Source organism: Streptomyces sp. NPDC006259, assembly GCF_042870975.1.
Taxonomy (GTDB): Bacteria; Actinomycetota; Actinomycetes; order Streptomycetales; family Streptomycetaceae; genus Streptomyces.
In genome coordinates this window covers 291,196-521,881 of sequence record NZ_JBIAHY010000001.1, presented here as the reverse complement: position 1 = coordinate 521,881, position 230,686 = coordinate 291,196, and the positions used below count along the sequence as shown (strand labels likewise).

The window sequence follows — 230,686 nt, the reverse complement described above, 5'->3', positions numbered from 1 at the left end:
GCAAGCGCCACGTTCTTCGTCTCGGCAGGGAAGGCCAGCGTGTCCAGGGCCGGGCTGGCGGCCGCCTCGGCGTTCTTCACGACGAGGACCTCGGAGAAGCCACCCTGGCTGTCGGCAGTGACCTTCAGGTCCACCCCGTCCAGGACATCGGCGTAGGTAGCGCTGGATCCGTCCAGCACCGGGCTGGGGAGCGTGCCGATCGAGGTCGGCACCGCCAGGGACAGTGACCGGCCCCGGTCCTTCATCACCGCCAGTGGACCGTCCCCACCCCCCGAAAGGGTCAGCCCCGCGGTGGTCAGAGCCGGGGTGACGGTGCCGTCGGAGCGCCGGACCAGCGTGGGGTCCAGCTCCTTCCAGGAGCCAGATGCGTACTTGCGCACCGGCGCAACCGACTGAGTCAAGGTGAACGTTCCGTCCGGATTGGCCACCTCCGCAACCGTCGAGGTCGTCGCCGCATCCACCGCCACCGTCTTGCCGGTGGCCTGCGCCTGGGCCGAGGCCCGCGCCTCGTCCAGCGGCACCTGCGGCGACGAAGCGTCAGGCGGGGAATCTGCGCGGGCGGCCGTCGCCGCTCCGGAGAGGGACAGCGCACTGAGCGCGGCAGCCAGCGCTGTGCTCAGCATCCTGCTGCGCAGGGTGGGTCTCACCGTCGGGTACCCCCAGGTCTGTTCTGACGAGCACCGATCACGTCGATCGGCGCTCCAGTGGACAGGGTTTTCGCTTTCCGTGGCAGACCTGATTGATATGCGGATGAGCAGACATGTCCGAGTCGAGAGTGAAACTTTGTGAAGTCTTGGTGTCTGGTTGTGGAGAGTTGTCGGAATTGATCACTGTCCTGCGGCTCGCATGTTCTGCGATAGTCGCCCGCGCAGCTACGACTTGATCAAGCCGTGGCGCTGTCGTGCCTGCTTACGGGGCAAGTTGGGGGGATCGATCATGGCCAGGACAGCATGGCTGAGACAAAGCGTGCGGCGTATCGGCGGTCGGCACCGGGCCGTCGGCGTCATGGTGGCGCTGGCCCTGGCCGTACCCACCACGGTCCCCGCTGCCGCGCAGGCCAAGGACCTCGCCGGCGCTCCGGCAGTGCAACAGGCCCGCCCGGTCAAGGGGATCACGACACCCGCACCGCGCAAGCTGACGGTCAAGGATCAGACCAAGCGGGCCTTCCACCCCGCCGAGGCTCACTGGCCTGCCGCCGCGACCGGCACTGCGAAGCTGGCGCTCCCGCAAGGCAACGCGAAGCAAGGCGCCAAGGCACCGGCCGCAGGTACTCCGGTGTGGGCCCGCACGCTGGACCCGGCCAAGGGTTCCTACCAGGGGCCGAACAGCGTGTCGGTGCGCGTGCTGCCACGACGAGATGCCAGCGAACTCGGCGTGGCCGGCGTCGTCCTCGCGGTCCAGCCCGCAACCGGCGGCCAGGGCAAAGTCCAACTAGGCTTGGATTACAGCGCCTTCGCTCAGGCCTACGGCGGCAACTACGCCGATCGCCTGCACCTGGTCAAGCTCCCCGCCTGCGCACTGACCACCCCGCAGCAAGCGGCCTGTCGCACCCAGACCCCCCTCGCAACCGACCAGGACTTTGCGACCCGCGAACTGGCGACCACCCTGACTCTTCAGGGATCCCCGCCGCAGGCCTCCCCGTCCCGCACTTCAACGCCCGGACACGGCACGGCCACGCCCGTTTCGACCTCCACCACCACGGCGACCAATGCCACCGGCGGCGCCGGGACCATGGTGCTGGCGGCGACCGCCACCGCCTCGACGGCAGCTGGGGCGGCCGGCGGTTACGATGCGACCGCGCTGGCGCCGTCCGGCTCGTGGACGGGCGGCAGCTCGTCGGGTGCGTTCACCTACAGCTACCCCATCGCCCCGGCACCCTCCTCGGGTTCACTCAAGCCGTCGGTGGGACTGGCTTACGACTCGGGCTCGGTGGACGGGCAGACTTCCTCCACCCAGGCCCAGGCTTCCTGGGTGGGCGACGGCTGGGCCACGCCCGATTCCTACGTCGAGCAGAACTTCACCTCCTGCTCAGAGAACCCGGGCGGCAGCGCCTCGCCGGTGTCCAGCGGGGACCGCTGCTATGACGGGCCCATCCTGACCATGTCGCTGAACGGTTCGTCCACCTCTCTGGTGAAGGACGACACCAACGGGACGTGGAAGCTGGCCGACGACAATGGCGCGACCGTCAAGCACGTCACCAATTCGAACAACGGCTCAGGCACCTACAACACCGACTACTGGGTCGTCACCGAACGGGACGGCACCCAGTACTACTTCGGCCGTAACCAGTTGCCCGGCTGGACTTCCGGCAAGGCTACGACCAAGTCGGTGGACAGCGTCCCGGTGTACTCCGCGCACTCCGGCGACCCCTGCTACGACTCCTCCGGGTTCAGCGCCTCGGTGTGCACCATGGCGTACAAGTGGCACCTGGACTACGTCGTGGACGCGCACGCCGACGCCATGGCGTACTACTACGCCCAGAACATCAACTACTACGGCGAGGAGAACGGCGCCCACAACGTCGCCTATGTCCGTGACTCGTACCCGGCCCGGATCGACTACGGCTTCCGCGACGGCGGAGCCTACGGCACAGTTCCCGACCAGGTCGTCTTCACCACCGCATCCCGATGCACCCTCACCGCATGCGACCCCCTCTCGGCAAGCACCGCCGCCGGCCAGTACCCGGATGTGCCCTACGACCTGGTGTGCGCATCGGGGGCGACCTGCGCCGCGCACTCGCCGTCGTTCTTCTCCACCGTCCGCCTGTCCTCGATCAAGGTGCAGCAGTACAGCGTGGCGGCCGCCAAGTACCAGGCGATCGACACCTACACCCTGCACCAGAGCGAGCCGGCCACCGGGGACGGCACCTCGCCCACCCTGTGGCTGGCGTCGATCACCCATGAGGGGAACGACACCGCCGCAGGCGGCTCCACCTCCTCCATCACACTGCCGGACGTGAAATTCGCCGGCGTGGACCTGAAGAACCGGGTCGACACCTCCAACTTTCCCGGTTTGTACCGCTACCGCATCTCCGGTGTCACCAACGAGATGGGCGGGCTGACCTCCATCAGCTACGACCTGCCGGACGCCTGCACCGCCAGTTACGTGGCATCGGCGGACCCGAAAACCAATACGAAGTCCTGCTACCCGGTGTCCTGGACGCCCAAGGACTACCTCAACCCGATCACCGACTGGTTCGAGAAGTACGCCGTCACCCAGGTGCTGGAGACTGACAGCACCGGTGGCGCGGTGGCCAAGAAGACGAACTACATCTACAACGGCGGCGCCGCCTGGCATCACGACGACAACGAACTCGTCAAGGCCAAGTACCGTTCCTGGGGCCAGTTCCGCGGCTACGCCAGCGTGGAGACCCGCACCGGCGACGGCGCCAACGATCCTCAGACCAAGTCGGTCACCTCCTACTACCGCGGCATGGACGACGACTGGCTATCCTCATCCAGCCGCCGCTCGGTGAACGTGACCGACTCCCAGGGCGGGGTGCACCCCGACAGCGACCAGCTGGCGGGCAACGCACTGGAGACCACCACCTACACGGGTGTCGGCGGCAGTGTGGACCACTCCACCGTCACCTCGTACTGGCTCTCCACCGCCACGGCCAGCCGCGCCCGCCCAGGCCTTCCAGCCCTGACCGCCCGCGCCACCAACGTCGCCGAAACGTGGACCCGTCAGGCACTCACCGGCGGCAGCACCACGAACTGGCGCGTCACACAGACCGACAACACCTACGACGCCACGCCCACGGACGACAACTTCGGACTGCTGACCTACAGCTACACCCACACCGTGCCGGCCGACGCGAGATATGACCAGTGCACCGCGATCACCTACGCCAAGGCCAACAGCGCCGCCAACCTGGTCGGACTCGAAGCCTCCAAGGAGACCGACTCGGTCGCCTGTGCCGGCTTCACCCAGAACACCCCAGCCACCGTCCCGAAGACCCTCAACACCCTCACCGCGCCCACCAGCGTCTCCCGCCCCGACCAGGTGGTCTCCGCGACGAGGACGTACTACGACGACACCAGCTTCGCCACTGCCTTCCCGCAGACTGCCGCGCCCGTCAAGGGCGAGATCACCATGACCCGACACGCCTCGGGATACAGCGGCGGCGCCTTCACCTGGCAGACCCAGACCCGCGCCACTTACGACTCCTACGGCCGCCCCAAGGACGGCTACGACGCAGGAGGCAACAAGACCACCACCGGCTACACCGTGAACAGCGTCGGCCTGACCACCGGCACCACGATCACCAATGCCAAGAACCACACCACCAGCACCACCACGCACCCCACCCGCGGTCTCACCGTGGCCTCCACCGATGCCAACGGAATTACCGCGAACGTGCGTTACGACGCGCTCGGGCGCACCACCGAGGTGTGGCAGCACAACCGGCCCACCACCGCCCCTGCCGACATCAGATACACCTACACGGTCTCCCAGACCGGCCAGTCCGGGACCACGACCCAGACACTGAACGACTCCCTGGGCTACGTCACCTCCTACACCCTCATCGACTCCCTGGGCCGGGCACGGCAGAGCCAGGTGCCGACCCCGCAGGGCGGCCGGCTCATCACCGAGTCCTTCTACGACTCGCACGGCTGGGTGTGGAAGAAGAACAACGCCTACTGGGACGCCAACAGCCTCCCTGCCCTGACGTCCGCCTCGGTGCAGGACTCCCAGATCCCGAATCAGGACCGCTACACCTTCGACGGCCTGGGCCGCGTGGTCGTCGCCGACTCCCAGCAGTATTCGGTGCTCAAGCAGAAGACCACCACCGTCTACAGCGGAGATTCGACCACCGTCATCCCGCCGAACGGCGGCGCGGTGAGGACCACTCGCACCGACTCCCTGGGCCGCACCACTGAGGTGGATTCCTACAGCGCCAGGCCGACGCTGACCATCCCGCTCAACACCTTCACGGGCTTGTTCTCCGTCTCCGGCGGCACCTTCAACGCGATCACCTACGGATACGACGGGCACGGCAAGCAGAACACCGTCACCACCAAGGGCAGCACCTGGACCACCGTCTACGACCTGCTCGGCCGCGCGACGTCCAAGACCGACCCGGACGCCGGCACGACCAGCATGATCTACGACGCGGCCGGCAACCTCACCCAGACCACCGACGCCCGCGGCAAGAGCGTCTCCTCCACGTACGACGTCCTCAACCGCAAGACCGGCCAGTACGCCTCGACAGTCGCCGCACAGGCGCCCGGCGCGAGCGGCAACCAGATGGCCGCCTGGACCTACGACAACGACAACGCCGTCTCCGGCGTCACCAATGCGGTCGGCCGGACAACCACCGCCACCTCCTACAACGCTGGAAACGCCTACACCACCCAGCAGCTGGCCTTCAACGCCTTCGGTGAATCACTCGGCCAGTCCATCACCATCCCCGCCGTGCACGGCGCCCTGGGCGGCAAGACCTATACGTTCCGCCACACCTACAGCGCCGACACCGGCCTGCTGTACACCGACAACTACCCCCTCGGCGGCGGCCTGCCCAACGAGATCGTCACCCACGGCTACTCCACCGCCCTGGACCTGCCCAACGGAATGGGCACCCCCTCATACGGCTACGCCCAGAACACCACCTACAGCGCCTACGGCCAGATACTGCAGGAAACCCTGGGCATGGGCACAAACCTCGCCTACCTGACCAACACCTACGACCCCCACACAGGAGCACTCACCGACCAACTGGTGACCCGCTCCGCCACACCGGCAAAGGTCGACGAGCAGAACTACACCCACGACCCCGCAGGCAACGTCACCAAGCAGGTCACCACCCGCCTGGGGGCCACCGCAGCCCCCGAGACCCAGTGCTACCAGTACGACGAACTCGTCCGGCTCACCCAGGCGTGGACCGCCACCGACGACTGCAACGCCGCCCCCACCGCAAGCGCCCACGCCCAGGTCGGCGACCCCCTCGCCAGCGGCACCGCCTACTGGACCAGCTGGGACTTCGACGCCCTCGGACAGCGCCAGCACCAGGTGGAGCACTCCACTACCGACGGCAGCGACACCACCACCAGCTACGCCTACGACTACCACGGCAACGACACCGTCCAGCCCCACGCTCTGGCCTCCACGCAGACCAGCGGCGCAAGCACCGCGACCACCAACTACACCTATGACAAGACCGGCAACACCACCGGCCGCACCACCATCGCCTCCGGCAACCAGACCCTGAACTGGAACGACGCCGGACAGCTCACCCAGGTCAGCGGCGGCAAGACCGGCTCCACCAGCTACATCTACGACGCCGACGGCAACGTCCTGGTCCAGACCGACCCCACCAGCACGACCCTCTACCTGCCCGGCCAACAGCTCACCCTCACCGGCACCACCACCACCGGCGTCCGCTCCCTGCCCCTGCCCGGCGGCGGCACCGTCGTACGCACCGGCACCGGCACCAACTACAAATTCACCATCAGCGATCCCCACGGCACCAGCGGCCTCTACCTCGACTCCACCGCCCAGACCCCCACCTGGCGCCAGTTCACCCCCTACGGCGGCCCCCGCGGTTCCACGGCCAGCTGGATCGACAACCGAGGCTTCCTCAACGCCCCCGACAACACCAACACCGGCCTCACCCAACTCGGCGCCCGCCAGTACGACCCCACCCTCGGCCGCTTCATCAGCCTCGACCCGATATTCCAGGCCACGGACGACCAACAGATCGCCGGCTACGTCTACACCGCCGACAACCCCATCAGCCACAGCGACCCCTCGGGTCTGTGCTTCGCTGACGTATGCGGTGTGGGGACGCCCAAGGGTGACGGCTCCGGCGAAATCATCAGGGACGCCCCGATCGACCCGGCAAACCCGGGCCGTGGCAGTTGCCACCATGGCGCGTGCCACAGCGGCGTTGACAGTAATAAGAGCAGCACCGTTGCCGCCAAAAGCGGAACCGCGAACAGCGGAAACGCAAGCCACACCCACTGGAGCAGCACGCATCACCACGCAAGCGGGCTCGGCGGAGCTTTCTCCGGACTCAGCGACCAATTCACAGAATTGGGCGTAGGCCTCGTCACCCAAACCCTCGGCAACCTCGAGACGGTCGGGGACTGCGTACTTGGAAAAGGATGGCGAAGCTGCGCCGCGCTCACCGTACCGGGCGTGATCGCCACACAAGGCATTCCTGCCGTCCAGGGGGCGTGGGACACCGGCGTCAGCATCTACACCGAGTACAAACGAGGCGACGGCGCCCACGCCACCGGCCGCGTCGGTGCGTTCGTACTGATTGAACTCCTCACTCGTGGGCGGGGAACCGCTGCCCAGGCAGAGGAAGCGGGCATCGTTGCTCGCGGATGTAAAAGCTTCACGCCAGCCACGCCCGTGCTACTGGCCGACGGCAAAGCGAAGCCCATCGGGAAAATCAAACCTGGCGACAGGGTTAAAACGGCAGACCCCAAGACGGGTAAGCGCAAGGGACTGCGGGCCGTCTCCGCAGTGTGGATCAACCACGATTACGACCTCGTCGACCTCCGCATCCGCCAAGCAGACGGCACGCTGAGCGTTCTCCACACCACTGCCAAGCACAAGATCTGGGACGACACCCTCCACAAGTGGGTACCCACCGGGAAACTCGTTGCTGGCCACGCGCTCAACACTGCCACGGACCGACACGTCACCGTCGTCTCCGTGACTGCTCGCCCTGGCGACCAGTACATGTACAACCTGACAGTCGAGGAACTGCATACGTACTATGTGCTGGCAGGCGCCACGCCGGTCCTCGTTCACAATTGCGGCGGTGCTTTGCTTGATCGAGCCCGCGAGCTTTATGCAACGCGGGCCGACGAGGCATCGACAGTTGCGGTTGCCCGAGTTCGGAACGTGAATACGGGTCGATCTGAAACGTGGGTTGCAACTGAACGCACGGGTCTGCCCGATGAATGGAGGGGCGGCAATGCGCCGCTGCGCGGCGAGCGCTACATCCCCGGGCAAGGCCATGCCGAGGCTACGATCATGAATCGCTTGGGGAGCGACTGGGAGATCGCAGGGATGGCTTCGTCGACTAGGATGTGCCCTGCATGCTTCGCGCAAGCGACAGGTCCAGGCGTGGGCCTCACACCAAGCCCGATCGGCAAGGGCAACGGAGTGTCGAGTACTGGAAACACGCCATGGCGAGTGGTTCTAGGGGGTGGCGGCTGATGGACTTGTGGAGCCTGACCGGAGGGCTGTCTCTCGCCAGGATGCGACCCATCCTTGAGGTTGCGGGGGCTTCGCACCTGGCAGAGATCGATGACATCGTCGCTGGGTGCAGCGGTCCAGCAGTCCCTGGAGGTGCAGAGAAGATCGCCTCGCTGAGGAGCTGGCGAAGCGAGATCGGCGCCCTGGAGGACTCGTCTGACCCGTCATATTTTCAATCGACAGCTGCTGGCGTAGCGATTCTGGTGGCGTCGCAAGAGCTGCCTTCAGACGATCGCGAATGGAGAATCAGATCCAGCGTGGGGAACTTCTGGGATTCCTGCGATGATCTGTTGCAGGCTGGCGGCGGATACTCAAGGGCTGAGTTTCAGGGAATCAAGACGACTCTGCGGGGAGTTGAGGACATATGGCGCGAGGGTGATTTCCGCTTGTTGTCCGAAGAGGGGGCCGATGTCGCGGAATTGTACGCGGAACGCCTCTCTAAGATACGCTCCAGTTACCCGAAGCGTCGACAGATTGCGCGAGTCGTAGCGGAGTGTGCCGAGTGGAATACTCCGACAATCTCCCCGTGATTCCTGGCGGGGTTATCGGAATCTGATAGCAGTGCGACGGAGCCCTCATCGACAGTGATGTCGATGAGGGCTCCGTGTTGTTTGACGGCAACGCTGGCGGCAACGTCAGCGGACGGCGGCCGCAGTGGGTGGATCGTCAGGGTCGTCGTCCTGACCGCCGAGGGCGTGGCCCAAGGCGTCGATGGCGTCACGCTGGAGGCGGAGTCGGACGTGGGCGTAGACGCCGGCGGTGACGCCGATGTGGGCGTGGCCGAGGAGTTCCTTGATGACGACGAGGTCGACGCCCTGTTCCAGGAGCAGGGTGGCGGTCGAGTGGCGGAGGTCGTGGAAGCGGATTCGGCGGAGTCCGGCCCGGTCGAGGAAGCTGCGGAAGCGGCGGGTGATGTTGGCGGGGTCGAGAGGCCGGCCGGTAGGGGTGGTGAAGACGAGGCCGCTGTCCTGCCAGGCTGACCCTGCGGTCCCACGCTCCGTGCCCTGTTGCTGTTTGTGCACCTTGAGGGAGTGGATACATTCGGTGGGGAGGGCGATGCGGCGTTCGGATGCCCGGGTCTTGGTGGGCAGGTGGGTGAGGCCGCTGGTGCGGGTGCGCTGGAGTGAGCGGCGGATCGTGGCCGTTCCGGCGTTGAGGTCGAGGTCTTCCCAGTGGAGGCCGAGGAGTTCGCCTTTGCGGAGTCCGGTGCGGAGGGCGAGTTCGTAGAGGGCGTGGAGCCGGTCGGTGCTGGCCGCGTTGAGGAACTGGCGGGCCTCGGCTGCGGTGAGCGGCTGGAAGCGCCTGGGCTGGTGCGGGGTGGTCTTGACGTTGCGGGCGATGTTTCGGGGCAGTTCGTCTTCGCGGACGGCGTGTTCCAGTGCCGACTTGAGGACCGAGTGCACGTAGGTCACGGTCAAAGGGGACAGCTGCTTCTGGCAGCACTCGCCGATAGCGCAGCACCTCTTCCGTTCGGTGTCCAGGCCCTGGGTGCAGCACTGGCAGGTGGTGCGGAGCCGGTCGAGGAAGGTGCGTACGTCCTTGGCGGTGAGGCGGGCGACCTTCCTGGTGCCGAGGCCGGGGATGATGTGGAGGCGGACGCAGGCGGCGTAGCGGGTGTGGGTGTTCTCGCGGAGCCGGTGGACGGCGACGCTGTCGAGCCAGTAGGTGAGGTAGTCGCCGATGGTGCTGTCGGCGGTGGCGACGGGCAGGCCGCGGTTGCTGTCGGCGACTTCTCGGTGAGTTTGTCGGCGGCGTTCTTGCGGGTGGTGCCGTAGACGCGGACGCGTTTGCGGGTGCCGTTGGCGGCGAGGACGTAGCCGGCGGCTTCCCAGCGGCCGTCCTTGCGCAGGTAGATGGTGCCTTCGCCGTTGGCGCGGGCCTTGTTGCGCTTGGGGGCGGTCATCAGGCGGCCTCTTCCAGGTGGCGCTGGACGAAGTCGTCCAGCGCGTGGGCAGGGATGCGGCGGGCGCGGCCGATGGTCAGCGAGGCCAGGCGGCGGGTGCGCAGCAGGTCGTACAGGGCGGAGCGGCCGATCTTGAGACGGGCCATCGCCTCGGGGACGGTGAGGAGTTCGTCATCACGCACTGGTTGTCACCGCCCGTTCGTGCGTCGGGCCGCCGCCGATGAGGGCGGCGAGGCGTTCGAGGTCGGGGGTGAGGCCGGTGCCGTCGTAGGCCCAGTGGGCGAGGACGAGGGTGGTCGGGGAGGCCGGAGGGGTGTGGCGGCGGTGCCAGGCGGCTCGGGCGGCCCGGAGGGCGCTGAGGGTGGTGGAGTAGGCGCGGGTCTTGGTGGAGAAGTAGCCGCGGAAGCCGAGCATGTGGGCCCACTTGCGTAGGTTCAGGTGCTTGAGATCGTCGCGGGCGCCGAGGTCCCAGGCGGTGCGAATCATCCGGGCGGCGTGCTCAGGCACGGACTCAAACCAGAGATCGGTGATCCTCTTCAGCCGGTGGTCGAGGGTGCCGGTCGCGGCTTCGGTGCCCTTGGAGGCGTACTTGGCGACGTATCCGGCGACCTTGCCCTCGGTGATCGTGGTCCCGCCCTGGAAGGCCGTGGACCGGATGATCCTGGTGTCGATCTGCTGGCCGAAGGCGAAGGAGCGAGCGCGGCCGTTGACATCGGGCCCGTCGATGTGGGCGCGGGTGGCCGCGATCCGGATGGCGTCGGCGAGGAGTTCGGGTGTGGCCCAGGCGGGCGGCGGGGTGTAGGGGCCTGCGGGGCCGTCGAGGCGGATGACGGCATGGAAGTGGATCATTCCGCGCTGCTGGTACTCGGCGACCTTGGCGTACGAGACCCGGACGACCTTGGAGAGAAGGCACTGCGGGACACCGGCTGCGGCGGCGATGGTGCGGCGCAGTCGTACATAACTGCGGCAAGAATCAAGGGGTTTACGAGTTCCCGGACCAGTGGAATCCCGGGAAGACGTATGTCGGCAAGACGAATAACTTCAACAACCGCCTGCAAGATCACATCGACAGTGGGCGCTTGGGGAGCCGTGAAGATGCGACATGTACGCACGTTTGCGGTACGCATGATGACCTTTTCGTTGCCGAACACCTCCGGATGGAAGAACTGCGCGGTCAAAGGGTCGAATTGTCGAATGACATCGCATCACCAGGAAAGAGGATCTTGGAGCAAAGGCAGGATGCTAAAAAATTCGAACAACTTGGACTCTGGTAGGAGTGGCCTGCAGTGACTGATTTCTGGAAGGTCATCGGATCAAGCCCCATGCGGGATGCCAGCGAGATCGAATCCGCCTTGGAAGAGATCTCCAGGAAGCTCAGCGCCATGACTCCCACCGTCCTGACTCGATTTGTTGAGCTTCTTCGAGAATCGCTCTATCGGATTGATAGAAGGAATCTCGCGGAAGTGCCGGTGGTGCTTGCCCCTGGTTTGAAACTTCCGCAGACAAGTGATCATTTCCTGTACGCTCGTTGCGCCTGCATTTTGGCGGGTGAGGAAGCCTACAATGATGTCCTGAGTTCTGGTGTCGGGTTTGATCGTTTTGTAGCGCCGTTTGCCCAGGAAGCTGAGGGGCTGCTCTACCTCGCCTCCGAGCAATACGAAAGGAAGACCGGTTCCAAGATGAACGTCGAGAGTGATTTCTCAATTGAGTCAATGTCGAACGTTCAGGGGTGGGCCGACTGATCTCTGTCAGATTTGATTTTTGAGGCCCTGAAGACCCGCGCCTGGAATTATTCTGGCGAGCCTTCAGGGCCTTTTGACGGCAACGCTTACGGCAACGTCATCCCTGAAAGGGTGGGGCCGGTCAAACGGCACGTTTCTCCGGAACAACACAACACGCCAAGCGGTAGTGGGGCCATTGGCCTCCCGGCTGTCGTCCGTGCGCTCACCGCGGCGAACGGCGACCCGGTCGAGCCGGGAGTCGGGGACGCGAGTAGAGGCATCTAGCACGGGCGCGCGGCGTCAACGCCCGCCGCGCAACCGGCCGCGATCGGGCACCCCACCTACAGCGTCACCAAGGGTGCCGTCCCGGAATCCGTGGAAGAGGCGCGGCGGCTCGTGCGTCAGGCGATGAGCGCATGGGGGCTGGGGGAGCAGTCGGAGACGGCGGCGCTGCTGATCTCCGAGCTTGTCACCAACGCCATCACGCACACCCTCAGCCGCAGTATCCGTGTCGTCGTGGCCCGGTCGTCGCCCTCGCTGGTGAGGCTGGCGGTAGTGGACAGGGCGCCCCACCGGGTTCCGGAGTTGCGCGCTGCGGACGCGGCTGCGGAGAGCGGACGCGGGCTGCGCCTGGTCGACGCTTTCGCGTACCGCTGGGGATACGACCTGCTCGGCTCCCATCCGACTCGGGGGCCGTGGGGGCCGAGCTGAGCGTGGGGGATGTCCGGTGAGCGGCCGACCCTGATCCGTACCGGGACTGGGACCAGTGTGCGTCGCCAACGTTCCGGCGGACGGCGAGGCGAAGGTGCCGGCGGACAGACGGTGGCGGTTCACCACGGCCGCCTGACGGCCCGCGAAACTTCTCGCATCAACTTCACACGGCCCGCTGCCTTTTCAGGTGGCGGGCCTTTAACATCTGCGTCACCGCAAGGTTGCTGGAATCTTGCAGCAAGAACCTTCAACGTCGAAGGAACCCCACATGGCACCCAGAACCCTCTCCGCGGCGCTCGCCCTCTCGGCCGCCGCCCTTGTCATGACCCCGTCGGTGGCGCAGGCCTCCCCGCCCGGCACCAAGGACGTCACCGCCGTCCTCTTCGAGTGGAACTTCGCCTCCGTCGCCAAGGAGTGCACCAGCACCCTCGGACCCGCCGGTTACGGATACGTGCAGGTCTCCCCGCCCGCCGAGCACATACAGGGCGCGCAGTGGTGGACGTCGTACCAGCCGGTCAGCTACAGGATCGCGGGACGCCTCGGCGACCGTACGGCCTTCCGAAACATGGTGAACACCTGCCATGCGGCGGGCGTGAAGGTCGTCGTGGACAGCGTCGTCAACCACATGTCCGCGGGCAGCGGCACCGGCACCGGCGGCTCGTCGTACACGAAGTACACCTACCCCGGCCTGTACTCCTCCTACGACTTCGACGACTGCACCTCGCAGATCACCGACTACCACGACCGCTGGAACGTCCAGCACTGCGAACTGGTCGGCCTCGCCGACCTGGACACCGGCGAGGACTACGTTCGCAAGGCGATCGCCGGGTACCTCAACGACCTGCTCACCCTCGGCGTCGACGGCTTCCGCATCGACGCCGCCAAGCACATCGACGCGGCCGACCTCGCCAACATCAAGTCCCGGCTCACGAACCCGAACGCCTACTGGAAGCAGGAGGCCATCCACGGCAGCGGCGAGGCCGTGCAGCCCACCGAGTACACCGGCAACGGGGACGTCCAGGAGTTCCGCTACGCCTACGACCTCAAGCGGGTCTTCAACAGCGAGAACCTCGCCTACCTCAAGAACTACGGCGAGGGCTGGGGCTACCTGAACAGCTCCGCCGCCGGCGTCTTCGTCGACAACCACGACACCGAGCGCAACGGCTCCACCCTGAGCTACAAGGACGGCGCCACCTACACGCTGGCCAACGTCTTCATGCTGGCCTGGCCCTACGGCGCCCCGGACATCAACTCCGGCTACGAGTTCTCCGACACGGACGCCGGCCCGCCCAACGGCGGCTCGGTGGGCGCCTGCTGGCAGAACGGCTGGAAGTGCCAGCACGCCTGGCCCGAGATCCAGCGCATGGTCGCCTTCCGCAACGCCACCCGCGGCCAGTCGGTCACCAACTGGTGGGACAACGGCGGCGACGCCATCGCCTTCGGCCGGGGCGCCAAGGGTTACGTCGCCATCAACCACGAGTCGAGCAGCCTGAGCCGTACGTATCAGACGTCCCTCCCGGCGGGCACGTACTGCAACGTCCAGAACAACACGACTGTGGCCGTGAACAGTTCGGGTCAGTTCACCGCTGCCCTGGGTGCGAACACGGCGCTGGCGATCTACGCGGGCAAGTCCGCCTGCTGAAAGTTCTTTCCGTTACTTTCACAACCCTTGCTGTAAACCTTTCGGCGGCGATACGGTCGCGCGGGGTCGGACCCACAGAGCCGTGATCGCAAGGAGTCCATCTGTGAGATCGAGATGGCCGTCGCCGACAAGGCGCCGTACAGCCCGTACAGCCCGCGCAGCACAAAAAGCCCGAACAGGGCGCACCACCCATGCCGGACGAGTCGCTGCGGTCACCGTGACCGCGCTGGCCGCAGCCCTTGTCCAGCCCCTCGCCGCCGGGGCAGCCACTCCGCCGGCACCCCCCTCCGACGCGAAGCTCGCCTCGGAGCCCGCCCGGCACGACGCCACCCGCGAGCAGTTCTACTTCGTCCTGCCTGACCGTTTCGCCAACGGGGACACGAAGAACGACCGGGGCGGACTGACCGGTTCGCGCCTCGCCACCGGCTACGACCCCACCGACAAGGGCTTCTACCAGGGCGGCGACCTCAAGGGCCTGACCCGGCGCCTCGACTACATCAAGGGCCTGGGCACCACCGCCCTGTGGATGGCGCCCCTGTTCAAGAACCAGCCCGTCCAGGGCGCCGGAAACGACGCCTCGGCCGGTTACCACGGTTACTGGATCACCGACTTCACCCAGGTCGACCCGCACTTCGGCACCAACGAGGACCTGGAGACCCTCATCGACAAGGCGCACGCCAAGGGGATGAAGGTCTTCTTCGACGTCATCACCAACCACACCGCCGACGTCGTCGACCACGAGGAGAAGTCCTCCGGCTACCTGGCCAAGGGCGCCTTCCCGTACCTGACCGAGGACGGCGAGCCCTTCGACGACGCCGACCACGCGGGCACCGAGGACTTCCCCGAGGTCGACGCCGACTCGTTCCCCCGCACGCCCACCGTGCCGTCGGCGAAGAGGAACCTCAAGGTCCCCGCCTGGCTCAACGACCCCACGATGTACCACAACCGGGGCGACTCCACCTTCGCCGGCGAGAGTTCGACGTACGGCGACTTCTCCGGTCTCGACGATCTGTGGACCGAGCGGCCCGAGGTCGTCCGGGGCATGGAGAGGATCTACCAGCGCTGGGTGCGGGACTTCGGCGTCGACGGCTTCCGCATCGACACCGTCAAGCACGTGAACATGGAGTTCTGGACCCAGTGGGCGACCGCCCTCGACGCCTACGCGGCGAAGCGGGGCCGCGACGACTTCTTCATGTTCGGCGAGGTCTACTCCGCGGACACCGCCGTCACCTCCCCGTACGTCACCCAGGGCCGCCTCGACGCCACCCTCGACTTCCCCTTCCAGGAGGCGGCCCGCCAGTACGCCTCCCAGGGCGGCAGCGCCAGGAAGCTGGCCTCCGTCTTCGGTGACGACTACCGGTACACCACCGACAAGGCCAACGCGTACGAGCAGGTCACCTTCCTCGGCAACCACGACATGGGCCGCGTCGGGTACTTCCTGAACCAGGACAACCCCGAGGCCACGGACGCCGAACTGCTCGCCAAGGACCGGCTCGCCAACGAGCTGATGTTCCTCAGCCGCGGCAACCCCGTCGTCTACTACGGCGACGAGCAGGGCTTCACCGGCGCGGGCGGCGACAAGGACGCCCGCCAGACGATGTTCGCCTCGAGGACCGCCGACTACCTCGACGACGACGAGATCGGCACCGACCGCACCCACGCGAGCGCCGCCTACGACACCCGCGCCCCCCTCTACCGGCAGATCAGCACCCTCTCCCAGCTCCGCAAGGCCCACCCGGCCCTCACCGACGGCATCCAGACCGAGCGCTACGCGGCGGACGGCGCGGGCGTCTACGCCTTCTCCCGCACCGACGCGAGGAACGGCACCGAGTACGTCGTCGCCTTCAACAACGCGAGCGAGGCCAGGTCGGCGACGTTCGCCACCGGTTCGGCGGGCATGCGCTTCGACGGCCTCTACGGCACGGACGCCGAGGTCACCTCCGACGCCGGCAGGAAGATCACCGTCACCGTCCCGGCGGGCGCGGCGATCGTCCTCAAGGCGGCCGGCAAGCCCGCCGCCCCGGCCGTGAAGCCGACCGTCACCCTCAAGGCTCCGGCCGCCGGAGCCACCGGCACCGTCGAGCTGGGCGCCGACGTGGACGGCGGCGGGCTCAACCGCGTCGTCTTCGCCGCTCAGGTCGGCAACGGACCCTGGAAGACCCTGGGGTCCGCCGACCATGCCCCGTACAAGGTCACCCAGGTCATCGGCGAGGACGTACCGGCCGGGACGGCGCTGCGCTACAAGGCCGTCGTGATCGACTCGGCCGGACGGACGGCGAGCGCGACCGCCGCCTCCACCACCGGCACCCCGCCCGCGCCCGAGACCCCCACCGCCTCCTCCCGCGACTACGCGATCGTGCACTACAGGCGCACCGACGGCGACTATGCGGACTGGGGCCTGTACGCCTGGGGCGACCTCGCCGACGGGGAGGCGACGAACTGGCCCGACAGCCACCCCTTCACCGGCCGCGACGCGTACGGCGCCTTCGCCTACGTCAAGCTCAAGCCGGGAGCGACCGGCGTCGGCTTCCTCGTCATCGACGCACAGGGCGACAAGGACGTCTCCGCCGACCGCACCATCGACGTCACGAAGACCGGCGAGATCTGGATCGAACAGGGCAAGGAGACCGTCCTCACCGAACGGCCCGACCAGCCGGCGCAGGACAGGAGCAAGGCCGTCCTGCACTACCACCGCGCCGACGGCGCCTACGACGGCTGGGGCCTGCACACCTGGACGGGCGCCGCGAACCCCACCGAGTGGTCGAACCCGCTGAAGCCGGTGCGGACCGACAGCTACGGCGCCGTCTTCGAGGTGCCCCTCACCGAGGGCGCCACCGGCCTCAGCTACATCCTCCACAACGGGGACGAGAAGGACCTCCCCACCGATCAGTCCCTGGACCTCACGGCCGACGGTCACGAGGTGTGGCTCCTGAACGGCCAGGAGAAGTACCTCCTGCCGCAGCCCGCCGGGTCGGCCGCCGCCCTGGACCTGACGACCTCCAAGGCGGTCTGGATCGACCGGAACACCGTCGCCTGGAACGGCTCCGACGCGGCCGCCTCCACCCAGCTGCTGTACTCCCGCACCGGCTCGATCACGGTGAAGGACGGCGCGCTCACCGGCGCCGACCAGCGCTGGCTGCGGCTCACGAGGAGCGCTCTCACCGACGCGCAGAAGGCGAGGTTCCCGCACCTGAAGGACCACACCGCCTGGACCGTCGACGCGCGTGACCGCGACCGCGTCCGCGAGGCCCTCCGCGGCCAGGTCGTCGCCGCCCAGCGGGCGGTGAACGGCGCCGTCCTCGCCGCCACCGGTGTGCAGACCGCGGGCGTCCTCGACGACCTTCATCCGGGCGCGACGAAGGCCCACCTCGGCCCCACCTTCCGCGACGGCCGTCCCACCCTGGCCGTCTGGGCGCCGACCGCGCAGAAGGTGACCCTCGAACTCGACGGCGCCACCGTCCGGATGAAGCGGAACGACGCCACCGGGGTGTGGTCCGTGACCGGCCCGAAGTCCTGGCGGAACAAGCCCTACCGGTACGCCGTCACGGTGTGGGCCCCCACCGTCCACCAGGTCGTCACCAACAAGGTCACCGACCCCTACTCGGTGGCCCTGACCGCGGACTCCGAGCGCAGCCTGGTCGTCGACCTGGCCGACAGGTCCCTGGCACCCGAGGGCTGGTCGAAGCTGGCCAAGCCGGCGGCCGTCCCCCTCAAGGACGCCCAGATCCAGGAACTGCACGTCCGGGACTTCTCGGTGGCCGACCCCACGGCCGCCGACCCCGGCACCTACCTCGCCTTCACCGACCGCGACAGCGACGGCTCGAAGCACCTGCGGGAGCTGGCGAGGTCGGGCACCTCGTACGTCCACCTCCTGCCCGTCTTCGACATCGCCACCATCCCGGAGAAGAAGGCCGACCGGTCGACCACCGACTGCTACCTCGCCTCCTACCCGGCCGACTCCGACCGGCAGCAGGAGTGCGTGGCGAAGGCCGCCGCCAAGGACGCCTACAACTGGGGGTACGACCCCTACCACTACACGGTCCCCGAGGGCTCCTACGCGACGGATCCCGACGGCACGGCCCGTACCGTCGAGTTCCGCGAGATGGTCAAGGCGCTGAACCAGGACGGCCTGCGCGTCGTCATGGACGTCGTCTACAACCACACCGCGGCCGCCGGACAGGCGTCCACCAGCGTGCTCGACAAGGTCGTGCCCGGCTACTACCAGCGCCTCCTCGCCGACGGCTCGGTCGCCGACAGCACCTGCTGCGCCAACACGGCGACCGAGAACGCCATGATGGGCAAACTGGTCGTCGACTCGATCGTCACCTGGGCCCGGGAGTACAAGGTCGACGGCTTCCGCTTCGACCTCATGGGCCACCACCCCAAGGCCAACATCCTCGCCGTCAGGAAGGCGCTCGACGCACTCACCCCCGCCAGGGACGGCGTCGACGGCAAGAAGATCATCCTGTACGGGGAGGGCTGGAACTTCGGCGAGGTCGCCGACGACGCCCGCTTCGTCCAGGCCACGCAGAAGAACATGGCCGGAACGGGCATCGCCACCTTCTCCGACCGGGCCCGCGACGCCGTCCGCGGCGGCGGCCCCTTCGACGAGGACCCCGGCGTCCAGGGCTTCGCCTCCGGCCTCTACACCGACCCCAACTCCTCCACCGCCAACGGCACCCCGGCGGAGCAGAAGGCCCGCCTGCTGCACTACCAGGACCTCATCAAGGTCGGGCTGAGCGGCAACCTCGCCGCCTACCGGTTCACCGACACCGGCGGCAAGGAGGTCACCGGCGCCCAGGTCGACTACAACGGCGCCCCGGCGGGCTACGCGGACGCCCCCGGCGACGCGCTCGCCTACGCCGACGCCCACGACAACGAGTCGCTGTTCGACGCCCTCGCCTACAAGCTCCCGGCGGACACCTCCGCCGCCGACCGGGCCCGCATGCAGGTCCTCGCGATGGCCACGGCCACCCTCTCGCAGGGCCCGGCGCTCTCCCAGGCCGGCACCGACCTGCTGCGCTCCAAGTCCCTCGACCGCAACTCCTTCGACAGCGGCGACTGGTTCAACGCCGTCCACTGGAACTGCGCCGACGGCAACGGCTTCGCCCGCGGCCTGCCCCCGGCCGTCGACAACGCCGCCAAGTGGCCCTACGCCAAACCCCTGTTGACCAAGGTCGGGGTCGGCTGCGCCCAGATCGACGGCGCCTCCGCCGCCTACCAGGACCTGCTGAGGATCCGTACGACGGAGCAGGCGTTCTCCCTCGGCACGGCCGGGCGGGTGCAGTCGGCGCTCTCCTTCCCGCTGTCCGGCGAGGACGAGACACCCGGCGTGATCACCATGCTCCTCGGTGACCTGGCCGTCGTGTTCAACGCGACGCCCGGCGCGCGGCAGCAGCGGGTCGACGCGCTCAGCGGAACCGGCTACCGCCTGCACCCGGTGCAGGCCGCCGGAGCCGACCCCGCCGTCAGGACCGCGGCCTACGCGGCGAGCACCGGCACCTTCACCGTTCCGGCACGAACCGTCGCCGTATTCACCCGCACTTCCTGACATCGCACTACCTTGGTGGAGCGGACCTCGAACCGGGTCCGCTCCACCGGTGTGTCCGGGAGCCGACGCGATGGATCTCAAGGACAGGCGGACCGAGGTGACCGTGCTGGTCGTGGACGACTCCACGGCCGGCCGGTTCGCCATGGCCACCCTGCTGCGCCGGGCCGGCCGCCAGGTCGTCTCGGCCGCCACCGGCCGCGCGGCCCTCGCCGAACTCGACGCACGGCTGCGCCAGGGCACCCTGCCCGACGTGGCCCTCGTCGACGTGGACCTGCCCGACATGAGCGGCTTCGACCTGTGCCGCCGGATCAAGGCCCGCCCGTACCTGGCCGGCCTGCCCGTGGTGCACTTCTCGGCCGCCCCTCTCGCCCCGGCGGACCGCCGCCACGGGCTGGACGCGGGCGCCGAGGCCCATCTGGTGATGCCCGCCCAGCCGGGGGAGGTCGACGCCGTCGTCCGCGCCGCCGTGCGCGCCGCCCGGCTGCGCGTCGACGACCAGGGCCTGGCCCGCCGGCTCACCCTGCTGTCGGAGACGATCGTCGCCGTCCAGGCGGCCCGCTCCCCGCAGGAACTCGCCGAAGCCGCCGCCGACGGCACCGCCCGCCTCACCGAGGGCCCCGCCGCCGTCTTCGTCCTCGGCCCCGACGACGAGCTGTACCGCGGCACCTCCCGCGACCGCACCGCGCTCGCGCCGCCCGACACCGGCGCCCACCGCGCCGTGGCCGCCCTGCTCCGCCGGCTCACCCGCGGACAGACCGGGGTGCGGATCACCACGGTGCCCGCCCCCCAGTGGCCCGCCGGATTCTTCCGGCCCGGTGCGGAGCACGACGCCCGCCTCGCGCTGATCCCCACCGGCGACGGCCGGGCCGCGGTGTGCCTGGCCACTTCCACCCGAGGGGTACGGCGCGTCGACCCGGAGAAGGAGGCCCTGGTGGCCCGGCTCGCCCAGGCCACCGTCCTCGCCGCCGAACCGCTGCTCATGTACCAGGTCGAGCGGCACGTCGCCCTCACCCTCCAGCACAGCTTCCTGCCCCAGCCGCACCGGTTGCCCGAACTGCCGGGCGTCGAGGTCGCCGTCCGCTATGTCCCCGCGTCCCGGGACGCCGAGATCGGCGGCGACTTCTACGCCGCCCTGCGCACCCCCGAGGGGCATCTGGCCGCGGTCGGCGACGTGGTCGGGCACTCACTGGAGGCGGCCACCGTCATGGTCGAGATCCGGCACGCGCTGCGCGCCCACTGCGTCGAGGAGAGCGACCCGGCCGTGCTCGCCGAACGTCTGGACCGGATGCTCCGCCACTACCACCCGGGGGTCACCGCCACCCTCTGCCTGGTGGGGATCGACCCCGGCACCGGCCGGATCCGCATCGCCAACGCCGGCCACATACCCCCGCTGATCATCCGCGACGGCAAGGGCGCCGACTACGCCAAGGCCGCCGGCCCGCTCCTCGGCCTGGGCGTGCCCCACCCGCCGCCCACCGACATGGTCCTCGACCCCACCGACCGGCTTCTGATGGTCACCGACGGCCTGATCGAGACCAGGGGCACCGATCTCGCCGTGTCGATGGAACACCTGCGCGCCGCCGCCACCGGAGCGCTGCCCGGCCTGGACGCCCTGTGCGACACCCTGCTCGACTGCTTCGGCCACGAACGCGAGGACGACATCGCCATGCTGGCCCTGCGGCTCGCGCAATAGGCTGACCTCCGTCGCCCACCACCGGGCCGTCCAGAAGGGGTGCCCATGCCGCAGATCACCGTCGACTACTCCGACCGGCTCGCCGACGACTTCGACCGGCCCGGCTTCGCCACCGCGCTGCACCGGGCCGTGGTCGAGATCGCGGCCGCCAAGCCACCGGCCTGCAAGACGCGGTTCCGCCGCACCGAGGACGCCATCGTCGGCCCCGACACCGAGGGCCACGCCCTCGTGCACGTCCACATCGCCCTGCTGGCCGGCCGCACCGAGGAGACCAAGGCCAAGCTCACCGAAACGGCCCTGGAACTGCTCCGGCAGCACGTGAAGCCGGCGGCGGAACTGGCCCTGCACACCTCGGCCGAGGTACGCGACCTCGACCCGTCGTACCGCAAGTACGAGGAGTAGGCGGCCCGCCCGACCCGTCGTACGGCGCGTACGGGGACGGGGCGGCCCGCCCGACCCGTCCTACGACGCCAGCGCGATCAGCCGGGTCAGCAGGTCACCGAACGGCCCGTCGGCCGGTTCCCCGCCCAGGACCGGCCGCAGCAGGTCGCGCAGTTCCTCGTCGTAGGCGGCGGTGACGGCGGTGAGGGCGGCGAAGTCGCGCACGAGTTTGACCTCCAGCTCCTCGCGCGGGATGCGCCGCCCGTCCAGCCAGATCAACGCGGTCGACTCGGCGAGGGAGATCCAGGAGCGGACGACCAGTTCGAGGCGCGCGGGAGCCTCGGCGACCTCCAGATGCGACAGGATCTGCTCGTAGGCGGCCTGGCGCACGGAGTCGATGAGCGCGTTCGTGGTGGAGGAGCCGACCGCCGGGCCGCCGCGCATCAGCGCCGAGAACCCGGGCCCGTGCGCGTCGACGAAGTCGAAGTACCGGCGCATCACCCGCAGCAGCCGGGCCCCCAGCGGCCCCTCGTGCGGCTCGGTGAACCGGCTCGCCAGATCCTCCGAGGCCCGCTTCAACGCCGCCTCGTACAAGCTGAGTTTGCCGGGGAAGTAGTGGTAGACGAGCGGCCGCGAGATCCCCGCGGCCGCTGCTATCTCGTCGATGGAGACCTCGTCGGGGGAACGGCGGGCGAACAGTTCGAGAGCGACGCCGATCAGCTGCTGCCGCCGCTCCTCCACGCCCATTCTGCGGCGAACCCCGGTAGTCATACGAACACCTTACCGATCGAATCCGGACGCGAACGGAACGGACCGGCCACGGTGTTCGTACGGACTGCCCCCTGCCGAGCGCAGGACACCCACTGCGCACCCGCGACTCACGGAACAGCATCGAGCCGCCACGCTCCGCGTTCACCGAGACGCGGAGCGACCACCGGGGCGAGTCCCCGCGCACGGGTCGACCTCCCCATCCGGAGCGACCCCTCAGCCCAGCCCGTGGATCGAGCGCCCGTCCTCCAGCGTCCCCTCCAGCCCCGCCCGCGCCCCCTGCTTCGCCGGTACGGCCAACAGGTTGCCCTCCCCGGCCCCGCTCACCCCGCCCGTCGTCCGCACCGACTCGGTGTCCTTGTCACCGGCTGCGAGGAGGTACCAGCTGCCCGCCTCCGACTTCCACAGGACCCCGGCCAGCACGTGCGGGTCACGCGGACCGCAGGCCGGAACGTCCCCGGCCTGCGCCGTGACCGCCCCGAACAGCCCGCCCGGCGTGCGGAACTGGGCCAGCACCCGGCTCCCGGCACCCCGCCAGGTGTCGGCGCGCGTGCACACCCACGCCGCCTGCCCGCCCGCGTCGGGCAGCGGCTGACGCGCGTACGCCCAGGCGTTGACCGACCGCACGCCCTGCGCGCGCGCCTCGCCCAGCGAGCAGGCGAACGGCGCCCAGGCGCGCAGCGCCTCCGCGCCCGTCGCCTCCTTCGGCGCGGTGGGCCGGCCCGCGGTCAGCCGGGCGGGCACCAGCTCACCGAGATCGCTCAGCAGGTACGACCCGGAGGCGTCGGTCACCTGGAGCACGTTCCACGTGGTGCAGGGGCCGGCATGGGTGGCCGGGCTGGACAACGGCGAGGTGATGCCGCCGGTCAGCGTCAGGTCCATCACTCCCGCGCCCGGCTTCGACAGGTCCCGCTCGGCCGCCTTCGACACCCAGGGGGCCGTGAGGTAGCGGACGTTGCCGTCGGCCCGGCCCAGTACCACCGCCGCCGCCTCCGCGCCGGTCGCGCCGTCCACCCGGGCGAAGTCCAGCGCCGCCCCCGCCGTGCCGTCCTTCGGCTCGGCGTAGCGGGCGATGCGCAGGCCGTCGTACAGGATCACCACGCGGGCCGCGTCGACATCGCCCGCGTACAGCAGCTGGGGCGGACCGGCGGGGCCGCCGGACGCGGTGCCGGGCGTCGACGAGACGCGGACCTGCTCGCCGGGACGGGCCCAGACGGCGAGGGCGCGGCGCAGCAGCGCGTCGTCGCCCGTGCGGTCGCCGCGCGCGGGCCAGACCGAGAAGTCGGTGCGCGCGGAGGTCTTCCACGCGGTGGGGGAGATCCTCACCAGCCGACCGGGGTCCAGGGCGGCCTGGGCCGCCGGGTTCTGCGCGTACACCGGGGCGGCCGCGCCGTCGGGACCCCAGCCGTCGCCCGGCAGCGCGACCAGGGCACCGCACACGGCGAGCGCGGCGACGGCGGCGACCGCCGCCTTGGTGTGCTGGCGCCGCCGCATCAGGTCGGTGGGGCGGGCCTGGAGCGAACAGGGGTCGAACTCGGGCGAGTCGAGCAGCGCGTACTGCGCGGCGACGGTGTCGGCCTCGCGGAGGGCGGCGTCCACGTCGTCGACGCCGGCCTCGGTCAGCACCTCGCGCACATCGCCGTCGGGGAGCTTCTCCAGGCCGCGCAGGACGTAGGCGGCGCGGGCCGGGCCCGACAGCGCGGAGAGCCGCTGGTCCAGGGCGAGTTCGTCGGCCCCGCCGGAGCGCGGGAAGAGGCGCAGCCCCCACACCTGCGGCAGCAGCGGCGGCAGTGGGACGCGCCGGGGCCGGCTCCGGCGCCTCAGGGGCAGGCCGGCTTCCAGCGCCGTACGGAGCACCGCCAGGCGGATGTAGGCGTAGCCGGGGTCGCCGTCCCGGGCGGCGGACTGGGACGGGATGGCGGGGGCCGAGGTGCGGCGGCGGGGCAGGGCGCGCTGGACGAGGGCGTGCGCGCCGAGGACGCGCCGGCCGCGGCCATGGCCGGGTGGCAGCACCAGATAGGCGAGCCGGACCAGGCGTGGGTAGTGCTCGACGAGCGCGGCCTCGGCCTGCTCGACGTCGACGATCCGGTCGGCGGGGGAACCGGGTGCGGGGCGCGGGGCGACATCCTGTGACTGCACGTCCAGCAGAACGAGCGAGCCGAACGATGGTCACCGCCGGGCGGGCCGGCCGGCGGGTTCCGCGCAGGCCTCTCCGCGCGGCGGCGCACGGCGGGCCCGGACCGGGGCGCGGGTATGTTGAGCGGACCGCGCGCGGGAGCCGTATCCAGATCGAGGCTCTCGCAGGGAGGAACAGATGAAGGTGACCCGACCGATGCTCGCGGCGGCTGCCGCGGCGGCGGCAGCGCTGGTGCTGACGGGCTGTGGTTCCGACGGGGACGGGGGGAGCGGCGTGCCGGTGACCGCGACCGGCAGCCTGGAGCACCTGGCCGCCGAGGCGCGGTGCACGCCCGACATGCAGACCGACGCCGACGAACTGAGGCAGGCGCTCTGCAAGAACGCCGACGGCAAGTTCATCCTGCTGACCTTCGCGACCGACCGCGGCCAGCGCGAGTGGATCAACGGTGCCAAGGACTACGGCGGTCACTACCTGGTCGGCCGCAAGTGGGTGGCCGTGGGCGAGGAGACCAGCACCGTGACGGCGCTGCGCAAGACGCTCGGCGGTGACATCGAGGAGGGCACGGACCACTCCGCGCACGAGGCGTCGGAGGGTGCGACGCATTCGGGACACTGAGACCGCGTCCACCGGACGCGAACAGCGCGAAGGCCGGCGGTGAGGAGTCCTCACCGCCGGCCTTCCGTGTGCGTCCTTCGGCGTGCGTCCGTCAGGGTGCGGTCAGACCGACACCTACTTGCACTTCTTGCCGGTGTTGATGCAGTTGACCATCTTGTTCATCGTGTTCTGGGAGAAGAAGTTGATGAAGTCGTTGTGGTCGGTGATCGGCTTGTGCAGGTTCTCCGGGAAGGAGTCGACCGCGTACGGGTTCACCACCGTGCCGTTCTGCAGCTTGGGCGCCGGGACGTTGTAGACCAGACGGACCTGGAGCTGCGGGATCGCCTTGAACCCGTTGGCACAGGCACCGTTGGCCTGGACGAACGCCACGTGGGTGCGGTGGTTGGCGCTGTCGATGTTCTGACCGTCCCAGCAGCTCTGGAAGTTGGTCGTCCGGACGACCTGGCTGCCCTGCGGGCAGATCGGGTACTTGTCCTCCAGCTGCACCTTGTTCTCGAAGCCGGTGCAGCTCCAGTTGACGTTGGCGTTGCCGACACCGTTGACGAAGGCCTTGGCGTCACCGGTGATGATGCGCAGCGCCGTCGGCATCGCGACGACCTTGCCCCGCTTGTTGCCGACGAACTTCAACTGGGCCTGGGCCGGCTGGAGGATCTTGCCGACGTTGCCCTCCTTGCCACCGCCGTCCTTGTTCTGGTCGAAGTCCTGCGCGCCGTTCTGGAGGCGCAGCACCGGCCAGAAGTACGACGACTTGTCGCCCTGGTTCTGGCAGCTGGTCTGGGCCGCCGCCAGTTCCTGGTCGCTGGCGAACGCGTCGTTGTTCTGGTTGCCGACGTAGTCGTGCAGGTGGTGCGCGCCGTTGGTGACACCGGGGGCCACGATCACGTTGTCCGTGTTGTGGTTGTCGTTGCCGTTGGTGCCGCAGACGCTGGTGAAGGTGCCGCGTGATCCGCCGTTGCCGTTGGCGGCGAGACCGTTGGCACCCACACCGAGCTGGGCGTTCTGCTGGACCTTGGTGATGTCGACGAAGTCCGCCGCCACCGGGCCGTTGCCGCCCTGACCGCCGTTGCCCTGCTGGCCGCCGTTGTTCTGGCCGCCGTTCTGCTGGCCACCGTTGTTCTGGCCGCCGCCGTTCTGCTGACCGCCGTTCTGCTGGCCGCCGCCGTTCTGCTGGCCGCCGTTCTGCTGACCGCCGGCCCCTCCCGCATTGGTCTGCGCGCCCTGGGTGGCGCAGGCGGCGAGCCCGCTCAGGTCCTGGACCTGGCCGCCCGCGCGCTGGATGTTGATGCGGATCCGGTCGATCGTGGCCGCCCGCTTTTCCTTGAGCGGACCGACGATCGCGTTCTGGACGAATCCGGTGTCATTGGTCTGTGCCTGACGCGTGGAGGCGAGCCGGGCGTAGGCCTCGGTGATCTGCTTGTCGAGGTTCGCCAGCTCCCTGTCGACCCCTGAGCGTGCCCCGCTGGGCACGTTCGTCAGCTTCTGCCCCACATCGGGGCAGGAGATGGTGGCCACCTGCGCGGCAGCGGCCTTGGTCTGGTTCTGCGACGAGTTCTTCGACTCGTGCGCCGAAGCGTAGAAGTTCGCCCAGATCAGCCCGCCCCCACCGAGCGCTAGGGCCGCCGACGCGGCTATGGCCTTGTTGGCCATCGACGAACGGCGTTTACGTGTGTTGCGTCCCATGGAACTCCTCTGACTTCCTTGCGGGGCAGCATCGAGGCGCCCGACAGGAGTGAAGCGGCGCCTACCCATACGCACGCCGCCCCCGAGGTGTTCAGCCGTCCCAGGAATTGATGAGAGGTCCGTGGGACAATTCCCCCGCAACAACCGCACGCCACAACCGGGTTGGGGTGTTCACCGGTCTCCGTCCAGATAGGCCGGCACGGCCGGCACCCGCCGGTTGTCGTCGTCCGCCACCTCGAGGCCCGGCTTGATGAAGATGTCGGCGGTGTGCTTCGCCGCGGCCCGCTCGGTGACGACCATCTTCCCCCGAGCCCTCGAACCGCCGTCGCCGCGCGTGTTGGTGTTCATGCCGTCAGCCTGGCCGACCGGCGGACCCGGGGCGCTGGGTCGGCCCCCCCGGGTCGGGGGGTGGTGTCACGTACACCTGCCCCCGGAGGGTGTTCCCGCCGCGGGCAGCCGGACCGCTACTGCGTACCCGCCCCCAGCACCTTCGCCTCCAGCTCCGGGTCCAGACCATTCCGCGGCCGGTCCGGGCGCCGGGGCGCCTCCCCGCCGATCTCCTGGAGCCACCGCCAGGTGTCGGCGACGGTCTCCCCGACCGGCCGGCAGGTCAGTCCGGTGGCCACCGCCCGTGACACGTCCGCCGAGTGCAGGGCGTCGTGCATGTCGCTGCCCGGCGGCACCCACACGGGCAGGTGCGTCCACGGCTCGATGCCCGCGTCGAGGACGGTCTCCGGCGCCGTCCAGCGCAGCTCGGCCGGACCGCCGGTGACCCGTACACACGCCTCCAGCAACGCGCCCATGGTGGCGTGTCCCTGAGGGCTCATCAGGTTGAACGGCCCGCTGAGCCCCTGCTCCACCGCCCCGAGGATCCACGCGGCGAGATCGCGGACATCGACGTACTGAAGGGGCAGCTCGCGCGGTCCCGGCGCCAGGACCGGGCCGCCGCGGGCGATCCGGGCCAGCCACCAGGGCAGCCGGCCCACGTTCTCGTACGGGCCGAGGATCAGCCCGGCCCGCACCAGCAGGGAGTCCTGCGCCCCGAACGCGTCGACGGCGGCCAGCTCACCGCCCCGCTTGTCGCGGGCGTAGTCGGTCTGCCCCGCACCGGGCTCGGCGCCCTCGACCAGCGGCGCGTCCTCGGCGTACCCGGCGGGCGGGGCCCAGGTGTACACCGAGCAGCTCGACACGTACACGTACCGCCCGGCCCGGCCCCGCAGCAGCCGCGCCGCCTCGTGCACCGCGCGGGGCGCCGCCGACCAGGTGTCGACGACGGCGTCCCACTCGCCGTCCTTCAGCGCGTCCAGACCGCCCGGCGCGGTCCGGTCGCCGACCAGGGTCCGCGCACCGGGGACGGACGGGTGCCGTCCCCGGTTGAAGACGGTCACCTCCCAGCCGCGTCCGAGGGCCGCCTCGACGACGGCCCGTCCGACGAACTCCGTACCACCCAGCACCAGAAGTCTCATGCCGGTGACTCTGCCCGCTCCGCCGGGGGGAGGGAACAGCGCTCTGCTTTCGGCAGATGATCAGCGGCCGGTCGGCGGCGTGTACTTGTAGCCCACCCGGCGCACCGTCTGGATCGCCCGGCGGTGCTCCGCCCCCAGCTTGCGGCGCAGCCGGGCGATGTGGACGTCGACGGTGCGGCCGTCGCCCACATGCCCGTAGCCCCACACGGTGGTGACCAGCTGGTCGCGGGTGTGCACCCGGTTCGGATGCGCGACGAGATGCGCGAGCAGCTCGAACTCCAGGTAGGTCAGCTCCAGTTCGTGCCCGCTCACCCACGCGGTGCGCTGTACGGGGTCGATCCGCACCAGCGCGTCGCCGGCGGCCGGGGCCGCGTCGTCCACCGGCCGGTCGGGCACCGCCACCGGCGGGAACGGCGGCTGCTGGTCGGCCGGGACCAGCACCAGGTAGCCGATCATCGGCGGCTGGCCCGGCAGGGTGGGCAGGGTGTGCGGAGGAGCGGGCAGCCAGGTGGCGCCCGGCGGCAGGAAGTCCGTGACGTCCACGACCTCGTCCCGGTCCACCGCGCGGAGACGGTGCCGGGCCGGGGCGGGAAGGGTGGAGGCGTGGGGGAGGGAACGAGTGGTCGCCATGAGAGGTCAGCTCTTTCGCGCGAGAGGTTCGTCAGGAGGCGACGGCCGCGATTCGTGGTCGGGCTCGTCGGGGGACGTACGTCGGTCGCGCCGGCCGAAGACCGGGGTACGGCTTTAGAGGGCCGGCGCGTTCGTCGCGCGGCAACACACCCGGTCGAAGTCGTGGTGCTGACGGGAAGGCCAGAACGGCTCGAGGTCGTGGCGACCCGTCGCGGAGTGGTTCGGAAAGCTGGCCATGGGCCCATTGAAGCAGACACCCGCCCCGGACAGGAGACTCCTCTCACTGCTTGGACGTCTCACGGACGTGTCCCTGGCGTGAAAAGAACGTCAGTCCACGATGCGGGCGGTGTCCAACAGCCTCCGGACGGCGGTCCGCGAGACGTCGTCGGCGTGCGGTTCCGGCCCGGTCATGAAGTCGTGGACGACGCGACGGCGTGACGCGGCGCCACGGCGCAGCGGTTCCACGGCGAAGCGGGGAAGGAGCCCCATCTCGGTGAGCGTGGACACCGGGTGGGTCAGGCCGTCGTAGATCCTCTGCCACCTCATCGCCTCCCGGGCCAGCGGCTCCAGGGTGTCCTCGGTGCGGCCGGTGATGCGCCAGACGGCCAGCGCGGCGGAGGCCGTGCCGTCCCGGGTGAGGGACGGCTCGATGAACGGCAGCAGGGGCGCGGCCGCGGGACCGAGGCGGCTCGCCCACTCCATCGTCAGGGACGGGTGGAAAGCGGTCATCTCCTCCCGGAAGAAGGACAGCGCGGGTCCGGGGTCCCCCGTGACCCGGTGGTACGCCACCCCGGCGACCGCCGAGACCGAGGAGTGGGCGCGTTCGGTCACGCAGGCCATCAGCGCCCGCTCGGCCGCGTCGCCGGCGGCGGCGGGCCCGAGCCGGTCGAACAGGGCGACCACGACCGGCGGGTATCCCGTCCCCGTGCGGGCGAGCAGTGCGACGAGGTCGTCGACGGCCGCCACCGCCGGCTCCGGGAACCGGGCCAGTACCTCGACCAGATGCGGGTGTCCGTCCCGGAGCCGCCGCGCGACCGCCCGCGCCACGGGCACCGCCGCCGCTCCGAACTCGTCGGCCACCGCCCTGGCGGCGCGGGCGGTGTCGTACCGGCCGGGCAGCTCCTCGACGAGCCGTACCGCTTCCTCGACCGCCCTGGGCGCACGCGCTCGGGCCAGCACGGCGACGGCCGCCGCCCGGATCCGCGGGTCCCCGGACGCGAGCTGGGGCAGCACGTGGTCCCGCACGCGCGCGTGCAGGGCCACCGGCAGCGCGCAGGTCAGCTGCGCCAGCTGGTCCAGTCCCCAGTTCTCGTGCGCGCCCGTCTCGGCCAGCGCCCAGGGCAGCACGTCCGCCTCGCGGTCCCGCCAGCGCCCGGTGATCTCGTAGGCGATCGGCACACCCCCGGCGAGGGCGCGCAGGGCGGCCTCGGCGTCGTCCAGGAGCCGTTCGGTGAACACCGTGTGCGGCGCGGGCCACAGGGTGCCGTCCGGCTCGTGGGGGTCGGCCGTGAAGGCCCGCGCGCAGCGGTCGACCAGGGGTGCGGGCAGCGGCACTCCGGCGGTGCGCAGCAGGTCCTCGGCGGCGGCGAGCGCGACGCGCGGCTCGGGGTCGGTGAGCAGGCCGTGCCGCCATGCGCCGTCGCCCGGTTCGAGCAGCCCGAGCGCGGTCACCAGGTGGGCGCGCACCAGCGGGTCGGTCTCCCGTTCCAGCCGGGTCCACAGCAGCGGCAGGGTGTCCCGTCGGCCGCTCGCGCCGATCAGCAGCACCGTCGCGTCCCGTACGTCCGTGTCGGCGTCGTGGGCCAGGGGCAGCAGCGGCGGCAGGGCGTCCGCCACCGCCCGCCGGGCCGGCTGCGCCGCGTCGGGCCAGTCGGATCTCCGCGCCAGGCCGGCGAGCAGCCGCAGCAGGTCCACCCGGTGGCCGGGCCCCCCGAGGACGAGCCGCGCCAGCCGCGGCACCGCGCCCGTGATCGACAGGGCGAGGCCGTCGTCGTGGTAGGTCGCGGAGCCCAGCCACTGCATGGCCTCCTCGCGGACGTCGGGGTCCGTGGACTCCATCGCCCGCAGCAGTCCCGGCAGGTCCCCCGCCGAGCCGTACGCCTTCGCCTGTTCCACGCCGACGATCCCCATGGCAGCGCACGATACGCAGAAGGGGCGCCCGCCGAGTCGGCGGGCGCCCCTTCCGGGAGGGCTCCGGGTCGGATCCGGGATCGGATCCGGGATCGGATCCGGGGCCGGTTCCGGGGAAGGCGGGATCAGACCTGGCCGGCCTTCTCCAGCGCGGAGCAGCAGGTGTCCACGATCAGACGGGTCACCAGGTACGGGTCCACGTTGGCGTTCGGGCGGCGGTCCTCGATGTACCCCTTGCCGTCCTTCTCGACCTGCCACGGGATGCGGACCGAGGCACCACGGTTGGAGACGCCGTAGGAGTACTCGTTCCACGGGGCGGTCTCATGCAGACCGGTCAGGCGGTCGTCGATGCCGGCGCCGTAGTTCTTGACGTGCTCGAGCGGCTTGGAGCCCTCACCGAGCGACTCGCAGGCGGTGATGATCGCCTCGTACGTCTCGCGCATCGCCCTGGTGGAGAAGTTGGTGTGCGCACCGGCGCCGTTCCAGTCACCCTTGACCGGCTTCGGGTCGAGGGTGGCGGCGATGTCGAAGTCCTCGGCGGTGCGGTACAGCAGCCAGCGGGCCACCCACAGCTGGTCGGAGACCTCCAGCGGGGCGAGCGGGCCGACCTGGAACTCCCACTGGCCGGGCATGACCTCGGCGTTGATGCCGGAGATGCCCAGACCTGCCTTCAGGCAGTTGTCCAGGTGCGCCTCGACGACGTCACGGCCGAAGATCTCGTCGGCGCCGACACCGCAGTAGTAGCCGCCCTGCGGAGCCGGGAAGCCGCCCTTGGGGAAGCCGAGCGGGTAACCGTCCTGGAAGAAGGTGTACTCCTGCTCGATGCCGAAGATCGGCTCCTGCGCGCCGAACCTCTCGGCGACCTCGGCCAGCGCGGCACGGGTGTTGGACTCGTGCGGCGTCATGTCGATGTTGAGGACCTCGCACAGCACGAGGATGTCGTCGCCGCCGCGGATCGGGTCGGGGCAGGTGAAGACCGGCTTGAGGACACGGTCCGAGGCGTGGCCCTCGGCCTGGTTCGTGGACGACCCGTCGAAACCCCAGATCGGCAGCGCGTCGAGACCCTCGGGCGCGCCCGTGATGATCCTGGTCTTGGAACGGAGCTTGGCCGTCGGCTGGGTGCCGTCGATCCAGATGTACTCAGCCTTGAAGGTCACGGGCCACTTCCTTCGGGGGTGGGTCAGACGCACTTGCGGGTGCTGCGGCGCTGCGGCACTGGGACGCCGCTCTCGATGCCCGGCAGCCTGTCAACAGGCGATTTCCCGGTCATTGCTCGAATGTGAACCCCGTGTTACCTGGTGGTGGTGTGGTGCGTCTCACGGTGTGAGGGCGGCGGCCCGGCCGGGAGCCGCCGTTCGCGCCCGCGGACGTGGGCGTACGCGGGCGGGCGCGGGGCGGCGCCGGGACTCGTATGCGAGGGGAATGAACGGCGCGACTTCGGGCATGCCGGTGGTCGGCCCCCTGCCGCGGCCTCCCGTACGTCTCCGGGACGCGGGTGCTCGGGCCGTCCGCGTCGGTCCGCTGCGGTCGGCCGTTCCCGTCGGTCCGCTCCGGTCGGTCGGTTCGAGCCGTCGGTCCGTCCCCCCGGTGGGTCGGGTTTTGGCCGTCCGTCCCCCGGTCGGTCGGTTCGAGCCGTCAGTCCGCCCCCCGGTCGGTCGGGTTCCGGCCGTCGTTGGCCCCGGTCGGTCGGGTTCCTTCCGTCAGCCCGCCCCGGGTGGTCGGGTGCGGGACGTCAGCCCGCCCCGGCCGTCGCCTCCCGGACGCCGGACAGGAAGCCGCGGATCGCCGCCAGCTCCCGTTCGTCGTAGCCCGCCAGCAGTTCCACCGCGCGTCCGATGAGCGGGCCGAAGAAGGCCTGGCCGAGCACCACGGCCCGCTCCTCCACCTCGACGACCACCTGCCGTCGGTCCGCCCGGCCGCGCGTCCGCCGCACATGCCCGGCGCGTTCCAGCCGGTCGATCACGGAGGTCGTACCGGCCGAGTTCAGGCCGAGCGCCGCGCCCAGCCGGCCCGCGGTCGTCTCCTCGCCCGCCCGCCGGCCGTCCATCAGGGCGATCAGCGCCCGTACGTCGGTCGGGTGCATGTCGTTGCGGTGTGCGAACCGGGCACTGTGCAGGCCGAGTTCGACCGTCACCGCGCGCAGCAGATGGACGATCTCCATTTCCGGGGCGCCGCCCGCCGAGGTGTCACCCCGCGGGGTGTCGGTGGCGCGGGCATCGGCTGCCGACGGGTCGTCGGCCGAACTCGCGCTCGCCGGGCCTTCGTTGGTCATGCGGGGCCTCCGGGTTATCATCTCGCTCATCGGATATCTCGCTGAGCGAGATGATAGGGGGCTCGATGCGCACGTACGACCACGACGCCTTCCGCGCGGCCTACGGCAAGGTCCTGGCCAAATGGCCCGCCGACCGCGAGACGGTGACCGTCCCCACCCCGTTCGGGCCGGCGCACGTCAACGCCTGCGGCCCGCGCGGCGCGCCCCCGCTGGTGCTCCTGCCCGGCGGCGGGGGCGCCACCTCGGCGTCCTGGTACGCGCAGGCGGCGCGACTGGGCCGGGAGCGGCGTGTCCTCGCCGTCGACCTGCCCGGCGCCGCCGGTCTCAGTGGCACGGACGGCGGGCCGGCCCCGCGCACGGTCGACGACCTGGTCGTCTGGCTGGACGCGGTGCTCGACGGCCTGGGCGTCGACGAGGTGTCCGTGGGCGGACATTCGTACGGCGCCTGGATCGCCCTGCACCACGCCCTGCGCCGCGCGCCCGGACGGGTACGCCGCCTGTTCCTCCTCGACCCGACCCAGTGCTTCGCCGGGTACAGGGCGACGTACCTGCTCCACGCGCTGCCGGTGCTGCTGCGGCCCACCCCGCGCCGGGTGCGCGCCTTCCTGGCGTGGGAGACCGGGGGAGCCGCCCTCGACCCCGACTGGCTGCGCCTCCAGGAGGCGGCCGCCGGATTCCCGGCCGCCAAGCCGGTCACCGGGCCCCGTCCGTCCCCGGCACGACTGCGGGGCCTGGACGTGCCGGTCCTGCTGTTCGTGGCCGCGAACGGCAGGGCCCTGCCGCACTCCCGGCTCCGCTCGAGCGCGGGGACCCCCGTCACGTACGAGGTGGCGGCCCGGGCGCGCGAGCTGCTGCCGCGTGTGGAGACCGTCGTCCTGCCGGACGTCTCCCACCACGCGCTGCCGCCCGCCGCGCCCTGTGAACTGGGCCGCCGCCTCACGGAGTTCCTCCGCTGAGCGTCACCCCACCTTCTCGATCAGGGCCCGGCGGATGAGGAACTTGCCGGGCTCACGGACCTGTTCGAAAGCCGCGTTGTTCAGCAGCGCGCAACTGCCGGAGACCGAGGTCACCTCGACGGTCGTGGACTTGTTGTTGTCGAGGTTGGTCACCCTCAGCCTCGTCCCCGCCGGGAACTGGTTGCTGGACGCGGCCGGGGCACCCGCCTCGCCGGAGAGGGTGACGGTCGAGCCGTTGCAGACCTGCTGACCGGAGGCGGCACCACTGCCCGCGTTCCCGGGGTTGCCGGCCGGGGCGCTCTGCGGCGGCTGCGCGGGCTGCGTGGCCTGCTGTCCACCGCCCTGCCCGCCCTGTTGCCCGCCCTGCTGGCCGCCCTGCTGGCCGTTCTGCGCCGGCTGTGTCGCCTGGGAGCCCTGAGCCGACTCCCCAACGACGCAACCCGACGCCTTCTGCTGCACCTTGATCTGTTCGACCACCGCTTCACGGTTGGTGATCCGGGCCGCGGACTGCGCGTCCGGGTTCGCCCGCTGGTCCTCGATGAACCGCTGATTGTTGCCGAGGGCGGTGGCGAGCCCTTGGCAGACGGTCGACTCGGCGGCCGTCTGCGGGCCCTGCGCGGCGTTGGAGGTGGCCGCCATGACGAAGGCGCCGCCTCCCGCCACCGTCGCGGCGCCCACCAGCAGCGCGATCTTCTTCTTCGTGCCGAGAGTTCTCCTGCGTGACATCCGCGTCTCCTGAGAGGTAGGGGAGCGTACGTCGCTATGTACGAGATACCGAACGAAGCTGCTCAGCGATGACCGGGGTCAAGAGAAGTGGCGTGCGTCACAAGTGCGTCTCCGCCCCGGTCCACCACGCGCTCAGCCGCCCGTCGCGTCCTCGTACGCCACCACCGTCTCGTGCGCGTGGCGGAGCAGTCCCTCGGTCTGTGCGGTGAGTTCGGCCTCACCGGTCTCCGAGCCGTCGCCCCACCGGCCGTTGGCGAACAGCACCGAACGGACGGTCATCGTCCGCCGGAACACCCCGGACGAGCCCGGCGGCACGGTCGGCAGGCCGGCCTCGGGCGGCGGATCGAGCGAGACCACCTGGTAGGCCACGGGGTTCGTGGAAACCGTCCTGAACACCCGTGAGGCGTCCTCGACGCGCGCGAAACTCAGCACGGTCAGCGTGATCTGCGAGCGCCGGTCGGCGTCCGTGAACAGCGCCGCCGTCGACCGGGAGCATTCCTCGCCCTGTTCGATCAGCTCGGCCAGCTCCGCCGACGTGCCGCGGGCGCAGTCGGTGGTGGTGCCGAGGGTGACGCGGGTGTACCGCGAGCCGTCCCCGACGCGGACGCTCTTCGCCGGGAAGGCCTGCTCCGGTCGGATGGCCGGCCGGGCGAGCAGTGAGGGTAGGGCGCCCGGGGCCTCGGAGAGGAGGGGTGCGTCGACGGAGGGGACCCCCGGGCCCGATCCGCTCGGGGTGGCGGTGGCGGTGGCCGCCGGGTGCGCGGCCGCCGGACCGTCCCCGCCCCCGTCGGCGGCCGTGACGACACCGGCCGCGACGACCGCGGCCAGGACGGCACCGGTCCCGGCGGCCGCGACCCGCCGGTCGCGCCGACGCCGGCGTATGCGATCCCGCGCGATCCGTTCCTCTCCCACCCGTTCCCCTTGGATCCGGTCCTCTTTGATCCGCTCCTGCGCGATCCGGTCCTGCTCGATCCGGCCCCGCGCGATCCGGTCCTGCTCGGCCGTGAACCGGGCGTACGGGTCGGGCGGTCCGTACGCGGATCCTTGATCACCGTGGGTCATGGCGGCGGAGGGTAGCAGCGTCACCGCTCCAACTCCCGTGGCCGGACGAAGCGTTCACCGCGGGACTAACGGGACAGAGCGTCCCGTACGGCGTCGTCCGTGCGGGCCACGACCGCCGTGCCGTCCTCGGCGGTGATGATCGGGCGCTGGATCAGCCGGGGATGTTCGGCGAGCGCCGCGATCCAGCGTCCGCGCGCGGCGGCGTCCCGCGGCCACTCCTTCAGCCCCAGCTCCTTGGCCTCGGCCTCCTGGGTGCGCGTGATGTCCCACGGCTCCAGCCCGAGACGTTCGAGTACGGCGCTGATCTCGTCCTCGCCGGGCACGTCCTCCAGGTAGCGGCGAACGGTGTAGTCGGCGCCCTCGGCGTCGAGAAGGGTGAGGGCGCTGCGGCACTTGGAACAGGCGGGGTTGATCCAGATCTCCATGCGGGTCACGGTAGCTCGAAAAGGCCCTGAAAGCCCTTCTGGCCAGGGGCGATTGTCAGTGGGGAGCAGTAGAATAGAAGCAGTGTTCGAGGGTTCCGCCGGAGGTGCCGGCGGTGCCCTTACCGCGACAGGAGGATCCTGTGCCCGCTGCCGCACTCAAGACGAAGCGACCCGTCCAACTCGACCTGCCCTACCTGCCCGTGGCGAAGCGTCCACTGCCGCCCGGACGGCCCCGCGACTGGTACGTCACGCACAACCGCCGCCTCAAGGCCATGCGCCTCGCGATAGCCCTCCTCGATCTGGGCGTCTACCTGCCCAACCAGGCCCGCAACGAGAAGATCCGCAGCACGGCCGAACTGATCGGCGTGCACCCGCCGTCGGACACGACGTGCCACATGGTGCGGGCGCTCATGCGCTACAGCAGGTGAGTCCGGGGCCGGGTGCCGTTCCCTGCGCACGGCACCCGGCGCCCCGGTGCGCCGTCCCTCCTCGGGGCCCCACCGCCGCCGTCCCTCCCCGGGGCTCCACCACCGAGTAGCGGGCCCGCGGGCCGTGTCGGCGAGGGCCCGGGTCGAGCCACCACCCCGGCCCGCCGCTCACGCCACGTTCACCTCACCACCCGCACATCCCCGTTCCCGCGCAACCCGTTCCGCACCCACCCCGCACGGACCCGCCCCGCACCCCCCCCCACACTCACGGTCTCGCCACCTTCACCCTCCCAACTCCTTCTCCCCGGCGGTCCGGAACCGCGGCGTCACCCGCGTCTTCCCCAACCAGCCCCGCAACCGCTCCGCCTCCTCCGAGATCAGGGCCTCCGCCTCCCGCCCCACGCCCGCCCGGTCCAGCACCCGCCACACGACCGCGCCGTCCGCCCGCTGCGCCCACGTCCCGACGATCCGCCCGTCCCACCACACCGTCGGCCCCACGTTCCCGCTCCTGTCGACGAGGGTGGGCCGCAGTTCCGGCGCGAGATACCAGTCCCGCGCCTGCCATCCCATCGTCGTGGGATCGAGGGCCGGAAGCAGTGCCGCCCACGGCTCCGGCGGCGCGGCGACGGGGTACGTCGTCCTGGACGACGTACCCCGTGCCCTCGTCCAGCGACACCGTCCGCGCCCCGATCGCCGCCAGCGCCCGCCGAACCTCCGTCACCCGCCACCCCGTCCACCACTTCAGGTCGGCCTCGGTGGCCGGCCCGCACGCGGTGAGCCAGCGGCGCAGCAGTTCGGCCTGGGCCACGGCCGCGTCCAGTTCGGGATGAGCGGGGGCCGGCGCCCAGCGGAACTGCGACGACGTCCAGGAGCCCAGCGGACGGCCCCGCACCACCTTGCCCTCGACGCCCAGCACCTTCAGCAGCCGGGTGGAGACGGAGTGGACTCCCTCGTAGCTCTTGCCGGCCGCGTACACGAACCGCTGCCGCAGCCGCGGCTCCTCGTGCGTCAGCTCCGTGGCCGTCGCCTGACCCAGCCGTCGGAGCGCGGCCAGCGTAGACTCCTCGACCTCCTTCAGCCAGGCCGCGTCCGGCGCCCCGGCCTTGGCCATGTCCTTCAGCAGGGCAGCCCGCTCCCGTGCGGCGACGGTGAGACCGGTCGAGGCGTGCACGACGGCCGTGCACGCGGTCGGGAACACGAACACCGTGTGCCGCATGCCGTGCATCCGTACCAGCGTCCGGTCTCCGTACAGCGCCCGGTCCGTCTCCGGCACCGTCCTCGACGCGTCCGCGAGCCGTGCTCCGACCGCCAGATACACCGTCGCCGGGTCGCTCCCGTGCAGGGCGACGAGCGCGTCGGCCACCTCTTCCGGCGTCCGGGCCCGGACCGCCGGCGTCAGCCGGTGCCGCTGGGCCAGCCGGGCCCGCCGCTCCGCCCCGTCGATGTACCGCACCCCGTCGCCCACGCCGCTCTCCGTCCCTCGCTCCGAAGTCCTGCCGCCATCCTCCCCGACCCCCTGGGCGCGGCGGTGGTGACGGGGGTGGCGACCGCCGTGCCGGAGATCCGAAGGGTGGTCATCGGCAGGACAGGGCGTCCCTCACACGTACCTCTCCAGCAGCCCCGCCACATACGCCTCCAGCCGCCCGCCCAGCACGTCGGGTGTCAGGTCGGTCCTGCCCAGCTCGCGCCACGGCCCCGCCAGCTTCGCCGCGTCGGGGGAGTAGGCCAGGGCGTCCAGCAGTCGCCAGTACAGGTGGTCGGCGCCGTCGGCGAGGCCGTGACCGCCGTGCGCCTCGTAGCGCTCCCGGAAGCCGAGGCCGTACGCGGGCCCGTGCAGCAGGGCCAACGCCGTCGAGCAGTGGGCCACGTCCAGGTCGGCGGGGCCCCACGAGGTCTCGACCCAGTCGACGACCCCGCTGACGCGCAGTCCGTCGTCCCCGTCGTCGAACAGCACATTGCCGGGATGGAAGTCCCGGTGCAGGAAACGCCCCTCGTAGGGCGGGGGTTCGCGGCGGATGACGTCCACCGCGCGCGCCCAGACCGCACCAGCGGGGGTGCGGACCCGCTCCGGCGACGTCCAGGCCTGGTACGGGCGCGGACGTTCGCCGGGGACGACCGCGTGGATACGGACCAGCTGAGCCGCGAGCAGGTCCGGCCGACGCTCCATTTCGTCCTCGTCGACGCGTACCCGGCCGGGCAGTGCCGACATCAACAGGCTCGGGTGGTCGCACCGTTCACCCGTCGGGTCCACGGCGACAAGCCGCGCCGCGGGGATGCCCTCCTGCCCGGCGAGCAGGGCCAGCACCCCCGCCTCCCGTGCGAGCAGCCCCGGGGCGTGACGGCGGAAGAACGGCTTCACGAACGTCCGCAGCACCAGGTCGGTGCCGTCGTCGAGGGTGAGCCGGCGCATCTGCGCACTCCAACCGCCGCGCAACGGACGGGAGCCGACGATCCTCCGGCCCTCGGGGAGCTGCTCGGCCAGCCAGGCGCGGGTCGCCGTCCAGCCGCCCTCGCCGAGGCCGGTGAGGACGGCCCCCACGAACGCCCGTCGGTCGGCGGGATGATCACGCAGCCACGCCCCCAAGTGGTGGTCGGCCCCCGGCAGTTCGAGGCGGGTGTACTGGGCGCGGGCGGCCAGCGCGTCCTGTACCGCCTCGGTGACCTCCGCCGGGATCACCGAGTCCGACCCCGGTACGGCGAGCACCGCCCGCCCCTCGTACCCCCGCAGTACGTCGAGCGCCGGGGCCGCCCGCCAGCTCCCCGGCGTCCGGATGATCGCGCTGAACCGCCCTTCCGCGCCGCGGGCCGCGCCGGAGCGGGAGGGGCCCTCACCCTTGCCGAACGGCACGTCCCACGCCTCGCCCGCGTACACCGCGGGCGCGCACAGGCCCAGGGCGGCGACCCGCTCCCCGTAGTGGGCGGTGAGATCCGCCACCGTCTGCCCGCTCATGCTGAACCCCACGAGCACCAGCGGTCCCTCCCGCGGCACGTACGCGTCGATCACCGCCGCGGCCTGCTCGAAGCGGCGCCGCAGACTCGACTCCCGCAGTGTCCCGCTGCTTGCGCCGTGTCCGGAGAAGTCCAGGGCGAGGGCGTGGCAGCCGTGCGCCGTGAACTCGCCGAGCAGCGGCAGCAGTCGCTCCTTGCTGCTCCGGCCCGCACCGTGCAGGACGACGGCGGTGGCCGCTGTCGGGCCTCCGCCGCCGTCGCCGTACACACCGCTGAGACGCTCACCGCCGTGCTCGTACAGGAAGGGCTCCAGCGGAGCGGGCCCCTCCGGGAAGGGTTCCTGGGGGACGGCGGAGAACGCGGTCCCTCCATTCAACGCGGTCATCCCCCCATTCACTCACGGCTCTCAGGCCGTCGGAGCCCCGCTCCCCGCCTCGGGCGCCCGTGCCGCCGCGATCGCCTCCCGCAGGTGCTCCTCCTCCGCCTGGCTCAGCGAGGTCTGCACCAACTGCCCGCCGAACGGGGTGATCTGCGGGATCACCTTGTCCTCGGCCGCGTGCTTGACCAGGACGAAGAGGGCCGCGGCACCGGGCCGCAGGTTCTGGCCGAGGTCCTTCATGAAGTCGTCGTTGATGCCCGTGTCGGTGAAGGAGCCCCCGGCCGCGCCGGCCGCCGCGCCCACCGCCGCTCCGAGCAACGGGGCCAGGAACAGCAGTCCGATCACCCCGCCCCAGACGGCGCCGCCGGCCGCACCGACCGCCGTGTGGTTCACCGCCTGGTGCAGCTTGATCCTGCCGTCGTCGTGCCGCTCGACGACCACCGCGTCCTCCAGCTCGACCAGATGCTGCTTGGACAGCTCGAACAGCTTGTCGCGCACCTGGTTGGCGGTGGCGACGTCGTCGTAGGCGACGACGAAGAGATTGCTCATCAGGGCACCCCTTTTGATGGCACATGTACTGTATGGCCGACTCTAGGTGCCGGGAAAAGGAGGTGCACGTTGAGTGACGGCCTCCCTACCCTGGTGAAGCCACCCCACCCCCCACCCCCATCACACGGCACACCTGTCCGTCCCAGCCCAGGAAGGGAGGCACACCATGGGCACCGTCGTTCTCTCCGGGACCGTCGTCCTGGTGATCCTGGGATTCGGCAACCACCTCTACTGGCTCGCCGCCGTCGCCGCCCTCTACCTGTACGCGCGCCACGGCCGCGGCTCGTCGTCGGCGCCCTCGGCGTCCGGCCCGGTCGCCGACCCCGCGCAGGGCTCCGCTCCCGCGACCGCGCCGACGACGTACAAGGCCTACCGGACACGCCGTGACCAGCAGGCCAAGTGGGAGCGCCGCTACGCCCGCGAGCGCGGCACCAAGTAGGAAGCCCCCCGGCCGCTCACAGGCCGGGGGCGCCCCACAGCGGGGACCAGTGGCCGACATCAGGTTCGGTCGGCAGGTCGTCCGCGAGGACCGCCCGCACCCGGAGTTCCAGCGCGTCGTCGCGCCGCTGCCCCGCACCGGGCAGCGGCGCGAACGGGTAGAAGGAGCCGCGCTTGTACAGGTACACCAGCGCCAGCCGCCGACCGCGCCGGTCCTCGAACCACGCGAGCGAGCACAGCAACTGCGGGCCGAAGCCGTTGACCTCCATGGCGCTGTTCACCGCGTGCAACTCGTCGACCAGGAGCGGGAGCCGGTCCGGGGCGCGGTGGGAGACCAGCCAGGAGTAGCCGTGGCGGTCCGGCAGCAGCCGAACCGGCGGGCCCGTGCGCTCGGTGTCCGCGTCCAGCAGTGCCTGGACCTCGCGGTGCGTCTGCTCGGAGTCGGACCCCTGGACCGTCGCGAAGCACACCGCGCCCAGCCCGGTCGGCGTGAACCCGGCCCCCGCCTCCAGCGCCGGCGCCGCCGACGGCAGCGCGAACAACCGGTCGAGGTCGGGTGCGACCGGCTTCGACCGGCCGAGCAGGATGTCCAGCAGCCCCATGGTCAGCCCGCCTTCCCGGGAGTGGCCGCCCGGCCCGGTTCGGCCGAGGCCGCGAACGCCACGTACGGCAGCCCGAGCGGAAGGAGCGCGACCGTCCTCCGCACGGTCAGCCCCCGGTCACCCCGGAACCGGCCCCGCATACACACCACCACCCACGTCAGGCGCTCGCCCCACCGCCAGTGTGCATCGCACCTCTCCCATGAACGGGTCCGCAACGGCCCCAGGCGGAGCAAAGGCTTCCGGCGGGCTCCGGCGCCCCCTCAGCGCCGCGTCGACAGGGCGCCGATCCGCTCGGCCCGCTCCCTGAGCCGCTCGTCCGGGTCGTCCCGCACCACGAGCAGCGCACGCCACCTCACGTCATCGTCCCGCTCCAGGGCCAGCCGCAACGCGGCCCGCCGCACATGGGCCGGCCACCGCGCGCCGACTCGCTCCACGAGCCACTCCCCGGGCATCAGCCCGGCCGACGGCAGCACCGCGAGGGTCACCTCCCGCACCACCCCCGCCGCCGGATCGTCCAGCATCGGCCACAACCGCCGTACGTCCGCCGCGTCCAGCACCCGCAGCCCGGCCACCGCCTTCGCCCGGACCCCCGCGACGGGATGCTCCAGCAAGGGCCACAACAGGGCGGCGTCCGCCCGCTCCCCGCACTCCGCCAGCCCGGCCACGGCACCCGGCGGCAGCGCGGCGTCACCCGGATCGGCGCACCGGTCCCGGTACCAGGCCGGCGGAGTGACGCCGCCCTGCCGCACCACGTACCGCGCACAGGCCCGCACCAGCCCCGACCGGTCGGCAAGGAAACCCACGGCGTCCTGCGGCCGCCCGGCCGGCCGCAGCGCGGTGACCCCGGCGGAGCGGACCCACGGACCACGCGCCGCGAGCAACGGCCCGAGCACGTCGTCATAGGCGCCGCTCTCCCGCACGGCGGCCAGGGCGGCGTCGGCGCACAGGCTCCGCACGACGGCGTCGTCGTCCCGGGCGGCGACGCGCGCCAGCTCGGCAGGGGAGAGGAGCCCCTCCTCGACGGCCATCCGGTACGCGTACCGGCGGGTGAGGCGGTCCGCGCTCCCGTACAGCGGAGCGAGCCGCTCACCGGGGGCCCCGCGGAGCAGTCCGCGGGCCAGCCGGGCGGCGAAGTCTGCGTGCTGCCGGCGCTCGACCCGCACGATCAGCGGAAGCAGGCCGACCGCCCGTTCGGCGTCGAGCAGCTCGGCCAGCCACCGGCGCGCCGACACCCGTACCGGCTCCGCCCAGTCGGCACACCGCAGCAGCAGGAGCGGCAGCAGCGCGGGACGGTCCGCGACCCGCGCCGACGCGGCCTCGCGGATCCAGCCGTCGCGGTGGCACAGGGCGAGGGCCAGCTGGGCCTCGGTGAGGACCTCGCCGGACCGCACGGCGGCGGCCAGCGCCCGCCCGCCGTCCGCCCACTGCCAGGTGGGCAGGCCACGGGCCGGAGAGAACCACTCGTCAGACCGCACCCCCTCGTCGAGCCGCGTCCAGGAATCGGGAGCACCGGCGTCGACGACCTCCCACAGCGCCGCACCCTGCGCGAGCCGTCGGGCGGCGGCCACTCCCCGCGTGCGGTCGATGGGCACGCGCCCGCCCTAGTACGGCGCCTGGAAGCGCGAGTACCCCAGCAGCAGGATCACCGCGGCCACGCAGCCCAGCACGATGGCCGTCGACGTCCAGGACGACCGGCGGGGTGTCCTCGGGCCGGGATCCGCCCGGAAGGGCTGCGGCTCGGGCGGGTTCTCCTTCCAGCGGGCGGCCAGCATGCGGGCGCGAGCCGAGGGCTCCTTGTGCTCCGCGCTGTCGGCCCACTTGATGTCGAACTCCCGCTCGGCGTCGTCCTGTTGGGACATCTCCGTCTCTCCCCGTCACCCTTGTCGAACAGCAGTGCCAGAAACCATACGACGGCGCCCCCGCCCTGAGAAACCAGGAACGGGGGCGGAGTCCGACAGGCCGACGGCCTGCGCGGGTCGATCACACGTCGAAGTACAGCTCGAACTCGTGCGGGTGCGGACGCAGCTGGAGCGGCGCGATCTCGTTGGTGCGCTTGTAGTCGATCCACGTCTCGATCAGGTCGGACGTGAACACGTCGCCGGCGAGCAGGAACTCGTGGTCGGACTCGAGACGGTCCAGAACGGCCGGCAGCGAGGTCGGGACCTGGGCGACGCCCGCGTGCTCCTCGGGAGCCAGCTCGTAGAGGTCCTTGTCGATCGGCTCGGCCGGCTCGATCTTGTTCTTGATGCCGTCCAGGCCGGCCATCAGGAGGGCGGAGAAGGCCAGGTACGGGTTGCCGGAGGAGTCGGGCGCGCGGAACTCCACACGCTTGGCCTTCGGGTTGGAGCCCGTGATCGGGATACGCATCGCGGCGGAGCGGTTGCGCTGCGAGTAGACCAGGTTGACCGGGGCCTCGAAGCCCGGGACCAGGCGGTGGTAGGAGTTCACCGTCGGGTTGGTGAAGGCCAGCAGCGACGGGGCGTGCTTGAGGATGCCGCCGATGTAGTAGCGGGCCATGTCCGACAGGCCCGCGTAACCGGCCTCGTCGTAGAAGAGCGGGGAACCGCCGGTCCACAGCGACTGGTGGACGTGCATGCCCGAACCGTTGTCACCGAAGATCGGCTTCGGCATGAAGGTCGCGGTCTTGCCGTTGCGCCAGGCGACGTTCTTCACGATGTACTTGAACAGCTGGAGGTCGTCGGCCGCGGCGAGCAGCGTGTTGAACTTGTAGTTGATCTCGGCCTGGCCGGCGGTGCCCACCTCGTGGTGCTGGCGCTCGACCTGGAGGCCGGACGCGGCCAGCTCCAGGGAGATCTCCGCACGCAGGTCGGCGAAGTGGTCGACCGGCGGGGTCGGGAAGTAGCCGCCCTTGTAGCGGACCTTGTAACCGCGGTTGTCCTCCACCGCACCGGTGTTCCAGGCGCCCGCCTCGGAGTCGATGTGGTAGAAGGACTCGTTCTCCGACGTCTTGAAGCGCACGGAGTCGAAGACGTAGAACTCGGCCTCGGGGCCGAAGTACGCGGTGTCGGCGATACCGGTCGACGCCAGGTACGCCTCGGCCTTCTTCGCGACGTTCCGCGGGTCACGGGAGTACTGCTCGCCCGTGATCGGGTCGTGGATGAAGAAGTTGATGTTCAGCGTCTTGTCGCGGCGGAACGGGTCCACACGCGCCGTCGACAGGTCGGCGCGCAGCGCCATGTCGGACTCGTGGATGGCCTGGAAGCCACGGATCGACGAGCCGTCGAACGCCAGCTCCTCGTCCGGGTCGAACGCCTCGACGGGCAGCGTGAAGTGCTGCATGACGCCCGGCAGGTCGCAGAAGCGGACGTCGACGAACTTGACGTCCTTGTCCGCGATGAACTTCTTGGCCTCGTCGGCGTTCTGGAACATCCAGCTCCTCCTACTCCCGACCGTCGAGCCGGGGTGGTAGTTCGTTCGTGCGGCCAGTGCGGTGGCACACGCTGTCGTCGACCCTAGGTACAGGTGGTTTCTCGGGCGTGACCCGTTTGTTTCGCAGAAGTTAACCAGCCCGGGATCCACCGTAACTCCGGCGTACCCCACCGTCCCGCGCCCAAAAGGGTGCGCAGTACCGTGGACGGGTGGACAACAGGCAAGCAATCGGATCGTGGCTGTCCGGGCCCCGCGCGGCCATGGAGGACGCCGGCGCCGACCTCGGATACCGGGGCGAGCAGCTGGGTCTGCCGGAGGAGGGGCCGGGCTCGATCGCCCGCCCCGGCCGCCGGCTGGGGGCACTGGCCGTGGACTGGGGACTGTGCGTCCTGATCGCATACAGCCTGATCACGCACGGCTACGGCCCGGCTACCAGCAACTGGGCCCTGCTCATCTTCCTCGTGATGAGCCTCCTCACGGTCGGCACGCTCGGCTTCACCCCCGGCAAGCGCCTCTTCCGGCTGCGCGTGGTCGAGGTGGGCACCGGCACCGTCAGCCCCCTGCGCTCGGCCGTCCGCACGGTTCTGCTCTGCCTCGCGGTCCCCGCCCTGGTCTGGGACCGCGACGGCCGCGGCCTGCACGACCGCGTCGCCCGCACGGTCGAGGTCCGCAGCTGAGATGGGCGTGACGTCGTGACGCCACGACGTCACGTGACGCACGACGAGACCTCGTGACGCCACGACGTCACGTGACGCACGACGAAGGGGGCGCCCGGAATCATCCGGGCGCCCCCTTCCTTCGTGTGCGACGGGGATCAGCGGCCCCGCTGTCCGCCCTTCGGCAGGCGCATGCCCTTGGGCATCGGGCCCTTCGGCAGCGGCATGTTGCTCATCAGGTCGCCCATGGCGCGCAGCCGGTCGTTGGTGGTGGTCACCTGGGGACCGGTCAGTACCCGCGGCAGCTTCAGCATGGTGGTCCGCAGCTTCTTCAGCTCCACCTGGCCCTCACCCGTGCCGACGAGCAGGTCGTGGACCGGGACGTCCGCGACGATGCGGTTCATCTTCTTCTTCTCGGCGGCCAGCAGGCCCTTGACCCGGTTCGGGTTGCCCTCGGCCACCAGCACGATGCCGGCCTTGCCGACCGCACGGTGCACCACGTCCTGGCTGCGGTTCATCGCCACCGCGGGGGTGGTCGTCCAGCCTCGGCCGATGTTGTCGAGCACGGCCGCGGCAGCGCCCGGCTGGCCCTCCATCTGTCCGAAGGCCGCCCGCTCGGCCCGGCGCCCGAACACGATCGCCGTCGCGAGGAAGGCGAGCAGGAAGCCCAGGATGCCGAGATAGATGGGGTGACCGATCAGGAAACCGATCGCGAGGAAGACACCGAAGGTGACGATTCCGACAGCCGCGAGTACAAGACCGATCTTCTTGTCGGCCTTGCGGGTCATCTTGTAGGTCAGGGCGATCTGCTTCAGTCGCCCGGTGTTAGCGGCGTCCGCCGCCGTGTCCTTCCTCGCCATGCCACGCAGTCTACGTGGCCCGGGGAGTGCCGACGACGGCAGTGCCCCGCAGACGGCCCGCAGACGGCCCGCAGACGGCCCGGACGACCCCCGGAGGGGAGTCCGGAGAGGAGGTCGGGGGGCGGTCAGAGACGGGCTGAGGTGACCTCTTCGAGGACGCGCTGCGCCTCGAACCGGTCCTTGGCGCGACGGCGGTCCTCCAGGACGGATGTCCAGGCGTTGCGCCGGGCGGTGCGCTGGCCGCTGCTCATGAGCAGGGACTCGACGGCGCGCAGAGCGGTGGTGAAGGACGGGATCGCGGTGGCGCGAACGGGCGCGGCCTGCATGGCGGGGGTCCCCCTCGGGAGCGGCGGGCACGGATCTACGTGGTGTGACACCAGCGTCACTGATTGGTGTTACCAGGGCATGACCGACCGGTCAAACACCGATGAAGCCTTGACGCGGGGGGCCGAAATGCTGACGCGGCCCTGACGTACGCCCTCATCAGCGAGGACGGTCAGGACCGCGTCGTATCAGCCGCTACCGGCAGGTAATCGCTTGTGCGCGAATTCACACAGAGGTTCCCGGCCCGGAGGCAAGGACCTTTGACGGAGTGTCAGACGGCCTGGACGGCCACGAACGAACCGCGCTTCTCGACGGCCATCTGGTACAGGCGCCCGGCACGGTAGGAGGACCGTACCAGCGGGCCGGACATGACGCCCGAGAAGCCGATCTGCTCGGCCTCCTCCTTCAGCTCCACGAACTCGTGCGGCTTGACCCAGCGCTCCACCGGGTGGTGGCGCACCGACGGGCGCAGGTACTGCGTGATGGTGACCAGCTCGCAGCCCGCCTCGTGCAGCTGCCTGAGCGCCTCGCTGACCTCCTCGCGGGTCTCACCCATGCCGAGGATCAGGTTGGACTTGGTCACCAGGCCGAAGTCGCGGGCCTCGGTGATGACCTTCAGGGAGCGCTCGTAGCGGAAGCCCGGACGGATGCGCTTGAAGATCCGCGGGACCGTCTCGACGTTGTGCGCGAAGACCTCGGGGCGCGAGGAGAAGACCTCGGCCAGCTGGTCCGGCATGGCGTTGAAGTCGGGCGCGAGGAGCTCGACCTTGGTGCGGCCGGCCTCGCGGTCCGCCGTCAGGGCGTGGATCTGGCGGACCGTCTCGGCGTACAGCCAGGCGCCGCCGTCCTCCAGGTCGTCGCGGGCGACGCCGGTGATGGTGGCGTAGTTCAGGTCCATGGTGACCACGGACTCGCCGACCCGCCGGGGCTCGTCACGGTCCAGCGCCTCGGGCTTGCCGGTGTCGATCTGGCAGAAGTCGCAGCGCCGCGTGCACTGGTCACCGCCGATGAGGAAGGTCGCCTCGCGGTCCTCCCAGCACTCGTAGATGTTCGGGCAGCCGGCTTCCTGGCAGACCGTGTGCAGGCCCTCGCTCTTCACGAGGTTCTGCATCTTCGTGTACTCGGGACCCATTTTCGCCCGGGTCTTGATCCACTCGGGCTTGCGCTCGATGGGGGTCTGGCTGTTACGGACCTCCAGGCGCAGCATCTTGCGTCCGTCGGGTGCGACTGCGGACACGACCGGCTCCCTGTAGCTTCGATTCTTCGGCGTACACCAGGGTACGCCCGTGTTTGTTGAGCCCTACCGGTGAGGCCAACCCGGAGACCGGGGGGACCATTCCCCCCGTGGCCGGGGACCGCCGGACTAGGCGCTCGCCTTCTCGATCTCCCGCGGCTTCGGCTCCGCGTTCTCCAGTACGTCCCGCAGGTGCCGTTCGGCGACCGGCAGCACCTCGTCGATGGTCACGTCCCGGCCCAGCTCGCCGGCCAGGGAGGTGACGCCCGCGTCGCGGATCCCGCACGGGATGATGCGGTCGAACCAGGCGTTGTCCGGGTTCACGTTCAGCGCGAAGCCGTGCATCGTGACGCCCTTGGCGACCCGGATGCCGATGGCCGCGATCTTGCGGTCCTCGCGGCGCTGGCCGGCGTTGGAGGGCGCGTACTCCGGGCCGTTCAGCCGCGGATCGAACTCCTCGTCGTGCAGCCGGGGATCGAGGTCCAGGGAGAGACCGCCGAGCGAGGGACGCTGTTCGACCGGGTCGCCCAGCACCCACACGCCGCTGCGGCCCTCGACCCGCGAGGTCTCGACGCCGAACTCCGCGCACACGCGGATCAGGGCCTCCTCCAGGCGCCGTACGTGCGCCACCACGTCCACCGGACGGGGGAGCTTCTGGATGGGATAGCCCACCAGCTGGCCCGGGCCGTGCCAGGTGATCTTGCCGCCCCGGTCCACGTCCACCACCGGGGTGCCGTCCAGGGGCCGCTCGCTGTCGACCGTGCGCCGGCCCGCCGTGTACACCGGCGGGTGCTCCAGCAGCAGCACGGTGTCGGCGACCTCGTCCGCGAACCGCGCCGCGTGCACCCGGCGCTGCTCGTCCCACGCCTGTCGGTACTCCACGGCGTCCGCTCCGAAGCCCATGCGAACGAACCGCAACTCACTCACGGCAAGCGCCTCCCTAGGCGATACGGCGATACGGCCATACGGCGATACAGCGACACGGCGCGGGCCGCGCCGGCGCCGCAGCCGACGGTGGTCTGCACGGTGTGGGCCACCCGGGCCTGCCTGTCAGGCCCTACCGCGCCCCACGCCACTGTACGTCCGCCCGTCGTGCGTCAGCCCCGCGGGCAATCCTCACACGATCGGATGAATGAACGTCGAGATGTGCGAGGGCTTGCTCACGCTCCGCTACATTCGCGCCGTTCACGAGGCCATCAGGGCTGCTCACAGCAATCAGGGCACTTCATCCGGGCACGTCAGAGGCCCGGAAGGCAGGAGACCGCACCGCAGATGACGGAACGACCCGCGCAGCGCACTCCCAACCGTCAGCTCGCCGCGCTCATCGCAGAAGCGGGCTTCTCCAACGCGGGTCTGGCCCGACGCGTCGATCAGCTCGGCCTCGAGCACGGCCTGGATCTCAGATACGACAAGACGTCCGTCACCCGATGGCTGCGCGGCCAGCAACCCCGCGGCACCACCCCGGCCCTCATCGCCGAGGTCTTCACCCGCCGACTCGGCCGCCGGCTGACCGCCCAGGACCTCGGCCTGGACGCCTGCGCCCCCGTGTACGCCGGTCTGGAGTTCGCCGGCACCCCCGAGGAGGCCGTCGAGATCGTCAGCGGGCTCTGGCGCAAGGACTCCGGCAGCCACGCCGAACTGCGCAAGATCGCCTTCACGGCGGCCGGCCTGGTCGTGCCCAGCCGGGACTGGCTGATCGGCCGGGCGGACGAGAAGGTGGCCCACGGTGATCCGGCCGGCCGGGTACCGGCCCAGGGCAGGCCGCCGGCCTCCCGCCCGGCCCACCCGAGGCCCACCGCCCAGCCCAGGACCGCACCCACGGCCGGCCTGACCGGTGGCCTGACCGGTGGCCTGCCGGGTGTGCCCCGGCAGCGCGGCACGGCCGAACGCGGTCCCGGCCAGCGGGTCACCGGCGGCGACATCTCCGCGCTCCGCTCGGTCGGCGAACTCTTCCGCACCCTCGACAACACGTACGGCGGCGGCCACGCCCGTCAGGCCCTCGTGCGCTACCTGGAGCACGAGTGCGAGCCGATGCTGCGCGGCACCTACGGCGAGCAGACCGGCCGCCGGCTGTTCGGCGCCGCCGCCGACCTCACCCGCCTCGCGGGCTGGACCTCCTTCGACATCGCCGCGCACGGCCTCGCCCAGCGGTACTTCGTCCAGGCCCTGCGCCTCTCCCAGGCCGCCGCCGACCGGGCGTACGGCTCCTACGTCCTCGTCACCATGAGCCGCCAGGCCGTCTATCTCGGGCACGGGCGGGAGGCCGTGCAGCTCGCGCGCGTGGCCCAGCAGGGCGTCGGCACCGGCTCGCCGCCCACCGTGCAGGCGCTGCTGCACGCGGCCGAAGCGCGCGGGCACGGGGTGCTCGGCGAGGTGCGGGCCTGCACCGCCTCCCTCGTCCGGGCCGAACGGGCGCTGGAGGCGGCCAAGCCGGGGGACGAGGTGCCGCTCTGGGCGCGGTCCTTCGACGAGGGACAGCTGGCCGACGAGTCCGGGCACTGCCACCGCGACCTCCAGCAGTTCCGGGCCGCCGCGCAGCACGCCGAACGCTCCCTGCAACTGCGGTCCGCCGCGGATGCGCGCAGCCGCCTGTTCTGCCGGATCGTCCTCGCCACCGCCCGCCTCGGCCTCGGGGAACTCGACCAGGCCTGCCAGATCGCCGCGGAGGCGGCGGGGCAGGCGGCGGAGATGCGTTCGGTGCGGGCGGTGGAGTACGTCCGCGACTTCGAACGCCGCCTGGAGCCGTACCGCGACGCGGCCCCGGCCAGGGTGTACCGGGACCGCGTGGCGGCGCTGGGCTGACAGCTGGGGGTGTCGCGCCCGCGCCGCCCTCTCCCGTCCCGGCCGGGTTCACGGCGAGCCGCCGCTTCTCGCCTTCGGCTTGAGCGGCCTCGTCCTCGGACTCCCCGGAGGGGGCGGGGGTCGTGCGGGGGAGGCGGAGCGCGTCCGCCGCGGCCCGTGGCGGGGACCGCGTGGCGGCGCTGGGCTGACAGCTGGGGGTGTCGCGCCCGCGCCGCCCTCTCCCGTCCCGGCCGGGGTCTCGGGGAGCCGGCGCTTCTCGCCTTCGCCTTGAACGGCCTCGTCCTCGGACTCCCCGGTGGGGGCGGGGGTCGTGCGGGGGAGGCGGAGCGCGTCCGCCGCGGCCCGTGGCGGGGACCGCGTGGCGGCGCTGGGCTGACTGCTGGGGGTGTCGCGCCCCCGCTGCTCTCTCCCGTCCTGGCCGGGTTCTCGGGGAGCCGGCGCCCTGTCCCTCGACCTCGGCCTGCGGGGGACGCGGGTCAGGCCGCCCCCTCCGGACGGGCCGAGCCGCCCCGACCTGGCCTCCGGCCGGCCGAGTCCGGTGGGCGTGGGTGGGGCGGGAGCGGAGTTCCCGGTGCGCTCAGGCCGCCCGGGGCGCCGTCCGGACCGGGTCGGCCGTGTGCAGGGACCCGGTTCCGCCCAGGTCGGAGACGATCGCCGCCGACGCCCGGTGGGCCGAGTGCAGGGCGCCCTGGACCGTGCTGGTGTCCCGGTGGTCGCCGCAGACGTACAGCCCGGCCAGCAGCCGCACCGGCCGGCGCAGGTCGTGCGGTGCCCGCATCGCCGGTACCGCCTCGGCGGTGTGGTGCACGGCCAGCGTCTCCCACCGCCCGGTCGAGGTGCCGTACAGCCGCGAGAGGTGGGTCCGGACGGCCGTGTCGATCCCGTCCGGGGGCGGACCGAGCACCGTGGAGGAGATCAGCGTGCGCCCGGCCGGCGCACGGCTCGGATCGACCCGGCTGATCACCGCCGTGTGGGCGACCGGCCCGCCGCGGTCGGCGTCCAGCAGGAGCGAGGCGCCGGTCCCCGGCGGCTCGTCGGTGGTGTGGTGCAGGACCGTGACCGGATGGAAGTCGGACACCCGCAGTCCGGGCAGCAGCTCCGCCGCGGTGCGCCCGTCGGTCGCCACCAGCACCGCTCGGCAGCGGAACTCGCCGTGCTCCGCGGTGGTCACCGAGGTCGTGGAGACCGCGGTGGCCCGCACCCCCGTGTGGACGGTCCCCGGCGGCAGCGTCCGCGCGAGCAGCTCCGGCAGGACGTCGGCCCCGCCCTCCGGCAGACAGAGCCGCCCCGCCGCGAAGGCGTGCAGCGCCAGGTCCGCGCACCGGCTGGAGGTGGTCAGGTCCGGGTCGCAGAGCAGCGCGGCGAGCAGCGGCCGCAGAAAGCCGTCGATCGTGCGGGCGGGCAGACCGCGCGCCGCGAGCGCCTCGGAGGCGGGCGCCTCCGGGCGACGCAGCAGCCGTTCGGCGGGTGTGGCCGCCAGCCGGGTGAGCGCCGCGCCGAGCCGGGCCTGGTCGACGGCGGAGCCCAGCGGCGCCCCGGCCCGCACGCGTGGCGGTGCGGCGGTCGAGCCGGTGCGCGGCCGGGGCAGTGGTCCGCTCCGGGGAGCGCCGGCGAGAGCGCGTACGGCGTGGAGTGCGCCCCTTGCGCCCCCAGCGCCGGCTTGCGCGCCCGCGCGGTGGTGCCGTCCGTCGCTGTGCAGCAGGACCCCCGGGGCGAAGGGACGCAGGGTGAGCGCGTCCAGCCCGGGGCTCAGGGCCAGTTCGGGATAGGCCGTGGACAGTAGGTGTCCGATGCGGTCGAGCCGGAAGCCGTCGACCTTCTCGGTCGCCATGCGACCGCCCACGCACGGGGCGGCCTCCAGGACCGTGGTGGTCACTCCTGCGCCGGTCAGCCGATGAGCCGCGGCGAGTCCGGCGACCCCGGCTCCCACGATGACGACGTCCGCCTGGTACGCGGGCTCAAGCACGTGCCCCTCCTCGAGGTTGCGCGGCCGGTGGAGACGTCATGCCCCCGACCGGCTTCCGGGATACCCGAGTTCGGATCGAGGGTAGGGCCGCGTTCGGCCGGGAACAGTCGCGCATGGACCGGGCACGGTCGCACGGCGGTCGCATACGGTCCCGACGGCGCCTCAGGCGGCTCTGAGGGCGTCCTCGATCCCGGGGAACGCGAAGGTGAACCCCGACTCCAGCAGTCGCTTCGGCACCACCCGCGCGCTGCCCAGCACATCCCCGGCCATCTCGCCCAGCACTCCCCGCAGCACCGCCGCCGGCACGGGGAACAGCGTCGGCCGGCGCAGCACCCGCCCCATGGCCGCCGTGATCTCACGGTTCGTCAGGGGCTCGGGTGCGGTCAGGTTGAACGGCCCGGACAGGTCGTCACGGTCCAGGAGATGCCGGATCGCGGCCACCTCGTCATGGAGCGCGATGTACGACCAGTACTGCCGCCCGTCGCCCATCCGTCCCCCGAGCCCCGCCGTGAACAGCGGGAACAACCGTCCCCAGGCGCCGCCGCCGCGCGCCACGACCAGCCCGGTCCGGGTGAGCGCCGTGCGCACCCCCGCCGCCCGCGCCGGTTCCGTCGCCGCCTCCCACTCCACGCACAGCTCCGGCAGGAAGCCCCGGCCGGCCGGGGCGCTCTCGTCGACGACCCGCTCGCCCGTCTCGCCGTAGTAGCCCATCGCGCTGCCGTTCACGAACACCCGCGGCCGCTCGTCGAGCGAGGCGACCGCCTTGGCGAGAGCGGTCGTCCCGTGCACCCGGCTGTCGTGGATCCGGCGCTTGTACGCCTCCGTCCAGCGGTGGTCGCCCACCCCCGCGCCGGCCAGGTTGACGACGGCGTCGCATCCGGCGAGCCCGGCCGTGTCCACCCGCCCGCGCTCGGGATCCCAGCGCACCTCGTCCGCCCCCCGGGGCGCGTGCCGCACCAGGCGGACCACCTCGTGCCCGTCGGCGGTCAGGGACCGCGCCAGGGCGCTGCCGATGAGACCGGACGCGCCGGCCACCGCGATTCGCGTAGGTTCCATGCGCCCATCCTGCCGTGGGCCTCGCGGAAATCCCGTCCGCGCGCCCTCGCCGTGGGGTGCCGCGACGACCCACCCGCCGACGCCCGCACACGGACGGCCCGCCCGGGACGCGGAGACGCTCGCCCTCATTGACGTACGCCGGATCCAGGGTCTCGCCGTCTCCGACGAGGCACGCGGCCGGGGTGCGGCACGCGCGCCGGCCGCGAACCCCGCCCCACGCCCTAGGAGCTGACCAGCTCGCCGGTGTCCACGGCCGCCGTCGCGGCCGCCGCCCGCTCGGCGTCCTCGGCGACCTCCGCGGCCGTCAGGACGTACCCCGTCTCGGCGTCGGAGGTGGAGCGGGCGAACACGACACCGAAGACCCGGCCGTCGGTGGTCAGCAGCGGACCGCCGGAGTTGCCGGGGCGGACCGTGGAGCGGATCGAGTAGATCTCCCGGGTGACGGTGCCGTCGTTGTAGATGTTCCGCCCGGTGGCGTCGACCCGGTTCGCCACCGTCGCCGCCTGGAGATTCAGATCGCCGTCCTGCGGATAGCCCGCGACGACCGCCGAGTCGCCGCGCGAGGCGTCGTCGTCGAACCGCAGCACGGGCGCCCGCAGTCCGGGCACGTGCAGCACGGCCACGTCCCTGTCCGGGTCGAACAGCACCACGCGCGCCTCGTACGACCGCCCCACGCCCCCGACCCGTACGGTCGGGTCGTCGATGCCCGCCACCACGTGCGCGTTGGTCATCACGTGTTCGGGCGCGTACACGAACCCGCTGCCCTCGCGGCCCCGGTCGCCGGAGACGCCCTCGATCTTCACCGTGCTCAGCCTGGCCGCGTTCGTGGCGGCCGGGGTGACGCTGTCACCGGTGGGCCTGGCGACCTCCGCCGTCGACTCGTTCTCGAACGGGTTGAAGACCTGCGGGAAACCGGCCTCCGTGAGCGCGGACGTGGCCCGCGAGAACCAGGCCGGGGTGGTGTCCGGCATCGTGTTCTGCACCGCCCCCAGCAGCCGGGAGTCCCGGATCGCCGACGTCACCACCGGCGTCGAGGACACGGCCAGCACGCTAGCCGCCACCCAGGCCACGATCAGCACCGCCACCGAGTTCGCCACCGTCCCGCCGACCCCGTCGGCCACCCGGAGCGGCCCCCGGTCCAGCTCCCGGCGCAGCCGCCCCGCCAGCCGTCCCGCCAGCTCGTGGCCCACCGCCGCCGGGACCAGCACGGTGAGCACGGCGGTGACCGTCGCCGCCGTCGTGCCCGGCGTCACCAGGCCCATCACCCACGGCAGGATCCACACGCCCGCCACCGCGCCGCCCACGAAACCGGCCAGCGAGACACAGCCGGCCACCAGTCCGCGCCGGTAGCCCGAGCCGGCGTACGCCAGGATCACCAGCACCAGCAGGATGTCGAGCAGGTCCACGGAGCCGCCTTTCTCTCGGACCCCTTAGTACGCGGGGGACGGGCCCGATGATCAGCCTCGCGCGCGTGGCCCGCCCACGACGGGCCACGCGCGCGGGTACCCCGGAAAACGTCGCACACGGTGAGGATGGTTCCACCGGGTGGCACACCACACATCGCGGGCGGAACGGAACCGTCCGACAGTGGGGTCATGCGTGCCATCCGACAGGTCCCCCTCCGCGCGCGGAGGGGGACGCGCAGGTCGGGGCGGCGGCGTGCGGCGCGGCTGCCGCGCCCGCTCCTCGTGGCCCTGGCCTGCCTGCCGGGCCTCGCCGCCGCGGCCGCCCTGCCGCTGTGCGCGGGCGGCGTCGAACGCGCCGCCACGGCGGCCCTGGCCGCCCGCGCCGTGCAGCGCGGCGCGCAGCCCCCGGCGCATCCCGCCGCCCGGCCGCGGATCGTGCCCCGCGCGGTGTGGGTGGCCGACGCCGCGCGCGCCCAGCCGCCCCCGCGCTACGACGACAAGGTCGTCGCCGTCTTCGTCCACCACACCGACTCGCCCAACGGCTACGACTGCGCCGACGCGCCCCGCATCATCCGCCACCTCTACGCGGGCCAGACCGGCGGCCGCGACTGGGACGACATCGGCTACAACTTCCTCGTCGACCGCTGCGGCACCATCTACGAGGGGCGCGCCGGCGGTGTCGACCGGTCCGTCACCGGCGCGCACACCCAGGGCTTCAACCACCGCACGACCGGCATCGCCGCCCTGGGCACGTTCACCTCCGGCGTTCCCGTCCCCCAGGCGATGGTCGACGCGATCGCGGCCCTCGCCGCCTGGAAGCTCGGCCTGGCGGACGTCGACCCGCGCGCGAGCGTCCGTCTGACCTCCAGCAACAGCGGCAGCAGGTACGCGGCGGGCGCGACGGCCGCCCTGCCCGTCCTCGCCGGCCACAAGGAGGCCTACATGACCAGCTGCCCCGGCGCGGCCCTCAGCGCCCGTCTGCCGGAGATCCGCGAGACGGCGGCCCGCCTCCAGGGCCGGACGTTCACAGGAACGCCTTAGGCGCCGTTCAGGGTTCTCCCATGCCCGCCTCCTACGGTCGTGCACCACACGAACCGACCGAGGTGGGAATCATGAACAGCACCATGAGCGGCACCACGAACACCCGCTGCGCGAACACCCCCGACGCCCCGAACGCCGCGACCGGTGGCCGGGAGCGCGCGGTGTCCGGCCTGCACCGGGCCGCCCGCAGCCCCTGGGCGGTCCTGTGCGCCGTCGCCGCGGTCGTCCTCGGCCCGGCCGCGGCCACCGCGTCCGCCCTGGAGCAGGCCAACGGGGCACCGCTGCACCACGCCGTGCGGGCCGGGCAGCAGGCGTACCTCCCGGCGGACGCGACCCGTCGCCGTACGGCCGTCTGATCCCGGACGGGCCGTTCGCGGCCCCGCGGGGGGTTCAGTCCCTGAAGCGTGTCCACAGCCGCGGATACCGCTCCGCGAGCGCCCCCTCGTCCTCGAAGTCGACCGGCGTGCCCTCGGGTTCGGCCGGGGCGGGCGCGATGCCGAGGTCCGGGGCGACGGTCCCGGTGAGCTGCTCGTAGGCCTCGTCGGCCGCGTAGCCCAGCTCCTCGCCGTCGCCGTCGATCTCCTCGTCGAACTCGTCCAGCAGATCCGCGAGCGCGTCCGGGTCGTGCACGGCACCCTCGTACGTCTCCCGGCCCTGACCGATCAGCCAGCACCGGAAGAAGTCGAAGGCGTCGTCGCTCGCCCCGTCCAGCAGCACCCAGGCGGCGCCCCACAGATCCCACGTGTAGGCCCGGTTGAAGCGGGCCTCGAAGTGACGGGCGAAGTCCAGCACCATGTCGGGGTCCAACTGGACCAGCCGCTCCACCAGCAGGTCCGCCTGCTCCTCCGGGTCGCCCTCGGCGGCCTCGCGGGTGGCGTCGACCAGTTCCCAGAACTCCGTCTCGTCCATCACGGGTCCCAGCATCGTGCCTGCAGGGGTCGGCCGCACCTGGAGTGCCGATGATCGTCAGGGCCGGTACAGCGCCGTCAGCCGGGCCGCGTCCTCGGCGAAGCGGCGGCGCAGCGGCTCCGGGGCGACCACCTCGGCCTCCGGGCCCAGCGCGGTGAGCTGGTCGTGCGCCACCTCCTCGGACTCGACGCCCAGGGTGACCGTCACCCATCCCCGCGCGTCGGGCTCCCCGGCCGTGGCGAGGGCGTCCCGCGCGGCCACCGGGTCGACGGCGTACGGCAGCCGGCGCAGCCCCGCGGGCGAGAGCCGGACGACGGCCTCGGCGCGCAGGATCGACCGGGCGAACCGCTCCGCCTGCCCCGCCCAGAAGCCGGGCAGATCGAACTCCTCGTCCCTGCCGAAACGGTCCGCGAGGGGTTGGGCGTCGGTGAAGCGGTCGATGCGGTACGTCCGGAAGGCCCCCGCCCCGGTCACCCTCGCGCACAGGTACCAGACGCCCGCCTTGAGGACGAGGCCGTACGGCTCCAGCCGCCGTACCACCTCCGTCCCGCCCCGCCGGTACCGGACCGTGAGCGGTCGGTCGTCCCACACCGCGTCCGCGATCACGGGCAGCAGCGGGGGTGTCCGCGGCTCCTGGAACCAGGCCGGCGCGTCCAGATGGAACCGCTGGGCCGCCGTCCTCGGCGCGTCCCTGAGGGACGGCATCAGGGCCGCCGACACCTTCAGGCGAGCCGCCGACGCCGCGTCCTCCAGGCCCATCTCCCTGAGCGCGCCCGGTACGCCGCTCAGGAACAGGGCCTCCGCCTCGCCGCGGGCCAGGCCGGTGAGGCGGGTGCGGTAGCCGTCGACCAGGCGGTAGCCGCCGGCCCTGCCGCGCTCGGCGTACACCGGGACGCCCGCCTCGGAGAGGGCCTGGGCGTCCCTGGTGACCGTCCGCTCCGACACCTCCAGCTCGCGCGCCAGCTCGGCCGCGGTCATGGCGGGCCGGGCCTGGAGGAGCAGGACCATCTTGATGAGCCGGGCAGCACGCATACCCGCATGATGCCGGGTGGCACCGACAGCGCACCTCGCCCGCCGCCCTGCCCCTGCCCGTCCCGTCCGTCCCGGGCCTGTGTCCCACGGGTGGGGCACAGGCCCGGGGGCCGGGGGGCGGAGCCCCTCGGGCCGGGCGGCGCGCGAAGGGGGCGCGGTGGCCGAAGCCGCCGCGCCCCCTTCGCCGGGCGAGCCCCGGGGCCTACAGCCCGTACCGCTCGCGTGCTTCCTTCACCGCCGTCGCCTTGACCTCGCCGCGGCGGGCCAGCTGGGCGAGGGCCGCGACCACGATGGACTCCGCGTCGACGCCGAAGTGGCGGCGCGCGGCGTCACGGGTGTCGGACAGACCGAACCCGTCCGCGCCCAGCGAGGAGTAGTCCTGCTCGACCCACTGCGCGATCTGGTCCGGGACCTGGCGCATGTAGTCGGAGACCGCGAGGACCGGCCCCTCGGCGCCCTGGAGCGCCTGACGGACGTACGGCAGCCGCTCCTCGCCGCGCAGCAGCGCCGCGTCGGCCTCCAGCGCGTCGCGCCGCAGCTCGGTCCAGGAGGTCGCGGACCACACGTCGGCGGCCACGCCCCAGTCCTCGGCGAGCAGCTGCTGCGCCTTCAGCGTCCAGTGGATCGCCGTACCGGAGCCCAGCAGCTGGATGCGCGGGGCGTCGGCCGCCGGGGCCAGACCGGCCGACTCCGCCGTGTTGAAGCGGTACAGGCCCTTGACGATGCCCTCGTCGATGCCGGGGACGGCCGGCTTCGCGGGCTGCGGCATCGGCTCGTTGTAGACGGTGAGGTAGTAGAAGACGTTCGGGTCCTCACCCGGCGCCGCCTCGCCGTACATCCGGCGCAGACCGTCCTTGACGATGACACCGATCTCGTACGCGAACGCCGGGTCGTACGTCAGCGCGGCCGGGTTGGTCGCCGCGATGACCGGCGAGTGGCCGTCGGCGTGCTGGAGGCCCTCGCCCGTCAGCGTGGTCCGGCCGGCCGTGGCACCGACGAGGAAGCCGCGGCCGAGCTGGTCGCCGAGCTGCCACATCTGGTCGGCCGTGCGCTGCCAGCCGAACATCGAGTAGAAGATGTAGAACGGGATCATCGCCTCACCGTGCGTGGAGTACGCGGTGGACGCGGCGATGAAGTCGGCCATCGAACCGGCCTCGGTGATCCCCTCGTTGAGGATCTGGCCGTTCGTGGCCTCCTTGTAGTACATCAGCTGGTCGCGGTCGACCGGCTCGTACGTCTGGCCCTTGGGGGAGTAGATCCCGAGCGACGGGAACAGCGACTCCATGCCGAAGGTGCGGGCCTCGTCGGGGACGATCGGCACCCAGCGCTTGCCGGTCTCCTTGTCGCGGACCAGGTCCTTGACCAGCCGGACGAAGGCCATGGTGGTGGCGACGTTCTGCGTGCCGGAGCCCTTGTCGAAGGAGGCGAACGCCTTCTCCGCCGGGGCCGGCAGCGGGGCCAGTGCGTGCGTGCGGCGGGCCGGGGCCGGGCCGCCGAGGGCCGCGCGGCGCTCCTGGAGGTAGCGGACCTCGGGGGAGTCGGCGCCCGGGTGGCCGTAGGGCACCACGCCGTCGACGAATTCGCCGTCCTTGATCGGCAGCTCCAGCAGGTCGCGCATCGCCTTGAACTCGTCCACCGAGAGCTTCTTCATCTGGTGGTTGGCGTTCTTCGACGCGAAGCCCTCACCGAGGGTGTGGCCCTTGACCGTCTGGGCCAGGATGACCGTCGGGGCGCCCTTGTGCTCGACGGCCGCCTTGTACGCCGCGTACACCTTGCGCGCCTCGTGGCCGCCTCGGGAGAGGTGGAAGCACTCGAGGATCTTGTCGTCGCTCAGCAGCTTCGCCATCTCGACGAGCGCCGGGTCGGCGCCGAAGAAGTCCTGGCGGATGTAGGCGGCGTCGCGCGTCTGGTACGTCTGCACCTGGGCGTCGGGCACCTGGCGCAGGCGGCGTACGAGCGCACCCGTGGTGTCGAGCCGGAACAGCTCGTCCCAGGCCGTGCCCCACAGCGTCTTGATGACGTTCCAGCCGGCGCCGCGGAACTGCGCCTCCAGCTCCTGCACGATCTTGAAGTTGGCGCGGACCGGGCCGTCGAGGCGCTGGAGGTTGCAGTTGATGACGAAGGTGAGGTTGTCCAGCTCCTCGCGGGCGGCGAGGGCGAGGGCCGCCGTCGACTCGGGCTCGTCCATCTCGCCGTCGCCGAGGAACGCCCAGACGTGCGAGCCGGAGACGTCCTTGATGGCGCGGTTGGTCAGGTAGCGGTTGAACCGCGCCTGGTAGATCGCGGAGAGCGGGCCGAGGCCCATCGACACCGTGGGGAACTCCCACAGCCAGGGCAGCCGCCGCGGGTGCGGGTACGAGGGCAGGCCGTTGCCGCCCGCCTCCTGGCGGAAGTTGTCCAGGTGGCCCTCGTTCAGGCGGCCGTCGAGGAAGGCGCGGGCGTAGATGCCGGGGGAGGCGTGGCCCTGGATGTAGAGCTGGTCGCCCGAGCCGTCGGCCTCCTTGCCCCGGAAGAAGTGGTTGAAGCCGGTCTCGTACAGCCAGGCCGCGGAGGCGAAGGTGGCGATGTGGCCGCCGACGCCGTGTTTCGCGCCGCGGGTCACCATGGCCGCCGCGTTCCAGCGGTTCCAGGCGGTGATCCGGGCCTCCATCGCCTCGTCACCCGGTGTGGCGGGCTCGGCGGCGGTGGGGATGGTGTTGACGTAGTCCGTCTCGAGCAGCTTGGGCAGCGCGATGCCGTTGCCCTCGGCACGCTCCAGGGTGCGCCGCATCAGGTATGCGGCACGGTGCGGCCCGGCCGCCTGGGCGACCGCGTCCAGCGAGGCCTGCCATTCGGCGGTCTCCTCCGGGTCCCGGTCGGGGAGCTGGTCGAGCGCGCTCGGCTGGATGGCGTGGGGGTCGGTCATGTCGCCGCCTTCCTCAGTCGAAGGGGTTCCCTCATCGGCAGGGGTTCGGGGGGTGCCCTTTGTCTTTGGCAGGACAGGGCGGTGGGGCTCTGATGCGGCGTCGTGGTACGACACCGCGGCGCGGCCCGTCGGCGACTGTAACCCCCTGATCGATGATCGATCAAAGGGTTGAGGACGAAAACCTCTTGATCACGAGAAAGTAGGCACGCGGTGTCTTGGGCAAAGGCACCGCGTGCCTCGTTTTCGACAGGTTTTCGCAGGTCGGCGACGTATGAGCGAGCCCGCGCTCAGCGGCTCGGGCGCGCTCGGCACGACGACCACCGTCAGGCCCGCGGCGCGCAGCCCAGCACATGCGCCTTCACGATCTCCGCGATCCGCGGATCCTGCCGCTTGAAGGCCGCCACCAGCTCGTCGTGCTCCTCCGCGTAGGACTGCTGCACCGTGCCCAGCCAGCGGATCGACAGCGCCGTGAACACCTCGATGCCGAGCCCCTCCCAGGTGTGCAGCAGCACGGAGTTGCCGGCCGCGCGGACCAGCTCGCGGTGGAAGCCCACCGTGTGCCGCACCTGGCCGGTCCCGTCCGACGCCCGGTCCGCCTCGTACAGCGCGGCCACATGCGGCTCCAGGGCCGAGCAGTCCTCGGCCAGCCGCCGCGCCGCCAGCTCCGCGGCGATCGCCTCCAGACCGGCCCGGACCGGATAGCTCTCCTCCAGGTCGGCCGCGGTCAGGTTCCGCACCCGTACGCCCTTGTTCGGCGCGGACTCGATCAGCCGCAGCGACTCCAGTTCGCGCAGCGCCTCCCGCACCGGCGTCTGGCTGACCTCCAGCTCGGTGGCGATCCGCCGCTCCACGATCCGCTCGCCCGGCTTCCAGCGCCCGCTGACGATCCCCTCCACGATGTGCTCGCGGATCTGCTCGCGCAGCGAGTGGACGACGGGCGCGGTCATGAGGGCTCCTTAGGGAGGGGCCGCCCATCGGCCCCCGGCACGTTCGACGTTTAGACAATAAGGCCGGTTCGCTCCCCGGGTGGAGTGCGCGGGCGTGCTGCGGCGCAGGTGAGACGAGACTTACACGTTCATTACGTCGGGCCCGCCCAGGGCCCCGGCCCCGGCCCCCGGCCGCTCCCCACCGTTTCGGCGCTCGACGCACGGCGCCCCCGCCCGGAAGAACCGGGCGGGGGCGCCGTACGACCCTGTGTGCCGACTACAGGCCGAGTTCGACCTCGAACTCGCCCGCCTCCAGGATGGCCTTCACGGCGGTCAGGTACCGCGCCGCGTCGGCCCCGTCCACCAGCCGGTGGTCGTAGGACAGCGTCAGGTACGTCATGTCGCGGACGCCGATGACCGTACCCTCCTCCGTCTCGATGACGGCCGGACGCTTCACCGTGGCCCCGATACCGAGGATCGCGACCTGCCCCGGCGGCACGATGATCGTGTCGAACAGCGCACCGCGCGAACCGGTGTTGGAGATGGTGAAGGTCGCGCCGGACAGCTCGTCCGGAGTGATCTTGTTGCCGCGGACCTTGCCGGCCAGCTCGGCCGTGGCCTTGGCGATGCCGGCGATGTTCAGGTCGCCCGCGTGCTTGATGACCGGGGTCATCAGGCCCTTCTCCGAGTCCACCGCGATACCGATGCTCTCGGTGTCGAAGTAGGTGATCGTGCCCTCGTCCACGTTGATCCGGGCGTTGACGGCCGGGTGGGCCTTCAGCGCCTGGGCCGCCGCCTTCACGAAGAACGGCATCGGGGAGAGCTTGACGCCCTCACGCGCCGCGAAGGAGTCCTTCGCCTTGGCGCGCAGCCGCATCAGCCGGGTGACGTCCACCTCGACGACCGACGACAGCTGGGCCTGCTCGTGCAGCGCCTTGACCATGTTGTCGCCGATGACCTTGCGGATGCGCGGCATCTTGACGGTCTGGCCACGCAGCGGCGAGGCCTCCAGCGCGGGGGCCTTCTTCGCGGCGGCAGGCGCGGCGGCGGCCGGAGCCGGGGCGGCGGCGGCCTTCGCGGCCTCGGCGGCGGCGATGACGTCCTGCTTGCGGATACGGCCGCCGACGCCGGTGCCCTTGACCGAGCCCAGGTCGACGCCGTTCTCGGCGGCGAGCTTGCGCACCAGCGGGGTGACGTAGGCACCCTCGTCGGTGGCCTGCGCGGCGGCGGGAGCCGGGGCGGCCGGGGTGACCGGAGCAGGGGCGGCCGGGGCCGGGGCCGGCGCCGGGGCGGCGGCGACCGGGGCGGGAGCCGGGGCCGGAGCGGCCGGAGCCGGGGCGGCCGGAGCCGGGGCGGCGGGCGCGGGGGCAGCCGGAGCGGCGGGCGCGGGAGCCGGGGCAGCCGGAGCCGGAGCGGCGGGCGCGGGAGCCTCGGCAGCCGGGGCCGGGGCGGCCGGCGCCGGGGCAGCGGCCGGAGCCGCACCCGGAGCACCGATGACGGCCAGCTTCGCGCCGACCTCGGCGGTCTCGTCCTCGCCGACCGTGATCTCCAGCAGCACACCGGAGGTGGGCGCCGGGATCTCGGTGTCGACCTTGTCCGTGGACACCTCGAGCAGCGGCTCGTCGGCCTCGACGGAGTCGCCGACCGACTTCAGCCAGCGGGTGACGGTGCCCTCGGTGACGGACTCGCCGAGCGCGGGCAGGACGACGTCCGTGCCCTCGGCGGAGCCGCCGCCGGAGGCGGCCTCGGCGCTGGGAGCCGGGGCCGGAGCCGCCTGCTCGGTGGAGGGCTCCGCGGCCGGGGTCGGCTCGGGAGCGGGCGGGGCCACCTGCTCGGCGGCCGGCGCCTCTTCGGCGGCCGGGGCCGGGGCGTCGGCCGGGGCGCCGGTGCCGTCGTCGATGACGGCCAGTTCGGCGCCGACCTCGACGGTCTCGTCCTCGGCGACCTTGATGGACGCCAGGATGCCGGCGGCGGGCGAGGGGATCTCGGTGTCGACCTTGTCGGTCGACACCTCGAGCAGCGGCTCGTCGGCCTCGACGCGCTCGCCCTCGGCCTTCAGCCAGCGGGTGACAGTGCCCTCGGTGACGCTCTCACCGAGCGCCGGAAGGGTTACGGAAACCGCCATGGTTTCGGTTGCTCCTTACGAATTGCGGAAGTCTGTGTCGTCGCGGAGTCGCGGAATCGCTTCGTCGACCGAGGGTCAGTCGTGCGAGTGGAGCGGCTTGCCGGCCAGGGCCAGGTGGGCCTCGCCGAGCGCCTCGTTCTGCGTCGGGTGGGCGTGGATGAGCTGCGCGACCTCGGCCGGCAGCGCCTCCCAGTTGTAGATCAGCTGGGCTTCGCCGACCTGCTCGCCCATGCGGTCGCCGACCATGTGGACGCCGACCACGGCACCGTCCTTCACCTGGACGAGCTTGATCTCGCCCGAGGTGTTGAGGATCTTGCTCCTGCCGTTGCCCGCCAGGTTGTACTTGAGAGCGACGACCTTGTCCGCGCCGTAGATCTCCTTGGCCTTGGCCTCGGTGATGCCCACGGAGGCGACCTCCGGGTGGCAGTACGTCACCCGCGGCACGCCGTCGTAGTCGATCGGGACGGTCTTGAGACCGGCCAGACGCTCCGCCACCAGGATGCCCTCGGCGAAGCCGACGTGCGCGAGCTGGAGCGTCGGCACGAGGTCGCCGACGGCGGAGATGGTGGGGACGTTCGTCCGCATGTACTCGTCGACCAGGACGTAGCCGCGGTCCATCGCGACGCCCTGCTCCTCGTAGCCGAGACCGGCGGAGACGGGCCCGCGGCCCACCGCGACCAGCAGGAGTTCGGCCTCGAACTCCTTGCCGTCGGCCAGGGTGACCTTGACGCCGTCGGCGGTGTACTCGGCCTTCGAGAAGAAGGTGCCCAGGTTGAACTTGATGCCGCGCTTGCGGAACGCGCGCTCAAGAAGCTTGGAGGAGTTCTCGTCCTCGAGGGGGGCGAGGTGCTTGAGGCCCTCGACGATCGTGACGTCCGAGCCGAAGGACTTCCACGCGGAGGCGAACTCCACGCCGATGACACCGCCGCCCAGGATGATCGCGGACTTCGGCACCCGGTCCAGGACGAGCGCGTGGTCGGAGGAGATGATCCGGTTGCCGTCGATCTCCAGGCCCGGCAGCGACTTCGGCACGGAGCCGGTCGCCAGGAGCACGTGGCGGCCCTGGACGCGCTGTCCGTTGACGTCGACGGAGGTCGGGGAGGACAGGCGGCCCTCACCCTCGATGTACGTCACCTTGCGGGAGGCGACAAGCCCCTGGAGGCCCTTGTACAGGCCGGAGACGACACCGTCCTTGTACTTGTGGACCCCGGCGATGTCGATGCCCTCGAAGGTGGCCTTCACACCGAACTGCTCGCTCTCGCGGGCCTGGTCGGCGATCTCGCCCGCGTGGAGCAGAGCCTTGGTGGGGATGCAACCCCGGTGCAGGCAGGTGCCGCCGACCTTGTCCTTCTCGATCAGGGCGACGTCCAGGCCCAGCTGCGCCCCGCGCAGGGCCGCGGCGTAACCGCCACTACCACCGCCGAGGATCACTAGGTCGAAAACGGTGCTGGCGTCGTTCGCCACGTCACGTCCTCCATGCATGTGCGCCGTACGCCGGTCTGCGGTGACCGGGCGGCGGCTGGTGTCCGGCCGCTCTTCTTCGGCCCTGTGGTGTGGGCCCTGTCCTGCCGAGCCCCATCTTCGCACTTGTGGGAGACGAACGAGACGCCGGGCCGGGGTGTGAGACACCCCACGCTCACCTGTGGCGAGGGTGAGCGGAGCCGCCAGGGGCGCGGGACTGTGCCGATCCGCGGCCGCGCCGCGCGGGCGCGACCGGCCGAGTGATCAGTCGCACAGTCCCCGCGCCTCCGGGGGCTAGCCGAGATCGCCCTCCGCGGTCAGTTCGGCCAGCCGGACCAGCGTCCGCACCGCCGTACCCGTGCCGCCCTTGGGCGTGTAACCGAACGGCCCGCCCTCGTTGAACGCGGGCCCCGCGATGTCGAGGTGCGCCCAGGTGATGCCCTCGCCGACGAACTCCCGCAGGAAGAGACCGGCGACGAGCCCGCCGCCCATCCGCTCGCCCATGTTCGCGATGTCGGCGACGGGGGAGTCCATGCCCTTGCGCAGGTGCTCCGGCAGCGGCATCGGCCAGGCCGGCTCGCCGACCTCCTCGGCCGCCTCGTGCAGCGCGGAGCGGAACGCGTCGTCGTTCGCCATGATCCCGAACGTCCGGTTGCCCAGCGCCAGCATCATCGCGCCGGTCAGGGTCGCGACGTCCACGATGGCGTCCGGCTTCTCCTGGGAGGCGGCCCACAGCGCGTCCGCGAGGACCAGCCGGCCCTCGGCGTCGGTGTTCAGGACCTCGACCGTCTTGCCGCTGAACATCCGCAGCACGTCACCCGGGCGGGTGGCCGAGCCGGACGGCATGTTCTCGGCGAGCGCCAGCCAGCCGGTGACGTTGACGTCCAGGCCCAGACGCGCGACGGCGACCACGGCGGCGAACACCGCCGCCGCGCCGCTCATGTCGCACTTCATCGTCTCGTTGTGCCCGGCCGGCTTGAGGGAGATGCCGCCCGAGTCGTAGGTGATGCCCTTGCCGACGAAGGCGAGGTGCTTCCGTGCCTTGGAGGAGGTGTACGACAGCTTCACCAGGCGCGGGGGTGCCGCCGAGCCGGCGCCGACGCCGAGGATGCCGCCGTAGCCGCCCTTGGCGAGGGCCTTCTCGTCGAGGACCTGCACCTTGATGCCGTGTTCCTTGGCCGCGGTCCGGGCGACGGCGGCGAAGGCCTCGGGGTCGAGGTCGTTCGGCGGCATGTTGATGAGGTCCCGGGCGCGGTTGAGTTCCTCGGTGACCGCGGCGGCGCGGACGAGGGCGGCCTTGTGGGCGGCGTCGCGCGGCTTGCCGCCGAGCAGGACGGCCTCGGCGAGCGGGGCCTTGCCGGTCTTCGCCTTGGCGTCCTTGCCCTGTTCCTTGTAGGCGTCGAACGAGTAGGCGCCGAGCGCCACGCCCTCGGCGACCGCGCCGAGGTCGGCGGCGTCCGCCACGGGCAGGGCGAAGGCGGCCTTCTTGCAACCGGCGAGGGTGCGGGCGGCCACACCGGCGGCGCGGCGCAGCGCCTCGGCGTCGTACGAGGCGTCCTTCTCGGGCTCCGCGCCCAGCCCCACCGCCAGCACGAGAGGCGTCTTGAAGCCGGCCGGGGCCGGCAGCTTCGTCACCTCGCCCTCGGCGCCGACGGCACCGAGGGTTTCCAGGACGCCGGCGAGCCGGCCGTCGTAGGCCTGGTCCACGGACTCGGCGCCCGATGTGACGACGGGGCCGTCGGCGCCCTTGGCGACACCGATCACGATCGCGTCGGCCCGCAGGCCGGGCGCCGCGGCGGTGCTGAGAGTGAGAGCAGTCACGGTGGTGATTTCTCGCTTCCGATGTGGAGTTGCGGTGGCCGATGTGTGTGGGTCGACCGGGCCCGACAGCCGACCCTAGATCCGGGCTGGGGACGCGGTCGTCACCGGGGTCGGCCTCGCCGGCGCGGCGGACCGGCGCGGAGACCCCGCAACGAGCGTACGCGTGCGTGGGCGTCGGCTCCCGCACGGGAGCGCTCACCTGTCGTCGGCGGCGTGGCCACCGCCCGATCCTCGCATTCGGGGGACGCGGTCGCCTCTCTCGGGTGCGGGGCGGGGCGGTGTGGTGCGAGGCGGTGCGGGGCGGGGCGGTGTGGTGCGGTGCCGCGGGCCGGACGGCCGCGGGAGATCATGCGGGGAGCCGCCGCCGCCCATCCTGGAGTTCGTCCGTGAGACGCCTGATCCCGCCGACCGCCCTGTCGACCGTCCTGCTGACCGTCCTTGTGTCGCTGCTCGCCGGCTGCGCGTCCGGGCCCGACGACGGGCCGGCGGAGCCGGACCGCTGGCGGCCGGGCCCCGGCATCGGCTGGCAGTGGCAGCTGAGGGGCCGTCTGGACACCTCCGTGGACGTGCCCGTGTACGACGTCGACGGCTTCGACCAGAGCGAGGCGGCCGTCGCCCGGCTGCACGACGACGGCCGCAAGGTCATCTGCTACCTGTCCACCGGCGCCTGGGAGGACTGGCGGCCGGACGCGGGGAAGTTCCCGAGGGCGGTCCTGGGCGAGGGCAACGGCTGGGAGGGGGAGCGCTGGCTGGACATCCGTCGCACGGACGTCCTCGAACCCCTGATGAAGGCCCGTCTCGACATGTGCCGGTCCAAGGGCTTCGACGCGGTCGAACCGGACAACATGGACGGCTACCGGAACAGCACCGGCTTCCCGCTGACGGCCGCCGACCAGCTCCGCTACAACCGGCTGATCGCCCGACTCGCCCACGACCGGGGCCTGTCCGTCGGTCTGAAGAACGACCTCGACCAGATCCCCGACCTCGTGGACGACTTCGACTTCGCGGTCAACGAGCAGTGCGCCCAGTACGGCGAGTGCGCGCGGACGACTCCGTTCGTCGAGGCGGGCAAGGCCGTCTTCCACGTCGAGTACGAACTCCCCACGAGCCGCTTCTGCGCCGACTCCCGTCGGCTGGGGCTGAGTTCCCTGCTGAAGAAGTACGAACTCACGGCGTGGCGTGAGGCCTGTTAGCCGAGGGTTCTCCCGTCATCGCCGCGCCCACCCACCGGGATGAGCGGGACGGTCCTCAGCCGAGGCAGAGGGCCACGAGTGCCGTCGTGGCAGCCGTCTCCGCCAGACCGCCGAAGACGTCGCCGGTGACCCCGCCGAAGCGGCGCGTGCAGTGGCGCAGCAGCAGTTCGGCGGCGGCCAGGGCGAGGGCGACCGCCAGGGCGGTGCGGACGGCGTCGTACGGGCCGAGGAGGGCGCCGCAGGCCGCCGCGGCGGCGAGGCAGCCCGCCGTCACGGCCAGCGCGCCGCGCACCGGGACCGCCCCGGCGACCGCCGCGCCGAGCCCGTCCGGCCGGGCGGCCGGGACTCCGGCGCGGGCGGCGAGGGTCAGCGCCAGCCGGGCGGCGACCGCGGAGGCGACGGCCGCGAGGGCGCCCCGGGCCCACGAGGCGCCGTAGAGCTGGCTCAGCGCGGCGACCTGGGCGAGCAGGACGAGGACGAGGGTGAGCACGCCGAAGGGCCCGATGTCCGACTGCTTCATGATCCGCAGGGCGTCGTCCGCGGGCTTGCCGCTGCCCAGCCCGTCCGCGGTGTCCGCCAGCCCGTCGAGGTGCAGACCGCGGGTGAGGGCGGCGGGTACGGCGGCGGAGGCGACGGCGGCGAGCGGCGGGCCCGCGCCGAGGGCCAGCAGCGCCAGCCCGAGCCCGGCCGCGCAGCCGCCGACGACCAGCCCGGCCAGCGGGGCGCCGAGCATGCCCCCGCGCGCGGCCTCGCGGTCCCAGCGGGTCACCCGGACCGGGAGCACGGTGAGGGTGCCGAAGGCGAAGCGGATCCCGTCGAGCGGCGAGGGCGGCGAGGGCGGCGAGGGCGGGGTGGTGGACACCGGCGCAGGTTACCGGGCAGTCGGACGGGCGCCCTCGGCAGCGGGGGAAGAAAATGCTCTCATGGGACATTGGTTGCAGCGGAACATCGTGGAGCCGGGCAAGCTGCCGCTGCTCATCGCCCTGACCTCCTTCGTCCTGACCTTCCTGATCACCCGGGTCATCACCCGCCTGATCCGCGCGGGCAAGGGCCCGTTCGGCAACGTCAGCGCGGGCGGGGTGCACATCCACCACGTGGTCCCGGGCATCGTGCTCGCCGTCGTCGGCGGCTTCGGCGCGGTGGCCAGCGGCCGGCACGGCTTCGGCTCGGCCGCCTGCGCGGTGGTCTTCGGCATCGGCGCGGGTCTGGTCCTGGACGAGTTCGCGCTGGTCCTGCACCTGGACGACGTGTACTGGACGGAGGCCGGCCGCAAGAGCGTGGAGGCCGTCGTCCTGACGGCGGCCCTCGTCGGCCTGGTGCTGGTCGGCTTCTCGCCGTTCGGCGTCAACGACCTCAGCGACGAGGAACTCCAGGACCGGGGCAGCGTGATCTCGACCGTGGTCGTCAATTTCCTGTTCGCGCTGGCCGTGCTGAGCAAGGGCAAGGCCAAACTGGCGGTCTTCAGCGTGGTCGTCCCGTTCGTCGCCCTGTTCGGGCTCGTCCGGGTGGCCCGCCCCGACTCCCCGTGGGCCCGCCGCTTCTACCGCAGGCGCCCCCGCGCCCGCGCCAAGGCGGTCCTGCGGGCCTACCATCACGACCGACGCTGGGCCGGCCCCCGCCGGGTGCTCGGCGACTGGCTGGGCGGCAAGACCGACGCGGAGCTGAGCCGCGCCGCCGACCACCACTGAGGCGCCCCCACACCAGTGCGCGCGGCGCTGACGTCGCCGGGGCCCACGCGCGCGTACAGCGTGCCCTGTGCCGCCGCGCCGCCGCCCGCGCCGCCCACGCGGTGCCGAGCGGTCCTGCCCACCGCGGTGTCGAGCGCCCCGCCCACGCGGTGCCGAGCGCGTCCACTCCGTGCCGAGCGCTCCGTCTACTCCCTGCCGAGCGTCTCGTCCGAGTCCGCGGCGGACTCGGACTCGGCGGCTGGGGCCTCGGCGGTTGCGGTCTTCTCCGGCTCCTGGGACCCGTGGGGCTCCTGAGGCTTCTGTGGCTTCTCGGGCAGTTCGGCGGCCAGGGCGGCGGCCGCCTGCACCAGCGGGAGGGCCAGCAGCGCTCCGGCGCCCTCGCCCACGGTCACGCCCTGGTCCAGCAGCGGCTCCAGCGCCATCCGGTCCAGCGCCTTGGCCTGCCCCGGCTCCCCGCTGCGCTGCCCGGCCAGCCACCAGTCCGGCGCCCGGAACGCGATCCGCTGCCCGACCAGCGCACACGCCGCCGCCACGACGCCGTCCAGCACCACCGGCACCTTCCGTACGGCGCACTGGAGCAGGAAGCCGGTCATCGCCGCCAGGTCGGCACCGCCGACGGTCGCCAGCAGCTGCAACTGGTCCCCGAGCACCGGCCGGGCCCGCCGCAGCGCGTCGCGGATCGCGGCGCACTTGCGCATCCACGCCAGGTCGTCGATCTCCAGGCCGCCCCGCCCGGTCACCACGGACGCGTCGGTCCCGCACAGCGCGGCCACCAGCACGCCGGCCGCCGTCGTCCCGCCCACGCTGACGTCGCCGAGCACGACCAGGTCCGTACCGCAGTCCGCCTCCTCGTCGGCCACCGCGACCCCCGCGAGGAAGGCCGCCTCGGCCTCCTCCGCGGTCAGCGCGTCCTCGATGTCGATACGACCGCTGCCGCGCCGCACCCGGTGGCGCACGACGCCCTCGGGGAAGACGTCCGGCTCGCAGTCCAGCGCCATGTCCACGATCCGCACGGGGACGTCGAGCCGGCGGGCGAGCACCGACACCGGCCGGCCGCCCTCCAGGACCTCCCGCACCAGCTCCGCCGCGCTGCCCGCGGGCCGCGCCGAGACGCCCAGCGCGGCGACGCCGTGATCGCCGGCGAACAGCACGACCCGCGGTCGTACGACCGGCCGCACGGGCACCGAACCCTGCGCCGCCGCCAGCCATTCACCGAGGTCGTCGAGGCGGCCCAGCGATCCGGGCGGCACGGTCTGACGTTCCCGGCGCGCCTCCGCGTCGCGGCGCACGCCGCCGTCGGGGCGCTCGATCAGATCGGTGAAGTCGTCGAGATTCAGCGAACTCATTCGCCGAACAGTACCGGCACCGATCGAACGGATCGGCGCCACATCCGCACCACACCCCCATGACGTCTTTGCACCCAAGATCGGTATCCCATACGTTCCGTTTTGCTGTGAATTGCCGCGCCCTTCGACGCCCTCCACGGAGCCGCTCATGCCCCCCAGGCCCATCCACGAGCCGCGCCGCGACACCTGCCCCTGGTGCGGCTCGAAGCGCCTGCGCAACCGTCTGCGCGCGCCCGACCTGCTCCATCACCGGCCGGGCACCTTCGCCGTCGACGAATGCCTGGACTGCGCGCACATCTTCCAGAACCCGCGGCTGACCGCGGAGGGACTCGCCCTCTACCACCTCCCTCCGGCCAGGGGCCTGCCCGGCGACTCCGCCGAACGCGTCCTCGCCCTGCGCACCCGCCGGAGCCGGCTGGTGGCCACCGCCCGCGCGATGCTGCCCTTCCCCGAGCCGGAGAGCTGGCTGGACGTGGGCACGGGGGACGCCCTGTTCCCCGAGGCGGCGAAGGAGGTCTTCACCTACACCTCCTTCGACGGCGTCGACCCCACCCCGCGGGTCGTCCGGGCCCAGCAGGCCGGCCGCGTGGAGGAGGCCCACCAGGGACGGCTCACCCACCCCGCGACCACCGCACGGCTGCGCGCCCGCTACGACGTCGTCAGCATGCTCGGCCATGTGGAGCACACCCTCGACCCGCGCGCGGAACTCCGCGCCGCTCTCGCCGCGCTGCGGCCCGGCGGGCACCTGCTCCTCGAACTGCCCGATCCGCACAGCGCGTTCGCCGCGCTGCTCGGCAAGTGGTGGGTGGCCCACGGGCAGCCGCGTCACCTGCACCTGATCCCGCTGCGCAACCTGCGCGCCGAACTCGAGTTCCAGGGCTGCACGATCGTCACGGCCGACCGCAGCGGGGCCCACGTCCCGCACGACCTCGCGGCGGCCCTCGCCCTGTCCCTGTCCCGGTCGGTCCCGTCCCCCCGTACGGCCCTCCTGCGAGCCGCCACCCCCCTGGTCGCCGTGGCCACCGCACTGGACCACGCCCTGGCCCCCCTCCTCCGCCACACCCGCTTCTCGAACACGTACCGAGTCATCGCCCGCAAGAACTGACACCGCGACAGCCACCACCCGACCCAGGCACCGCCCGAGGGCTGCGGCCCCAGCCCTCGGCGTCCCGCCACGTGGCCGCGGGACGGGCGCTTCACCTCGCGTAGTGCCGCCACGTGGCCGTGGGGCGGGGCGCCTCACCTCGCGTAGTGCCGCCGCGTGGCCGTGGGGCGGGCGCTCACCTCGCGTAGTCCCGCCACCTGAGCGTCGGGCGGGCGCCTCACCCGCGCAGTGTCACCACCTGGCCCGCCACGACCAGCAGCACCTCCTCGCACTCCGCCGCGACCGCCGCGTTCAGGCGTCCCAGCTCGTCCCGGTACCGCCGCCCCGACGCCGTGGCCGGCACGATCCCGGAGCCGACCTCGTTCGACACGAGCACCACCGGTCGCCGGGTACCGCGGACCGCCCCCGCCAACTCCGCCACCCGTGCGCGCAGCTCGCGCTCACCCCCGTCCGCCCACACCGCGTCGTCCCACGCACCGACGGAGTCCATCGCGTCGGTCAGCCACAGCGACAGGCAGTCGATCAGCAGGGGCGGCGCCCCGTCCTGCGCGAGCAGGGGCACGAGGTCGCACGTCTCGACCGTCCGCCACGAGCCCGGCCGCCGCTCCCGGTGCGTGGCGACCCGCGCCGCCCACTCGCCGTCCCCGCCCCGCGATCCGCCGGTCGCGACGTACAGCACGTCCGGGAAGGACTCCAGCCGCCGCTCGGCCTCCACCGACTTCCCCGACCGGGCCCCGCCCAGCACCAGGGTCCGCCGTGGCACGTCGGGCACCTCCTCGTACACCCCGACCGTCAGCGTCGAACCGTCCGGCACCGCCCGCGCCCCCGCCGCGGCCAGCCGACGCCGCAACTCCGGGCCCGACGGCGCGTCGTGGTCCAGATGGACGGCGACGACGTCCGTGGTGGGCCCGACCGCGCCCACCGCCCGCAGCTTCGCCAGCGCGTCCGGGCGCCCCACCACGTCGATGAGGACCATGTCGTACCGCTCGGCCGGTTCCCCGCCCTCCTGGAGACCGGCCGGCGCGCCGCCCGGCGGCAGGTACAGCAGCCGCTGCCCGTCCGGGCCGGTCACGGCGTAGCCCGTACCGGGAGCGTCCATCGCCACCGCGCGCACCCGATGCCCCGTCAGATGGGTCAACTCCCGTCCGTCCGGCACCCGGCCGGGTTGCGGCAGCCCGGCCGGCACCTCGACGGCGGGCCCGTCGTGCGGATGCGACAGCAGCACCTGCCGTACGCCGCCCAGGGAATGCCCGGAGCGCGCCGCGGCGAAGGCCGCGCCCGGCGTGAGGTCGAGCAGCAGCGTCCCGTCCAGGAGCACCGCGGTCGCCGCCCGCGCGTCCACCCCGAGGGAGGTCGCGCAGACGGCACACGGACAGTCGGGGCGGGGGAGTCCCGCGGGGGCACCGGTACCGAGCAGAGTCACTTCCACGGAGCTGATTTTCGCGCGTCCGACCGCGTCTTGCGCATCCGGCTAGGCTGCGTGCCAGGAGCCGGACCAAGATCCGGCTTCTGCTCTGCATGTGCTCACACGTTGGAGGCGTACATGGCGGCATGGACGTGGCGGTTCGAGAAGGCCGACGGGACGGAGGTCCAGCCCGCGGTGCAGCCGGAGGAGTTCACCACGCAGGGGGACGCCGAGTCCTGGCTCGGGGAGCACTGGAAGGCCCTGCTCGAAGGCGGCGCGGACCAGGTACGGCTGTTCGAGGACGCCACGGAGATCTACGGCCCGATGAACCTGCACGCGGACGAGTCGTAGGACGGACTCCGGCCCGGGGTGGCCGGTCGACGGCCACCCCGACCCGCCCCGTCGACCGCTTTGCCGTAAACCGCCCGCCCCGTCGGCCGCCCCGCCGTCGACCGCCCGCCGCCGACCACCCGCCCCGTCGGCCGCCCCGCCGTCGACCGCCCGCCCCAGCAACCGCCCCCTGGTGGACCGCCCCGACCGGCCTGTCAACGGCCCGTCACTGTTCGCCCAGCGTCACCTCGGCCGTCCGCTCGTCCCCGCCACGGGTGAAGGTGACCGTCGTCCGCTCGCCGGGCCGCATCCCGGCCAGGGTCTCCGCCAGCGAGGTGATCGTGGTGACCGAGGTGTCACCCAGCCCGGTGATGACGTCCCCCGCCCGCAGGCCCGCCCGGTCGGCCGCGCCGCCCCTGGTCACCTCCACCACCGCCACCCCCGCGGCCCGGTAGTCGTCGTCCACGACGGTCCGTGCGGTGATGCCGAGCGCGGCCCGCCCGGAGTCGGTGACCTTGCCGTTGCGCACGATCTGGTCGGCGACGGTGCGCACCATCGAGGCGGGGATCGCGAAGCCGATGCCCGGCGCCGCCCCCTGGCCCAGCCCGGGGTCGGTGGCCGCGAGGGTCGGGATCCCGATGACCTCGCCGTCGAGATCCACCAGGGCGCCACCGCTGTTGCCGGGGTTGATGGCCGCGGACGTCTGCACCATGTTGGCGATCGTCGCGCCCGTGCCCCCTTCGGCGCTTCCCTCGCTGACGGTCCGTCCGGTCGCCGAGACGATGCCCTGCGTCACGCTCGAGGACAGGCCGAGCGGAGAGCCCATGGCGAGCACGATCTGGCCCACCTCGACCTTGCCGGAGTCCCCGAGGCGGGCCGCCCTCAGCCCCTCGGGCACCCGGTCCAGCTTGATGACGGCGAGGTCCTGCTCGGGGTACGAGGAGACGAGCGTGGCGGCGAGGGTGTCCTCGCTGTGCGCGGTCGTCACCCGGAAGGTCTTCTCGTCCCCGACGACGTGCGCGTTGGTGACGATGTGTCCCGCACCGTCGTAGACGACCCCGGACCCGAGATCGCGGCTCGCCTCGATCTGCACGACCGACGGCAGGACGTCCCGGATCACCTTCTGGTAGGCGCTCTGCAGGTCGTCGGCCCGGGTGACGGCCGCCGGCTGAGCGGTGCGGGCGGGCTGCCGGGTGACGCCTTCCTCGGCCGGGGACCCGGCACCGGAGCATCCGGCGACCAGCCCCCCGAGGCAGCTCACGACGACCGCCGCGACGACGGCTGTCCAGGCGCGCGTACGGGAAGCATCCATGCCCCGAGTCTCACCAGGGAGCGGACCCCCGGCTCGCGCAGCTCACCCGAACGAGCGCGCCGCACCACCCGCCAGACCCTACGGGGGGACCTCTCAGCCCCGCACCCCGCACAGATGCAGCAGGCCCGCCACACCGCGGTAGGGGTCCGTCCGGCCCGCCCGCTCCTCCGCGGCCAGCAGCGGCTCCAGGTCCTCGGGGAGATCCGCCCCGTCCACCGCGGTGTCCGTGAAGACCCGTACGCCGTACCAGGCGTGCAGCGGCGCCCCGATCCCCGCGAGGGTGGCGGTCAGGGTCTCCCGGCGGTCGGCGCGGACGTCGTGGCCCGCCCGCGCGGGGGTCCCCCCGTCCGGATCCGTCCGCGAACGGGGGATGTGCGCCGTGCTGTCGAAGGCGCTCAGCGCCCCCGCCCAGTCGCCGGCCAGACCGGGCCGCATGGCCAGCGCGTCGGCATTGCGCACCAGGAGGGACAGCAGCCCGCCGGGGGCCAGCACGCGCGCGAGGCCCGCGAGAACGGGATCCGGCTCCTGGACGTGCATGAGCACGCCGTGGCAGAGCACCACGTCGAAGCTGCCGGGCACGAAGTGCACGCCGGTGTCCCGGCCGTCGCCCTCCATGATCCGCATGCGGGCCCGGATGCCCTCGGGCTCCCCGGACAGCGCCTCACGGGCCGCGGCGATCATCGTGGCGTCCTGTTCCAGGCCGGTCACCTGATGGCCGAGCCGGGCCAGCCGCAGTGCCTGCGTGCCCTGGCCCATGCCCACGTCGAGCACGCGCAGCCGCTGCCCGACCGGATAACGCGCGGCTATCTGTTCGTCGAGCTGCCGGGCCACCAGCTCCCGCCGTACGACGTCACGCAGCCCGCCCAGCCTGCTCGGCCGGGCCTTCGCCGCGCCCTCGGGGAAAGAAGCAGTGCTCAGGGCCGCTCTCCGCGCTTGACCTGCGGCTTCGGCAGCCGGAGCCGACGCATCTGAAGGGAGCGCATGAGGGCGTAGGCCACCGCGCCCCGCCGGTTCTGCTCCGGGAAGCGCTCGGCGAGCCGCTTCTTCAGCCGGAGACCGGTGACGAGCGAGTCCAGCACGATCAGCACGATCACCACGAGCCACAGCAGCAGGGCGATCGACTGGAGCGAGCCCACCCGGACCATGCTCAGCACGAGGATGACCACGGCCATCGGCAGGAAGAACTCCGCCACGTTCAACCGCGAGTCGATGGTGTCGCGCGCGAACTTGCGGACGGGACCCTTGTCCCGGACCGGCAGGAACCGCTCGTCACCACCCGCCAGCGCCTGCCGCTGGCGCTCGAGCTGGGCTCGGCGCTCCTCGCGCTGACGCTTGGAGGCGTCCTTGCGCGACGACGACGTGTTGGCGACGCTGCGCCGCTGGGACTGGGCCTCACTGCGCTTGGGCGTGGGCCTGCCCTTCGGGGCCTGCGGGTCGCGGGTCTGCTTGGAGTCGGTCAGCGGCGCCTTGTCGGCGACCGATGCCTTCTCATCCTTGGCACGGCTACGGAACACAAAACCCAAGGGTAAGCGCTCCCCGGGCATGGACCGCAGCCCGGTGGGGAACGATCCGGCAACACCAGTCGTCTGTAGTGAGGACGGACCCGGGACAGACCGGTGGAGAGGGGACGAGCGGTGGCGCAGCGGTCACCCTGAAGGTCACCTACTCCTTACGCCGGAGCAAGGCCTTGGTCAGTCGTCCTTGGGGATGAGCGCATCCGTCCCCGAACAGTGCGTCAATGGATGCGGGGCCCGTACTGTGGGTTCTGTCGCAGAGCTGGAGCTGGACGTCAGAAGGGGGCGCGCGAAGCCCATGAGCGGTGTCATGAAGCGTATGGGGATGATCTTCCGCGCGAAGGCGAACAAGGCCCTTGACCGGGCCGAGGACCCGCGCGAAACCCTCGATTACTCGTACCAGAAGCAGCTGGAGCTTCTCCAGAAGGTGCGCCGCGGTGTCGCCGACGTGGCGACCTCCCGCAAGCGGCTGGAACTCCAGCTGAACCAGTTGCAGTCGCAGTCCTCCAAGCTGGAGGACCAGGGCCGCAAGGCGCTGGCGCTGGGCCGCGAGGACCTGGCCCGCGAGGCGCTCTCCCGCCGCGCCGCGCTCCAGCAGCAGGTCACCGACCTGGAGACGCAGCACTCGACGCTCCAGGGCGAGGAGGAGAAGCTCACCCTCGCGGCCCAGCGCCTCCAGGCCAAGGTAGACGCCTTCCGCACCAAGAAGGAGACCATCAAGGCCACCTACACGGCCGCGCAGGCGCAGACCCGGATCGGCGAGGCCTTCTCCGGCATCTCCGAGGAGATGGGCGACGTCGGCCTGGCGATCCAGCGTGCCGAGGACAAGACGGCCCAGCTCCAGGCCCGGGCCGGCGCTCTCGACGAACTCCTCGCCTCCGGCGCCCTGGACGACCCCACCGGCCTGGCCAAGGACGACCTCCAGGCCGAGCTGGACCGGCTCTCCGGTGGTACGGATGTAGAGCTGGAGCTTCAGCGCATGAAGGCGGAGCTGGCCGGTGGCACCTCCTCCGGGCAGCAGGCCATCGAAGGCGGCGCCGAGCCGTCGCAGAGCCGGCAGCAGCCGCAGGACACCCCGCGCTTCGACAAGCAGTAGCGTCGGCGCCGGGGCCGGAGCCGAGGAGGCCGACATGATCGTTCGGATCATGGGGGAGGGCCAGTGGACACTGGCCGACGCCCACTTCGCCGAACTGAACGCACTGGACGACGCACTGCTGGCCGAGATGGAGAGCGGCGACGAGGACGGCTTCCACCGCACCCTCGGAGCCCTGCTGGGCGCCGTCCGCCGCCTCGGCGAGCCTCTCGCGGACGACTCCCTGGAACCTTCCGAACTGATCCTCCCGGCCGAGGAAGCGAGCCTGGACGAGGTCAGGGAGATGCTGGGCGACGACGGGCTGATCCCCGGATGAGGACAGCGCGCCCGCCGGGTGCGGGAGCGCCGGTCCCGAGGTCCGGGAGGGCCGATCCGGGTGAGGACACGCGATCCGGCCCGTCCGGCGGCTGAGGACGAGGCAGTCCGGGCCGACAGCGGGATGTGGGGCCACGGCCCCGGCAGCAGCCCCCAGCGACGGCCACGAAAGCGACGGTACGGAAAAGTGACCCCCCTCGCTCGAGCCCGGCGCCGGCTGAGAGCCCACCCCCTCGCCCTGGACTCCGCCCTCGCCGCGACCGTTCTGCTGTGCATGCTGGCCGGTTCCTTCGTCGCCCCGCACGGCGAGCGGGGCGTCAGCTGGAGCCTGCACACCCCGGACCCCCTCAGCCTGCTGCTGATCACCCTGAGCGGCGCCGCCCTCGTCCTCCGCCGCAGCGCCCCCATGACCGTCCTCGTGCTCACCGGCACCTGCTCCGTGGCCGAGAGCGTCACCGGCGACCCGCGCGCCCCCGTCGCGATGTCGGCCGTCATCGCCCTGTACACCGTCGCCTCCACCACCGACCGCCCCACCACGTGGCGGGTCGGCCTGCTCACCATGACGGTCCTGACCGGCGCCGCCATGCTGGCCGGGCCACTGCCCTGGTACGCCCAGGAGAACCTGGCGATCTTCGCCTGGACGGGCATCGGCGCCACCGCCGGGGACGCCGTCCGCAGCCGCCGGGCCGTCGTACGCGCCATCCGGGAGCGGGCCGAGCGGGCCGAACGCACCCGCGAGGAGGAGGCCCGCCGCCGGGTCGCCGAGGAGCGCCTGCGCATCGCCCGCGACCTGCACGACGTGGTCGCCCACCACATCGCCCTCGTCAACGTGCAGGCCGGGGTGGCCGCCCACGTCATGGACAAGCGGCCCGACCAGGCCAAGGAGGCCCTCGCGCACGTCCGCGAGGCCAGCCGCTCCGCACTCAACGAACTCCGCGCCACCGTCGGCCTGCTGCGCCAGTCCGGCGACCCGGAGGCCCCCACCGAACCGGCGCCCGGCCTCGACCGTCTCGACGAGCTGACCGGCACCTTCCGCAGCGCCGGGCTCCAGGTCGAGGTGGCCCGCGCCGACCACGGCACCAAGCTGCCCGCCGCCGTCGACCTGGCCGCCTACCGCGTCATCCAGGAAGCCCTCACCAACGTGCGCAAACACGCGGGACCCGACGCCCGGGCCGAGGTCAGCGTCGTACGCGTCGGACCGCATGTCGAGGTGACCGTGCTCGACGACGGCGCGGGAGACGCGCCGGCGTCGGAGGACGGCGGCGGGCACGGTCTGCTCGGGATGCGCGAGCGCGTCACCGCCCTGCGCGGCACCCTCACCACCGGTCCCCGCTACGGAGGCGGTTACCGCGTCCATGCGATCCTGCCCGTCAAGACCCGCTCCACCGCCCCCGAGGACTCCGCGTGACCATCCGTGTCCTGCTCGCCGACGACCAGGCGCTGCTGCGCAGCGCGTTCCGGGTGCTCGTCGACTCCGAGCCCGACATGGAGGTGGTCGGCGAGGCCTCCGACGGGGCGCAGGCGGTCCGGCTCGCCAAGGAGGAGCGCGCCGACGTCGTCCTGATGGACATCCGCATGCCCGGCACCGACGGTCTCGCCGCCACCCGCCTGATCAGTGCCGACCCGTCCCTCGCCCACGTCCGGGTGGTGATCCTGACGACCTTCGAGGTCGACGACTACGTGGTGCGGTCGCTGCGGGCGGGCGCCTCCGGCTTCCTCGGCAAGGGCAGCGAACCCGACGAACTGCTCAACGCCATCCGGATCGCCGCGGGCGGGGAGGCCCTGCTGTCGCCGGCCGCGACCAAGGGGCTGATCGCCCGCTTCCTCGCCCAGGGCGACGCCGCGGGCGACGAGGACGATCCGGCCCGCGCGCAACGGCTGGCGGCGCTCACCGGCCGGGAGCGCGAGGTCCTCGTCCAGGTCGCCGGCGGCCACTCCAACGACGGGATCGCCGAGCGTCTGGAAGTCAGCCCGCTGACCGTGAAGACGCACGTCAACCGGGCCATGGCCAAGCTGGGCGCGCGCGACCGGGCCCAACTCGTGGTGATCGCGTACGAGTCCGGTCTGGTCCGCCCGAGGGTGGACTGACCCCCACCGGCCGTACTGCGCCCGGAGTATGCGCGGCATAAGGAAATCGACCTCGGGGTGACGGATCGGGCTCCGCCGATGGCCCAGGGTGTGAGGGAGGGCGCTCCCACGGGTTCGCGCCCCCTGTCCATCGCTGCCGTGCCGCTTCTGCCGCTCACAGAAGAGAGACCCGTAACCCATGTCCTGGCTGTCCAGGTTCAGCCTCGCGCAACGGGCCCTGATAGGCCTGATGTCCATCATCGCGATCGTGTTCGGCGCGATCGCGATCCCGCAGCTCAAACAGCAGCTCCTGCCCACCATCGAACTGCCGATGGTGTCGGTGCTCGCGCCGTACCAGGGCGCCTCCCCGGACGTCGTCGAGAAGCAGGTCGTCGAGCCGATCGAGGACAACCTCGAAGGGGTCGACGGCATCACCGGTGTCACCTCGACGGCGAGCGAGGGCAACGCCGTCATCCTGGCCTCCTTCGACTACGGCAACGACACCAAGCAACTCGTCGCCGACGTCCAGCAGGCCGTGAACCGGGCCCGCGCCCAGCTCCCGGACTCGGTGGACCCGCAGGTCGTCGCCGGTTCCACGGACGACATGCCGACCGTGGTCCTCGCCGTCACCTCGGACGGGGACCAGCAGGCCCTCGCCGACCGCCTCGACACGACCGTCGTGCCCGTGCTGAAGGACATCGACGGCGTCGGACGGGTCACCGTCGACGGCGTGCGCGACCTGCGCGTCACCGTCACCCCGGCCGACGCGAGGCTGGCGAAGGCCGGGCTGACCATCCAGTCCCTCGCCCAGGCCCTCCAGGCGGGCGGCGTCACCGTTCCGGCCGGCTCCTTCGACGAGGCCGGCGGCAACCGCACCGTGCGGGTCGGCGGCGGCTTCACGTCCCTGCAGCAGATCCAGGATCTGGTGATCCCCGCCCGGCCGGGCGGCAAGCCGGTCCGCCTCGCCGACGTGGCCACGGTCAAGCAGGAGGAGGCCCCCGCCGACTCCCTCACCCGTACCGACGGCAGGCCCAGCCTCGCCGTCGCCGTGACCATGGACCACGACGGCAGCTCCGTCGCCATCTCGGACGCGGTCGAGGACAAACTGCCCGCCCTGCGCGAGAACCTCGGCGCCGGCGCGTCGATCACGGTCGTCAGCGACCAGGGCCCGGCGGTGTCGAAGTCCATCAAGGGCCTCACCACGGAGGGCGGGCTCGGCCTGCTCTTCGCGGTCCTGGTCATCCTGGTCTTCCTGGCGTCGATCCGCTCGACGCTGGTGACGGCGGTGTCCATCCCGCTGTCCGTGGTCCTCGCCCTGATCGTGCTGTGGACCCGTGACCTGTCGCTCAACATGCTCACCCTGGGCGCGCTGACCATCGCCATCGGCCGGGTCGTCGACGACTCGATCGTGGTCCTGGAGAACATCAAGCGCCATCTCGGCTACGGCGAGGAGCGCCAGGCCGCGATCCTCACCGCGGTCCGCGAGGTGGCCGGCGCGGTCACCTCCTCCACCCTCACCACGGTCGCCGTGTTCCTGCCGATCGGCCTGGTCGGCGGCATGGTGGGCGCCCTGTTCGGCTCCTTCAGCCTCACCGTCACGGCGGCCCTCCTGGCCTCCCTGCTGGTGTCGCTGACGGTCGTCCCCGTCCTGTCGTACTGGTTCCTGCGGCCCCCGAAGGGCACCCCCGCGGACGCCGAGGAGGCCCGCCGCGCGGCCGAGGAGAAGGAGGCGCGGAGCCGCCTCCAGCGGTTCTACGTCCCCGTCCTGCGGTTCGCGACCCGGCGCCGCCTGACGAGCGTGGCGATCGCGGTCGTCGTCCTGGTCGGCACGTTCGGCATGGCCCCCCTGCTGAAGACCAACTTCTTCGACCAGGGCGAGCAGCAGGTCCTGACCGTCAAGCAGGAGCTGAAGCCGGGCGCCAGCCTGGCGGCGACCGACGCGCAGGCCAAGAAGGTCGAGCGGCTGCTCGCCGACACCGAGGGCGTCAAGAACTACCAGGTCACCGTCGGCTCCTCCGGCTTCATGGCGGCCTTCGGCGGCGGCACCGACACCAACCAGGCCTCCTACCAGGTGATGCTGGAGGACTCGGCGTCCTTCGAGGACGTCCAGGACCACATCGAGGACGGCCTGGAGAAACTGTCCGGCATCGGCAGCACCACGGTCGCCGTCGGTGACGGCTTCGGCAGCCAGGACCTCAGCGTCGTCGTGAAGGCGGCCGACGGCGAGGTCCTGCGCAAGGCGGCCGAACAGGTCCGCGCCGCGGTGGCCGGCCTCGACGACGTCACGGACGTCACCAGCGACCTCTCGCAGAGCGTGCCGCGCATCTCGGTCAGGGCGAACGCCCGGGCCGCGGCGGCCGGGTTCGACGAGCAGACGCTGGGCGCCGCGGTCGCGCAGGCGGTCCGCGGGACGACGGCGGGCAAGGCGATCCTGGACGACACCGAGCGCGACATCGTCATCACCTCCGCCACTCCGGCGACCACGCTGGCGCAGCTCCGGGCCCTGCCCCTGGGCGCGGTGGAACTCGGCTCCATCGCGACCGTGCGGCTCGTCGACGGCCCGGTCGCCATGACCCGCATCGACGGCCGGCGCGCGGCCACCATCACCGCCCGGCCGACCGGCGACAACACGGGCGCGGTGAGCGCGGACCTGACGTCTGAACTCGACGCGCTGAAGCTCCCGGCGGGCGCGACGGCCGAGATCGGCGGTGTATCGGAGGACCAGGACGACGCCTTCAAGAACCTGGCCCTGGCCATGCTCGCGGCGATCGCGATCGTCTTCATGCTGCTGGTGGCGACGTTCCGGTCGCTGGTCCAGCCGCTGATCCTGCTGGTGTCCATCCCGTTCGCGGCGACCGGCGCGATCGGCCTGCTGATCGTCACCGGCACCCCGATGGGCGTCCCGGCGATGATCGGCATGCTGATGCTGATCGGCATCGTGGTCACCAACGCCATCGTGCTGATCGACCTCATCAACCAGTACCGGCGACAGGGCCACGGCGTCGTCGAGGCCGTGATCGAGGGCGGCCGGCACCGGCTGCGGCCCATCCTCATGACGGCGCTGGCGACCATCTTCGCCCTGCTGCCGATGGCCCTGGGCGTCACCGGCGAGGGCGGCTTCATCGCCCAGCCGCTGGCGGTGGTCGTGATCGGCGGTCTGATCACCTCGACGCTGCTCACCCTGCTGCTCGTCCCGACCCTCTACGCGATGTTCGAACTGCGCAAGGAACGGCGGGCGGGGAAGAAGGCGGCGAAGAAGCGGGCCGCCGAGCCGCAGAAGACGCCGGAGCCGGCCGGCGTGTGACGCGCGGCTGAGCACGACCGGCACCGATGTCCCTTCCCTCGCCGGGCTTTCCTATCCTGTGAGCTGTAACTGCTCGACGGGGGAAGGGGATCGAGGCGGTGCCTCTGCACAAGGACGACCCGAGGTCGCTCGGCGGATACCGGATCGTCGACCGCCTCGGCGCCGGCGGCATGGGCGTCGTCTACCGGGCCAGATCACGCTCCGGCCGGGACGTGGCCGTCAAGGTGGTGCACGCCCAGTACGCGGCGGACGCCGTCTTCCGCACCCGTTTCCGTCAGGAGATCGAGGCCGTCCGCCGGGTGAGCGGCGCCTTCACCGCGCCCGTGGTCGACGCGGACCCGGAGGCGGCCCGGCCGTGGATGGCCACCCAGTACGTCCCGGCCCCCTCGCTCGCCGAACGGATCCGCGCGGACGGCCCGCTGCGCGGCACGGAGCTGCGCCGCCTCGCGCTCGGGCTGGTGGAGGCGCTGCGCGACATCCACCGGGCCGGGGTGGTCCACCGCGACCTCAAGCCCGCGAACGTCCTGATGGCCGAGGACGGCCCCCGCGTCATCGACTTCGGCATCTCCCGCGCGGCCGAGAACCAGACGCTGACCGAGACCGGCCACATGATCGGCACCCCGCCCTTCATGTCCCCGGAACAGCTCACGGACGCCCGCACGGTCGGCCCCGCCTCGGACGTCTTCTCGCTGGGCGCGCTCCTGGTGTACGCGGCCACCGGACGCGGCCCCTTCGACGCCGACAGTCCCTATCTGACGGCGTGGCGGGTGATGAAGGAGCAGCCGGAGCTGGAGGCGCTGCCGCCGGCCCTGCGCACGGTCCTGGCCCGCTGCCTGGCCAAGGTCGCGGCCGACCGGCCGCCGCTCGACGACCTGGGGAAGGAGTTCGCCGACGTCCTGCCCGAGGCGGCGCCCGGTGAGGCGTCCGCCGTGGACCCGCCTCCGCCCGCCCACGGGCCGGCGGGCCATGAACCGGCCGCCGCCGGGCCGCCCGCGGACCGTCCGGGCGGCACCGGCCCGCCCCGCGGAACCGACCCCGTGGCCCTGCCCGGCGCACGCGGGGACGGCCCGCCCGGCGGTACGCGCCGCCGCAACCGGCTGCTCGCCCTGGTCGGCGCCTCCGGCGTCCTGGCCGTCGCGCTCGCGGTCTCCCTCGCCCTCGGCCCGCTGCGGGACCGCGGATCGGCCGGGGCGGGCGGTTCCCCCAGCAGTTCGGCGCCCTCCCGATGGGCGGCCGTCCCGGCCGGCTGGCAGCCCTGGACGACGACGGTCCGCGAGGCCGCGGCGAGCGGCGTCACCCGCGCCCCGGAGGCACGGGGCGACACGGGGACGCCGTCCTGCGCGATGGACGGCGAGGCGCTCTACTGCGCCGGAGGCGACACCGCGCCGGTCCGCCTCGACGCACTGACCGGCCGGACGCGCTGGCGGGCCGACACCGTGCCGTCGGGGACGGCCGGGGTCAGGTACGAGGGTCAGATCCTCGGCGTGCACGACGGGGTGGTGCTGGCGCGTCAGTCGGTGCTCATCTCGTCGGACGAGAGGACCGAGACCCCGAAGGTCGTGGCGCTGGACGCCGGCACCGGCACCGAGCTGTGGTCCACCCCGATGACCGCGGAGAACGGGGCCCCGGCCCTGGCCGGTGGGCTCGCCCTGACGGTCGAGGACGACCGCACGGTCACCGCCCGCTCCCTCCACGACGGCAACCCCCTCTGGTCCGCGTCCCTGCCCGCGGACCACTCCTGCACCTTCCGCGCCGCCTCCGGTGGTCTGCTGTACGCCCTGTGCTCCAGGTACGACGGCGACAGCCCGGGTGTCCGGCTGCTGGCCCTCGACCGGACCGACGGCACGACCCGTCCGCTGACGACCCTCAAGGTCCACAGCGCCTACCTCGGCGAACGCGGCGACCAACTGGTGTTCGTCGAGGAGAGCGCGGAGAGCCTGGAGGGCCTCGGCGACCTGTCGTACACCCGCGCGGTACTCGTCGACCGCGTGAGCGGGGAGCAGCGTGCGGTCGCGCTGGTGGGGGCGCCCAGCGGCCAGGTCGCCCTGGTGAACGGGGTGCTCTGCTTCGCGGGATCGAACGGCCTGGTCACCGCCGTCTCGCCGGACACGGGCCGGCGGCTGTGGCAGAGCCGGACGACCCAGGAACAGCCGGGCAGGCCGATGGGGGAGCCGGGTGGCGCGACGGTGTTCCTGGCCAGTGTGAGCGGGCGGGTGGCGGCCCTCGACGCCCGCGACGGCACCGTGCTGTGGGAGTCCCTCCCGCGGGCCGGCCGGGCCGTGAGCGGTGGCTGGTCCTCGGAACTGTTCCGGCAGGCGGGCGCGTTGGTGGTGGCCACCCCCGACGGGACGGTCTTCTCCGTCGACCCGGCGCACCCGGACCACACCCCGGCCCCGGCGTGAGCGTGCACGTCGGGGCCGGGGGCGGTGCCGGTCACGGCAGCGCGAGGGCTACTGCGGCGTGAGGGTTACGGCAGGGCCAGCATCCGCTCCAGCGCCAGCTTGGCGAACGTCTCGGTCTCCTTGTCGACCTCGATGCGGTTGACCAGCTTGCCGTCGGCCAGGGACTCCAGGGTCCAGACCAGGTGCGGCAGGTCGATGCGGTTCATGGTCGAGCAGAAGCAGACCGTCTTGTCGAGGAACACGATCTCCTTGCCCTCCGGCGCGAAACGGTTCGCCAGCCGGCGCACCAGGTTCAGCTCCGTGCCGATGGCCCACTTGGAGCCGGCGGGCGCGGCCTCCAGGGCCTTGATGATGTACTCGGTCGAGCCGACGTAGTCCGCCGCCGCCACGACCTCGTGCCGGCACTCCGGGTGGACCAGGACGTTCACGCCGGGGATGCGGGCGCGTACGTCCTCCACCGACTCCAGGCTGAAGCGGCCGTGCACCGAGCAGTGGCCCCGCCACAGGATCATCTTCGCGTCGCGCAGCTGCTCGGCGGTCAGCCCGCCGTTCGGCTTGTGCGGGTTGTAGAGGACGCAGTCCTCCAGGGACAGACCCATGTCGCGGACGGCGGTGTTGCGGCCGAGGTGCTGGTCGGGCAGGAACAGCACCTTCTCGCCCTGGGCGAAGGCCCACTCCAGGGCCTTCTCGGCGTTGGACGAGGTGCAGATCGTGCCGCCGTGCTTGCCGGTGAACGCCTTGATGTCCGCGGAGGAGTTCATGTACGAGACGGGCACGACCTGCTCGGCTATGCCGGCCTCGGTCAGCACGTCCCAGCACTCGGCCACCTGCTCGGCCGTCGCCATGTCGGCCATCGAGCAGCCGGCCGCCAGGTCGGGCAGGACCACCTTCTGGTCGTCCGAGGTCAGGATGTCCGCGGACTCGGCCATGAAGTGCACACCGCAGAACACGATGTACTCGGCCTCCGGGCGGGCGGCGGCGTCGCGGGCCAGCTTGAAGGAGTCGCCCGTGACGTCGGCGAACTGGATGACCTCGTCGCGCTGGTAGTGGTGCCCGAGGACGAAGACCTTGTCACCGAGCTTCTCCTTGGCGGCGCGGGCCCGCTCCACCAGGTCCGGGTCCGACGGGGAGGGCAGGTCGCCGGGGCACTCGACGCCCCGCTCACTCCTCGGGTCGGCCTCGCGGCCGAGCAGCAACAGGGCGAGCGGAGTCGGCTGTACGTCGAGCTCCGTGGTCTGGGCGGTGGTCACGGCACGCACCTTTTCTACTTTTCGTCGATCTGACGTTATCTATCATAACCCGCTTCACGTCACTTTGACGATGGTCATTGTGTCGATGTGACATGAATCCCGCGCACCGCCGTGTGCGGTGGCCCACGGGCGCCCGAGGGCCGCTGTTCGCCGCCCCGCGCGTGTGCGAGCATGAAAGAACGGGGCGAAAGAGAAGTTCGCCCGACCCGTGGAATGAATCCGCGGCCCCGCCGGTTGAAACCGTCGGCAAGCAGTCTCCATACAACCCGGGAGAGATGTAGATGTCCGTATCGGACGAGACCAGCACCGTCACCGACGGCATCATCCTGTCCGACGCCGCCGCGGCGAAGGTCAAGGCCCTGCTCGACCAGGAAGGCCGAGACGACCTGGCCCTGCGCGTCGCCGTCCAGCCCGGCGGCTGCTCCGGCCTGCGCTACCAGCTCTTCTTCGACGAGCGTTCCCTCGACGGTGACGTGGTCAAGGACTTCGACGGCGTCAAGGTCGTCACCGACCGCATGAGCGCCCCGTACCTGGGCGGCGCGTCCATCGACTTCGTGGACACCATCGAGAAGCAGGGCTTCACGATCGACAACCCGAACGCGACGGGTTCCTGCGCCTGTGGCGACTCCTTCAGCTAGGTCGTCGCGCAGGACACGCGGAAGGCGGCGGCCCCCTCCGAGGGGCCGCCGCCTTCCGCGTGTCCGGTGCCTTCCGGCCGCGTTTCCGCGGCCTTCGGCTGTCCGCGGCCTTCGCGTGTCCGGCGGCTATCGGGGCAGCCGTGCTCCCGGCTTCTCCAGGGGGACCCGCGCGCCGTCCGTGCCGACGACCGTCCGGTCGCCCAGCGGCTCGTCGAGCTTCACCGTCCGGTGGAAGAACTTGGCGACCTTGATGCAGATCGCGTCCGGCCACGGCGTCTCGGTCACGGTGACCTTCACCTGGTTGCCGCTCTCCACCGCCGTTGCCCGGTAGTCGGAGCACACCCCGCCCGTGAAACCGACGACCAGTTCGGCGCCCTCGGCCGTGTAGCCGTCGACCTGCACGTCATGCGTCCCGGTGCCGGAGGACGACGCCCCCTCGGACGGCGTGGCGGCCGGCGGCGCGCTCAGGAACTCCGGCGCGACCGCCGGATACGTCACCGTGTAGTCCTCCCCGGCGCCCGTCCCGCGCACCGAGAACAGCCAGGACGGCACCAGTGCCTGCCGGCCTCCCGAGGCGTGCGGCGCCAGCCCGAACACCGCGTCCTCGACCGTGAGCGTCTCCTTGCGCGGCACGCCGGTCGACCCCTCGCACGGGCTCTCCAGCCGGTCCTTCGCCGGCACGGGCGTGGCGCAACCGCCGATGCCCATACGGTGATCGGCCCCCGGCGCCGCGTTCATCCGGTCCAGCGTCTCCCGGGCACCGAGCACCGGGTACGTCTCTCCCTCGACCGGCGCCTTCACCTGGCCGTTGCCCTCGACGACCTCCCCCTGGGCGCTGACCGTGACGCCGGTCGTCCAGCCGTAGGTCGGCAGGCCGTCGATCTCGGGATCGGCGTTCACGATCCGCCGCGCGCCCATCACCCTGCTCGCGTCGATCTTGGCGTCGTCCTGCCCGACCGCCTTCAGGACCGGCGCCGCCGCCTTCTTCGCGGCCGCCTCACCGACCGGGTCGGCGGACGATGCCGTGGTGTCCGGCGCGCAGACGTCGCCGCCGCTCTTGCAGGCGTCGGTGCCGGGGGCGTACCGGCTGAACGTCCACAGGCCCGGCGCCCCGCTCTCGACCCGGAGCACCGGCCCCGACCCGTCCTTCCCGGAGCCGACCTTCCAGGTCCGGCCCTCGGCCACCGGAGTCCCCTCCACCCCCAACGCGTCGGCCAGCCGGGCCACTTCGGCCCGCGTGACCTCGCCCTTCGCCCAGTACACGGACGCCGAGCCGGGGCCGTCCGGGAGGGTGCCGTCGGCCCGGTAGGTCACCCCGTACGGGTTCGGCTCACCGGGCGCGATGCCGTTGCCGCTCTCCGCGGCGGACGCCGGCGCGTAGTCGTCCAGCACCAGCGCCGGGGGAGTGCCGCCCTTCGAGGCCGCCCCGGCGTCGCCGTCGGCGCCCCCTCCCGCACCGGCGGCGAGATAGGCCCCGCCGCCACCGACGATCAGCACGGCGGCGGCGGCCACGGAGGCGACGAGCACGGAGGACCGCCGCCGACCGCCCTCACCCGCGCCGTCACCGGACGAACCGCCGAGAACACCGGCCCGGTTCTTCTCCTCCTCCGCCTCGCCCACGGGCTCGGGAGCCCCGTCCGGTGAGGCCTGGGCCGCCGCCGGGCGGGCCTCCGCCGAGGCGGACGCGGCGGGGTCGGGGGCGGCTGTGGGCTCCCGCCCGTCGGACGCCGATCCGGCGGAGCCAGGCGCAGTCGAACTCGGGTTCCCTTCGGGCACCCGCCCGTGGGACGCGGCTCCCGCCTCGTCAGGGGCAACCGTGCCCGCTTCGGCTTCCTGCCCTTCGGACGACGGTCCGGCGGCGTCAGGCACAGCGGAGTCCGCGGTCGCCGCGGGCTCCCGCCCGTCGGACGACGGCTCGACGGCGCCGGGCGCGGCCGGCTCCAGGGCCGCTGTGGGCTTCCGCACCTCGCTCTCCGGACCGGCCGCGGGCTCCTCCGGACCGGCCGCGGACTCCTCCGGACCGGCCGCGGACTCCTCCGGTCCGGGCCGGGGCACACCCGCCTCACCACCCGGCACGCCGACCTCCTCGCCCACGGAGTCATCGCCCCGAGCGATCCCAGAGGCGGCTCCCTGGTCCTCGGGGCCAAGCTCGCCCTCGGGGCCGCGCCCGCCCTCCGGGCCAGGCACGCCCTTCGGCTCGCGTGCGGCGTCGTCGTTGTCGGGTCGCTCGGTGTTCACCGCATCGCTCCTTCGGCTGCGCTGCTGTCGTACCTCACATCCCCTTGACGGGGGACAGCGATGGGACGCAGCGGGGGAGCGCACGGTTCCCCTACGGGCGCCCCAGCCGAAAGAAGGCCCGCGCGAGCCCGCCGAGGGCGGTCCGCGCACCAGGTCCGCGCACCGCGGCTCGCCCACCACGGGCCCGCGCTCGGGGCTGGTCTGCGGGGGCTGCCGACGCGGGCCCGAACGGCCCCTGGCCCCGCACGGGGACGGGCGGCGCCGGGCAAGGACCAGGGCCGGAGGAGTCGGCCGAGGCCCCGCCCGCGCCCGCGCTAGTTGCCGTACTCCGGCATCGCCTCCAGCAGTCGGGCCGAGGCCGCCGGGACGCTCACGCCGTGGATCAGGGACAGGGGCACGGGACGGGCCACGGTCTTCTCCGGGGCACTCCAGTGCGCGGCCATCCGCGCGCCGTCGCCCCGCAGCGACGCCAGGTCGCCTTCGAGGTCGGCCGGAGCGGGTGCGTGGAACTCGAGGTTCGCCATAGCCGCACCGTAAGCATGGGTGGGCCCGCGAAGAAAGATCTACTATCGGGTAGTTTCGTCCGCTTCAACGGTGGCGGTCGACCGGGTAGCGTGAACTGTCAACCCACCTCCCACAGGAGAGTCCACGCCGTGCGCATCGCAGTCACCGGCTCCATCGCAACCGACCACCTCATGACGTTCCCCGGCCGCTTCGCCGACCAGCTCGTCGCGGACCAGCTCCACACGGTCTCGCTCTCCTTCCTGGTCGACAAGCTGGACGTGCGGCGCGGCGGGGTGGGGGCGAACATCGCCTACGGCATGGGGCAGCTCGGCACGAAGCCCATCCTGGTCGGCGCCGCCGGCTCCGACTTCGGCGAGTACCGGGCCTGGCTGGACCGGCACGGCGTCGACACCGCCTCGGTCCGCATCTCCGAGACCCTGCACACCGCCCGTTTCGTGTGCACCACGGACTCCGACCACAACCAGATCGGCTCCTTCTACGCGGGCGCGATGAGCGAGGCCCGCCTCATCGAGCTGAAGACCGTCGCCGACCGCGTCGGCGGTCTGGACCTGGTCCTGATCGGCGCCGACGACCCCGAGGCGATGCTGCGCCACACGGAGGAGTGCCGCTCCCGGGACATCCCCTTCGCGGCCGACTTCTCCCAGCAGATCGCCCGCATGGACGGCACGGAGATCCGCATCCTGGTGGACGGTGCGACGTACCTCTTCTCCAACGAGTACGAGAAGGGGCTCATCGAGTCCAAGACCGGCTGGAGCGACGAGGAGATCCTCGGCAAGGTCGGCCACCGCGTCACCACCCTCGGCTCACGCGGCGTGCGCATCGAACGAGCCGGTGAGGACCCGATCGAGGTCGGCTGCCCGGAGGAGGATGCCAAGGTCGAGCCCACGGGCGTCGGTGACGCCTTCCGCGCCGGCTTCCTCTCCGGCCTGGCCTGGAGCGTCTCGCTGGAGCGCGCCGCCCAGATCGGCTGCATGCTCGCCACCCTCGTGATCGAGACCATCGGCACCCAGGAGTACCAGCTCCGCCGCGTCCACTTCATGGACCGTTTCGCGAAGGCGTACGGCGACGAGGCCGCGGCCGAGGTCCAGAAGCACCTGAGCTGACGCGAGGCCCGCGCCTCGGCCGGTTCAGAGGAGCCGGCGGACCAGATAGGCCGAGCCCCGGTCCGCCGGCTCCTCACCGACGTACTCCTGTCCCCGCATCTGGCACCAGGCGGGGATGTCGAGCCGGGCCGCCTCGTCGTCGGCGAGGACCCGCACCGTGCCGCCCACCGGCACGTCCCCGATGACCTTCGCCAGCTCGATCACGGGCATCGGGCACAGCTTGCCGAGGGAGTCCACGACCAGCTCGCCCTCCCTCGCGACGGCCGTGGGTGTGGGTGCCCCGAGCGTCTCCCGCACCCCGGCCACCGCGCCCGGCAGCACGGCGAGGAACCGTTCCACGTCCTCCTCGGCCGTCCCCGGCGGCAGCGACACCCGCACGTTGCCCTCGCTCAGCACCCCCATCGCCTTGAGCACATGACTCGGCGTGAGGGTGCTGCTCGTGCAGGACGAACCGGACGAGACGGAGAAACCCTCCCGGTCCAGCTCGTGCAGCAGCGTCTCCCCGTCGACATAGAGACAGGAGAACGTGACGATCCCGGGCAGCCGCCGCTCCGCGTCGCCCACCACCTCCACGTCCGGCACGGACCGCGCCACCCCCGCCCGGATCCGCCCCGTCAGCTCCCGCAGCCGCGCCGCCTCGGCCTCCGCCTCCGCCCGCACCGCCCGCAGCGACGCCACGGCGGCCACGATCGCCGGGATGTTCTCGAACCCCGCCGCGCGCCCCGACTCCCGCTCGTCGGAAGGCCCTTGGGGAGCGAACCGGACACCCTTGCGCACCACCAGCAGTCCCACCCCCGACGGCCCGCCCCACTTGTGCGCGCTCGCCGCCAGCAGCGACCAGGGCCCCTGCACCGGACCCCACCCCAACGACTGGGCCGCGTCGACGAGCAGCGGAACCCCCGCCTCCCGGCAGGCCTCGGCCACCTCCGCCACCGGCTGCTCGGTACCCACCTCGTGATTGGCCGATTGCAGGCAGGCCAGCGCGGTGTCGGACCGCAGGGCCCCGGCGTAGGACTCGACGGTGACCGCGCCGGACCGCAGGACCGGCACCCGGGTCACCGTCCCGCCCCCGGCCTCGAACACCTCTGCCGAATGGAGCACGGAGGAATGTTCGACCGCTGACACGATCAGGTGGCGTCCGGCGCGCCGCCGGCCCGCCGACGCCCCCGCGACACCGCTGTGCACGGCCCGCGTCCCGGACGGGGTGAACGCCAACTCGTCGGGCCGGCACCCGACCGCCTCCGCCGCGGCCTCGCGGGACGCATCGAGCAGCATCCGGGCCCTGCGGCCCTCCCGGTAGAGCCGTGCGGGATCGGCCCATCCCTCGTCGAGCGAGGCCAACAGGGCCTGACGGGCCACGGGATGGAGCGGGGCGGCGGAGGCGGCATCGAAGTAGGGCACACGGCAACGGTAGAACGCGGCGGAGCCGGACGGCGGCCCGGGAACCGTGCGACCAGCGACAAACCCGCCCGCAGGCGCCCAACAAGCCGCATCCCCGAGCGATTGGGCACCTCCTCGCACCCTTGGGCGTGACCCCCGGCGCGTTGCCCACCCCTCCCCGCGCGACCCCAAAACGCGTCCAGTAGGGTTTGGTCCGCATAAACATCCAAACCCCTGCCCGACGCAGGGCGGCGACCTACCAGCGAGAAGGCCGCAGCCGACCGCGCGGGCGAGACTCTCGGGAAGGCGCTACGTGAGTCCCAACGGCTCCGACCGCTCGCCGCGGCGCCCGATGCGGCGGAAGCTGCTGCAGGCACTGACCGCGGGCCTGGTCCTTGCGACCGCAACCGGTTGCACATACGAGGACTTCCCCCGCCTTGGTATGCCCACGCCGACCACGGAAGAGGCTCCGCGGATCCTCTCCCTGTGGCAGGGCTCATGGGCTGCCGCACTGGCCACCGGCGTGCTGGTGTGGGGCCTGATCCTGTGGAGTGCTTTCTTCCACCGGCGCAGCCGCACCAAGGTCGAGGTACCTCCGCAGACCCGGTACAACATGCCCATCGAGGCCTTGTACACGGTGGTTCCGATCATCATCGTCTCGGTCCTCTTCTACTTCACGGCCCGCGACGAATCGAAGCTGCTCAGCCTCGACAAGAAGCCCGACGTCACGGTCAACGTGGTCGGCTTCCAGTGGAGCTGGTGCTTCAACTACATCGAGAGCGTCGACGGTTCCACCGGCGACGCCAAGTCCGACGAGAACCTGGCCGCGATCCCGGACCGGTACAAGAAGGACTTCCCGGCCGACGCGGGTGGTGTCTACACCTGCGGCACCCCCGGTGAGCGCAACCCGCAGACCGACAACCCCGGCCCGACCCTCTGGCTCCCCGAGGGCAAGACGGTCCGCTTCGTCCTCACCTCGCGTGACGTCATCCACTCCTTCTGGGTGGTGCCGTTCCTGATGAAGCAGGACGTCATCCCGGGCCACACCAACGCCTTCCAGGTGACCCCGAACAAGCAGGGCACCTTCCTGGGCAAGTGCGCCGAACTGTGCGGCGTCGACCACTCCCGGATGCTGTTCAACGTGAAGGTCGTCTCCCCCGAGCGTTACGAGCAGCACCTCAAGGACCTCGCCAAGAAGGGGCAGACCGGTTACGTTCCCGCGGGCATCGAGCAGACGAGCCCCGAGAAGAACCGGGAGTCGAACATCCTGTGAGCATCCTCAACGAACCCCAGGGTGCCGCCGCAGCAGGGTCCCACTACGAGGACGAGCTGCCGGTCCGGCGCCAGCGCCGCGGCGAAGCCGTCATCAAGTGGCTGACCACGACGGACCACAAGACGATCGGCACGCTGTACCTCGTGACGTCGTTCGCGTTCTTCTGCATCGGTGGCGTGATGGCGCTCTTCATGCGCGCCGAGCTGGCCCGTCCGGGCCTGCAGATCATGTCGAACGAGCAGTTCAACCAGGCGTTCACGATGCACGGCACGATCATGCTGCTGATGTTCGCGACGCCGCTGTTCGCCGGCTTCGCCAACTGGATCATGCCGCTCCAGATCGGCGCGCCGGACGTGGCCTTCCCGCGGCTGAACATGTTCGCCTACTGGCTGTACCTGTTCGGCTCGCTGATCGCCGTGGCCGGTTTCCTCACCCCGTCGGGCGCGGCCGACTTCGGCTGGTTCGCCTACTCCCCGCTGTCGGACGCCGTCCGCAGTCCGGGTATCGGCGCCGACATGTGGATCATGGGCCTGGCCTTCTCCGGCTTCGGCACCATCCTCGGCTCGGTCAACTTCATCACCACGATCATCTGCATGCGCGCACCGGGCATGACCATGTTCCGCATGCCGATCTTCGTGTGGAACGTGCTGCTGACCGGTGTCCTGGTCCTGCTGGCCTTCCCGGTCCTCGCGGCCGCGCTGTTCGCCCTGGAGGCGGACCGCAAGTTCGGCGCCCACATCTTCGACGCGTCCAACGGCGGCGCGTTGCTGTGGCAACACCTCTTCTGGTTCTTCGGCCATCCAGAGGTGTACATCATCGCCCTGCCGTTCTTCGGCATCATCTCCGAAGTGATCCCCGTCTTCTCCCGCAAGCCGATGTTCGGCTACATGGGCCTGATCGCCGCGACCATCTCGATCGCCGGTCTGTCCGTGACGGTGTGGGCGCACCACATGTACGTCACCGGTGGCGTGCTGCTCCCGTTCTTCTCCTTCATGACGTTCCTCATCGCCGTCCCGACCGGCGTGAAGTTCTTCAACTGGATCGGAACGATGTGGAAGGGGTCACTGAGCTTCGAGACCCCGATGCTCTGGGCGACCGGCTTCCTGATCACCTTCACCTTCGGTGGTCTGACCGGTGTCATCCTGGCCTCGCCGCCGATGGACTTCCACGTCTCGGACTCGTACTTCGTGGTGGCCCACTTCCACTACGTCGTCTTCGGCACGGTCGTCTTCGCGATGTTCTCCGGCTTCCACTTCTGGTGGCCGAAGATGACCGGCAAGATGCTCGACGAGCGGCTCGGCAAGATCACCTTCTGGACGCTGTTCGTCGGCTTCCACGGCACGTTCCTGGTCCAGCACTGGCTGGGCGCCGAGGGCATGCCGCGCCGCTACGCGGACTACCTGGCGGCCGACGGCTTCACCGCCCTGAACACGATCTCGACGATCAGCTCGTTCGTGCTCGGCCTGTCCGTCCTGCCGTTCTTCTACAACGTGTGGAGGACCGCCAAGTACGGCAAGCCGGTCGGCGTCGACGACCCGTGGGGCTACGGCCGCTCCCTGGAGTGGGCGACCTCCTGCCCGCCGCCGCGGCACAACTTCCTCACCCTGCCGCGGATCCGCAGTGAATCCCCGGCGTTCGACCTGCACCACCCCGAGATCGCCGCGCTCGAGCAGCTGGAGCACGCCGGTCACGGCGCCGACGCCATCGCGGGCAGCAAGGAGGCCGGCAAGTGAAGATCCAGGGCACGATGTTCGTCTGGCTGAGCGTCTTCGTCCTCGCCATGGCGGTCGTCTACGGCGTGTGGTCGAAGGAACCGGCCGGTACGACGGCCCTCTTCCTGGCCTTCGGCCTGTGCATCATGATCGGCTTCTACCTTGGCTTCACCGCCAAGCGGGTCGACACCGGTGCGCAGGACAACAAGGAGGCGGACGTCGCGGACGACGCCGGCGAGCTGGGCTTCTTCAGCCCGCACAGCTGGCAGCCGCTCTCCCTGGCCGTCGGTGGCGCCCTCGCCTTCCTGGGGGTCGCGGTCGGCTGGTGGCTGCTCTACTTCGCCGCCCCGCTGATCCTCATCGGCCTGTGGGGCTGGGTCTTCGAGTACTACCGCGGCGAGAACCGCACCCAGTAGCACGCGCCTCGCGCAACAGAGCCCGGACACTCCGTCAGGAGTGTCCGGGTTCCTGCTTTTGCCGTAATCGGCGTAGCCCGTCCGTGTCACCCAGCGCGCCGTGGTTGACGTGGCTCCCTAGCGTGAAGCCATGAGCCACGAACCCCGCCCCCGCACCGTCGTCAGCTGCACGCTGCTGGTGATCGCCCTGGTCGCGGGCGCAACCGCCTGCGGCTCGGACGGCAACCCGCTCGCCTCACGCCCGTACGACGCGACGGACCGGATCTCCTTCAGCGTCCCGCACGGCGACGCCAGGAAGGCCGACCCGGACAAGCCCCTGGAGATCAGGGCCGAGGACTCCGACGAGCGGATCACCGACGTGACCGCCCTGGACGCCACAGGCCGCTACGTGGCGGGCGAACTCGCCGCCGACGGCAGCCGCTGGCACAGCACCGAGCCGCTCGCCGCCAACGCCCACTACACGGTCCGCGTGAGCACCGAGGACGAGGAGGGGGCCCCCGGCCGCCGGGTCCTCACCTTCGACACCGGCAAGCCCACCGCCAAGAAGCGCCTGACCGTCACCTTCGGCCCCGGCGCGGGCACCTACGGCGTCGGCAGGCCCGTCACCGCCGAACTGAGCCGGCCCGTCAAGGACCCCGCCCAGCGCGCCGTCGTGGAACGCGCCCTGAAGGTCGACTCCAAGCCCGCCGTGCAGGGCGCCTGGCACTGGGTGGACGACGGGACGCTGCACTACCGCCCGAAGGACTACTGGCCCGCCCACGCCACGGTCCGCGTCCACAGCAACCTGGACGGCATCAAGGTCGGCGACCGGCTCTGGGGCGGCAAGGCCAAGGACGTCACGCTCACCATCGGCGACCGCGTCATCGCGGTCACCGACGCCGCCTCGCACTCCCTCACGCTGTACCGCAACGGTGAAGAGGTGAAGGAGATCCCCGTCACCACGGGCAAGCCCGGCTTCGAGACCCGCAACGGCGTCAAGGTCGTCCTGGGCAAGGAGTACTTCGTCCAGATGCGCGGCACCACCGTCGGCATCGCCGAGGGCTCCTCGGAGTCGTACGACCTGCCCGTCTACTACGCCACCCGCGTCACCTGGAGCGGCGAGTACGTCCACGCCGCCCCCTGGTCCGTCGGATCCCAGGGCTCCGCCAACGTCAGCCACGGCTGCGTCGGCATGAGCACCGCCAACGCCGAGTGGTTCTTCGACAACGTCCGCGAGGGCGACGTCGTCCAGGTCGTCAACAGCGAGGGCGACACGATGGAGACCTTCGGCAACGGCTTCGGCGACTGGAACCTGGACTGGAACAAGTGGCGCGAGGGCAGCGCCCTGACCGGTGGCAAACAGAAGACCCAGGAGGACACGGAACGGCTCCGGCCGGCGGCCGCGTAGCGCGCCCGCGAGGGGCCGCGCGCACGCCGCGGGGGCGACGAGCCCCAGGCGGCCCGCAGCCGCCCCCACAACCCCTGCGCCCGCCCTCAGCTGCCCACGAGGTTGCGGCGGCGCAGGACCGCCGCCAGGGCCCCGGCGAACTCCACGGGGTCCACCGGCAGGGTCACCGCCGCGTCGGCCCGGCTCCACGTCGCCAGCCACGCGTCCTGCGGCCGCCCGATGAGCAGCAGCACCGGCGGGCAGTGGAACACCTCGTCCTTGATCTGCCGGCACATCCCCATGCCGCCCATGGGCACGGCCTCGCCGTCCAGGACGCACACGTCGATCCCGCCCTTGTCCAGCTCCGCCAGCACGGCGGCGGGCGTCGCGCACTCCAGGAACTCGACCAGGGGCGCGTCGGGAGCCGGCCGTCGGCCGGCGGCCAGCCGCACCTGCTCCCTGGTGTGGGCGTCGTCGCTGTAGACCAGCACCGTGGCGGTCGCCTGCATGGTTCCTCCGCGTCATTGGAGTGGAACTTCCGGGTACCGATGGGGCGGATGCTACTCCCCCGGACAGGCCGTCAACACCTGTTGGACCATGCCCGCGATGGGCCATACGGGCAGTACACGAGGGGCGAACACTCCGAACGGCACCCCCCGGAGTGAGGGCGGGATAAGCGACCGACATAATGTCGGTCGTGGCGACAGCAACGACAGTAGAAACCGGGCACGCGCACCCGTCGGTCAATCGGCCGAACCTCACCAGCGTCGGAACCATCATCTGGCTGAGTTCCGAGCTGATGTTCTTCGCGGCCCTCTTCGCGATGTACTTCACCCTGCGATCGGTGACCGGTCCCGATCACTGGAAGGAAATGGCGCATGCGCTGAACCTTCCGTTCTCGGCGACGAACACCACGATCCTGGTGCTCTCCTCACTCACCTGCCAGCTCGGCGTCTTCGCCGCCGAGCGCGGTGACGTGAAGAAGCTCAGGATGTGGTTCATCGTCACCTTCGTGATGGGTGCGATCTTCATCGGCGGCCAGGTGTACGAGTACACCGAGCTGGTCAAGAAGGACGGGCTCTCGCTCTCCTCGGACCCGTACGGCTCGGCGTTCTACCTGACCACCGGGTTCCACGGCCTGCACGTGACGGGTGGCCTCATCGCCTTCCTGTTCGTCCTCGGCCGCACCTACGCGGCGAAGAGGTTCACCCACGAACAGGCGACCGCGGCCATCGTCGTGTCCTACTACTGGCACTTCGTCGATGTCGTCTGGATCGGCCTCTTCGCCACGATCTACCTGATCAAGTAGCCGGGCCCGATCCCGCACCCGTCCCAGAAGCATCGACGCAGAAGATCCTGACACCGGGGTAATCCGTGAAAAAGCTCTCCGCACGACGACGCCATCCGATGGCGGCGCTCGTCGTCCTACTCCTCGCGCTGGCATGCACCGGGGGGCTGTACGCCGCGTTCGCACCCGCGAGCAAGGCGCAGGCAGACGAAACCGCCCAGTCCCTCGCCATCGACGAGGGCAAGAAGCTCTACGCCGTCGGCTGCGCCAGCTGCCACGGCACCGGCGGTCAGGGCACCACCGACGGTCCGAGCCTGGTCGGCGTGGGCGCCGCGGCCGTCGACTTCCAGGTCGGTACCGGCCGTATGCCGGCCGCGACCTCCCAGGGCGCCCAGGTGCCCGACAAGAAGACCATCTATTCGCAGGCCGAGATCGACCAGCTCGCCGCGTACGTCGCCTCGCTCGGCGCCGGCCCGTCCGTCCCCACCAAGTCCGAGTACGGCCCCGACGGCGCGGACATCGCCAAGGGCGGTGAGCTGTTCCGCACCAACTGCGCGCAGTGCCACAACTTCACCGGCAAGGGCGGCGCCCTGACCCGGGGCAAGTACGCGCCGACGCTCGAAGGCGTGGACCCGAAGCACATCTACGAGGCCATGCAGACCGGCCCGCAGAACATGCCCTCCTTCCCCGACACCACGGTGTCGGAGCAGAACAAGAAGGACATCATCGCCTACCTGCACGCGGTCAACGGCGAGGAGACGGCCAGCTACGGCGGTCTCGAGCTGGGCGGCATCGGGCCGGTCGCCGAGGGACTGTTCGGCTGGATCTTCGGACTGGGCGGTCTGATCGCCGTCGCCGTATGGGTTGCCGCTCGGACCGCAAAGGCCAAGAAGTCATGAGTAGCCAAGACATTCCAGAAGAGAACCTGCCCGCTGAGCAGGACCACGCCCATGGAGCCGTAGGCGTCGCGGACGAGAAGAACCCGTTCGCCGACCCCGGGCTGCCGCCGCACGAGCACCGGGTGCAGGACATCGACGAGCGGGCCGCCAAGCGGTCCGAGCGTGCGGTCGCCTTCCTGTTCACCCTGTCGATGCTGGCCACCGTCGGGTTCATCGCCTCCTACGTGGCGATCCCGCCCGACCGGACGGTCTTCATCTTCCCGCTCGGGCACGTCAGCGCGCTGAACTTCGCGCTCGGCGTGACGCTCGGCCTGGCCCTCTTCAGCATCGGCGCGGGCGCGGTCCACTGGGCCCGCACGCTGATGTCCGACGTGGAGGTCGCCGACGAGCGGCACGCGATCGAGGCGGCGCCCGAGGTCAAGGCCAAGGTCATGGCCGACTTCCGGGACGGCGCCAAGGAGTCCGCGCTGGGCCGCCGCAAGCTGATCCGCAACACGATGTTCGGTGCGCTGGCGCTGTTCCCGCTCTCCGGTGTCGTCCTGCTGCGCGACCTCGGGCCGCTGCCCGAGGACAAGCTGCGCCACACGTTGTGGGCCAAGGGCAAGCTGCTCGTCAACATGAACACCAACGAGCCGCTGCGTCCCTCGGACGTCGCGGTCGGCTCCCTCACCTTCGCCAAGCCCGAGGGCCTGGAGGAGGACGACCACGAGTTCCAGAACGAGATCGCCAAGGCCGCCCTGATGATCGTCCGCATCCAGCCGGACGACATCAAGGACAAGCGCGAACTCGAGTGGTCGCACGACGGCATCGTGGCGTACTCGAAGATCTGCACCCACGTCGGTTGCCCGATCTCCCTGTACGAGCAGCAGACCCACCACGTGCTGTGCCCCTGCCACCAGTCCACCTTCGACCTGTCCGACGGTGCCCGAGTGATCTTCGGTCCCGCCGGTCACGCCCTGCCGCAACTGCGCATCGGCGTGAACGACGAGGGCTACCTCGAGGCGCTCGGCGACTTCGAAGAGCCCGTCGGTCCTGCCTTCTGGGAGCGCGGATGAGTAACAAGGACGACCGCCGCAAGGCACCCGCGGGCGAGCGGGTCGCCGACTGGGCCGACGGCCGCCTGGGGATCTACTCCCTGGCCAAGGCCAACATGCGCAAGATCTTCCCGGACCACTGGTCCTTCATGCTCGGTGAGATCTGCCTCTACAGCTTCATCATCATCATCCTCACGGGTGTGTACCTGACGCTCTTCTTCCACCCGTCGATGAACGAGGTGGAGTACCACGGCAGCTACGTCCCGCTCCAGGGCCAGCTGATGTCCGAGGCCTTCAACTCCACCATGCACATCTCCTTCGATGTGCGCGGTGGTCTGCTGATCCGCCAGATCCACCACTGGGCCGCGGTCATCTTCCTCGCCGGCATGTTCGTGCACATGATGCGCGTCTTCTTCACGGGCGCCTTCCGCAAGCCGCGCGAGATCAACTGGCTGTTCGGCTTCCTGCTGTTCGTCCTGGGCATGTTCACCGGTTTCACCGGCTACTCGCTCCCGGACGACCTGCTCTCCGGCACCGGTGTCCGCTTCACGCAGGGCGCGATCCTGTCCATGCCGATCGTCGGCACGTACATCTCGATGTTCCTGTTCGGCGGGGAGTTCCCCGGCGGCGACTTCGTCGCGCGGTTCTACTCGATCCACATCCTGCTGCTGCCGGGCATCATGCTCGGGCTCGTGGTCGGCCACCTGATCCTGGTCTTCTACCACAAGCACACGCAGTTCGCGGGTCCCGGACGGACCAACAAGAACGTCGTCGGCATGCCGCTGCTGCCGGTCTACATGGCCAAGGCCGGAGGCTTCTTCTTCCTGGTCTTCGGGTTCATCGCGCTCATCGCCGGCATCGCGTCCATCAACCCGATCTGGGCCATGGGCCCCTACCGGCCGGACCAGGTGTCGACGGGCGCCCAGCCCGACTGGTACATGGGCTTCGCCGAGGGTCTGGTCCGCGCCATGCCGGGCTGGGAGATCAACTTCTGGGGTCACACGCTGGTCCTGGGCGTGCTCATCCCGCTGGTGCTGTTCGGCCTGTTCCTCGCGGTGATCGCGCTCTACCCGTTCATCGAGTCCTGGGTCACCGGGGACAAGCGCGAGCACCACATCCTGGACCGTCCGCGCAACGCCCCGACCCGTACGGCCTTCGGTGTCGCCTGGGTGACCGGGTACATCATCATGCTGATCGGCGGTGGCAACGACATCATCGCCACCCACTTCCACCTGTCGATCAACGCGGTCACCTGGTTCGTGCGGATCGGCTTCTTCGCCGGACCGGTCATCGCCTTCGTGATCACCAAGCGGATCTGCCTCGGCCTCCAGCGCCGCGACAAGGACAAGGTGCTGCACGGTCGTGAGACCGGCACCATCAAGCGTCTGCCGCACGGTGAGTTCATCGAGGTGCACGAGCCGCTCAGCCAGGAGGCGCTCTACACGCTCACCTCGCACGAGCAGTACCGGCCCGCCGAGATCGGCCCGACGGTCGACGAGAACGGCGTCGAGCGCAAGGTGAAGCGCACCGAGAAGGTCCGCGCCAAGCTGAGCGAGGCGTACTACGGCGAGGAGAGCCAGGTCTCCAAGCCGACCGTCGAGGAGTACAAGGAGATCACGAGCGGCCACGGCCACCACTGATCGCTGCGTCGCCACGCACCGCCGAAGGGCCCCGTCCGGTGTACGGACGGGGCCCTTCGCCCTGTCCGGGCCTGGATAGGGTGGACCAGTCGAGACGCGCGTCCCGTGCAGCGGGACCACACTGACCCAGGAGCGGCTTATGAGCGCTGTGACCCCCGCCGGAGGCGACACCGCGGCGGACCGTTCCTGGCCCGAGGTGCTGAACGCCCTGCTGTACGGCCGTGACCAGAGTGCCGACGCCACGGCGTGGGCGATGGACCGGATCATGCGCGGCGAGGCCACCGACGCCCAGATCGCCGGGTTCGTGGTGGCGCTGCGCGCCAAGGGCGAGACCGTCGAGGAGATCAACGGACTCGTCCGCGCGATGTACGAGCACGCGAACGTGATCGAGGTGCCCGGCCCGACCGTCGACATCGTCGGCACCGGCGGCGACGGCGCGAAGACGGTGAACATCTCCACGATGTCCTCGATCGTCGTGGCCGGCACGGGCGTCAAGGTCGTCAAGCACGGCAACCGGGCCGCGTCCTCCGCGTCCGGCGCCTCGGACGTCCTGGAGAAGCTCGGCGTCCGCCTCGACCTGACCCCGCAGCGGGTGGCCGAGGTCGCCGAGGAGGCCGGCATCACCTTCTGCTTCGCCATCAAGTTCCATCCGGCGCTGCGTCACGCGGGCGCGGCCCGTGGCCAGTTGGGCATCCGCACGGTGTTCAACGTGCTCGGCCCGCTGACCAACCCGGCCAAGGTCCGGGCCCAGGCGGTCGGCGTCGCGGACGCGCGCATGGCGCCGATCGTGGCCGGCGTCTTCGCGGAGCGCGGCAACTCCTCGCTGGTGTTCCGCGGCGACGACGGCCTCGACGAGCTGACGACGACCTCCACCTCACGGGTCTGGGTCGTCCGCGACGGCAAGGTGACCGAGGAGTCGTTCGACCCGCGGGACGTCGGCCTCGACCTCGTTCCCGTCGAGGCCCTGCGGGGCGCCGACGCCTCCTACAACGCCGAGGTGGCGCGCAGGCTGCTGGACGGCGAGACGGGCCCGGTCCGGGACGCCGTCCTGCTGAACTCGGCGGCCGCCCTGGTCGCCCTGGAGCCGACCGCCGCTCCGCTCCCGGAACAGCTCCGGGACGGCATGGCCAGGGCCGCGGAGTCCCTCGACTCCGGCGCGGCCAAGCGGACCCTGGAACGCTGGGCGGCGGCCACCCACGCCTGAGCGCGGGCCCGCTGTGCCGCGGGGCGCGGTCCGGATCCGTCCGTCTCAGGACATGGACCGCGCCTTGCGCGCCGGTGATCGTATGGCAGGATGCTGTACCAGGTCATGAGCGACAGTCATGAGGCCCCGGCCGACTGTCCGGCAACCCTCCGTCCGTGGCGGGGTGCCCCGGGTGAGGACCAGGCCGCAGACAGCAAGGTCTACGGCAAGCGCGGACCCCTCGCACTCGTTCCGAGTGAGCACTTCCAGGGGTCCTGGTCGTCGAGGAGCCTTCCGTGAGCAAGCGAATGCGATAGGGCCGCAGAGCCCCGCCTCCGCATCCCCCCTTCACCGTTTCCCGCGCTCGAGCCGTACCCGCTCGCGCGGCGAATCCGCACGCCTGTCACGGGAGTTCAGCCATGTCCGTCGCCACCGCTGCCGCCGCCCAGACCGTTCGCGCCCCGCTGCCCGTGCTGGGCCGGGATGTCACCGTCCCGCTCGTCACCGGCGGAGAGGTCGGCTACGCGGCCCTCGACTACGCCGCCAGCGCCCCCGCCCTCCAGCGCGTCTGGGACGACGTGGCCGCCTACGCCCCCTACTACGGCAGCGTCCACCGCGGCGCCGGATACCTCTCCCAGCTCTCCACCGACCTCTTCGAGAACGCCCGCCGCACGGTCGCCGAGTTCCTCGACTGCCGGCCCGACGACCAGCTGGTCTTCACCCGGTCCACCACCGACTCCCTGAACCTGCTCGCCGCCGCCCTCCCCGCCGGCTGCCAGGTCTTCGTCTTCGAGACCGAGCACCACGCCTCGCTGCTGCCCTGGAAGGACGCCCGGGTCACCTACCTCGACGCCCCGCGCACACCGGGGCAGGCCGTCGCCACCCTGGAGCGGGCCCTCGCCGGCCGCGATCCGCACGGCCCGGCCCTGGTCTGCGTGACCGGCGCCTCCAACGTCACCGGCGAGCTGTGGCCGGTACGCGAACTGGCCGCCGCGGCCCACGCCCACGGCGCCCGGATCGTCCTGGACGCGGCCCAGCTCGCCCCCCACCACCCGGTGTCCGTCCGTGACCTCGACGTCGACTGGGTCGCCTTCTCCGGCCACAAGCTGTACGCCCCCTTCGGCTCCGGGGTCCTGGCCGGCCGCGCCGACTGGCTGCGAGCGGCCGACCCCTACCTCGCCGGCGGCGGCGCCAGCCGCAAGGTCACCCGCCGCCAGGACGGGGGAGTGGACGTCGAGTGGCACGAGAGCGCCGCCCGGCACGAGGCGGGCTCCCCGAACGTCATCGGCGCCTACTCCATCGCCTCCGCCTGCAAGGCGCTCACCGAGGCGGGCTTCGACACGCTGGTCGCCCGCGAGCGGTACCTCATCGACAAGGTCCGCGCGGGCCTCGCGGAGGTCCCCGAGGTGAGGATCCTGTCCCTCTTCGGCGACGACGCGCCCCGAGTCGGCGTGATCTCCTTCGTCGTGGACGGCTGGAACAGCTCCCACTTCGCCGCCGCGCTCTCCGCCGAGTACGGCATCGGCGTCCGCGACGGCCTCTTCTGCGCCCACCCCCTGGTCCGCACCCTGCTGGGCAGCGACCCGCAGAGCCAGGGCGAGTGCGGGGCCCCCGAGGCGGCCCCCGGCGAGAAGTCCCTCAACGCGATCCGCGTGAGCTTCGGCGCGGGCACCCCCGACGAGCACGTCGACCGTTTCGTGACGGCGGTACGGGAACTGGTGACCGAGGGCGCGAAGTGGCGCTACCGCACGGAGGACGGCCGCTGCGTCCCGGCGGTGTAGGCGGGCCCTTCTCGCCGGAGGCGGTGTTCAGACGGTCAGGAGTCCAGGCCGATCGCGAACGCCGCCTCCAGGTCGTGCTGCGAGTACGTGCGGAAGGCCACGTGCGTGTCCGTCGCCTCCACCCCCGGGATCTTGCTGATCCGCCCCGGGATCATCTCGGCGAGGTCCTCGTGCCGGCGTACCCGCACCATGGCGATCAGGTCGTAGGTGCCGGTCACGGAGAACACCTCGCTCACGGATTCGAGCGAAGCGATCGACTCCGCGATCTCGGGGATCCGGTCCACGCTGGTCTTGATGAGGACGATCGCGGTGATCACGGCTGGTTCTCTCCCTCGGGGGCCGGAGCTGGGCTGCTGCTCACTCTAGTGGGCCGGGTGAACCGGGCCCACGCGTAGACGAAGCCCAGGCCGAAGCCCACCAGGTGCGCCAGGTACGCCACCCCCGGTCCCTGCCCCGCCCGCCCCGCCGCCACCCACTGCAACGCCACCCAGAAGGGCAGCACCACCCAGGCCGGGAAGCGCAGCGGCAGGAAGAAGAGGAACGGCAGAAGACTGGTGACCCGAGCCCGGGGGAACAGGTGGAGGAACGCGCCGAGCACCGCCGAGATCGCCCCGGAGGCGCCGACCAGGGACTGTTCGGATTCGGCGTTGACGGCGGCGTACCCGAGCAGTGCCAGCGCGCCGCAGCCCAGGTAGAAGAGGGTGAACTCGACGCGGCCCATCCGGTGCTCGGTCATCGCCCCGAAGACGTGGAGGAAGAGCATGTTGCCCAGCAGGTGCACCCAGCCGCCGTGGACGAACAGGGCGGTCAGGGGGGTGAGGGCGACGCCGGGCGTGATCCCCGCGAACAGGTCCGCCGGGATCACGCCCCACCGGCGGAAATAGGCGCGCTGCGCGAGCGCCGCCTCCTCGCCGGTGCCGGGGACCGGGACGAGGCCCGAGACCGGGCCGATCGCGAAGATCACGCAGCACAGGGCCATCAGTCCGTACGTCACCGGTGCCGCGGGGTGGCGGAAGACTCGGCCCAGCGGCCCGCTCCAGTGGCTGATCATGGATACAGAGCATGACGTAACGGGACGTACTCGGCCGGACCGCCTCGCCGCCGTGGACGGACGGGCGGCCGGCACCCGGCAGGCCGTAGGGTTACGTGCCACACGCTCCGGGGAGCCCTGGGCGCGCCCCGGTCCCGGAAGACCGACACTAGAAGGAAGCGGACGGTCACGATGACGGTTCCCCTGCCGACCGCCACGACGCGGTGGCGCTGCACTCTCTGCGGCAACCTCACGCGGTTCGACGTGACGCGCTCGTCGAAGGTCGTCGAGTACGTCCACCTCGATCTCGCCGGTGAGGCGAAAGTGGAGGAGCGCGAGGTGGTCAGTGAGACCATCGAGTCGGTGCGGTGCCGTTGGTGCAACGCCGTGGATCAGGTGGAACTGGTGGACAGGCCGGGCGCCGGCTCCTGAGGATGGGGGCGGGCCCCCGCACGGAATTGGGGTGTGACGGATGGTGGAGACCACGGGCGGGGGGCCGGACGACGGCGCCGCCGAGGTGCTCGACCGTCCGCTGCCCGACGGCGTGCGCCGCCGGGTCGTGCAGATCGTCTCGGACGGTTTCGGCGGTCTGACCGTCGCCGAACTGCCCGCCCAGTTGCGGCAGTACGCCCGGTTCGCCCCGAACCGGCGGGCCAAGTTCGCGGGCAACGCGATGGCGGCCGCGCTGGAGACCGATCCGCTGTTCCGGCAGCGCATCGCCGAGAAGTTCCGAGAGGCCCAGCCCGAGCTGGCCGGTGCCCTGGACTCCGGCTCGCCGCCCCCGGCCGCGGACCCGCTCGACGTGGCGGCCGCGGCTTACGTGCTGCGCCCCACGGGCTGGGTGAAGCTGGTCACCGCGGCCGGCGAGGAGGCGCAGCGGGCGGACGCCGAGCGGGCCGGCGAGGAGAGCCGGGCGGAGCTGGAGCGGTTGCGCGAGCGGCTCGCCGAGGCCCGCGAGCTGACCCGGACCGAGACCGAGCGGCTGCGCGCCGAACTGGACGCGGCGAAGCGGGAGGGCGAGTCGCTGCACCGCAAGCTGCGGTCGGCCCTCAGCGACGTCAAGCGCGGTGAGGCGGCGCTGCGCAAGCTCCAGGGCGAGATGGACGCCGTACGGAGCGAGGGGCAGGCGCAGGTGTCGGCGGCCGAGAGCGAGTCGCGGCGGTTGAAGGCGCGGCTCGCCGAGGCGGAGGCCGGACTGGAGGCCACCCGGCGGGCGGCCCGCGAGGGGCGCAGCGTCGAGGACATGAGGGTCCGGCTGCTGCTGGACACCCTGCTGGAATCGGCCCAAGGGCTGCGCAGGGAGCTGGCGTTGCCGCCGGTGTCGGTGCGCCCGGCGGAGACCGTGGACGCGGTGGAGCCCGGCCGGATGACCCCGAAGGACATCGCCGCCCGCGCGCTGTCCGAGAACGACCCGGCGATCCTGGACCAGTTGCTGGCGCTGCCGCAGGCGCATCTCGTCGTCGACGGCTACAACGTCACCAAGACGGGCTATCCGCAGATGCCGTTGGAGAAGCAGCGGCTGCGGCTCCTCGGGCAGCTCTCCACGCTCGCCGCGCAGACCGGCGCCGAGGTCACCTGCGTCTTCGACGGTGCCGAGCTGGTGGCGCCCGTGCTGCTGGCGCCGCCGCGCGGAGTGCGGGTGCTGTTCTCCAAGCCGGGGATCACCGCCGACGAGCTGATCCGCCAGCTGGTGCGGGCCGAACCGCCCGGCCGGCCCGTCATCGTCGCCTCCACGGACCGTGAGGTGGCCGACGGGGTGGCCAGGGCCGGGGCGCGACCTGTCGCGTCTGCGGTGCTCCTGAAGCGGTTGACCTGAAGGTCAACGTAAAGGGCCAATGCCCGAATTGGCGCAATCGTCACGCAACGTAGTGTCAATCAGGTGTTACTGCATGTGGGTTGTGTGTGAAGAATGCGGCCCGTCACCGACTTTTTCGGCTCCAGGATTTGAAGTGATCACAAGAACGTCACTAGGGTCTGCCTTCGAACCTCCGCACGAGTGATCACTCACAAGAAGGAGCTCGCTCTCCGTGGCGTCCCACCGTCGACCCAAGCAGCCGAGCCGCACACGCGTGACCGTGCTGACCACCGCCGCCGCTGCCGCTGTCGTCCTCAGCTCGCAGGCCGCCAACGCCGCTCCGAGCGAGAAGCCCGGCAAGGACGAGGTCAAGTCCAAGGTCGACAAGCTCTACGAAGAGGCGGAGCAGGCCACCGAGAAGTACAACGGGGCCAAGGAGAAGCAGGAGAAGCTCCAGAAGGAGATCTCCACGATCCAGGACGACGTCGCCCGCGGCCAGGGCGAGCTGAACGAGCTGCGCGAGTCCATAGGCCTGGCGGCGGCGGCCCAGTACCGCTCCGGCAGCATCGACTCCTCCCTCCAGCTGTTCCTGTCCTCGGACCCGGACGACTACCTGGACAAGGCGTCCACCGCCGACCAGTTGAGCGCCCAGCAGGTCGACTCGCTGAAGAAGATCCAGGAGAAGCAGCGCGAGCTGGCCCAGGATCGCGCGGAGGCCTCCGACAAGCTCAAGGACCTCGCCTCCACCCGCACCGAACTGGGCAAGAAGAAGAAGGAAGTCCAGGCCAAGCTCGCCGAGGCGCAGAAGCTCCTCAACACGCTGACGGCCAAGGAGAAGGCCGACCTGGCCGCCGCCGACGCCCGCGCCAGCCGCGACGCCGGTGAGCGTGTCGACCTCGGCGACACGGGCCCCGCCTCCGGCCGCGCCATGGCCGCCTTCCAGGCCGCCCAGAGCAAGATCGGTTCGCCCTACGTCTACGGCGCCACCGGCCCCTCCTCCTTCGACTGCTCCGGCCTGACCTCCTGGGCGTACGCGCAGGCCGGCGTCAGCATCCCGCGCACCTCGCAGGCCCAGGCCAACGCCGGCACGCGCATCTACTCCCAGTCCGACCTCAAGGTCGGCGACCTGGTCATCTTCTACGGCGACCAGCACCACGTCGGTTTCTACGCGGGCAACGGCCAGGTGCTGCACGCCCCGCGCTCCGGCACGGTCGTGCGCTACGAGTCGATCAACAACATGCCGTTCCAGTTCGGCGTCCGGATCTGAGCGTCCGCAATCGCCCCACCGTGACGCCCGAACGGGCGAATCACCGCGACGTGAACTGACCCCCCACCCCGCCCATGACCTGCGTCAGAGGCGGGGTGTCACGTTGTGTGGCCGCAGAGGTCTTTGGTGGGCCCCCTGTCACGGGGCTACTGTCTGCCGCGTTTCCCCCGGTACCGGTACCGGGGGGACGGTCTCTGTCCGCCAGTGGAAGGAGCGCGGCTTCCCGTGGGGTCCCATCGCCGCCTTGCACCGTCCGGGTTCGACCGGGGCGCCCTGTGCGTCCTGTCCGCCGCCGCAGCCGCCCTCGGCGCCGTCTCCGCCACCGTGCCGGCCACGGCCGCCCCGCACGAGGACACCCGGACCGAGGTGGACCGGCTCTACGAGGCCGCCGAGAAGGCCACCGAGGCCTTCAACGAGGCCGGGGAGCGGGCCGGCGTCCTGCGCCGGCAGGTCGGCGACGCCCAGGACCGGATCGCCCGCAAGCAGGAGCGCATCAACGGCCTGCGCGAGCAGCTCGGTGCCCTGGCCGGCGCCCAGTACCGCTCCGGCGGCCTCGACCCGTCCCTGGCGCTGCTGTTCTCCGACGATCCGGCCGACTACCTCGACAAGGCCTCCGTCCTCGACCGCATCACCACCCACCAGGCGGGCGAACTGCGGGACCTCCAGGAGGCCCTGCGCGAACTCGCCCAGGAGCGCGCCGAGGCCACCCGCAAGCTGGGCGAGCTGGTGAGGAGCCGCGAGGCCGTCGAGAAGCACAAGCGGACCGTCGAGCAGAAGCTCGCCAAGGCCCGGCGGCTGCTGAACTCCCTGCCGTCCGCCGAGCGCGCCGCCTACGACCGGGCCTCCCGCTCCGGCCGCTCCGACCTGCCGGATCCGGGCGGCGCCGTCGCCTCGGGCCGGGCCGCCGCCGCCCTGGCCGCCGCCCGTTCCGCGCTCGGCAGACCCTACGTCTGGGGCGCCAACGGCCCCACCGGGTTCGACTGTTCCGGCCTGATGCAGTGGTCGTACGCGCAGGCCGGGGTCTCCCTGCCGCGGACCTCGCAGGCTCAGGCGCACGCCGGTCGGCGCGTCCCGCTCTCCCAGGCGCGTCCCGGCGACATCGTCACCTACCGCTCCGACGCCAGCCATGTCGGCATGTACGCGGGCAACGGCCAGGTCATCCACGCCCCGTACCCCGGCGCGCCCGTGCGCTACGACCCGGTCGGGATGATGCCGGTGTCGTCGGTGACGAGGCCCTGACCGGGGCGGGCTCCGGACGCCGGCCGGGTACCGGCCGGGGCGGCTCGCCGTACGATCGGGGGGATGGCTGGTCACGGGCGGGCGCGCGGATCCGGAGTCGTGGGGCTCGCGGTGCTGCTGCTCGTTCTCCTCGTGGGCTGCGGTGGGCGGCCCGCCACGGACACCGTCAAGGCCGAGGTGCAGCGGGTGCTGGACCGGCGGGCCGCGGCCGTCCTGGCCCATGACGCCGCCGCCCACGCCGCCACCGGGGATCCCGCCGGATACACCCGGCTGCGGGCCGTACCGCTGGCCGCCTGGTCCTACCGGGTCACCGCCGTACGGGCCGGTGGGGACGAGGCCGCCGCCGACGCGGAGCTGAGCTACCGCGTCGAGGGCCACGACAGGGCCCCGGTGACCGTGGAACGCACCCTGCGGCTGACCCGGGACGGGGCGGGGCGGTGGTCCGTGGCCTCCGAGAGGCCCGCGCCGAAGTCCGCCCAGCAGCTGTGGGACCAGGGCACGGTCACGGTCGTCCGGGGTGCGCACAGCCTCGTCCTCGGCGTCGGCCAGTCCGGCCGCCTCCTGCGGACCTTCGCCGCGCTCGCCGACCGGGCCGTCCCCGCGGTCTCGCAGGCCTGGGGCACCGACTGGGCCCGGCAGGTCGTCGTCCTCGTACCGAAGTCCCTGGACGGCATGGCGGCGCTGCTCGGCTCGCCCGCCTCCTCCTACCGGGGGATCGCGGCGGTCACCACGGGGGAGACGGGCGGCGGGCCGGACGCGCCCGCGGACCGGGTCATCGTCAACCCGGACGCCTACGCCATGCTCGGCCCGGTCGGCCGCCAGGTGGTCCTCACCCACGAGACCACGCACGTCGCCACCCGGGCCGCCACCGACGCGGCGACCCCGCTGTGGCTGTCCGAGGGGTATGCCGACTGGGTCGGTTACCGCGGCACCGGACGCACCCCCGAGGAGGCCGCCCCCGAACTGCGGCAGGCCGTCCGCGAGGGCAGGGTCCCGGACGAGCTGCCGTCCGACGACGACTTCGGCTTCGCCGGTGACGCGGCGCGGCTGTCGCGGGCGTACGAGGGCGGCTGGACGGCCTGCCGGATGATCGCCGAGCGGTGGGGCGAGGACAGGCTGGACGCCTTCTACCGGGCCGTGGGGGAGCACCGCAAGCGGTCCGGGGCGGTCGAGGAGGCGACGGGGAGCGTGCTGGGGACGACCCTGGAGGACTTCACCGCCGACTGGCAGCGGTACCTGCGCGACGAACTGGGCTGAGCGGACCCGACGGTGGAGGTCCTCGGCGTCGTCGCCCCCGCCGTACGCGTGCGCCTCCCGGTGCGGGGCTCGGTGTCGCGAGGAGGTCCGGCCGGTGGCGCGGCACCGCGCCCGCTCGCGCGGGCCGGGCGGCCGGGCGGCCGGGCCGGAGCGACAGGGCGGTGTCGGAGCGGGCCGTCGGCCCGGTCGTGGCCCTGACGCGGACTGCCGCGGCGCCCCGGAGTACGGCCGTCTCCGGTGCGGGGCCCTGTCGGCCCGGTCGCGGCCCCGACGCGGGCCGCCGTGGCGCCCCGGAGTACGCCGGTCTCCGGTGCGGGGCCCGTCGGGGCGCGGGAGGGCGTGGTGTTCCGCGCGGGTCGGCCCGTGTCCGCTGCCGATGGCCGTGCTCCGCGGCCCCTGACCCCTCGACCACGCCCCGCTGGGGCCGGGGCCGAGCGGGTGCCCCGGCGTCGGCGCGCTCGGCGGTCCTGACGTGCGCGGCGGTGGGTGTGCCGCCGCGGCGGGTGGGGCGTCACGACGAGACCCGAGTGCCCTTGCTGCGGACGGCGGCCTGACCGGGGTCGGCGGGCGGGCGGTGGGCGCGTGGCACCGTCGAGCGCCACAGCCGTACGGCCGCGGTGACCGTGGCCGCCACCAGCAGGCCGTTGCGCAGGAACAGCAGGGTGAGCCCGAGGGCGTCGCTTGCGACGACGTGGTCGAACCAGAGCGGGAACTCCAGCACCGTCACCGCCGACGCGGCCAGTACCAGGGCGGTCGGCGGCCCCATCCGGCTCTCCCGGAAGCACCGGCAGACCGCGGCCAGGCCGACCAGCCACACCAGGTACTGCGGGCTGATCACGCGGCTGGTGGCGGTGAGCAGCAGGACGGCGGTGAGGGCCGCGTCCGCCAGGGTGTGCGGCGCGAACCGTGTCGCCCGCAGCCGCCACAGCAGCAGCCAGCCGAACGCGGCCGCCGTCAGGCCGAGGGCCGCGTCGCTCACCACGTCCACGTGGGGGCCGAGGAACTCCACCGAGCCGTAGTTGAGCAGCACCTCGCCGCTCCACCCGAGGTGCCGGGCCACATGGAGGACCAGGGCGCCCAGCGACTCCACCTCGGTGCCGCGGTCCCGCTGGGAGGAGAGGAAGGCGAAGGCGCCGGGCGCGGCCAGCGCGAAGAGGGCCGACAGGGCGCCGACGGTGACGGCCGCCGTTCCCCAGGCCCGCCGTCGCACGGCACCGGCCAGCAGCAGCACCGGCCACACCTTCAGCAGCGCCCCCAGGCCGGCCAGCGCACCCAGGGCCCGGGGGTGCCGGACGCCCGCGAGGAGCGCGGCCACCGCGACCGCGGTCACCATCAGGTCGTAGCGGGCGTACACCGTGGGGCCCAGCAGGGCGACGCCCGCCACCCACACCCGGGCGCCGCGCGGTGAGCGGCCCGCCGTCAGCAGCAGCACCAGGACGGCGAGGTCGGCGAGGAGGGCCAGGACGAAGAAGGCCGACGCGTAGTCCAGGAAGGGCAGCAGCGCGGGGGAGAGGATCGCGAGGGCGGCGGCGGGCGGGTACTGCCAGGTGACGTCGTCCACCGGGAAGGTGCCCGTGCTCAGCACGTCGTACCAGCCCCGGTAGATCACCGACACGTCGGTGGTGACGTCCGGGCCGGGGAAGACGTACACCTTGAACACGCACAGCAGCAGCACGAGCCGGGTCACGCCCCAGGTGCCCAGCAGGCCCGTCAGGCCGGTCGGGGAGTGACTGTCGTCCATGAACACCACATGTGCCCCAGTTCGTCCTGTTGGTCAGGATATGCGGACCATATGATCTCCCGCCCGGCCGGGTGCGGGCCGCGCGGCACGGCCGGGCGCGGCTGTGAGGACGGTTTGGATAGGGTCGGCGGCGATGCACAAGACCCTGATCGTGACGAACGACTTCCCGCCCCGCCCCGGCGGCATCCAGGCGTTCCTGCACAACATGGCGCTGCGCCTCGACCCCGAGCGCGTCGTCGTCTACGCGTCCACCTGGAAGCGCGGGCGGGAGGGGGCCGAGGCGACGGCGGCCTTCGACGCCGAGCAGCCCTTCACCGTCGTACGGGACTCCACGACCATGCTGCTGCCGACGCCCGGCGCGACCCGGCGGGCCGTGGGGCTGCTGCGCGAGCACGGGTGCGCGTCCGTGTGGTTCGGGGCCGCCGCCCCGCTCGGGCTGATGGCTCCCGCGCTCCGCAGGGCCGGCGCCCGGCGGCTGGTGGCCACCACCCACGGCCACGAGGCCGGCTGGGCCCAGCTGCCGGCCGCCCGGCAACTGCTGGGGCGGATCGGCGAGGCCACCGACACGATCACCTACCTCGGCGAGTACACCCGCTCGCGGATCGCCACCGCGCTGAGCCCCGAGGCCGCCGCGCGCATGGTGCAACTGCCGCCGGGCGTCGACGAGAAGACCTTCCACCCCGGCTCGGGCGGCGACGAGGTCCGCGCCCGCCTCGGGCTCACCGACCGCCCGGTGGTGGTGTGCGTCTCGCGGCTCGTGCCCCGCAAGGGCCAGGACACCCTGATCAGGGCGATGCCGCGGATTCTGGCCGCCGAGCCGGAGGCCGTGCTGCTCGTCGTCGGCGGCGGACCCTACGAGAGGGACCTGCGCCGCCTGGCGCACGAGAGCGGAGTCGCCGCCTCCGTGCGTTTCACCGGCGCCGTCCCCTGGTCGGAGCTGCCCGCCCACTACGGCGCCGGTGACGTCTTCGCCATGCCGTGCCGCACCCGCCGGGGCGGACTCGACGTCGAGGGCCTCGGCATCGTCTACTTGGAGGCCTCCGCGACCGGCCTCCCCGTCGTCGCCGGCGACTCCGGCGGCGCCCCCGACGCGGTGCTCGACGGCGAGACCGGCTGGGTGGTGCGGGGCGCCTCACCGGAGGACACCGCCGACCGCGTCACCGCCCTCCTTGCCGACCCCGAACTGCGCCGGCGCATGGGCGAACGGGGCCGCCGGTGGGTGGAGGAGCGCTGGCGCTGGGACTCGCTCGCGGAGAGGCTGAGGGAGCTGCTCTAGGCCGTGCGGGGGCTCCTGAGACGTACGGGGCTCCTGAGACGCACGGGGCTGCCGGTGTGCGGCCCGCCGCGCCACCGGGACCGGCGACCGGGACCGGCGACCGGGACCGGCGACCGGGACCGGCCGCGAGCGGGCCGCCGGCCGCCGAGGGGGCGCGGGGCGCCCGGGGCGGTGCTCCCTCCCCGTCTTCATGGTGCTGATCGGCTGGACCGCGCAGGCGAGGATGGACCGTCAGTGGCGGCTGCCCTCCCGGTTGTCCGGGCAATGCCGCCGCGGCCACTAGGCGGAACCGAATAATCCGCCCATGCTGCCCACATGACACCCCACCTGATACATCGTCAACTGACGAGACGTCACATACTGGGCATGGCGGCCCTCCAGACCGCGGCCACCCTAGGCTTCACCCGCATCACCCTCACCCCCGCCCAGGCCGCGCGGCCGGGCGCGGAGCCCACCGCGGAGCCCGACGCGGTCGACAACGCCCCCGCGATCGTCGTCGGCTCCGGCTACGGCGCCGCCGTGGCCGCCCTCCGCCTCGGACAGGCCGGCATCCGCACCCTCGTCCTGGAGATGGGCCGCCTCTGGAACACCCCCGGCGCCGACGGCAAGGTGTTCTGCTCCACCAGCGCCCCCGACCAGCGCGCCATGTGGTTCCGCACCCGCACCGAGGCACCGCTGGCGAGCTTCCTCTGGCTGGACATCGTCAACAGGGACATCAGCCGCTACCCCGGCGTCCTGGACCGCGTGCACTTCGCCGACATGTCGGTCTTCGTCGGCCGGGGGGTCGGCGGCGGCTCCCTCGTCAACGGCGGGATGGCGGTCACCCCGCTCCCGTCCTACTTCGCCGAGCAGTTCCCGACCGTCGACGCCGCCGAGATGTACGACACGTACTTCCCGCGGGCCCGCGCGATGCTCGGCGTCAACACCGTGGACCCCGCCTGGTTCGAGGCGACGGACTGGTACCGGTTCACCCGCGTCTCCCGCAAACACGCGCAGAACGCCGGCCTGAAAACCACCTTCGTGCCCAACGTCTACGACTTCGCGTACATGCGGCGCGAGGCGGCCGGCACGGCGACGAAGTCGGCACTGGCCGGGGAGGTCGTCTACGGCAACAACCACGGCAAGCGCAGCCTCGACAAGACCTACCTCGCCTCCGCGCTCGGCACCGGCAACGTCACCATCCACACCATGGAGAAGGTCCGCTCGATCAGCCGGGCCGCCGACGGCACCTACGTCCTGACCGCCGACCGGATCGACATGAGCGGCGCTGTCGTCGAGACCAAGCAGTACGGCTGCACCTACCTGTTCCTCGGCGCCGGCAGCCTCGGCACCAGTGAACTCCTCGTCCGCGCCCGGGAGACCGGCACGCTGCCCGCCCTGAACGCCAGTGTGGGAACCGGCTGGGGAACCAACGGCAACGTGATGCTCGGGCGGGCGAACCACCTCTGGGACACCGTCGGCGCCGACCAGTCGACCATGCCGGTCATGGGCATCGACGACTGGGCGAACGCCGCCAACCCCGTCTTCGCGGAGATCGCCCCGCTGCCGATGGGCCTGGAGCACTGGGTCAGCCTCTACCTGGCGATCACCAAGAACCCGCAGCGGGCGGCGTTCACGTACGACTCCGCGTCGGGGACGGTCGGGCTGGGCTGGAGCGCCGCGCAGAGCGCCGTGTCCGCCGGCATGGCGAAGAAGCTGTTCGACCGGATCAACGCGGCCAACGCGACGGTCTACCGCTACGACCTGTTCGGCGGGTCCGGGAAGGTCTTCGCCGACGACTTCACCTACCACCCGCTGGGCGGCTGCGTACTGGGCAGGGCGACCGACGACTACGGCCGGGTGAAGGGCTACCGGCGGCTGTACGTGACCGACGGTTCGCTCGTGCCCGGGTCGATCGGGGTGAACCCGTTCGTCACCATCACGGCGCTCGCCGAACGCACCATGGCGCGGGTCCTCGCCGAGGACACCGCGCCATGACGACGGCTCAGGAGGCCTGTCGGGAAAGCTACTTGGCGTAGATCGCTTCGATCTCGGCCGCGTAGTCCTTCGCCACGACGTTGCGCTTGAGCTTCAGCGACGGGGTGAGGTGGCCCGAGTCCTCCGTGAACTGGGAGGGAAGAATGCGGAACTTCCGCACCGATTCCGCCTTCGAGACCGCGGCGTTGCCGTCGTCGACCGCCGACTGGACCGCGGCCAGCAGGTCCGGGTCCTCGATCAGCGACGCCGCGGTGCAGCCCGCCGGCTTGCCGTGGTCGGCGGCCCAGCGGCCCAGGAACTCCTCGTCGATGGTGACCAGCGCGCCCACGAACGGCCGCCCGTCGCCCACCACCATGCACTCCGCGACCAGCGCGTGCGCCCGGATGCGGTCCTCGATCACGGCCGGGGCGACGTTCTTGCCGCCCGCGGTGACGATGATCTCCTTCTTGCGGCCGGTGATCCGCAGGTAGCCGTCCTCGTCGAGGGTGCCGATGTCGCCGGTGTGGAACCAGCCGTCGGCCAGCGCCTCCGCGGTCGAGGCGGGGTTGTTCCAGTACTCCTTGAACAGGTGCTCGCCGTGCAGGAGCACCTCACCGTCGTCCGCGATGCGCACGACCGAGCCCGGCAGCGGCTGGCCGACGGTGCCGATCTTCTGCCGGTCCCACGGGTTGAACGCGGTCGCCGCACAGGACTCCGTCAGGCCGTAGCCCTCCAGGACGGTGAAGCCGATGCCGCGGAAGAAGTGGCCGAGGCGCTCGCCCAGCGGGGCGCCGCCGGAGATGGCGTACTCGCCCCTGCCGCCGAGCACCGCGCGCAGTTTGCCGTAGACCAGCTTGTCGAAGACCCGGTGCTTGACGCGCACGCCGATCGACGGGCCCGACGGGGTGTCCAGCGCCTTGCTGTACGCGATCGCGGCGTCCGCCGCCTTGTCGAAGATCGCGCCCTTGCCGTCCGCCTGCGCCTTGGCCCGCGCCGCGTTGTAGACCTTCTCGAACACGCGCGGCACGCCGAGGATCAGCGTCGGCCGGAAGGACGCCAGCTCGTCGGTGAGGTTCTTGATGTCCGGGACCATCCCCAGCTTGATCGGCGCCATCATCGGGGCGATCTGCACCAGGCGGCCGAACACGTGCGCGAGCGGGAGGAACAGCAGCACGCTGCACTCGCCGGTGCGGAACAGCGGGCGCAGCCGCTCCACCACGTTGCCGCACTCGGCGAAGAAGCTGCGGTGCGTGAGCACACAGCCCTTGGGCCTGCCGGTCGTACCGGAGGTGTAGACGATGGTGGCCGGGTCGTCGGCCTTGGCGAGCGAGCCGCGCTCCTCCACGGCCGCGTCGGAGACGTCCGCGCCGAGCCGCCGCAGCTCCTCGACACCGCCGCCCTCGATCTGCCAGACGTGCTTCAGCGCCGGCAGGGTGGAGCGCACCGACTCGACGGCGGCGCTGTGGCCGTCCAGCTCGACGACGCAGGCGGTCGCGCCCGAGTCGGAGAGGATCCACTGCACCTGCTCGGGGGAGCTGGTCTCGTACACCGGTACGGTGACCGCGCCCGCGCACCAGATCGCGAAGTCGAGGAGCGTCCACTCGTAGCGGGTGCGTGACATCAGGCCGACCCGGTCGCCCGGCTGGACGCCGGAGGCGATGAGCCCCTTGGCGGCCGCGTGCACCTCGGCCAGGAACGCCGTGGCCGTCACGTCCCGCCAGACGCCGTCGACCTTGCGGGCGATGACGGCGACGTCGGGATGCTGCGCGGCGTTTCTCCGGACGATGTCGGTCAGATTGCCGTCCGCGGGGACCTCGTACAGGGCCGGAAGGCTGAACTCGCGCAAGACTGCTGCTCCTCATAGGGCGCCGGCGCCACGACGTTGTGCGATGCGACGGTGCGGTCCAAGGCTCGGGCAAGTGCTCGCGCATCGGTGGTTGAAATGCTGAGCACGACTGGACTGCCCGGACGTTACCCGCCGGTATGGCTTCTTCGACAGGGGGTCCCGGCGAGATGTTCGCTGCGTCACACAGAATTGGTGGCGCAGTCCGTACGGTAGTCCACCCGCTAATTGACTGGCCAGTAACCGCAGGGTCCACCGCCACTGTTCACCTATGCCGCACACGCCTACCCTTGATCGACATGGCCTCCACACCGTCCGGAAACCACCGCACACGTATCCACGTGGTCAGTGACGTGCACGGCAACGCACGCGATCTGGCCCGTGCCGGCGAGGGCGCGGACGCGCTGGTCTGCCTAGGCGACCTCGTCCTCTTCCTCGACTACGCCGACCACTCCCGCGGCATCTTCCCCGACCTGTTCGGCGTGGACAACGCCCACCGCATCGTCGAACTGCGCACGGCCCGCCGCTTCGCCGAGGCGCGTGAACTGGGCGCCCGGCTGTGGGGCGGCGTCGGCGGGGACCGGGCGGCGGTGATCGAGCAGGCCGTCCGCAAGCAGTACGCCGAGATGTTCGCCGCGTTCCCGACGCCGACGTACGCCACCTACGGCAATGTCGACATGCCGACACTGTGGCCGGAGTACGCCGGTCCCGGCACCACCGTGCTCGACGGGGAGCGCGTGGAGATCGGCGGCCGGGTCTTCGGCTTCGTCGGTGGCGGCCTGCGCACCCCGATGCGCACCCCCTACGAGATCAGCGACGAGGAGTACGCCGCGAAGATCGAGGCCGTCGGCGAGGTCGACGTCCTGTGCACACACATCCCGCCCGAGGTGCCGGAACTCGTCTACGACACCGTCGCCCGCCGCTTCGAACGCGGCAGCCGGGCGCTGCTGGACGCCATCCGCCGCACCCGGCCCCGCTACTCCCTCTTCGGCCACGTCCACCAGCCGCTGGCCCGGCGGATGCGCATCGGGGCGACCGAATGCGTCAACGTCGGGCACTTCGCCGGCACCGGCAGGCCGTGGGCGCTCCAGTGGTGAGCGCCGGCGTCCGGCACGGCGCGGGGCGCGGGCCCCTATGGGGTGAAGGCGGCTGGTCGGGCGCGCGGTAGCCTTCACGCTGCACACACGTGCGCACGCTCGCGCACGGGGGATCCCTCCCTACCGGCCCGCATCTGGAGGAGCCACCGCGATGGCGGAATACACCAGCTCGAGCATCACGATCGAGGCGGCACCGGCCGACGTCATGGCGGTCATCGCCGACTTCGCCCGCTACCCGGACTGGACCGGCGAGGTCAAGGAGGCGGAGGTCCTGGCGACCGACGCCGCGGGGCGGGCCGAGCAGGTGCGACTGGTCATGGACGCGGGTGCGATCAAGGACGACCAGACCCTGGCGTACACCTGGACGGGTGAGAACGAGGTGTCCTGGACGCTGGTCAAGTCCCAGATGCTGCGCTCGCTGGACGGTTCGTACCTGCTGAAGCCCGCCGGGGCGGGCGCGACCGAGGTCACCTACCAGCTGACGGTCGACGTCAAGATCCCCATGCTGGGCATGATCAAGCGCAAGGCGGAGAAGGTCATCATCGACCGGGCGCTGGCGGGCCTGAAGAAGCGGGTCGAGTCGGGCCGGTAGCCGGTCACCCGGCGTCGGTGCGCGCCTCGCCCGAGGGCTGCCGCCCCCGGGCCCCGCTCCGGCCCGGACGGGCCTCGCCGCCGACCGCCGCACCGGGCCCGACGCCCTCGCCGCCGACCGCCGCATCGGGCCGGACGGTTGCATCGGGCCGGACGGTCGCAACGGGCCGGGAGCCGTCCGACCGTCGGCCGCCGGGGCTCAACACCGACTTCCGTTACGGTTCACCCTCATGCGCACCCTCCTGATCACCGGCCCCGGCGGTAGTGGCCGTACGACCGTCGCCGCGGCCACCGCACTGGCGGCGGCCCGCGAGGGCGTGAAGACCCTCGTGCTCAGCGCCGACCGCACCGACACCCTGGGCACCGCCCTCGGCGCGGCCACGGGGGCGGTGCCGGTGCAGGCGGGCCCCGACCTCACCGCCTGGCGCCCCGACGCCACCGCCGGTTTCCGGGACGACCTCACCGCCTTCCAGGACCGCGCCTCCACCGTCCTGGACCTGCTCGGCGCCGCCCGCCTCGACCCGGAGGAGGTCACCCCGCTGCCCGGCGCGGAGGAACTGACCCTGCTCCGCGCCCTGCGCGACGCCGCCCTCGCCGAGAGCCACGACCTCCTCGTCGTCGACCTGCCGCCCGCCCCGCAGGCCCTCGCCCTGCTCGCCCTCCCGGAGGAACTGCGGCGCTACCTGCGCCGGCTGCTCCCCCCGGAGCGGCAGGCCGCCCGAGCCCTGCGCCCTCTCCTCGGCCGCCTGGCCGGCGTCCCCATGCCCGCGGAGTGGCTGTACGAGACGACCGCCCGCTGGGACGTGGAACTGGCCGCCGTCGAGGCCGTCCTCGCCGACCGCCGGACCACCGTACGACTGGTGGCCGAGCCGGGACCGGCCGGCGCCGACGCCGTCCGTGACGCCCGCCTCGGTCTGGCCCTGCGCGGCCTGCCCGTCGAGGCGCTCCTCGCCAACCGGGTGCTGCCCGAGGGGCCCGGCGGCGACCGGCTCGCCGGGCTCCACGCCCAGCAGCAGAAGACCCTGGCGGAGTGGACCGACGCGCGGACCGTCGCCCACCTGGGCCGCGACCCCCGTGGCGCCGACGACCTCGGCGCGCTCGCCGTACCGGGCGTCAACCCGGCGGCATCCCCGGTCGAGTGGCCCGTCGAGGACCGGACCGGCGCGGACGGCGTCCTGGTGTGGCACCTCCCGCTGCCCGGCGCCATACGCGACGAGCTGGACCTGGTCCGCCGCGGCGACGAACTCGTCGTCACCGCCGGGCCGTTCCGCCGGATCGTCCCGCTGCCCTCCGTCCTGCGCCGCTGCACCGTGGAGGGTGCCGCCCTGCGCGACGGCGAGCTGCGCGTGCGGTTCGCGCCGGATCCCGCGCTGTGGCCGCGCACGCCATGAAGGACGTTCCGCCGTTCGGGTAACGTCGTAGGGACGAACCGTAGTCAGGAGCCCGTCATGAGCGAAGAGATTCCCCCGTCGGACACCGGTGAGCACCGCACCGGCGACGAGGCGCCTCCCGCCACCGACGCCGACGCCTGGGCCACCGCCTGCGCCGAGGACCTGGCGGAGGAGAAGGCCCGCCGCCGCACGGAGCACGGCGCCCCGCCGGGATCGGCCGCCGAGGAACTGCGCAGGCTCGTCGACACCGTCGCCGACAAGCTCGCCGGCCTCCAGTCCCCCCTGCTCGGCGCGGTCGCCGGACCCGCCGCCCAGCAGGTGGTGCGCCAGGTCGTCCAGCAGGCCAAGGCCGCCGTGGAGCCGGTCATCGAGCGCAACCCCGACGTCTTCGACCACCTGGCCGCCGCGGGCGGCGAACTGCTCGCCGCCTACCGCTCCGCCGTCCAGCAGCAGGAGCGGCGCTGGACGGCCCGCACCGCCGATCCGCGCGAGGATCCCCCGGCGGACCCCCGCGACGACGACGGGGGCACCGGCCCCGGCCAGCGCATCGACCTCGACTGAGGGGTCCCTCCCGCACCCCGGTCAGCGCTCGCGCGGTGGCGGCGCCGCCCCCTCGGGTACGGTTGGCCGTAGCGGGGCTCGACCGAAACTGAGGGATTCATGGGACTCACCATCGGCGTCGACATCGGCGGCACGAAGATCGCGGCCGGCGTGGTCGACGAGGAAGGCAACATCCTCTCGACCCACAAGGTGCCGACCCCGGGCACGCCCGAGGGCATCGTGGACGCCATCGCCTCCGCGGTGGAGGGGGCACGCGCCGGCCACGAGATCGTCGGCGTGGGCATCGGCGCCGCCGGATACGTCAACCGCCAGCGCTCGACGGTCTACTTCGCGCCCAACATCGACTGGCGCAACGAGCCGCTCAAGGAGAAGGTCGAAGCCCGCGTCGGCCTGCCGGTCGTCGTGGAGAACGACGCCAACGCCGCGGCCTGGGGCGAGTACAGGTTCGGCGCCGGCAAGGGCCATCGCAACGTCATCTGCATCACCCTGGGCACCGGCCTCGGCGGCGGCATCATCATCGGCAACAAGCTGCGCCGCGGGCACTTCGGCGTGGCCGCCGAGTTCGGCCACATCCGCATGGTCCCGGACGGGCTGCTGTGCGGCTGCGGCTCGCAGGGCTGCTGGGAGCAGTACGCCTCCGGCCGCGCCCTCGTGCGGTACGCCAAGCAGCGTGCCAACGCCACCCCGGAGAACGCCGAGATCCTGCTCGGCCTCGGCGACGGCAGCCCCGACGGCATCGAGGGCAAGCACATCTCCATGGCCGCCCGCCAGGGCGACCCGGTCGCCGTCGACTCCTACCGCGAGCTGGCCCGCTGGGCCGGTGCCGGCCTCGCCGACCTCGCCTCCCTCTTCGACCCGTCCGCCTTCATCGTCGGCGGCGGCCTCTCCGACGAGGGCGAGCTGGTCCTCGACCCGATCCGCAGGTCGTACAAGCGGTGGCTGGTCGGCGGCAACTGGCGCCCGGTGGCGGACGTGATCGCCGCCCGGCTGGGCAACAAGGCGGGGCTGGTGGGCGCGGCCGACCTGGCCCGCGAGCCCGACCCGATCATGTGACGGTCGCCTTCGCCGACGCAGGGACGTTCCCCGCACCCCTCCGGGGGCGCGGGGAACCGTGCGTGTGGCACCCGTGACGCGTGCGTCGCCGCGGTCGGAGAGCGCGCCGTGGAGCAGTGGAGCAGGTGGCGTGCGCCGCGCGCGTCGTCGCCGGCGACCGTGGTGGTGTCCCGCGGACGTCCACGGCGTCGGGGCGTTCCCGGCCGAGACCGCCGCCCCGTTCGACGCCCCACCGGCGGGCGCCGACGGGTGCGTGGAGGTGGACGGCGACCTCGAGTGGGCGCCTCGCCGTCGTGACCGCGGGCGCGAAGTCGGCGGCCCTCCGGGCGATCAGCACGTATCGTGACGGCATGGTGACGCTCCCGCCGCTCCCCGAGCCCCGTACGGAACCCGACGGCTCCGCCGTGATCCGCGTCCTCAGCTACAACGTCCGCTCGATGCGGGACGACACCGCCGCCCTGGCCCGGGTGATCACCGCCTGCGCACCCGACCTGGTCCTGGTCCAGGAGGCCCCCCGCTTCTTCCGCTGGCGCAAGAAGCTCGCCCGGCTCGCGGCCGCCTCCGGGCAGGTCGTGCTCACCGGCGGCGGTACGGCCGCGGGCCCTGCCGTCCTCTGCTCGCTGCGGGCGACCGTCGAGCGTACCGAGGACGTACTCCTGCCCCTCGTCCCCGGACACCACCGACGGGGCTTCGCCACCGCGGTCGTCCGGTTCGGGGGCGCCCGCCTCGGCGTCCTCAGCTGCCATCTCAGCCTGGACGGGGCCGAGCGGTACGAACAGGCCGGGGCGCTCCTCGACCGGCTCGCCGGGCTGGGCGTGGAGCACGCGATCGCGGGCGGCGACCTCAACGAGCGCCCCGGCGGACGGACCTTCACCCGCCTGACCGCCACACTCCAGGACTGCCGTACGACGACGCCGTGGGGCGGCGACAACACCTTCCCGCCCGCCGCCCCGGACCGCCGCATCGACGCCATCCTCGCGACGAAGGGCGTCGAGGTCCTGGGGTGCGGGGTGCCGCTCGGCCTCCCCGGCGTCACGGACATGGACCTGAGGACCGCCACGGACCACCTGCCCGTCCTGGCGGCCCTGCGGGTGCCCGCGGTCTGAGCCCCCGACCGCCGGACGAAGTCCGGGGCGGCGCCCCGGATGGTGAGGCCCTCCGAGGCGGGACGGCGCGAAAGGTGACGCGGCCCTCGTGGCGCGGCGCCGGGCGGCGCGAGGGAAGAAGCGGCCCTCGTGCCGCGGGCGCACGGCGCCGGGCGGCGCTCAGACCACCGCGCCGGGCGGCGCTCAGACCACCGCGCCGCGCCCTGGATCGTCGTCGTCCTCGTCGTCCGGGTCCATGCGCATCACCAGGGTGGCGAACCCGCCGAGGAAGCCACCGACGCAGATGGTCGTCAGCCACCACGTCATGTCCCAGCCGAGCAGGATCGCCAGCAGGAGCAGGATCGGGCCGCCGGTCACCCCGAGCCAGGCGAACTTGGCCGTGGTGTCGGCGTCGGGCAGCGGTGGCGGCTCGGGCGGCACGAAGTGGCCCTCGTCCTCCGCGTCGAGGTCCGTCTCGGCGGGCTCGGCCGGCGCGTGGTCGCGCGGCCCGACACCGGGGGCGAAGGAGACCGAACTGCCCAGCGGCTTGGCCGGCTTCTTCTCCTCACCGGGCTCGTCCGGGACGCCGACGCCCGCCGGTGTGCCGGACGCCGGGTTCTCGTCGTTGGTCTCCACTTCCAGGAGCGCCAGGTCCTCGACCGACTTGAACGGCTTGGCGCCCGGCGGGTCCACCGGCTCGTCGCCGTACCCCGCGACGATCGCCGCCCACGCGGCGTCCTCGTCGAAGGGCACGCTCTGCTCCGGCTCGTGGTCGCGGCCGTCCTCGCGGTCCTCGCGGTCTTCGCGGTCCTCGCGGTCGGAGTCGTGCTCAGCCACCTGCGGTCGTCCCTTCCTTGCCGACACTGGGTGCGAGCCGGCCGATGAACGCGAGAGTCTCCGCGAAGATCCGGTCCGCGTCGTGGTCCAACGTCGCGACGTGGTAGCTCTGTTCCAGCAGGACCTCGGTCACGTCCGTCGACGACACCCGGCTCAGGATCCGGGCCGCGTCGGCGGCCGGCACCACATGGTCCCGCACACTGCGCAGAAGCAGCAGCGGCTGGGTGACCTGCGGCAGTTCTCCGTCGACCCGTCGCAGGAAGGCCCGCAGGGAGTGCGCCGCGTGCAGCGGCACCCGGTCGTACCCGGTTTCCAGGGCCCCCTCCTCGGCGATGTCGCTGACGATCCCCCTCGTCGTGCGCACGAGATGACGGACCACCGGGAGCGTGCGCGCGGACAGGCCGTGCACCTTGTTCGCCGGATTGACGACCACGACACCCTCGACCGCGTCGCCGTGCCGCGCGGCGAGCCGCAGGGCCAGGGCGCCGCCCATCGAGAGCCCGGCCACGAACACCCGCGCGCACCGCTCGCGCAGCACGCGCAACTCGCGGTCCACCTCCGCGTACCAGTCGGGCCAGCCGGTGAGCGCCATGTCCTCCCAGCGCGTGCCGTGGCCCGGCAGCAGGGGCAGCGAGACGGTCAGGCCGTGCCCGGCCAGATACCGCGCCCAGGGGCGCAGCGACTGCGGGGAGCCGGTGAAGCCGTGACAGAGGAGGATCCCGACCTCCCCGCCGTCGTGGCGGTACGGCTCGGCTCCAGGGAGGACCGGCACCTTCGGTCTCCTGTCTTCGTCGTTCTCGAGGGGACGGACGTGGTGTTCACCGTACGCGACCGCACTGACACCGACCAGGGTCGTCGGAGCCTTTGGCCACCACTCCGGGTTAAGGTCTGAGCGACACTTACGGGAGGCACTCGGTTGTTGTACGGCGCGATGAAGGTTTCCGTCGGGGGGCCGCTGAAGATGATCTTCAGGCCCTGGGTGGAGGGCCTGGAGAACGTGCCCGCCGAGGGCCCCGCGATCCTGGCGAGCAACCACCTCTCCTTCTCGGACTCGTTCTTCCTTCCCGCGGTGCTCGACCGCAAGGTCACGTTCATCGCGAAGGCCGAGTACTTCACCACGCCCGGTGTGAAGGGCCGGCTGACGGCGGCCTTCTTCAAAGGTGTCGGCCAGCTCCCGGTGGATCGTTCCGGCGCCCGCGGCGCGGGTGAGGCGGCGATCAGGAGCGGCATGGACGTGCTGGAGCGCGGCGAGCTGTTCGGGATCTACCCGGAGGGCACCCGCTCGCCGGACGGCCGGCTCTACCGCGGCAAACCGGGCGGCCTGGCGCGCGTGGCGCTCGCCACCGGCGCCCCGGTCATCCCGGTCGCGATGATCGACACGGAGAAGATCCAGCCGCCCGGCCAGGTGATGCCGAAGATCATGCGGCCCGGCATCCGCATCGGCAGGCCACTGGACTTCAGCCGCTACCAGGGCATGGAACACGACCGTTTCGTGCTCCGCGCGGTGACCGACGAGGTCATGTACGAGATCATGAAGCTCTCCGGCCAGGAGTACGTCGACATCTACGCGACGGCCGCCAAGCGGCGGATCGCGGAGGCGGCGAAGGCCGACAGGGAAGCGGAGAAGGCCGCGAAGGCGGCCCTCGCACAGGCCGAGAAGGACCAGGCGAAGAAGGAGAAGTCCGAGAGGACCGAGCCCTAGACGACGGTCGGGCTCACGGGGGGTGGGGGAAGTGCCGAAGCGCGAGAGAGTCATGAGGATGTCGGTCGAGCTGCCGCTGTGGCGTGCGCTCACCGCCTACCGGGTGCTGACCATGCTGTACGCGGTCGGCCTGTTCGCCGCCGCCTACGACGACTACGACAGGCCGGGCATCGCCGTCGCCTACTTCGCCGTCCTGTGCGGCTGGACACTCGCCACCCTGCCCCTCGTGCAGAACGCGACGGCGTGCACCAAGCGCTTCCTCACCGCCGACCTCCTCGTCGCGCTCACCGGCATCGTGCTGACCCCGCTCGTCGTCAACGACCGGCACATCCTGGAGAGCGGTCCCACCCTGCCGTCGATATGGACGGCGGGCTCGGTCCTGGCGTTCGCCATCAAGGGCGGCTGGCGCTGGGCCGCGTTCGCCTCCACGCCGGTCGCCGTCGCCAACCTGATCGAGCGCGGACACCCGACCCGCGACACCGTCCACAACGTCATCCTGGTCTGGGTCGCCTCCATCGCCATCGGCTACGTCGTCGAGGTCGCCCGCGCCTCCGAGCGCACCCTGGCCCGCGCGCTGGAGATCGAGGCCGCGACCCGCGAGCGGGAGCGGCTCGCCCGCGACATCCACGACAGCGTGCTCCAGGTGCTCGCGATGGTGCAGCGACGCGGCGCGGTCATCGGCGGTGAGGCGGCCGAGCTGGGCCGGATGGCCGGCGAGCAGGAGGTCGCCCTGCGCACCCTCGTCTCCGCCGGCCTCGTCCCGGTCTCCAGGGTGTCGCGGGACGCCGCCGCGGGAGCGTTGGTCGTCGCGGTGGACGAAGGCGACGACGAGACGGACGGCCCGGTCGATCTGCGCGCGCTGCTCGCCCCCTTCGCCGCCGCCCGGGTCAGTCTCGCCGAGCCCGGCGCCCCGGTGCTGCTGGCGCCGGCCGCCGCGCGGGAACTGGCCGCGGCCGTCGGCGCCGCGCTGGACAACGTGCGCGAGCACGCCGGGGAGCGGGCGCGGGCGTGGATCCTGGTGGAGGACGAGCCCGACGCGGTGATCGTGACCGTACGGGACGACGGGCCGGGGATCGCGGAGGGCCGGCTGGCGCAGGCGGCGGGCGAGGGGCGGCTCGGGGTCGCCCAGTCGATCCGGGGCCGGCTGCGTGACCTGGGCGGCGGGGCCGAGCTGGTGTCGACGCCGGGGCAGGGCACCGAGGTCGAACTGACGGTACCGAAACAGCAGGTCGAGCGGGGGAAGGCAGGTACGCGATGAGCAGCGAACAGGGCCCGATCAAGGTGATGGTGGTCGACGACCACCCCATGTGGCGCGAGGCCGTCGCCCGTGACCTCGCCGAGTCCGGCTTCACCGTGGTCGCCACCGCGGGCGACGGCGAGCAGGCCGTCCGCCGCGCCCGGGCCACCTCGCCCGACGTCCTCGTCCTGGACCTCAACCTGCCGGCCAAGCCGGGCGTCCAGGTCTGCAAGGAGGTCGTCGCCGCCGATCCGGCGCTGCGCGTCCTGGTGCTCTCCGCGAGCGGCGAGCACGCCGACGTGCTGGAAGCGGTGAAGTCGGGGGCGACCGGCTATCTGCTGAAGTCGGCGTCCACGGAGGAACTGCTGGACGCGGTGCGCCGTACCGCCGTCGGCGACCCGGTGTTCACGCCTGGCCTGGCCGGGCTGGTGCTGGGCGAGTACCGGCGGCTGGCGTCCGACCCCGGCCCGGGCTCCGGCCCCGACGAACCGGACGCGCCCCGGCTCACCGACCGCGAGACCGAGGTGCTGCGCCTGGTCGCCAAGGGGCTGAGCTACAAGCAGATCGCCGAACGCCTCGTGATCTCGCACCGCACGGTCCAGAACCACGTGCAGAACACCCTCGGCAAGCTCCAGCTGCACAACCGGGTGGAGCTGGTCAGGTACGCGATAGAGCGCGGCCTCGACGACGAGTGACACCGTCGCCCGGCGGGGCCCCGTCGACCCCGCGGCCCTCGTCGCCGCACTGCGCGAGGGCCGCTTCACGGGCGTCGGACCGGACGTCCACGAGGCGCGAGGCGGGCCCGTTCCTCCTCGACGAGTCCCTGGCCGCCGTCTCGTACGACACCCTGGCCCGCCTGGTCGCCTTCCCCGACGGCCGGGACACCTCGCACCAGGCGTCCCGCACCGAGGAGGCCGCCGGCCGAACCGTCCGGGCCACGGTGGGCAACGTCCTGGACTACCGCGCGGGCCGTCGCTCGGAGAACGTGCCGGTGCCCCGCAGCTGACCCATCAGCTCCCGCACGATCGCCGCCCCGTCCAGCGTGAGCACCGACTCCGGATGGAACTGCACACCGGCGAACCCGGGTCCGCGCAGCGCGTGCACCTCCCCGTTCGCCGCCCGGCTCACCTCCACCCCGCGCGCGGTCAGTTCCCGCCGGGCGTCGTCGTCGCACCGCGCCACGAAGCTGTTGTAGAACCCGACGGTCTCCTCCCGCCCGAACAGCTCCACCCGCGTCTGCGCCCCCTGGTACGGCACCTCCTTCCGTACGATGTCCAGCCCCAGCTCCGCCGCGATCAGCTCGTGCCCGAGGCACACGCCCAGCACCCCGTGCCGGTGGTCCCGCAGGACCCGCGCGGTCAGCTCCCGCAGGAACCGCATCTTGGGGTCGGACAGGTCCGACGGGTCGCCCGGCCCCGGGCCCAGCACGACCGGGCCCTCGTGCGCGAGCGCCGCCGCCCGCAACCCCGGCTCGTCGTAGCGCCGGACGGTGACCTCCAGCCCGGACGAGCGCAGGACGTGCGCGAGCATGGCCGTGAAGGTGTCCTCGCCGTCCACCACCAGGGCGTGCCCGGTCAGCTCCCGGGACCGCTCCTGCATCCGCAGCCAGAACGGCGCCAGCGACGCCCGGCGTCCGTCCAGCGCCGCCCGCACCCGGGGATCGTCGGCCAGCCGGGCCCGCGCCCGCGGGCTCCGCGGCCTTCCCGGCCGTACGCCCAGGGCGGTCAGCACGCCCGCCGCCTTCGCGTGCGTCTCCGCGACCTCGCCCGCGGGGTCCGAACCGCGCACCAGTGTCGCCCCGACCGGCACCCGCAGCCGGCCGGCCGCGTCGATGTCGGCGGTGCGGATGAGGATGGGGGAGTCCAGGGTCTGGGCCCCGCCGGAGTCCCGCCCGATCAGCGCCAGCGCGGCCCCGTAGTAGCCGCGTCCGCCGACCTCGTGGCGCTCGATGACCCGGCAGGCGTTCTGCACCGGCGAACCCGTGACGGTCGCCGCGAACATCGTCTCCTTCAACACGTCCCGCACGTCCATCGAGGACTTCCCGCGCAACTCGTACTCGGTGTGCGCGAGATGCGCCATCTCCTTCAGCCGCGGCCCGACCACCACGCCGCCCATGTCACCGACGGTGCACATCATCTTCAGTTCCTCGTCGACGACCATCGACAGCTCCTCGATCTCCTTGCCGTCGGCGAGGAAGTCCAGCAGGCGCTCGGACGTCGGCCCCTCGGCGGGGTAGCGGTACGTCCCGCTGATCGGGTTCATCACGACCGTGCCGCCCGACATCCGCACGTGCACCTCGGGACTGGCGCCCACCAGCGTGCGGTCCCCGGTGTGCACGACGAACGTCCAGTACGCGCCCCGCTCACCCTCCAGCAGCCGCCGGAACAGCGCGAGGGCGTCGGCCCTGCCGAACCCCGGGAGCGTGCCCTCGTACGTCCGCCGGATGACGAAGTTCGCGCCCTCGCCCCGCCCGATCTCGTCCCGCAGCACCCGCCCGACGATCTCCGCGTACGCCTCGTCGCCGACGTCGAAGCCGCCGCCCTCGACCCGCACCTCGTGCGCGGGGAGCTGCTCCAGCGCCTCGGCGAGCGGGATCTCGTACCGCTCCTCGGGGATCAGCACCGACAGCGGCGTGCCGTCGTCACGGACGTCGAAGCCGCGCTCCCTGATCTGACGGAAGGGCACCAGCGCGAGACCCTCGTCGGGCAGGTCGATGAGCCGCTTGCGCACGGCGACCGGGCCGAGGAGCAGCTCGACGGTGGCGCCGTCCTCGGTGGCGCGGCCCGGCGTGCGGCGGCGCAGCAGGGCGAACGGGCGGGAATCGGCCAGCAGGTCGAGCAGATGCATGGGAACCGTGTCCTTCTCGGCAGGGAGAGTCGAGAGGGACGGCCGGGCCCGGAAACGCCGAAGGCCGCCCCCTCGGGCGGCCTTCGCGAAGTGTTGCGTACGCGCAGTCAGTGGGCCGCCGGATGAGCGGTCCACCACCAGTTCTGGGTCGAAAGCGCGAACATGCGACGCACCCTACCCCACGCGCAGCCGAGCGCCCCGGCGTCTCACCTGTCGAGCCGCACGAAAATCACTCGACATGACCCCGTAATGTTGGATGCGTGACCGTGAACGCGAAGACCAGCGCGAGCGCTGGCAACACCTGGCGAGACCTGCCCGCGGCGCAGCAGCCCGAGTACCCCGACACCGAGGCTCTGCGCGCAGTGATCGCGGACCTTGAGTCGTATCCGCCGCTCGTCTTCGCGGGCGAGTGCGACCAGCTGCGCGCCCGGTTGGCGGCCGTCGCCAAGGGAGAGGCGTTCCTGCTCCAGGGCGGCGACTGCGCCGAGGCCTTCGACGCGGTGTCGGCCGACCAGATCCGCAACAAGCTCAAGACCCTCCTCCAGATGGGCGCGGTCCTCACGTACGCGGCCTCGGTGCCGGTCGTGAAGGTGGGCCGGATCGCGGGCCAGTACTCCAAGCCGCGCTCCAAGAACACCGAGACCCGCGACGGCGTGACGCTGCCGACCTACCGCGGCGACTCGGTCAACGGCTTCGACTTCAACGAGGCGGCCCGCATCCCGGACCCCGAGCGCCTGAAGCGGATGTACCACGCGTCCGCCTCCACGCTGAACCTCGTGCGTGCCTTCACCACCGGCGGCTACGCCGACCTGCGCCAGGTCCACGCCTGGAACCAGGACTTCGTGAGGTCGTCCCCGTCCGGGCAGCGCTACGAGCAGCTGGCCCGCGAGATCGACCAGGCGCTCAACTTCATGCACGCCTGCGGGACGGACCCGGAGGAGTTCAAGACGGTCGAGTTCTACTCCTCCCACGAGGCGCTGCTGCTGGACTACGAGTCGGCGCTGACCCGGGTCGACTCCCGCACGGGTCGCCTGTACGACGTCTCGGCGCACATGGTGTGGATCGGCGAGCGCACCCGCCAGCTGGACCACGCGCACATCGAGTTCGCCTCGAAGATCCGCAACCCGGTCGGGATCAAGCTCGGCCCGACGACGACGGCCGAGGAGGCGCTGGAGTACGTCGAGCGTCTCGACCCGGACCGTGAGCCGGGCCGGCTGACCTTCATCGTCCGCATGGGCGCCGACAAGGTCCGCGACAAGCTGCCCGAGCTGGTGGAGAAGGTCACCGCGTCCGGCGCGACCGTCGCCTGGATCACCGACCCGATGCACGGCAACACCTACGAGGCGGCCTCCGGCCACAAGACCCGCCGCTTCGACGACGTGCTCGACGAGGTCAAGGGCTTCTTCGAGGTCCACAAGGGTCTGGGCACCCACCCGGGCGGCATTCACGTCGAGCTGACCGGGGACGACGTCACCGAGTGCGTGGGCGGCGGCGACGAGATCTTCGTCGACGACCTCCACCAGCGCTACGAGACCGCCTGCGACCCCCGGCTGAACCGCAGCCAGTCGCTGGACCTGGCGTTCCTCGTCGCCGAGATGTACCGGGACCAGTAGACGGGCCGGTGACGTAGTGGGCCGGTGGCGGGTTCGCCCGTTACCGGACCGGACGTGGGGCGCGGATCACATACGATCCGCGCCCCACCGCACTTTTGTGGCCTCCGGGCGCCGGGTAAGGTTAGGTTAGCCTTATCGATCTCGGCGGGAGGTGAATCCGCGTGTACGTCTGCAGCTGCTTCGGGGTGACAGAAGCGCAGGTCCAGCAGCATGCGGACGACGGTGCCTGCACGCCCCGCCAGATCGCCTCCGCCTGCAAGGCCGGCACCGACTGCGGCTCGTGCGTCCGTCGTATCCAGGCGATCCTCGGCCGTGGCGCCTTCCCGCGCCGTGACGTGGCCGACCAGGCCCGGCCGGTCCTCACCGCACTCGACGAAGCCGCCTGAACCCGCGGAAGGCCGTGCCGCCGGGCCGGCTCGGACCGCCTGAACCGGCGGAACCCCGTTCGGCCGGACCGGCTCAGGCCGCCTGCACCGACGCGATCCCGTTCCGCCGGACCGGCTCAGCTCTCCGGCTGCTCGATCAGCTGCGCGAGGTACAACGCCTCGCCGAGCTTCTCCACCAGGTCCAGCTGGGTGTCGAGGTAGTCGATGTGGTGTTCCTCGTCCGCGAGGATCGACTCGAAGATGTTCGCCGACGTGACGTCGCCCTTCTCGCGCATCACCTTGATCCCGCGCTTGAGGCGGTCGATCGCCTCCACCTCGACCTGCCGGTCGGCCTCGAACATCTCCTTGACCGTCTGGCCCACGCGCACATGGAACAGCCGCTGGTAGTTCGGCAGGCCGTCGAGGAACAGGATGCGGTCGGTCAGGACCTCCGCGTGCTTCATCTCGTCGAACGACTCGTGCCGCGTGTACTTCGCGAGCTTCGTCCAGCCGAAGTTCTCCTGCATCTTCGCGTGCAGGAAGTACTGGTTGATCGCGGTCAGCTCACCGGTCAGCTGCTCGTTGAGGAACTCGAGGACCTCGGGGTCGCCCTGCATCGCAGAGGCTCCTTCCACACGGGGGAACGGGAGAGTGCCGCCGCATGATTTCACCGGCGCCGAAGATCGTCCAGTAAGTGCGTACTTAGTAAGTTAGTCCATGCTTAGTGGCACTTGCCCGATTCTGGACATGGCTGGTCATTCGCACCGGCCGGGGTCTGTCAGGATGGAGACATGGGTCATCCGGTGGAGCGGGAATCAGGAGAAGCGGCAGCGTCCGAGCTTCCCCCGGGACAGCGACTTCAGCGGGGCTGGCCCGTCACACACTACGGCCCGGTGCCCAAGTTCCGGCCCGAACGCTGGGAGTTCAGGGTCTTCGGGGCCACCGCCGACGGTGACAAGCGGTGCTGGAACCACGAGGACTTCACGGCCCTTCCGTACACCACCGTACTGGCCGATCTGCACTGCGTGACGAAATTCAGCATGCTCGGCGCCGAGTGGGGCGGTGTCCCGGCCCGGACCATCCTGGAGGCCGTGCCGCCCGCGGCCGATGTCACCCATGTGATGGTGTGGGCGGAGTACGGCTTCAGCTCCAACCTGCGGCTGTCGGACTTCGCCGCCGAGCACACCCTCTTCGCCACCCACAAGGACGGCGAACTGCTCACCGCCGAGCACGGCTTCCCGGTGCGCCTGGTCGTGCCGCACCTCTACGCCTGGAAGGGCCCCAAGTGGGTCCGCGGCGTGGAGTACATGACCGCCGACCGCCGCGGCTTCTGGGAGGAGCGCGGCTACCACAACATCGGCGACCCCTGGCAGGAACAGCGCTACTCGTACCAGGAGGAACCCGGGGACGGCCCCGAGCTGTGATCCCGGTGCTCTCGGCGAGAGCCGGTGAGCCTGTGTGCCGTGCGCGTCGTGCCGCATCGACGCCCCCGAGGCCGGACCGGTTGCGGACCGGTTGCTGTCCCGGACGGGAAGCGGATGCCCCGCGGGGCCGCTCGGCCCGATCGGGGAACCCCGACCGGGCGGATCAGCCGTCCCGGAGTTTCCTCAACCGCTGCATGTCCGCCACGTTCCCCTCCTTCCCGCCGGGCGTCTCGATGATCAGCGGTACGCCGGCGGTCGCCGGGTGCGTCATCAGCGCGCGGAACGGCTCCTCGCCGATGTGGCCGGCGCCGATGTTCTCGTGCCGGTCCTTGTGGGCGCCCGCCACGTCCTTGGAGTCATTGGCGTGGATCAGCTTCAGCCGGCCCTCGCCGACCGTGTCCACCAGCAGGTCGAGGGTCTGGTGCATGCCCGTCGGGCCGGTCAGGTCGTGCCCGGCCGCGAAGACGTGGCAGGTGTCCAGACAGACGCCGAGCCTCGGATGGGCGTCCAGCGCCTCGAAGTACGGCCCGAAGTCCCAGGTCCGGGAGCAGAGCGAGGCGCCCTGACCGGCCGTGGACTCCAGCAGCAGGAACGGGTCGTCGTCATGGGTCAACTCGTCCAGCAGCGGCAGCAGGTACTCCCTCACCTGCTTCAGCGCCACGGACCGTTCCCGCCCGCCCGTCGCGCTCCCGGTGTGCACGACCACGCCCAGCGCGCCGATCTCGCGCCCCCGGCGCAGCGAGTGCCGCAGCGACTCCACCGACCTCTCCGCCGTCGCCTCGGTGTGCGAGCCGAAGTTGATCAGATACGGCGCGTGTACGTACGCCGGGATCGACTCGGCCGCGCAGGCCTCCCGGAACGCCGCGTCCTGCGCCGGGTTGCCCGCCGGGGTGGCCCAGCCGCGCGGGTTGGCGACGAACACCTGGACGGTCTCCGCCTCGATGTCACGGGCGTAGGACAGGCCCACGGAATGCAGACCGCCGGCCACGGGGACATGGCTGCCGACGGGGTTGCGGGAGGGGAGGGGGCGCTGAGGACTCACCCGTTCAGGGTGTCATGCCGCCCGGACCGCCAGGTCACCGGAGGCGCCGTCGCCGATGGCGGGCGGCGATGTGCCGGTCACCGGACGGCACCCTCGCCGACGACGGGGCGGTGCCGTCGGCGCTACCGGATGGTGATCTTGATCGTCGATCCCTTGGGGGCCGTGTCGCCGCCGTCCACGGACTGGCTCTTGACCGTGTCGCCGAACAGACCCAGCAGGCCGCGGTCCTCCTCCACCTCGAAGCCCGCCTCCTCCAGTTCGTCCTTGGCGTCGTCGACGCTCGCGCCCACCACGTCCGGCACCTCGACCATCTGCGGCCCCTTGGACAGCGTCAGCGTCACCGTGTCGCCGTCGGCGGCCTGCTTGTCCGCGCCCGGCGACTGGGCGGCGACCTGGCCCTTGTCGAACTCGGAGGTGACCTCCTCGGCCGAGACCTTCACCACCAGGCCGGCCTCCTCCAGCTCGGCTCGCGCGTCGTCCAGGTCCTGGCCGGTGACGTCCGGGACGTCGATCGGGTCGCCCTTGCTGACGACGAGGGAGACCGCGGAGCCCGCCCGCCGCTCCGTGCCGGCCTGCGGGCTGCTGCTGATCACGAAGCCCTTGCCGACGTCCTCGCTGAACGCCTCGGTGACCAGTCCGGGCTCCAGCCCGTCGGACTTCAGCAGCTCCTTGGCCCTGTCCAGCCGGGAGCCCTGCACATCCGGCACCTTCACGGTCTCCGGGCCGTCGGAGATCGTGAGGGTCACCGAGTCGTTGTCGCGGATACGCGCGCCCGGCTCCGGGTCGGTGCTGATGACCGTGCCCCGCTTCACCGTGTCGCTGTAGGCGTGCTTCACCTCGCCGACGTCCAGACCGGCCGCCTCCAGCCGGTCCCTGGCCTGCGCCTCGGTGCGCGTCAGAACCGCCGGGACCTTCGTGAACTGGCCGGAGTTGATGTACCAGACGCCCGCTCCGACACCGAGCACCAGCAGGACGGCGGCGACGATCGCGACGAGCCCGCGGCGGGGCCGCACCGGGCGGCGCCGGGGCGGCAGCGGGGGCTCCGCCGCGAACCGGGACGTCCGGTTCATCGGGTCGCCGTCGCGGACGTCGTGGTCCTCGTCGACCGGCAGGAGACGCGGGATCGTGAGCGAGCGCGGGATCACGCTGGTGCGGTCCTCCGCGATGTCGCGGTCCGCGGCAAGGGCCTGCGGCGGCAGCGCGTCCAGCTGCGTCTCGTCGAGCGCGCCGCGCGCCTCGCGGACCCGCGCGAGCAGGGCCACGGCGTCCGCCGGGCGGACGTCCGGGGTGCGGGCGGTCGCCGAGGCGACCAGCTCGTCCAGGGCGAGCGCCATGCCGGGGACGGCGGCCGAGGGCGGCGGAACGTCCTCGTGAAGGTGCTTGTAGAGCACCACGGCGGGGGTGTCGCCGTCGTGCGGTTTGTCGCCGGTGAGCATCTCGTAGAGCACGACCCCGCACGCGTACACGTCCACGCGCGCGTCGGTGGTGCCCTGCTCCATCTGCTCGGGCGCCAGGTAGGCGACGGTGCCGAGGACGGCTCCCGTGGTGCTGGTCACGGTGTCCACGGAGCGGACGAGGCCGAAGTCGGCGACCTTGACCCGGCCGTCGTCCCCTATCAGCACGTTCTCCGGCTTCATGTCGCGGTGCACGAAACCGGCCCGGTGCGCGGCGCCCAGCGCGGCGAGGACCGGCTCCAGGATGTCCAGCGCGGCCCGGGGCTGGAGCGCGCCGCGCTCGCGCAGCACGTCACGCAGGGTGCAGCCGGCGACGTACTCCATGGCGAGATAGACGTACGACCCGTCGGTCCCCTGGTCGAAGACCTGGACGACGTTCGGGTGGGCCAGCCGGGCCACGGACTTCGCCTCGCGGATGAAGCGCTCGACGAAGGAGACGTCGGCCGCGAGGGCCGGGTGCATCACCTTGAGCGCGAGCACTCGGTCGAGGCGGGTGTCCACGGCCCGGTAGACCGTGGCCATCCCGCCGACCGCGATCCGCGCGTCCACGCGATAACGCCCGTCGAGCACCTGCCCGACCAGAGGGTCCTGAAGGGTCGTGTCCACGCAGGCGAGTGTACGAGCCCGCACCGACACCCCTCACCGCTCACACCGGTATCGCAGCGCGACTGAAGCGGACCTGTGACGAGCGACACCGCCGACCGACACGGCAACCCCACCCAGCCGCTCCGACCGTCCCGGCCATCGCCCGCGCCCAGCACCTCCGACCGTCCCGGTCAGTGCCCCCACCTAGCAGCTCCGATCGACCGGTCGTTGCCCGCGCCCAGCAGTTCCGACCGTCCCGGCCATCGCCCGCGCCCAGCACCTCCGACCGTCCCGGTCAGTGCCCCCACCTAGCAGCTCCGACCGACCGGCCATCGCCCGCGCCCAGCAGCTCCGACCGGCCGGTCATTACCCGCGCCTCGCTGCGTCCGGGCGGCGACCAGACGAGCCCGCGTTCTCCGGGCGTCCGGGCGACGACCGGACGACGCCCGTGCCGTTCGGAGCGCCGCCGACGGTGTTCCCGGCCGCCCGGCATCTCCTGCGCCCCTCCGGGCCTTCACCGCGGCCCTCCCGGCCGGCGCTCGCCCAGCCGTCGCGGGACCCGGGCGGTCGGCCGCCGGCGGCGCTGAGCCCGCGCGGGCGAGGCTCACCTCTTGGCCGACTGTCACGGGCGGCGCGCGGGTGGGGTGGCGGTGCGGGACTGCGGCACCGGATCACCTGGCGGGGGCGTCGGGAAAGCGCCGTATCCCGCCCGGCAGCCGCCCGCCGCCCGCCGGGCAGCCGCCGTCCTCAGAACGCCGGGCGTTCCGGATCCAGGGCGGCGCGGCCATCCGTGGGCGACGACGCCTCCGCGAAGCGACGGCGGGGAATCCGGCCCGCGAGCCGCGCCCACCTCCCCGCCTCCACAGCCCCCCGCATCGCCCGAGCCATCAGCACCGGCTCCTGCGCCCGCGTCACCGCCGACGCCAGCATCACCCCCGCACACCCCAGCTCCATCGCCAGCGCCACATCCGACGCCGTACCGGCCCCCGCGTCCAGGATCACCGGCACACGCGCGTGCTCGACGATCAGCTCGAAGTTGTGGGGGTTGCGGATCCCCAGCCCCGACCCGATCGGCGACCCCAGCGGCATCACCGCCGCGCACCCGACGTCCTCCAGCTTCCGCGCCAGCACCGGGTCGTCGTTGGTGTACGGCAGCACCGTGAACCCGTCGTCGACCAGCGTCTCCGCCGCGTCCAGCAGTTCGATCGGATCGGGCAGCAGCGTCCGCTCGTCGGCGATGACCTCCAGCTTGACCAGATCGGTCCCCAGCGCCTCCCGCGCCAGCCGTGCCGTCAGCACCGCCTCCCCGGCCGTGAAGCATCCCGCCGTGTTGGGCAGGACCCGGATGCCGAGCCGTTCGAGCACCGACAGCACGGACCCGTGCACCGAGGGGTTCACCCGCCGCATCGCGACGGTCGTCAGCTCGGTCCCGGACGCCACCAGCGCCCGCTCCAGCGTCTCCAGGCTGGGCGCACCGCCCGTACCCATGATCAGACGGGACGCGTACGCCGTACCGCCGAGGAGGAAGGGGTCGTCGGCCATGGCTCAGCCTCCCTGGACGGCGGTGAGGACTTCCACGCGGTCTCCGTCGCTGAGGGCGGTGGCGGACCACCGCGCGCGGGGCACGACGGTTTCGTTGAGGGCGGCGGCCACGCCGGAGGGCGCCGGCGTCAGCGACCGTACGACGCTGTCGAGGGCCGTGCCGGGAGCGACCTCGCGCCGCTCGCCGTTCACCGAGATCTTCATGCGGGCTGCTCCGAGAGTGCGGCGGCGCGGAACCGTCCGGGCGTGAAGGGACGGGCCTCGTCGGGGAGTTCACCGGTGACCAGCGCATGCGCCATCGCGTCGCCGGTGACCGGTGTCAGCAGCACGCCGTTGCGATGGTGCCCGGTCGCCAGCAGCAGTCCGTCCAGCCCGGCCGGCCCGAGCAGCGGCGCGTTGTCCGGCGACCCGGGACGCAGCCCCGCGCGCGTCTCGGTGAGCGGGAGTTCGGTGATCCCGGGGACCAGTTCGTGGGCGTCCCGCAGCAGCTCGTACACGCCCCCGGCCGTCACCGTCGTGTCCCAGCCCAGTTCCTCGCTCGTGGCCCCGACGACCAGTTCGCCGTTCTCGCGCGGCACCAGGTAGACCTGGCTGCCGCGCACCACGGCCCGTACCGTCCGGGTCAGGAACGGGGCGTACGGCCGCGGCACCGTCAGCCGCAGCACCTGCCCCTTCACCGGCCGTACCGGCGGCACGGCCTCCGCGGGGACGCCCGCGAGCCGCCCGCTGAGGCTGCCCGCCGCGAGCACCACCTGTTCGGCGGCGAGCGTCGTACCCGCGCGCGTGCGGACCCCCGTGGCGCGCCCGGCCGACACGGTCAGCCGCTCGGCCCAGTCCCGGTGGAAGGTCACGCCGGTCCGTTCGCAGGCGGCCGTCAGCGCCGCCGCCAGCCGCCGCGGATCGATCTGGTGGTCCCCGTCCACCCGCAGTCCGCCCCGCACCCCGGGCGCGAGCATGGGTTCCAGCCGCCGGCACTCCCGCCCGGACAGCCACTCCGACGCGAGCCCCGACTGCCGTTGCAGAGCGTGCAGTTCCCGCAGATGGGCGCGGTCGTCGGCGTCCAGCGCGACGGCGAGGGTGCCGGACCGGCGGTAGCCGAGGTCGTGGCCGGTGAGTTCGGTCAGCTCGGCCACGAAGTCCGGGTAGCGGCGGGCCGATTCCAGGTTCAGGGCGAGCAGTGTCTGCTCGCCGTAGTGCAGTTCCGTGACGGCGGCGAGCATTCCGGCCGCCACCTGCGCGGCCCCGCGGCCCGGCTCCGGGTCCACCACCGCGGTGGCGAACCCGCGCTGCGCGGCTCGCCACGCGGTGACGAGTCCGATGATGCCGCCCCCGACGACGAGGACCCCTGACGTATGTGAGGACATGGGCGTCCAGCCCCTCCCTTCGCCGGCATGACCCGGATCAGGTTCGTACGGTCGGAGGCCGCCAGCCTCCCTCTCAGCCCGGTGCGTCCGGGCTCCCGCGAGTGCTCTTCGTCGGCCACCCTAGCCTCCCGCCGTCCGTCTCGGTAAGGGAGCCTCCGCCGGTGGCCCGCCGCCCGACGGCCCTGCTCCGGCCCTGCTCCGGCCCTGTTCCCGCCCGCTACGTCCGCCCGGGGCGCGACGGGAGGAGGTCGGGGGAGCGCCCTGTGGGGGCCGGTTGTGGGGTGGGCGCCCCGGACGACATGCCCAGCCGACGCCCGTGCGGGGGCCGCTCACGGGCGGGGGATCGTGGCGGTGCGTCGCCGTCCGGAGCCCTGCCCGGGGGTTCCGGGTATCTTCACGAGCCACGTCTGATCGCATCGGATTCGTCGGGGGGCAGGGATGGACGAGGACAGCGTGCCGGTATCCGCTTGGGGGCCCACTCGACGGCTGAGGGCTTTGCGGCCCGCGGGGAAAGCCGCCGAGGACAACAGCCGAGGCGGCACCTCCGAGGATGAACCGCTGGGCGGCTGGCTGATCGGCGAACTCGTCGTACGTGCCGACTTCGACCGGCTGCGGGCGTACGACATCGGTACCGGCACGGTCCGTTGGACCTGGCCCGTGCCGGACCGCGACGTGCTCCTGGCCGTCTCCCCGGACGCCCATGACGGCATCGCCCTGGTGCTGCATCTCGACGACGGGCGAACCGACGGGGGCCGGCCGAGAGTCGCGGCCGTCGACCTCGCCACAGGCAGCCGACTGTGGTCCCGGGACCATCACGGTCGTGACCTCGGCTACTTCCACCGCTCAACTCCGCACACGGCGTTGAGCGGCCGGCGCGTCGTCTCGGTGACGGACAGGCAAGTGGAGTCGGCTGCCCCCGAGGACGGCGCCACGCTCTGGCGCAGTCCGCTGCCGAGCGAGGCCCCGAAGGTCGATGCGTGGATCATGTGCGCCGATCCGGTGGTCGTCGTGAGCACGGAGCGTGGCAGGCGTGGCGAACGACGAGTCCTCGTCTTCGACGACAGCGGGAACGTGACGGCGTCGGTCTCCCTTCCCCCTCCGTACGAAAGGGTCGCCCTCCCCGCCGCCGTCGTGAACGAGATGCTCGTGGCCAAGCTGATCCACCCGGACGACTCGCCCGACGCCGATGAGCGGATCGGCGGCTTCGACCTGTCCACGGGCAAGCTCCGCTGGGAGCGGCGCCCGGGGCTCGGCGTCCACACCTTGCTTCCGCATCGCGGCATGCTTCTCCTGCTTCACTCGTTCGGCAACGGGATCACCGTGCTCGATGCCCGCGACGGCCGTGCCGTCGCCCGCCGCCGGTTGCGCGGACACGGTTCCGGTTCCGGGCTGCTCCGCGGAGCGGGCGACCGGTTCGCCGTGATCGGCCCCAGCGGCAGCCGCTCCCCCCTGCGGGTCTTCCACTGGCGCTGAGGCCAGGCCGGCCCACCGGGGGAGTCCGTTCGGCCCACGAGCGCTTCGATCGGCCTTGAGGACAGGGCGGGCACAGGCCCTCAGGGTGATCACCGAGAGCTACCGCTCCCTACGCGCCGGGCCCCGTGTCCGCGCCGCTGCCGGACGTCCCCAACGCGCCTGTCCGCGCGACCTTTAAGGTGATCGGGTGAACGCGACGCGGGAAGAAGACGGGCCGGCGGGGCGGCGGGTGGTCGTCGTGGGCGCGGGGATGGCCGGGGTGCAGACCGCCGTCGCCCTGCGCGAACAGGGTTTCGACGGCACGGTGGTCGTCATCGGCGCCGAGCCGCACCAGCCCTACGACCGGCCCCCGTTGTCCAAGGCCGTCCTGCTCGGCACGGCCGAACACTCGGCCTTCGACGTCGATTTCGAGAGCCTCGGCATCGAGCTGCGGCTGGGCGCCGAGGCTCTCGGCGTACGCCCCGCCGACCATGAACTCGACACCGGGTCCGGGCCCGTGCCGTACGACGTCCTCGTGCTCGCCACCGGCGCCGAACCGATCCGGCTGCCCGGCACCGAGGGCGTCCCCGGCGTGCATCTGCTGCGCACCCTGGACGACGCCGAACGGCTGCGGCCGGTGCTCGCCGACCGACACGACATCGTGGTCGTCGGAGCCGGCTGGATCGGCGCCGAGTTCGCCACCGCCGCGCGCGGGGCCGGCTGCGCGGTCACCGTCGTCGAGGCCGCGGACCGGCCGCTGGCCGGCGCCCTGCCCGCCGAGGTCGCCGCCCCGATGACCGCCTGGTACGCCGACAGCGGCACCGAACTGCGCACCCACGCGCGCGTGGAGCGCGTCGAGCCCGGCGCGGTCCTCCTCGACGACGGGTCCCGGCTGCCCGCCGACGCCGTCGTCGTCGGCATCGGCGCCCGCCCCGCCACGGCCTGGCTGAGCGGCTCGGGCATCGAACTGGGCCCGCGCGGCGAGGTCGTGGCCGACGCGGGTCTGCGCACCTCCGTGCCCGACGTGTACGCGGTCGGCGACTGCGCGTCCTTCCCCTCCGGGCGGTACGGCGAGCGGCTCCTCGTGCACCACTGGGACAACGCCCTCCAGGGCCCGCGCACGGTCGCCGCGAACGTCCTGGGCGCGGCCACCCGCGAGGCCCCCGCGGTCTACGACCCGGTCCCCTACTTCTGGTCGGAGCAGTTCGGCCGCTTCGTCCAGTACGCCGGCCACCACGCCGGCGCCGACACCACCCTGTGGCGCGGCGACCCCGCCGAACCGGCCTGGACGGTCTGCTGGCTGCGCGAGAACCGCCTGGTCGCCCTGTTGGCGGTGGGCCGCCCCCGCGACCTGGCGCAGGGCCGCCGGCTGATCGAGTCGGGCGCGCCGCTCAGCCCCGAGCTGGTTGTGGACCCGGCGACGCCGCTCAAAGCGGCGACGGTGCGCCCCGCGGGCCCCGGGGACGGCTCCACCCGCTGAGGGGAGGCTCGGTTACCGACTGTCGGTCCGGGATGGCAGTCTTGAGGGGTGACCGAGATTGACGCAAAGATCGATGCTCTCGTCCCCGCGTGGCTCACCCTGCCCGACATCGCGGAGATGCTCGATATCGACGTGGTACGTGCCCGGCAGCTGGTGAAGGACGGCCAGCTCATCGCCGTACGCCGGGGTGAGAACAGGGCGCTGCACGTCCCCGCCGCCTTCATCGACGAGGACAAGGTGGTCAAGGGCCTGTCCGGGACCCTGACCCTGCTGCGGGACGACGGCTTCTCGGACGAGGAGATGCTGGAGTGGCTGTTCACTCCCGACCCGTCCCTGCCCGGGACGCCGGCGCAGGCGCTGAGTGAGAATCGCGGCACGGAGGTGAAGCGCCGCGCCCAGGCGCTCGCCGTCTGAGCCGGAGATCCGATCGCTCCGCAGAGCCCCACAGGTTCGAACGACCCTCAGGTGCACGGACGCGGCCCGCCGCGGCCGTGCACCGCCGCCCCGGGGGAGGCCCGAGGCGCCACCGACCGCCCCGGGGGATCCCGCATGTCCGACACCGCCCGCTCCCAGCTCGCCGACGCCCGCCTGTATCTCTGCACGGACGCCCGTAGGGACCGGGGCGACCTCCCGGAGTTCCTGGACGCGGTTCTCGCGGGCGGCGTCGACATCGTGCAGCTGCGTGACAAGGGCATCGAGGCGGCCGAGGAGCTGGAGCACCTGGAGGTGTTCGCCGACGCCTGCGCCCGCCACGGCAGGCTGCTCGCGGTGAACGACCGGGCGGACGTCGCCCATGCCGCCGGCTCCGACGTCCTCCACCTCGGCCAGGGCGACCTGCCGGTCCCCGCGGCCCGCGCCGTCCTCGGCGACGGCGTCCTGATCGGCCGCTCGACGCACAGCGGGACGGAGGCGGACGCGGCGGCCGTCCAGGACGGCGTCGACTACTTCTGCACGGGCCCCTGCTGGCCCACGCCCACCAAGCCCGGCCGTCCGGCCCCGGGCCTCGGCCTGGTCCGTCACACCGCGGCGCTCGGCACCGAGCGCCCCTGGTTCGCGATCGGCGGCATCGACCTCGGCAACCTCGACGAGGTGCTGGAGGCGGGCGCCCGCCGTGTCGTCGTCGTGCGGGCGATCACGGAGGCCGACGATCCGGGTGCCGCGGCGGCGGAGTTCGCCAAGCGGCTGCGCGAGATCTGAGCCGGCCGCCCGGGCGCCGACCCGTTCGCCCGTCCCCTCGCCCGTCCCGGCTTCCCCTCCTCCTCCTTCCCCTTCCCTGCGGCCCCGTCTCTTTCCCCGTTACCGGCCGGCCCGCTGTCCTTCCCGGCCGGCCCCCTGTGCTTCCCCGGTGGGCACCCCGCGCGTCCCGCGTCCGTCCAAGGGATGGACAACAAGGAGACAATTCGGGCAAATTTCCGAGTTCTGGTGGGGGGAGGCCAGTCCCCTGGCTAACCTGCGGGTATGGCCCTTGGAACCGCATCCACCAGGACCGACCGCGCCCGCACTGTGCGTGACATCCTGGCCACCGGCAAGACGACGTACTCGTTCGAGTTCTACGCGCCGAAGACCTCCCAGGGTGAGCGGAGCCTGTGGAACGCGCTCCGGCGGGTCGAGGCGGTGGCTCCCGACTTCGTCTCCGTGACCTACGGCGCCGGCGGCACCACCCGGGCGACCACGGTCAAGGAAACGCAGCAGATCGTCGTCGACACCACCCTGACCCCGGTCGCGCACCTCACCGCCGTGGACCACTCCGTCGCCGAGCTGCGCAACATCATCGGCCAGTACGCCGACGCCGGCATCCGCAACATGCTCGCCGTGCGCGGCGACCCGCCCGGCGACCCCATGGGTGAGTGGGTGCCGCATCCGCAGGGCCTCACCTACGCCGCCGAACTGGTCCAGTTGATCAAGGAGTCGGGCGACTTCTGCGTCGGTGTCGCCGCCTTCCCCGAGATGCACCCGCGCTCCAGCGACTGGGACACGGACGTCGCCCGCTTCGTCGACAAGTGCCGGGCCGGCGCCGACTACGCCATCACGCAGATGTTCTTCGAGTCCGATTCCTACCTGCGACTGCGCGACCGGGTGTCGGCGGCCGGCTGCGCGACCCCGGTGATCCCCGAGATCCTGCCGGTGACGAGTGTGAAGATGCTGGAGAGGCTGCCCAAGCTCAGCAACGCCCACTTCCCGGCGGCCCTGAAAGAGCGGATCCTCACAGCCAAAGACGATCCGGCCGCTGTACGCTCCATTGGCATCGACTTCGCCACGGAGTTCTGCGCTCGGCTGCTCGCCGAGGGAGTGCCCGGACTGCACTTCATCACGCTCAACAACTCCACGGCGACGCTGGAAATCTACGAGAACCTGGGTCTGCACCACCCACCGCAGGCCTAGACCGGTCGCACCGACTTACGACACACTGCGTAGCGGCCACTGGAGAGGGGCGTACATGGGCTGGACGGTCCTCTACATCGCGTTCGGCATCGTCGCGCTGTGGCTGCTCGGTGAGGTGCTGCTCCAGTACAAGGCACGGCTGCGCTACCGGCTGCTCGCCTTCGGCGGCTTCCTCGGTGTCGTCGTCGGTGTCCTGATCCCGTCCGTCATCGTCATCGGTGTGGGTGCGGCCGCCTTCGCGGTCGGCCAGACGTACGTCACGCTGTCGTTCCGCCGGGGCTTCGCCGAGGGCTGGGCCGTCAGCCGCCCCGGCGACGACGGCAGCAAGCGCCGTCGCGGCCGGGGAGAGCGCCAGGACCCCAGCCTGGAGGTCTCCGGTCTGGAGGTCTCCGGCCCGGAGGCCGCCGAGGGCGGCCCCGACGCGTACGCCCAGGACGCGGACACCCCGTTCGGCGGCGACGGCGTCGCGTACGGCCAGGACAAGAACGCCTACGGCGACGAGGAGTACGACCGCGACGACGTGTTCACGCCCGCCGCGCGCAGCCCCGAGCCCACGCGGGCCGAGACCACCTCCGTCTACGAGCCGCAGCCCCTGCCCGACGACACCGGCTCCTACGGCGTCTACAGCGACACCGCCTACGCCTCCGCCACCCAGCCCCAGGACCAGTACGCGACCGCCGCCCAGGGCGCCGACCAGGGCTACGGCTACGACGGTTACTCCGGCTACGGCCAGCAGCAGTACGGCTACGACGCCTCCGGCGAGCAGCAGTACGCGGCCTACTCCGACCCCTACATCGGCACCCAGACCTACGGCGGCGGCTCCTACGACGCCGGGTACGACCAGCAGCAGTACGCGCAGCAGGGCTACGGCCAGGAGCAGTACGGCACCGGCGGCTACGACGGAGCCCCGGCCGGCGGCGTCTGGGTCCCGCAGCAGCGCAACACCGACGACCCGCTCGCCGGCGAACTCCCGCCCGAGCAGCCGTACCCCTACCAGGGCGACGGCCGGCAGCAGGGGAACGGATACGACGAGCAGTACCGCTTCTGACGGACGCTCACGGCCCGTGCCGTCGGCTCCGAGCGGTCCGGGGGAGGGCGGGGTTCACTGCGAGCCCCGGAATTCGGGTCCCTCCACGACGAGTCCGGACACCAGCGCGCCGGACATGCCCGCGTGCGGAAGCCCACCGCCCGGGTGCGACCAGCCGCCCACGGTGAACAGGCCCGGCACAGCGGTGGAGTTGGCCGGGTGCAGCAGCCGGCCCCCGGCCGCCGCCAGCGCGGGCGCGGGAACCGACCCGCCCTCCACCCCGGTCTCCTGCGCGATGTCCGCCGGGGTGCGCACCTCGCGCCACAGGACGCGGTCGCGCAGGCCGGGCACGGCGCGCTCGGCGGCGGAGAGCACCGCCTCCACCAGGTCGGTCCCCGGCTCGGTCCCGGCCGGGACGACGCAACTCAGCGTGACCGCCTCATGGGTGGGGTCCGGGACCAGACCGGCGTCATCGGGCCGCAGCACCGTGACCGTCGGCTCCGTGAGCGTCGGACGCGCGACCGACGCGGGCGCCGGGCCGAACAGGGCACGCAACTCGCCCTCGCGGTCCCGGGTGTGCACCACCGTCCGGTGTGCGGCCCCCTCCGGGCGCCCGCCGCGCAACGCCAGCAGCACGGTCAACCGGCTCGGCAGGCCCCGCTGCGGCGCGACCTCGCCCGGACCGTGCGGTGGCGGACCGGCCGCGCCGCCCGTCCCCGGCGCGATGACGAAGTCGGCCTCGGCCACATCGCCTCCCCCCGAGCCGTGAGCCTGGGAGGTGCCCCCGGCCAGCTCCACACCCGCGGCCCGGCCGTCCTTCTCCACGATCCGGGTGACCTCGGCGCCGAACACGAACTCGACCCGGCGGGCCAGGCATCTCTCGTACACCGCACGGGCCAGCTCGCGTACGCCACCGCGCACGGACCACATGCCGAAGGCGTGCTCCATGTACGGCAGCACGGCCGCGCTCGCCGGGGTGACCCGCGGATCGAGGCCGTACGCGAGCGCGTGGCTCTCCAGGAGGGCGACGAGGCGGGGGTCGCGCAGCTCCCAGGCGCCGACCTCGGCGAGCGTGCCGGCCCGGCGGGTGCGCAGCAGCCGCTTGTGCGGCACCGACGGATAGGGCTCCCGGTCGGCCAGCACGGACCAGTTCGGCCACAGCGGCTCCTCCAGGAGCGGGCGGCGCGTGCGGTCCCAGGCCTCGCGGGCCCGGACCAGGAAGTCGCCCCAGCGCTCGCCGGTGCCCGGACCGAGCGCCTCGTCCAGGGCGGAGACGACTCCCGCGCGCGAGGCGTTCGGCAGGGCGGCCCCGGTGCCGTCGGCGAAGACGTGCCGTGCCGACGGGTCGACCTGGACCAGCTCGACACAGGCCTCCAGGGGCTCCTTGCCGGTCTTGACGAAGAGATCACGCCAGACCGCCGGCAGAGTCAGCAGACCCGGTCCCGTGTCGAAGCAGAACCCGTCCCGCTCGAAACGGCGTACCGCACCGCCGTACGTCTCCGTACGTTCGTACACCGTCACCCGGTGGCCCGCGACGGCCAGCCGGGCGGCAGCCGCCAGCGCGCCCATCCCGGCGCCGATCACCGCAATCCGTGCCATGCCCGCGACTTTATCGGCCGCCACCGACAGTGACCGCGTCGCCCGCCCATCCGGCGGGCGGCCTGCGGCAGCACGCCCGCGATGATCGCCTCGGCCTCGGGTGGAAGATCACGAACGCCACGATCCCGCCGACCCCGGATCCTCGGCCAGGCCGATGACCAGATCACGCATAGGCGTCGACACGGCCGGCCCAGCCGCTCGTGAACACCGGAGGGAGGACGGACACGGGGGCGATCGTCACCAGCGGACGCCCGACGCCCTGGAGGCGGGCCCCCACGTCTGAGTAGGCGTACCTAGCCGCCGAGATGAGTACGCGCGCGGATGGGGGGCCACCTGCCCGAACGGCAGAGTGGAGCCCACGGAAAGGGGCCCGGTGCCGCACCGCCGACACGGGGCGGCGGAACGGCGCCGGTCCTGGACCGCTCCTTCCGCCGGCCCGGTCGGCGGAAGCGAGGCACGGGGGCACCCCGGGGGAACGACCGGACGGGGGATCACGGGGGATCACGGGGGAACGACCGGACGGGGGATCACGGGGGACGGGGGAGGGCACGGGGGACGGGGGAAATGGGGGAGCACCAGGAAGCGCCGGTTCGCGGCGGCACACGGGGGACGTGGCCGCGGCGGACCGGCGCTTCCCGGTGCGTGCCGGAGTACGCGTCCTCGCGTGCGTACGTGCGCCGCTAACGACGCCCGCTCACCCGTCCCTGGAGCAGCCGGGACAGCGCCGCGTGCACGTCGTCCAGGGACCGCTCCGGCTGGAAGGCCTGCCAGTCCAGCGCGGCCACCAGGACCATGCCGACCAGTGCGGCCGCGGTCAGCTGCACGTCGATCTCGTCACTGAACTCGCCGTTGTCGATGCCCTCCCGCAGCACGCCCTCGACGACGGCCACCGCCTGCTGCCGCACCACCATCAGCGTGGACTGCCAGGCCCGGTTGGTGCGCCACAGCTCGGCGACGTAGAGCTGGGTGAACGCCGGGTAGCGGTCGATGAAGACCAGGCCCGCCCGGATCATCGCGTCCAGCGCGTCGACCCGGTCGCCGCCCGCGCGTGCCGTGCCCTCGGCGGCCTCCCGCAGGGAGGCGGTGAGCAGCCCCACGCCGTGCCGCAGCAACTCCTCGAAGAGGACGGACTTGCTGGCGAAGTTGTAGTAGACGGTGCCCTTCGCGACGCCCGCCCGTTCGGCGATCTCGTCCACCGTGGTGGCGGAGAAGCCCTGTTCGGCGATGAGGGTGACGGCTGCCTCGTAGAGCTTCTGCCGGGTGGCCTCGCGGCGGGTGCGGCCGACCGGCGTGGTGGTGCTGTCCATGCCCCTGATTGTCACAGGAACCCGGCCCGCCGGAGGCCTCGGTCGCACGGTCACGGGGTCGGCTCCGGATGCGGCCGGTCCAGCGTCTGCGCGAGCAGCGGGCGGGACCGGCCGCATCCGGAGGCCTCGGCCGCGATCAGCGAGCCGTGTCCCGCCTCGGGACCGGCGTCCCGGAAGGCCCGCCCGCGCGCACCCCGGAGCCCGAAGCCGACTGACCCGAACTGTCGATCGACGTAAAAGACCAGGTCAGAACGGATTGTCAGTGGCATAGCTCACGATGGGCACATACGGCACCACCCGACAGGAGCGTGCCGTCACACAGACGACAGGAGGTTCGTCATGGCCAGCTCCCACGCAGCAGCCGCACGTCGGCGACGCGCCACCGGCCCTGCCCCCTCACCGACCGGCCCCGCGAGCGACGTGCACCCCGTGCTGCGCCGGGCCACGGCCCCGCCCGCCGCCCTCGACCTGCTCGCCCAGGCCCACGCCGGACTGGACGAGGCCACCGTCCTCGACATCCCCAACGAGCGGTACGCCACGGCCCACCTCGCCGCGCTGCGCACCGCCGCCGCCGTGCTCGCCGCGCGGGGACGCCCGGAGACCACCCCGCGACGCCGGGCCCGGATCAGGAGCGCGTGGGAAGTGCTCCCCGAGATCGCCCCCGAACTGACCGAGTGGTGCGCGCTGTTCGCCTCCGGAGCCCGGCGCCGCGCCCGCGCCGAGGCGGGCATCCAGGGCGCGGCCAGCCGCCGCGACGCCGACGACCTGATACGCGACGTGGCGGTGTTCCTCCGCCTCGTCGAACGCATGCTGGTCCTCCAGCCGGTCCTGCCCCAGCCTCGGCAGGAGGGCGACGAGCCGGACGGCCCGACCGCGGGGGCGGGGATGCCCGACGCGGGATGAGCGCTCGCCGCCGACGGGTCCGCGGCAGAACACCGGGAGACGCGCGGGCGCCCGTCCGGGCGCGGCCGGCGGTTCCAGGAGGCCCGCGACGTGCGCACCGCGGTGACCGGGCGCGGTGGCCGAGGCAATAAGGTGGAGGGCGCCTGAGCCTTCCCACAACCGCCCTCCGGGCCGGGAGGGCGCCCCGTTCGCTCCGCCGCGCAAGAGGCGGTGCCGCGCCGAGGAGTCAACTGCCGTGCCGGACCCCATGCGCCCGCCCGTCTCCCACCGCCACCCTCGGACGGCGTCGCCGCGCTCCGGTCCCTCCCGCCCCCGCGCCTCTCTCCGTACCGCCGTGGTCTGGGAGGTCCTCCAGGAAGCCCTCGACCGCCGGGTCAAGGCCACGGGCCGCGCATCGCTGGACGTCCTCGACACCGGAGGCGGCAGCGGCAACTTCGCGGTGCCCGTCGCCCGCCTCGGACACCGGGTCACCGTCGTCGACCCCAGCCCCAACGCGCTGTTCGCGCTGGAGCGCCGCGCCGCCGAGGCCGGAGTCGCCGACCGCGTGCAGGGCGTCCAGGGCGACGTCCACGGCCTCTTCGACGTGGTCCGGCGCGGCGGCTACGACGCCGTCCTGTGCCACGGCGTGCTGGAGTACGTCGACGATCCCGCCGACGGCGTCCGCAACGTGGTGGCCGCGCTGCGCCCCGAGGGCGTCCTCAGCCTGCTCGCCGCCGGACTCGGCGGAGCCGTGCTCGCCCGCGCCCTCGCCGGTCACTTCAAGGAGGCCCGGCAGGCCCTCACCGACCCGGACGGCCGATGGGGCGAGGGCGACCCCGTGCCGCACCGCTTCACCGCCGACCAGCTCACCGGACTGGTCGAGGGCGCGGGCCTCGCCGTGGGCGCCGTGCACGGGGTGCGGGTCTTCGCCGATCTCGTCCCCGGCGTGCTCGTGGACACCGAGCCCGGCGCCCTGGAGGCACTGCTGAAGCTGGAGGAGGCGGCGGCCGAACTGCCCGCCTTCCACTCGGTGGCGACACAGCTCCATGTGCTCGGTGAGACCCGAGGGACCGACGAGGCCCCGTCCCCGGCTGAGACGCCCCGCTGATCAGGTACGCGGCTGCACATGGAGTACGCCACAGGCCCCCCGTTCGGCCGAAGGGCGCCGTATGATCGAGGGAGACCGCCCGGCATGACGGGTCGGCCGCCGGGGAATGGAGTCTCCAGCGGGCCGAGACGTCCATGAAGGGCTCCGGTTGGCCAATTGGCGTAGAGGGGCGGGTTTCACGGGGGCGATTCCCTGCCTATCCTGAAGGGACCCCCGGGTCGCCCCGGCGACTGCACGATGAGGAGGACTCCGTGCCGCTCTCGGAGCACGAGCAGCGCATGCTCGAGCAGATGGAGCGAGCGCTGTACGCCGAAGATCCCAAATTCGCGTCGGCGCTTGAGGGAAGCGGGCTGCGTACGTACACCCGGCGCCGGGTCTACCAGGCGGTCGCGGGCTTCCTCGTGGGTATCGCGCTCCTCATGGCCGGTATGGTCGCCCAGCAGGTATGGCTCAGCGTGGTGGGCTTCCTCGTCATGCTGGGATGCGCGGTCCTCGCGGTCACCGGCTGGCGTAAGGCCCCCAAGCCGGGCGAACAGCCTGCCGGGACCCCGCAGGCACGCGGTCAGGGACGGCCGAAGCGCTCCGTGATGGACCGGATCGAGCAGCGCTGGCAGCGCCGCCGGGACGAGCAGGGTGGCGGCCAGGGCCACTGAGGCCGGGCCGAACAGAGACGTTGTGAGGGGGTGACCACCCGGACCGGGTGGTCACCCCCTCACGCATGTCCTGTCCCGTGCGGAGGAGCGGCCGGAGACCGCGGAGGAGCGACCGCAGACCGCGGAGCTGGGACGGCGTCTGCGCCCCCTGCTCGGACCGGACAGCGCTCGGTCCCCGCTGCGGAACCCCTCCCGGAGCGGGGGTCGAACTCTTCCGACTAGGCCTGCCAGGCCTAGTCGGCGAAGCCTGCACGGCGAGGCCTCGCCGACTAGGCCTCCACGGCTATGCCGCCAGCGGCCCGCCTCCGGCCGTCCGGTCAGCGGCCTACCAGGCGCAAGCGGTCCACCGGGCGTCCGCGTCCCGGCCGAGTGTCAGCGGTCCACCGAGTGTCAGCGTCCCACCAGGCGCCAGCGTCCCCCAGGCGCCAGCGCCCCACCGGGCGTCCGCGTCCCACCGGGCGTCCGCGTCCCACCGGGCGTCCGCGTCCCACCGAACGCCAGCGCCCCGCCGAACCCCATCGCCCCACCGGGCGTCCGCGTCCCGGCCGAGCGTCAGCGCCCCACCAAAGGTCAGCGCTCACCGAGCGCCAGCGCCCCGGCCGAGCGTCGGTGGTCCACCGAATGTCAGCCGTCCGGCTGAGCGTCGGTCGTCCCGCGGCCCGGCCGTATCCGATGTGTCAGGGCCGTCAGTCGAACCGACCAGGTCGCCTTGACCGCCGTCCACCGGTCGCTGAGGTCCCACACCGCGCGGATGGCCGAACGCGGTGCCACGACAGCGCGCAGCCGGGTGCGCCGGCCCGCCCGTGCCCGCAGGCCCAGCCGCAGCCTGCGCACCTCCTCGGCCAGTCCGGGCGCGGCCTGCGGCTGCGGGGCGAACAGCACCTGCTCCACCGCGCCCGCCACCCGGTGCACCGATCCGGCCACCGCGTCGTCCAGCTCGCCGAGCCGGACGATCCGGGCGGCCGCCCGGCGGGGCGTCAGGGCGTCGTCGGGTGGGATCCCGTAGTCCCAGGCCGTGTCGGTCAGCTCGCGCCAGACCGCCAGGACATGCGCGACGGCCGCCTCGGTGACCTCCTGCGACGGCACGTCCGGCAGAACCGCCGGGCCGTCGTCGGTCGTCGGCTGCCCGACGCCGGCCGCCCGTGGTCCGGGGCCGGACCGGCTCGCCGCGGCGGTACCGGTGTGCTGAGCCGAGGCCAGCCGCACCGACCGCCGTCTCAGCCGCCACAGCATCGGCAGCAGCAGCACGACCAGCGCCGCGAGCCCCAGGCCCGTCCAGCCGGCGATCTCGTACCAGGGCGGGCCGCCGCCGCCCTGGTCCGCCTGGTCCGGCGGCAACGCGCCGAGGCAGCCCTGGAGCCTCTCGTCGTCCGAGGTGCAGCTGGTGCTCGCCGACGGCTCGGCCGACGGCGCGGCGCCCGCCGAGCGCGAGGCCTGCGGCAGGTCCGGGACGGCACTGCCCGAGGTGTCCGGCAGCGTGTACGGAGGCGTCGTCCCCCGGGTCGGGGTCGGCTCGAAACGGGTCCAGCCCACGCCCTCGAAGTACAGTTCCGGCCACGCGTGCGCGTCCTTCAGGCTCACCGCGACCGAACCGTCCGACTGGGGGGAACCGGGCGCGAAGCCCACCGCCACCCGCGCCGGAATGTCGAGCGTGCGGGCCATCGCCGCCATCGCGAACGAGAAGTGCACGCAGAAGCCCTGTTTGTCCCGCAGGAAGCGGGCGATCGCGTCCTTGCCGGTGCCGACCTTGACCTCGGTGTCGTACGTGAAGCCGCCCGTCACCGCGAACCAGTCCTGGAGCTTCACCGCCCGCTCGTAGTCGTTCGACGAGCCCTCGGTGATCCGGCGGGCCGTCTGGGACACCACGGCCGGCAGGGTGTCCGGCACCCGCGTGTACTCGCCGCGCAGCGCACCGCGTGCCCCGGGCGCGGAGGCCAACTGTTGCGCGGTCGGCTGCACCTGAAGGCTCTTGACCTCGTAGGTCCTGCCGCGCGTGGTCTGGCGGTGGTCGCCGACCACGGTCATGCCGACCGGCTCGTACCGCCATCTGCCGCTGACCCGCACACCGCTCGGCGGGTACGGCATCGGCAGCCAGTCCTGGGCGTACCAGTCGGCGGCCGACACCCGGGTGGTGATCTCCGTACGCCGGATGTCCGCGCCCAGGCCGGGCGGGTTGGGCAGATCGTCGGGCACGGCGACGACATCGCGCTTCGACGGCTGCCAGGTGGTGCCGTCGAAGTCGTCGAGGGAGACGATCCGCAGATACAGGTCCGAGAGGTCGCCGGAGTTGGTGCGCAGGGTCAGGACCGTGCGGTCCTCGTCCACGTTCAGGCTGTCGCGCAGCGACACCAGGGGGTTGACCGCGGAGATCGTGCCGCCGCCGCCGATGCCCTGGCCGACCCCGGTGCCCGCGCCGTCCAGCAGACCGCCGTCGATCGCGGGCAGAGGCAGCAGCGGCACCGCCAGCGCCACACCCAGGGCGGCCGCGCCGATCCGCCGCCCGGTGCGGACCGGGGCCGCCGGGCCGGACTGCCGGCCCGGGGCGGGCGAGGCGCCGCCGAAGACGCGGCCCCACTGCGAGAGCCGCTCCCGGCCCTCGGCCAGCAGCAGCATGAGATAGCCGCCGCCGGCCACCAGGAACCAGAGCCAGTCGGTGCCTCCGTCGGACAGTCCCGCGGCGACCGAGTACAGGGCGAGCAGGGGAAGACCGGCCGGTGCCGCGTTGCGGTAGGTCACCGCGAGGGTGTCCACCGCGAGGCCGATCAGCAGCACACCGCCGACCATCATCAGCCGGATGCCGTCGGAGAGCGGGGCCGGTATCGCGTAGCGCCCCACGTCGTCGGTGCCCGCACGGAGCAGGTCGGCGAAGTGCTGGAAGGCCTGCGGGCCGGGGACGAGCCCGGCGAGGGCCTGCTCCCGGGCGAAGACCAGGGTGAGCAGCGCCAGCGTGACCAGGGCCTGGGCCAGCACGGTCAGCGGCCGGGCCAGCGGCACCCGCCGGGTGGCCGCGCCGACCGCGCACTGGACGGCAAGCAGGACGGCCGCCAGGAGGATCCACGAGGTCTGCTGGACCAGGGGCAGCAGGGCGGAGGCGGCCATCAGCGTGGCCGCCGCGGAGCACAGCGTCAGTCGGGCCCGCCCGCTCATGACCCCGCCCCCCTTCCGCTCGGCCCGCTCGCCGTCACGACACCCGAACGCTCCCGGTCCGCCTGCCGCCACAGCTCGTCCAGCGGAGCGCCGCGCGGCACGCTCACGGCCGTCCAGCCCGCCTCGCGCAGCATCCGCAGCCGCTCCTCCTGCCTGGTCATCGGATGGGACACGGCATTCGGTTCACGCACCCAGCTGTCGCCGTCCAGGAGGAAGGCGACGGCGCCCCCGCTGCGCTGGCGCATCCTGGCGGCCACCGCGGCCTCCTCCTCGTCGAGGTCGCCGAGGAAGGCCACCAGCAGTCCCTCGTCGCCTCCGCGCAGCACGTCGTAGGCGGGGGACAGGCCGGTGCCGTCGGAGTGGTCGATCACCGCGAGGGTGTCCATCATCAGGCCGGCCGCGTCGGCCGATCCCTGGCCGGCCCCGGCGAAGCCCTCCGCGCCCTCCCCGGGCACCGAACTGCCGGTGTCCGTCAGCAACCGCACGGAGAAGCCCCGCTCCAGCATGTGCACCAGGACGGACGCGGCGCCCGAGACCGCCCACTCGAAGGCCGAGTCGGGGCCCGCGCCCCGGTAGGCGAGGCCGCGGGTGTCCAGCAGCACCGTGCAGCGCGAGCGCTGGGGCTGCTCCTCTCGGCGCACCATCAGCTCGCCGTAGCGGGCGGTGGAGCGCCAGTGCACACGGCGCAGGTCGTCGCCGTAGCGGTAACCGCGCGGGATGGCGTCGTCCTCGCCGGCCAGCGCCAGTGAGCGCTGTCGCCCGTCGCCGTACCCCTTCGCCTCGCCGCCCAGCCGGACCGGCGGCAGGGCCGTCACGCGCGGGACGACCGTCAGGGTGTCGTGCGTCGAGAAGGAGCGGGTCAGCTCGCACATCCCGAACGGGTCGTTCAGCCGCAGTTGGAGCGGGCCCAGCGGATAGCGGCCGCGCAGGTCGGAGCGGACCCGGTAGGAGACCTCGCGGCGCCCGCCCGCCTCGACCCGGTCCAGGACGAAGCGGGGGCGGGGGCCGAGGACGTAGGGCACCCGGTCCTGGAGCATCAGCAGGCCCGTGGGCAGCCGGGAGACGTTGTCCATCCGCAGATGGACGCGGGCCTCACTGCCGGCGGGCACGCGCGCGGGGGACAGCCGGCGGCTGCCGGCGACCCGGTAGCGGGTGCGGTAGACCACGGCCGCGCAGACCAGCGGCAGCGCGGTCAACAGCAGCCCGACCCGCAGCAGGTCGGGCTGGCCGAGGACATAGGCGCAGACCGCGGCGGCGACACCGGCCGCCAGGAAGGAGCGGCCACGGGTGGTGAGACCGGCCAGGGCGGTGCGGGCGCCGCCCTGCTCCCCGCGGTCCGCCTCCGCCCGTCCGGCCACGCCGGTGGTCATCCGAGCCTCCGCGGCGGCTGCTGGCCGTACGCCTGCGCGCCGTTGCCCAGGCCGAAGCCGCGCTGCGGCTGGGGGCCCGCGGGCACCGGGGTGCGCTGGATGATCTCCTCGACGACCTGCTCCGAGGTGCGGCGGTTCAGCTGGGCCTGGGCGGTGGGCAGGAGCCGGTGGGCCAGGACGGCCACGGCGAGGTTCTGCACGTCGTCCGGCAGCGCGTAGTCCCGGCCGCTGAGGGCGGCGGACGCCTTCGCCGCGCGCAGCAGGTGCAGCGTCGCGCGCGGGGAGGCACCGAGTCTGAGGTCGGGGTGCGTGCGGGTGGCGGAGACCAGGTCGACCGCGTACCGCTGGATCGACTCGGCCACATGGACGCCGCGGACCGCCTCGATCAGCTTGAGGATCTCGTGCGCGTGCGCCACCGGCTGGAGGTCGTCCAGGGGGCTCACCCCGCCGTGGACGTCGAGCATCCGAAGCTCGGCCTCCGGGCTGGGGTAGCCGATGGAGACCCGGGCCATGAAGCGGTCGCGCTGGGCCTCGGGCAGCGGATAGGTGCCCTCCATCTCCACCGGGTTCTGGGTGGCCACGACCATGAACGGGCTGGGCAGCTCATAGGTCTGCCCGTCCATGGTGACCTGGCGCTCCTCCATCGACTCCAGCAGCGCGGACTGGGTCTTGGGAGAGGCGCGGTTGATCTCGTCGCCGATCACGATCTGCGCGAAGATCGCGCCCGGCTTGAACTCGAAGTCCCGGCGCTGCTGGTCCCAGATGGACACGCCCGTGATGTCCGACGGCAGCAGGTCGGGCGTGAACTGGATGCGCCGGACCGAACAGTCGATGGACCGCGCCAGTGCCTTCGCCAGCATCGTCTTGCCCACGCCGGGGACATCCTCGATCAGAAGATGTCCCTCGGCGAGAAGCACTGTCAGAGAAAGCCGTACGACCTCGGGCTTGCCCTCGATCACTCCCTCCACCGAACTGCGGACTCGCTCCACAGTGGCGGTCAGATCCGTAAGGCTCGCACGCTCGTCATAGGTCGTCACCCGGCCCTCCTCGGCCCGTTCTTTCCGGGCCGACGCTCTGCGACGCGGACCGGCCCACCCCGAAACACGGACACCACGCGGGAAATGCTCAGCGTGACGTCACTCCCGCATTCTTGCTGCCGTTACCGTTTCGTGTCACTCGCCTGTGGACAACTGACAGCGATATGTCAGGTCCTAGGACTTTTCGGTGGGGTCGATCTCCCTCAGCAGGCCCGTCCTCACGTCGAAGACGAAGCCTCGTACGTCGTCGGTGTGCACGAGGAAGGGCGAGGTGCGCACGCGCTGCATCGACTGCCGCACGTCCTGGTCGACGTCCCGGAACGCCTCCACCGCCCATGCCGGACGCTGCCCCACCTCCATCTCCAGATCGTGGCGGAACTCCTCGGTGAGGGATTCCAGGCCGCAGCCGGTGTGATGGATCAGGACCACGCTGCGGGTGCCGAGGGCACGCTGGCTGATCGTGAGGGAGCGGATCACGTCGTCGGTGACGACGCCACCCGCGTTGCGGATGGTGTGACAGTCGCCGAGTTCGAGGCCGAGGGCGTCGTGCAGGTCGAGGCGGGCGTCCATGCAGGCCACCACGGCCACCTGCAGCACGGGGCGTGCGTCCATTCCCGGGTCGCTGAAGGCGGCGGCATAGCGCCGGTTCGCCTCGACCAGGCGGTCGGTGACCGTACCGCCAGTGGGTATGGCGGCCTCGGAGCCGGTGGGTACCGATGCGGAAGTCGTCATACCCATGACGTTACTGGTCACAAGCGCTCCGGTCGCGTGGTGAGAAGGGCAAAAGAACGCCATCCCGGCCCCGTGTGAGGTAATCCACACGAGTGGTGGGAGGACGGCCGCAGGAGTGATTTTCCCGTAATCGCCGCTTCGCACGCCTACCGGACCACGACGCGCAGGCCGGTTGATTGACCGCGAGACAGGGTGGACTAAAGTGACGCGAAGCGGGAGGCGGTGATCTCCCCGCTGGACTGAAACTCCCGAGAGACCCCGGCGCGGCCGCCGGTGATCTCCCCGCGTGCGCGGCGCGTACGTACGGCTCGGCCTCCTCCCGCTCCCGGTCGGCTGACGCTTCCGGCGCCGGCGGACCTCCCCTACTTCGAGCGGGCGGGGACCCGGCGGTGCGTACGGGCCCGTGGATCTGAGAGGGCCCAGGATCAATGGGGCGCGAAGCGCATTCGAATGAGGGCGATGGCGGGCGACGGGAGGGACAGGGGCGACACGTCCCGGTGATGCTCCAGCGCTGCTTGGACCTGTTGGCCCCTGCCCTCCAGCGGCCCGGAGCGGTGGTCGTCGACTGCACGCTCGGCCTCGGCGGACACAGTGAGGCCCTGCTGACCCGGTTCCCGGAGGCCCGCCTCGTCGCGCTCGACCGCGACAAGGAGGCACTGCGGCTGTCCGGCGAGCGCCTCGCGGCCCACCAGGACCGCGCCACCCTCGTGCACGCCGTCTACGACGAGCTTCCCGAGGTCCTCGAACGGCTCGGCATCGCGCGCGTGCAGGGCGTCCTGTTCGACCTCGGCGTCTCCTCCATGCAGCTGGACGAGGCCGACCGCGGCTTCGCCTACGCCCAGGACGCCCCGCTCGACATGCGCATGGACCAGACGACGGGCATCAGCGCCGCCGAGGTCCTCAACACCTACCCGCCGGGCGAACTGGTGCGCATCCTGCGGGCGTACGGCGAGGAGAAGCAGGCCAAGCGGATCGTCTCCGCGGTCGTGCGCGAGCGGGAGAAGGAGCCGTTCACCAACAGCGCCCGGCTCGTCGAGCTGATCCGGAACGCTCTGCCGCAGGCCGCCAAGCGCACCGGCGGCAACCCGGCCAAGCGCACCTTCCAGGCGCTGCGCATCGAGGTCAACGGCGAGCTGTCGGTCCTGGAACGGGCGATCCCGGCCGCCGTGAAGACCCTCGACGTCGGCGGGCGGATCGCCGTGCTGTCGTACCACTCGCTGGAGGACCGCCTGGTCAAGCAGGTGTTGACGGCCGGCGCCGCCACCACCGCGCCGGCCGGACTGCCCGTCGTCCCCGAGCGCTACCAGCCGCGCCTCAAGCTGCTCACCCGAGGTGCCGAACTTCCCACGGAGGAAGAGGTCGCCGAGAACCGGCGGGCCGCCCCGGCGCGGCTGCGCGGGGCCGAACGCATCAGGGAGGACGTCGAGTGACGGGCGTGCGGCGGGCAGGCCGGGGAACATCCCGGCCCAGTGGGTTCGTGACCGACGGCCCAGGGGAGGGCGAGTGAGCAGGAAACCCCGGTTGAAGGGGCGGGCCGCCCGGCTCGCGCGGCTCTTTCCGGCCCGACCGCGACAGGCGGCGCGCACACCGTTCGTCCTGCTCGTCGTGGTGCTGCTCGGCGGCGGCCTGATCGGCCTGCTGGTGCTGAACTCCGCGCTCAGCGAGAACTCGTTCAAGATGGACGACCTGCAGAAGGACACCAAGAACCTCACCGACGAGGAGCAGGCGCTCCAGCGGGACATCGACGCCTACTCGGCCCCGGACGCCCTCCAGCGCCGCGCCCGTGAACTGGGCATGGTGCCCGGCGGCGACCCGGCCTTCCTCGACCCGGACGGCACCGTGAAGGGGGTCCCCTCGCCCGCCGCCCTGGGTTCCGCGACGGACACCCCGGTCGCCGTACGGCCTCCCGAGGCCATCGCGACCCTGCCGGCCCTCCCGTCGGCCGGCACCCCGACCGCCACCCCCACCGGTGGTCCGGCGGCCATCGCCCCGGATGCGGCCGGGCCCGACCCGGCGGCGACCGCCGGCGGCGGCTCCCCGACCGCAGCCGTTCCCCCGACCGCAGCCATTCCCCCGACTCCCGGCAGGTGACGGAAGTGTCCGACAGGGAACCGCCGCGCCGGCGCGTGCCCGGCCCCGCCCGCCCCGCCTCCGCCCAGCGCAGGCCGCGACCCGGAACCCGCCCCGTCCGCCGCCCGGCAGCCGCGCGGCCCGCGGCCCCCCGCGTCATCCGGCTCGGCAGCCCGCGCCCCCGGCTGCGGCTGGTGGGCCTCGCGCTGGCCCTGGTGATGATCGCCTTCGTGGTCCGACTGCTCCAGGTGCAGGCCGTCGACGCCGGCACCTACGCCGCCAAGGCGGAACAGAACCGGTACGTCGGCCAGATCCTGGCGGCCGAGCGCGGCGAGATCACCGACCGCTCCGGCGTGGCACTCGCCTCCAGCGAGGACGCCTACGACATCACCGCCGACCCCACGATGTTCGCGCCCGGCCAGCTGAAGGTCCAGGACGGCCCCGAACAGGCGGCCGCCCTCCTCGCGCCGATCCTCGGCCAGGAGCAGACGGCGCTCGTCAAGAAGCTGCGCCCCGCCAACGCGAACGCGCGCTACGCCAAGCTGGCCGGCCGGCAGACCCCGCAGGTCTGGAAGCAGATCAAGGACCTGAAGTCCGCGCTCGCCACCAAGGCCGAGTCGGACCCGGCCACGGTCAACGTCCTGGCCGGCGTCTTCTCCGTCCCCAGCAGCAAGCGCGTGTACCCCAACGGTGAACTGGCCGCCGGGATACTGGGCTGGGTGAACGCCGAGGGAAAGGGCGGCGGCGGCGTCGAGCAGCAGCTGAACACCACCCTGGCCGGCAAGGACGGCAAGATCCGCTTCGCCCAGTCCGGCGGCCGCCAGGTCCCCACCGCGGGTTCCAACGAGACCCCGGCCGTGCCCGGCTCGGACGTCGAGCTGACGATCGACCGGGACATCCAGTGGGCCGCGCAGAACGCCATCACGGAGCAGGTGAAGGAGTCCCGGGCGGACCGCGGCTACGTCATCGTCCAGGACACCCGCACCGGTGAGATCCTCGCCCTGGCCAACTCGCCCGGCTTCGACCCCAACGACCTGTCCAAGGCGAGTTCCGAGGCCCTCGGCAACGCGGCCCTCCAGGACGCCTTCGAGCCCGGCTCCACCGCCAAGGTGATGTCGATGGCCGCCGTACTGGAGGAGAACGCCGCCACGCCGCTCACGCACGTCACCGTGCCCAACCGGCTGCACCGCGGCGACCGGCTGTTCCAGGACGACATCGACCACGCCACCTGGTACCTCACGCTCAACGGCGTACTCGCCAAGTCCAGCAACATCGGCACGATCCTGGCGACCGGCCAGCTCGGCAAGACCCAGGCGCAGGCGAACCAGACCCTCTACTCCTACCTGCGCAGGTTCGGCATCGGCAGTGACACCGGGCTCGGCTTCCCCGGCGAGACGAAGGGCATCCTCGCGGCGCCCGGCGACTGGTCGACCTCGCAGCAGTACACGATTCCCTTCGGGCAGGGCGTGTCCATCAACGCCCTCCAGGCGGCCTCCGTCTACTCGACGATCGCCAACGGCGGGGTCCGCGTCGAGCCGAGCCTGGTGCGCGGCACCAAGGGCCCCGACGGCCGTTTCACCCCCGCCGAGGCCCCCCGGAAGACCCGGGTGGTCAGCCAGAAGACGGCCAAGTCCCTCGCGCAGATGCTGGAGTCGGTGGTGGACGACGAGGAGGGGACCGGTACCAAGGCGCGTATCCCCGGCTACCGCGTGGCGGGCAAGACGGGTACGGCGAACCGCGTGGATCCGGCCACCGGCAGGTACCACGGCTACACCTCGTCGTTCGCCGGGTTCGCGCCCGCCGACAAGCCCCGGGTGACGGTCTACTGCGCCATCCAGAACGCCACCGCGGGCAGTTACTTCGGCGGCCAGATCTGCGGCCCGATCTTCAAGAAGGTCATGGAGTTCTCCCTGAAGACGCTCCAGGTCCCGCCGACCGGGGGCAAGCCCGCGAACCTCCCGGTCTCTTTCGCCCCCTGACGCAGCCGGCAGCCGGCGAGCCGCCCGGCAAGCCGGCCCGCCCGCCCGTCCGCCCGCCGTCCGTCCGCCCGCCGCCCGTCCTGTCCGCCCGCCAGTGTTCAGCGCCGAACCAGCCAGGGAACCAGCCCGTGACCATGATCACTCCCGATCCCGCGAACCAGGCACCACCCGCCGCCTCACTTCGCTCCGGACCAGCCGCGCCCGGTACGCTCACCGGCGTGCCACACGCCGATCATCCCCAAACCACTCAGAAGGGCGCTTCCGTGACATATCCGGGGCCGCCGCGACCGGTTCACGTCTCCGCCACACCCCTGGCGGAGCTGGCCGGCCAACTGGGTGCCGAGCAGCCGGAGAGCCCCGCGGAGGTCACGGGCATCACCCACGACTCACGCGCCGTCCGCCCCGGCGACCTGTACGCCGCCCTCCCGGGCGCCCGCCTGCACGGCGCCGACTTCGCCACCCAGGCCGCGGGCCTCGGCGCCGTCGCCGTGCTGACCGACCCGGCCGGCGCCGGGCGGGCCGCCGCCACCGGCCTGCCCGTTCTGGTCGTCGACGACCCGCGCGGACGGATGGGGGAGCTGGCGGCCACGATCTACGGCCACCCCGGCCGCGAGCTGCTCCAGATCGGCATCACCGGCACCTCCGGCAAGACCACCACCGCCTATCTCGTCGAGGGCGGCCTGAGGTCGGCCAGGACCACCGGGCTGATCGGCACCGTCGAGATGCGCATCGGCGACGAGCGCGTGAAGTCCGAGCGCACCACCCCCGAGGCCACCGACCTCCAGGCCCTGTTCGCCGTCATGCGCGAACGGGGCGTCGAGGCGGTCGCGATGGAGGTATCCAGCCACGCCCTGGTCCTCGGCCGGGTCGACGGCTGCGTCTTCGACATCGCCGTGTTCACCAACCTCAGCCCGGAACACATGGAGTTCCACTCCGGCATGGAGGACTACTTCCGGGCGAAGGCGCAGCTGTTCACGCCGCTGCGCAGCAGGCTCGGGGTGGTCAACCTCGACGACGAGTACGGCCGCCGGCTGGCCGGCGAGGCCACCGTCCCGGTGGTCACGTTCTCCGCCGAGGGCCACCCCGACGCCGACTGGCGGGCCGTCGACGTCCAGGTCGGCCCGATGGACTCGACGTTCACCGTCCTCGGCCCCGACGGCGCGCGGATCTCCGCGAGGTCGCCGATCGCCGGCCCCTTCAACGTGGCCAACAGCCTCGGCGCGATCGTGGCCCTCGCCGCCGCCGGGCTCGACCCGCAGACCGCCGCCGACGGCGTGGCCGCCGTACCGGGCGTGCCCGGCCGGCTGGAGCGGGTGGACGCCGGACAGGACTACCTCGCGGTCGTCGACTACGCGCACAAGACGGACGCCGTCGAGTCGGTGCTCAAGGCGCTGCGCAAGGTCACCAAGGGCCGGCTGCACGTGGTGCTCGGCTGCGGCGGCGACCGCGACACCACCAAGCGGGTCCCGATGGGCGCCGCGGTGGCCCGGCTCGCCGACACCGCCGTACTGACCTCCGACAACCCCCGCTCCGAGGACCCCCTCGCGATCCTCGCCACGATGCTCCAGGGCGCCGCGTCCGTGCCGGCCCACGAGCGCGGCGAGGTGCAGCTGTTCGAGGACCGGGCCGCCGCGATCGCCGCGGCCGTCAGCCGGGCGCGTCCCGGCGACACCGTGCTGGTCGCGGGCAAGGGCCACGAGCAGGGCCAGGACATCGCCGGTGTGGTCCGTCCCTTCGACGACCGCCAGGTGCTTCGCGAAGCTATCCAGAACACCCAGGGATGAACTTGTGATCGCCCTCTCCCTCGCCGAGATCGCAGCAGTCGTCGGCGGGCAGACGTACGACATACCGGATCCGTCCGTCCAGGTCACCGGGCCCGTCGTCCGGGACTCCCGCGAGGTGGCGCCCGGCAGCCTCTTCGTCGCCTTCGTCGGCGAACGGGCGGACGGCCACGACTACGCGCGGGCGGTCGTCGAGGCGGGCGCGGCGGCCGTACTGGCCTCGCGCCCCGTCGGCGTGCCCGCGATCGTCGTGGACGACGTCCAGACGGCACTCGGCGCCCTCGCCCGGCACGTCGTGCGCACGCTCGGCACGACCCTCGTCGCCCTCACCGGCTCGGCCGGCAAGACCAGCACCAAGGACCTCATCGCCCAGGTCCTGCGGCGCAAGGCGCCGACGGTGTTCACCCCCGGCTCGCTCAACAACGAGATCGGGCTGCCGCTGACCGCCCTGACCGCCACCGAGGAGACGAAGTTCCTCGTGCTGGAGATGGGCGCCCGCGGCATCGGCCACATCCGCTACCTCACCGATCTGACGCCACCGAGGATCGGCCTGGTGCTGAACGTCGGCAGCGCCCACATCGGCGAGTTCGGCGGCCGCGAGCAGATCGCCCAGGCCAAGGGCGAACTCATCGAGAGCCTCCCGCCGGCGAGCGAGGGCGGCACGGCGGTCCTCAACGCCGACGACCCCCTGGTCCGCGCCATGTCCTCCCGTACGAAGGCGAAGGTGGTCCTTTTCGGAGAGTCCGACGAAGCGGACGTACGCGCCGAGAACGTGAGACTCACGGACACCGGACAGCCCGCCTTCAGGCTTCACACACCCTCCGGTGCAAGCGATGTGACCATGCGCCTGTACGGTGAGCACCACGTGTCGAACGCGCTCGCCGCGGCCGCCGTCGCCCATGAGCTGGGCATGTCCGCGGAAGAGATCGCCCTCGCGCTCTCCGAGGCGGGCTCCCTCTCCCGCTGGCGTATGGAGGTCACCGAGCGCCCGGACGGCGTGACGATCGTCAACGACGCCTACAACGCGAACCCCGAGTCCATGCGAGCCGCCCTGCGCGCGCTCGCCGCAATGGGCAGAGCCTCACAGGCGAAGGGGGGCCGTACGTGGGCGGTGCTCGGCAAGATGGCCGAGCTGGGGGACGAGGCGCTCGCCGAGCACGACGCGGTCGGACGGCTCGCCGTCCGGCTCAATGTCGGCAAGCTCGTCGCGGTCGGGGGCAGGGAAGCCGCCTGGCTGCAACTGGGCGCATACAACGAGGGTTCGTGGGGTGAGGAGTCGGTGCACGTGTCCGACGCACAGGCGGCTGTCGACCTGTTGCGCAGCGAGTTGCGCCCGGGAGACGTCGTACTCGTGAAGGCGTCCCGTTCGGTCGGTCTGGAGAGCGTCGCGCAGGCGCTGCTCGCGACCGGTGCCGAGGGTGAGGGCGTCGCCCGATGATGAATCAGATCCTGTTCGCCGGTGTCATCGGCCTCTTCCTGACGCTGGTCGGCACGCCGCTGCTGATCAAGCTGCTGGCGCGCAAGGGGTACGGCCAGTACATCCGCGACGACGGCCCGCGCGAGCACGCCAGCAAGCGCGGTACGCCGACCATGGGCGGCATCGCCTTCATCTTCGCGACGATCGCCGCGTACTTCCTGTCCAAGGTGATCACGGGCAAGCCGCCGACCTACTCGGGTCTGCTGGTGCTCGGCCTGATGACGGGCATGGGTCTGGTCGGTTTCCTCGACGACTACATCAAGATCGTCAAGCGGCGTTCGCTGGGTCTGCGGGCCAAGGCGAAGATGGCCGGCCAGTTGATCGTCGGCATCTCCTTCGCGGTGCTGTCGCTCCAGTTCTCCGACTCCCGCGGCAACACCCCGGCCTCCACGAAACTGTCGTTCATCACGGACTTCGGCTGGACGATCGGCCCGGTGCTGTTCGTCGTCTGGGCGCTGTTCATGATCCTCGCGATGTCCAACGGCGTGAACCTGACGGACGGTCTGGACGGGCTCGCCACCGGCGCCTCCGTCCTCGTCTTCGGCGCGTACACGTTCATCGGCGTCTGGCAGTTCCAGGAGTCCTGCGCCAACGGCGAGACCCTGACCAACCCCAGCGCCTGTTACGAGGTGCGCGACCCGCTGGACCTCGCGGTCATCGCCTCCGCGCTGATGGGCGCCTGCCTCGGCTTCCTGTGGTGGAACACCTCGCCGGCCAAGATCTTCATGGGCGACACCGGTTCGCTGGCGCTCGGCGGCGTGCTCGCGGGTCTCGCGATCTGCTCCCGCACCGAGCTGCTGATCGCCCTCCTCGGCGGCCTGTTCGTCCTGATCACGATGTCGGTGGTCATCCAGGTCGGTTCCTTCAAGCTCACCGGGAAGCGTGTCTTCCGGATGGCACCGCTCCAGCATCACTTCGAACTCAAGGGCTGGTCCGAAGTCCTCGTCGTGGTCCGTTTCTGGATCATCCAGGGCATCTGCGTGATCGTCGGACTGGGCATCTTCTACGCGGGATGGGCAGCGGAAAAGTGACCGACTGGCAGGGGAAGAACGTCACCGTCGCCGGGCTCGGCGTCTCCGGCGTCCCGGCGGCCACGGTGCTGCACGGGCTCGGCGCGAACGTCACCGTCGTGAACGACGGCGACGACGCACGCGCGCGTGAGCAGGCCGCGGAGCTTCGGGAACGGGGCGTCACCGTGCGCCTCGGTGACGGGGCGACCCTGCCGGAGGGCACCGAGCTGATCGTCACCGCGCCCGGCTGGAAGCCGGACAAGCCGCTGTTCGCGGCGGCGGCCGCGGCCGGTGTGCCGGTGTGGGGCGACGTCGAACTCGCCTGGCGCCTGCGGGCACTGGACGGCAGGGAACCGGCCCCCTGGCTCTGCGTGACCGGCACCAACGGCAAGACCACCACCACCCGGATGCTGGCGTCGATCCTGGAGGCGGCCGGTCTGCGTACGGCGGCCGTCGGGAACATCGGCGTCTCGCTGCTGGACGCTGTCCTCGGCGAGGAGCGCCACGACGTCCTCGCCGTGGAGCTCTCCAGCTACCAGCTGCACTGGGCGCCCTCCCTGCGCGCCCACTCGGCCACCGTGCTCAACCTCGCCCCCGACCACCTCGACTGGCACGGCTCCATGGAGGCGTACGCCAAGGACAAGGGCCGTGTCTACGAGGGCAATCGGGTCGCCTGCGTCTACAACGTGGCCGACAAGGCCACCGAGGACCTGGTGCGCGACGCGGACGTCGAGGAGGGCTGCCGGGCCGTCGGCTTCACGCTCGGCCCCCCCGGCCCCTCCCAACTCGGCGTGGTGGACGGCATGCTGGTCGATCGCGCCTTCGTCGAGAACCGGCAGAAGAACGCCCAGGCGCTGGCCGAGGTCTCCGACGTCAACCCGCCGGCCCCGCACAACATCGCCAACGCGCTCGCCGCGGCGGCCCTCGCGCGCGCCTTCGGGGTGCCCGCCACGGCCGTACGGGACGGGCTGCGGGCCTTCACCCCGGACGCCCACCGGATCGCCCACGTGGCCGACCTGGACGGCGTCGCGTACGTCGACGACTCCAAGGCCACCAACACCCATGCCGCGGAAGCCTCGTTGGCGGCCTACGGGTCGATCGTGTGGATCGCGGGCGGGCTCGCCAAGGGGGCGACCTTCGACGAGCTGGTCGCCAAGTCGGCGGAGCGGCTGCGCGGGGTCGTGCTCATCGGCGCCGACCGTGCCCTGATCCGTGAAGCCCTGGCGCGACACGCCCCGCAGGTACCGGTCGTCGACCTCGACCGGACCGACACTGGGGCGATGCTCGCGGCTGTCCAGGAGGCCCGCGGACTCGCCGTCGAAGGCGACACCGTACTGCTCGCCCCGGCCTGCGCCTCCATGGACATGTTCGTCAACTACAACCAGCGCGGTGACGCGTTCGCGGAGGCCGTTCGCGAACTCGGCGCCTGACCCGGCCGCCTGCCGGGCGGACCTTGGGAGGACGCGTGGGACCGTCGAGGCCGACGTTCACCGGGGGCTGCGGTGCCCGGTAGCCGTACCGGGAGGCCGCCCGTCCAGCGGACCGTCCGCAGACCTGTCGCCGGGCCGCCGCGCGACAACCCCGCCCTGCGGCTCTACACGCGTGCCCGCAGGGCCTGGGACCGGCCGCTGACCGCCTACTACCTGATCCTCGGCGGCAGCCTGCTGATCACCGTCCTGGGCCTGGTGATGGTCTACTCGGCCTCGCAGATCACCGCGTTGCAGATGTCGTTGCCCGGTTCGTTCTTCTTCCGCAAGCAGTTCCTCGCGGCAGCCATCGGCGGTCTGCTGATGGCGGCGGCCTCCCGGATGCCGGTGAGGCTGCACCGGGCGCTGGCCTACCCGATCCTCGCGGGCGCCGTCTTCCTGATGGCCCTGGTGCAGGTGCCGGGGATAGGGATGGCGGTCAACGGCAACCAGAACTGGATCTCGCTCGGCGGCTCGTTCCAGATCCAGCCCAGCGAGTTCGGCAAGCTCGCGCTGGTGCTGTGGGGCGCCGACCTGCTGGCCCGCAAGCAGGACAAGAGGCTGCTGAGCCAGTGGAAGCACCTGCTGGTGCCGCTCGTGCCGGTCGCGTTCATGCTGCTGGGGCTGATCATGCTCGGCGGTGACATGGGGACCGCGATCATCCTCACGGCGATCCTGTTCGGCCTGCTGTGGCTGGCGGGCGCACCCACCCGACTCTTCGCGGGCGTGCTCTCGATCGCCGCCCTGATCGGCGTGGTCCTCATCAAGACCAGCCCGAACCGCATGGCCCGGCTGGCCTGCATCGGCGCCACCGAGCCGAAGACCGGGGCGGCCGACTGCTGGCAGGCCGTGCACGGGATCTACGCCCTCGCCTCGGGCGGCATCTTCGGCTCCGGCCTCGGTGCGAGTGTGGAGAAATGGGGTCAACTCCCCGAGGCGCACACCGACTTCATCTTCGCCGTCACCGGCGAGGAACTGGGTCTGGCGGGGACGCTGTCGGTGCTCGCCCTGTTCGCGGCTCTAGGCTATGCGGGTATCCGCGTGGCCGGACGCACGGAGGACCCCTTCGTCAGGTATGCCGCGGGAGGCGTGACCACCTGGATCACGGCCCAGGCCGTGATCAACATCGGTGCGGTGCTCGGCCTGCTGCCGATCGCCGGTGTCCCGCTCCCGCTGTTCTCCTACGGGGGATCCGCCCTGCTGCCGACCATGTTCGCCATCGGGCTGCTGATCGCCTTCGCACGCGACGAGCCCGCTGCGCGGGCGGCGCTTGCGATGCGGCAACCCCGCTTTGGTAGAAAGCGGGGAGCCGGAAGCCTCACGGGGCCCCGGAGATGGAACACGATGAGACGGCGTGCCTCGGCGGCGCGTACGTCCGGAGAGCGGTGAATTTCGGTGCATGTCGTACTCGCTGGTGGGGGGACCGCCGGCCACATCGAGCCCGCGCTCGCCCTCGCGGACGCCCTGCGCAGGCAGGACCCCTCGGTGGGGATCACGGCCCTGGGCACGGAGCGCGGTCTGGAGACCACGCTCGTACCCCAGCGGGGTTACGAGCTGGCGCTGATCCCCGCGGTGCCGCTGCCGCGCAAGCCGACCCCCGAGCTGATCACCGTCCCGGGCCGGCTGCGCGGCACGATCAAGGCGACCGAGCAGATCCTGGAGCGCACCCGGGCCGACGTCGTCGTCGGCTTCGGCGGGTACGTGGCCCTGCCCGCCTACCTCGCCGCCAAGCGGCGGGGCGTGCCGATCGTCATCCACGAGGCCAACGCCCGCCCCGGCCTGGCCAACAAGATCGGCTCGCGCTACGCCGCCCGCGTCGCCGTCTCCACGCCCGACAGCAAGCTCCGCGACGCCCGCTACATCGGCATCCCGCTGCGCCGCTCCATCGCCACCCTGGACCGGGCCGCCGCGCGTCCCGAGGCACGGCACGTGTTCGGTCTCGACCCGAACCTGCCGACACTGCTCGTCTCCGGCGGTTCGCAGGGGGCCCGCCGCCTCAACGAGGTGGTCCAGCAGGTCGCCCCCTGGCTCCAGCAGGCCGGGATCCAGATCCTGCACGCGGTCGGCCCGAAGAACGAACTGCCGCACGTCCAGCAGATGCCGGGAATGCCCCCCTACATCCCGGTACCGTACGTGGACCGGATGGATCTCGCGTACGCCGCGGCCGACATGATGCTCTGCCGCGCGGGCGCGATGACCGTCGCCGAACTCTCCGCCGTCGGGCTCCCCGCCGCCTACGTCCCGCTGCCCATCGGCAACGGCGAACAGCGGCTGAACGCCCAGCCGGTGGTCAAGGCCGGCGGCGGCCTGCTCGTCGACGACGCGGAACTGACCCCGGAATGGATCCGGGAGAACGTCCTGCCGGTGCTGGCCGACCCGCACCGGCTGTACGAGATGTCCCGCGCCGCGGGCGAGTTCGGCCGCCGGGACGCCGACGACCTGCTCGTCGGCATGGTGTACGAGGCGATCGCCGCCAGTCGTGCACACCATTAGGAAACGCATCGGCGAGTGAGCCGAAGGGGTGCGTCGGTGTCGGGAGACCGGGCGGGCGGAGGCCGAGAGGCCGAGCGCGATCGGGCTCGCGGCACCCGGCTGTCGTCCCGGAGGGGAACCGGGCCAGGAAAGGGAGTGCGCGTGGCCGGACCCGCCACCGCCGAGAGCGGTGCACGCCAACAGGAGTCGTCCGGCCCGCCCCTGGTCCGGCGGCTCGGCCCGCGCCGACTTCGTACGATCATCATCATCGCGCTCGCCGTGGTCCTCCTCGGCGCCGGCTCCACCTGGCTGCTGTACGGCTCCGAGTGGCTGCGCCTGAAGCACGTCTCCGTCTCCGGTACGGCGGTCCTGACGCCGGCGCAGGTCCGCGAGGCCGCCGCCGTTCCCGTGGGTTCGCCCCTGGTCTCCGTCGACACCGACGCGATCGAGCAGCGGTTGCGGGAGCGGCTGCGCCGGATCGACTCGGTCGAGGTCACCCGTTCCTGGCCCGACGGAATCGGTCTGGAGGTGACCGAGCGTACGCCCGTCGTGCTGGTGCGAAAGGGGCGCGACTTCGTGGAGGTGGACGAGGAGGGCGTCCGCTTCGCCACCGTCTCCCAGGCGCCCGAGGGCGTTCCCCTGCTGGAGTCGGCACCCTCGCCGTCCAGTTCGGCCGCCGCGAGTCTGCGCCGCTTCGGCGAGGGCCGCCTCGTCCGCGAGGCCGTGCGGACCGTCCGCGCCCTGCCGCCCTCGGTAGCCCGCGCCACCCGCGTCGTCAAGGTCCGCTCCTACGACGACATCTCGCTGGAGTTGAGCGGCGGCCGGACCGTCGCGTGGGGGAGCGCGGAGGACGGCGCGGCCAAGAGCCGTACCATCCTCGCTCTGATGAAAGCCTCCCCGGACGCACGGCACTTCGATGTCAGCGTTCCCACCGCCCCTGCGTCAGCGCGGAGTTGACGCACATCAGCGCAGGCCAGCACCCTGGTTGGGCAGCGACACGGCTGATCACATAGGGTGAAAAGAAAAACGGGAGGTTCGGCGTGTTCGTTGAACGGGCGCCACTTGTCGACTTAGTGTCCTGTTCAGAAGACTTCAAGGAACAGGCACACTGGTAACCCTAAACTTCAGCGTTAGGGTTCGGGTCGGCGAAACGGACCGTCCCATTCGGCATCAGTCGCCGGATCGTGGAGCGCAGAGCGTCTCGCGAACCAGCGACACGTAACTCGAGGCGAGAGGCCTTCGACGTGGCAGCACCGCAGAACTACCTCGCAGTCATCAAAGTCATCGGTGTCGGCGGCGGTGGTGTCAATGCCATCAACCGGATGATCGAGGTCGGTCTCAAGGGTGTCGAGTTCATCGCCATCAACACGGACGCCCAGGCTCTGTTGATGAGCGACGCCGACGTCAAACTCGACGTCGGCCGCGAACTCACCCGCGGACTCGGCGCCGGAGCCAACCCGGCCGTCGGCCGCAAGGCCGCAGAGGACCACCGCGAGGAGATCGAGGAGGTCCTCAAGGGGGCCGACATGGTCTTCGTGACGGCCGGTGAAGGCGGCGGCACCGGCACCGGCGGCGCACCCGTCGTGGCCAACATCGCGCGCTCCCTCGGCGCCCTCACCATCGGCGTGGTCACACGCCCGTTCACCTTCGAGGGACGGCGCCGCGCGAACCAGGCCGAGGACGGCATCGCCGAACTCCGCGAAGAGGTCGACACCCTCATCGTCATCCCCAACGACCGGCTGCTGTCCATCTCGGACCGCCAGGTCTCCGTCCTCGACGCGTTCAAGTCGGCGGACCAGGTCCTGCTCTCCGGCGTCCAGGGCATCACCGACCTCATCACCACCCCGGGTCTGATCAACCTCGACTTCGCCGACGTCAAGTCGGTCATGTCCGAGGCCGGTTCGGCCCTCATGGGCATCGGCTCGGCCCGCGGCGACGACCGCGCGGTGGCCGCCGCCGAGATGGCGATCTCCTCGCCGCTGCTCGAGGCGTCCATCGACGGCGCCCGGGGCGTGCTCCTGTCCATCTCCGGCGGCTCCGACCTCGGCCTGTTCGAGATCAATGAGGCCGCCCAGCTGGTCAGCGAGGCCGCTCACCCGGAGGCCAACATCATCTTCGGCGCGGTCATCGACGACGCCCTCGGCGACGAGGTCCGGGTCACCGTGATCGCGGCCGGCTTCGACGGGGGCCAGCCCCCGGCCCGCCGGGACACCGTCCTCGGCTCGTCCTCCTCGTCCTCGTCCTCGCCCCGCCGCGAGGAGCCCACCCCGGTACGGCAGCCCGAGAGCCGCCCGACCTTCGGCTCGCTCGGCAGCGTGACCCCCAAGGAGGAGCCGGAGCCGGCGCCCGAGCCGGCGGCCGACATCCCGGTCGCCCCGCCGGTGCCGCCGTCGCGGAGCTACTCGGACAGCGCCGCCGAGGAACTGGACGTGCCGGACTTCCTGAAGTGATAGGACAGCACGGACACGCGAGCGGCGCGCACTTCGCCTTCACCGACCGGTGGGGCGGGGTGAGCGCCGCTCCGTACGAGCAGCTCAACCTCGGCGGCGCGGTCGGCGACGACCCCGGGGCCGTACGGACCAACCGGGAGTCGGCGGCCAAGTCGCTGGGCCTCGACGCGGACCGGGTCGTCTGGATGAACCAGGTGCACGGCGCAGACGTCGCCGTCGTGGACGGTCCCTGGGGCATGGGCGAGCCCTCGACGGAACGAGGCGAGCGCCGGAGCCCGGTGCCCGAGGTCGACGCGATCGTCACCCGGGAGCGGGGACTGGCCCTCGCCGTCCTCACCGCCGACTGCACGCCCGTCCTGCTCGCCGACCCCGTCGCCGGTGTCGTGGGCGCGGCCCACGCCGGCCGGCCCGGAATGGTCGCGGGGGTCGTCCCCGCCGCCGTACGGGCCATGGTCGCACTCGGCGCCGAGCCGTCCCGGATCGTCGCCCGCACCGGACCCGCGATCTGCGGCCGGTGTTACGAGGTGCCGGAGACGATGCGGGCCGAGGTGGCCGCCGTGGAGCCGGCCGCCCACGCCGAGACGAGCTGGGGCACTCCCGCGGTCGACGTGACCGCCGGCGTGCACGCGCAGCTCGACCGGCTCGGGGTGCGGGACCGGGAGCGGTCGCCGGTGTGCACGCGTGAGTCGCACGACCATTTCTCGTACCGCCGCGATCGCACCACGGGGCGACTCGCGGGTTATGTCTGGCTGGGCTGATCGGACATGACGGAACGCAAGGAACAACTCGCCGCGAATCTCGCGAAGGTGGAGCGGCGCATCGCGGACGCGTGCGCGGCGGCCGGACGCGAGCGGGAAGAGGTGACCCTCATCGTGGTCACCAAGACCTACCCGGCGAGCGATGTGCGGATCCTGTCCGAACTCGGCGTGCGGCACGTCGCCGAGAACCGGGACCAGGACGCGGCGCCCAAGGCCGCCGCCTGCTCGGATCTCTCCCTCTCCTGGCACTTCGTGGGCCAGTTGCAGACCAACAAGGTGCGCTCCGTGGTCGGTTACGCGGACGTCGTGCAGTCCGTCGACCGCTCCCGGCTGGTCGCCGCCCTGTCGAAGGAGGCCGAGCGGGTCGGGGGCGAGGTCGGCTGCCTCATCCAGGTCGCGCTCGACGCGGGCGAGAGCGCACGGGGGGAGCGGGGCGGTGTCGCACCCGGCGGGATCGCGGAGTTGGCCGACCTCGTGGCCGGCGCTCCGGGGCTCCGGCTCGGCGGACTGATGACGGTCGCACCTCTGACCGGGGAGTACGCCGGACGCCAACGGGCGGCGTTCGAGCGGTTGATGGATTTGTCGACTGACCTGCGCCGAACCCATCCTGCTGCGAACATGGTCTCGGCAGGGATGAGCGCGGACCTCGAACAGGCCGTGGCGGCCGGAGCGACACATGTACGCGTCGGCAGCGCGGTACTCGGAGTCCGCCCCGGGCTCGGGTAACGTCGCCAGGAAGTCGGACCACAGCAGAAAATATGGTCATTACCGCCGAAAGGCGGCAAAAGGACCACGTGGATCGCGGGACTTGGCAGTCGTCAGCGGATCCACCACAGAGCGGAGGACTCAGAGCATGGCCGGCGCGATGCGCAAGATGGCGGTCTACCTCGGCCTCGTGGAGGACGACGGGTACGACGGCCGGGGCTTCGACCCCGACGACGACTTCGAACCCGAACTCGACCCTGAGCCCGAGCGTGACCATCGACGGCATGAGCCGTCTCACCAGTTGCATGGAGCACATCAGTCCCAAAGGGACGATGAGGTGCGAATCACCCAGCCGCCCGCACCGCGCGAGTCGGTGGCCAGATCCGCTTCGCCAGGCGCGGAATCCGGGCGTCCGGCGCGGATCGCGCCCGTGGCATCCATCACACAAGAACGTCAGTCCCTGGAGAAGAACGCACCGGTGATCATGCCCAAGGTCGTGTCCGAACGAGAGCCGTACCGGATCACCACACTGCACCCCCGGACCTACAACGAGGCCCGTACCATCGGGGAACACTTCCGTGAGGGCACCCCGGTGATCATGAATCTGACGGAGATGGATGACACGGACGCGAAGCGACTTGTCGACTTTGCGGCCGGTCTGGTGTTTGGTCTTCACGGCAGCATCGAGCGGGTGACGCAGAAGGTGTTCCTGTTGTCGCCTGCTAACGTCGATGTCACGGCGGAGGACAAGGCCCGCATCGCAGAGGGCGGGTTCTTCAACCAGAGCTGAGACGTAGACCGGAAACACCAGCGGCACAGAGCGGCACGGGAACAGGGGAGAGGGAAACACCGAACATGAGCGTGGTCATGACGATCCTCTACATCGCGCTGACGGTGTTCTTCATCGTGCTGATCTTCCGGCTGGTCATGGACTACGTCTTCCAGTTCGCCCGCTCATGGCAACCCGGCAAGGCGATGGTGGTCGTCCTGGAGGCCACCTACACTGTCACCGATCCACCGCTCAAGCTTCTGCGGCGGGTCATCCCGCCGCTGCGTCTCGGGGGCGTGGCGCTCGACCTGTCCTTCTTCGTGCTGATGATCATCGTTTTTATCCTGCGTGCGCTAGTAGCAGGCGCGATGTGAACGATGTGAGAGATACGGTCTTGCCGAATGCCGACGACTACGTTGAGGTGAAGAGATGCCGTTGACCCCCGAGGACGTGCGGAACAAGCAGTTCACGACCGTCCGCCTCCGAGAAGGCTATGACGAGGACGAGGTCGATGCCTTCCTCGACGAGGTCGAAGCCGAACTGACCCGCCTGCTCCGGGAGAACGAGGACCTGCGCGCCAAGCTGGCCGCGGCCACGCGTGCCGCTGCTCAGAACCAGCAGAACATGCGCAAGCCTCCGGAGCAGCAGGACCAGCAGCAGCAGGGGATGCCTCCGCAGCAGCAGGGTATGCCCCAGCAGGGTATGCCTCAGCAGGGCATGCCGCAGCAGGGTATGCGCGGAGGCCCGGTGCCCGCCGGCATATCGGGCCCGCCGCAGCAGCAGATGGGTGGCCCCATGGGTGGCCCGCCCCAGCTGCCGAGCGGCGCCCCGCAGCTGCCCGCCGGTCCCGGCGGTGGTCAGGGCGGCCCGCAGGGCCAAGGCCAGATGGGTCAGGGTCCGATGGGCCAGGGCCCCATGGGCCAAGGCCAGATGGGTCCCGGCCAGATGGGCCAGGGTCCGATGGGTCAGGGCCCCATGGGCCAGGGGCCGATGGGCCAGGGCCACATGGGCGGCCAGCCCATGCAGCAGCAGATGGGCGGCCCCATGGGCGGTCCGATGGGCGGTCACGGTCAGGGCCCCGGTGGCGACAGCGCCGCCCGTGTCCTCTCGCTCGCCCAGCAGACGGCCGACCAGGCGATCGCCGAGGCCCGCTCCGAGGCCAACAAGATCGTCGGTGAGGCGCGCTCGCGTGCCGAGGGTCTGGAGCGCGACGCCCGTGCCAAGGCCGACGCCCTGGAGCGGGACGCGCAGGAGAAGCACCGCGTCGCGATGGGCTCCCTGGAGTCCGCCCGCGCCACGCTGGAGCGCAAGGTCGAGGACCTGCGCGGCTTCGAGCGCGAGTACCGTACGCGCCTGAAGTCGTACCTCGAGTCCCAGCTGCGTCAGCTGGAGACCCAGGCCGACGACTCCCTCGCTCCGCCGCGCACCCCGGCCACGGCCTCCCTGCCGCCGTCCCCGGCGCCTTCGATGGCTCCGGCCGGCGCGAGCGCCCCGTCCTACGGCGGCGGCAACCAGGGCATGGGCGGACCGGGCCAGGCAGGCCCGTCCTACGGCGGCCAGCAGCAGATGTCCCCGGCGATGACCCAGCCGATGGCGCCGGTGCGTCCGCAGGGTCCCTCCCCGATGGGACAGGCTCCCTCGCCGATGCGCGGCTTCCTCATCGACGAGGACGACAACTGACGGCCAGTAGTACGCCTTAGGCGTCGGCAGCGTTCAAAGGGCGGGCCCCGGACACCTCTCCGGGGCCCCGCCCTTTTCGCATGTGTCGACGCGGCCGGGCGGCCGTCCGGCCGACGCCGAGCGGGCCGAGCCGCACATGCGGAAGGGCCCGGCGCCGGACGGGCGGCACCGCCCGGCGGAGGCCGAGCCGCACATGCGACAAGGGCCCGGTCCCCCTCAGGGAGACCGGGCCCTTGTCGGTGCCGGAGGCGGCTACGCCTTGCGCAGGCGGAAGGCGAGGGTCAGGGCCTCGTCCGTGAACGGGGCGCCGTAGGTGTCGTCCGCCTCGCCCTGGGCGAAGTCGGTGGCCAGTACCTCGTCGGCGATCAGGGCCGAGTGGCCGGTGAGGGCGTCGACGGTGGCCGGGTCGGTCGCGGTCCAGCGGAGCGCGATGCGGTCGGCGACGTCCAGGCCGCTGTTCTTGCGGGCCTCCTGGATCAGGCGGATGGCGTCACGGGCCAGGCCGGCCCGGCGCAGCTCCTCGGTGATCTCCAGGTCGAGGGCGACCGTCGCGCCCGAGTCGGACGCCACCGACCAGCCCTCGCGCGGGGTCTCCGTGATGATGACCTCGTCGGGGGCGAGGGTGACGGTCTCGCCGTCCACCTCCACCGTGGCGGTTCCCTCGCGCAGGGCGAGGGACAGCGCGGCCGCGTCGGTGTTCGCCACGGCCTTGGCGACGTCCTGGACGCGCTTGCCGAACCGCTTGCCCAGAGCGCGGAAGTTGGCCTTGGCGGTCGTGTCGACGAGGCTGCCGCCGACCTCGGCGAGCGAGGCGAGCGAGGCCACGTTCAGCTCCTCCGTGATCTGCGCGTGCAGTTCGGGGGAGAGCGAGTCGAAGCCGGTGGCGCCGATGAGCGCCCGGCGCAGTGGCTGGCGGGTCTTCACCCCCGACTCGGCGCGGGTGGCCCGGCCCAGTTCGACCAGGCGGCGCACCAGCACCATCTGCCGGGACAGTTCCGGGTCGATCGCGGAGAGGTCCGCCTCCGGCCAGGACGCCAGGTGCACCGACTCGGGGGCGTCGGGAGCGACCGGCACCACCAGGTCCTGCCAGACCCGCTCGGTGATGAACGGGGTCAGCGGGGCCATCAGCTTCGTGACCGTCTCGACGACCTCGTGCAGCGTGCGCAGCGCGGCCTTGTCGCCCTGCCAGAAGCGGCGACGGGAGCGGCGTACGTACCAGTTGGACAGGTCGTCGACGAAGGCGGAGAGGAGCTTGCCGGCGCGCTGGGTGTCGTAGGCCTCCAGGGACTGGGTCACCTGGTCGGTGAGCGCGTGGAGTTCGGACAGGAGCCAGCGGTCGAGGACCGGGCGGTCGGCGGGGGCCGGGTCGGCCTCGGAGGGGGCCCAGCCGGACGTGCGGGCGTACAGGGCCTGGAAGGCGACGGTGTTCCAGTAGGTGAGGAGGGTCTTCCTCACCACCTCCTGGATCGTGCCGTGGCCCACGCGGCGGGCCGCCCACGGGGAGCCGCCGGCGGCCATGAACCAGCGGACGGCGTCGGCGCCGTGGGTGTCCATCAGCGGGATCGGCTGGAGGATGTTGCCCAGGTGCTTGGACATCTTGCGGCCGTCCTCGGCGAGGATGTGGCCGAGGCAGACGACGTTCTCGTAGCTGGACCTGTCGAAGACCAGGGTGCCGACCGCCATCAGCGTGTAGAACCAGCCACGGGTCTGGTCGATGGCCTCGCTGATGAACTGCGCGGGGTAGCGGGACTCGAAGAGTTCCTTGTTCTTGTACGGGTAGCCCCACTGGGCGAACGGCATCGAACCCGAGTCGTACCAGGCGTCGATGACCTCGGGCACGCGCGTGGCGAGCTGCCCGCAGTCCTCGTGCGGGCAGGTGAAGGTGACCGCGTCGATGTAGGGGCGGTGCGGGTCCAGTGCGGACTGGTCGGTGCCGGTCAGCCCGGTCAGCTCCGCGCGCGAGCCGACGACGGTGAGGTGCTCGTCCTCGCAGCGCCAGATCGGCAGCGGGGTGCCCCAGTAACGGCTGCGGGACAGCGCCCAGTCGATGTTGTTGTTCAGCCAGTCGCCGAAACGGCCGTGCTTGACGGTGTCCGGGTACCAGTTGGTCTTCTCGTTCTCCTCGAGGAGGCGGTCCTTGACGGCCGTGGTGCGGATGTACCACGAGGGCTGCGCGTAGTAGAGCAGCGCGGTGTGGCAGCGCCAGCAGTGCGGATAGCTGTGCTCGTAAGGGACGTGCTTGAAGAGCAGGCCGCGGCTCTGGAGATCCTCGGTGAGCTTCTCGTCCGCCTTCTTGAAGAAGACGCCGCCGACCAGCGGGACGTCCTCCTGGAAGGTGCCGTCGGGACGGATCGGGTTGACGACCGGCAGACCGTACGCGCGGCAGACCTTGAGGTCGTCCTCACCGAAGGCGGGGGACTGGTGGACCAGACCGGTGCCGTCCTCGGTCGTCACGTACTCGGCGTTGACGACGTAGTGGGCGGGCTCCGGGAACTCGACCAGCTCGAACGGACGTTGATACGTCCAGCGCTCCATTTCGGCGCCGGTGAAGGACTCGCCGGTGGTCTCCCAGCCCTCGCCGAGCGCCTTCTCGACGAGCGGCTGCGCGACGACGAGGTTCTCCTCGCCGTTCGTCACGACGACGTAGGTGACGTCGGGGTGCGCGGCGACGGCGGTGTTGGAGACCAGCGTCCAGGGGGTCGTCGTCCACACCAGGAGGGCGGCGCGGCCGGCCAGCGGACCGGAGGTGAGAGGGAAGCGGACGTAGACGGAAGGGTCGACGATCGTCTCGTAGCCCTGCGCCAGCTCGTGGTCCGACAGGCCCGTCTCGTCGCGGGGGCACCAGGGGGCCACGCGGTAGTCCTGTACCAGCAGGCCCTTGTTGAAGATCTCCTTCAGCGACCACCACACCGACTCGACGTACTCGGGATCCATGGTGCGGTAGGCGTCGTCCAGGTCGACCCAGTAGCCCATGCGGTTCGTCAGCTCGGTGAACGCGTCGGTGTGGCGTGTCACGGAGTCACGGCACCTGGCGTTGAACTCGGCGATGCCGTACGCCTCGATGTCCTGCTTGCCGGTGAAGCCCAGCTCCTTCTCCACCGCCAGCTCCACGGGCAGGCCGTGGCAGTCCCAGCCGGCCTTGCGGGCCACGTGGTAGCCGCGCATCGTGCGGAAGCGGGGGAAGACGTCCTTGAAGACGCGCGCCTCGATGTGGTGGGCGCCCGGCATGCCGTTGGCGGTGGGCGGGCCCTCGTAGAACACCCATTCGGGGCGCCCCTCGGACTGGTCCAGACTCTTGGCGAAGATCTTCTGCTCACGCCAGAACTCGAGCACGGCGTGCTCGAGGGCGGGCAGGTCGACCTGGGCGGGTACCTGGCGGTACTGCGGCTGCGTGTTCAACGAGCTTCCTCCGGCGGATGTGCTGCCTTCCGTCGGAGGGACGAGAGCCATGTCACGCCGTGTGCGGCGCGCTCCCGCGGTACCACCCTCCTTGGCCCTCCGGCGCCTGCGCTCCGGGGAGCCCCCTCATTGGGGTCGCGATGCCGGTTCTACCAGCCCTGGGCGGCCCGTGGGCGCAGCCCACTGTCCAAGGCCTTCTTCCGGCGGCTCCGGGGTGATCTTCACATCGCGCTCGCCCCCGGGCTTCCACCGTCCCCGGGTCGCTCTGGGCTGCGTACGCCGCTACTCGTCCCCATCCACGCTTCTCGCTCCGCCCAGTGTACGGCGCCGCGCGGACGGCGGCCGACCGGTTTTCCGGGCGTCGTCGGCGAGGCGTCGGGGCGGTCCGGGATGACCCGAATGCCGAGGGGGACGCGGTCGGTCTCCGGGGCCGCGGACCGGTCGGATTACCCGGCGGGGAGTTGGGCACAACGGATGCAGGCTCGCCGCGTGAGGTGCGCGAGGCGGGCGAATCGGGCGGTGTGCCCCGTTGCCGCGGGACTCAAGTCGATTTATCGTCCCAGCACGATTCGCGTGCAAGATCACAATATGTGAAGGGGCCGCGGCCATGGTGGCGAAGAAGACCGCCGTACAGCAGTCGGCGTCCGGCAGATCCACCGGCGCCTCCGGCGGTGCGGCCAAGGATGCCGGGGCGAGCAAGAGAACCCGGGGAGGGGGCACGGCCGGGGCCGCGAAACCGTTGAAGCAGGGGAAGGCGGCGGAGACGCCGGAGGCGGTGAAGGGGGAGGAAGCGGCGGGATCGGCTGAAGCCTTGGAAGCGGCTGGAGCCGTGGAGGCGGGGGACTTCGAGGAGGCGGCGGTCAGCAAGGCCGCGGTCAGGAGGACGCCGTCCGGGAAGGCGGCGGTCGGAAGGACACCGGCCGAGAAGGCGGCACCTGCGAAGGAGGCGGCGCCCGCGGAACGGGCTGCCACCTCCCGGTCGGCTGCCGCGTCCAAGAAGTCGGCGGTCTCGAAGAAGACGGCGGCCGCCAAGACGGCGGCCGCCAAGACGGCGGCCGCCAAGACGGCGGCCGCCAAGACGGCGGCCGCCAAGACGGCGGCCGCCAAGAAGGCGGCCGCCAAGAAGGCGGTCACCGGGAAGACGCCCGCCGAGGGGACGTCCGCCGAGAGGGCGGGGGCTCCCGCCGGGAAGAAGGCCGCGTCGAAGCGGGCGGCCGTGGGCAGGAGGACGACGGCGGCCGAACAGGGCGCGGTCCATGAGTCGGACGCCGGTCCGCAGGGCGCGGACGGTGAGGTGGACGCCGGTACGGAGGGGGCCGGCGGCACGGGCGGTGCGGCAGGGAAGGGGACCACCCGCAGAAGCACCGCGAGGAAGAGCACGGCCAAGAAGGTGGGCGCGGCTTCGGCCGCGGAGCAGACGGGAGCCACGACAGTGGTTGCGAAGAAGACTCCTGGCACGGCCACGGCGGCGAAGACCGCCGTTCCGAAGGCACGGTTCGCGGCGGCGGAGCCCGGCGAACTGGCGGTGCGCCCCGGCGAGGACCCCTGGACCCCGGAGGAGATGGCGCAGGCCCGCGCCGAGCTGGACTCCGAGAGGGACCGGTTGCGCGCCGAGCTGGCCTCGTCCGAGGCCGCCCTGGTGGGACTGATGCGGGACTCGGGCGACGGTGCCGGCGACGACCAGGCGGACACCGGGACGAAGAACATCACCCGCGAGCACGAGCTGGCGCTGGCGGCCAACGCGCGCGAGATGCTGGTCCAGACCGAGCACGCCCTGGAGCGGCTGGACGCGGGCACCTACGGCCTGTGCGAGAACTGCGGCAATCCCATCGGCAAGGCCCGCATGCAGGCCTTCCCCCGGGCCACGCTGTGCGTGGAGTGCAAGCAGAAGCAGGAGCGGCGGTACTGATCCCCCGGCCGTCGGGAGGCGTGCCGTACCCTCGTCCTCAGTCAGGTACCTAGGTCGAGGGACTCACGTGGCAGAGGCGGAGCGCATCATCGGTACGCCGGACACTCCAGAGGCGGCGGGAGCCGAGCCGGAACCGTCCGACGGGCACGCCGGGCAGCCGGCTGCGGGCGACACGTCCCGTTCGGACGGGGCCGCGGCCGAGGCCGCCGGGCGACAGCCTCGCGGCAGGCGCCGGATCGGCGTGCTGTTCGGGGTCGCCGCGTTCGCGTACGTCATCGATCTGGTCAGCAAGATGATCGTGGTCGCCAAGCTGGAGCACCACCAGCCGATCGAGATCGTCGGGGACTGGCTGCGGTTCGAGGCGATCCGCAACGCGGGTGCCGCCTTCGGCGTCGGCGAGGCCTTCACCGTGATCTTCACGGTGATCGCGGCGTCGGTGATCGTGGTGATCGCCCGGCTCGCCCGCAAGCTGTACAGCCTGCCCTGGGCGATCGCGCTCGGCCTGCTGCTCGGCGGGGCGCTCGGCAACCTCACCGACCGGATCTTCCGGGCGCCGGGCGTCTTCGAGGGCGCGGTGGTGGACTTCATCGCACCGAAGCACTTCGCCGTCTTCAACCTGGCCGACTCGGCGATCGTGTGCGGCGGCATCCTGATCGTCCTGCTGTCCTTCAAGGGCCTCGACCCGGACGGGACCGTCCACCGGGACTGAGCGTGTGTTCGGGGGTGCCGGACCTGTCCGGCATACTCGACGGGTGAGTACGATTCCCGAGATCCGCACCCTGCCCGTGCCCGACGGCCTGGAGGGCGAGCGTGTAGACGCCGCCATCTCCCGCATGTTCGGCTTCTCCCGTACCAAGGCCGCCGAACTCGCGGCCGCGGGGAAGGTCATGGTCGACGGGTCGGTGGTCGGGAAGTCCGAGCGGGTGCACGGCGGGGCCTGGCTCGAGGTCGAGATGCCCCCGGCGCCCGCGCCCGTGCAGGTGGTCGCCGAGCCCGTCGAGGGCATGGAGATCGTGCACGACGACGAGGACGTGGTCGTGATCGTCAAGCCGGTCGGGGTGGCCGCCCACCCGTCGCCCGGCTGGAGCGGCCCGACCGTCATCGGCGGACTCGCCGCCGCCGGCTACCGCATCTCCACCTCCGGTGCCGCCGAGCGGCAGGGCATCGTGCACCGGCTCGACGTGGGCACGTCCGGGCTGATGGTGGTCGCCAAGTCGGAGCGCGCGTACACCTCGCTGAAGCGCCAGTTCAAGGAGCGCACGGTCGACAAGCGCTACCACACGCTCGTGCAGGGCCACCCGGACCCCACCAGCGGCACCATCGACGCGCCCATCGGCAGGCACCCCCAGCACGACTACAAGTGGGCGGTCACCGCCGAGGGCAAGCCCTCCGTCACGCACTACGACCTGATCGAGGCCTTCCGCGCCGCCTCCCTGCTGGACGTCAAGCTGGAGACCGGCCGCACCCACCAGATCCGCGTCCACATGGCCGCTCACCGCCACCCGTGCGTCGGCGACCTGACCTACGGCGCCGACCCGACGCTCGCCAAGCGGCTGAAGCTGACCCGCCAGTGGCTGCACGCCGTCCGGCTGGGCTTCGAGCACCCCGGCGACGGCCGGTGGGCCGAGTTCGCCTGCGAGTACCCGGACGACCTCCGGCAGGCCCTGGACCTGGTCCGCGAGGAGACCTACGGGTGAGCGGCACGCGCGCGTACGTGATCCGGGTCGCCGAGGACCCCGCCGACCGCGCGGCCTGCTTCGCGGTCCGCAAGGAGGTCTTCGTCCGCGAACAGGGCGTCCCCGAGGACATCGAGTACGACGCCCACGACGCCGGCGCGGTGCATGTGCTGGCGGTCCGGGAGGACGGCGTACCGCTCGGGACCGGACGGCTGCTGTACGGCGCGGACGTGTCGGCGAAGACCGGCGGGGACCTGTCGGTCGGGTCGCTGGGACGGCTCGCCGTCACCGAGCAGGCGCGCGGGCTCGGGGTCGGGGCAGCGCTGGTGCGCGCCATCGAGGACGCGGCACGGGCGCGTGGTCTCGCGGCCGTGGACCTGCACGCGCAGACCCACGCCCTCGGCTTCTACGAGCGGCTGGGCTACGAGGCGTACGGTCCGGAGTTCCCGGACGCCGGGATCCCGCACCGGGCGATGCGGCGGGCGCTCCGGCGGTAGCCGGGGCGGCGGGGGCGCCGAAAGAGCTGGTGACGCGAGGGACGTGGCAGGCTTGAGGTCTGCCGTGTGACGTCTCAGCCTTCGGAGCACTGACCGTGGATCAGCTGGCCCTGTTGTTCGTCCTGTTGCTCGGGGCCGTGGTGAGTGTCCCGCTGGGAGACCGGTGGGGCCTGCCGGCGCCGGTCCTGATGACCCTGCTCGGGATCGTGCTCGCGGTCGCCGACTTCGTGCCCAACGTGAACGTCCCGCCCGACCTCATCCTGCCGCTGCTGCTGCCGCCCCTGCTGTACGCGGCCGTACGGCGCACCTCCTGGCGGCAGTTCACCGCCAACAAACGGCCGATCTTCCTGCTCGCCGTGGCGCTGGTGTTCGTCACGACGCTGTGCGTGGCCGCCGTCGCCCACGCGATCGTGCCCGGACTGCCGATCGCGGCCGCCGTGGCCCTCGGGGCGCTCGTGGCGCCGCCCGACCCGGTGGCCGCCACCGCCGTGGCCGGGCAGCTCGGGCTGCCGCGCCGACTGGTGTCCATCCTGGAGGGCGAGGGGCTGTTCAACGACGTCACCGCCATCGTGCTCTACCACGTGGCCATCGCCGCCGTCGTCAGCGGCAGCTTCTCGCCGTGGGAGGCCGGTCTCGACCTGGTGCTGTCCGCCGTCGTCGCGGTGGCGGTCGGGCTGGCGCTCGGCTGGGGCGCGAACCGGCTCATGGACCTGCTCGGGGACGCGACCCTGCAGATCGGGCTCACGCTGCTGGTGCCGTACGCCTCGTACGTGCTCGCGGAGGAGTTCCACGGATCGGGGGTGCTCGCCGTGCTCACCACCGCCCTCTTCCTCGCCGAGTACGCCACCGACCCCGACGACGTGCTGACACGGCTGGCCGGACACACCTTCTGGGACATCATCGACACGCTGGTCACCGGGGTGGCGTTCGGGCTGATCGGCCTGGAACTGCACATGGCGATCCGGACGGCGTCCGGACGGTGGGGGGAGATGCTCGGCTGGGCCGCGGCCGTGGTGGCCGTCGTGATCCTCGTACGGCTGCTGTGGCTGCTGCCGGCGACCTGGCTCACCCAGCGGATGCACGCCCGCCGGGACCATGACGAGGACATTCCGACGACCTGGCGGGAGACCGTCGTGATGTGGTGGTCGGGGATGCGCGGGGTCGCCTCGGTGGCGCTGGCGCTCGCGATTCCGCTGAAGACCGACGAAGGGGGAGCCTTCCCGGACCGGGACGAGATCGTGTTCATCGCCTTCGGGGTCATCATGGCGACGCTCGTGATCCAGGGGCTGACCCTGCCGTGGCTGGTCAGGCGGCTCGGGGTGCAGGCCGACACCGGCCGTGAGAAGGAGTTCGAGAAGGAACTGGCCCTGCGGGCCGCGAAGGCGGCGAAGCGCCGGCTGCGGGAGATCGAGGCCGAGGAGGACCTGCCGGAGGAACTGGCCGAGCAGATGGGGCGGCGGGCCCTGGACATCGGACTGCGGATCAGCCCGGACCTGGGGGAGGACGAGCGGCGGGAGGCACACGAGCATCGCGTGCGGCGGCTGAAGCGGCTGCGGCGGATCCAGGGCGAGATGCTGAGCGCGGCCCGGCACGAGGTGGTCGCGGCACGGAGCGAGCCGGGGGCCGACCCGGAGATCGTGGACCGGGTGCTGCGCCATCTGGACGTGCGCAGTCTGCGCTGAACCGCGATCCGCGGGTGCGCCCCGCCTGTGCCGCTCGGTCGGAACCGGCCCCGTGAGGGGGCTCGGCGGCGGGCTTCGGCGCGGGCGGCCGGCGGTTCGGGGGGCGTCACCGGCCCGCCCGGGTGCGTCGGTGGCGCCCGGGCGGGGTCTGGAGCGGTCCGGTGGGTCTGGTGGGTCTGGAGCGGTCTCGTGGGTGGAGCGGTCGCGTGGGGTGCGTTCGGGCGAGGTCTCGCAGGGCTCACCGGGCGAGGTCTTGCCTCAGCGGTGCTCCGGGCGAGGCCCTCGCCTCAGCGGTGCTCCGGGCGAGGCCTCGTCTCAGCGGTCCGCGCGCGGTGACTCGTGGGCGCGGCGCTGGGCTCCCACGCCGCTGGGCACCCGGCCGTTGGAGCGGGGCGGCGGCAGGATCGCGTCGGCGGTGTTGACGCGGGGCAGGGCGTAGGGGTGCCTCTCGGACAGCCAGCGGAGCATCTGCTCCCGGACGGTGACGCGGGCGGTCCAGATGTCGTCGGCGTCCTTGGCGGTGACCAGCGCCCTGACCTGCATGGTGGTGGGGGTGGTGTCCGTCACGTCCAGGCCGTAGGCGCGGCCGTCCCACGCCGGGCACTCGCGCAGGATGTCGCGCAGCTTCTCGCGCATCGCGTCCAGCGGCGCGGAGTGGTCGACGTGCCAGTAGACGATGCCGGTCATCTGCGGCGTGCCGCGCGACCAGTTCTCGAACGGCTTGGACGTGAAGTACGAGACGGGCATGGTGATCCGGCGCTCGTCCCAGGTCCGCACGGTGAGGAAGGTCAGCGTGATCTCCTCGACGGTGCCCCACTCGCCGTCCACCACCACCGTGTCGCCGATCCGCACCATGTCGCCGAAGGCGATCTGGAACCCGGCGAACATGTTGCTCAGCGTCGACTGGGCCGCGACACCCGCGACGATGCCGATGATGCCCGCCGAGGCCAGCAGGGAGGCGCCGGCCGCGCGGAACGCCGGGAACGTCAGCAGCATCGCCGCCACGGCGACCACCCCGACGACCGCGGCGACGACCCGCGTGATCAGCGACACCTGGGTGCGTACCCGCCGCACCCGGGCCGCGTCGTGGTGCACGCGCGCGTAACGGCTGTACGAGGTCTCGACGACCGCGGCGGCGATCCGGACGGCCAGCCAGGCGGCCGCCCCGATGAGCACCAGGGTGAGCGTCCGGGCCACGCCGACGCGGTGGTTCTCCAGCATCTGGGCCGTGTCGAACGATCCTCTCAGCAGCGCCGCGCACAGCACGAGCTGGTACGGGATGCGGCCACGCCGCAGCAGCCCCCACAGGGGCGTCTCGGAATGCCGTCCATCGGCCTTGCACAGCAGTCGGTCGGTGGCCCAGCCGATGAACAACGTCAGCACGACCGAGCCGCCGACCACGATCAGTGGGCGGAGCAGGTTCTCCATGCCTTCGAACGTAACCGGCCCGGCGGGGTCGTGAACATGCGCGTGGTGTGAAGAGACCCACGTGCGGTGTTGTGGGGATCGGCTCATGGGGCGTCGCCGGTGCCGGCTGGCACCATGGCCTCATGAACATCATGCTCTTCCATTCGACCTATGGACCGCGCCCCGCGGTGCGCGCCGCCGCGGACCGGCTGCGCGCCGCCGGCCACGAGGTGTGGACCCCGGACCTCTTCGACGGGCGTACGTTCGACACGGTCGAGGAGGGCATGGCCCACCAGGAGGAGATCGGCAAGGACGAGCTGCTGAGGAGAGCGGTCCTGGCCGCCGCGCCCTACTCCGAGCGCGGACTCGTGTACGCCGGGTTCTCGCTGGGCGCGTCGGTCGCGCAGACCCTCGCCCTCGGTGACGACAAGGCGCGCGGCCTGCTGCTCCTGCACGGCACCTCCGACCTCGCGCCGAACGCCTCGGCGGACGGCCTGCCGGTGCAGCTGCACGTGGCCGAGCCGGACCCGTTCGAGACCGACGACTGGCTGAGCGCCTGGTACCTCCAGATGGGCCGGGCGGGCGCCGATGTGGAGATCTACCGGTACGCCGGGGCCGGTCACCTCTACACCGACCCCGACCTGCCCGACCACGACGCCGAGGCGGCCGAGGCCACCTGGCGGGTGGCGCTCGGCTTCCTCGACGGTCTGTAGGCGGCGACTACACGGGGTCGTACGTCCGCTCGACCTTCTGGGTGCCGGTGCGGGTCCGGTAGGAGCGGGCCCAGGACGAGGTGGCGTCCGGCTGCGTGCGGCTGGACACGACGTAGTAGTCCATCTGCGCGCGGTCGGCGGTGATGTCCAGGACGCCGTAGCCGTGCCGGTCGGTGTCCACCCAGTGGACGTGGCGGTTGGCGGCCCTGATGATCGGCGCGGCGATCGCGGAGACCGTGCCCTCGGGGACCTTCACCATGTCGTCGAGGTTGTCGGAGGTCACCGAGGTGACCACGAACTCCGTGGCGGCCGAGGCGGACAGCGGGTAGGTCCCGGCGTCCACCGGCACGTCGTTGGCCCACGCCATGTGGATGTCGCCGGTGAGGAAGACGGTGTTGCGGATGGCGTTCGCGCGCAGATGGGCGAGGAGTTCGCGGCGGTCGTCCGTGTAGCCGTCCCACTGGTCGGTGTTGAGGGCGAGGCCCTCCTGCGGCAGACCGAGCAGCTTGGCGAGCGGCTTGAGCAGGTCCGCGGAGAGGGATCCGATGGCGAACGGCGAGATCATCACCGAGTTGCCGACCAGCCGCCAGGTGGTGTCGGACGCCTTCAGCCCGGCCTTCAGCCAGTCGAGCTGGGCCCGGCCGGTGAGGGTGCGGTCGGGGTCGTCGACCTCTCCGTTGCCGACGGAGACCTGCTGGGAGCGGAAGGAACGCAGGTCCAGCAGGGAGAGGTCGGCGAGCTTGCCGAAGCGCAGCCGGCGGTAGGTGGTGCCCGCCAGGGCCGGGCGGACCGGCATCCACTCGAAGTAGGCCTGCTTGGCCGCCGCCTGACGGGCCGCCCAGGTGCCCTCGGCGCCCTCGGTGTGGTTCTCGGCGCCGCCCGACCAGGTGTCGTTGGCGATCTCGTGGTCGTCCCAGATCGCGATGACGGGCGCCTTGGTGTGCAGGGCCTGGAGATCGGGGTCCGTCTTGTACCTGCCGTGCCGGATGCGGTAGTCGGCGAGGGTGAGGATCTCGTGCGTGGGCGCGTGCTGCCGTACGACGGTGTCGCGGGTGCCGTACTCGCCGGTGCCGTACTCGTAGATGTAGTCGCCGAGGTGCAGCCAGGCGTCGAGGTCGCCGCGGGCGGCGAGGTGACGGTAGGAGGAGAAGTGGCCGGCCTCCCAGTTGGCGCAGGAGACCACGCCGAAGCGCAGGCCCGCCACGGACGCGTCCGCGGCCGGCGCGGTGCGGGTACGCGCCACCGGGGAGTCGGTCCCGCCGGCCGAGAAGCGGAACCAGTAGTCGGTGGCCGGGGCCAGGCCGCGGACGTCGGCCTTGACGGTGTGGTCGGAGGCGGCGGTCGCGGTGACGGACCCCTTGGCCACGACGGTCGTCAGCGCCTTGTCCTTGGCGACGACCCACTCGACCTCGGTGTCCGGGCCGGACCCGGAGCCGGGTATCGCCTCGGCGGTCGGCGTCACCCGGGTCCACAGCAGGACGCCGTCGGGCAGCGGGTCGCCGGAGGCGACACCGTGCAGGAAGGCGGGGGCCTCGTCGGCGGCCCGCGCGGGCAGCGCGGCGGCGAGCGGCCCGGCCAGCACGGCGGTGGCGGCGGCGGCCTTGACGACCGTGCGGCGGCGGGGGGCGCGCGCGTGGAGGCGATCTGACGGCGCGTCGGTGCTCTCGGTTGATCTGTATCGACTGGTCACGGCCGATCAGATTACTGACCAGTACGCCGAAGTGCGGGCGAACGGGGAAAAGTTCGCCCGCACTTCGGTTCTCCGTCTCTCGGCCTTCCCTCCGCGGGGCTCCCGCGTCAGCGGCCTGTTCAGCCCTTGAGGGCCGCCTGGAGCGCGGTGGTGAAGTCGGCGACCGACATGGGGGCGTTGTCGCTGCCGGGCGCGGTCAGCTTCTTGCCGTCCATCTTGAGGGTCGGGGTGCCGGACACACCGCTGTCGTCGAACGTCTCGGACATCTCCAGCGCCCACTTGTCGTAGGTGCCGTCCTTCACGGCCTTCCGGAACCCGGCGTTGCCCTTGAGGGCGGGGACCGTGTCGGCCACCTTGATCAGGTAGCTGTCGTCCTTGAACTTGTCGTCGGACTCCTCGGGGTGCCACTTCGCCGAGTACAGCGCGGTCTTGTACTCGAGGAACGCCTCGGGGCCGACGTCGAGCGCGGCGCCCAGCGCGCTGAGCGCGTTCTTGGAGCCCTCGCCGGAGAGGCTGTTGTCGAGGAAGGTGGCGCCGACGAACTGGAGCTTGTACTTGCCGGCGTCGAAGTCCGACTTCACCGTGGGGCCGACGACCTGCTCGAACTGGGCGCAGACCGGGCAGCGCGCGTCCTCGTACATCACGAGCGTCTTCTTGGCGGTGCTCTTGCCCATCACGACGGTGGTGCCGTTCGCGCCGGTGGTGTTGGCGGGCTTGACCAGCGGCTTGTCCTTGGCCTCTTCCCAGTACGTGGGCTTGTTGTTCTGGACGACCGCGTAACCTATGCCGCCCGCCACCGCCAGCACGCCGACGACCGAGCAGGCCACGATGATCTGGCGCTTGATCTTGGCCCGCTTCGCCTGGCGTTCGCGCTCGACGCGGAGCCGCTCACGGGCCGCCGTCTTCGCCGCCGCACTGTTGCGCTTGCTCATGGTGGTGTTCTCCAGGTGGGACGCGCGCAGGGTGTGCGCGGGATACGTGTGTGGGGACTGTCGTGCTCGTGGCCGCGCGGGGCAGGGTGATGCTCAGGCGGCAGCGGACGGGCGCGGGGGCCCACGACGCCCCAGGGAGTGCACGAGGATCCGGGCGCGGCTGGTGGCGACCGGGCGGGGCGCGGGCCGCGGCGGGCGGCGGGTGGCCGGGGCGCGGCGGACGGTCACGGCGGCCACGGCCAGCAGCAGTGGCCGGAAGGTGGTCGCGGTCGCCGCGCGCAGCACCTGGGCCAGCGCGCGCTCGCCCCGCCGCAGCCAGGCCGCGGCGAGGAGGCCCACGCCGATGTGCGCGCCCAGCAGCAGCCAGGCCGTCCACGGGTCGGCGTGGGCGAGGAGGCCGCCGAACCGCTCGGGGTCGGCGCCGTTCCACCCGCCACCCGACGACCACCCCTCATGGAGGCGGCGCGCGCCGCCCCTGCCGAGTCGGGCGAGTGGGGCGCCGACACTGGTGCCGTCGCCGCACAGGATGTCGAGGCCGACGGAGCGCAGCGGGCCGGCGACCGGACCGCCGGCCCGGCCGTAGCAGAGGTGCTGGCCGGTGGTGAAGACCGTGTCGGCCGCCAGCTCCAGCGGGATCAGCAGGGCGGCGATCCGCCCGAAGCCGCGCTCCCGGCCCGCCAGGGCGTGAGCGAGGAGGAACACGGCGACCGCGAGGGCGGCCACCGTGTTCAGCGGCAGGGGGGCCCGGGACAGCAGCACGTGCGACGCGGTGCTGAGCGTCACGACGAAGGCCGTGAACAGCGCCGCGCGTACGGCTCTGAGTCGGGTCCCGGATATGTCCATAGCGGAGGAGAGTGTGTCACGCGCGCCGGTAAGAGACCCCTAAAGGGTCGCTGTGAGCGCCGTATTCGTCATGGATCCGGTCACGGGCGGCGCCGCCGCGGTGGGCCCCGTCACAGACCCGGGATCCGGCCGTTGCGGAACAGGTCGAGGAAGATCTGGTGGTCGGCACGCGCGCGTGCGCCGTAGGAGTGCGCGAACTCCACCAGGAGCGGGGCGAAGCTCTCCTCGTCACCGGCGAGCGCCGCGTCGATGGCCCGCTCGGTGGAGAACGGCACCAGGGACTCGCCGGAGGTGTCGTCGGCCGCGGCGTGCATCGTGGCCGTGGCCCGGCCGAGGTCGGCGACGACGCCCGCGATCTCCTCCGGGTCGTCGATGTCGCCCCAGTCCAGGTCCACCGCGTACGGCGAGACCTCGGCGACCAGCTGGCCCGCGCCGTCCAGCTCGGTCCAGCCCAGCCACGGGTCGGCGTGCGCCTGGAGGGCGCGCTGGGAGATCACCGTGCGATGGCCCTCGTGCTGGAAGTACTCGCGGATCGCCAGGTCGGTGACGTGCCGGGAGACGGCCGGGGTCTGGGCCTGCTTGATGTAGATCACCACATCGTTCTCCAGGGCGTCGCTGTTGCCCTCCAGCAGGATGTTGTACGAGGGCAGGCCGGCCGAGCCGATGCCGATGCCCCGGCGGCCGACGACGTCCTTCACGCGGTAGGAGTCCGGGCGGGTCAGGGAGGTCTCCGGCAGCGTCTCCAGGTAGCCGTCGAAGGCGGCGAGGACCTTGTAGCGGGTGGCCGCGTCCAGCTCGACGGAGCCGCCGCCGGGCGCGAAGCGGCGCTCGAAGTCGCGGATCTCCGTCATGGAGTCGAGCAGCCCGAAGCGGGTCAGGGAGCGGGCGTCGCGCAGCGCGTCCAGCAGGGGCCCGTCGGCCGTGTCCAGCGTGAAGGGCGGCACCTCGTCCTGCTTGGCGCCGGTCGCCAGGGCGCGGATCCGCTCGCGGTACGCGCCCGCGTACACCTGCACCAGTTCGGTGATCTGGTCGTCGCTGAGCGCCTTCGCGTACCCGACGAGGGCGATCGAGGCGGCGAAGCGCTTCAGGTCCCAGACGAAGGGGCCGACGTAGGCCTCGTCGAAGTCGTTGACGTTGAAGATCAGGCGGCCCTGGGAGTCCATGTAGGTGCCGAAGTTCTCCGCGTGCAGATCGCCGTGGATCCACACGCGCGAGGTGCGGTCGTCCAGGTAGGGCCCGGTGAAGGCGCCGCTGTCGTCGCGCCCTCCGCTCGCCGCGGCCAGGTCGTGGTAGAAGAGGCACGCCGTGCCCCGGTAGAACGCGAACGCCGAGGCCGCCATCTTGCGGAACTTCACGCGGAACGCGGCCGGGTCCGCGGCCAGGAGTTCGCCGAAGGCGGTGTCGAGGACGGCGAGGATCTCCTCGCCGCGAGGCTCTTCGTTGAGCTGCGGGACCGACATCGCGGGGTGCCTCCTGGTGCTTCACGTGTACGACAGCGTTTCTGTCGTCTGGAACGGGTGGACGCGTGCGAAAGTGCCCGCGGCCCCCGCTGTGAAGGTACGCGGGGGAGCCCGCCGGGTGTCAGTGCCGAGGCATACACTTCGACGCTGACCCCCAGACTGTGCGCCAGCCTGTCGTCGAGTGTTTCCCTTGGAGGCCACGCCGTGTCAAAGCCGCCGTTCACGCACCTGCACGTCCACACCCAGTACTCGCTGCTGGACGGTGCCGCGCGGCTCAAGGACATGTTCGACGCGTGCAACGAGATGGGCATGACCCACATCGCGATGTCCGACCACGGCAACCTCCACGGGGCGTACGACTTCTTCCATTCCGCGAAGAAGGCCGGGGTCACCCCGATCATCGGGATCGAGGCGTACGTCGCCCCGGAGTCGCGGCGCAACAAGCGCAAGATCCAGTGGGGCCAGCCGCACCAGAAGCGTGACGACGTCTCCGGTTCCGGTGGCTACACCCACAAGACGATCTGGGCGGCCGACGCGACGGGCCTGCACAACCTCTTCAAGCTGTCCTCCGACGCGTACGCCGAGGGCTGGCTCCAGAAGTGGCCCCGGATGGACAAGGAGACCATCTCCCAGTGGTCCGAGGGGCTCATCGCCTCCACCGGCTGTCCCTCGGGCGAGGTGCAGACGCGGCTGCGCCTCGGCCAGGAGGAAGAGGCCCTGAAGGCGGCGGCCGACTACCAGGACATCTTCGGCAAGGACCGCTACTTCCTGGAGCTGATGGACCACGGCATCGAGATCGAGCGCCGGGTCCGCCAGGGGCTCCTCGACATCGGCAAGAAGCTCGGCATCCCCCCGCTGGTCACCAACGACTCGCACTACACGTACGCGCACGAGGCGACCGCCCACGACGCCCTGCTGTGCATCCAGACCGGTAAGAACCTCTCCGACCCGGACCGCTTCCGCTTCGACGGCACCGGCTACTACCTGAAGTCCACGGACGAGATGTACGCCATCGACTCCTCGGACGCCTGGCAGGAGGGCTGCGCCAACACCCTCCTGGTGGCCGAGCAGATCGACACGACCGGCATGTTCGAGGCGAAGAACCTCATGCCGAAGTTCGACATCCCCGACGGCTACACCGAGGTCAGCTGGTTCAAGGAGGAGGTCCGCCGCGGCATGGAGCGCCGCTTCCCGGGCGGCATCCCCGAGGACCGCCAGAAGCAGGTCGAGTACGAGATGGACGTCATCATCCAGATGGGGTTCCCGGGCTACTTCCTCGTCGTCGCCGACTTCATCATGTGGGCCAAGAACAACGGCATCGCGGTCGGCCCCGGCCGAGGCTCCGCGGCCGGCTCGATCGTCGCGTACGCCATGGGCATCACCGACCTCGACCCGATCCCGCACGGCCTGATCTTCGAGCGGTTCCTCAACCCCGAGCGCGTCTCCATGCCGGATGTCGACATCGACTTCGACGAGCGTCGGCGCGTCGAAGTGATCAGGTACGTGACCGAGAAGTACGGCGCCGACAAGGTGGCCATGATCGGCACGTACGGCAAGATCAAGGCGAAGAACGCCATCAAGGACTCCGCGCGCGTGCTGGGCTACCCGTACGCGATGGGCGACCGCCTCACCAAGGCGATGCCCGCCGACGTCCTGGGCAAGGGCATCGACCTCAACGGCATCACCGACCCCTCGCACCCCCGCTACAGCGAGGCGGGCGAGATCCGCGCGATGTACGAGAACGAGCCGGACGTGAAGAAGGTCATCGACACCGCCAAGGGCGTCGAGGGACTGGTCCGGCAGATGGGCGTGCACGCGGCGGGCGTGATCATGTCCAGCGAACCGATCGTCGACCACGCACCGATCTGGGTACGGCACACCGACGGCGTCACCATCACGCAGTGGGACTACCCCCAGTGCGAGTCGCTGGGCCTGCTGAAGATGGACTTCCTGGGCCTGCGCAACCTGACGATCATGGACGACGCCATCAAGATGGTGAAGGCCAACAAGGGCATCGACCTGGAGATGCTCGCCCTCCCGCTGGACGACCCCACGACCTTCGAACTCCTCTGCCGCGGTGACACCCTCGGCGTCTTCCAGTTCGACGGCGGCCCGATGCGCTCGCTGCTCCGCCAGATGCAGCCCGACAACTTCGAGGACATCTCCGCCGTCTCGGCCCTCTACCGGCCGGGCCCCATGGGCATGAACTCGCACATCAACTACGCGGAGCGCAAGAACGGCCGCCAGGAGATCACGCCGATCCACAAGGAGCTGGCGGAGCCCCTCGAAGAGGTGCTGGCCGTCACCTACGGCCTGATCGTCTACCAGGAGCAGGTGCAGAAGGCCGCCCAGATCATCGCCGGGTACTCGCTCGGCGAGGCCGACATCCTCCGGCGCGTGATGGGCAAGAAGAAGCCCGACGAGCTGGCGAAGAACTTCACCATCTTCCAGGCCGGCGCCAAGAAGAACGGCTACAGCGACGAGGCGATCCAGGCCCTGTGGGACGTCCTGGTCCCCTTCGCCGGATACGCGTTCAACAAGGCCCACTCGGCCGCGTACGGACTGGTCTCGTACTGGACGGCGTACCTCAAGGCGAACTACCCCGCCGAGTACATGGCGGCGCTGCTCACCTCGGTCAAGGACGACAAGGACAAGTCGGCCGTCTACCTCAACGAGTGCCGCCGCATGGGCATCAAGGTGCTCCCGCCGAACGTGAACGAGTCCGAGTCGAACTTCGCCGCGCAGGGCGACGACGTGATCCTCTTCGGCCTGTCCGCCGTGCGCAACGTCGGTACCAACGTGGTCGAGTCGATCATCAAGTCCCGCAAGGCCAAGGGCAAGTACTCCTCCTTCCCCGACTACCTCGACAAGGTCGAGGCGGTGGTCTGCAACAAGCGCACCACGGAGTCGCTGATCAAGGCCGGCGCCTTCGACTCGATGGGCCACACCCGCAAGGGCCTCACCGCGCAGTACGAGCCGATGATCGACAACGTGGTCGCGGTCAAGCGCAAGGAGGCCGAGGGCCAGTTCGACCTCTTCGGCGGCATGGGCGAGGAACAGAACGACGAGCCCGGCTTCGGCCTCGACGTCGAGTTCACCACCGACGAGTGGGACAAGACGTACCTGCTCGCGCAGGAGCGCGAGATGCTCGGTCTGTACGTCTCCGACCATCCCCTCTTCGGCCTGGAGCACGTGCTGTCCGACAAGGCGGACGCGGGGATCGCCCAGCTCACCGGGGGTGAGCACGCGGACGGCGCGGTCGTCACCATCGGCGGCATCATCTCCGGCCTCCAGCGCAAGATGACCAAGCAGGGCAACGCCTGGGCCATCGCCACCGTCGAGGACCTCGCCGGCTCCATCGAGTGCATGTTCTTCCCCGCGACCTACCAGCTGGTCTCGACCCAACTCGTCGAGGACGCCGTGGTGTTCGTCAAGGGCCGGCTCGACAAGCGGGAGGACGTGCCCCGCTTGGTCGCGATGGAGCTCCAGGTGCCGGACCTGTCCAACGCGGGCACCAACGCGCCCGTGGTCCTCACGATCCCGGCCGTGAAGGTCACCCCGCCGATGATCAACCGCCTCGGCGAGATCCTCACCCACCACCGGGGCGACAGCGAGGTCCGCATCAGGCTCCAGGGCCCGACGAAGACGACCGTCCTGCGCCTGGACCGGCACCGCGTCAAGCCCGACCCGGCCCTGTTCGGCGACCTGAAGGTGCTGCTGGGCCCGTCCTGCCTGGCGGGCTGAGACCCACCGGACACACGCAAGGGGCGCACCCGGATCTCCGGGTGCGCCCCTCCTGCATGCGCGAAGGGCGTCAAGGGCCCGTCACACAGAGGCTAGTTGTGGCCGAAGCGCTTGCCGCGTCCCCTGCCGCGGGCCATGTCGCCGGGTGTCGCCTGCGTGGTGCGCTGCTCGTCCTGCGGCTCGAGGGTGGCCTGCGACGCCGTCTGCGGGCTCCGCTCGGACTGCGACTGCTTACGGTCACGGTTCTTGTTCTTGGCCATGGGGATCTGCCTCCTGTTGGGGGTCTAGGGGCCAGGGCCGGATTCAGATTCACATAGGCTGTCTTATGACGCATTTCGGATAATTACCGTGGGTGACAAGGGTCATCGGGGCACGCCGCCCCGAAACGCCACGCCGAAGATCGAGTTCCGGCCGTTAACCCCCGCACAGTCGGGCAGACTCGAACCAGGCCCGAAGCAAACCTCCGGGGAAGAGGGTGAGTCGTGTGGACCGCTGCATCGTCCTGGTGGACGCCGGGTATCTGCTGGGGGCCGCCGCGAGTCTCCTCGCCGGAGAACCCTCGCGTTCCCGGATCACCGTCGATCACGCCGCCCTCGTCCAGGGCCTGCGCGAACAGGCCGAGTCGGAGACCGAACGGCCCCTGCTGCGCATCTACTGGTTCGACGGCGCCCCCGACCGCGTCCCCCAGCCCGAACACCGCAGACTGCGCGTGATGCCCCGGGTGACCGTCCGGCTGGGCGCCCTCACCCGCAGCGACGGCCGCTGGGCGCAGAAGGGCGTCGACGCCGCCATGCACGCCGAGCTGACCGAACTGGCCCGCAACCGCGCCTGCTCCGACGTCGTCCTCGTCACCGGCGACGGCGACCTGCTGCCCGGCATGATGGCCGCCAAGGAGCACGGCGTCGCCGTCCACCTGTGGGCCGTGCAGGCCGCCGACGGCGACTACAACCAGTCCGAGGACCTGGTCGCCGAGGCCGACGAACGGCGCGTCCTGGACCGCGCGTGGATCACCAAGGCCGTACGCGCCAAGGACGTCGGCGGGATCTGCGCCCCGCCGCCCGTGCCGCGCCCCGAGATCGCCGCCATCCTCTCCGCGCCGCTGCCCGACTCCACCCTCGCACCGACGTCCGAACGGCCCGCCGAGCAGAGCGAGCACCCCTCCGCCGCCACCGACAACGGCACCCGGGAACGAGTCCCCGCCGCCAAGGGCGTGCCCACCCCCAAGGACCTCGCGGCCCTGCGTGCGCCCGGTGCCGCCCAGGCCGCCCAGGCCGTCCAACCCCCGGCCACCGCCACCCTGCGCTGGTCCTCCGACAAGGGCTGGGTCGACCGGCCCGGCGCCGCCGCCGAGCCCTCCGATGTCGCCTCGATGCCGACCCTCGCCCAGGTCACCACGGCCGAACAGCGGTGGGCCGACCGCGAGGAGGACATCACCACCGTCGGCGGCGACCCCTTCGAGGTGGGCCAGGTCTTCGCCCGCCGCTGGATGGGGCGCCTCGGCGACCAGGGGCATCTCCAGAAGCTGTCCGGCATGTACCCGCGCATCCCGCACCGCATCGACGGCGAGCTGCTGCGGTACGCGGCCCGGTTCGGTCTCCTCGCGCACAAGGACGACCAGATCGACGAGCACGACCGTTACGCCATCCGGGCGGGGTTCTGGCGTGAGATCGACGTACGGGCGGCGGCCGAGCACGCGCCCGCGGCGGACTGAACCGGACACCCCGCGCGCCCCCGACGGCGGGCGCGGGCCGCCGACCCCGTACCCTCGTCCCTTGTGAGTACGCGCGCGGCATCGACCATTCGGCACCGGGACGAGGTCGTGTGTGCCGTACGCGGACTGACCAAGACCTACCCGGCGGTCCGGGGCCGGCGCGGAGCTCCCGCCGCCCCCGAGGTCCGTGCCACCGACGACGTACGGCTCGACGTACGCCGTGGTGAGATCTTCGGTCTGCTCGGGCCCAACGGCGCCGGCAAGACCAGCGTCGTCCGGCAGGTGACCGGGCTGATGCGGCCCGACACCGGCAGCGTGGAGATCCTCGGCCACGACATCGTGCGCCACCCCGAACGGGCCGCGCGCATCCTCGCCTACCTCGGCCAGGAGTCCACCGCCCTCGACGAACTCACCGTCTCCCTCGCGGCCGAGACCACCGGACGCCTGCGCGGCCTCACCGTCCACGAGGCGCGTCGGGAACGGGACGCGGTGCTGGAGGAGCTGGGGCTCACCCCGATCGCCGGACGGCCGCTGCGCAAGCTGTCCGGCGGACAGCGGCGGCTGGCCTGCTTCGCGACCGCGCTGGTGGGGGAGCGGCCGCTGCTGGTGCTGGACGAGCCCACCACCGGGATGGACCCCGTCGCCCGCCGCGCCGTGTGGGCCGCGGTGGACCGGCGGCGCGCCGAGCGCGGCACCACCGTGCTGCTCGTCACCCACAACGTCATCGAGGCCGAGACGGTCCTCGACCGGGTCGCCGTCCTCGACCGCGGCCGGGTCATCGCCTGCGACACGCCCGCCGGGCTCAAGGAGCAGGTCGCCGACGAGGTGCGGGTCGAGCTGGTGTGGCGCGAGCGGGCGCCGCTGGACGTCCCCGAGGTCGCCGCGCTGCGCGAACGGGCCGCGGAGTCCGGGCGCCGCTGGACGCTGCGGCTGCGCCCCGAGGAGGCCCGTACGGTCGTCGCCACCGTCACCGGCGGGGCCGCCTTCGCCGCCCTCGACGACTTCACCCTCGCCACACCGAGCCTGGAGGACGTCTACCTGGCACTGGGCGGGGCCGCCCGGCAGGGGCTGGTGAGGGCGTGAGCAGGATGGCCGAGGGTGTGAGAAGGATCGTCCCCGCGTCCGTATCGAACAGGGCGACCACCGGACCCAAGAGGAGCAACGCGACGTGAGTGTCGTACCCGCAGAGGTTCTGCCGGGCAGCGCCCTGGCCGTGGACGGGCAGCCGGCCCGCGAGGCGGCCGAACTGGCGCCCCGCGCGCGGCTGTGGCCGTCGATGGCGGCCGTGTACCGGGCGCAGCTCTCCCGCGCGCGGGTGGCCCGCATCCCGCTGCTGTTCGTGGCGACCTTCCAGTCGGTCGGCATCCTCATCATGATGCGCGGGGTCGTGGAGGGCGGACGCGAGGCGGAGGCCGTGGTGGCCGGCTCGGCGGTCCTCGTCGTCGCGTTCGTCGCGCTGAACCTCCTCGCGCAGTACTTCGGGCAGCTCAGGGCCAGCGGCGGCCTCGACCACTACGCCACCCTGCCGGTACCGCCCGCCGCCGTGGTGCTCGGCGCGGCGGGTGCCTACGCCTCCTTCACCGTGCCGGGGACGCTCGTGACGGCGGTGTTCGGCTCCGTGCTGTTCGGACTGCCGCTGACCCACCTGTGGGTGCTGGCGCTGGTCATCCCGCTCTCCGGCGCCGCGCTGGCCGGGCTCGGCGCGGCCTTCGGGCTGCTCGCCCCGCGCCCGGAGCTGGCCACCGTGCTGGGACAGCTGGGCATGTCGGCGGCGCTGCTGCTCGGCGTGCTGCCGCCCGACCGGATGCCGGAGCCGGTCCGCCTCGCCCGCGACCTGCTGCCGTCGACGTACGGCGTGGAGGCCCTCGCGCGGACCTTCCGGCCGCACCCCGACTGGGCGTTCGTGCTCGGGGACCTCGCGGTGTGCGCCGTGGTCGGCGTGGCCTCGCTGGCCGTCGCGACCTGGGCGTACCGCCGGGCCGCCGTCCGATGACGCACGGCTCGGACGCGCCTGGCACGATGTCAGGGTGACCGCACCGCTGACTCCCCCTCCGCCGCCGCACGAACCGTCCCCGCACGACGCCTGGCCGTCGCCCGGTACGGCTGCCGCGCCCCACGACGCCGGACGGGACGGGCCCGGGATGAGGACCGAGCTGCGCGAGGCCGCCGTGATCACCGTCCTGGTCGCGATCACCGGCGTGGCGCTGGGACTGCTGTGGCTGTGGCTGGCGCCGCGCGTCCCGCTGGTCGGGGAGGTCGTCGACGACAGCTGGGTCGTCTATCTCAAGGACACCGAGGGCGAGCAGGCCGTCGGCGTGGACGGCACGTTCGTCCTGCTGGCCGTGGCCTTCGGGGCCGTGAGCGCCGCCGCCGTCTTCGCCTGGCGCCGGCGAGGGGGCGTACCGCTGGTGGTGGCGCTGGCCCTCGGTGGACTCCTCGGCTCCCTGCTGGCGTGGCGGATCGGCGTGTGGCTCGGCCCCGGGCAGGACGTGATCGCGCAGGCGAGGGCGGCGGGCAAGGGCGTCACGTTCTCGGCCCCGCTGAAGCTCAGCGCCAAGGGGGCGCTGCTGGCCTGGTCCCTGGCCGCCCTGCTCGTGCACCTCGGTCTCACGGCCCTGTTCGGCCCGCGAGACCCCGAGACGTACGGACAGGGACCGCTGCAGAAGGACCCGTACGGGGCGCCGCGGGCGTAGGGCGCCGACACGGACTCGGGCAGACCGGCCTCGCGTCGGGGGTGCGGGCTGGGGCGGGTGTTGGTGTGTGCCGTGAGGGTCGTCGGGGGAGCGGGCTGGGGCCGACGCTGGTGTATGCCGTGAGGGTCGTCGGGGGAGCCGCATTTTCCTGGCCGCGTCGTCCGCCGGTCCTTGCCGGGCAGGCCGGACGCGCCGAGCCGGGCGAGCCGGTGGGCGCTGGGGCGGGGCCGGGCGCCGTGTGGGCCGGGCGCCGTGTGGGCCTGGGCCGGGTGCCCGGCCCGGTCCGCCACCGGCGGGCGTCTGCGCCGGCCGTGGCCGGGCGCCGCGCCACGCCTGATGCACGGCTTCCGGTGCCGCGTGGGCCGTGACGGCGCTCGGCGAGAACGGATGTCCGGCCGTCGGGGCCGGGCAGGCCGTCTGAGTCTCCGGGCCGGGCAAGCAGTCCGGGCCTTCGGGCCGGGCAAGCAGTCCGGGTCTCCGGGCCGGGCGGGTCCTCGGCGGGGGTGGGGGCGGTCCGCTCGGCGTTACGCGCGGCCGATGGGGGCCAGGACCGCGTCCGTCAGGTCGGCCAGGTCGGTGGGGGAGAGTTCGACCTCCAGGCCGCGCCGGCCCGCCGAGACGCAGATGGTGTCGTGGGCCTTCGCCGAGTCGTCGAGGACCGTGGTGAGCTTCCTGCGCTGGCCCAGCGGGGAGATCCCGCCGCGGACGTAGCCCGTGGTGCGTTCCGCGAGGGTCGGGTCGGCCATCGCCGCGCGTTTGCCGCCGACCGCCGCCGCGAGGGCCTTGAGGTCGAGCGAGCCGGCGACCGGGACCACGGCGACGGTCAGGGTGCCGTCCACGTCGGCGACGAGGGTCTTGAAGACCCGGTCGGGGGAGACGCCCATGGCCTCGGCCGCCTCCTCGCCGTACGAGGGGTGGGCCGGGTCGTGGTCGTAGGCGTGGACCGTGAACTCCACGCCCGCCGCCGTCAGCGCGACGGTCGCGGGCGTGCCCCCGGACTGCTGCTGCTTCTTCGACTTCTTCGCCACCAGGGCCTCCCCGTGCGTCAGTTGAGACTCGTCGGCCCGCGGGTCAGGTCCGCCGCGGGCAGCGAGGGCAGGTTACGGAGGATGGCCGTCTCCGCGCGCAGGAGCGTCAGCTCGTCGCGCAGCCGGGAGGCGGTGTCCGGGGCCTGGAGCAGCCGCTGCTTGGTGGGCGTGTCGAGCATCATCGCGGCTGCCACCAGGTAGGACACCACGGACGGCTCGTCCGGCAGGTCGGCCCCGGTGGACAGCGAGCGCTCCCGGGCGCCCGCGAGGCGCTTCTGGTACTGGCGGAAGGCCCGCAGCACGCCCTCCGCGAGGGCGCCGGCCCCGTCGCCCGGCTCCTCGGTCAGCTCCTCCAGTTCGGCCACCAGGAACGGGCCCGAGGCATCCACCGACACCAGGCGCACCCGGGTCGTCCCCGTGGCCAGCACCTCGAAGGTGCCGTCGGCCCGCTCCCGGACCGTCGCCGCGTCGGCGACGCACCCGACCGAGTGGAACGCCTTGACGGGGTCGTCGCCGAACCCCGCGGCGGGCCCCCGCTGGGGCAGCGCCGTCTGGTCCGGCATGCCGGGGGCGGCCGGTGCCACCTCGTGGCCGTCGCGGATGGCGACGACGGCGAACCGGCGTGGTTCCTCCTCGGGAATCTTGAGCAGATCGTGCATCAGGGCGCGATAGCGCTCCTCGAACACGTTGAGCGGAAGCACCAGCCCCGGGAAGAGGGCGGTGTTCAGCGGGAAGAGCGGCAGCCGGACGGTGGTCACGGCGTAGAAGCCTAGTGGTCCGCGGGGTACGCGCGTTCCCCGTGCCCATTCCGTGGATGTCCCGGGGGCTCACCGGACCCTCCCGAGCACACGCTCTCCCGTACCACGAGGAAGTGTCCCAGCGGGTCGTCTGACAGCCGGCCCCACGGGAAGGACGTGGCGTACGGGCCGATCAGGCGCAGCTGGTCGAGGGCGTCCGCGCGGCGGTCGAGCCGGACCAGGACGTAGGTCAGGAGATTGCGGATCTCGGCCGTCCACGGGTCGGACGCCGGGAAGCGGGCGGAGAGCCCGATCGCGCGGTCGGCGGCCGCGTCCAGGCGCTCGCGGGGCACGTCGGGTCCGCAGCCGTCGGTCAGGTAGGCGAAGGCCGCCCGCACCGGCAGGGCCTGGACGAGGGAGCCGGCCGGGGCGTCCTGGGCGGCCCGGTCGGCGAAGTCGAAGCACTCGCGGTGGGAGCCGTGCCAGGACTCGGCCAGATAGCGCTTGGCGGCCACGTGGCAGCCGTAGTGGTGCGGGGCGCGCCGGACGGCGGCCTCCCACAGCTCCCCGAAGTACTTGTGCCCGGCGTTCGACCCGCGCGCGTGGTCCAGGGCGATCCGCCACGGCACCGGGTCGCGGTGGTCGCCCTGCGCGGCGGCCGTGATCAGCGGGCTCACCTCGCGCAGCAGCTCCGCCCTGGCCGGCGACCCCCAGGCGCGCTCCACCGCGAGCTGGGCGGCCACCAGCAGGACGTCCGGGTCCTGCGGTGCGGCGGCCCGCCAGTCCTCGAACCACTCCGGGCGGGACCGCGCGAAGGACGCGAGGCGGGTGACGTAGCGGTCCCGGTACTCCCACTCGGCCCGCTCGGCGGTGCCGGCCAGGAGCGCCGCGGCGGCCTCGTACGCGCCGCGTCCGGCCGCGACCAGCGCGGGGCCGAGGCGGTCGTCGGGCACGTCGAGAAGTACCTCGTCGTCGGCCGGGAGCCCGAGCGGGGGGTGGGGGGCGACAGTCCGCGGGCGCCGGGAAACGGCCGTCCGGGAGGCGCGGATGAAGGGGGGCAGCAGAGCCATGGTTTTGCCATTGAAAAGGGGCGGGTCGACGATGCGCCAGGGGATGCGACGAACGTCTCGAAAGTTGTACGCCGCCGGGTCAAGGAAAGGTAAAAGGTGAGCGTTCGGGTCCCCGTGGTCAGCTTTTGCCCCACCGGCCGTGCCGTGAGCCGGCTGACCGCGACCGCACGCTGTCAGCCCCCTACCCACCGACCCCACCTGCCTGCCGGTGACCGGCCGCAGTCGGCCACTGCCGGTGACGTGATGGTCAACCCTCGCCCGTGACCGGGCCGGTGGCCGCCCTCGCCCGTGACCGGGCCGGTGGCCGCCCTCGCCCGTGACCGGGCCGGTGGCCGCCCCCGCCCGTGACACCGCCGTCAGCCGCGTCGCAGGAGCCGGGTCGCGCCCGCCGCCACCGTGGTCGCCAGGACCCAGCCCAGCAGGATCATCGCCGTCTGCACCCACTGCCAGCCGCCGTGCAGCCGCCACTGGCCCGCCTGGCCCAGGTCGATGACGGGCAGCAGCAGGTCGAGGGCGAACAGCGCCGGATTCCACGGCGGGTGTCCGTCACGGCTGACGGGCGGATGGTCCGCGCGCGCGAACGCCAGCGAACTCGCCGCCCACAGCACCGCCATCCACACGGCCGCCCGGCCCGGCCGGTAGCCGTAGGCCACCGCCCAGTCCTGCACGTACCCCCACGCCTTCGCGGCCGGCGGCAGCGTCTCGCGGCGCCGGCGCTGCTTGGCGAGCAGCACCTCGCGGGCGTCCTCGTCCTCCCCGCCGGCCCGCAGCACCGCCGCCAGCCGCTCGTACGGCTCCGGGTTGTACTCGGCGGTCGCCGCGGCCACCCACCCCAGGCGCTCGGCCAGCGGGAACGGACCCTGCGGCACCAGGTTCTCGTACGCGAAGCCGCCCATGTGCAGGGCGCCGGGGCCGGGCCAGGCGCCCGCGCGGTCCACCAGGTTGACCACCCGCGCCCCCGACAGCACCACCTTGCCGCGCTGCGGCCGCTCCCCGAGAAAGCGCAGCTCGGGCGTCTGCACCCGGCGCAGCGACAGTTCCTGGTCGTCGGTGAAGGTGAACCGGGCCCGCTCCAGGTCGACGGCGTCCCCGAACCGGCCGTCGTCCAGGCGCACCCCGCCCCGGCACTCGAAGCGCTGGACGCGGGTGCCGTGCGCGGGGGTGGTGCCGCTGAGCGCCTGGCCGCCGAGGCCGGCCGGAGTCATGTACAGGGAGCGCTCCACGGTCAGCTGGGGCGCGTTCAGCGCGAACCGGGTGTACGGGTTGGTCAGCCGGGCCCCGCGCAGGCTCAGCGAGACCCCGATCTTGGCGCTGCGCAGCCGCAGCTCGCCGTGCGACTCCAGCATCTCGGCCTGGAGGTCCTGGCCGACGGTCATGCCGTCGGCGGCGATCGAGCGGCCGGTGCGGTCGCGGTAGACGATCGCCATGTTGAGCATCAGGTCGGTGCCGATGTGCGCGTCGGTGAGCCGGACGCCGTTGTGGAAGCGGCACCGGGGCAGGTGCAGGTCGCCCTCGGTCTGGAGCCGGGCCGCCTCCAGCCGCGGCACCGAGCAGTCCACCATGCGCAGCGTCGTCACCCGCGCCTCGGGCAGCAGTACGTCCCGCTCGAAGCGGCAGCGCTTCATCTCGACGTACGGCTCGACGGTGCCGCCCGCCAGGTCGAGGCTGCCGCTGAGCTGCACGCCGACCAGCTTGAGCGAGGACACCCGGCCGGCCAGCGGGGGCGGCCCGTCCAGCAGCAGCCAGGCCACGATCCGCGCCCGTACCGTGCGGGCCTCCCCCCACGGATGCCCGCCGTGCGGGTCGTCGACCACCGTGTCCCCGCTGCTGAGGTCGTACACGCTGCCGTTGCGGAAGGCCTGCCACATGCCGGCCTCGGCGGCGGTCAGGTCGTCCGGCAGGTCCCCGGCCTGGACGCCGGCCCCTTCCGTCACGCTGTTCGGTCCCTTCGCTCGCGCACACGTTTCGCACACCCGTTCATGCCCGGTGGGTGACGCCCCGAACGCTAACCGTGAGGGGGATCTTCCGTTTCCGGCCACGTTCTGTATCAGCCATTGATACGCGCGGACGACGTCCGATCCGGGTCTGAGAGAATTGACCACGTGCTGCAAAATCTCTCGCTGGCCCGAATCGATCTGCGCGGCGACGCCCTCCCCGTGGGACCCGCCCTGCGCGACCTGCTGCCCCGAGCCGACTTCGACGTCTCGGCCGCCCTCGAGAAGGTGCGTCCGATCTGCGAGGCGGTGCACCATCGGGGTGACGCGGCACTGATCGACTTCGCCGAGAAGTTCGACGGCGTCCGGCTCGACCGGGTCCGGGTCCCGGCCGAGGCCCTCGGCCGCGCCCTCACGGAACTCGACCCGGCCGTGCGCGCGGCCCTGGAGGAGTCCATCCGCCGCGCCCGTCTCGTCCACCGCGAGCAGCGCCGTACGAACCACACGACACAGGTCGTGCCCGGCGGTTCCGTGACCGAGAAGTGGGTTCCGGTCGACCGGGTCGGGCTGTACGCGCCCGGCGGCCGGTCGGTCTACCCGTCCTCCGTGATCATGAACGTGGTGCCGGCCCAGGAGGCCGGCGTCGAGTCGATCGCGCTCGCCTCCCCGGCCCAGGCCGACTTCGGCGGACTGCCGCACCCGACGATCCTCGCCGCGTGCGCGCTGCTCGGCGTCGACGAGGTCTACGCGGCCGGCGGCGCCACAGCCGTCGCGATGTTCGCCTACGGCACCGAGTCCTGCGCGCCCGCCACCATGGTCACCGGCCCCGGCAACATCTGGGTCGCCGCCGCCAAGCGCTACTTCACCGGCAGGATCGGCATCGACGCCGAGGCCGGCCCGACCGAGATCGCGATCCTGGCCGACGCCACCGCCGACCCGGTCCACGTCGCCGCCGACCTGATCAGCCAGGCCGAGCACGACCCGCTGGCCGCCGCCGTCCTGGTCACCGACTCCCCCGAACTGGCGGACGCGGTCGAGAAGGAGCTGGCGCCGCAGGTGGCTGCCACCAGGCACATCGACGACCGGATCGTCCCGGCGCTCAACGGCAGGCAGTCCGCGATCGTCCTCGTCGACGGCATCGAGGAGGGCCTGCGCGTGGTCGACGCCTACGGCGCCGAGCACCTGGAGATCCAGACGGCCGACGCCGCCGCGGTCGCCGACCGGGTGCGCAACGCGGGCGCGATCTTCGTCGGCCCCTGGGCGCCCGTGTCGCTCGGCGACTACGCCGCCGGCTCCAACCATGTCCTGCCCACCGGCGGCTGCGCCTGCCACTCCTCCGGTCTGTCCGTCCAGTCCTTCCTGCGCGGCATCCATATCGTCGACTACACCGAGGACGCGCTGGCCGACGTCGCGCACCACGTGGTCACGCTCGCGGAGGCGGAGGACCTGCCCGCGCACGGCGCGGCGATCAAGGCACGGTTCGGATGGAAGGTCCCGGAGAGCAAGTGACAGGCAACCTGCCCATGTCCGCATGGGACGAACTCCCCGTACGGGACGAGCTGCGAGGCAAGTCCCCCTACGGCGCGCCTCAGTTGGACGTGCCCGTACGGCTGAACACCAACGAGAACCCCTATCCGTTGCCCGAGGCGCTCGTCGAGCGCATCACCGAGCGCGTCCGCGAGGCCGCCCGCGGCCTCAACCGCTACCCCGACCGGGACGCCGTCGAGCTGCGCACCCGGCTCGCCGCGTACCTCACGGACACGTCCGGGTACCCGGTCGGCCCGGCGAACGTCTGGGCGGCCAACGGCTCCAACGAGGTCATCCAGCAGCTGCTCCAGACCTTCGCCGGACCGGGCCGTACGGCGATCGGCTTCGAGCCGTCGTACTCGATGCACGGCCTCATCGCGCGCGGCACCGGCACCGGATGGATCTCCGGGCCGCGCCACGAGGACTTCACCATCGACCTCCCGGCCGCCGAGAAGGCCGTCGCGGAGAACCGGCCGGACGTCGTCTTCGTCACCACCCCCAACAATCCCACCGGCACCGCCGTCCCCGCCGAGACGGTCCTCGCGCTGTACGAGGCCGCGCAGGCCGCCCGGCCGTCCATGGTGATCGTGGACGAGGCCTACATCGAGTTCAGCCACGGCGACTCGCTGCTGCCACTGCTCGAAGGTCGGCCGAATCTCGTCGTCTCGCGGACGATGTCGAAGGCCTTCGGCGCGGCCGGCCTGCGTCTCGGCTACCTCGCCGCCCACCCGGCCGTCGTGGACGCCGTCCAGCTGGTCCGGCTGCCGTACCACCTCTCGGCCGTCACCCAGGCGACCGCCCTGGCCGCCCTCGAACACACCGGCACGCTGCTCAAGTACGTCGAGCAGATCAAGGCGGAGCGCGACCGGCTGGTGACCGAACTGCTGGCGCTCGACTACGAGGTGACCGCCTCCGACGCCAACTTCGTGCAGTTCGGCCGGTTCGGGGACGCGCACGCGATGTGGCGGAAGATCCTCGACCGGGGCGTCCTGGTCCGCGACAACGGCGTGCCGGGATGGCTGCGGGTCACCGCCGGCACCCCCGAAGAGAACGACGCGTTCCTCGACGCGGTCCGTGAGATCAAGAAGGAGCAGGGTTCATGAGCCGTGTCGGACGCGTGGAGCGCACGACCAAGGAGACGTCCGTCCTGGTCGAGATCAATCTCGACGGCACCGGCAAGGTCGACGTGTCGACCGGCGTCGGCTTCTACGACCACATGCTCGACCAGCTCGGCCGGCACGGTCTGTTCGACCTGACCGTGAAGACCGACGGCGACCTGCACATCGACTCCCACCACACCATCGAGGACACCGCCCTCGCGCTGGGCGCCGCCTTCAAGCAGGCCCTCGGCGACAAGGTGGGCATCTACCGCTTCGGCAACTGCACGGTCCCGCTGGACGAGTCCCTCGCCCAGGTCACCGTCGACCTCTCCGGCCGCCCGTACCTCGTGCACACCGAGCCCGAGAAGATGGCGCCGATGATCGGCGAGTACGACACCACGATGACCCGGCACATCCTGGAGTCCTTCGTCGCCCAGGCGCAGATCGCGCTGCACGTGCACGTGCCCTACGGGCGCAACGCGCACCACATCGTGGAGTGCCAGTTCAAGGCGCTGGCCCGGGCCCTGCGCTACGCCTGCGAGCGCGACCCGCGCGCGGTCGGCATCCTCCCCTCCACGAAGGGCGCGCTGTGACCGGCCTGTCGACCCTCCTGATCGTCGTCGGCCTCTTCCTGGCCGGCGGCATCTACTCCTTCGTCAAGCAGGACATGCCGAGGAGCCTGATCGTGCTGCTCTCCATCGGCGCCGCGATGTGTCTCGTCGCGGGTGTGATGAGGCTGGAGGTATGGAATTGACCGCCGCATCCAAGAAGGTCGTCGTCTTCGACTACGGCTTCGGCAACGTCCGCTCCGCCGAGCGCGCCCTCGCGCGCACCGGGGCCGACGTCGAGATCACGCGTGACTTCGACACGGCGATGAACGCCGACGGGCTGCTGGTGCCGGGCGTCGGCGCCTTCGCCGCCTGCATGCAGGGCCTGCGGGCCGCGCGAGGCGACTGGATCATCGACCGCCGGCTGTCCGGCGGCCGCCCGGTGATGGGCATCTGCGTCGGCATGCAGATCCTGTTCGCCCGCGGCATCGAGCACGGCGTGGAGACCGACGGCCTCGACGAGTGGCCCGGCGCGGTCGAGCCGCTCCAGGCCGAGATCGTGCCCCACATGGGCTGGAACACCGTGGACGCCCCGGCCGGCTCCCAGCTGTTCGCCGGCCTGGACGCGGACGCGCGCTTCTACTTCGTGCACTCCTACGCCGTCCAGGACTGGTCCTTCGACGTGCAGAACCCCGCGATGCAGGCGCCCAGGGTGACCTGGTCGACGCACGGCAGGCCGTTCGTGGCCGCCGTGGAGAACGGCCCGCTGTGGGCCACCCAGTTCCACCCCGAGAAGTCCGGCGACGCCGGAGCCCAGCTCCTCACCAACTGGATCGGAACCCTGTGAGCAAGCTCGAACTCCTCCCCGCCGTCGACGTCCGCGACGGCCAGGCCGTCCGGCTCGTGCACGGCGAGTCGGGGACGGAAACTTCTTACGGTTCGCCCCTCGAGGCAGCCCTCGCCTGGCAGCGCTCGGGCGCCGAGTGGCTGCACCTGGTCGACCTGGACGCCGCGTTCGGCACCGGCGACAACCGCGCGCTGATCGCCGAGGTCGCGGGCGCCATGGACATCAAGGTGGAGCTGTCCGGCGGCATCCGCGACGACGACACCCTCGCCGCCGCCCTCGCCACCGGCTGCACCCGCGTCAACCTGGGCACGGCCGCGCTGGAGACCCCCGAGTGGGTCGCCAAGGTCATCGCCGAGCACGGCGACAAGATCGCCGTCGGCCTCGACGTACGGGGCACCACCCTGCGCGGCCGTGGCTGGACCCGCGACGGCGGCGACCTCTACGAGACGCTGGAGCGCCTGAACAAGGAGGGCTGCGCGCGGTACGTCGTCACCGACATCGCCAAGGACGGCACCCTCCAGGGCCCCAACCTGGAGCTGCTGCGCAACGTCTGCGCGGCGACGGACCGGCCGGTCGTGGCCTCCGGCGGTGTCTCCTCCCTCGACGACCTGCGCGCCATCGCCGAACTGGTGCCCCTCGGCGTCGAGGGCTCCATCGTCGGCAAAGCGCTCTACGCCAAGGCGTTCACCCTGGAAGAGGCCCTGGAGGCCGTGGCGTCATGACGTGCGGAGCCGTGCGGCGCGCGCGGAGCGGACGTCCCCGGGAGGAGACGTCCGGCTTCGCGCGCGCCGTCGCGGATCCTGGTCCCCGTGGAACCGGAAGCATCTAGAGGCAACAAGAGGAGCCGTGGATTCATGACCCTGGCGGTCCGAGTCATCCCCTGCCTGGACGTGGACAACGGCCGGGTCGTCAAGGGCGTCAACTTCCAGAACCTGCGCGATGCGGGCGACCCCGTCGAGATGGCCAAGGTGTACGACGCCGAGGGCGCCGACGAGCTGACGTTCCTGGACATCACCGCCTCGTCGGGCAACCGCGAGACCACCTACGACGTGGTGCGCCGCACGGCCGAGCAGGTGTTCATCCCGCTCACCGTCGGCGGCGGGGTGCGCGCCGCCGAGGACGTGGACAGGCTGCTGCGGGCCGGTGCCGACAAGGTCGGGGTCAACACGGCCGCGATCGCCCGCCCGGAGCTGATCAAGGAGATCGCCGAGCGCTTCGGCAGCCAGGTGCTGGTCCTGTCGGTGGACGCCCGCCGTACCGAGTCCGGCTCCTTCGAGGTCACCACCCACGGCGGTCGTCGCGGCACCGGCATCGACGCCGTCGAGTGGGCCCACCGGGCCGCCGAGCTGGGCGCGGGCGAGATCCTGCTCAACTCGATGGACGCCGACGGCACCAAGGACGGCTACGACCTGGAGATGATCGCCGCCGTCCGCAAGCACGTCTCGGTCCCGGTGATCGCCTCCGGTGGCGCCGGCGGACTCGCCGACTTCGCGCCGGCGGTCGAGGCGGGCGCGGACGCGGTCCTGGCGGCCTCGGTGTTCCACTTCGGGGACCTGCGCATCGGCGACGTGAAGGACGCGCTGCGGGAGGCCGGGCACCCCGTGCGGTGACCCGTCACCCGTCGGGGCCCCGGTCACCCGGTCACCGGGGCCCCGCCATGACCGGATGCCGGAGCGGCACTACCCCTTCGGCTGAGCCAGCTGTACGTAGTTGCCGACCGTGTCGTCCAGGACGGCCGTGATCATCGGGCCCTGCTCCCGGGGCTCCTGGGGGAAGCGCACGCCGAGGGCGCTCAGCCGGTCGAACTCCGCCCGCATGTCGTCGACGGAGAACACGATGCACGGCAGCGCGGCCTCCCGCAGGGCCGCACGGTACGGCTCCGCGATCGGGCCGTGGCCGGGTTCCAGAAGCAGCTGGAGGTCCTGCTGGGCGCCCTCGGCCGCGCCCACGGTGACGAACAGGGTGCCGTCGCCCAGGTCCATGCGGACGCGGGTCTCGAAGCCGAGGACGTCGGTGTAGAAGGCGTGGGCCCTGGCGACGTCGTCGACGTACACGCTGGTCACGGCGACCTTGATCACTGCGGCGTCCTCTCAGAGGCCGAGCTGCTTGCCGCCCTGCAACCTGGTGATGGCGTCCTCCTCGCCGGCCAGGTCCACCCTGGCGGCGCTGTGCCGGCCGTGCAGGAACAGCAGCAGTTCCGAGGGTTCGCCGGTCGCCGTGACGACCGGGGTGCCGCGATGGGCGACCGCCGTACGGCCGTCGGGGCGGCGCAGCACCACACCGGTCGGGGCGCCGCGGCCCATCAGCCGGGCCGTGCGCTCCAGGCGCGACCACAGGGAGTCCTGGAAGACCGGGTCCAGTTCCCGGGGCGTCCAGTCGGACCGGGCGCGCCGGACGTCCTCGCCGTGGACGTAGAACTCCACGATGTTCGACGCCTCGTCGAGCTGCTTGAGCTGGAAGGGCGAGAAACGCGGCGGGCCGGTACGGATCAACTGGATGAGTTCCTCGTACGGCTTGGCGGCGAACTCCTCCATCGCCCGGTCCAGCCGGGACGCGAGCTGCTTGATGAGCAGGCCCCCCGCCGCGTCGGGCCGTCGCTCGCGGACCACCACGTGCGCGGCCAGGTCGCGGGTCCGCCAGCCCTCGCAGAGGGTCGGCGCCTCCGGGCCCGCGGTTTCCAAGAGGTCTGCCAGAAGGAGCCGTTCACGCTTGGCGAAAGTCGACATGCGGTCAGCCTACGACCGCCCGGCGGGTCCGCACAGTGGACATCGGCCCGGGAGTGCCACCGCCACGCGGCACAATGTCCCCATGACCAGCACGCCCCCGCCCGGCCGTCCCCCGACCACCGCCGGCTCCCCGTCCGGTCGCCTCGACCCGGAGATCGCCGCACGCCTCAAGCGCAGCCCCGACGGCCTCCTGCCCGCCATCGCCCAGCAGTACGACACCGGAGAGGTGCTCATGCTCGGCTGGATGGACGACGAGGCGCTGCACCGCACCCTGACGACCGGTCGCTGCACGTACTGGTCGCGCAGCCGCCGCGAGTACTGGGTCAAGGGCGACACCTCCGGCCACTTCCAGTGGGTCAGGTCGGTCGCCCTGGACTGCGACGCCGACACCGTGCTGGTCCGGGTCGACCAGGTCGGCGCCGCCTGTCACACCGGCGCCCGCACCTGCTTCGACACCGACGTCCTCCTCGAGGACGCCGTCGCCGCCGGTCAGGGCCACGCCGGTTCCGGCGTACCGCCTTCGGATCAGTAAGGTCAGCCGCCATGGATCTCGAGACGTTCCGCAAGCTGGCCACCGACCGCCGCGTCGTCCCGGTCACCCGCAAGCTCCTCGCGGACGGCGACACCCCGGTCGCGCTCTACCGCAAGCTCGCCGCCGAGCGCCCCGGCACCTTCCTCCTGGAGTCCGCGGAGAACGGCCGCTCCTGGTCCCGGTACTCGTTCGTCGGCGTGCGCTCGGCCGCCACGCTCACCGCACGCGACGGGCAGGCCCACTGGCTCGGCACCCCGCCCGTCGGCGTCCCCGTCGACGGCGACCCGCTGGCCGCCCTGCGCGCCACCATCGAGACCCTGCACACGCCCCACCAGGAGGGCCTGCCGCCCTTCACCGGCGGCATGGTCGGCTACCTGGGCTACGACATCGTCCGCCGGCTGGAGAAGATCGGCCCCGGCGAGCGCGACGACCTGAAGCTGCCCGAGCTGACCATGCTCCTCACCAGCGACCTCGCCGTGATGGACCACTGGGAGGGCTCGGTCCTGCTGATCGCCAACGCGATCAACCACAACGACCTCGACACCGGCGTGGACGAGGCGTACACGGACGCCGTCGCCCGCCTCGACGCCATGGAGGCGGACCTCTCGCGCCCGGTCGCCCAGCCGCCGGCCGTCCTGCCCCCCTCCGAACTCCCCGCGTACACGGCCCTGTGGGGCGGACCCGACTTCCAGCGGGCCGTCGAGGACGTCAAGGAGCGCATCCGCGCGGGCGAGGCCTTCCAGGTCGTCCCCTCCCAGCGTTTCGAGACGCCCTGCACGGCGAGCGCGCTGGACGTCTACCGGGTCCTGCGGGCCACCAACCCCTCGCCGTACATGTACCTGTTCCGCTTCGACGGCTTCGACGTCGTGGGTTCCTCCCCGGAGGCCCTGGTCAAGGTCGAGGACGGCCGGGCCATGGTCCACCCCATCGCCGGCACCCGGCACCGCGGGGCGAGCCCGCAGGAGGACCAGGCGCTCGCCGACGAACTGCTGGCCGACCCCAAGGAGCGCGCCGAGCACCTCATGCTCGTCGACCTGGGGCGCAACGACCTGGGGCGGGTCTGCGAACCCGGCTCCGTCGAGGTCGTCGACTTCATGTCCGTCGAGCGGTACTCCCACGTCATGCACATCGTCTCCACGGTCACCGGCCGGGTCGCGCGGGGCCGCACCGCCTTCGACGTCCTCACCGCCTGCTTCCCGGCAGGCACCCTCTCCGGCGCCCCCAAGCCCCGCGCCATGCAGATCATCGACGAACTGGAGCCCTCCCGCCGCGGCCTGTACGGCGGCTGCGTCGGCTATCTCGACTTCGCCGGCGACTCCGACACGGCCATCGCCATCCGCACCGCCCTGCTGCGCGACGGCACCGCCTACGTCCAGGCCGGCGCCGGCGTCGTCGCGGACTCCGACCCGGTCGCCGAGGACCAGGAGTGCCGCAACAAGGCGGCGGCCGTGCTCCGCGCGGTCCACACGGCCAACCGGCTGGCCGGGCCGGGGCGCCCGGCACCGGGTACGGGCGGATCAGGAGCGGAGTAGGACAAGTGTCACGTGCGCCCCGGGTGACGGTTCGCCCGGGGTTCAGGCGATAGTGGAGCACGTGACTGCTGTTCCTCATTCCCGTTCCGAAGCCGCCGCTCCCGCCCGGTCCGGCCGCCGGAGCCTCGCGCTCGCCCTGATGTGCGGCGCGCTGGGCGCGGCAGTGGCCCTGCTCGCGACCCGGCAGCGCTGGTCCGAGGGCACGGCGACGGTGGCCGGCGGCGCCTTCCCCCTGACCGCCAAGGGCAGCGACGTCACCGGCGTCCCCGCGGCGCTCGCCATAGTGGGCCTCGCCGCGCTCGTCGCCGTCTTCGCCGTCCGCAGGGCGGGCCGCCTCGCCGTCTCCGTCCTCCTCGCGCTCTCCGGAGCCGGAATCGTCGCGGCCGCGCTGTTCGGCGCCTCCGACAGCTCCGCGCTCGACGACAAGGCGGCGAAGGCCTCGGGCGACACCTCCGCGACCGTCGCCTCCCTCACCCACACCGCTTGGCCGTACGCCGCCGCGGCGGGCGGCGCCCTGATCCTCCTGGCCGGCCTGCTGGCCCTGCGCTACGGCCGGCTGTGGCCGGCCATGTCGGGCCGCTACGAGCGCGACGGCGCCCCCCGCCCCCGGCGCACGGCCGCGGTCGTCGACCCCGACCGGCCCGAGGACGTCTGGAAGGCCCTGGACCGCGGCGAGGACCCCACGGGCCTGGACCCCGCCTGACCCGCGTCGCGTCCGGTCTCCCGATGTGGCGAACCAGACGCGACCGGAACCGACCCCAGCACTTGGCACGCGTGCGCGTACGGGACAATGGACGAGGAGCCTCCGGCTCGGACACGTACGACCCGTACGCCACATAGACAGCAACGAGGAGCAAGTCATGGCGGGCAGCAGCCACGGACACACCCCGGCCGCCTGGACCGGTGTCATCATCGCCTTCATCGGTTTCTGCGTCGCGGGCGCCTTCGTGGTGATGGCCGAGCCGCTCGGCTTCTGGGCCGGCATGGCGATCATCGCCCTCGGCGGTGTCGTCGGCGGCATCATGCGCGCCATGGGCCTCGGCATGCCGAAGGACACCCACCCGGTGTACGAGGTGACGCCGACGCGCGAGCCGGCCGCCGCCGAGCGCTGAACCCCCGCGAACGACCTCGCCCGAGGGGCGGCCGGTGAGCAACCGGCCGCCCCTCCCGCGCGCGTGGACCCGTGGCGGGGCAGAATGCGGGGCGTGAACGCCGACAGCCGCAGCGTGACGCCCCCCGCTCCCGCAACCGTCCTGCCCCGGCTCGCGGTGCCCGCCGGGATCCTCGCGGCCGTCGTCGGCGCCTTCGCCTATGTGGCCGCCGTCGACCCCAACGAGCCGGGCCACTACCCGGTCTGCCCGCTGTGGCGGGTCACGGGCCTCTACTGTCCCGGCTGCGGCGGCCTGCGCAGCGCCCACGCCTTCGCGCACGGCGACCTGGTGGCCGCCCTGCACGCCAACGCGATGGCCGTGGCCGCCTACGCGGTCTTCGCCGTGCTGTGGACCGTCTGGGTGGTCCGCGTGACGCGCGGCCGACCGGTCCGCGTCGATCCCGGACCCGCCCCGCTGTGGACGCTGGGCGTGTTGCTGCTGGCCTTCACGGTGCTCCGGAACCTGCCGTACGGCGGCTGGCTGCATCCCTGATCACCGGGCGAACCTCCCGGACGGGGCACCTCCCGCCGAGCCGTGCGAAGCTGGTCCGAGGGCGGGGAGGGACCTCCCGCCACCGGATGCGAGGCCATCGGCCTCCTGCGGATACCATCGCAGTGACCATCGTTCTCCTCTGGTCGCTGGAACTGTCAACCGTCTGGAAGGGGGCCGCTCGCGTGAGTGTGCTCGACGAGATCATCGACGGAGTCCGTGCCGACCTCGCGGAGCGGCAGGCGCGCGTCAGCCTCGACGAGCTGAAGGAGCGCGCGGCCAAGGCCCCCGCGGCCAAGGACGGGATCGCCGCGCTCAGGGGCGACGGCGTCAAGGTGATCTGCGAGGTCAAGCGCTCCAGCCCCTCCAAGGGCGCGCTGGCCGCGATCGCCGACCCGGCCGCGCTGGCCGCCGACTACGAGGCGGGCGGCGCCGCCGTCATCTCCGTCCTCACCGAACAGCGCCGCTTCGGCGGCTCGCTCGCCGACCTCGAAACGGTCCGCGCGCGCGTCGACATCCCGGTGCTGCGCAAGGACTTCATCGTCACGTCGTACCAGCTGTGGGAGGCCCGCGCGTACGGCGCCGACCTCGCGCTGCTGATCGTCGCGGCCCTCGACCAGGCCGCCCTGGAGTCGCTGATCGAGCGTGCCGTCTCCATCGGCCTCACCCCGCTCGTCGAGGTGCACGACGAGGACGAGGTCGAGCGCGCGGTGGACGCGGGCGCCAAGGTGATCGGCGTCAACGCGCGCAACCTCAAGACCCTGGAGGTCGACCGGGGCACGTTCGAGCGGGTCGCCCCCGAGATCCCGGACCACCTCGTCAAGATCGCCGAGTCCGGCGTCCGGGGCCCGCACGACCTCATCGCCTACGCCAACGCCGGCGCCGACGCCGTCCTGGTCGGCGAGTCCCTGGTCACCGGCCGCGACCCGAAGACCGCGGTCGCCGACCTGGTGGCGGCGGGCGAGCACCCCGCGCTCCGGCACGGCCGGGGCTGACCTCCCGGTAGGATCGGCCCCGATGACACTCACGACGACGGCCATGGACAGGTACGCCCGCCTCGCGCGCGGCTGCCGCCCCCGTGGCTGCCGCGCGCCCGCACGCCGGGTGCACGGCAGGCGCGTGCGGTACGTCATCGGGGACGAACCCGGCCAGGTGAACGGCATGCGATGGCAGCGCCCCGTCAGGGGCGCGGGGCAGTTCTGACGACGCGGCTCCGCCGCGCGGACGCGACCGGCCACGAGGGTCGCGCAGCCGAGCGATGATCCCCGCCCCCACGGCGACAGTGCCCGACACACACTCACCGTGAGGTTTCCGCATGCCCAGCGAGTTCTTCATCCCCGACCCCGAGGGCCAGGTCCCCACCGCCGAAGGCTACTTCGGCGCGTACGGCGGCAAGTTCATCCCGGAGGCCCTCGTCGCCGCCGTGGACGAGGTCGCCGTCGAGTACGACAAGGCCAAGCACGACCCCGAGTTCGCCCGCGAACTCGACGACCTGCTCGTCCACTACACCGGCCGGCCCAGCTCCCTCACCGAGGTGCCGCGCTTCGCCGGACACGCCGGTGGCGCCCGCGTCTTCCTCAAGCGCGAGGACCTCAACCACACCGGCTCCCACAAGATCAACAACGTGCTCGGCCAGGCCCTGCTCACCAAGCGCATGGGCAAGACGCGCGTCATCGCGGAGACCGGCGCGGGCCAGCACGGCGTCGCCACCGCCACCGCCTGCGCGCTGTTCGGCCTCGAATGCACCATCTACATGGGTGAGATCGACACGCAGCGCCAGGCCCTCAACGTGGCCCGGATGCGCATGCTCGGCGCCGAGGTCGTCTCGGTGAAGTCCGGCAGCCGCACGCTGAAGGACGCCATCAACGAGGCCTTCCGCGACTGGGTCGCCAACGTCGACCGCACCCACTACCTGTTCGGCACGGTCGCCGGACCGCACCCCTTCCCGGCGATGGTCCGCGACTTCCACCGCGTCATCGGCGTCGAGGCCCGCCGCCAGATCCTGGAGCGCGCCGGACGCCTGCCCGACGCGGCCGTCGCCTGCGTCGGCGGCGGTTCCAACGCCATCGGCCTCTTCCACGCCTTCATCCCCGACGCCGACGTACGCCTCATCGGCTGCGAGCCGGCCGGGCACGGCGTCGAGACGGGTGAGCACGCGGCCACCCTCACCGCGGGCGAGCCCGGCATCCTGCACGGGTCCCGCTCCTACGTCCTCCAGGACGACGAGGGCCAGATCACCGAGCCGTACTCCATCTCGGCCGGCCTGGACTACCCGGGCATCGGCCCCGAGCACTCCTACCTCAAGGACAGCGGCCGCGGCGAGTACCGCGCGGTCACCGACGACGCGGCCATGCGGGCGCTGCGCCTGCTGTCGCGCACCGAGGGCATCATCCCGGCCATCGAGAGCGCGCACGCGCTGGCCGGAGCCCTGGAGGTCGGCAGGGAGCTGGGCCCGGACGGGCTGATCGTCGTCAATCTGTCCGGCCGCGGCGACAAGGACATGGACACCGCCGCCCGCTACTTCGGCCTGTACGACACCGACGCCGAGGTCGCCGCCGACGCGGCGGACACCGCCGAGATCGAGGGGGACGCCAAGTGAGCGGGGCCGCATCGCACAGTCAGAGGGGCCGGCTGCTGTCGGACACCCTCGCCGCCGCCAAGGCCGAGGGACGCGCCGCGCTCATCGCCTACCTCCCGGCCGGGTTCCCGACCGTCGACGGCGGCATCGCGGCGGTCAAGGCCGTCCTCGACGGCGGCGCCGACATCGTCGAGGTGGGACTGCCGCACAGCGACCCCGTCCTCGACGGCCCGGTCATCCAGACCGCGGACGACATCGCCCTGCGCGGCGGCGTGCGGATCGCGGACGTCATGCGCACCGTGCGCGAGTCGTACGAGGCCACCGGGAAGCCGGTCCTCGTCATGACGTACTGGAACCCCATCGACCGCTACGGCGTCGAGCGCTTCACCGCCGAACTGGCCGAGGCGGGCGGGGCGGGCTGCATCCTGCCCGACCTGCCCGTGCAGGAGTCGGCGCTGTGGAGGGAGCACGCCGACAAGCACGGCCTCGCGACGGTCTTCGTCGTGGCGCCCAGCAGCCAGGACGCGCGGCTGGCCACGATCACCGAGGCGGGCAGCGGATTCGTCTACGCCGCCTCGCTGATGGGGGTCACCGGCACCCGCGAGTCGGTGGGCGCGCAGGCCCAGGACCTGGTCGAGCGCACCCGGGCGACCGGCACCCGGCTGCCCGTCTGCGTGGGGCTCGGAGTGTCCGACGCCCGGCAGGCCGCCGAGGTCGCTGGCTTCGCCGACGGGGTGATCGTCGGCTCCGCCTTCGTCAAGCGGATGCTCGACGCCCCGGACGACGCGGCCGGTGTCGAGGCCGTGCGCGCACTCGCGGGCGAGTTGGCGAAGGGCGTGCGCGGACAGGCGTAGCACGCCGGGCAACCCGACCCTTCGGTCACTCGAACGGATGAACATGGGACCGGGGAGGCGCTGGGCGCCTCCCCGGTTCGTTTCCGGGGTGTGAGCGAGAAGAATCCTGACAGGAAACGCACCGCCCGGGAGCGGCTGGCGGCCGACCGCGAGAAGCAGAAGGCCGCGGAGCGGCGGCGCCGGACGCTGATCGTCGCCGCGAGCGTCGTCTGCGTACTGGGCCTGGCCGCGGTCATCGGCGTCGTCGCGGCGAACGCCGGCAAGGACGACGGCGACGACGGCGCGGGCCCGGTCGTGGCCCCCTCGGGCGCGCAGGGCAAGGACGCCCTCACGATCCCGGTCGGGAAGGAGAGCGCCAAGTCCACGCTCACCGTGTGGGAGGACTTCCGCTGCCCGGCCTGCAAGTCCTTCGAGGACACCTACCGCTCGACCGTCCATGAGCTGACCGACGCCGGAAAGCTCAAGGTGGAGTACCACCTGGCCACCATCATCGACGGCAACATGGGCGGCAGCGGCTCCCGCGCGGCGGCCAACGCCGCGGCCTGCGCCCAGGACGCCGGGAAGTTCCCCGCGTACCACGACGTGCTCTACGACAACCAGCCCGAGGAGACCGACGACGCCTACGCCTCCGACGACAAGCTCCTCGAACTGGCCGGCAAGGTCGACGGCCTCGTCACGCCCGCCTTCCGCACCTGCGTCGAGGAGGGCACCCACGACGGCTGGGTCGAGAAGTCGGCGCAGGCCTTCCGCACCGGCGGTTTCACCGGCACCCCGACCGTCCTGTTCGACGGCAAGAACATCTACCAGGACCGCACGATGACGCCGGCCAAGCTGAAGAAGATGGTGGAGGAGGCCGACCAGGGGTGAGCCCCGCTCACCGCCCCGTTATGGAGCCGTAGCCGGGCTGCCCGCCGTGGGCCCGGCCCGGCACGGTAGCGTCGACCCTGCCATGGAACTTGCCTACATTCCCAGCCCGTCGCGCGGAGTGATCCACCTCGGCCCCATTCCGCTGCGCGGCTATGCCTTCTGCATCATCATCGGTGTCTTCGTCGCCGTCTGGCTCGGCAACAAGCGTTGGATCGCCCGGGGCGGGCGGGCCGGCACGGTGGCCGACATCGCTGTCTGGGCCGTGCCCTTCGGCCTGGTCGGCGGCCGGCTCTACCACGTGATCACGGACTACGAGCTGTACTTCAGCGAGGGCCGCGACTGGGTGGACGCCTTCAAGATCTGGGAGGGCGGTCTCGGCATCTGGGGCGCGATCGCGCTCGGCGCGGTGGGCGCGTGGATCGGCTGCCGCCGCCGGGGCATCCCGCTGCCGGCGTGGGCCGACGCGCTCGCCCCCGGTATCGCCCTCGCGCAGGCGATCGGCCGCTGGGGCAACTGGTTCAACCAGGAGTTGTACGGCAAGGAGACCGACCTGCCGTGGGCCCTGCACATCACGTCCTCCGTGGACGGCCGGGTGCCGGGCCACTACCACCCGACGTTCCTGTACGAGTCGCTGTGGTGCGTCGCTGTCGCCCTGCTCGTCATCTGGGCCGACCGCCGCTTCAAGCTGGGCCACGGACGGGCGTTCGCCCTGTACGTCGCCGCGTACTGCGTCGGTCGCTTCTGGATCGAGTACATGCGCGTCGACGACGCCCACCACCTCCTCGGTCTGCGGCTCAACAACTGGACCGCGGCGGTCGTGTTCGTGCTGGCCGTGGTGTACCTCGTGATCTCGGCGAAGAAGCGGCCGGGACGGGAGACCGTGGTCGAACCGGGCGCGGACGGTCCCTCCGACGGTGGGACCGGCCTCGAGACCGGTGCGGAGACCGGCGGTGACGGCGAGGCGAAGGACAAGGCCGATTCCGTCGACTCCACCGACTCCACCGACTCCACGCGTGCCGCCGCGGACGGTGGCAAGGAGAAGGACGTCGCCGGGGAGACGGCGAAGGGCTCCGCCGCGTCCGAGTCGGCGGGCCGGAAGAACTGACGGCAGGTTCCACGACGACGAGGGCGCCCGGGATCTCCGGGCGCCCTCGTCGTCTGTTCCCGTCGGAACCCGCGTCAGGCCCGGCGGGCCAGCGACAGCGTCCGCTGAGCCGCCGCCACCACCGCCGCGTCGACGAAGCGGCCGTCCGCAAGGGCCTGGGCGCCCGGTTCGGCGGCTGCCGCCTTGACGATCGTCTCGGCCTCCTCGATCTCCCGCTGGGTGGGCAGATAGGCCCGTTCGATGATCGGGAGCTGCCGGGGGTGGATCGCCGACCGGCCCAGGAAGCCCAGGGTGCGGCCGTGCGCGCAGGAGGACGCCAGGCCTTCGAGGTCGCGGATGTCGGGGTGGACCGACTGGGGCGGCGGCGCCAGGCCGGCCGCCCGCGCGGCGACGATCACGCGGGAGCGGGACCAGTCGAGCCCCGCGTCCGCGCGCACGCCGAGGTCGGCGCGCAGATCGGACTCGCCCAGGGAGATGCCGCGCAGGTCGGGGTGGGCGGCGGCGATGGCGTAGGCGTGTTCGACACCGAGCGCCGTTTCCAGCAGGGCGTAGAGCGGGCGTCGGCCGTGCTCGGCGACGCGGGACGCGATCCGGGTGATCTGGGCGGGCGACGTCACCTTGGGGAGGCGGAGGCCGTGGACGCCGGGAAGGGCCACCACCGCCCGGAGGTCGGCGGCGGCGAGGGGGCCGTCCAGGGCGTTGACCCGGACGTGGACCGGGACCGGCTGCTCCTCGCGGAGCAGTTCGGCGGTGGCCGCGCGGGCGTAGTCCTTGCGGCCGGGGGCGACCGCGTCCTCCAGGTCGATCACGACGACGTCCGCCCCGCAGCGCAGGGCCTTGGCGACGATGTGCGGGCGGTCGCCGGGGACGTAGAGCCAGGTGAGCGGGAAGGTCACAGGGCGCCCTCCGTGCGCAGGGCCGTCAGGTCGGACGGGGTGAGGCCCAGTTCGGTGAGGACCGCCTCGGTGTCCGCGCCGTGCGGGCGGCCGGCCCAGCGGATCGCGCCGGGGGTGGCGGAGAGGCGGAAGAGGACGTTCTGCATGCGGATCGGGCCCAGTTCGGGGTCGTCGACCGTGGTGACGCTGTCGAGGGCCAGGTACTGGGGATCGGTCAGCACGTCCCGGACGTCCTGGATCGGGGCGACCGCTGCCTCCGCCTTCTCGAAGGCGGCGAGGACATCGGCGCGGGTGCGGGCGGCGATCCAGGTGCCGACCGCCGCGTCGAGGACGTCGGTGTGCGCGGCCCGCTCGGCGCCCGTCGCGAACCACGGCTCGTCGATCAGGTCGGGGCGGCCGACCAGCCGCATCACGCGCTCCGCCACCGACTGGGCCGACGTGGACACGGCGACCCAGGTGCCGTCGGCCGTGCGGTAGGTGTTGCGCGGGGCGTTGTTCGCGGAGCGGTTCCCGGTGCGTTCCTGGACGTATCCGAGCTGGTCGTACCAGAGCGGCTGCGGGCCCAGGACGGTCAGGATCGGCTCGATGATCGCCATGTCGACGACCTGGCCCTCGCCCGTGCGGTCGCGGGCGGCGAGGGCCGTCATGACGGCGTACGACGTGGCCAGCGCCGCGATGGAGTCGGCCAGGCCGAACGGCGGCAGGGTCGGGGGCGCGTCGGGTTCGCCGGTGATGGAGGCGAAGCCGCTCATCGCCTCGGCGAGGGTGCCGAAGCCGGGGCGGTGGGCGTAGGGACCGAACTGGCCGAAGCCGGTGACGCGGGTGAGGACCAGCCGGGGGTTGGCCGCGGACAGCTCCTCCCAGCCGAGGTCCCACTTCTCCAGGGTGCCGGGGCGGAAGTTCTCGATGATCACGTCGGCGGTGGCGGCGAGGCGCAGCAGGGTGGCGCGCCCGCCGGGCTTGGACAGGTCCAGGGTGATCGCGCGCTTGTTGCGGCCCAGGAGCTTCCACCACAGGCCGACGCCGTCCTTGGAGGGGCCGTGGCCACGGGACGGGTCGGGTTTCGACGGATGCTCGATCTTGACGACCTCCGCGCCGAAGTCGCCGAGCATGGTGGCGGCGAGGGGACCGGCGAAGAGGGTGGCCAGGTCGAGGACGCGCAGGCCGGCGAGGGGCGCGGTGCGGGCGCCGGCGGTGTTCGTATCGGTCATGACGTGTGCTGCTTCTCGATCTCGGAGCGGTACGGCGTCGACGCGGCGGCGCCGCGCCGTCGGACCGGGAACGCCGTCGCGGCGGCGGCCGGGACCGGGGACTCCCGTACGGGGCGGTCCTCGCCGGGAGCCACCGCGAGGGCGCCGGCGCGAGTGTCGCCCACGCCGGTGGAGTCCACGGCGCTCAGTCGCGGGGCGGCGGCGGTCACGGGTTCCGTGCCGGGGACGGCGCACCGACTGCCTGCCGCGCCGGGCCGGACGACCACGTCCTCCACGGTGCCGAGGAGAGCGGGGGCGGCGGCCGCCCACGGGTCGCCGCGGCCGGTGAGCGCGGCGTCGTGATGTTCCTCGGGCGCCGACAGGCCGGTGACGGCGAGGAGTTCGGGCGGGATGCGGTCGACCGTGCCGGTTGTGCAGGCGGTGTCGGTTGTGCAGGCGGTGCCGGTCGTCGAGGAGGTGTCGGTCGTCGAGAGGGTGTCGGTCCTCGAAACGGTGTCGGTCGTCGAGAGGGTGCCGCGCGGGTGGGCCGTCGTCCCCGCTCTCCTCGATGCCGTCGCGGAGGTCGTACGCGACTCGCGTCCCGTCAGGGTCTCCCCGGGCCGGGGGGTCGTCTCGACATGGGCGACGAGGTGCATGTCCGTGCTGCCGGGCACGACGATGTCGGTCATGGGCGTGCAGCCTCCCGGTGGGTGAGGTGGGCGAGGGTGTCGAAGCCGGTGCCGTCGAAGTCGGCGACGGAGGTGGCGAGGCGGTTCTTGAGGGGGGCCGTCCAGCGGTCGGGGAGGGCCGCCGGGTCGCCGGCGAGCAGCGCGGCGACGCCGCCCGCGGTGGCGCCGTTGGAGTCGGTGTCCCAACCGCCCGACACGGCACGGCAGACGGAGCCGGTGAAGTCGCCGTCGGCGTGGGTGAGGGCGGCGGCGACGAGGGCGGTGTTGGGGACGGCGTGGACCCAGTGGTGGGTCGCGCCGTGGACGGCGTGGAGTTCGTCCACGACCCGGTCGAAGTCGCGGTGTTCCGCGGCGAGTCCGATCGCGTGGGTGACGGCCCGGAACAGGCGTGAGCGGGGTGGGACCACCGTGAGGCCGGTACGCAGGCAGGCGTGGACGTCGTGCTCGCCCGTCGCGGCGGCGGCGATGGCGGCCGCCGCGAACATCGCCGCGTAGACGCCGTTCGCGGTGTGGGTGAGGGTGGCGTCCCGGTGCGCCTGCTCCGCGGCGGCGGCCGGGTCCCCGGGGTTGGTCCAGCCGTGGACGTCGGCGCGGATGAGGGCGCCGATCCACTCGCGGAAGGGGTTGCGGTGGCGCGCGGTGTGCGGGGGCTCGATGCCGTGGAGGAGGTTGCGGTAGGCGAGGCGTTCGGCGGTGAAGGTACGGCCGGCCGGGAGCGCGTCCAGCCAGAGGTGCGCGACGTCCGTGGTGGTGAAGCCTCGGCCGTGGCGCTGGAGCAGCAGGAGGTTCAGGAGGGGGTAGTTGAGGTCGTCGTCCTCGGGCATGCCGTCGATGTTCTCGGCGAGGGAGGTCTGCGCCGAGCGACGGTTCCAGGGGTGCGCCTCCAGCAGGGCCGGGGGGACGCCTCGTGCCGTGAAGTAGGTGGTCAGGGGCCAGTTGCCGGTGGCGGTGGCCAGGGCGCGGATGGCGTCGAGGGGGAGTTTCTCCACGGGTTTGCCCAGGAGGCAGCCGACTGCCCGGCCCAGCCAGGCGGCTTCCAGGCCCGCGAGCGTGGGGGCCCGGCCGCGGCCGGCCGCCGGTTCGGCGGGCCACGCCGCGCAGGCGGCCCTGATCCTCAGGAGATCCGTCGGCTCGTCCTCGGCCAAGGCGCTCGGCAGGTCCGCCAGTTCGTCCAGCAGGTCCTCCGCCAGCAGGCGCAGGTAGCGCGACGCGCACCGGGGCGAGGCGCCGGCCCGCTGCGGGGCCTCCGGGCCGCCCGCCGCCCGCCAGCGGGCCGCGACCGCCGACGGCTCACGGCCGTCCTGGACCGCCTGGCGGAGTTCGTGGCCGACGAGGTCCTCCGGCTGGACCCAGGTCAGGCGGAGCATCACCGGACTCCGAGGCCGGCGAAGGCCCGCTCGTGCGCCCTGCGGCGACGGACGTCCTTCTCGAAGATCTCCCCGGCGACCTCGGTGAGGACCGTCGCCGGGGACCACAGGTCCAGGCGGCTGGCCTCCGTGACCCGCTTCGACCACTCGTCCGGGACGGTGGAGCCGAGGGCGCCGGTCACGGCGCCGGCCATCGTGGCGATCGAGTCGCAGTCGCGGCCGTAGTTCACCGCGCCGAGCACGGCGTGGCGGTGGTCGCCGCCGGCCACCACCACCATGCCCAGGGCGACGGGCAGTTCCTCGATGGCGTGCAGACGCGAGGGGCGGCGGGCGCCCAGGGACGGCCGCCGGTAGTCGGGGCCGACGGTGTCGAACGGCGCCACCGCCTCCCGCAGGGGGGCCAGCGCCGACTCGAAGTCCCGGTGCCGGGAGGCCACTTCGCAGACCCGCTCGATCGCCGTCCGGGTGCCGTCCCTGGCCAGGGACAGACAGGCCGCCACGACCGAGTCGGGCGTCGCGCCGGGCGCGCAGGCCGCGGCCACCGCCGCGGCGAAGACACCCGCCGCCTCACGGCCGTACGACGACTGGTGGGCGCCCGCCAGGTCGATCGCCTCGGCGTAGGCGGCCGCCGGGTCGGCCGCGTTGACCAGGCCGACCGGGGCCATGTACATCGCCGCACCGCAGTTGACGATGTTGCCGACGCCCGCCTCGCGCGGGTCGACATGTCCGTAGTGGAGCCTGGCGACGAGCCACTTCTCCGCCAGGAAGATGCGCTGGAGGGGGAGCGCCTCGGCCTCCAGTTCCGGGATCCAGCGCGGGTTCGTCATCAGGTCGGGGACCAGGTGGTCGGCGAGCGCGTACGCGTCCAGGTGGTCGCGGACAGTGGCGTACACCCTGATCAGCGCGTGGGTCATCAAGGTGTCGTCGGTGACATGGCCGTCGCCCTTGTGGTACGGCGCGATGGGGCGGGCGGTGCGCCAGTCCTCGCCGTTCCAGGGGCCGACGATGCCGTGCACACGCCCGCCGTGGCGCTGGAGGATCTGGTCGGGGGAGTAGCCCTCGACGGGGCCGCCGAGGGCGTCGCCGACGGCCGCGCCGACGAGGGCACCGGTGACGCGCTCCGCCAGGGTTCCGCCTCCCGGGGTCTCGCCCGCTGGGGTGCCGCGCTCCGGGATCACCCCGGACCCTCCGCCGCTTTCTTCTGTTTTGGGTGTCATGGGCCGAATCATCCTCCTGTGGCAGCCGGTTGTGCGGCTTCCAGCAGTTCGGCGAGTTCCACCAGGTCGGTGCCGGTGAGGCGGGGCAGGGCGCAGCCGGAGAGCGTGCGGCAGGCGTCGCGCCAGGTCACCGGGATCGACGCGGCACCGCCCAGAGCCCCGGTCAGCGCGCCCGCGAGCGCGGGGGCGGAGTCCGCGACCCGCGACAGGCAGGCCGCCGCCGGAACGGCCTCCGCGATCCGGCCGCCCGACGCGGTGGCCAGGGCGAGAGCGACCGGGACGGTCTCGGCGGCGGCCACGCCGTAGCTGTAGACGTGGTCGACGATCTGGTGTTCCAGCAGCGGCACCAGGGCGAACGCGCTCTGCGTGGTCCGGGCGAGGGCGAGCGCGTGGCGGGCGTTGCGGCCGATCTCCGTGCCCTCGGGGAGTTCGGTGAGCGCCGCGGCCACGCAGGCGCCGGTGTCCGCGCCGGCCAGGGCCAGCGAGAGGGCCGCCGCCATCGCGCGGGCGCCGTGCACGCCGTCGCCGTCCTGCGTGTAGCGGGCGTCGAACTCGGCGAGTTCCGCGGCGAGTCGGGGGTCGCCGGGGTGGGCCACCGCCAGCACACAGGCGCGGATGCAGGCGGCGTCGTCGAAGAAGTGCGGGTTGTCGTGGCCGGTCGCGGGCGGCCGCAGACCGGTGGCCAGGTTGCCGAGGCCCGCCCGGACCGAGATCCGGGCCCGCAGGGGAAGTACGGCCGACTCCACCTCGGGGGCGCGGTCGGCCGCCGCCGCGACCTCGGCGGCGACGGCGTTCCAGGTGAGGTCGATCGCGGCGCGCATACGGCGCTGCCGGCCGAGGTCGCCGAGGACGCTGTCGTCGCCCGCCCGCAGGACCGCCTCCGCGGCGAAGGCCGCCCATTCGGCGTCGTCGGACGGGCCCAGGCGGAGGGGTTCGGGGGGCTGGTTCAGGGCGATGGGGACGGGGAGGGTCGTCGTCGCGTTCTGTTCGGCGAAGGTGTCCAGTTCGCGGGTGAGGCGGCGGGTCCACTCCGGCATGCGGGCGGCGCGGTGGCGGGCGGCGGGCCAGCCGGCGGCGTCGCCCGCGGCGAGGCCGAGGAGGAGGCCCTCGGTGCGGCGGAGGGTCCTGTCGGCCTCGGCTCCGCCTTCGGCCGTTACCTGTCTCCCACCCGCACCGCCCGTGCGGGCATCGACGCCGGGTGCGGGTGGCCCCTGTGGGGGGTCCCCGCCGTCGGCGGCCGCGGGACCGGCTGCGGGACCGGGCGCGGGACCGGGTGCGGGACCGATCGCCGGGCCGGTCGCCGGGCCGGGCTCTGGGCAGGTGGGCTTCGCCGTCACCCTGAGGTTCGTGGCCTTCTGGTTGTCGGCGGTGGCGGGGCGGGGCTTTGCCGTGGTGGTGCGGTCTGTGGCGGCCGTGTCCCGGATGGTCGCGTGGCGGGTGGGCTTTGCCGTGACCGTGTGGTTCGTGGCCTTCTGGTTGTCGGCGGTGGCGGGGCGGGGCTTTGCCGTGGTGGCGCGGTTCGTGGCGGCCGTGTCCCGGATGGTCGCGTGGCGGGTGGGCTTTGCCGTGACCGTGTGGTTCGTGGCCTTCTGGTTGTCGGCGGTGGCGGGGCGGGGC

The 230,686-nt window shown here is 72.2% G+C and carries 196 protein-coding genes, 4 pseudogenes and 2 riboswitches (1 of these 202 cut by a window edge); of the genes and pseudogenes, 113 read left to right on the top strand and 87 right to left on the bottom strand.

Annotation, left to right across the window (positions count from 1 at the left end):
* On the bottom strand, positions 1–623 hold the beginning of the coding sequence (locus ACFYO5_RS02300) for a LamG-like jellyroll fold domain-containing protein (protein WP_388703206.1). 3,787 nt of this gene lie to the left of the window's left edge; the window shows 623 of its 4,410 coding nt (coding positions 1–623); the start codon lies at positions 621–623; its stop codon lies beyond the left edge, outside the window.
* 313 nt (positions 624–936) lie between these two features.
* Here ACFYO5_RS02300 and ACFYO5_RS02295 point away from each other — a divergent pair, with 313 nt between their 5' ends.
* Both ACFYO5_RS02295 and ACFYO5_RS02290 read left to right on the top strand, forming a co-directional pair.
* On the top strand, positions 937–8,175 hold the full coding sequence (locus ACFYO5_RS02295; protein ID WP_388703203.1) for an RHS repeat-associated core domain-containing protein: 7,239 nt from the start codon (positions 937–939) through the stop codon (positions 8,173–8,175).
* Positions 8,175–8,744 (top strand): hypothetical protein, encoded by a 570-nt coding sequence (locus ACFYO5_RS02290; protein ID WP_388703200.1) that lies wholly within the window; start codon positions 8,175–8,177, stop codon positions 8,742–8,744. Before ACFYO5_RS02295 ends, ACFYO5_RS02290 begins: the two co-directional genes overlap by 1 nt.
* 105 nt (positions 8,745–8,849) lie before the next feature.
* Here ACFYO5_RS02290 and ACFYO5_RS02285 read toward each other — a convergent pair.
* The 3 genes and pseudogenes from ACFYO5_RS02285 to ACFYO5_RS02275 all read right to left on the bottom strand — a co-directional run bounded on the left by ACFYO5_RS02285 (position 8,850) and on the right by ACFYO5_RS02275 (position 11,068).
* Positions 8,850–10,117 (bottom strand): annotated as a pseudogene (locus tag ACFYO5_RS02285) (tyrosine-type recombinase/integrase).
* Positions 10,117–10,299 (bottom strand): helix-turn-helix domain-containing protein, encoded by a 183-nt coding sequence (locus ACFYO5_RS02280; protein ID WP_388703197.1) that lies wholly within the window; start codon positions 10,297–10,299, stop codon positions 10,117–10,119. Before ACFYO5_RS02280 ends, ACFYO5_RS02285 begins: the two are co-directional and overlap by 1 nt.
* Positions 10,292–11,068 (bottom strand): replication initiator, encoded by a 777-nt coding sequence (locus tag ACFYO5_RS02275; RefSeq protein WP_388704699.1) that lies wholly within the window; start codon positions 11,066–11,068, stop codon positions 10,292–10,294. Before ACFYO5_RS02275 ends, ACFYO5_RS02280 begins: the two co-directional genes overlap by 8 nt.
* 335 nt (positions 11,069–11,403) lie before the next feature.
* On the opposite strand from ACFYO5_RS02275, the gene ACFYO5_RS02270 reads away from it, so the two are divergent.
* The 6 genes from ACFYO5_RS02270 to ACFYO5_RS02245 all read left to right on the top strand — a co-directional run bounded on the left by ACFYO5_RS02270 (position 11,404) and on the right by ACFYO5_RS02245 (position 21,837).
* A complete protein-coding gene (locus ACFYO5_RS02270; RefSeq protein ID WP_388703195.1) occupies positions 11,404–11,859 on the top strand; it encodes a DUF4240 domain-containing protein in 456 nt (151 codons plus the stop codon).
* Positions 11,860–12,213: 354 nt separating this feature from the next.
* Entirely contained in the window at positions 12,214–12,549 is a 336-nt protein-coding gene (locus ACFYO5_RS02265; protein WP_388703193.1) for an ATP-binding protein, read from the top strand.
* Between the two features lie 268 nt (positions 12,550–12,817).
* Complete coding sequence (locus ACFYO5_RS02260) at positions 12,818–14,191, top strand: alpha-amylase family protein (RefSeq protein WP_388703190.1); 1,374 nt, start codon at positions 12,818–12,820, stop codon at positions 14,189–14,191.
* A gap of 103 nt (positions 14,192–14,294) precedes the next feature.
* Positions 14,295–19,742, top strand: a complete 5,448-nt coding sequence (gene pulA, locus ACFYO5_RS02255) for a pullulanase-type alpha-1,6-glucosidase (protein ID WP_388703188.1) — start codon at positions 14,295–14,297, stop codon at positions 19,740–19,742.
* A 70-nt stretch (positions 19,743–19,812) separates the two neighbouring features.
* Positions 19,813–21,435 (top strand): SpoIIE family protein phosphatase, encoded by a 1,623-nt coding sequence (locus tag ACFYO5_RS02250; protein WP_388703185.1) that lies wholly within the window; start codon positions 19,813–19,815, stop codon positions 21,433–21,435.
* A gap of 45 nt (positions 21,436–21,480) precedes the next feature.
* Positions 21,481–21,837, top strand: coding sequence for a 5-carboxymethyl-2-hydroxymuconate Delta-isomerase (locus ACFYO5_RS02245; protein ID WP_388703182.1), 357 nt, complete (start codon positions 21,481–21,483; stop codon positions 21,835–21,837).
* Positions 21,838–21,897: 60 nt separating this feature from the next.
* Here ACFYO5_RS02245 and ACFYO5_RS02240 read toward each other — a convergent pair whose 3' ends face one another.
* Complete coding sequence (locus ACFYO5_RS02240) at positions 21,898–22,587, bottom strand: TetR/AcrR family transcriptional regulator (protein WP_388703180.1); 690 nt, start codon at positions 22,585–22,587, stop codon at positions 21,898–21,900.
* A gap of 213 nt (positions 22,588–22,800) precedes the next feature.
* Positions 22,801–24,723, bottom strand: a complete 1,923-nt coding sequence (locus tag ACFYO5_RS02235; protein WP_388703178.1) for a hypothetical protein — start codon at positions 24,721–24,723, stop codon at positions 22,801–22,803.
* A 175-nt stretch (positions 24,724–24,898) separates the two neighbouring features.
* Here ACFYO5_RS02235 and ACFYO5_RS02230 point away from each other — a divergent pair, with 175 nt between their 5' ends.
* The gene (locus tag ACFYO5_RS02230) at positions 24,899–25,336 is read left to right on the top strand and encodes a hypothetical protein (protein WP_356559150.1); all 438 of its coding nucleotides are present in this window, start codon (positions 24,899–24,901) and stop codon (positions 25,334–25,336) included.
* Between the two features lie 114 nt (positions 25,337–25,450).
* On the opposite strand, the gene ACFYO5_RS02225 is transcribed toward ACFYO5_RS02230, so the two are convergent.
* From ACFYO5_RS02225 to ACFYO5_RS02195, 7 genes and pseudogenes are all read right to left on the bottom strand, one after another.
* Positions 25,451–27,016: a DUF1996 domain-containing protein gene (locus ACFYO5_RS02225; RefSeq protein WP_388703176.1), complete on the bottom strand. Its 1,566-nt coding sequence runs from the start codon at positions 27,014–27,016 to the stop codon at positions 25,451–25,453.
* 171 nt (positions 27,017–27,187) lie between these two features.
* Positions 27,188–27,322 (bottom strand): annotated as a pseudogene (locus ACFYO5_RS02220) (DNA-binding response regulator); the annotation flags it as partial.
* Positions 27,323–27,480: 158 nt separating this feature from the next.
* Positions 27,481–28,482 carry an NAD-dependent epimerase/dehydratase family protein gene (locus tag ACFYO5_RS02215; RefSeq protein ID WP_388703173.1) on the bottom strand — a complete coding sequence of 334 codons (1,002 nt, stop codon included), beginning with the start codon at positions 28,480–28,482 and terminating at the stop codon, positions 27,481–27,483.
* Positions 28,483–28,542: 60 nt separating this feature from the next.
* Positions 28,543–29,112: a winged helix-turn-helix domain-containing protein gene (locus tag ACFYO5_RS02210; RefSeq protein WP_388703170.1), complete on the bottom strand. Its 570-nt coding sequence runs from the start codon at positions 29,110–29,112 to the stop codon at positions 28,543–28,545.
* A gap of 327 nt (positions 29,113–29,439) precedes the next feature.
* Positions 29,440–31,242, bottom strand: coding sequence for a HEAT repeat domain-containing protein (locus tag ACFYO5_RS02205; RefSeq protein ID WP_388703168.1), 1,803 nt, complete (start codon positions 31,240–31,242; stop codon positions 29,440–29,442).
* Between the two features lie 125 nt (positions 31,243–31,367).
* Complete coding sequence (gene glnII / locus ACFYO5_RS02200) at positions 31,368–32,399, bottom strand: glutamine synthetase (RefSeq protein WP_388703165.1); 1,032 nt, start codon at positions 32,397–32,399, stop codon at positions 31,368–31,370.
* Positions 32,400–32,974: 575 nt separating this feature from the next.
* Positions 32,975–33,403: a MarR family transcriptional regulator gene (locus ACFYO5_RS02195; protein WP_388704696.1), complete on the bottom strand. Its 429-nt coding sequence runs from the start codon at positions 33,401–33,403 to the stop codon at positions 32,975–32,977.
* 176 nt (positions 33,404–33,579) lie between these two features.
* Here ACFYO5_RS02195 and ACFYO5_RS02190 point away from each other — a divergent pair, with 176 nt between their 5' ends.
* A complete protein-coding gene (locus ACFYO5_RS02190; RefSeq protein ID WP_388703162.1) occupies positions 33,580–34,470 on the top strand; it encodes an alpha/beta fold hydrolase in 891 nt (296 codons plus the stop codon).
* 3 nt (positions 34,471–34,473) lie between these two features.
* Here the strand turns inward: ACFYO5_RS02190 and ACFYO5_RS02185 are convergent, their stop codons facing one another.
* From ACFYO5_RS02185 to ACFYO5_RS02175, 3 genes are all read right to left on the bottom strand, one after another.
* A complete protein-coding gene (locus tag ACFYO5_RS02185) occupies positions 34,474–35,196 on the bottom strand; it encodes a hypothetical protein (protein WP_388703159.1) in 723 nt (240 codons plus the stop codon).
* A 132-nt stretch (positions 35,197–35,328) separates the two neighbouring features.
* Positions 35,329–36,258, bottom strand: coding sequence for a hypothetical protein (locus ACFYO5_RS02180; RefSeq protein WP_388703156.1), 930 nt, complete (start codon positions 36,256–36,258; stop codon positions 35,329–35,331).
* Between the two features lie 65 nt (positions 36,259–36,323).
* Positions 36,324–36,683 (bottom strand): ArsC/Spx/MgsR family protein, encoded by a 360-nt coding sequence (locus ACFYO5_RS02175; protein WP_388703153.1) that lies wholly within the window; start codon positions 36,681–36,683, stop codon positions 36,324–36,326.
* A 140-nt stretch (positions 36,684–36,823) separates the two neighbouring features.
* Here ACFYO5_RS02175 and ACFYO5_RS02170 point away from each other — a divergent pair, with 140 nt between their 5' ends.
* The gene (locus tag ACFYO5_RS02170) at positions 36,824–37,111 is read left to right on the top strand and encodes a hypothetical protein (RefSeq protein ID WP_356559132.1); all 288 of its coding nucleotides are present in this window, start codon (positions 36,824–36,826) and stop codon (positions 37,109–37,111) included.
* A 282-nt stretch (positions 37,112–37,393) separates the two neighbouring features.
* On the opposite strand, the pseudogene ACFYO5_RS02165 reads toward ACFYO5_RS02170, so the two are convergent.
* The 3 genes and pseudogenes from ACFYO5_RS02165 to ACFYO5_RS02155 all read right to left on the bottom strand — a co-directional run bounded on the left by ACFYO5_RS02165 (position 37,394) and on the right by ACFYO5_RS02155 (position 40,988).
* A pseudogene (locus tag ACFYO5_RS02165) lies at positions 37,394–38,576 on the bottom strand (winged helix DNA-binding domain-containing protein).
* 132 nt (positions 38,577–38,708) lie between these two features.
* Positions 38,709–40,445: a phosphotransferase gene (locus tag ACFYO5_RS02160; protein ID WP_388703150.1), complete on the bottom strand. Its 1,737-nt coding sequence runs from the start codon at positions 40,443–40,445 to the stop codon at positions 38,709–38,711.
* Positions 40,446–40,466: 21 nt separating this feature from the next.
* Positions 40,467–40,988, bottom strand: a complete 522-nt coding sequence (locus ACFYO5_RS02155; protein WP_356559126.1) for a DUF1269 domain-containing protein — start codon at positions 40,986–40,988, stop codon at positions 40,467–40,469.
* Positions 40,989–41,154: 166 nt separating this feature from the next.
* Between ACFYO5_RS02155 and ACFYO5_RS02150 the strand changes: the two genes are divergently transcribed.
* The gene (locus ACFYO5_RS02150) at positions 41,155–41,427 is read left to right on the top strand and encodes a hypothetical protein (protein WP_356559124.1); all 273 of its coding nucleotides are present in this window, start codon (positions 41,155–41,157) and stop codon (positions 41,425–41,427) included.
* Between the two features lie 16 nt (positions 41,428–41,443).
* Here ACFYO5_RS02150 and ACFYO5_RS02145 read toward each other — a convergent pair whose 3' ends face one another.
* From ACFYO5_RS02145 to glnA, 4 genes are all read right to left on the bottom strand, one after another.
* Positions 41,444–42,028 carry a hypothetical protein gene (locus ACFYO5_RS02145; protein ID WP_388703146.1) on the bottom strand — a complete coding sequence of 195 codons (585 nt, stop codon included), beginning with the start codon at positions 42,026–42,028 and terminating at the stop codon, positions 41,444–41,446.
* A gap of 260 nt (positions 42,029–42,288) precedes the next feature.
* On the bottom strand, positions 42,289–43,620 hold the full coding sequence (locus ACFYO5_RS02140; RefSeq protein ID WP_388703143.1) for a hypothetical protein: 1,332 nt from the start codon (positions 43,618–43,620) through the stop codon (positions 42,289–42,291).
* A 9-nt stretch (positions 43,621–43,629) separates the two neighbouring features.
* Positions 43,630–43,887, bottom strand: coding sequence for a hypothetical protein (locus ACFYO5_RS02135; protein WP_356559118.1), 258 nt, complete (start codon positions 43,885–43,887; stop codon positions 43,630–43,632).
* Between the two features lie 121 nt (positions 43,888–44,008).
* On the bottom strand, positions 44,009–45,418 hold the full coding sequence (gene glnA, locus ACFYO5_RS02130; RefSeq protein ID WP_388703140.1) for a type I glutamate--ammonia ligase: 1,410 nt from the start codon (positions 45,416–45,418) through the stop codon (positions 44,009–44,011).
* A 209-nt stretch (positions 45,419–45,627) separates the two neighbouring features.
* Between glnA and ACFYO5_RS02125 the strand changes: the two genes are divergently transcribed.
* A complete protein-coding gene (locus ACFYO5_RS02125; RefSeq protein ID WP_388703137.1) occupies positions 45,628–46,095 on the top strand; it encodes an RDD family protein in 468 nt (155 codons plus the stop codon).
* A gap of 137 nt (positions 46,096–46,232) precedes the next feature.
* Here the strand turns inward: ACFYO5_RS02125 and ACFYO5_RS02120 are convergent, their stop codons facing one another.
* The 4 genes from ACFYO5_RS02120 to lipB all read right to left on the bottom strand — a co-directional run bounded on the left by ACFYO5_RS02120 (position 46,233) and on the right by lipB (position 49,419).
* Entirely contained in the window at positions 46,233–46,934 is a 702-nt protein-coding gene (locus tag ACFYO5_RS02120) for a DUF4191 domain-containing protein (protein ID WP_356559112.1), read from the bottom strand.
* 125 nt (positions 46,935–47,059) lie between these two features.
* Positions 47,060–47,260: a hypothetical protein gene (locus ACFYO5_RS02115; RefSeq protein ID WP_356559110.1), complete on the bottom strand. Its 201-nt coding sequence runs from the start codon at positions 47,258–47,260 to the stop codon at positions 47,060–47,062.
* Positions 47,261–47,529: 269 nt separating this feature from the next.
* On the bottom strand, positions 47,530–48,495 hold the full coding sequence (lipA, locus tag ACFYO5_RS02110) for a lipoyl synthase (RefSeq protein WP_388703134.1): 966 nt from the start codon (positions 48,493–48,495) through the stop codon (positions 47,530–47,532).
* A gap of 126 nt (positions 48,496–48,621) precedes the next feature.
* Positions 48,622–49,419 (bottom strand): lipoyl(octanoyl) transferase LipB, encoded by a 798-nt coding sequence (gene lipB / locus ACFYO5_RS02105; protein ID WP_356559106.1) that lies wholly within the window; start codon positions 49,417–49,419, stop codon positions 48,622–48,624.
* Positions 49,420–49,764: 345 nt separating this feature from the next.
* On the opposite strand from lipB, the gene ACFYO5_RS02100 reads away from it, so the two are divergent.
* Positions 49,765–51,294 carry a regulator gene (locus tag ACFYO5_RS02100; protein ID WP_388703130.1) on the top strand — a complete coding sequence of 510 codons (1,530 nt, stop codon included), beginning with the start codon at positions 49,765–49,767 and terminating at the stop codon, positions 51,292–51,294.
* Between the two features lie 577 nt (positions 51,295–51,871).
* Here the strand turns inward: ACFYO5_RS02100 and ACFYO5_RS02095 are convergent.
* The 3 genes from ACFYO5_RS02095 to ACFYO5_RS02085 all read right to left on the bottom strand — a co-directional run bounded on the left by ACFYO5_RS02095 (position 51,872) and on the right by ACFYO5_RS02085 (position 55,722).
* On the bottom strand, positions 51,872–53,260 hold the full coding sequence (locus ACFYO5_RS02095; RefSeq protein ID WP_388703127.1) for an NAD(P)/FAD-dependent oxidoreductase: 1,389 nt from the start codon (positions 53,258–53,260) through the stop codon (positions 51,872–51,874).
* 162 nt (positions 53,261–53,422) lie between these two features.
* Positions 53,423–54,316 carry a TIGR01777 family oxidoreductase gene (locus tag ACFYO5_RS02090; RefSeq protein ID WP_356559100.1) on the bottom strand — a complete coding sequence of 298 codons (894 nt, stop codon included), beginning with the start codon at positions 54,314–54,316 and terminating at the stop codon, positions 53,423–53,425.
* Positions 54,317–54,537: 221 nt separating this feature from the next.
* Positions 54,538–55,722: a MarP family serine protease gene (locus tag ACFYO5_RS02085; protein ID WP_388703124.1), complete on the bottom strand. Its 1,185-nt coding sequence runs from the start codon at positions 55,720–55,722 to the stop codon at positions 54,538–54,540.
* 189 nt (positions 55,723–55,911) lie between these two features.
* Here ACFYO5_RS02085 and ACFYO5_RS02080 point away from each other — a divergent pair, with 189 nt between their 5' ends.
* Both ACFYO5_RS02080 and ACFYO5_RS02075 read left to right on the top strand, forming a co-directional pair.
* Entirely contained in the window at positions 55,912–56,763 is an 852-nt protein-coding gene (locus tag ACFYO5_RS02080) for a peptidoglycan recognition protein (RefSeq protein ID WP_388703121.1), read from the top strand.
* Between the two features lie 83 nt (positions 56,764–56,846).
* Positions 56,847–57,119 carry a hypothetical protein gene (locus ACFYO5_RS02075; RefSeq protein ID WP_388704693.1) on the top strand — a complete coding sequence of 91 codons (273 nt, stop codon included), beginning with the start codon at positions 56,847–56,849 and terminating at the stop codon, positions 57,117–57,119.
* A gap of 34 nt (positions 57,120–57,153) precedes the next feature.
* Here ACFYO5_RS02075 and ACFYO5_RS02070 read toward each other — a convergent pair whose 3' ends face one another.
* The 7 genes from ACFYO5_RS02070 to ACFYO5_RS02040 form a co-directional block, all read right to left on the bottom strand.
* Positions 57,154–57,672 (bottom strand): DUF4240 domain-containing protein, encoded by a 519-nt coding sequence (locus ACFYO5_RS02070; RefSeq protein ID WP_356560028.1) that lies wholly within the window; start codon positions 57,670–57,672, stop codon positions 57,154–57,156.
* A gap of 57 nt (positions 57,673–57,729) precedes the next feature.
* Positions 57,730–58,704 (bottom strand): helix-turn-helix transcriptional regulator, encoded by a 975-nt coding sequence (locus tag ACFYO5_RS02065; RefSeq protein ID WP_388703118.1) that lies wholly within the window; start codon positions 58,702–58,704, stop codon positions 57,730–57,732.
* A 202-nt stretch (positions 58,705–58,906) separates the two neighbouring features.
* Positions 58,907–61,609 carry a pyruvate dehydrogenase (acetyl-transferring), homodimeric type gene (gene aceE / locus ACFYO5_RS02060; RefSeq protein WP_388703116.1) on the bottom strand — a complete coding sequence of 901 codons (2,703 nt, stop codon included), beginning with the start codon at positions 61,607–61,609 and terminating at the stop codon, positions 58,907–58,909.
* A gap of 323 nt (positions 61,610–61,932) precedes the next feature.
* Positions 61,933–62,556 (bottom strand): GntR family transcriptional regulator, encoded by a 624-nt coding sequence (locus tag ACFYO5_RS02055; protein WP_356559092.1) that lies wholly within the window; start codon positions 62,554–62,556, stop codon positions 61,933–61,935.
* A gap of 256 nt (positions 62,557–62,812) precedes the next feature.
* Positions 62,813–64,660, bottom strand: coding sequence for a 2-oxoglutarate dehydrogenase, E2 component, dihydrolipoamide succinyltransferase (sucB, locus tag ACFYO5_RS02050; protein WP_388703113.1), 1,848 nt, complete (start codon positions 64,658–64,660; stop codon positions 62,813–62,815).
* Positions 64,661–64,735: 75 nt separating this feature from the next.
* Positions 64,736–66,124, bottom strand: a complete 1,389-nt coding sequence (gene lpdA, locus ACFYO5_RS02045; protein ID WP_356559088.1) for a dihydrolipoyl dehydrogenase — start codon at positions 66,122–66,124, stop codon at positions 64,736–64,738.
* Between the two features lie 291 nt (positions 66,125–66,415).
* Positions 66,416–67,942 (bottom strand): leucyl aminopeptidase, encoded by a 1,527-nt coding sequence (locus ACFYO5_RS02040; protein ID WP_388703110.1) that lies wholly within the window; start codon positions 67,940–67,942, stop codon positions 66,416–66,418.
* 386 nt (positions 67,943–68,328) lie between these two features.
* Here ACFYO5_RS02040 and ACFYO5_RS02035 point away from each other — a divergent pair, with 386 nt between their 5' ends.
* Positions 68,329–69,135, top strand: a complete 807-nt coding sequence (locus ACFYO5_RS02035; RefSeq protein ID WP_388703107.1) for an endo alpha-1,4 polygalactosaminidase — start codon at positions 68,329–68,331, stop codon at positions 69,133–69,135.
* Positions 69,136–69,190: 55 nt separating this feature from the next.
* Here the strand turns inward: ACFYO5_RS02035 and ACFYO5_RS02030 are convergent, their stop codons facing one another.
* Positions 69,191–69,997 (bottom strand): adenosylcobinamide-GDP ribazoletransferase, encoded by an 807-nt coding sequence (locus ACFYO5_RS02030; RefSeq protein ID WP_388703104.1) that lies wholly within the window; start codon positions 69,995–69,997, stop codon positions 69,191–69,193.
* 61 nt (positions 69,998–70,058) lie between these two features.
* Between ACFYO5_RS02030 and ACFYO5_RS02025 the strand changes: the two genes are divergently transcribed.
* A complete protein-coding gene (locus tag ACFYO5_RS02025) occupies positions 70,059–70,823 on the top strand; it encodes a hypothetical protein (protein WP_388703101.1) in 765 nt (254 codons plus the stop codon).
* A 185-nt stretch (positions 70,824–71,008) separates the two neighbouring features.
* On the opposite strand, the gene cobT is transcribed toward ACFYO5_RS02025, so the two are convergent.
* Entirely contained in the window at positions 71,009–72,169 is a 1,161-nt protein-coding gene (gene cobT / locus ACFYO5_RS02020; protein ID WP_388703099.1) for a nicotinate-nucleotide--dimethylbenzimidazole phosphoribosyltransferase, read from the bottom strand.
* Positions 72,170–72,317: 148 nt separating this feature from the next.
* Between cobT and ACFYO5_RS02015 the strand changes: the two genes are divergently transcribed.
* Positions 72,318–73,274, top strand: coding sequence for a class I SAM-dependent methyltransferase (locus ACFYO5_RS02015; protein WP_388703096.1), 957 nt, complete (start codon positions 72,318–72,320; stop codon positions 73,272–73,274).
* 217 nt (positions 73,275–73,491) lie between these two features.
* Here ACFYO5_RS02015 and ACFYO5_RS02010 read toward each other — a convergent pair whose 3' ends face one another.
* On the bottom strand, positions 73,492–74,703 hold the full coding sequence (locus ACFYO5_RS02010; protein ID WP_388703093.1) for a bifunctional adenosylcobinamide kinase/adenosylcobinamide-phosphate guanylyltransferase: 1,212 nt from the start codon (positions 74,701–74,703) through the stop codon (positions 73,492–73,494).
* 114 nt (positions 74,704–74,817) lie between these two features.
* On the opposite strand from ACFYO5_RS02010, the gene ACFYO5_RS02005 reads away from it, so the two are divergent.
* Positions 74,818–75,030 carry a hypothetical protein gene (locus ACFYO5_RS02005; RefSeq protein WP_073497036.1) on the top strand — a complete coding sequence of 71 codons (213 nt, stop codon included), beginning with the start codon at positions 74,818–74,820 and terminating at the stop codon, positions 75,028–75,030.
* Between the two features lie 205 nt (positions 75,031–75,235).
* Here ACFYO5_RS02005 and ACFYO5_RS02000 read toward each other — a convergent pair whose 3' ends face one another.
* The 3 genes from ACFYO5_RS02000 to ACFYO5_RS01990 all read right to left on the bottom strand — a co-directional run bounded on the left by ACFYO5_RS02000 (position 75,236) and on the right by ACFYO5_RS01990 (position 77,865).
* Positions 75,236–76,321, bottom strand: coding sequence for a S1C family serine protease (locus tag ACFYO5_RS02000; protein WP_388703090.1), 1,086 nt, complete (start codon positions 76,319–76,321; stop codon positions 75,236–75,238).
* Between the two features lie 93 nt (positions 76,322–76,414).
* Positions 76,415–77,152: a class I SAM-dependent methyltransferase gene (locus ACFYO5_RS01995; RefSeq protein WP_388703087.1), complete on the bottom strand. Its 738-nt coding sequence runs from the start codon at positions 77,150–77,152 to the stop codon at positions 76,415–76,417.
* Positions 77,153–77,235: 83 nt separating this feature from the next.
* Positions 77,236–77,865: a DUF3043 domain-containing protein gene (locus ACFYO5_RS01990; RefSeq protein WP_356559068.1), complete on the bottom strand. Its 630-nt coding sequence runs from the start codon at positions 77,863–77,865 to the stop codon at positions 77,236–77,238.
* Between the two features lie 289 nt (positions 77,866–78,154).
* Between ACFYO5_RS01990 and ACFYO5_RS01985 the strand changes: the two genes are divergently transcribed.
* From ACFYO5_RS01985 to ACFYO5_RS01960, 6 genes are all read left to right on the top strand, one after another.
* On the top strand, positions 78,155–78,931 hold the full coding sequence (locus tag ACFYO5_RS01985; RefSeq protein ID WP_356560027.1) for a PspA/IM30 family protein: 777 nt from the start codon (positions 78,155–78,157) through the stop codon (positions 78,929–78,931).
* Positions 78,932–78,965: 34 nt separating this feature from the next.
* Entirely contained in the window at positions 78,966–79,244 is a 279-nt protein-coding gene (locus ACFYO5_RS01980) for a hypothetical protein (RefSeq protein WP_356559066.1), read from the top strand.
* A 186-nt stretch (positions 79,245–79,430) separates the two neighbouring features.
* On the top strand, positions 79,431–80,651 hold the full coding sequence (locus tag ACFYO5_RS01975; RefSeq protein WP_388703083.1) for a sensor histidine kinase: 1,221 nt from the start codon (positions 79,431–79,433) through the stop codon (positions 80,649–80,651).
* A complete protein-coding gene (locus ACFYO5_RS01970) occupies positions 80,648–81,331 on the top strand; it encodes a response regulator (RefSeq protein ID WP_388703081.1) in 684 nt (227 codons plus the stop codon). Before ACFYO5_RS01975 ends, ACFYO5_RS01970 begins: the two co-directional genes overlap by 4 nt.
* Before the next feature lie 178 nt (positions 81,332–81,509).
* Positions 81,510–84,614: an efflux RND transporter permease subunit gene (locus ACFYO5_RS01965; RefSeq protein WP_388703078.1), complete on the top strand. Its 3,105-nt coding sequence runs from the start codon at positions 81,510–81,512 to the stop codon at positions 84,612–84,614.
* A gap of 98 nt (positions 84,615–84,712) precedes the next feature.
* Complete coding sequence (locus ACFYO5_RS01960) at positions 84,713–87,016, top strand: serine/threonine-protein kinase (RefSeq protein WP_388703075.1); 2,304 nt, start codon at positions 84,713–84,715, stop codon at positions 87,014–87,016.
* 65 nt (positions 87,017–87,081) lie between these two features.
* Here ACFYO5_RS01960 and nadA read toward each other — a convergent pair whose 3' ends face one another.
* Positions 87,082–88,266: a quinolinate synthase NadA gene (nadA, locus tag ACFYO5_RS01955; protein ID WP_388703073.1), complete on the bottom strand. Its 1,185-nt coding sequence runs from the start codon at positions 88,264–88,266 to the stop codon at positions 87,082–87,084.
* A gap of 281 nt (positions 88,267–88,547) precedes the next feature.
* Here nadA and ACFYO5_RS01950 point away from each other — a divergent pair, with 281 nt between their 5' ends.
* A complete protein-coding gene (locus ACFYO5_RS01950) occupies positions 88,548–88,904 on the top strand; it encodes an iron-sulfur cluster assembly accessory protein (protein WP_030794551.1) in 357 nt (118 codons plus the stop codon).
* Positions 88,905–89,030: 126 nt separating this feature from the next.
* Here ACFYO5_RS01950 and ACFYO5_RS01945 read toward each other — a convergent pair whose 3' ends face one another.
* Positions 89,031–91,142, bottom strand: coding sequence for a hypothetical protein (locus ACFYO5_RS01945; protein ID WP_388703070.1), 2,112 nt, complete (start codon positions 91,140–91,142; stop codon positions 89,031–89,033).
* 314 nt (positions 91,143–91,456) lie between these two features.
* A complete protein-coding gene (locus ACFYO5_RS01940; RefSeq protein ID WP_388703067.1) occupies positions 91,457–91,666 on the bottom strand; it encodes a hypothetical protein in 210 nt (69 codons plus the stop codon).
* A gap of 129 nt (positions 91,667–91,795) precedes the next feature.
* On the opposite strand from ACFYO5_RS01940, the gene ACFYO5_RS01935 reads away from it, so the two are divergent.
* Positions 91,796–92,770 carry a carbohydrate kinase family protein gene (locus ACFYO5_RS01935; RefSeq protein ID WP_356559050.1) on the top strand — a complete coding sequence of 325 codons (975 nt, stop codon included), beginning with the start codon at positions 91,796–91,798 and terminating at the stop codon, positions 92,768–92,770.
* A gap of 24 nt (positions 92,771–92,794) precedes the next feature.
* Here ACFYO5_RS01935 and ACFYO5_RS01930 read toward each other — a convergent pair whose 3' ends face one another.
* Positions 92,795–94,171, bottom strand: a complete 1,377-nt coding sequence (locus ACFYO5_RS01930) for a cysteine desulfurase/sulfurtransferase TusA family protein (RefSeq protein WP_388703065.1) — start codon at positions 94,169–94,171, stop codon at positions 92,795–92,797.
* Between the two features lie 292 nt (positions 94,172–94,463).
* On the opposite strand from ACFYO5_RS01930, the gene coxB reads away from it, so the two are divergent.
* From coxB to ACFYO5_RS01910, 4 genes are all read left to right on the top strand, one after another.
* Positions 94,464–95,423: a cytochrome c oxidase subunit II gene (coxB, locus tag ACFYO5_RS01925; protein WP_356559046.1), complete on the top strand. Its 960-nt coding sequence runs from the start codon at positions 94,464–94,466 to the stop codon at positions 95,421–95,423.
* On the top strand, positions 95,420–97,156 hold the full coding sequence (gene ctaD / locus ACFYO5_RS01920; RefSeq protein ID WP_356559044.1) for a cytochrome c oxidase subunit I: 1,737 nt from the start codon (positions 95,420–95,422) through the stop codon (positions 97,154–97,156). Before coxB ends, ctaD begins: the two co-directional genes overlap by 4 nt.
* Complete coding sequence (locus tag ACFYO5_RS01915; RefSeq protein ID WP_388703064.1) at positions 97,153–97,551, top strand: cytochrome c oxidase subunit 4; 399 nt, start codon at positions 97,153–97,155, stop codon at positions 97,549–97,551. The genes ctaD and ACFYO5_RS01915 overlap by 4 nt, the downstream gene beginning before the upstream one ends.
* Positions 97,552–97,681: 130 nt before the next feature.
* Entirely contained in the window at positions 97,682–98,938 is a 1,257-nt protein-coding gene (locus ACFYO5_RS01910) for an Ig-like domain-containing protein (protein ID WP_388703061.1), read from the top strand.
* Between the two features lie 86 nt (positions 98,939–99,024).
* On the opposite strand, the gene ACFYO5_RS01905 is transcribed toward ACFYO5_RS01910, so the two are convergent.
* A complete protein-coding gene (locus ACFYO5_RS01905) occupies positions 99,025–99,426 on the bottom strand; it encodes a hypothetical protein (RefSeq protein ID WP_388703059.1) in 402 nt (133 codons plus the stop codon).
* Positions 99,427–99,605: 179 nt separating this feature from the next.
* On the opposite strand from ACFYO5_RS01905, the gene ACFYO5_RS01900 reads away from it, so the two are divergent.
* The 6 genes from ACFYO5_RS01900 (at position 99,606) to ACFYO5_RS01875 (ending at position 106,742) form a co-directional block, all read left to right on the top strand.
* Positions 99,606–100,226 (top strand): heme-copper oxidase subunit III, encoded by a 621-nt coding sequence (locus ACFYO5_RS01900; protein WP_356559036.1) that lies wholly within the window; start codon positions 99,606–99,608, stop codon positions 100,224–100,226.
* A 65-nt stretch (positions 100,227–100,291) separates the two neighbouring features.
* Positions 100,292–101,104, top strand: a complete 813-nt coding sequence (locus tag ACFYO5_RS01895; RefSeq protein ID WP_356559034.1) for a c-type cytochrome — start codon at positions 100,292–100,294, stop codon at positions 101,102–101,104.
* Positions 101,101–102,159: a Rieske 2Fe-2S domain-containing protein gene (locus ACFYO5_RS01890; protein WP_356559032.1), complete on the top strand. Its 1,059-nt coding sequence runs from the start codon at positions 101,101–101,103 to the stop codon at positions 102,157–102,159. Before ACFYO5_RS01895 ends, ACFYO5_RS01890 begins: the two co-directional genes overlap by 4 nt.
* Positions 102,156–103,778 (top strand): cytochrome bc complex cytochrome b subunit, encoded by a 1,623-nt coding sequence (locus ACFYO5_RS01885; protein WP_356559030.1) that lies wholly within the window; start codon positions 102,156–102,158, stop codon positions 103,776–103,778. Before ACFYO5_RS01890 ends, ACFYO5_RS01885 begins: the two co-directional genes overlap by 4 nt.
* 139 nt (positions 103,779–103,917) lie before the next feature.
* On the top strand, positions 103,918–104,982 hold the full coding sequence (gene trpD, locus ACFYO5_RS01880; RefSeq protein ID WP_388703055.1) for an anthranilate phosphoribosyltransferase: 1,065 nt from the start codon (positions 103,918–103,920) through the stop codon (positions 104,980–104,982).
* Positions 104,983–105,083: 101 nt separating this feature from the next.
* Positions 105,084–105,200: riboswitch (SAM riboswitch) on the top strand.
* A gap of 180 nt (positions 105,201–105,380) precedes the next feature.
* Positions 105,381–106,742: an aminotransferase class V-fold PLP-dependent enzyme gene (locus ACFYO5_RS01875; protein WP_388703052.1), complete on the top strand. Its 1,362-nt coding sequence runs from the start codon at positions 105,381–105,383 to the stop codon at positions 106,740–106,742.
* Between the two features lie 35 nt (positions 106,743–106,777).
* Here ACFYO5_RS01875 and ACFYO5_RS01870 read toward each other — a convergent pair whose 3' ends face one another.
* Both ACFYO5_RS01870 and ACFYO5_RS01865 read right to left on the bottom strand, forming a co-directional pair.
* On the bottom strand, positions 106,778–107,059 hold the full coding sequence (locus ACFYO5_RS01870; RefSeq protein ID WP_086768190.1) for an Lrp/AsnC family transcriptional regulator: 282 nt from the start codon (positions 107,057–107,059) through the stop codon (positions 106,778–106,780).
* Positions 107,056–107,793, bottom strand: coding sequence for a rhomboid family intramembrane serine protease (locus ACFYO5_RS01865; protein ID WP_388703048.1), 738 nt, complete (start codon positions 107,791–107,793; stop codon positions 107,056–107,058). Before ACFYO5_RS01865 ends, ACFYO5_RS01870 begins: the two co-directional genes overlap by 4 nt.
* Before the next feature lie 171 nt (positions 107,794–107,964).
* On the opposite strand from ACFYO5_RS01865, the gene ACFYO5_RS01860 reads away from it, so the two are divergent.
* From ACFYO5_RS01860 to ACFYO5_RS01840, 5 genes are all read left to right on the top strand, one after another.
* Positions 107,965–108,204 (top strand): hypothetical protein, encoded by a 240-nt coding sequence (locus tag ACFYO5_RS01860; RefSeq protein WP_073491882.1) that lies wholly within the window; start codon positions 107,965–107,967, stop codon positions 108,202–108,204.
* Positions 108,205–108,244: 40 nt separating this feature from the next.
* Positions 108,245–109,588: an NYN domain-containing protein gene (locus tag ACFYO5_RS01855; RefSeq protein WP_388703045.1), complete on the top strand. Its 1,344-nt coding sequence runs from the start codon at positions 108,245–108,247 to the stop codon at positions 109,586–109,588.
* Between the two features lie 211 nt (positions 109,589–109,799).
* Positions 109,800–110,834 carry an NlpC/P60 family protein gene (locus tag ACFYO5_RS01850; RefSeq protein WP_388703043.1) on the top strand — a complete coding sequence of 345 codons (1,035 nt, stop codon included), beginning with the start codon at positions 109,800–109,802 and terminating at the stop codon, positions 110,832–110,834.
* 225 nt (positions 110,835–111,059) lie between these two features.
* Complete coding sequence (locus tag ACFYO5_RS01845) at positions 111,060–112,073, top strand: NlpC/P60 family protein (protein WP_388703040.1); 1,014 nt, start codon at positions 111,060–111,062, stop codon at positions 112,071–112,073.
* A 63-nt stretch (positions 112,074–112,136) separates the two neighbouring features.
* Positions 112,137–113,330: a hypothetical protein gene (locus ACFYO5_RS01840; RefSeq protein WP_388703037.1), complete on the top strand. Its 1,194-nt coding sequence runs from the start codon at positions 112,137–112,139 to the stop codon at positions 113,328–113,330.
* Between the two features lie 511 nt (positions 113,331–113,841).
* Here ACFYO5_RS01840 and ACFYO5_RS01835 read toward each other — a convergent pair.
* Complete coding sequence (locus tag ACFYO5_RS01835) at positions 113,842–115,071, bottom strand: glycosyltransferase 87 family protein (protein WP_388703035.1); 1,230 nt, start codon at positions 115,069–115,071, stop codon at positions 113,842–113,844.
* A 133-nt stretch (positions 115,072–115,204) separates the two neighbouring features.
* Between ACFYO5_RS01835 and ACFYO5_RS01830 the strand changes: the two genes are divergently transcribed.
* Positions 115,205–116,347: a glycosyltransferase family 4 protein gene (locus tag ACFYO5_RS01830; protein WP_388703033.1), complete on the top strand. Its 1,143-nt coding sequence runs from the start codon at positions 115,205–115,207 to the stop codon at positions 116,345–116,347.
* 366 nt (positions 116,348–116,713) lie between these two features.
* The gene (locus ACFYO5_RS01825) at positions 116,714–118,324 is read left to right on the top strand and encodes a GMC oxidoreductase (RefSeq protein ID WP_388703030.1); all 1,611 of its coding nucleotides are present in this window, start codon (positions 116,714–116,716) and stop codon (positions 118,322–118,324) included.
* A gap of 28 nt (positions 118,325–118,352) precedes the next feature.
* On the opposite strand, the gene ACFYO5_RS01820 is transcribed toward ACFYO5_RS01825, so the two are convergent.
* A complete protein-coding gene (locus tag ACFYO5_RS01820) occupies positions 118,353–120,149 on the bottom strand; it encodes an AMP-dependent synthetase/ligase (protein ID WP_388703027.1) in 1,797 nt (598 codons plus the stop codon).
* Positions 120,150–120,487: 338 nt separating this feature from the next.
* On the opposite strand from ACFYO5_RS01820, the gene ACFYO5_RS01815 reads away from it, so the two are divergent.
* From ACFYO5_RS01815 to ACFYO5_RS01790, 6 genes are all read left to right on the top strand, one after another.
* Entirely contained in the window at positions 120,488–121,243 is a 756-nt protein-coding gene (locus ACFYO5_RS01815; RefSeq protein WP_388704688.1) for a metallophosphoesterase, read from the top strand.
* A gap of 151 nt (positions 121,244–121,394) precedes the next feature.
* The gene (locus ACFYO5_RS01810; protein WP_388703024.1) at positions 121,395–121,835 is read left to right on the top strand and encodes an SRPBCC family protein; all 441 of its coding nucleotides are present in this window, start codon (positions 121,395–121,397) and stop codon (positions 121,833–121,835) included.
* Positions 121,836–122,064: 229 nt separating this feature from the next.
* Positions 122,065–123,225: an ArsA family ATPase gene (locus ACFYO5_RS01805; RefSeq protein ID WP_388703022.1), complete on the top strand. Its 1,161-nt coding sequence runs from the start codon at positions 122,065–122,067 to the stop codon at positions 123,223–123,225.
* Positions 123,226–123,282: 57 nt separating this feature from the next.
* Positions 123,283–123,786 carry a DUF5304 domain-containing protein gene (locus ACFYO5_RS01800; RefSeq protein ID WP_356559001.1) on the top strand — a complete coding sequence of 168 codons (504 nt, stop codon included), beginning with the start codon at positions 123,283–123,285 and terminating at the stop codon, positions 123,784–123,786.
* Positions 123,787–123,885: 99 nt separating this feature from the next.
* Complete coding sequence (locus ACFYO5_RS01795) at positions 123,886–124,839, top strand: ROK family glucokinase (protein WP_388703018.1); 954 nt, start codon at positions 123,886–123,888, stop codon at positions 124,837–124,839.
* 350 nt (positions 124,840–125,189) lie between these two features.
* A complete protein-coding gene (locus ACFYO5_RS01790; protein ID WP_388703016.1) occupies positions 125,190–125,945 on the top strand; it encodes an endonuclease/exonuclease/phosphatase family protein in 756 nt (251 codons plus the stop codon).
* Positions 125,946–126,128: 183 nt separating this feature from the next.
* Here ACFYO5_RS01790 and ACFYO5_RS01785 read toward each other — a convergent pair whose 3' ends face one another.
* Together ACFYO5_RS01785 and ACFYO5_RS01780 are read right to left on the bottom strand one after the other, a co-directional pair.
* Complete coding sequence (locus tag ACFYO5_RS01785) at positions 126,129–126,761, bottom strand: hypothetical protein (protein WP_388703014.1); 633 nt, start codon at positions 126,759–126,761, stop codon at positions 126,129–126,131.
* Positions 126,754–127,533, bottom strand: a complete 780-nt coding sequence (locus tag ACFYO5_RS01780; RefSeq protein WP_388703011.1) for an alpha/beta hydrolase — start codon at positions 127,531–127,533, stop codon at positions 126,754–126,756. The genes ACFYO5_RS01785 and ACFYO5_RS01780 overlap by 8 nt, the downstream gene beginning before the upstream one ends.
* A gap of 159 nt (positions 127,534–127,692) precedes the next feature.
* Between ACFYO5_RS01780 and ACFYO5_RS01775 the strand changes: the two genes are divergently transcribed.
* The 4 genes and pseudogenes from ACFYO5_RS01775 to ACFYO5_RS01760 all read left to right on the top strand — a co-directional run.
* Positions 127,693–128,463, top strand: coding sequence for a lysophospholipid acyltransferase family protein (locus tag ACFYO5_RS01775; protein WP_356558991.1), 771 nt, complete (start codon positions 127,693–127,695; stop codon positions 128,461–128,463).
* Between the two features lie 31 nt (positions 128,464–128,494).
* Positions 128,495–129,721, top strand: a complete 1,227-nt coding sequence (gene macS / locus ACFYO5_RS01770) for a MacS family sensor histidine kinase (protein WP_388703008.1) — start codon at positions 128,495–128,497, stop codon at positions 129,719–129,721.
* Positions 129,718–130,395 carry a response regulator transcription factor gene (locus ACFYO5_RS01765; RefSeq protein WP_356558987.1) on the top strand — a complete coding sequence of 226 codons (678 nt, stop codon included), beginning with the start codon at positions 129,718–129,720 and terminating at the stop codon, positions 130,393–130,395. Before macS ends, ACFYO5_RS01765 begins: the two co-directional genes overlap by 4 nt.
* A gap of 7 nt (positions 130,396–130,402) precedes the next feature.
* A pseudogene (locus ACFYO5_RS01760) lies at positions 130,403–130,706 on the top strand (2-hydroxyacid dehydrogenase); the annotation flags it as partial.
* Here the strand turns inward: ACFYO5_RS01760 and ACFYO5_RS01755 are convergent.
* Entirely contained in the window at positions 130,658–132,547 is a 1,890-nt protein-coding gene (locus ACFYO5_RS01755; RefSeq protein ID WP_388703005.1) for an anthranilate synthase family protein, read from the bottom strand. The pseudogene ACFYO5_RS01760 and the gene ACFYO5_RS01755 sit on opposite strands and share 49 nt — an antisense overlap.
* A gap of 107 nt (positions 132,548–132,654) precedes the next feature.
* Entirely contained in the window at positions 132,655–132,711 is a 57-nt protein-coding gene (locus ACFYO5_RS01750; RefSeq protein ID WP_078912442.1) for a trp operon leader peptide, read from the bottom strand.
* 96 nt (positions 132,712–132,807) lie between these two features.
* Here ACFYO5_RS01750 and ACFYO5_RS01745 point away from each other — a divergent pair, with 96 nt between their 5' ends.
* Positions 132,808–134,160 (top strand): class II 3-deoxy-7-phosphoheptulonate synthase, encoded by a 1,353-nt coding sequence (locus tag ACFYO5_RS01745; RefSeq protein ID WP_356558983.1) that lies wholly within the window; start codon positions 132,808–132,810, stop codon positions 134,158–134,160.
* Positions 134,161–134,321: 161 nt separating this feature from the next.
* Positions 134,322–134,546, top strand: a complete 225-nt coding sequence (locus tag ACFYO5_RS01740; protein WP_388703002.1) for a bacterioferritin-associated ferredoxin — start codon at positions 134,322–134,324, stop codon at positions 134,544–134,546.
* A 116-nt stretch (positions 134,547–134,662) separates the two neighbouring features.
* On the opposite strand, the gene bfr is transcribed toward ACFYO5_RS01740, so the two are convergent.
* Complete coding sequence (gene bfr, locus ACFYO5_RS01735) at positions 134,663–135,142, bottom strand: bacterioferritin (protein WP_356558979.1); 480 nt, start codon at positions 135,140–135,142, stop codon at positions 134,663–134,665.
* Positions 135,143–135,316: 174 nt separating this feature from the next.
* On the opposite strand from bfr, the gene ACFYO5_RS01730 reads away from it, so the two are divergent.
* Positions 135,317–135,949, top strand: a complete 633-nt coding sequence (locus ACFYO5_RS01730; RefSeq protein WP_388702997.1) for a sulfite oxidase-like oxidoreductase — start codon at positions 135,317–135,319, stop codon at positions 135,947–135,949.
* A 163-nt stretch (positions 135,950–136,112) separates the two neighbouring features.
* Here ACFYO5_RS01730 and ACFYO5_RS01725 read toward each other — a convergent pair whose 3' ends face one another.
* The 5 genes from ACFYO5_RS01725 to thiO form a co-directional block, all read right to left on the bottom strand.
* Complete coding sequence (locus ACFYO5_RS01725) at positions 136,113–136,991, bottom strand: deoxyribonuclease IV (protein WP_356558975.1); 879 nt, start codon at positions 136,989–136,991, stop codon at positions 136,113–136,115.
* A 122-nt stretch (positions 136,992–137,113) separates the two neighbouring features.
* A complete protein-coding gene (gene pknB, locus ACFYO5_RS01720) occupies positions 137,114–139,051 on the bottom strand; it encodes a Stk1 family PASTA domain-containing Ser/Thr kinase (RefSeq protein WP_388702994.1) in 1,938 nt (645 codons plus the stop codon).
* 726 nt (positions 139,052–139,777) lie between these two features.
* Complete coding sequence (locus ACFYO5_RS01715) at positions 139,778–140,572, bottom strand: thiazole synthase (RefSeq protein ID WP_356558971.1); 795 nt, start codon at positions 140,570–140,572, stop codon at positions 139,778–139,780.
* A gap of 3 nt (positions 140,573–140,575) precedes the next feature.
* A complete protein-coding gene (thiS, locus tag ACFYO5_RS01710) occupies positions 140,576–140,776 on the bottom strand; it encodes a sulfur carrier protein ThiS (RefSeq protein WP_356558969.1) in 201 nt (66 codons plus the stop codon).
* Positions 140,773–141,936, bottom strand: coding sequence for a glycine oxidase ThiO (gene thiO / locus ACFYO5_RS01705; RefSeq protein ID WP_388702991.1), 1,164 nt, complete (start codon positions 141,934–141,936; stop codon positions 140,773–140,775). Before thiO ends, thiS begins: the two co-directional genes overlap by 4 nt.
* Positions 141,934–142,045, bottom strand: a riboswitch (TPP riboswitch). (Overlaps the previous gene by 3 nt.)
* Positions 142,046–142,389: 344 nt before the next feature.
* Here thiO and ACFYO5_RS01700 point away from each other — a divergent pair.
* From ACFYO5_RS01700 to ACFYO5_RS01675, 6 genes are all read left to right on the top strand, one after another.
* Positions 142,390–143,409, top strand: a complete 1,020-nt coding sequence (locus tag ACFYO5_RS01700; RefSeq protein WP_388702989.1) for a PQQ-binding-like beta-propeller repeat protein — start codon at positions 142,390–142,392, stop codon at positions 143,407–143,409.
* Between the two features lie 250 nt (positions 143,410–143,659).
* Complete coding sequence (locus ACFYO5_RS01695) at positions 143,660–144,868, top strand: NAD(P)/FAD-dependent oxidoreductase (RefSeq protein WP_388704684.1); 1,209 nt, start codon at positions 143,660–143,662, stop codon at positions 144,866–144,868.
* 48 nt (positions 144,869–144,916) lie between these two features.
* Complete coding sequence (locus ACFYO5_RS01690) at positions 144,917–145,282, top strand: Rv2175c family DNA-binding protein (protein ID WP_356558963.1); 366 nt, start codon at positions 144,917–144,919, stop codon at positions 145,280–145,282.
* Positions 145,283–145,417: 135 nt separating this feature from the next.
* Positions 145,418–146,065: a thiamine phosphate synthase gene (gene thiE, locus ACFYO5_RS01685; RefSeq protein ID WP_356558961.1), complete on the top strand. Its 648-nt coding sequence runs from the start codon at positions 145,418–145,420 to the stop codon at positions 146,063–146,065.
* Between the two features lie 261 nt (positions 146,066–146,326).
* Positions 146,327–147,250: a methylenetetrahydrofolate reductase [NAD(P)H] gene (metF, locus tag ACFYO5_RS01680; RefSeq protein ID WP_356558959.1), complete on the top strand. Its 924-nt coding sequence runs from the start codon at positions 146,327–146,329 to the stop codon at positions 147,248–147,250.
* A 55-nt stretch (positions 147,251–147,305) separates the two neighbouring features.
* The gene (locus ACFYO5_RS01675; protein WP_388702984.1) at positions 147,306–148,298 is read left to right on the top strand and encodes a hypothetical protein; all 993 of its coding nucleotides are present in this window, start codon (positions 147,306–147,308) and stop codon (positions 148,296–148,298) included.
* A 54-nt stretch (positions 148,299–148,352) separates the two neighbouring features.
* Here the strand turns inward: ACFYO5_RS01675 and ACFYO5_RS01670 are convergent, their stop codons facing one another.
* Together ACFYO5_RS01670 and ACFYO5_RS01665 are read right to left on the bottom strand one after the other, a co-directional pair.
* Positions 148,353–149,876 carry a phytoene desaturase family protein gene (locus ACFYO5_RS01670; RefSeq protein ID WP_388702982.1) on the bottom strand — a complete coding sequence of 508 codons (1,524 nt, stop codon included), beginning with the start codon at positions 149,874–149,876 and terminating at the stop codon, positions 148,353–148,355.
* A 680-nt stretch (positions 149,877–150,556) separates the two neighbouring features.
* Positions 150,557–151,183, bottom strand: a complete 627-nt coding sequence (locus ACFYO5_RS01665; protein ID WP_356558953.1) for a TetR/AcrR family transcriptional regulator — start codon at positions 151,181–151,183, stop codon at positions 150,557–150,559.
* Between the two features lie 339 nt (positions 151,184–151,522).
* On the opposite strand from ACFYO5_RS01665, the gene ACFYO5_RS01660 reads away from it, so the two are divergent.
* From ACFYO5_RS01660 to ACFYO5_RS01650, 3 genes are all read left to right on the top strand, one after another.
* Positions 151,523–152,086 (top strand): SAV_6107 family HEPN domain-containing protein, encoded by a 564-nt coding sequence (locus ACFYO5_RS01660; protein ID WP_388702980.1) that lies wholly within the window; start codon positions 151,523–151,525, stop codon positions 152,084–152,086.
* 235 nt (positions 152,087–152,321) lie between these two features.
* Entirely contained in the window at positions 152,322–153,173 is an 852-nt protein-coding gene (locus ACFYO5_RS01655) for a methyltransferase (protein ID WP_356558949.1), read from the top strand.
* 251 nt (positions 153,174–153,424) lie between these two features.
* A complete protein-coding gene (locus ACFYO5_RS01650) occupies positions 153,425–153,826 on the top strand; it encodes a DUF3040 domain-containing protein (protein WP_356558947.1) in 402 nt (133 codons plus the stop codon).
* 624 nt (positions 153,827–154,450) lie between these two features.
* Here the strand turns inward: ACFYO5_RS01650 and ACFYO5_RS01645 are convergent.
* The 4 genes from ACFYO5_RS01645 to ACFYO5_RS01630 form a co-directional block, all read right to left on the bottom strand.
* Positions 154,451–156,973, bottom strand: coding sequence for a DUF3488 and DUF4129 domain-containing transglutaminase family protein (locus ACFYO5_RS01645; protein ID WP_388702976.1), 2,523 nt, complete (start codon positions 156,971–156,973; stop codon positions 154,451–154,453).
* Positions 156,970–158,343, bottom strand: coding sequence for a DUF58 domain-containing protein (locus ACFYO5_RS01640; RefSeq protein WP_388702973.1), 1,374 nt, complete (start codon positions 158,341–158,343; stop codon positions 156,970–156,972). Before ACFYO5_RS01640 ends, ACFYO5_RS01645 begins: the two co-directional genes overlap by 4 nt.
* Positions 158,340–159,380, bottom strand: a complete 1,041-nt coding sequence (locus ACFYO5_RS01635; protein ID WP_388702970.1) for an AAA family ATPase — start codon at positions 159,378–159,380, stop codon at positions 158,340–158,342. Before ACFYO5_RS01635 ends, ACFYO5_RS01640 begins: the two co-directional genes overlap by 4 nt.
* A gap of 174 nt (positions 159,381–159,554) precedes the next feature.
* Positions 159,555–160,112 (bottom strand): beta-class carbonic anhydrase, encoded by a 558-nt coding sequence (locus tag ACFYO5_RS01630; protein WP_388702968.1) that lies wholly within the window; start codon positions 160,110–160,112, stop codon positions 159,555–159,557.
* Between the two features lie 428 nt (positions 160,113–160,540).
* On the opposite strand from ACFYO5_RS01630, the gene rsmH reads away from it, so the two are divergent.
* From rsmH to ACFYO5_RS01550, 16 genes are all read left to right on the top strand, one after another.
* Positions 160,541–161,542: a 16S rRNA (cytosine(1402)-N(4))-methyltransferase RsmH gene (rsmH, locus tag ACFYO5_RS01625; RefSeq protein ID WP_356558937.1), complete on the top strand. Its 1,002-nt coding sequence runs from the start codon at positions 160,541–160,543 to the stop codon at positions 161,540–161,542.
* A gap of 73 nt (positions 161,543–161,615) precedes the next feature.
* Positions 161,616–162,203, top strand: coding sequence for a septum formation initiator family protein (locus ACFYO5_RS01620; RefSeq protein WP_388702965.1), 588 nt, complete (start codon positions 161,616–161,618; stop codon positions 162,201–162,203).
* Between the two features lie 5 nt (positions 162,204–162,208).
* Positions 162,209–164,161 carry a peptidoglycan D,D-transpeptidase FtsI family protein gene (locus ACFYO5_RS01615; protein ID WP_388702962.1) on the top strand — a complete coding sequence of 651 codons (1,953 nt, stop codon included), beginning with the start codon at positions 162,209–162,211 and terminating at the stop codon, positions 164,159–164,161.
* A 128-nt stretch (positions 164,162–164,289) separates the two neighbouring features.
* Positions 164,290–165,945, top strand: a complete 1,656-nt coding sequence (locus tag ACFYO5_RS01610) for a UDP-N-acetylmuramoyl-L-alanyl-D-glutamate--2,6-diaminopimelate ligase (RefSeq protein ID WP_388702959.1) — start codon at positions 164,290–164,292, stop codon at positions 165,943–165,945.
* A 4-nt stretch (positions 165,946–165,949) separates the two neighbouring features.
* Positions 165,950–167,380, top strand: a complete 1,431-nt coding sequence (murF, locus tag ACFYO5_RS01605; protein WP_388702956.1) for a UDP-N-acetylmuramoyl-tripeptide--D-alanyl-D-alanine ligase — start codon at positions 165,950–165,952, stop codon at positions 167,378–167,380.
* A complete protein-coding gene (gene mraY / locus ACFYO5_RS01600) occupies positions 167,377–168,450 on the top strand; it encodes a phospho-N-acetylmuramoyl-pentapeptide-transferase (RefSeq protein ID WP_356558925.1) in 1,074 nt (357 codons plus the stop codon). The genes murF and mraY overlap by 4 nt, the downstream gene beginning before the upstream one ends.
* Positions 168,432–169,859, top strand: a complete 1,428-nt coding sequence (gene murD / locus ACFYO5_RS01595) for a UDP-N-acetylmuramoyl-L-alanine--D-glutamate ligase (RefSeq protein ID WP_388702952.1) — start codon at positions 168,432–168,434, stop codon at positions 169,857–169,859. The genes mraY and murD overlap by 19 nt, the downstream gene beginning before the upstream one ends.
* Positions 169,860–169,931: 72 nt before the next feature.
* Positions 169,932–171,284 (top strand): putative lipid II flippase FtsW, encoded by a 1,353-nt coding sequence (ftsW, locus tag ACFYO5_RS01590; RefSeq protein WP_356558920.1) that lies wholly within the window; start codon positions 169,932–169,934, stop codon positions 171,282–171,284.
* Positions 171,285–171,290: 6 nt separating this feature from the next.
* Positions 171,291–172,388, top strand: a complete 1,098-nt coding sequence (gene murG / locus ACFYO5_RS01585) for an undecaprenyldiphospho-muramoylpentapeptide beta-N-acetylglucosaminyltransferase (protein ID WP_356558918.1) — start codon at positions 171,291–171,293, stop codon at positions 172,386–172,388.
* A gap of 141 nt (positions 172,389–172,529) precedes the next feature.
* Positions 172,530–173,324, top strand: a complete 795-nt coding sequence (locus tag ACFYO5_RS01580) for a cell division protein FtsQ/DivIB (RefSeq protein ID WP_388702947.1) — start codon at positions 172,530–172,532, stop codon at positions 173,322–173,324.
* 287 nt (positions 173,325–173,611) lie between these two features.
* Complete coding sequence (ftsZ, locus tag ACFYO5_RS01575) at positions 173,612–174,817, top strand: cell division protein FtsZ (protein ID WP_388702944.1); 1,206 nt, start codon at positions 173,612–173,614, stop codon at positions 174,815–174,817.
* Positions 174,814–175,575 (top strand): peptidoglycan editing factor PgeF, encoded by a 762-nt coding sequence (gene pgeF / locus ACFYO5_RS01570; RefSeq protein WP_388702942.1) that lies wholly within the window; start codon positions 174,814–174,816, stop codon positions 175,573–175,575. Before ftsZ ends, pgeF begins: the two co-directional genes overlap by 4 nt.
* Positions 175,576–175,581: 6 nt before the next feature.
* A complete protein-coding gene (locus tag ACFYO5_RS01565) occupies positions 175,582–176,301 on the top strand; it encodes a YggS family pyridoxal phosphate-dependent enzyme (RefSeq protein WP_388702939.1) in 720 nt (239 codons plus the stop codon).
* Positions 176,302–176,428: 127 nt separating this feature from the next.
* Positions 176,429–177,070 (top strand): cell division protein SepF, encoded by a 642-nt coding sequence (locus ACFYO5_RS01560; protein ID WP_388702936.1) that lies wholly within the window; start codon positions 176,429–176,431, stop codon positions 177,068–177,070.
* Positions 177,071–177,135: 65 nt separating this feature from the next.
* Positions 177,136–177,423 carry a YggT family protein gene (locus ACFYO5_RS01555; protein ID WP_356558906.1) on the top strand — a complete coding sequence of 96 codons (288 nt, stop codon included), beginning with the start codon at positions 177,136–177,138 and terminating at the stop codon, positions 177,421–177,423.
* 55 nt (positions 177,424–177,478) lie between these two features.
* Positions 177,479–178,729, top strand: coding sequence for a DivIVA domain-containing protein (locus tag ACFYO5_RS01550; RefSeq protein WP_388702933.1), 1,251 nt, complete (start codon positions 177,479–177,481; stop codon positions 178,727–178,729).
* Between the two features lie 252 nt (positions 178,730–178,981).
* Here the strand turns inward: ACFYO5_RS01550 and ileS are convergent, their stop codons facing one another.
* Entirely contained in the window at positions 178,982–182,179 is a 3,198-nt protein-coding gene (ileS, locus tag ACFYO5_RS01545; protein ID WP_388702930.1) for an isoleucine--tRNA ligase, read from the bottom strand.
* A 556-nt stretch (positions 182,180–182,735) separates the two neighbouring features.
* Here ileS and ACFYO5_RS01540 point away from each other — a divergent pair.
* The 5 genes from ACFYO5_RS01540 (at position 182,736) to ACFYO5_RS01520 (ending at position 187,892) form a co-directional block, all read left to right on the top strand.
* The gene (locus ACFYO5_RS01540) at positions 182,736–184,037 is read left to right on the top strand and encodes a TraR/DksA family transcriptional regulator (RefSeq protein WP_388702928.1); all 1,302 of its coding nucleotides are present in this window, start codon (positions 182,736–182,738) and stop codon (positions 184,035–184,037) included.
* 67 nt (positions 184,038–184,104) lie between these two features.
* Positions 184,105–184,746, top strand: coding sequence for a signal peptidase II (lspA, locus tag ACFYO5_RS01535; RefSeq protein WP_356558898.1), 642 nt, complete (start codon positions 184,105–184,107; stop codon positions 184,744–184,746).
* 43 nt (positions 184,747–184,789) lie between these two features.
* Positions 184,790–185,734 (top strand): RluA family pseudouridine synthase, encoded by a 945-nt coding sequence (locus tag ACFYO5_RS01530; RefSeq protein WP_388702925.1) that lies wholly within the window; start codon positions 184,790–184,792, stop codon positions 185,732–185,734.
* Entirely contained in the window at positions 185,731–186,210 is a 480-nt protein-coding gene (locus ACFYO5_RS01525) for a GNAT family N-acetyltransferase (RefSeq protein ID WP_388702922.1), read from the top strand. Before ACFYO5_RS01530 ends, ACFYO5_RS01525 begins: the two co-directional genes overlap by 4 nt.
* A gap of 95 nt (positions 186,211–186,305) precedes the next feature.
* Positions 186,306–187,892, top strand: coding sequence for a Na+/H+ antiporter (locus ACFYO5_RS01520; protein WP_356560024.1), 1,587 nt, complete (start codon positions 186,306–186,308; stop codon positions 187,890–187,892).
* Between the two features lie 315 nt (positions 187,893–188,207).
* Here the strand turns inward: ACFYO5_RS01520 and ACFYO5_RS01515 are convergent, their stop codons facing one another.
* Positions 188,208–189,320, bottom strand: coding sequence for a mechanosensitive ion channel family protein (locus tag ACFYO5_RS01515; RefSeq protein WP_388702919.1), 1,113 nt, complete (start codon positions 189,318–189,320; stop codon positions 188,208–188,210).
* 122 nt (positions 189,321–189,442) lie between these two features.
* Between ACFYO5_RS01515 and ACFYO5_RS01510 the strand changes: the two genes are divergently transcribed.
* Positions 189,443–190,012 (top strand): dienelactone hydrolase family protein, encoded by a 570-nt coding sequence (locus ACFYO5_RS01510; protein ID WP_388702917.1) that lies wholly within the window; start codon positions 189,443–189,445, stop codon positions 190,010–190,012.
* Between the two features lie 7 nt (positions 190,013–190,019).
* Here the strand turns inward: ACFYO5_RS01510 and ACFYO5_RS01505 are convergent, their stop codons facing one another.
* From ACFYO5_RS01505 to ACFYO5_RS01490, 4 genes are all read right to left on the bottom strand, one after another.
* Positions 190,020–191,702, bottom strand: a complete 1,683-nt coding sequence (locus ACFYO5_RS01505) for an alkaline phosphatase D family protein (protein WP_388702914.1) — start codon at positions 191,700–191,702, stop codon at positions 190,020–190,022.
* A gap of 119 nt (positions 191,703–191,821) precedes the next feature.
* Complete coding sequence (locus ACFYO5_RS01500) at positions 191,822–192,634, bottom strand: thioredoxin domain-containing protein (RefSeq protein WP_356558886.1); 813 nt, start codon at positions 192,632–192,634, stop codon at positions 191,822–191,824.
* A 93-nt stretch (positions 192,635–192,727) separates the two neighbouring features.
* Positions 192,728–193,477: a hypothetical protein gene (locus ACFYO5_RS01495; RefSeq protein WP_388702911.1), complete on the bottom strand. Its 750-nt coding sequence runs from the start codon at positions 193,475–193,477 to the stop codon at positions 192,728–192,730.
* Between the two features lie 110 nt (positions 193,478–193,587).
* Positions 193,588–194,937 (bottom strand): DUF2252 domain-containing protein, encoded by a 1,350-nt coding sequence (locus tag ACFYO5_RS01490; RefSeq protein WP_356558882.1) that lies wholly within the window; start codon positions 194,935–194,937, stop codon positions 193,588–193,590.
* Between the two features lie 204 nt (positions 194,938–195,141).
* Between ACFYO5_RS01490 and dnaE the strand changes: the two genes are divergently transcribed.
* Positions 195,142–198,681, top strand: a complete 3,540-nt coding sequence (gene dnaE / locus ACFYO5_RS01485) for a DNA polymerase III subunit alpha (RefSeq protein ID WP_388702908.1) — start codon at positions 195,142–195,144, stop codon at positions 198,679–198,681.
* A 92-nt stretch (positions 198,682–198,773) separates the two neighbouring features.
* On the opposite strand, the gene ACFYO5_RS01480 is transcribed toward dnaE, so the two are convergent.
* On the bottom strand, positions 198,774–198,941 hold the full coding sequence (locus tag ACFYO5_RS01480; protein ID WP_388702905.1) for a hypothetical protein: 168 nt from the start codon (positions 198,939–198,941) through the stop codon (positions 198,774–198,776).
* A 224-nt stretch (positions 198,942–199,165) separates the two neighbouring features.
* Between ACFYO5_RS01480 and ACFYO5_RS01475 the strand changes: the two genes are divergently transcribed.
* The 4 genes from ACFYO5_RS01475 (at position 199,166) to ACFYO5_RS01460 (ending at position 203,085) form a co-directional block, all read left to right on the top strand.
* Complete coding sequence (locus ACFYO5_RS01475) at positions 199,166–200,392, top strand: NYN domain-containing protein (protein WP_388702903.1); 1,227 nt, start codon at positions 199,166–199,168, stop codon at positions 200,390–200,392.
* Positions 200,393–200,500: 108 nt separating this feature from the next.
* On the top strand, positions 200,501–201,475 hold the full coding sequence (locus tag ACFYO5_RS01470; protein ID WP_356560023.1) for an ABC transporter ATP-binding protein: 975 nt from the start codon (positions 200,501–200,503) through the stop codon (positions 201,473–201,475).
* An 85-nt stretch (positions 201,476–201,560) separates the two neighbouring features.
* Positions 201,561–202,385: an ABC transporter permease gene (locus ACFYO5_RS01465; RefSeq protein ID WP_388702901.1), complete on the top strand. Its 825-nt coding sequence runs from the start codon at positions 201,561–201,563 to the stop codon at positions 202,383–202,385.
* A 34-nt stretch (positions 202,386–202,419) separates the two neighbouring features.
* Positions 202,420–203,085 carry an AAA family ATPase gene (locus ACFYO5_RS01460; protein ID WP_388702898.1) on the top strand — a complete coding sequence of 222 codons (666 nt, stop codon included), beginning with the start codon at positions 202,420–202,422 and terminating at the stop codon, positions 203,083–203,085.
* Between the two features lie 524 nt (positions 203,086–203,609).
* Here the strand turns inward: ACFYO5_RS01460 and ybaK are convergent.
* The 4 genes from ybaK to ACFYO5_RS01440 form a co-directional block, all read right to left on the bottom strand.
* On the bottom strand, positions 203,610–204,113 hold the full coding sequence (gene ybaK / locus ACFYO5_RS01455; RefSeq protein WP_388702895.1) for a Cys-tRNA(Pro) deacylase: 504 nt from the start codon (positions 204,111–204,113) through the stop codon (positions 203,610–203,612).
* A gap of 17 nt (positions 204,114–204,130) precedes the next feature.
* Entirely contained in the window at positions 204,131–204,871 is a 741-nt protein-coding gene (locus ACFYO5_RS01450) for an LON peptidase substrate-binding domain-containing protein (RefSeq protein ID WP_356558868.1), read from the bottom strand.
* Between the two features lie 11 nt (positions 204,872–204,882).
* Positions 204,883–205,920, bottom strand: coding sequence for a hypothetical protein (locus ACFYO5_RS01445; protein ID WP_388702892.1), 1,038 nt, complete (start codon positions 205,918–205,920; stop codon positions 204,883–204,885).
* Between the two features lie 356 nt (positions 205,921–206,276).
* Positions 206,277–207,854 (bottom strand): oxidoreductase, encoded by a 1,578-nt coding sequence (locus ACFYO5_RS01440; protein WP_388702889.1) that lies wholly within the window; start codon positions 207,852–207,854, stop codon positions 206,277–206,279.
* A gap of 168 nt (positions 207,855–208,022) precedes the next feature.
* On the opposite strand from ACFYO5_RS01440, the gene hisD reads away from it, so the two are divergent.
* The 7 genes from hisD to hisF all read left to right on the top strand — a co-directional run bounded on the left by hisD (position 208,023) and on the right by hisF (position 213,486).
* Positions 208,023–209,363, top strand: a complete 1,341-nt coding sequence (gene hisD, locus ACFYO5_RS01435; protein ID WP_388702886.1) for a histidinol dehydrogenase — start codon at positions 208,023–208,025, stop codon at positions 209,361–209,363.
* A 14-nt stretch (positions 209,364–209,377) separates the two neighbouring features.
* A complete protein-coding gene (locus ACFYO5_RS01430) occupies positions 209,378–210,484 on the top strand; it encodes a histidinol-phosphate transaminase (protein ID WP_388702883.1) in 1,107 nt (368 codons plus the stop codon).
* A complete protein-coding gene (hisB, locus tag ACFYO5_RS01425; RefSeq protein ID WP_356558858.1) occupies positions 210,481–211,074 on the top strand; it encodes an imidazoleglycerol-phosphate dehydratase HisB in 594 nt (197 codons plus the stop codon). Before ACFYO5_RS01430 ends, hisB begins: the two co-directional genes overlap by 4 nt.
* Positions 211,071–211,235: a hypothetical protein gene (locus ACFYO5_RS01420; RefSeq protein WP_356558856.1), complete on the top strand. Its 165-nt coding sequence runs from the start codon at positions 211,071–211,073 to the stop codon at positions 211,233–211,235. The genes hisB and ACFYO5_RS01420 overlap by 4 nt, the downstream gene beginning before the upstream one ends.
* Positions 211,226–211,876 (top strand): imidazole glycerol phosphate synthase subunit HisH, encoded by a 651-nt coding sequence (gene hisH / locus ACFYO5_RS01415; protein ID WP_388702880.1) that lies wholly within the window; start codon positions 211,226–211,228, stop codon positions 211,874–211,876. Before ACFYO5_RS01420 ends, hisH begins: the two co-directional genes overlap by 10 nt.
* Positions 211,873–212,598 carry a bifunctional 1-(5-phosphoribosyl)-5-((5-phosphoribosylamino)methylideneamino)imidazole-4-carboxamide isomerase/phosphoribosylanthranilate isomerase PriA gene (gene priA, locus ACFYO5_RS01410; RefSeq protein ID WP_356558852.1) on the top strand — a complete coding sequence of 242 codons (726 nt, stop codon included), beginning with the start codon at positions 211,873–211,875 and terminating at the stop codon, positions 212,596–212,598. The genes hisH and priA overlap by 4 nt, the downstream gene beginning before the upstream one ends.
* A gap of 132 nt (positions 212,599–212,730) precedes the next feature.
* Entirely contained in the window at positions 212,731–213,486 is a 756-nt protein-coding gene (gene hisF, locus ACFYO5_RS01405; protein ID WP_388702877.1) for an imidazole glycerol phosphate synthase subunit HisF, read from the top strand.
* A 69-nt stretch (positions 213,487–213,555) separates the two neighbouring features.
* Here hisF and ACFYO5_RS01400 read toward each other — a convergent pair whose 3' ends face one another.
* Together ACFYO5_RS01400 and ACFYO5_RS01395 are read right to left on the bottom strand one after the other, a co-directional pair.
* On the bottom strand, positions 213,556–213,954 hold the full coding sequence (locus ACFYO5_RS01400) for a VOC family protein (protein ID WP_356558848.1): 399 nt from the start codon (positions 213,952–213,954) through the stop codon (positions 213,556–213,558).
* A gap of 12 nt (positions 213,955–213,966) precedes the next feature.
* Positions 213,967–214,602, bottom strand: coding sequence for a TIGR03085 family metal-binding protein (locus tag ACFYO5_RS01395; RefSeq protein ID WP_356558846.1), 636 nt, complete (start codon positions 214,600–214,602; stop codon positions 213,967–213,969).
* 82 nt (positions 214,603–214,684) lie between these two features.
* Here ACFYO5_RS01395 and hisI point away from each other — a divergent pair, with 82 nt between their 5' ends.
* The 11 genes from hisI to lgt all read left to right on the top strand — a co-directional run bounded on the left by hisI (position 214,685) and on the right by lgt (position 223,710).
* Positions 214,685–215,134, top strand: coding sequence for a phosphoribosyl-AMP cyclohydrolase (gene hisI / locus ACFYO5_RS01390; RefSeq protein ID WP_388702873.1), 450 nt, complete (start codon positions 214,685–214,687; stop codon positions 215,132–215,134).
* 11 nt (positions 215,135–215,145) lie between these two features.
* On the top strand, positions 215,146–216,666 hold the full coding sequence (locus tag ACFYO5_RS01385) for an anthranilate synthase component I (protein WP_356558842.1): 1,521 nt from the start codon (positions 215,146–215,148) through the stop codon (positions 216,664–216,666).
* Positions 216,667–216,718: 52 nt separating this feature from the next.
* On the top strand, positions 216,719–217,369 hold the full coding sequence (locus tag ACFYO5_RS01380; RefSeq protein ID WP_388702870.1) for a TIGR02234 family membrane protein: 651 nt from the start codon (positions 216,719–216,721) through the stop codon (positions 217,367–217,369).
* A 157-nt stretch (positions 217,370–217,526) separates the two neighbouring features.
* On the top strand, positions 217,527–217,778 hold the full coding sequence (locus tag ACFYO5_RS01375; protein WP_356558838.1) for an HGxxPAAW family protein: 252 nt from the start codon (positions 217,527–217,529) through the stop codon (positions 217,776–217,778).
* An 84-nt stretch (positions 217,779–217,862) separates the two neighbouring features.
* A complete protein-coding gene (locus ACFYO5_RS01370; protein ID WP_388702868.1) occupies positions 217,863–218,309 on the top strand; it encodes a DUF2752 domain-containing protein in 447 nt (148 codons plus the stop codon).
* 182 nt (positions 218,310–218,491) lie between these two features.
* On the top strand, positions 218,492–219,301 hold the full coding sequence (gene trpC, locus ACFYO5_RS01365) for an indole-3-glycerol phosphate synthase TrpC (RefSeq protein ID WP_356560022.1): 810 nt from the start codon (positions 218,492–218,494) through the stop codon (positions 219,299–219,301).
* Between the two features lie 22 nt (positions 219,302–219,323).
* The gene (trpM, locus tag ACFYO5_RS01360; RefSeq protein WP_356558834.1) at positions 219,324–219,509 is read left to right on the top strand and encodes a tryptophan biosynthesis modulator TrpM; all 186 of its coding nucleotides are present in this window, start codon (positions 219,324–219,326) and stop codon (positions 219,507–219,509) included.
* A gap of 112 nt (positions 219,510–219,621) precedes the next feature.
* Positions 219,622–220,905 carry a tryptophan synthase subunit beta gene (gene trpB, locus ACFYO5_RS01355; protein WP_388702863.1) on the top strand — a complete coding sequence of 428 codons (1,284 nt, stop codon included), beginning with the start codon at positions 219,622–219,624 and terminating at the stop codon, positions 220,903–220,905.
* Positions 220,902–221,738, top strand: coding sequence for a tryptophan synthase subunit alpha (trpA, locus tag ACFYO5_RS01350; protein WP_388702860.1), 837 nt, complete (start codon positions 220,902–220,904; stop codon positions 221,736–221,738). Before trpB ends, trpA begins: the two co-directional genes overlap by 4 nt.
* A 90-nt stretch (positions 221,739–221,828) precedes the next feature.
* Positions 221,829–222,605, top strand: a complete 777-nt coding sequence (locus tag ACFYO5_RS01345) for a DsbA family protein (protein ID WP_388702858.1) — start codon at positions 221,829–221,831, stop codon at positions 222,603–222,605.
* A gap of 82 nt (positions 222,606–222,687) precedes the next feature.
* The gene (gene lgt / locus ACFYO5_RS01340) at positions 222,688–223,710 is read left to right on the top strand and encodes a prolipoprotein diacylglyceryl transferase (protein ID WP_388702855.1); all 1,023 of its coding nucleotides are present in this window, start codon (positions 222,688–222,690) and stop codon (positions 223,708–223,710) included.
* 74 nt (positions 223,711–223,784) lie between these two features.
* Here the strand turns inward: lgt and ACFYO5_RS01335 are convergent, their stop codons facing one another.
* Genes ACFYO5_RS01335 through ACFYO5_RS01310 form a run of 6 tightly spaced genes read right to left on the bottom strand, consistent with a single transcriptional unit; the run spans position 223,785 to position 230,406 of the window.
* Complete coding sequence (locus tag ACFYO5_RS01335; protein WP_388702853.1) at positions 223,785–224,606, bottom strand: HpcH/HpaI aldolase/citrate lyase family protein; 822 nt, start codon at positions 224,604–224,606, stop codon at positions 223,785–223,787.
* The gene (locus ACFYO5_RS01330; RefSeq protein ID WP_388702850.1) at positions 224,603–225,817 is read right to left on the bottom strand and encodes a CaiB/BaiF CoA transferase family protein; all 1,215 of its coding nucleotides are present in this window, start codon (positions 225,815–225,817) and stop codon (positions 224,603–224,605) included. The genes ACFYO5_RS01335 and ACFYO5_RS01330 overlap by 4 nt, the downstream gene beginning before the upstream one ends.
* Complete coding sequence (locus ACFYO5_RS01325) at positions 225,814–226,485, bottom strand: PfkB family carbohydrate kinase (protein ID WP_388702848.1); 672 nt, start codon at positions 226,483–226,485, stop codon at positions 225,814–225,816. The genes ACFYO5_RS01330 and ACFYO5_RS01325 overlap by 4 nt, the downstream gene beginning before the upstream one ends.
* Entirely contained in the window at positions 226,482–227,852 is a 1,371-nt protein-coding gene (locus ACFYO5_RS01320; RefSeq protein ID WP_388702846.1) for an ADP-ribosylglycohydrolase family protein, read from the bottom strand. Before ACFYO5_RS01320 ends, ACFYO5_RS01325 begins: the two co-directional genes overlap by 4 nt.
* Positions 227,852–229,069, bottom strand: coding sequence for an ADP-ribosylglycohydrolase family protein (locus tag ACFYO5_RS01315; RefSeq protein WP_388702843.1), 1,218 nt, complete (start codon positions 229,067–229,069; stop codon positions 227,852–227,854). The genes ACFYO5_RS01320 and ACFYO5_RS01315 overlap by 1 nt, the downstream gene beginning before the upstream one ends.
* A gap of 8 nt (positions 229,070–229,077) precedes the next feature.
* Positions 229,078–230,406 carry an ADP-ribosylglycohydrolase family protein gene (locus ACFYO5_RS01310; RefSeq protein WP_388702840.1) on the bottom strand — a complete coding sequence of 443 codons (1,329 nt, stop codon included), beginning with the start codon at positions 230,404–230,406 and terminating at the stop codon, positions 229,078–229,080.
* Between the two features lie 10 nt (positions 230,407–230,416).
* Between ACFYO5_RS01310 and ACFYO5_RS01305 the strand changes: the two genes are divergently transcribed.
* Positions 230,417–230,686, top strand: a 270-nt coding sequence (locus tag ACFYO5_RS01305; protein WP_388702838.1) for a hypothetical protein, incomplete at its 3' end; no start/stop codon positions are given.

What these genes read in the sequence shown, in the direction of transcription:
- ACFYO5_RS02295 (WP_388703203.1), top strand. Translation starts at nt 937, where the DNA reads ATGGCCAGGACAGCATGGCTGAGACAAAGCGTGCGGCGTATCGGCGGT.
- ACFYO5_RS02290 (WP_388703200.1), top strand. Translation starts at nt 8,175, where the DNA reads ATGGACTTGTGGAGCCTGACCGGAGGGCTGTCTCTCGCCAGGATGCGA.
- ACFYO5_RS02260 (WP_388703190.1), top strand. Translation starts at nt 12,818, where the DNA reads ATGGCACCCAGAACCCTCTCCGCGGCGCTCGCCCTCTCGGCCGCCGCC.
- ACFYO5_RS02250 (WP_388703185.1), top strand. Translation starts at nt 19,813, where the DNA reads ATGGATCTCAAGGACAGGCGGACCGAGGTGACCGTGCTGGTCGTGGAC.
- ACFYO5_RS02245 (WP_388703182.1), top strand. Translation starts at nt 21,481, where the DNA reads ATGCCGCAGATCACCGTCGACTACTCCGACCGGCTCGCCGACGACTTC.
- ACFYO5_RS02240 (WP_388703180.1), bottom strand. Translation starts at nt 22,587, where the DNA reads ATGACTACCGGGGTTCGCCGCAGAATGGGCGTGGAGGAGCGGCGGCAG.
- ACFYO5_RS02230 (WP_356559150.1), top strand. Translation starts at nt 24,899, where the DNA reads ATGAAGGTGACCCGACCGATGCTCGCGGCGGCTGCCGCGGCGGCGGCA.
- ACFYO5_RS02225 (WP_388703176.1), bottom strand. Translation starts at nt 27,016, where the DNA reads ATGGGACGCAACACACGTAAACGCCGTTCGTCGATGGCCAACAAGGCC.
- ACFYO5_RS02215 (WP_388703173.1), bottom strand. Translation starts at nt 28,482, where the DNA reads ATGAGACTTCTGGTGCTGGGTGGTACGGAGTTCGTCGGACGGGCCGTC.
- ACFYO5_RS02210 (WP_388703170.1), bottom strand. Translation starts at nt 29,112, where the DNA reads ATGGCGACCACTCGTTCCCTCCCCCACGCCTCCACCCTTCCCGCCCCG.
- ACFYO5_RS02205 (WP_388703168.1), bottom strand. Translation starts at nt 31,242, where the DNA reads ATGGGGATCGTCGGCGTGGAACAGGCGAAGGCGTACGGCTCGGCGGGG.
- ACFYO5_RS02195 (WP_388704696.1), bottom strand. Translation starts at nt 33,403, where the DNA reads ATGGAGATCGTCCATCTGCTGCGCGCGGTGACGGTCGAACTCGGCCTG.
- ACFYO5_RS02190 (WP_388703162.1), top strand. Translation starts at nt 33,580, where the DNA reads ATGCGCACGTACGACCACGACGCCTTCCGCGCGGCCTACGGCAAGGTC.
- ACFYO5_RS02185 (WP_388703159.1), bottom strand. Translation starts at nt 35,196, where the DNA reads ATGTCACGCAGGAGAACTCTCGGCACGAAGAAGAAGATCGCGCTGCTG.
- ACFYO5_RS02180 (WP_388703156.1), bottom strand. Translation starts at nt 36,258, where the DNA reads ATGACCCACGGTGATCAAGGATCCGCGTACGGACCGCCCGACCCGTAC.
- ACFYO5_RS02175 (WP_388703153.1), bottom strand. Translation starts at nt 36,683, where the DNA reads ATGGAGATCTGGATCAACCCCGCCTGTTCCAAGTGCCGCAGCGCCCTC.
- ACFYO5_RS02160 (WP_388703150.1), bottom strand. Translation starts at nt 40,445, where the DNA reads ATGACCGCGTTGAATGGAGGGACCGCGTTCTCCGCCGTCCCCCAGGAA.
- ACFYO5_RS02155 (WP_356559126.1), bottom strand. Translation starts at nt 40,988, where the DNA reads ATGAGCAATCTCTTCGTCGTCGCCTACGACGACGTCGCCACCGCCAAC.
- ACFYO5_RS02150 (WP_356559124.1), top strand. Translation starts at nt 41,155, where the DNA reads ATGGGCACCGTCGTTCTCTCCGGGACCGTCGTCCTGGTGATCCTGGGA.
- ACFYO5_RS02145 (WP_388703146.1), bottom strand. Translation starts at nt 42,028, where the DNA reads ATGGGGCTGCTGGACATCCTGCTCGGCCGGTCGAAGCCGGTCGCACCC.
- ACFYO5_RS02135 (WP_356559118.1), bottom strand. Translation starts at nt 43,887, where the DNA reads ATGTCCCAACAGGACGACGCCGAGCGGGAGTTCGACATCAAGTGGGCC.
- glnA (WP_388703140.1), bottom strand. Translation starts at nt 45,418, where the DNA reads ATGTTCCAGAACGCCGACGAGGCCAAGAAGTTCATCGCGGACAAGGAC.
- ACFYO5_RS02120 (WP_356559112.1), bottom strand. Translation starts at nt 46,934, where the DNA reads ATGGCGAGGAAGGACACGGCGGCGGACGCCGCTAACACCGGGCGACTG.
- ACFYO5_RS02115 (WP_356559110.1), bottom strand. Translation starts at nt 47,260, where the DNA reads ATGCAGGCCGCGCCCGTTCGCGCCACCGCGATCCCGTCCTTCACCACC.
- ACFYO5_RS02100 (WP_388703130.1), top strand. Translation starts at nt 49,765, where the DNA reads ATGACGGAACGACCCGCGCAGCGCACTCCCAACCGTCAGCTCGCCGCG.
- ACFYO5_RS02090 (WP_356559100.1), bottom strand. Translation starts at nt 54,316, where the DNA reads ATGGAACCTACGCGAATCGCGGTGGCCGGCGCGTCCGGTCTCATCGGC.
- ACFYO5_RS02080 (WP_388703121.1), top strand. Translation starts at nt 55,912, where the DNA reads ATGCGTGCCATCCGACAGGTCCCCCTCCGCGCGCGGAGGGGGACGCGC.
- ACFYO5_RS02075 (WP_388704693.1), top strand. Translation starts at nt 56,847, where the DNA reads ATGAGCGGCACCACGAACACCCGCTGCGCGAACACCCCCGACGCCCCG.
- ACFYO5_RS02070 (WP_356560028.1), bottom strand. Translation starts at nt 57,672, where the DNA reads ATGGACGAGACGGAGTTCTGGGAACTGGTCGACGCCACCCGCGAGGCC.
- ACFYO5_RS02065 (WP_388703118.1), bottom strand. Translation starts at nt 58,704, where the DNA reads ATGCGTGCTGCCCGGCTCATCAAGATGGTCCTGCTCCTCCAGGCCCGG.
- aceE (WP_388703116.1), bottom strand. Translation starts at nt 61,609, where the DNA reads ATGACCGACCCCCACGCCATCCAGCCGAGCGCGCTCGACCAGCTCCCC.
- ACFYO5_RS02055 (WP_356559092.1), bottom strand. Translation starts at nt 62,556, where the DNA reads ATGACCGCGCCCGTCGTCCACTCGCTGCGCGAGCAGATCCGCGAGCAC.
- sucB (WP_388703113.1), bottom strand. Translation starts at nt 64,660, where the DNA reads ATGGCGGTTTCCGTAACCCTTCCGGCGCTCGGTGAGAGCGTCACCGAG.
- ACFYO5_RS02025 (WP_388703101.1), top strand. Translation starts at nt 70,059, where the DNA reads ATGGGACATTGGTTGCAGCGGAACATCGTGGAGCCGGGCAAGCTGCCG.
- cobT (WP_388703099.1), bottom strand. Translation starts at nt 72,169, where the DNA reads ATGAGTTCGCTGAATCTCGACGACTTCACCGATCTGATCGAGCGCCCC.
- ACFYO5_RS02015 (WP_388703096.1), top strand. Translation starts at nt 72,318, where the DNA reads ATGCCCCCCAGGCCCATCCACGAGCCGCGCCGCGACACCTGCCCCTGG.
- ACFYO5_RS02005 (WP_073497036.1), top strand. Translation starts at nt 74,818, where the DNA reads ATGGCGGCATGGACGTGGCGGTTCGAGAAGGCCGACGGGACGGAGGTC.
- ACFYO5_RS02000 (WP_388703090.1), bottom strand. Translation starts at nt 76,321, where the DNA reads ATGGATGCTTCCCGTACGCGCGCCTGGACAGCCGTCGTCGCGGCGGTC.
- ACFYO5_RS01990 (WP_356559068.1), bottom strand. Translation starts at nt 77,865, where the DNA reads ATGCCCGGGGAGCGCTTACCCTTGGGTTTTGTGTTCCGTAGCCGTGCC.
- ACFYO5_RS01985 (WP_356560027.1), top strand. Translation starts at nt 78,155, where the DNA reads ATGGGGATGATCTTCCGCGCGAAGGCGAACAAGGCCCTTGACCGGGCC.
- ACFYO5_RS01980 (WP_356559066.1), top strand. Translation starts at nt 78,966, where the DNA reads ATGATCGTTCGGATCATGGGGGAGGGCCAGTGGACACTGGCCGACGCC.
- ACFYO5_RS01965 (WP_388703078.1), top strand. Translation starts at nt 81,510, where the DNA reads ATGTCCTGGCTGTCCAGGTTCAGCCTCGCGCAACGGGCCCTGATAGGC.
- ACFYO5_RS01950 (WP_030794551.1), top strand. Translation starts at nt 88,548, where the DNA reads ATGTCCGTATCGGACGAGACCAGCACCGTCACCGACGGCATCATCCTG.
- ACFYO5_RS01940 (WP_388703067.1), bottom strand. Translation starts at nt 91,666, where the DNA reads ATGGCGAACCTCGAGTTCCACGCACCCGCTCCGGCCGACCTCGAAGGC.
- ACFYO5_RS01910 (WP_388703061.1), top strand. Translation starts at nt 97,682, where the DNA reads ATGAGCCACGAACCCCGCCCCCGCACCGTCGTCAGCTGCACGCTGCTG.
- ACFYO5_RS01905 (WP_388703059.1), bottom strand. Translation starts at nt 99,426, where the DNA reads ATGCAGGCGACCGCCACGGTGCTGGTCTACAGCGACGACGCCCACACC.
- ACFYO5_RS01900 (WP_356559036.1), top strand. Translation starts at nt 99,606, where the DNA reads ATGTCGGTCGTGGCGACAGCAACGACAGTAGAAACCGGGCACGCGCAC.
- ACFYO5_RS01890 (WP_356559032.1), top strand. Translation starts at nt 101,101, where the DNA reads ATGAGTAGCCAAGACATTCCAGAAGAGAACCTGCCCGCTGAGCAGGAC.
- ACFYO5_RS01885 (WP_356559030.1), top strand. Translation starts at nt 102,156, where the DNA reads ATGAGTAACAAGGACGACCGCCGCAAGGCACCCGCGGGCGAGCGGGTC.
- trpD (WP_388703055.1), top strand. Translation starts at nt 103,918, where the DNA reads ATGAGCGCTGTGACCCCCGCCGGAGGCGACACCGCGGCGGACCGTTCC.
- ACFYO5_RS01875 (WP_388703052.1), top strand. Translation starts at nt 105,381, where the DNA reads ATGTCCGTCGCCACCGCTGCCGCCGCCCAGACCGTTCGCGCCCCGCTG.
- ACFYO5_RS01865 (WP_388703048.1), bottom strand. Translation starts at nt 107,793, where the DNA reads ATGATCAGCCACTGGAGCGGGCCGCTGGGCCGAGTCTTCCGCCACCCC.
- ACFYO5_RS01860 (WP_073491882.1), top strand. Translation starts at nt 107,965, where the DNA reads ATGACGGTTCCCCTGCCGACCGCCACGACGCGGTGGCGCTGCACTCTC.
- ACFYO5_RS01855 (WP_388703045.1), top strand. Translation starts at nt 108,245, where the DNA reads ATGGTGGAGACCACGGGCGGGGGGCCGGACGACGGCGCCGCCGAGGTG.
- ACFYO5_RS01840 (WP_388703037.1), top strand. Translation starts at nt 112,137, where the DNA reads ATGGCTGGTCACGGGCGGGCGCGCGGATCCGGAGTCGTGGGGCTCGCG.
- ACFYO5_RS01835 (WP_388703035.1), bottom strand. Translation starts at nt 115,071, where the DNA reads ATGGACGACAGTCACTCCCCGACCGGCCTGACGGGCCTGCTGGGCACC.
- ACFYO5_RS01830 (WP_388703033.1), top strand. Translation starts at nt 115,205, where the DNA reads ATGCACAAGACCCTGATCGTGACGAACGACTTCCCGCCCCGCCCCGGC.
- ACFYO5_RS01825 (WP_388703030.1), top strand. Translation starts at nt 116,714, where the DNA reads ATGGCGGCCCTCCAGACCGCGGCCACCCTAGGCTTCACCCGCATCACC.
- ACFYO5_RS01810 (WP_388703024.1), top strand. Translation starts at nt 121,395, where the DNA reads ATGGCGGAATACACCAGCTCGAGCATCACGATCGAGGCGGCACCGGCC.
- ACFYO5_RS01805 (WP_388703022.1), top strand. Translation starts at nt 122,065, where the DNA reads ATGCGCACCCTCCTGATCACCGGCCCCGGCGGTAGTGGCCGTACGACC.
- ACFYO5_RS01800 (WP_356559001.1), top strand. Translation starts at nt 123,283, where the DNA reads ATGAGCGAAGAGATTCCCCCGTCGGACACCGGTGAGCACCGCACCGGC.
- ACFYO5_RS01795 (WP_388703018.1), top strand. Translation starts at nt 123,886, where the DNA reads ATGGGACTCACCATCGGCGTCGACATCGGCGGCACGAAGATCGCGGCC.
- ACFYO5_RS01790 (WP_388703016.1), top strand. Translation starts at nt 125,190, where the DNA reads ATGGTGACGCTCCCGCCGCTCCCCGAGCCCCGTACGGAACCCGACGGC.
- ACFYO5_RS01775 (WP_356558991.1), top strand. Translation starts at nt 127,693, where the DNA reads ATGAAGGTTTCCGTCGGGGGGCCGCTGAAGATGATCTTCAGGCCCTGG.
- ACFYO5_RS01765 (WP_356558987.1), top strand. Translation starts at nt 129,718, where the DNA reads ATGAGCAGCGAACAGGGCCCGATCAAGGTGATGGTGGTCGACGACCAC.
- ACFYO5_RS01755 (WP_388703005.1), bottom strand. Translation starts at nt 132,547, where the DNA reads ATGCATCTGCTCGACCTGCTGGCCGATTCCCGCCCGTTCGCCCTGCTG.
- bfr (WP_356558979.1), bottom strand. Translation starts at nt 135,142, where the DNA reads ATGCAGGGCGACCCCGAGGTCCTCGAGTTCCTCAACGAGCAGCTGACC.
- ACFYO5_RS01730 (WP_388702997.1), top strand. Translation starts at nt 135,317, where the DNA reads ATGGGTCATCCGGTGGAGCGGGAATCAGGAGAAGCGGCAGCGTCCGAG.
- ACFYO5_RS01715 (WP_356558971.1), bottom strand. Translation starts at nt 140,572, where the DNA reads ATGGCCGACGACCCCTTCCTCCTCGGCGGTACGGCGTACGCGTCCCGT.
- thiS (WP_356558969.1), bottom strand. Translation starts at nt 140,776, where the DNA reads ATGAAGATCTCGGTGAACGGCGAGCGGCGCGAGGTCGCTCCCGGCACG.
- thiO (WP_388702991.1), bottom strand. Translation starts at nt 141,936, where the DNA reads ATGTCCTCACATACGTCAGGGGTCCTCGTCGTCGGGGGCGGCATCATC.
- ACFYO5_RS01695 (WP_388704684.1), top strand. Translation starts at nt 143,660, where the DNA reads ATGGCCGGGGTGCAGACCGCCGTCGCCCTGCGCGAACAGGGTTTCGAC.
- thiE (WP_356558961.1), top strand. Translation starts at nt 145,418, where the DNA reads ATGTCCGACACCGCCCGCTCCCAGCTCGCCGACGCCCGCCTGTATCTC.
- metF (WP_356558959.1), top strand. Translation starts at nt 146,327, where the DNA reads ATGGCCCTTGGAACCGCATCCACCAGGACCGACCGCGCCCGCACTGTG.
- ACFYO5_RS01675 (WP_388702984.1), top strand. Translation starts at nt 147,306, where the DNA reads ATGGGCTGGACGGTCCTCTACATCGCGTTCGGCATCGTCGCGCTGTGG.
- ACFYO5_RS01670 (WP_388702982.1), bottom strand. Translation starts at nt 149,876, where the DNA reads ATGGCACGGATTGCGGTGATCGGCGCCGGGATGGGCGCGCTGGCGGCT.
- ACFYO5_RS01665 (WP_356558953.1), bottom strand. Translation starts at nt 151,183, where the DNA reads ATGGACAGCACCACCACGCCGGTCGGCCGCACCCGCCGCGAGGCCACC.
- ACFYO5_RS01660 (WP_388702980.1), top strand. Translation starts at nt 151,523, where the DNA reads ATGGCCAGCTCCCACGCAGCAGCCGCACGTCGGCGACGCGCCACCGGC.
- ACFYO5_RS01645 (WP_388702976.1), bottom strand. Translation starts at nt 156,973, where the DNA reads ATGAGCGGGCGGGCCCGACTGACGCTGTGCTCCGCGGCGGCCACGCTG.
- ACFYO5_RS01640 (WP_388702973.1), bottom strand. Translation starts at nt 158,343, where the DNA reads ATGACCACCGGCGTGGCCGGACGGGCGGAGGCGGACCGCGGGGAGCAG.
- ACFYO5_RS01630 (WP_388702968.1), bottom strand. Translation starts at nt 160,112, where the DNA reads ATGACGACTTCCGCATCGGTACCCACCGGCTCCGAGGCCGCCATACCC.
- rsmH (WP_356558937.1), top strand. Translation starts at nt 160,541, where the DNA reads ATGGGGCGCGAAGCGCATTCGAATGAGGGCGATGGCGGGCGACGGGAG.
- mraY (WP_356558925.1), top strand. Translation starts at nt 167,377, where the DNA reads ATGATGAATCAGATCCTGTTCGCCGGTGTCATCGGCCTCTTCCTGACG.
- murD (WP_388702952.1), top strand. Translation starts at nt 168,432, where the DNA reads ATGGGCAGCGGAAAAGTGACCGACTGGCAGGGGAAGAACGTCACCGTC.
- ACFYO5_RS01565 (WP_388702939.1), top strand. Translation starts at nt 175,582, where the DNA reads ATGACGGAACGCAAGGAACAACTCGCCGCGAATCTCGCGAAGGTGGAG.
- ACFYO5_RS01560 (WP_388702936.1), top strand. Translation starts at nt 176,429, where the DNA reads ATGGCCGGCGCGATGCGCAAGATGGCGGTCTACCTCGGCCTCGTGGAG.
- ACFYO5_RS01555 (WP_356558906.1), top strand. Translation starts at nt 177,136, where the DNA reads ATGAGCGTGGTCATGACGATCCTCTACATCGCGCTGACGGTGTTCTTC.
- ACFYO5_RS01550 (WP_388702933.1), top strand. Translation starts at nt 177,479, where the DNA reads ATGCCGTTGACCCCCGAGGACGTGCGGAACAAGCAGTTCACGACCGTC.
- ileS (WP_388702930.1), bottom strand. Translation starts at nt 182,179, where the DNA reads ATGGCTCTCGTCCCTCCGACGGAAGGCAGCACATCCGCCGGAGGAAGC.
- ACFYO5_RS01540 (WP_388702928.1), top strand. Translation starts at nt 182,736, where the DNA reads ATGGTGGCGAAGAAGACCGCCGTACAGCAGTCGGCGTCCGGCAGATCC.
- ACFYO5_RS01515 (WP_388702919.1), bottom strand. Translation starts at nt 189,320, where the DNA reads ATGGAGAACCTGCTCCGCCCACTGATCGTGGTCGGCGGCTCGGTCGTG.
- ACFYO5_RS01510 (WP_388702917.1), top strand. Translation starts at nt 189,443, where the DNA reads ATGAACATCATGCTCTTCCATTCGACCTATGGACCGCGCCCCGCGGTG.
- ACFYO5_RS01500 (WP_356558886.1), bottom strand. Translation starts at nt 192,634, where the DNA reads ATGAGCAAGCGCAACAGTGCGGCGGCGAAGACGGCGGCCCGTGAGCGG.
- ACFYO5_RS01495 (WP_388702911.1), bottom strand. Translation starts at nt 193,477, where the DNA reads ATGGACATATCCGGGACCCGACTCAGAGCCGTACGCGCGGCGCTGTTC.
- ACFYO5_RS01490 (WP_356558882.1), bottom strand. Translation starts at nt 194,937, where the DNA reads ATGTCGGTCCCGCAGCTCAACGAAGAGCCTCGCGGCGAGGAGATCCTC.
- ACFYO5_RS01480 (WP_388702905.1), bottom strand. Translation starts at nt 198,941, where the DNA reads ATGGCCAAGAACAAGAACCGTGACCGTAAGCAGTCGCAGTCCGAGCGG.
- ACFYO5_RS01445 (WP_388702892.1), bottom strand. Translation starts at nt 205,920, where the DNA reads ATGGCTCTGCTGCCCCCCTTCATCCGCGCCTCCCGGACGGCCGTTTCC.
- ACFYO5_RS01430 (WP_388702883.1), top strand. Translation starts at nt 209,378, where the DNA reads ATGTCCGCATGGGACGAACTCCCCGTACGGGACGAGCTGCGAGGCAAG.
- hisB (WP_356558858.1), top strand. Translation starts at nt 210,481, where the DNA reads ATGAGCCGTGTCGGACGCGTGGAGCGCACGACCAAGGAGACGTCCGTC.
- hisH (WP_388702880.1), top strand. Translation starts at nt 211,226, where the DNA reads ATGGAATTGACCGCCGCATCCAAGAAGGTCGTCGTCTTCGACTACGGC.
- hisF (WP_388702877.1), top strand. Translation starts at nt 212,731, where the DNA reads ATGACCCTGGCGGTCCGAGTCATCCCCTGCCTGGACGTGGACAACGGC.
- ACFYO5_RS01395 (WP_356558846.1), bottom strand. Translation starts at nt 214,602, where the DNA reads ATGTCGACTTTCGCCAAGCGTGAACGGCTCCTTCTGGCAGACCTCTTG.
- hisI (WP_388702873.1), top strand. Translation starts at nt 214,685, where the DNA reads ATGACCAGCACGCCCCCGCCCGGCCGTCCCCCGACCACCGCCGGCTCC.
- ACFYO5_RS01385 (WP_356558842.1), top strand. Translation starts at nt 215,146, where the DNA reads ATGGATCTCGAGACGTTCCGCAAGCTGGCCACCGACCGCCGCGTCGTC.
- ACFYO5_RS01375 (WP_356558838.1), top strand. Translation starts at nt 217,527, where the DNA reads ATGGCGGGCAGCAGCCACGGACACACCCCGGCCGCCTGGACCGGTGTC.
- ACFYO5_RS01370 (WP_388702868.1), top strand. Translation starts at nt 217,863, where the DNA reads ATGCGGGGCGTGAACGCCGACAGCCGCAGCGTGACGCCCCCCGCTCCC.
- trpM (WP_356558834.1), top strand. Translation starts at nt 219,324, where the DNA reads ATGACACTCACGACGACGGCCATGGACAGGTACGCCCGCCTCGCGCGC.
- trpB (WP_388702863.1), top strand. Translation starts at nt 219,622, where the DNA reads ATGCCCAGCGAGTTCTTCATCCCCGACCCCGAGGGCCAGGTCCCCACC.
- lgt (WP_388702855.1), top strand. Translation starts at nt 222,688, where the DNA reads ATGGAACTTGCCTACATTCCCAGCCCGTCGCGCGGAGTGATCCACCTC.
- ACFYO5_RS01330 (WP_388702850.1), bottom strand. Translation starts at nt 225,817, where the DNA reads ATGACCGATACGAACACCGCCGGCGCCCGCACCGCGCCCCTCGCCGGC.
- ACFYO5_RS01325 (WP_388702848.1), bottom strand. Translation starts at nt 226,485, where the DNA reads ATGACCGACATCGTCGTGCCCGGCAGCACGGACATGCACCTCGTCGCC.
- ACFYO5_RS01320 (WP_388702846.1), bottom strand. Translation starts at nt 227,852, where the DNA reads ATGCTCCGCCTGACCTGGGTCCAGCCGGAGGACCTCGTCGGCCACGAA.
- ACFYO5_RS01315 (WP_388702843.1), bottom strand. Translation starts at nt 229,069, where the DNA reads ATGACACCCAAAACAGAAGAAAGCGGCGGAGGGTCCGGGGTGATCCCG.